The sequence below is a fragment of the Stappia sp. 28M-7 genome, from assembly GCF_014252955.1.
Taxonomy (GTDB): domain Bacteria; phylum Pseudomonadota; class Alphaproteobacteria; order Rhizobiales; family Stappiaceae; genus Stappia.
On record NZ_JACMIA010000001.1, the window covers coordinates 4,076,682 to 4,305,111 of the forward strand.

A 228,430-nucleotide genomic window follows, 5' to 3' on the forward strand; every position below is an offset into this window, starting at 1 on the left:
CATCGTGCCTTACGAGGTCTTCGCCAGCTCCGACGGCCACCTGATCCTCGCCGTCGGCAATGACGGCCAGTTCGTCCGCTTCTGCGAGGTCGCCGGCCGGCCGGAGCTGGCCGCCGATCCGCGCTTTGCCGTCAACCGCGACCGGGTCGCCCACCGGGAGATCCTGGCGCCGATGGTCGCCGAGATCATCAAGACGCGCACGACCCGCGAGTGGATCGCCGACCTGGAGGCCGCCGCCGTGCCCTGCGGCCCGATCAACACCATCGCCGAAGTGTTCGAGGAACCGCAGGCCAAGGCGCGCGGACTGATGAACCCGGCCCTGCCGCATGGCAGCGGCGGCACCGTGCCGGGCGTCGCCAGCCCCTTGCGCTTCTCCAAGACGCCGGTGAACGACAAGGTCGCCCCGCCGATGCTGGGCGAGCACACCCGCGAGGTGCTGGCCCGCGTCCTCGGCCTCGATGAGGCCGAGCTCGACGCGCTGGAGGCGAGCGGGGCCGTGCAGTCGCGCAAGGGCTGAGGCCCGTCCACGTCTTGAACAAATTTTGAGCACATTTTTGCCGCGATGCACAATTGTGCAATTTCATTGTGCGCCGCGAAATCGGGCAGCGCGCAGCGTGACTGACGCTGCGTCCCCCGCAAGCTGCGACGAATCCGGCGTTTTTCCGCTGCAAACGGCCTTCGCGCAAAACTGGCACGCATCTTGATCCTCAGTGCCGTGGCTCTTCCTCCGGGGGAGACGCGACAGAGGGGAAACAAATGACGATGTTCAGCAAGAAATTCTTCGCCGGCATGGCGCTTTCGGGCCTGATGGCCACCACTGCCGTCACCGGCGCCTTCGCCCAGGAGGAGACCATCAAGGTCGGCATCCTCCACTCGCTGTCCGGCACCATGGCGATCTCCGAGACGACCCTCAAGGACGTCATGCTGATGCTCATCGAGGAGCAGAACAAGAAGGGCGGCCTGCTCGGCAAGAAGCTCGAGGCGGTCGTCGTCGACCCGGCCTCCGACTGGCCGCTGTTCGCCGAAAAGGCCCGCGAGCTGATCCAGGTGAACGGCGTGTCCGCCGTGTTCGGCTGCTGGACCTCGGTGTCGCGCAAGTCCGTGCTGCCGGTCTTCGAGGAGCTGAACTCGCTGCTGTTCTACCCCGTCCAGTACGAGGGCGAGGAAAGCCAGCGCAACGTCTTCTACACGGGCGCCGCCCCGAACCAGCAGGCCATTCCCGCCGTCGACTACCTGATGAACGAGGAAGGGGTCGAGCGCTGGGTGCTGGCCGGCACCGACTACGTCTACCCGCGCACGACCAACAAGATCCTCGAGGCCTACCTCAAGGCGAAGGGCGTCGCCGAGGAAGACATCATGATCAACTACACGCCGTTCGGCCATTCCGACTGGCAGACGATCGTGTCCGACATCAAGGCCTTCGGCTCGGCCGGCAAGAAGACCGCCGTGGTCTCCACCATCAACGGCGATGCCAACGTTCCCTTCTACAAGGAACTGGGCAATGCCGGCATCAAGGCCGAGGACATCCCGGTCGTCGCCTTCTCGGTCGGCGAGGAAGAACTGGCCGGCCTCGACACCGGACCGCTGGTCGGGCACCTGGCCGCCTGGAACTACTTCCAGTCCGTCGACACGCCGGTCAACGGCGAGTTCATCGAGGCGTGGAAGGCCTATATCGGCGACGACAAGCGCGTCACCAACGATCCCATGGAGGCCCATTACATCGGCTTCAACATGTGGGTGAAGGCGGTCGAGAAGGCCGGCACCACCGATCCGGATGCGGTGATCGACGCCATTGTCGGCGTGTCCGTGCCGAACCTGACCGGCGGCTATTCGGCGATGATGCCGAACCACCACATCACCAAGCCGGTGCTGATCGGCGAGATCCAGGAAGACGGCCAGTTCGAGACCGTGTGGGAGACCTCCGGCCTCGTCGTCGGCGACGCCTGGTCCGACTTCCTCGAAGGCTCCAAGGATCTGATCGCCGACTGGCGCAAGCCCTTGAACTGCGGAAACTTCAACACTGCCACGGGCAAGTGCGGCGGGTCGGGAAGCTAAGCTCCCACCCGTCGCAACCAGAGGGGGAGGGAGGCGGGCGCAGATCCGCCTCCTCCTTACCCCTCCTCTCCTACCGCATTCCGCACCCCAGCCCGGACGGTCCCCAGTGAAAGCATCGGCGAAAGCATCGGCGAACGCATACGCTCCGCGCCCTCTCCCGGCCCCGCGACTGGCCCTGTGGCTGGCGCTTCTGCTGGCGCTACTGCCGCTGGCGCTGCTCTCCTCGGCAGCGGGCGCGCAGGACCATGCCGCGCTTCGCCCGCTTGTCGACGCGCTCGGGAAAGGCTCGTTCGGCGACACGGAAGAGCAGATCGCGGCGCTGGCCGCCACCGGCGATCCGGCCGTGGTACCCGCGCTGGAGGCGCTCACCAACGGCGATCTCTATGTCCGCAAGGCCGACAAATCCGTGGTCATCGGCAAGCGGGCCGGCGGCAGCCTTGCGCTCACCGATCCGCTGACCGGCGAGGCGCTGGAAAGCGCCCCTTCCAGCGCGCTCGACAAGATCCGCGTCAACAACCGCCTGCGCCGGACGATCCGCGCAGCGCTCGGCGGGCTGACCCTGCGCGCCGCGGATGCAAACACCCGCCGGCAGGCGGCCGAGGCGATCTTCAAGGCGCAGGACGCCGAGGGCATCGAGGCACTGGACGCGGCGATCGCCGCCGAGACGGATACCGGCGTCGCCAAGCTGATGCGCGAGGCGCGCGCCGCCGCCGTGCTCGCCTCCGACCGCCCGACCGAGGACAAGATCGCCGCCATCGACACGCTGGCCGAGCGCGGCGACCGCGACGCCCTGTCGATGATCACGGCGGTGCAGAACAGCGACGCAAGCGAGCTGCACGAGGCGGCAGGCGCCGCCCTTGCCCGGATCCAGAAGCTGCAGGCGGCCTGGGACACGGCCCGCAATGTCTGGTTCGGCCTGTCGCTCGGCTCGGTGCTGCTGCTCGCCGCCATCGGCCTTGCCATCACCTTCGGCGTGATGGGGGTCATCAACATGGCCCATGGCGAGATGGTGATGCTGGGCGCCTACACCACCTTCATGGTGCAGAACCTGTTCCGCACCCACGCGCCCGACTTCTTCGACTATTCGCTGCTGGTGGCGCTGCCGGCCGCCTTCCTCGTCGCCGGCCTCGTCGGCGTCGGCATCGAGCGCGGCATCATCCGCTTCCTGCACAACCGGCCGCTGGAGACGCTGCTCGCCACCTGGGGCGTCTCGCTGATCCTGCAGCAGGCGGTGCGCTCGATCTTCGGCCCCACCAACCAGGAGGTCGGCAACCCGGCCTTCATGTCGGGCGCCTTCGAGATCGGCCAGCTGACCATCACCTACAACCGGCTGTGGATCCTCGTCTTCGCGCTGACGGTCTTCGCCGCGCTGCTGATCGCGATGAAATTCACCCGCTTCGGGCTGAACGTGCGCGCCGTCACCCAGAACCGGCGCATGGCCGCCTCCATGGGCATCCGCACGCCGCTGGTCGACGCGCTGACCTTCGGCCTCGGCTCGGGGATCGCCGGCATCGCCGGGGTGGCGCTGTCGCAGATCGACAACGTCTCGCCCAATCTCGGCCAGTCCTACATCATCGACAGCTTCATGGTCGTGGTGTTCGGCGGCGTCGGCAACCTGTGGGGCACGCTGGTCGCGGCCATGAGCCTCGGCGTTGCCAACAAGTTCCTGGAGCCCTTCGCCGGCGCCGTGCTGGCCAAGATCCTGGTGCTCGTCTTCATCATCCTGTTCATCCAGAAGCGTCCGCGCGGCCTGTTCGCGCTGAAGGGCCGGGCGGTGGAGGCATGAGCCCCCGTCCCGCCCGCATCCCGCGGAGCCGCCCGTCATGATGGTTCGTTTCCTCGCCGGCGGGTTGACCGGCACCCGCCTCGCCATGCTGGCGCTGCTTGTCGCCGCTGCGGTGCTGGTGCCCGTCCTCAACCTGTCCCTGCCGGCCGATCACCCGCTGCACGTGCCCACCTATGCGGTGACGCTGATGGGCAAGTACCTGACCTACGCACTGCTGGCGCTGGCGCTCGACCTGGTGTGGGGCTATTGCGGCATCCTCTCGCTCGGCCACGCGGCGTTCTTCGCCCTCGGCGGCTATGCCATGGGCATGTACCTGATGCGGCAGATCGGCACGCGCGGCGTCTATGGCGACCCGCTGCTGCCCGACTTCATGGTGTTCCTCAACTGGAAGGAACTGCCCTGGTACTGGAGCGGCTTCGACGCCTTTCCCTTTGCGATTGCAATGGCGCTGGCCGTGCCGGGGCTGCTGGCCTTCGTCTTCGGCTGGTTCGCCTTCCGCTCGCGCGTCACCGGCGTTTATCTGTCGATCATCACCCAGGCGATGACCTATGCGCTGCTGCTCGCCTTCTTCCGCAACGACATGGGCTTTGGCGGCAACAACGGCCTGACCGACTTCAAGGACATCCTCGGCTACTCGGTCCAGTCCGACGCCACCCGCGCCGGGCTCTTCGCCGCCTCCGCGCTGGCGCTGGCGGCAAGCCTGGTGCTCGCCATCGCCATCACCGGCTCGAAGCTTGGCAAGGTGCTGATCGCGGTGCGCGACGCGGAAAGCCGCACCCGCTTCCTCGGCTATCGGGTGGAGCACTACAAGCTGTTCGTGTGGACCGTCTCGGCGATGATGGCCGGGCTTGCCGGCGCGCTCTATGTGCCGCAGGTCGGCATCATCAATCCGGGCGAGTTCGCCCCGGCAAACTCCATCGAGGCGGTGATCTGGGTGGCGGTCGGCGGCCGCGGCACCCTTGTCGGCCCGATCATCGGCGCGGTGCTGGTCAACTTCGCCAAGAGCTGGTTCACCGCCGCCCTGCCCGAGATCTGGCTGTTCGCGCTCGGCGCGCTGTTCGTCGCGGTGACGCTGTTCCTGCCCAAGGGCATTCTGGGCCTTGCCGCATCGCTGCGCGCCCGCCTGCCGAAGCACAAGGACAAGACCTCACCGGCGGACATGTCGGCGGGTGCGCCCATCGCCCCCGCCCCCGCTCTTGCTCGCAACCAGGCCGCGGAGTGACACGATGACCGCCACGGGCTCCCTGCTCTATCTCGACGGCGTCAGCGTCTCCTTCGACGGCTTCAAGGCGCTGAACAACCTGTCTTTCCTGATCGGGCGCAACGAGATGCGCGCGATCATCGGCCCGAACGGCGCCGGCAAGACGACGATGATGGACGTGATCACCGGCAAGACCCGGCCGGACACCGGCACGCTGCTGTTCGGCGAGAAGCTGGACCTCACCCGCCACGACGAGGCGGAGATCGCCGGCTTCGGCATCGGCCGCAAGTTCCAGAAGCCGACCGTGTTCGAAAGCCACACGGTGGAGGACAATATCGCGCTGGCGCTGAAAGCCCCGCGCGGGCCCTTCGCCACGCTGTTCCACCGCCGCGAGCGCGAGGAGAGCGCACGCATCGACGCGCTGCTGGAGCTGGTGCGCCTCGACAGCCGCCGCGACGACCTTGCCGGCGACCTCAGCCACGGCCAGAAGCAGTGGCTGGAGATCGGCATGCTGCTGGCGCAGGACCCGCAGCTGCTGCTGATCGACGAGCCCGCCGCCGGCATGACCGATGCGGAAACGGCGGCGACCGCCGACCTCCTGCGCGACATCGCCAGGAGCCATTCGGTCGTCGTCGTCGAGCACGACATGACCTTCGTGCGGGCGCTCGACGTCAAGGTCACCGTGCTGCACGAAGGCTCGGTGCTGGCGGAAGGCTCGCTCGACCACGTCTCGTCCGACCAGAAGGTCATCGACGTCTATCTGGGCCGTTGATCGTGGAACGCGCAATGAACTGTGGCACTGCAACCGTCTTGCCGTTTATGTATCCCTCGGTCGAGGGAACCGGACAGGAGACGGATGATGCCTCTATTGGGCCTTCTCGCAACGATCGCCGTGGGTGTGGCGGTCTGGTACTGGCGACTGAAAATGCTCCGCGAGGCGGGGAGCGAAGTGATCGATTCCGTCGAGCGGATGCGCGGCGCCTACAAGCGCAAGCAGTTCCGCAAGAAGGTCGAGGACGCGCCGCTGGCCTCCATCGAGGACCCGGTGATCGCCGCGGTGACCTTCTACTTCTGCCTGGCCAAGGAAAAGCCCGCCCACAAGGACGAGGCGAAAGCCGTCATCCGCGAGGGGATGCAGGAGATCGTCCCGCCCGGCGACATGGACGAGCTGCTGATCTTCTGCGACTGGATCGCCCAGAACGTCATCAATGCCGACGACCCGGTCCAGCGATTCCACAAGCTCTGGAGAAACCGTCTCGACCAGGGCGAGCTGCACCAGTTGATCACCATCGCCCGGGCGGTCTGCGACGTGGGCGAGGGACCGGACGAGGAACAGGCGCGGGTGCTGCAGCTGTTGAACCGCAAGCTGCTGAACTGACGCACAAGACCGTAGTGGAGGTTGCATGCTGAACGTTGAGTCCATCGACCTCCATTACGGCGCCGCACAGGCGCTCAAAGATGTCAGCCTGAGCGCGGAGGTCGGCAAGGTCACCTGCGTGATGGGCCGCAACGGCGTCGGCAAGACCTCGACCCTGCGGGCGATCGCCGGCCAGCAGCCGATCTCGGCAGGCAGCGTGCGCTGGGAGGGCGAGGACATTTCCCGCACGACGCCCTACCAGCGCGCCCGCAAGGGCATCGCCCTGGTGCCGCAGGGGCGCGACGTGTTTCCGCTGCTCAGCGTGCGCGAGAACCTGGAGACCGGCTTTGCCGTGCTGCCGCGCGGCCAGCGGCGGGTGCCCGACACGGTGTTCGAGCTGTTTCCCGTGCTCAAGGACATGCTGTCGCGGCGCGGCGGCGACCTGTCGGGCGGCCAGCAGCAGCAGCTCGCCATCGGCCGGGCCATCGTCATGCGCCCGCGCCTTCTGATCCTCGACGAGCCGACCGAGGGCATCCAGCCCTCGATCATCAAGGATATCGGCCGCGCGATCTCGTTCCTGCGCGACACCGGCGAAATGGCCATCGTGCTGGTGGAACAGTATTTCGAGTTCGCCCGGGACCTGGCCGACCGCTTCGCCGTGATGGACCGCGGCGAAGTGGTACTCGCCGGCACCCGGGACGAACTGGAGGAGAGCGCGGTCCGCGCCCACCTCACCGTCTGACGGGAGCTCCGCTCAGCCGCGGCCGATATAGGGCATGGTCGTTGCCATCACCGTCATGAACTGGACATTGGCATCGAGCGGAAGGCTCGCCATGTGCAGGACGGAGCTCGCGACATTCTCGGCCGCCATCACCGGCTCGGCCCGCACGCTGCCGTCCGGCTGGGCAACGCCCTCCTGCATGCGCACCGTCATGTCGGTCGCCGCATTGCCGATATCGATCTGGCCGCAGGCGATGTTGAACGGGCGCCCGTCCAGCGAGATGGAGCGGGTGAGGCCGGTCATCGCGTGCTTGGACGCCGTATAGGCGGCCGAGCCGGGACGCGGCACATGGGCGGAAATCGAGCCGTTGTTGATGATCCGACCGCCCTGCGGGTCCTGCGCGCGCATCATGTTGAAGGCGCCGCGCGCGATCAGGAAGGCGCCGTCCAGATTGACGGACATCAGCTTGCGCCATTCCTCGAAGGAAAGATCGCCGATCGGCTTGCCCAGCACGGTGGTGCCGGCATTGTTGAAGACAACGTCGAGCCGCCCGAACGCATCGTGCAGGGCGCCGAACAGGTCGTCCACCGCCGCCGGCTCGCTGACATCACAGGGAACGCAGAGGGCACCGGCCGGATCGACGCCGGACATGGCCACGGTCTCTTCCAGCTTGTCGCCCCGGCGCCCGGTCAGCACCGTGCGATAGCCCGCCTTGAGAAAGGCAATGGCGCAGGCGCGGCCCACACCCGCGCTCGCGCCCGTCACCAGCGCCACGTTTCCCGCCCGATCTCCCGTCATGGCCATGTCGTTCCTCCGCTGCAAGCCATTGCGTCATTGCAGGAACAATGGCCGGGGAGAGACGGAAAAGGCAAGCAGCAAGGGCACTTGGCGAGACGGTTTGGCGCGGGCGGGTGGCGGTGCCTTACGCGAAATTGCGGGCGATGAGATAACCCGCCGTCGCGGAAACGCCGGTTACGGCCGTCCCCCAGGCGATGTCGACGACCGTCACCACGACCGGCCAGTCGCGCAAGGTGGCAAGGTTGGTGAAGTCGTAGGTCGCATAGGCGAAGAAGCCGAACAGGCAGCCGTAGAGCGCTGCGTCCTGCCAATTGCCCGAACGCAGCGCCGGGGCCACCGCGAAGATGACGATGCCGACGACATAGACGAGGTAGAAGGCGCCTGCGACCGCGAAATTCACCTGCTCCGCCATCAGCCCGGCAAGGCGCTCGCGGTAGAAGGAGCCGGCCACATGCCCCAGCCAGATGTAGTCCAGCGTCAAGAAGATCAGCGCCGTGGCGCCATAGGCGATCGCGTACGACATGTCCGGGCCTTCCTGTTTTCCACATGGCGTTAAACGCAGGATTGGTGCGACCGGTTCACCTTGCGGCCACAATGCGGGGGCTCAATCGCAAGTTCCTCGCGCAAACTGCCCGCAGCCCTCTTCACACAGGATTGGAATTATTCTAAACTGCGTGCAATTGATCGCTTCGCGAAGGCCGAAGCGACCGTGACGGTGCGGCCGCAGTGGCGCACGCGGAAGACAAGGAGAGCATCGAATGAAAGGCAGCGCAAAGGTTATCGAACGGCTCAACGAGGCGCTGTTCCTCGAGCTCGGCGCGGTGAACCAGTACTGGCTGCACTACCGCATGCTTGACGACTGGGGTCTGACCAAGCTCGCCAAGAAGGAGCGCGCGGAGTCCATCGAGGAGATGCAGCACGCCGACAAGCTCATCGCGCGCATCCTGTTCCTCGAAGGCCACCCGAACCTGCAGAAGGTCGCACCGCTGCGCATCGGCCAGGACGTCAAGGAAGTGCTGGAAGCCGACCTTGCCGGCGAGCATGACGCCCGCGCCTCCTACGCCAAGTCGCGCGACATCTGCCACGACGAGGGCGACTACGTTTCCATGAAGCTCTTCGAGGAGCTCCTGGCCGACGAAGAGGGTCACATCGACTTCCTCGAGACCCAGCTGGAGCTGCTGGAGAAGATCGGCGTCGAGCGCTACTCGCTGCTCAATTCCGGTTCGGCCGACGACGCCGAATAAGCGCAAGGGGCGGGCCTGCGGGCCTTTTCCCTCACGGCACGAAAGCCGCCTCGCCCCGCCGGCGCGGCGGCTTTTTTGTTGCCCATGCCCGGATGCGTGTTCGCACAAAATAATGCAACCGAAGATAGAGGTTCTGCCCTATCCTGCCTTTGGTCACCCCAAGGGAGGACGGCATGGCATTCGCTTCCGGTTTCGATTTTTCCGAGGCACGCGACGCGCTGGCGCTGTCGCAGGCGATCTACGGCGAGCCGGCGATCCCGGTGCAGACGCCGGACCCAGCCGCATTCGGCTGGTCCAGGGTCGACGAGCTGTCGCCCTCAAGCCCGACGCTGCTCGACGACCTGTGGCAGGTCTGGCGAAGCAGCGCGCATCCGAACCGCTACGCCGTGGTGGTGCGCGGCACGGTCGACACGAAGGCGAGCATCCTCGCCGACCTGCTGTTTCCGCTGGTCGATGCGCGGCTCGACCTGAAGCTCGATATCGGCGGATCGCGGCTCGACATTCCCTTCCATCTCGCCCGCGACGAGACGGGCAGCGCGGTCGTCGCCGGCACCCATCTCGGCTTCACGCTCAGCCTGCTCCTGATGCTGCTGACCACCGACCGGCCGCTGCTGGCGAGCCTTGCACGCCTGTCGCTGCTGCCGGGGACCGAACTGCTCGTCACCGGGCACAGCCAGGGCGCCTCAATCGCAACGCTGCTGACCTCGTTCCTGCGCCACGCCGGCGGTCCCTTTGCCGGCTTTGCAACCCTTTCTACCAAGTCCTACGTGCTGGCCCCGGCCAAGCCCGGCAACGACCACTATGCCGCCGACTATGCCGGGATCGCCGGCATGGCGGGCCTCGGCTGGACCATCGCCAGCACGCAGGGATGGGTGCCGCAGGTGCCCTTCACGCTGCAGGGACCGGGCGACCTCAACACGCCCAATCCCTTGCGCGCCTATGCCGGCGAACCGATGCCGGACAGCGATCCGCGGGTCGCGGCGATGGCGCTCACCGCGGCGATGGCTTCCGACGCTGCGCTGGAACCGGCGCTCGCCCATGCGAAGGAGACGGTCGCGGTGCTGAAGGTCGGGCTTGGGACCATCCGCCTTGCGCCCGAGCCGTTCATGACCGGGGGTACGGTGCTGCCCCCGGTTTCCGGGACCGTTCTGGCACCGACGCTCGACACGGTGCTGTCGCGGGTGCAGCGCTCCCTCGACTATGCCGCGGCCGGATCGCTGGTGCCGCTGTTCGCCCGGCCCGGCGGCAACCCCGCCGACCCGAAGGACTTCTTCTGGCAGCACCATCTCGGCAACTACTGGATCTACCTGCAGGAGCAATACGGCGACGTGTGAACCGCGCTGCCCCCTTCCCCGGCGCTTGCAAGGCGGGCCATGCACCGGCACTCTTGCGCCCGGCGCAGTCGCGCCTTCGGGAGGATCATCACACATGCACGCCCATCGTTCGGCTCTGGCACTCGGTGCCTCGCTTCTCGTCTCCACTGTTCTCCTCGCCGGCACGGCGCAGGCCGCCTGTCCCGACGATGCCGCCATCGACGCCTTCCTGGCCGCACGCGCCAGCGCTGCCCCGACCCCGCCGCCGGTCGCTGCCGGGGGATCGATGGCGGATGCCCTGTGCGCGCAAGACAAGATCCTCGCCCGCCTGGGAACCGATCTCGGCCCGGTGGTCGGCTACAAGGCCGGTCTCACCTCACCCAAGTCGCAGGAAGCCTTCGGCGTGACGGAGCCGGTCTTCGGCACGCTGCTTGAGGGCATGATCATCAAGGGGAACGCCACCGCCCGCCCGGCGGAGGCGGTGCGCGCGCTGTTCGAGGCGGACCTGGTGGTCGAGATCGCCGATGCCGCCGTCAACGACGCGACGACGCCGGAAGAGGTGCTGGCCCATATCGCCGGCGTACGCCCGTTCCTGGAGCTGCCCGCGCTCGTCGTCGGCAAGGACGACAAGCTCGACGGCCCGGCCATCACCTCGATCAATGTCGGCGCGTGGAAAGGCGCGATGGGCGAGCTGATCGAGATCCCGCAAGGGGCCGAGGGCGTTGCCATGCTCGCCGACTTCACCGCGAAACTGACGAATGACGCAAACGGCGAGACCCTGTCGGCGGCGCCCGGCAAGGCCGTGCTCGGCCACCCGCTGAACGCGGTCAGCTGGATCGCCGGCGTGCTGAAGGCGCAAGGTAAAGCCCTGAAGCCCGGCGATCTCGTCTCCGTCGGCTCCATCGGCCCGCTGCATCCGATGAAGCCGGGCCTGAGCGTGACGCTCACCTATGAGGGACTGCCCGGCACGCCGAAGATCGGCGCCCGGTTCGAGTAAGGGCAACGCGGGAGGAGGGAGCCCCTTCCTTCGTCACGCCAGCCCCTTCTTGCGTCCTCCAGCGCACCGCCCTTTCCCTTCGTCACCCCGGACGGCGCGCAAGCGCCGAGCCGGGCCGGAGAGCCGGGGGCGATTGCAGAAGCGCTCAGGCACGGAAGGCTACCTTTATGGCTCCCCGGTCCCGGATCTTCGGCCTTCGGCCTCGTCCGGGAAGACGCGGGGAGAGAGTGGCGCATAGGAAGGCGAGGCGACATCCCGAGAGAATGCACCGCCTCCCCTGTCAGCGCTTCTTCTTGTTGAAGGCGGCAGCAAGGGCTGCGGCCATGGCCCCGTCGCCGCCACCGCCCTGCGAGGGACGCGAACCGCCAGAACCACCGGAGCCACCGCCGCCGGGCCCGCCGCGACGCGGGCCGCCGGGCCCGCCCTTCGGCCGGTCGCCGCCACCGCCACCGGGACCACCGCGCGGCCGGTCAGAAGCATCCGCGCCGCCGTCCTTGCGCATGGTGAGACCGATGCGCTTGCGCGCCATGTCGACCTCCACGACCTTCACGCGGACGATGTCGCCGGCCTTCACCACTTCCGCCGGATCGCGCACGAAGCGGTCGGCGATCTGCGAGACATGCACCAGGCCGTCCTGGTGGACGCCGATATCGACGAAGGCGCCGAAATTGGTGACGTTGGTGACCGTGCCTTCCAGCATCATGCCGGGGCGCAGGTCGCTCATCGTCTCGACGCCGTCGGCAAGCTTTGCGGTCTTGAACTCCGGACGCGGATCGCGGCCGGGCTTCTCCAGCTCGGCGAGGATGTCGCGCACGGTCGGCAGGCCGAACGTGTCGTCGGCAAAGCGCGAGGCATCGAGTCCCTTCAGCAGCGCTGCATTGCCCATCACCTCGGACAGCGGCCGGCCGCAGGCCTGCACGATGCGGGTGGCCACCGGATAGGCTTCCGGGTGCACCGACGAGGCATCGAGCGGATTGTCGCCCCCGGGAATGCGCAGGAAGCCAGCGCACTGCTCGAAGGCCTTGGGCCCGAGCCGCGCAACCTTGAGCAGCGCCTTGCGGTCGCGGAACGCACCTTCCGCCTCGCGGTGCGCCACGATGGACTCGGCAAGGCCGGGGGTGAGGCCGGACACGCGGGCAAGCAGCGCCACGGAGGCGGTGTTGAGGTCGACGCCGACCGCGTTCACCGCGTCCTCGACCACCGCGTCCAGCGCCTTCGCCAGCTTCGTCTGGTTGACGTCGTGCTGGTACTGGCCAACGCCGATGGACTTCGGCTCGATCTTGACGAGCTCGGCCAGCGGATCCTGCAGGCGGCGGGCGATGGAGGCCGCGCCGCGCAGCGAGACGTCGACGCCGGGCAGCTCGCGCGCGGCCAACTCGCTCGCCGAATAGATCGACGCGCCGGCCTCGTTGACGATCACCTTGATCGGGCGGTTCGCCGGCGGGATCTCGCCGAGCAGATCGGCGACCAGCCGGTCGGTCTCGCGGCTCGCCGTGCCGTTGCCGATGGCGATGAGCGAGATGCCGTGCCGGGCGATCAGCGCCTTGAGCGCCGCCGTTGATCCCACGATGTCGTTGCGCGGCTGGAAGGGGTAGATCGTCGTCGTCTCGACCAGCTTGCCGGTCGCATCGACCACCGCCACCTTGACGCCGGTGCGGATGCCGGGATCGAGGCCCAGCACCGTCTTGTGACCGGCGGGCGCGGCCAGCAGCAGGTCCTTGAGATTGCGGGCGAAGACGTGGATCGCCTCTTCCTCGGACTTTTCGCGCAGCGCGTTCATCAGGTCGAGTTCCAGATGCAGCGCCAGCTTGACCCGCCAGGCCCAGCGCGCCGTCTCCGCCAGCCAGCGGTCGGCCGGCCGGCCCCGGTCCTCGATACCGGCGGCCCTCATCACCATCAGTTCGACCGGCTTGAAGGTGCCCTGATCGTCCTCGTCGACGGCGAGTTCCAGCGCCAGCACGCCTTCGTTGCGCCCGCGCAGCAGCGCAAGCGCCCGGTGGCTCGGCACGTCGGCCCATTTCTCGCGATAGTCGAAATAGTCGGAGAACTTGGCGCCCGCCTGCTCCTGGCCCTCGACCACCCGCGAACGCAGCACCGCGCCCGAGGTCATGTGCGAGCGCAGCCGCCCGACCAGCGCCGCGTCTTCCGCAAAGCGCTCCATCAGGATCTGCCGCGCGCCGTCCAGCGCCGCTTTGGTGTCCTCGACGCCCTTTTCCGCGTCGATGAAGCGCGCCGCCGTCTCCTGCGGGTCGTGCGAGGGATCGCCGATCAAGAGGTCGGCCAGCGGCTCCAGCCCCGCCTCGCGGGCGATCTGCGCCTTGGTCCGCCGCTTCTTCTTGAACGGCAGGTAGAGATCTTCCAGCTGCGCCTTGGTCTCCGCCGCGTGGATACGCCCGGCAAGCGCATCGTCCAGCTTCCCCTGCTCATCGATGGAGCGCAGGATCGCGCCGCGCCGCTCCTCCATCTCGCGCAGGTAGGTCAGCCGCTCCTCGAGCCGGCGCAGCTGCGTGTCGTCGAGACCGCCGGTCGCCTCCTTGCGGTAGCGGGCGACGAAGGGAACCGTCGCCCCGCCGTCGAGCAGCTCCACCGTGGCAGAGACCTGCTCCGGCCGGCAAACCAGCTCCGCCGCGATGGTGCGGGCGATGCGGGCGGAAATCTCCGGCGGCAGCGCCGTCTTCGCGGACGCGGGACGGGAGGCCGGAACGTCCGGCGCGAAGGAGGAAAGATCGGTCATTTTGCGTGCCTGTCGACGAAATCGGGCCGCCGGCACGGGGCCGGCCGGCGGGGCGCGAACCTTACGCGCGCCGTGCGCCTCGCGCCAGTGTGAGGCGCGACAACACACGGCCGGAAGTGGAAAACCACGCGAGTGAGGCGGGACTGGGGCCCAGGCTGAGGCTCGCGCTCAGCGCACCACGGTGATGCGCTGCGCGGCGCGGGTCACGGCCGTATAGAGCCAGCGGTCGCGATACTCGCGGAAGGCCCAGCTCTCGTCGAAGAGGACGATATCGTCCCACTGCGAGCCCTGCGCCTTGTGGACGGTGAGCGCGTAGCCGTAGTCGAACTCGTCGGAGCGGCGCTTGAGGGCGTAAGGAATCTGGTCCGCGCCCTCCTCGAACAGGCCCGGCAGCACCTTGACCTGCACCCGGCCCTTGCCGGCGGCCTCGTCCTCAGGGCGCACGTCGAAGCGCAGCGTGTTGCCCTTGGACGGCCGCAGCCGCTCGACGGTCCACAGCCCGCCGTTGAGCAGGCCCTTGGCCTTGTCGTTGCGCAGGCACACCAGCTTGTCGCCAACCGCCGGCATCGGTGTCGTGTAGCCCTTCAGCTCGCGGATGCGGCCATTGTAGAGCCGCCGTGTGCGGTTGGTGCCGACCAGCACCTGGTCGCTGGCGAGGATCGAGGCGGCGTCGATCTCACGGCGCGAGATGATGCGGCTGTCGCCATAACGGCCTGCCTCAAGCTCGCCGCCCTCGCGGATCAGCATCGACATGTGGACGATCGGGTTGTCGCGCGCCTGCCGGTGCACCTCCGACAGCATCACGTCGGGCTCGGCCTCGGTGAAGAAACCGCCGCCCTTGACCGGGGGCAGCTGCGCCGGATCGCCGAGCACCAGCACCGGCGTGCCGAAGGACAGGAGATCGCGGCCGAGATCCTCGTCGACCATCGAGCATTCGTCGATGACGATCAGCTTGGCCTTGGAGGCGATGCTGTCGCGGTTGATCGAGAAGCTGAGGCTTTCCTCGTCGTCCTCGGTCTCGTCCTTGCGCCCGCGCGGCCGGTAGATCATCGCGTGGATGGTGGTGGCGTCGTCGCAGCCCTTCTGGCGCAGCACATGGGCTGCCTTGCCGGTGAAGGCGCCGAAGGCGACATCGCCGTTGATGCCCTCCGCCAGATGGCGGGCGAGCGTCGTCTTGCCCGTGCCGGCGAAGCCGAACAGGCGGAAGACCTGCTTGTCTTTCGATTTCAGCCAGCGCGCCGTCTCGTCGAGCGCGTGCTGCTGCTGGGGCGACCAGTCCATGAAGCGAATCGGATCCCGAGTTGGTTCGCTTCCTTCCTACAGTCTTCGCGCCCGCCTGTGCACCCGCTTAAGCCGGGCTCACGGGCGCGGGTAGAGCTTCACCCCCGTGCCGGTGACCGAAAAGCCCGTCATGTAGGGGTCGCGCTCGTCCAGCGTGATGGTGGAGGTGCCGGTCTTCACCGCCCAGCCCTCGATGGTGGGCACGATGGCCGGCCGGCCGCCGACGGTGGTCTCGGCTTTCACCCCGCCGGTGAACAGCGAGCCGATGACGCTCTCGTGCACGAAACGGTCGCCGACCTTCAGCCGGCCGCGCGCATGCAGCTGGGCAAGGCGGGCGGAGGTGCCGGTGCCGCAGGGGCTGCGGTCGATGGCCTTGTCGCCGTAGAAGACCGCGTTGCGCGCATCCGCCCCTGGCTGGGTCGCCGGGCCCGTCCACTGGATGTGGGTGATGCCGCGGATGCGCCCGTCTTCCGGATGCACCATCTCGTACGCCTCGTTGAGCGCAACCCGAAGGGCCGGGCTGATCGCCACCAGCCGGTCGACATCGATGGAGCCGACGCCGGGGAAATTCTCCTGGGGCTCGATGATGGCGTAGAAGTTGCCGCCATAGGCAACGTCGAAGGTCAGCCGGCCGAGCTCCGGGCAGTCGATCTGAAGATCCTGCGCGGCAAGGAAGGAGGGCACGTTGGTCAGCCGCACGGAGGCGACATGCTCGCCCTCCATCTCGTAGTCGGCAAGCACCAGGCCGGCGGGCGTTTCGAGCCGCGCCTGGCCGGGCGTGCGGGGCACGAGAAGCCCCTCCTCGATCGCCATGGTGACGGTGCCGATGGTGCCATGGCCGCACATGGGCAGGCAGCCGGAGGTCTCGATATAGAGCACGCCGATATCGCAATCCTCGCGCGTCGGCGGGTAGAGGATCGAGCCGGACATCATGTCGTGGCCGCGCGGCTCGAACATCAGGCCGGTGCGGATCCAGTCGTAGCGCTCAAGGAAGTCCGCCCGCCGCGCCAGCATGCTGTCGCCGGCAAGGTTGGGTCCCCCGCCGGCGACGAGCCGCACCGGATTGCCGCAGGTATGTCCGTCGATGCAGAAGAACGTATGCCGCGCCACGGCTGCCTCCTCGAGAAAAGAACCGTCTGTCAGAACCTGTCGACCGCATAAGGGGCAAGGTCGATGGCCGGCTGCTCGCCGGCGACGAGCGCCGAGACGAGTTCGCCCGTCACCGCCGCCTGCGTCAATCCGTGATGGGCATGGCCGAAGGCGTGGATCAGGCCCGGCACGCGGCGGCTTTGCGAGATCACCGGCAGGCTGTCGGGCAGCGAGGGACGAAAGCCCATCCAGCGCTCGCCGGTCGTCGCATCCAGCTTCGGCACCACCTTGCCGGCACGCGCCACCAGCGCATCGACCCGCCGCCAGTCGGGCGCGGCCTCAAGCCCGCCGAACTCCACCGCCCCGCCGATGCGCAGGCCCCTGGCCAGCGGCGACAGCACGAAGCCGTAGCCGGCCAGCATGATGAAGCGGCGGAAGGAGACGCCCGGGTCGGGAACCGTGATGTTGTAGCCGCGCTCGGTGTCGAGCGGCACGTCCTCGCCGACGCCGGCGGCAAGCCGGCGCGACCAGGCCCCGCAGGCGAGCACCACATACGGCGCGCGGCGCACCGGCCCCTCGCGCATGCGCAGCACGACACCCTGGCTGCAACGGGTGATCGCCGCCACCTCGCCACGCTCGATGGTGCCGCCGCGGGCGCGCACATGGGCGGCAAGGTCGAGGCACATCCCGTGCGGGTCGTCGACCTGCACCCAGCCGGGAAGGAAGGCGCCGCCGGCCACCGTCGGCCCGAGATCCGGCTCCATGTCGCGCAGCTCGGGACCGCTCAGCTCGCGCACCTCGATGCCGTGGTCGCGCTGCAGCTGCCAGCCGGCCTGGGCCCGCGCGATCTCGGCCGGCTTGTCGAAAACGTCGAGACAGCCCTCGCGCTTCACCCTGTGAAGCGTGCCGCTCCGGAGCCAAAGCCGCTCCCAGGCGGGCAGCGCGGCGGCATTGAGCGCGGCGATGGCACCGATGGAGCGGCGCCAGGCGGCCGGCCGCGAGGCCTGCACGAAGCGCAGCATCCACGGCAGGATGGACAGGGCATAGGAGGGGCGGATGGCGAGCGGCCCGAGCGGGTCGAGCAGCCAGCCCGGCGCCTTGCGCCAGATACCGGGCGAGGCGAGCGGGGCGACATCCGTCCAGGCGATGCCGGCGGCATTGCCCCGCGAGGTGCCGCTGCCCGGCTCGTCCCGGTCGATCACGGTCACCGCATGGCCGCGTTCCAGCAGCGCCGCCGCCGTGGCGAGGCCGATAATGCCGGCCCCGATGATGGTCACTTCGGACCTGTCGCCCATGCGTCCTTCACGCCCCAATAAAGTCTCTTGCCGGACACTGGCCGAACCCGACCGGCGCCGCTCTCGCCTCAGAGCGCCGGCAGCTGCGGCCGCGTGTCCAGCGCGGCGCGGATGATGCCGTCGACCCGCTCGGCTTCTGCGCCGCTCAAGGCCATGCGCGGTGCACGGCAGCGGTCGTTGGAGCCGATGGCATGCACTTCGGCGCGCTTGATGTTCTGCACCAGATTGGTCGAGACATCGAGATCCAGCAAGGGGCGGAACCAGCGGTAGATCTCCCGCGCCTCCTCGATGCGGCCGGCCTGCGCCAGCTTCCAGATCGCCACCGTCTCCTTCGGGAAGGCGACGACGAGACCGGCGACCCAGCCGGTGGCGCCCATGACGAGGCTTTCCAGCGCCAGGTTGTCGACGCCGGTGAAGACGTCGAACCGATCGCCGAAGCGCGAGATCACCTCGCTGACGCGGCGGATGTCGTCGGTGGATTCCTTCATCGCCACGACCAGCGGCTCGCCGGCCAGCTCATCGAACATGTCCAACGTCACGTCGACGCCGTAGGCGACCGGGTTGTTGTAGACCATGATCGGCAGGCCGGACCCGCGGGCGACCGCGAAAAGATGCGCCAGCGTCTCGTGCGGGGCCGAGCGATAGGGCACGCCCGGCAGGACCATCAGGCCGTCGGCGCCGGCCTTGGCCGCAGCCTGTGCGGCGGCGACCGCGCGGCGCGTCGAGCTTTCGCACACGGTCATCAGGACGGGGCGGCTGCCCGCGACGGACTTGGCCAGCTTGAGGATCTCGAGCTTTTCTTCGCCCTCGAGCGCCATCGCCTCGCCAAGCGAGCCGCAGACGATCAGCCCGTCGACACCCGCCTCGACCTGCAGCGCGAAGCAGCGCTCCATCTCGGCCATGTCCAGCCGGTCGTCGCTGGTGAACTTGGTCGTTACCGCCGGAAACACACCGCGCCACATGATCGAAACTCCCTTGCCGCCATCTGATATATCAGTTGTCGAGCGCACATTCCCACGCACCTTCCCTTCTGTCAACGACTGATATATCAAGGAGAGGAAGCGAGAGGAGACCGCCATGACCGCCAGCCCCGCCGGAGGCGAACGCGCCGGACCTGCCGAGCTCGGACCCGCCAGCCAGGAGGGCGAGGAAAGCCGGGCGGCCCGCGCCTATCGCGCGCTGGAGGAGCAGATCGTCACCCTGCGGCTGGCGCCGGGCACGGCGATGACGGAAAGCCGCATCGCGGCGCTGCTGGACATGGGCCGCACGCCGATCCGCGAGGCGATCCAGCGGCTGGCCTGGGAAGGGCTGGTGACGATCCGTCCGCGCCTCGGCATTCTGGTTGCCGACATCAACCCGGCCGACTTCGCCCGGGTGCTGGAAACCCGCCACGCGCTGGAGATCCTGCTGACCGGCTCGGCCGCGCATCTGGCGAGCCGCGACGAGCGCGACCGGCTGGGCGCGTGCGCCCGCGCCATGCGGGACGCTGCCGCCGCCGGCGATGTCGATGCCTTCCTGCGCGAGGACAAGACCTTTGACGAGATCGTCGCGGTGGCCGCGTGCAATCCCTTCGCCGCCCGCGTGGTGGCGCCGCTGCAGACCCATTCGCGGCGGTTCTGGTTCCGCTATTTCGGCGAGAGCGACCTCAACTCCGCCGCCTGGCACCACATGGAACTGATGCAGGCCATCGCCTCAGGCGATGTCGCCCTCGCCCGCTCCCGCGCCGACGACCTCATGCACTACCTCCGCCGTCAGGCGATGACGCTCACGGGCGGGTTCGAGAGGTAGAGGGGGCGCGCGGTTGCACTTGAAAATATGGAGCGCAACGCACTCCCTGGCGAATACTGCAGACGTGCTTGAGGAAATTGAACGAAGTTCTTGAGCCAGAACAAATTAAACATCACAAAATGGGTTGGCCGGCAGGAGAAAGAGAGCCGGTGTTATTTATAAAAAGAGAAACAAGCGTGTCATAGTCGATTATTTCCAAGCCCTTATAAGGCGCCATTGCTCGAGACACTTCCTCTGGAGGCAAGTTCTCCAAATTACCAACAACAAGTATGAGCTTTGGATTTTCAACAAAAACTCCATATTTATGGAGAGTATATTCTCTATTTTTCTGGAAATCAAAATATTTCTTATAATTATAAAGCTGACTTATCCCCTCATTCACATAATCAACAAATCTTCTCCTAGGGATACTCCCCTTGTACATTTTGCTCTTATCAAATCTCGCCAGTTTTAAATCAAGTATATCATACCCGCCACTCATATTTTGCACCAGAAAATCTGGGTTTATAGCCTCCTGCCCGGGATCCGCATCCCATTCAATCCACCTCAAATATGGCTCATAGATGATATGATCGGAACTCAGTGCGCACTTCAATATAGTTGAATGCTTACTTAATATATGACCTATAGTTGTCTCCCGCGCCGCAGGAGTAATGATGACGTTCTGCAATTCAGACACCGTGAAAATATATTCATCAGAATTTGAGCTACAGACAAGCGCACCAAGAACTTTGTTATACCCGTTAGATCTAAAAAGAATGTCTTCGAAAAATTTTTCTAGATCTCTATTTGTTATATTTCTCTTAAATATACAAAGTAATATTATATTTCTACTTCTATAGATACCATCATAAGAATTTGATATAAGGACATGATCCAAGGCACAAAATTTGAAGTCATCAGAAAACCTAAGAAAAGACCCCTTTCCACCTTGCCGAATAATTTTTGTTTTATATATTTTTTCTACAGGAAATCTTTTCGCGATAAGCTCCGAGTCTCCTTCATGCGCTATACATAAATTAGACAGCGTAACAAGCCCTTTGCCAAATTTAAAATGCGAGACAGACTCTCTCAACTTAAAAAGGTCAACTAAGTCATAAACATTATCGCCTTTCTGCTTTATCGTTTCAATTCGATCTGGAATTGATCTTGATAAACCATAGAGCTCAAAACTGAAATAATCATTGAAATTCGTAAATACGGCCGTATTTGCAAATAAAGGAGTTCCATCATGCCTTAACTCAGCACTCCGAATCATTGATAGATAATTATTCCAAATTTTGGTGGTTTTTCTACAAAACTTCTCGAACAACATCGACGATCCAATCGCAGTAGAGAAGAATATTTATTCTAATTTGAATTATACCAAAACATAACTCGCGCCCCCCTACAGGGATGATATTATCGTAACATTCCCGCGTTTGAAGCCAAGGACAACCGAGGCTATTTACAGGATCGATTAGATCCTGTTTTTGGTCAGTTGTCAGCAGGTCTTCTTCGGTTTCTGCAGCGGCTGCAACACCCTGACGGACAGACCATCGATGAAGGCCCGAAGCGGTGCTCGCCCGTTAGTGTCGCGGAGGTTGGTGTGCCCATGTGACCAACCAACCTTGAAGGCCTTGTGTGTCTCGTCGCTAGCCTCAAACTTGGTCATTCTGCCCTCGCCAGGCGATGACGTTGACCGGCGGGTTGGAGCGGTAGCCCCCCCTACCCCGGCAACGCCCCCAGCAACGCCTTGCCGGCTTCCTCGATGTGGGTGCGCAGGATCTCCTGCGCGGCCTCCGCATCACGGCGGCGGCAGGCGGCGAGCAGCTCGCGGTGCTCGCGGTCGGAGCGCACCGCGTAGTCGAGCTGGCGGATGGCGATGCGCAGGTAGCGGTCCGCCGCATCGTGCAGCAATGAGATATGCGCAAGCAGGCGCGGGCGGGCGCAGGCCTCGTACAGCGTCATGTGGAAGCGCTTGTTGAGCGCGCCGAACGCCTCGATCGGCGCGGTTTCCAGTTCGCCCTGGATGCTTTCCGCCCGGTCGATCCGGCTCTCGGTCAGTTCGGGGATCGCGTGGCGCAGGGCAAGGCACTCGGCCAGCACCCGCATCTCGTGGATCTCGGCGAGATCGCGCGCGTCGATGGCGGCGACGCTGGCGCCGCGATTGCGGACCATCTCCACGAAGCCTTCCGCCTGCAACAGGCGCAGCGCCTCGCGCACCGGCATGCGGCTGACGCCGTAGGCCTCGGCAATCGTCTCCTGGCGCAGCGGCTGGCCGGCGGCGAGTTCCCCGGAAATGATCCGCGCGCGCAGCCGGTCGGCGACGGACTGCGTCTGGTCGCGGCCCCTGGCGCCCGCCGTCTGCATCCCCTGCCCGCTGTCGCCCGATCCGCTCACGGTCATGATCCCCTTGCCTGTCCTTTTGCCCGCCGCGAGGTGCGGAGCGCGGGTCTTGCCGCGACTCAGGTCCCTCCTCCGACGCTCTCGAGAATTGACATAAGCCAGCGCCTGTTGCATTCAATATCTTAAATTGGATCCAATAAGGAGAATCGTATGACAGTTTCTCGCCTGCGCCACATCCCCGGCATCAATGTCGACAAGATGGGCAATGCCGCCGACGCGCTCGGTGATCCGGACATGCTGCGGCTGGAGAACCTCGACACGGATATCGCACCGCCGCGCGCCGCGCTGGAGGCGACCCGCGCCTCTGTCGATGCGGACGAGGCCAACAGCTACCTGCCGTTCCTCGGCATCCACGCCTTGCGCGAGGCGGCCGTCGCCCGGATCAAGACCGACACCGGCGTCGCATATGACCCGGAGGCGGAATGCATCGTCTCGGCCGGCGGCCTTTCCGGCATTCTCAACGTGCTGCTGGCGATCCTGGAGCCGGGCGACGAGGTGATCATCACCGATCCGGCCTATGCCGGCCTGCTCAACCGCATCCGCCTGGCCGGCGGCGTGCCGCGCCTTGTGCCCTTGAAGGTGACGGAGGGCGGCTGGCGGCTGGACCTTGAGGCGCTTGCAGCCGCCCGCTCCGACAAGACGCGCGCGGTGCTGACCATGAGCCCGTCGATGCCCTCGGGCATCGTCCATAACCACCAGGAATGGCAGGCGATCTGCGATCTGGTGCGGCAGACGGGCGCCTGGCTGGTGCATGACGCGGCGATGGAGCGGATCCTCTATACCGATGCGCCTATGCTGCACCCGCTGCAGTTTCCGGACATGCGCGAGCGCACCATCACCGTCGGCAGCGTCTCCAAGGAATACCGGATGATCGGCTGGCGCGTCGGCTGGATCGTCGGCCCGCGCGCCTTGATGAACGATGTCGGCCTCGTCAGCCTGTCAAACGTCGTCTGCCAGGTCGGCATCGGCATGCCGGGCGCGGCCGCCGCCCTGACGACCAATGACGACGGCGTGGCGCAGGCGACCGGACGCTGGCGCGCGCGGCGCGACCTGATCCTCGCCGAGCTCGCCGACCTTCCTTGCGTGCGCCCCGACGGCGGCTGGTCGTTGCTGATCGACACGGCCGCCCTCGACCTGCCGCCGGAGCGGGCCTCGGCGCTGCTGCTGGACAAGGGGCGGATCGCCGCCACGGCAATGACCGGCTGGGGCGCGCCGGACCAGGCCGGACGCTACCTGCGCCTCGTCTTCGCCAACGAGCCGCGCGCCCGCCTTGCCGGCATCCGCGAGCGCTTCCGCGCCGCTTGGGGGATGTGAGGCGGCAGCGCTAAAGCCGGGCCTCGATCTCGCGGGAAAGATGTCCGGCAACCTCGCGCAGGAGCGCGGGCGGGCCGAGCTCGGCATCGCCGGCAAAGCCGAGATAGGCCCGGCGCGCGGCGTGCAGCAACTCGCCCGTGCTCGCACCAAAGGCATTGGCGGCCTTTTCCGCCGCCTCGTCCTTGGACAGGAAGGTGCCGGTACCGGCGGTCCACCACATGCGCGCCAGCGTCAGAAGGACGTTGCGCGCATCCCCTTCCAGCCCTTCGAGCAGCCCCGGAAGCAGTTGGCGCATCGCCTCGCGAACCTGCGCAATGCCGATAGCGGGCAGCAGGTCGGCGGCAGCGGGGCCGGCGAGCGGCACGGCCTGCCGGCGCGCCTGCGCCAGAACCAGCGTGTGCTCGGGATCGGCAAGCGGCTGCGGCAGCTCGCCCGCCTCGAAGCGCTCGCGCAGCCATTCGCCATAGACGAAGGTGCTTTCCATCGCCGCGGAGGGGCGGGCAAGGGCGGAGCGCTCGAACACCATCAGCTCGAGGCAGCGCGGCCCGCCGACGGGAGCCGGATACGGCGCCGAGATCCGCAGCAGGGCATCGAGCAGCCGGTGGCGCGCAGATGCACCCGGCGGGCGGTCGACAACGGCGAGGAGATCGAGATCGCTATGCGGACGCAGCCCGCCGGCAACGGCCGAACCGTGCAAGTAGAGCCCGGCAAGCGGCATGTCCGCCTCCCCCTGCAGGAGAGCGAGAACCGCCCGCGCCTGGTCCGGAATTTCGTCGCGGTCGCCCATGGCCCGCCCCAAAACGACAAAGGCCCCGCCGCATGGCAGGGCCTTCGATCAAAACTCAAGACATCAATCGCAGGGAAGGCCGGCTCAGGCCGCCTTCTCTTCCGGCTCGCGCAGCACGTAGCCGCGACCCCAGACGGTCTCGATGTAGTTCTTGCCCGACGTGGCGGCTGCCAGCTTCTTGCGCAGCTTGCAGATGAACACGTCGATGATCTTCAGTTCCGGCTCGTCCATGCCGCCGTAGAGATGGTTCAGGAACATCTCCTTGGTGAGCGTCGTTCCCTTGCGCAGGGAAAGCAGCTCCAGCATCTGGTATTCCTTGCCGGTCAGATGCACGCGCTGGCCGGAAACCTCGACCGTCTTGGTGTCGAGATTGACCACCAGGTCGCCCGTGGTGATGACCGACTGGGCATGACCCTTCGAGCGGCGCACGATCGCATGGATACGCGCCACGAGCTCGTCCTTGTGGAACGGCTTGGTCATGTAGTCGTCGGCGCCGAAGCCGAGCCCGCGAACCTTGTCCTCGATGCCGGCGAGACCGGACAGGATCAGGATCGGAGTTTTCACCTTGGACACGCGCAGCGTCCGCAGGACCTCGTAACCCGACATGTCGGGCAGATTGAGATCCAGCATGATGATGTCGTAATCGTATAGCTTGCCGAGGTCGATACCTTCCTCGCCAAGATCCGTCGTGTAGACGTTGAAATTCTCGGACTTGAGCATCAGTTCGATGCTTTGCGCCGTTGCGCTGTCATCCTCGATCAACAGGACACGCATGCCAATCCCCTATGTCTGCCTATCCTGGGCAAGCCGCGCCGGCCAGTACGCTCCCGGTGCTAAGGACTGCGGTTAACCTCGACTCAGTGTGTGAGACAATGGTTAACAAATTCTGATTCACACCTGCAAGCGCCGATGAGGCCAGTTTGGAAAACTTTTCCAAATCCTTGAAAATTCAATGGAAATCCTTTCCATAAAATCTTCAAGTGTCACATTAACAAGCCGCGGCAAACGACTCAGGTGACTCAACCTCTACGCCGGACGCGGGACCCAGGATGGCTCGCCATCCAGAACCCTCGACATTAAGATTAACCAAACTTGTAAACGATAGGTTACCATATCTTCGCTTTCTGGGACCTTCTTTACCGACCCTTGAGGATCAGATGGACCCACTCTTCGCCGAACTCGAAGCCCTGATGCCCGCCGAGATCTACGGCCGCGTGGTCGCCGTGCAGGGTCTCCTGGTGGAAGTTGCCGGCCCCGTACACGAAATGAGCGTCGGTGCCGTCCTCGCCGTGGAGAGCGGGGAAAACGGTCCGGCCGTGCCGGCCGAGGTGGTCGGCTTCCGCGACGAACGCGCGCTGTGCATGCCTTTTGCCGGGCTGGAGGGCGTGCGCCTCGGATGCCGCGCCGTGCTGACCGCGCGCGAGAGCCTGGCCCATCCCTGCGACGGCTGGCTCGGGCGCGTCGTCAATGCCATGGGCGAGCCGATCGACGGCCTCGGCCCCCTGCCCGCCGGCGGCGAACCGCGGCGGCTGCGCACCAACCCGCCGGCAGCCGGGGAGCGGGGCCGCGTCGGCCCGCCGCTCGATCTCGGCGTGCGTGCGCTCAACACCTTCGTCACCTGCTGCGAGGGCCAGCGCATGGGCATCTTCGCCGGCTCGGGCGTCGGCAAATCGGTGCTGATGTCGATGATCGCCCGCAACATGGCGGCCGATGTCGCGGTGATCGGCCTGATCGGCGAGCGCGGCCGCGAGGTGCAGGAATTCATCGAGGACGACCTGGGACCGGAGGGCCTCGCCCGCTCGGTCGTCGTCGTCGCCACCTCCGACGAAAGCGTGCTGATGCGGCGCCAGGCCGCCTATCTGACCATGACGGTCGCCGAGCATTTCCGCGATGCCGGGCGCAACGTCATGTGCATGATGGATTCCGTCACCCGCTTTGCCATGGCCCAGCGCGAGATCGGCCTGTCCATCGGCGAGCCGCCGACCTCCAAGGGCTATACGCCGACCGTCTTCACCGAGCTGCCCAAGCTGCTGGAACGTGCCGGACCGGGCCGACCCGGATCGGGCTCGATCACCGGTCTCTTCACAGTGCTGGTGGAAGGCGACAACCACAACGAGCCGGTCGCCGACGCGGTACGCGGCATTCTCGACGGCCATATCGTCATGGAACGGGCCATCGCCGAGCGCGGCCGCTATCCGGCGATCAACGTGCTGAAGTCGGTTTCGCGCACCATGCCGCGCTGCGTGCCGGAAGAGGTGCAGCCGATCCTGCGCAAGGCACGGGCGCTGATGGCGACCTACTCCGACATGGAAGAACTGATCCGCCTCGGCGCCTATCGCCGCGGGTCGGACCCGGTGGTGGACGAGGCGATCGCCCGCCACGACCGGCTGGAGACCTTCCTCGGCCAGTCGAAAGGCGATGCGAGCACGATCGGAGCCGGCTATAGTGAACTTGCCAACCTTTTGGAAATGACTCTCGCTTAAGTTGGCCTGCGCAACGGGAGTATTGAGTAATGAAGTCGCGTGAGAGTCTCATTCGCCTGAAGCAGTTTCAGGTCGACGAGCGCCGTCGCCAGCTGGCACAGATCGAGTCGATGGTCGACGAGTTCAAGCGCATGGCCCGCGAGCTGGACGACCAGATCCTCGCAGAGCAGGAGCGTGTCGGCATCACCGATGTCGGCCATTTCGCGTACCCGACCTTTGCCAAGGCCGCGGCCCAGCGCCGCGACAACCTGCTGAACTCCGCCGAGGAGCTGAACGGTCAGCTGGAGGCCGCGCGCGAGGACCTGCGCGAGGCGCTGGAAGAGCTGAAGAAATTCGAGCTGCTGGAAGAGCGCGACCAGATTCGCGAGCGCCAGGAGCGCGATGCCGCCGAGCAGGACGCCCTCGACGAAGTGGCGGCGCGCCGCAAGACCCGGATCTGACCGTCGCCTTTTCGTGTCCGTGCAAGCGGGACGAGGCGGGTCGGCGCCAATTCTCCTCGACCCATTCCAAGGGGCCCGCAGCGCGGGCCCTTTTGCATTTGCGCGGGCCCTCTTTGCGTGGGATAGCAGCGCCCATGTGGACGATACGAAACGCAGGCGCGGGCGAAAGCGCAACGGCCATCGCGATCTGGCAGCGCGCCGTCGCGGCCACCCATGACTTCCTCTCCCCCGAGGACTTCGCGGAGATCGAGGAGATGGTGCGCGGCTTCCTGCCCGAGGTCCCGCTGACCCTCGCCCTCGACCGGGACGGCACGGTGGCCGGCTTCATGGTGCTGAGCGAAGGCCATCTCGATGCGCTGTTCATCGACCCGGCTGCCCATGGACGGGGTGCGGGACGTGCGCTCGTTGCCCATGCGCTGGCGCAGTTTCCGCGCCTCATGACCGACGTCAACGAGCAGAACGCGGGCGCTGCTGCCTTCTACGAGCGCCTCGGCTTCACCGTCACCGGCCGCTCCGAGCGCGACGACCAGGGCCGCCCCTACCCCTTGCTGCACCTGGTGCACGAGGCAGGCGCAAGTCCGGCGGCAAGCGCCGAAATGCGGGGCGGCTGAGCCATGCGCCTTCTGCTCGCCCTGCTCCTGCCGGCCGCCACCACCTGCTTCATTCTCGGCCTGACGCTGCCGCTGCTCGAACTGGAGCGGCTCTATTTCCTCACCGACCGTCCGGCGCTGCTCGCGCTCGTCGCCGGCCTGTGGCAGGAACAGGAAACGCTGCTGGCGGTCGTGGTCGGCCTCTTCTCCATCGCCTTTCCGGCGGCCAAGATCCTGGCCCTGCATGTGGCGGCCATCGCCGGCCGCTCGGGGATCGGCCATGCGTTGATGCATGCGCTCGGCAAGTGGTCGATGATGGATGTGATGCTGGTGGCGCTGGTCGTTTTCGCCGCCAAGACCAGCGGGCTGGCCTCGGCGACCAGCCTGCCGGGCCTGTGGTTCTACGCTTCGGCCACCGTGATGACCGCGCTGGCCGCCGCCATCGTCTCCCGCAACCGCTGAACGGACAAGCTCAGGACAGCGGCGCGCCGTTCGGACGATGGCTGCGCAGCTGGCTCGGCCCGCTGCCGGTCTTTGTCGCGCGGGTCCGGCGATAGGCATCGAGCCAGCGCATCGCCTGGGTCTCGGGGATGCCCAGATGCTTGCAGCGCAGATGCGCCAGAGCCAGGAACACCTGGTCGGACGTGCCGGAAACCCGGCACAGGCCGATCAACTCGTCGATGCCGGACTGGTACACCGCCCGCTGGATGGAGGCGACGCTTTCGCCGGTCTGGCGCGCCAACAGCTCGAACGCATCGCCCGTGCGCGCTTCCGCCAGCAGGACGAGCAGGATCGAACCAAAGCTGTACTTGCCCTCCTGCACCAGGCGCCAGGCCTCGTCCACATCGCAGGATTCCATGAAGAGGTTGTACCGGCGCCGCAGCTCGTCGCTGTCCGCCTCGGGCATGGTCAGGTCGCCCGGATCGGTTCCGCTGAGGATCGCCTCCAGGCGGACGCGGGTCGCCGCGTTCACATGCGGGATCAGCCACTCGCAGATCAGCGGCGTCAGGTCGCCGCGCGCCGCCACGCTGGAGCGCAGGCGCGTATCGGACAAGGAGCGCTTGGCCAGCGTCCGCAGCGCCCAGTCGGACAGGCCGGTGCGCCGGTTCTCGGCAACCGCCCGCCAGACCTTGGTCGGCCCCCGTTCCACCAGCGCATCCGACACCCGGCCCGGCAAGCCCTCGCGCCGGGCGACGACCAGAAGATGGCTCTCGGGCATGCGCCGGGCGATCTTGACGAGATCGGCCTCGGTCAAGGCCGGGCTCAGCTCCAGCATCGGCGTCGCCACGACGATCTCGTCGGTGGCAAGCCGGTAGGCGATCTGGTGCGGCGTCTGGCTCCACGGCGCCATGCGCTGGGACAGATGCGCGCGCACCTTCAGCTCCGCCCCGTCGAGCAGTTTCATGATGATGTCGCAGAACAGCCGCAGTTCCTCGTCGCTGTGCTCGCCCACGCGATCCAGAAAAAGATCGGCGACGCGCTGCAGCAACCTGCAGCGCGCCTCGCGGGTCGGGTTGCGAGCGAGCTTCAACAGTTCGTTGAGCATCCGGTGTCCTTTTGCGGCTCTTGCAACCTGACACGTTCCGGTTACCAATCCCTTGCCGGAGAGGATCGGATGCAACCGGATCCCGGACTTGATTCCATTCTGATATATCAGTAGTCGAGTAGACATCCGGCTACGCTGGCCGGCCAGATATCCTTCGTTCCTGACGCGCTGGAGACGCCCATGCCGAACGGTCATCACCTCGTCGCCGGAGACTGGATCGCCGGTACCGGCGCCTTCCACGCCCTCGATCCCGCAACGGGCAAGCAGCTCGCCCCCGCCTTCGCCGAGGCCGACGCGGCGCTGGTCGACAAGGCCGCACGCGCGGCGGAGGCTGCCTTTGCCGACTATTCCACCCGTCCGGTCGCCGAGCGCGCCGCCTTCCTGCGCCGTATCGCCCGGGAGATGGAGATCGACGGCGAGGCCATCGTCGCGCGTGCCATGCGCGAAAGCGGACTGCCGGAAGCGCGCCTGACCGGCGAGCTCGGCCGCACCACCGGCCAGCTCCGGTTCTTCGCCGACTGGATCGAGGCCGGCCACTGCTTCGATGCCCGCATCGACACCGCCCAGCCGGACCGCAAGCCGCTGCCGCGCCCCGACATCCGCTCGATCCTGCGCCCGCTCGGCCCCGTCGCCGTGTTCGGCGCCTCGAATTTCCCCCTCGCCTTCTCCACCACCGGCGGCGACACCGCCTCGGCCCTGGCCGCCGGCTGCCCGGTCGTGGTCAAGGGACACCCCGCCCATCCCGGCACGGCGGAGCTGGTGGCGCGCGCGGTCGCCGCCGCGATCCGCGCCTGCAACATGCCGGCCGGCACCTTCTCGCTGCTGCAGGGCGCAGGCCATGCGTCCGGCGCCGCGCTCGTCGCCCATCCCCTGATCTCCGCTGTCGGCTTCACCGGGTCGCTGCGCGGGGGCCGCGCGCTCTTCGACATTGCCGTCTCGCGGCCGCAGCCGATCCCGTTCTACGGGGAGCTCGGCTCGATCAACCCGGTCTTCGCCCTGCCGGCGGCCCTTGCCGCACGCGCGGCGGCGCTCGGCGCCGACTGGGCCCGCTCGCTGACGCTGGGCACCGGCCAGTTCTGCACCAATCCCGGCGTCGTGGTGGCGCTGGAGGGTGAAGGGCTGGAGGCGTTCCTGGATGCCGCCGACGCGGTACTCGCGGACGTGCCGGCTCAGGCCATGCTGACCCCCGGCATTGCCGGCGCCTATCGCCGGGCCGTCGAGGGGCGCACGCAAGATGCCGCGCTTTCGAAGCGCACATCTGCAGCTTCCCCCTCTGCAAGCGGGAAACCGGGCAGCTGCCACGTCACGCCGGCGGTCTTCGAGACGGCCGCGGCCGCCTTCCTCGCTTCGCACGCCCTGCAGGAAGAGGTGTTCGGACCGGCGGCCGTCGTGGTGCGGTGCCGCAGCGAAGAGGAGCGGCTCGCCGTTGCCGCCGCGCTGGAAGGCCAGTTGACCGCGACGCTGCTGATGGAGCCGGACGATGCCGAGGACATGGCAACCGCCCGCAAGCTCGTTCCCGTCCTGGAGCGCAAGGCCGGCCGCCTGCTGGTCAACGGTTTCTCCACCGGCGTCGAGGTCTGTCATTCGATGATGCACGGAGGCCCGTATCCTGCCTCCACCGACACCCGCTCCACCTCGGTCGGGTCGCGTGCCATCCTGCGGTTCCTGCGGCCGGTCGCCTATCAGAACCTGCCGGCGGGCCTGCTGCCGGAGGGTCTTGGCGAGGACGCCGAAGGCCCCCGTCTGGTTGACGGCACGCCCCGATAGGGTAGGTAGTTAGGGGAAACCTCCAGGAGACGGTCGACATGCCGGCCGTTTCCCAAACCGCTGTCTTGCATCCTGCCTTCCTGCTTGCGGTCGGCGCGGATCGCCGATGCGGCAAAAAGAAGGATTCCGCATGCCCTGCAACGGACGCTTCGCCCGTCTCCTCTTCCCCCTCCTGCTTGCCGCCCTCCTGCTGCTGCCTTCGGGCCTGCCGGGACCGGCTCTCGCCCAGTCCGGCCAACCGGCACCGCAGCAATCCGGCGAACAGGCATCAGGAAGCCCGGCAGGAGCGGCGCAGTCCGTTGCGCAGACCCGCCAGGATGCGGACGCGCTGATCCGGCTGCTGCAGGACCCCGGCGCGCGCGGCGCGCTGATCGACTATCTGCAGCGCGACCCGGCCACCGCTCCAACCAACGCCCCGGGCACGGCCGCTCCGGCGCCTTCCTCCTCCTCGCCCGTACCGGCGGAAGGCGCGCCTTCGGACGCATCTCCGGCCGCCGCGGAAGGGGAAGTAACCCCGGCCGAGACCGAGGCGGAGCGCCAGCCGAGCCACATCGCTCTGCGCATCGCCATGGCCACGCAGAATGTGGTCAGCGAAGGCATGGTCTATGTGGAGCGGATTGCCCGCTCCTTCACCTCGCTGCCGACGGCACTGTCCTATAGCGCCGGAGCCAACTGGGATCGCGTCCAGAGCATCCTGCTGCAGCTGGTGATCATCGCCTTCGTCGCCTTCGCCATCGTGGTGCTGCTGCACAAGCTCGCCTACCGGCTGTTCGCCCGACTGATCGGCCGGGACCAGTCGATGACGGTGGTCAAGCGCGTCACGCTTCTGGTGCTGCATCTGGTGGCAGAGGCGCTGATCGTGGCCATCGCGCTGGGCGCCGGTTACGCCGTCGCGCTCTATACGGGCGAGAACCTGCGCCATGTCGAGCTGGTGGAATCGCTCTTCCTCAACGCCTTCTTCTTCATCCAGATCGCCAAGGTGCTGACGCGGTTCGCACTGAGCCCCGAGTTTGCCGCCCTGCGCCTGGTGCCGCTCGACGACGAGCAGGCGCTGTACTGGCGCCGCTGGCTGTTCACCATCTACAACGTGCTGGGCTACGGCACGATGGTCGTGGTGCCGCTGATCGCCAACAACATCTCGTTCCTGCTCGCCGACTCGGTGCGCATGATGATCGTGCTGGCCAGCGTCCTGATCGCCATCTCCGCGATCATGCGCAACCGGCTGGCAACGCGCGAACGCATCCTCGCCTATGGAGAACGCCAGTCGAACGTCGTCACCACCGGCCTGGTGGAGATCGTCGCCCGCACCTGGCACATCGTCGCCATCATCTACGTGCTGATGCTGCTCGGCGTGTGGCTGTCCCGGCCCTTCGACGCGGTCACGTTCATGGTCCGCGCCACCGCCCTGTCGGTGCTGACGGTGATGGTCGGCACCATCGTCTCGCTGGCGCTGACCCGGGCCATCGCCGGCGGCGTGCGCCTGCCGCAGAACGTGCATGAGCGCCTGCCCATGCTGGAGCGGCGCCTCAACACCTTCGTGCCGCGGGTGCTCTCGCTGGTCCGCCTCGGCGTCTTCGTCTGCGTGATCATCGGCATCCTGCAGGCATGGGACATGATCGACGCCCTGTCATGGTTCAGCTCCAGCGACGGGCAGGACTGGACCAGCCGCGCCGCGTCCGCCGGCATCATCATCGGCATCGGCTTCCTGATCTGGCTTGCCGTGATGAGCTGGGTGGACCTGCGCCTCAACCCGCGCGGCCGCCTGCCGACCTCGCGCGAGAAGACGCTGTTCAACCTGTTCCGCAACGCCTTCTCGATCCTGCTGGTGGTGATGATCACGCTGCTCGCCCTGTCGGAGATCGGGGTCAACATCGGCCCGCTGATCGCCGGTGCCGGTGTCTTCGGTCTCGCCATCTCCTTCGGTTCGCAGAAGCTGGTGCAGGACATCATCACCGGCGCGTTCATCCAGTTCGAGAACGCCATGAACGAAGGCGACGTCGTGACGCTCGGCGGCGTCACCGGCACGGTGGAGAAGCTGACCATCCGCTCGGTGCGCCTGCGCGACATCGACGGCACCGCCCACATGATCCCCTTCTCCACGGTCGACCGGGTCGCCAACTTCATGCGCGGCTGGGCCTATCACGTGGCGGCGATCGGCGTTGCCTACGACAGCGACCTCACGGAAGTGAAGCTGGCCATGCATGCGGCCTTCGACCGGCTGATGCAGACCGACTACAAGTCGGAGATCCTGGAGCCGCTGGAGATGCACGGCATCACCATGTTCGGCGACAGCGCCATCACCGTGCGCGCCCGCATCAAGACGCGCCCGGGATCGCAGTGGTCGGTCGGCCGCGCCTACAACGAGCACATCAAGGCCGTGTTCGACGAGCGCGGAATAGAGATCCCGTTCCCGCAGGTCACCTATCACATGCCGCCGAAGCTCGCGGCGAGCGAGGACGAGGAAAAGGTGATCGAGGCGACCGCCAAGCCGGCAAAGGCGAAAGCGAAGGCGGAGGCCGGCGAGACGGACAGCCAGGCAGCCCAGCCCGACGACGCCGAGCCCAAGGCCCCGCGCCGCCGGCGCAAGAAGAAGCCGCAGGACATTCCCTCCGAAGACGAGGTGTGATCCCGCGCAAGCTTCCCTGCCGATCAAGCACGGCCGGGCGACCTGCGCCCGGTCGCAGCCGGTAAGGGGCGCACGCCCCCTCGCAACGCATTGCGCCCCCGGCACAACCGGCCCACCATGTTCGGGCAGCATTGGCGCCTGGGGCCAAGCATTCGGTACACTTGCCAATTGTGACGAGGAAATTCCCGGCCCGCCTGTCGGGCAGGTTTTTTCTCCCGAAACGGACCGAAAATAGAAAGCATCATCCTGTTGTAACCCGTTTCAGGCGCGACTACTGTGCCATCAAGGCTGCTTGCGGAAAAACAACCTTCCCAAAGGGAAGCACTGCCGCGACATGCCGAATATTCAAACGGGAGAGTATCCATGATCATTCGCCGCAGCATGAAGGCCGCCCTTCTGGGCGTCAGCCTTGCCTTGTTCGCGACCGGTGCAGCCTCGGCCAAGAACCTCGTCTATTGCTCTGAGGGTTCGCCTGAAGGCTTCGACTCCGCGCTGTACACCGCCGGCACCACTTTCGACGCCTCGTCCAAGCCGGTGTTCAACCGCCTCGTCGAGTTCAAGCGCGGCACCACCGAGGTCCTGCCGGGGCTCGCCGAGAGCTGGTCGGTCTCCGACGACGGGCTGGAGTACACCTTCAACCTGCGCAAGGGCGTCAAGTTCCACACCACGTCCTTCTTCACGCCGACCCGCGACTTCAACGCCGACGACGTGATCTTCTCCTTCGAGCGCCAGCGCGACCCGAACCACCCGTGGCACGCCTACACCGCCGGCGCGTCCTGGGAGTATTTCAACGGCATGTCGATGCCCGATCTCATCAAGGAGATCGTCAAGGTCGACGACTACACGGTGAAGTTCGTGCTGAACCGGCCGGAAGCGCCGATGATCGCCAATCTCGCCATGGACTTCGCCTCGATCCTGTCGGCCGAATATGCCGACAAGCTCGCCGCGGACGGCAAGATGGACATGATGAACCAGGAGCCGGTCGGCACCGGTCCGTTCTCCTTCGTCGGCTACCAGAAGGACGCGGTCATCCGCTACCAGGCCTTCGCCGACTATTGGGGCGGCAAGCAGCCGATCGACAACCTGATCTTCGCGATCACGCCGGACGCCTCGGTGCGCCTGCAGAAGCTGAAGGCCGGCGAGTGCCACGTGATGCCGTATCCGGCACCGGCCGACATCGCCGACATCAAGGCCGATTCCAACCTGAACCTGATGGAGCAGGAAGGCCTCAACGTCGGTTACCTCGCCTACAACACCCAGATGGCCCCCTTCGACAACCCGAAGGTTCGCAAGGCCCTCAACATGGCCATCAACAAGCAGGCGATCCTCGACGCGGTGTTCCAGGGCGCCGGCCAGGCGGCCAAGAACCCGATTCCGCCGACCATGTGGTCCTATAACGACCAGATCGTCGACGATCCGTACGATCCGGACGCAGCCAAGAAGATGCTCGACGAGGCCGGTGTCTCGGGCCTGAAGATGAAGGTCTGGGCGATGCCGGTGCAGCGCCCGTACAACCCGAACGCCCGCCGCATGGCGGAGCTGATCCAGGCGGACTTCGCCAAGGTCGGCGTCGAGGTCGAGATCGTCTCCTACGAGTGGGGCGAGTATCTGAAGCGCTCGAGCGAGAAGGACCGCGACGGCGCCATCCTGCTCGGCTGGACCGGCGACAACGGCGATCCGGACAACTTCCTCGCCGTGCTGCTCGGTTGCGACGGCGTCGGCGGCGCCAACCGCGCCCAGTGGTGCCACCAGCCCTTCGACGACCTGATCCAGAAGGCCAAGACCATCTCGGACAAGGCCGAGCGCACCAAGCTCTACGAAGAGGCCCAGGTGGTCTTCAAGGAGCAGGCGCCGTGGGCCACCATCGCCCATTCGGTCGTGTTCATGCCGATGTCGGCCAAGGTGTCCGGCTATGTCATGGATCCGCTCGGCGGCCACTGGTTTGACGGCGTCGACATTGCCGAGTAAACCGCGCGCCGCCGCGGCCGGAACGCTCCGGAAGTAACCTTCCGGGGCCGACCGGCCCGGCCAACGCCATCCCGCACCGGCCCGGATCCAGTCCGGGGCCGGTGCGGTCGTTTTGGACGCATCCGATGATCCGTTTCCTGTTCGCCCGTCTGGCCTTGCTCGTTCCGACCTTCATCGGCGTGACGATCATCGCCTTCGGCTTCATTCGCCTGCTGCCGGGTGATCCCGTGCTGCTGCTGGCCGGCGAGCGCGGCCTCAGCCCCGAACGCTACAACCAGCTGATGGAGCAATTCGGCTTCTCCCAGCCCATCTGGCAGCAATATCTCGACTACATCGTCGGCGTTCTCACTGGCGATCTCGGCAATTCCATCGTCACCAAGAAACCGGTCTTCGACGAATTCATGGCGCTGTTCCCGGCGACCGTCGAACTGGCCCTGTGCGCGATCATCATCGCGGTGGCGCTCGGCATCCCCGCAGGCATCCTGGCCGCTGTCCGGCGCGGCTCCGTCGCCGACCAGGCGATCATGGGCACCGCGCTGATCGGCTATTCGATGCCGATCTTCTGGTGGGGCCTGCTGCTCATCATCCTGTTCTCCGGCATCCTGCAATGGACACCGGTTTCGGGCCGCATCTCCCTGATGTACTTCTTCCCGCAGGTCACCGGCTTCATGCTGATCGACAGTCTCCTGTCGGGGCAGAAGGGTGCCTTCACCTCGGCCCTCAGCCATCTGATCCTGCCCTCCATCGTGCTGGCGACGATCCCGCTGGCGGTCATCGCCCGCCAGACCCGCTCGGCCATGCTGGAAGTGCTGGGCGAGGACTATGTGCGCACCGCAAGAGCCAAGGGCCTGGCGCCGCTGCGCGTCGTCGGCCTGCATGCGCTCAGAAACGCCATGATCCCGGTGCTGACCACCATCGGCCTGCAGGTGGGCGTACTGCTCGCCGGTGCCATTCTCACCGAGACGATCTTCTCCTGGCCGGGCATCGGCAAGTGGATGATCGACAGCATATCCCGCCGCGACTACCCCGTCGTGCAGGGCGGCCTGCTGATGATCGCCCTCATCGTGATGATCGTGAACCTGACGGTCGACATGCTCTACGGGCTTGTCAATCCGCGCATCCGCCACACCTGAGCCGGAGCCGACCATGACCGACACCCCCCCTTCCGCCGTCTCCGTCGAGGCCGAAAGCCGCAATGCCACGCGGCAGATGCTCGCCGAGTTCTGGTTCTACTTCTCCCGCAACCGCGGCGCCGTCATCGGCCTTGTGGTCTTCGCCACCCTGGTGCTCGTCGCGCTCGCCGCACCGCTCGTCGCGCCGCACGATCCCGACATGCAATACCGCGACAGCTTCCTCACCCCGCCGTTCTGGTCGGAAGGCGGCAAGACGGCCTTCCTGCTCGGCACGGATGCGGTCGGCCGCGACATTCTCTCGCGGCTGATCTACGGCGCCCGCTTCTCGCTGTTCATCGGTCTCGTCGTGGTGACCATCGCGCTCAGCGGCGGCATCGTGCTCGGCCTCGTCGCCGGCTTCTTCCGCGGCTGGGTCGACACCGTGATCATGCGGGTGATGGACGTGATCCTCGCCTTCCCCTCGCTGCTGCTGGCGCTGGTGCTGGTCGCCGTGCTCGGGCCGGGCCTCGTCAACGCCATGATCGCCATCGCCCTGGTGCTGCAGCCGCATTTCGTCCGCCTGACCCGCGCCGCGGTGCTGGCCGAGCGCAACCGAGACTATGTGGTGGCCGCACGGCTCGCCGGCGCCGGCAAGCTGCGGCTGATGTTCAAGACGATCCTGCCGAACTGTCTGGCGCCCCTGATCGTCCAGGCAACCCTGTCCTTCTCCAACGCGATCCTCGATGCGGCGGCTCTCGGCTTCCTGGGCATGGGCGCTCAGCCGCCCACCCCCGAATGGGGCACCATGCTGGCCGAGGCGCGCGAGTTCATCCTGCGCGCCTGGTGGGTGGTGACCTTCCCGGGCCTTGCGATCCTGATCACCGTGCTGGCGATCAACCTGGTCGGCGACGGCCTGCGCGATGCCCTCGACCCGAAGCTGAAGCGGAGCTGACCCATGAGCCTGCTCGAAATCCGCAATCTCAGCGTCGAATTCGACACCGCCGCCGGCCCGTTCCGCGCCCTTGCCGGTGTCGACTACACGGTCGAGGCCGGAGAGGTGCTTGCCATCGTCGGCGAAAGCGGCTCCGGCAAGTCGGTCGCCATGCTGGCCCTGATGGGCTTGCTGCCCGACACGGCGACGGTCACCGCCGACAAGATGACCTTCGAGGACATAGACCTCCGGTTCTTGTCCGCAGCGCGTCGGCGCCAGGTCATCGGCAAGGACATCGCGATGATCTTCCAGGAGCCGATCGCCAGCCTCAATCCGTGCTTCACGGTCGGCTTCCAGCTCGACGAGGCGCTGAAGACCCACACGAAGCTCGACCGCCGGCAGCGCCGCGACCGGGTGATCGAACTGCTCACCGCCGTCGGCATTCCCGAGCCGGAACGCCGCGTCGGCGCGTTCCCGCACCAAATGTCGGGCGGCCAGTGCCAGCGGGTGATGATCGCCATCGCCACCGCCTGCAATCCGAAGCTGCTGATCGCCGACGAGCCGACCACCGCGCTCGACGTCACCATCCAGAAGCAGATCCTCGACCTTTTGACCGGCCTGCAGCGCGACCACGGCATGGGCCTCATCATGATCACCCACGACATGGGTGTCGTCGCCGAGACCGCCGACCGGGTGGTCGTCCAGTATCAGGGGCGCCAGATGGAAACCGCCGACGTGCTCACCCTGTTCGAGAACCCAAGCAATCCCTACACCAAGGCGCTGCTGTCGGCCCTGCCCGAGAACGCCACCGGCGACCGGTTGCCGACCGTCGCCGATTTCGGCAGGGACTTCACGCCGGGTGCCGGCAACGGGGCGGATACCGGGCGGGAGGCGCGCTCATGAGCGATGCGATCCTGAAAGTCCGCGACCTCAAGCGCGACTACGAGATCGGCGGCGGCCTGTTTTCCGCCCCCCGCCTGCTGCACGCGGTCAAGGGCGTCAGCTTCGACGTGGAACGCGGCACGACGCTGGCGGTGGTCGGCGAAAGCGGCTGCGGCAAGTCGACCCTCGCCCGCATGCTGACGATGATCGACCAGCCGACCTCCGGCTCCATCGAGATCGACGGCAAGGCGATCGACATCGCCCGCCACGGCGTCACCCGCGAAATGCGCCAGGCGGTGCAGATCGTCTTCCAGAACCCGTACGGCTCGCTCAATCCGCGCCAGAAGATCGGCGCCGTGCTGGAAGAGCCCCTGCTGCTCAACACCTCGATGAGCGCGGCCGAACGGCGCGATGCGGCGCTTGCCATGCTGGAGAAGGTCGGGCTGAAGCCGGAACATTACGGGCGCTATCCGCACATGTTCTCCGGCGGCCAGCGCCAGCGCGTGGCGATTGCACGCGCGATCATGCTGCGCCCGCGCCTGCTGGTGCTGGACGAGCCGGTCTCCGCGCTCGACCTTTCGGTGCAGGCGCAGATCCTCAACCTGCTCGCCGACCTGCAGGACGAGTTCGGCCTCACCTACGTCTTCATCAGCCACGACCTGTCGGTGGTGCGCTACATCGCCGACAAGGTGATGGTGATGTATTTCGGCGAGGCGGTCGAATACGGCACGCGCGACGAGGTCTTTGAGAACCCGCAGCACGAGTACACGCGCACGCTTTTCGCGGCGACGCCAAAGGCCGATGTCGCAAGCATCCGTGCCCGGCTGGAAAAGAAGAAGGCCGCCGCCGGCTGAGTGCCGGGGCGGCGGCCCGGGTATCTGCGTCGGATCGGGCGATCAGCCGCCGGCCTTGGCCTTGCTGCGCGTCGCCCGCTTGGGCGCCTCCGGCGGTGTCGGCGCGCCGTCCCCCGCCTGCGACTTGCGCTCGCGCACCGCACGGATGCGCGCGGCAAGCGACTGGGTGACCGCGCTGCCCGAGGCGCGCTCGCCCTCGGCAGCGGACACCTGCTCCGCATCGGCGACGGCCTGCAGAACCGGAGCCAGATCCTCGTCGGTTCCAAGAGAAGCGGCAACGGAAGCGGCCAGACCGGCAAGCTCCGAGCGCAGGGCAAGGAAATCATCGTTGCCGCGCAGTTCCGCCCGCAGGCGTTCGTTCTCGGTGCGCAGGCGCGCAGTCTCCCCGGCCAGCGTCTCGTCGCCCTGGGCGCCCTCCGCCAGCACCGACAGGCGGGTGATCTCCGCCTGCGCGGCGATCAGGCGCGACTCCGCCTCGAAAAGCCGATCGTCTCTGGCCCGCAACTCCTGACGGCTGAGACCGGCGCTTCGGGCTCCCCCCGATGCCGGCTCCGCAGCCGCATCGCCTGCCTCGCCCGACTGGGCGGCACGCTCCTCGGCGCGCTTCAGCCTGCGCTTGAGCGCGGCGATCTCGACCTCCAGCGCGGTCACCTTGGCAAGCTCGGAGGCACGGCCCATCGGATCCTCGCCAGCCTGATCGCCAGTCGGATCGCCAGCCTGCGGAACCGGCTGAGGCACAACGACGGCAGAGGGCACGGCGACCAGCGTCGGCATCCCGCCCTCGGCAGCCGCCTCCTCGCCATCCGCCTTGCCGGCCGTCGCTGTCTCCGCCGCCGCCATCAACCGCTTGAGGCTGCGCTCGAGCTCGCGGATACGGGCCTTCGCCCGCGCCAGCGCCTCGCCGCCGTCATGGATCTCGCGGCGCAGGTCTTCCTCGCGCGCCATCGCGTCGCCCAGCGCCTGATCCTTGGCGCGGAACTCGGCGCGCAGGTCGTCCGCCACCGCCTCGGCACGGTCCCGCGCGATGCGGTTTTCCGTCGCCTGCTGCTGCAGCCGCTCCAGCCCCGCCTCCAGTTTCCGGTAGTCGACCGCATGCCTGGCGCGCAGGCCGGCAATCTCGCCGCGCACATCCGCATGGGTCATGGGTGTCGTCGCCTCGACGGCGGCACGGGTGAGCCGCACCGCACGGCGCCACACGGTCGGCATGAGCGCCACCGACAGCAGGCCGGCCAGGCAGAAGCCGAGGGCCACATACATTGCCGCTTCAATCAAGACCGCTCACCACCGTCTGGCCCCTGAAACCTCGCAGGCCCGCATGCGCGCCTGGAGCCCGGCCGCCGCAGGCGGCCGCATCGGCACGCCTGCAAGTTTTACCATGCCTTCTGATACAAGACGCAGGGTCATGCGCCAAGCATCTCGCAAGGTCAGCTGTCAAAAAGGGTTCCAGGTCGGCTGGTCGGTAAACTTCAGGTAGCCGACATTGACGCCGAGACGCGCACCGACGCCGGCCCGCACCGGAACCACGTAGATGTCGTGGTTGGACAGCACCGTCATGCCGAAGCCGCCGATCAGATAGGCGGAGCCGTTGACGCCGACATAGCGGCGGTAGATCGCCGAGGTGTCCGGCAGATTGTAGACCAGCATCATCACCCGGGCGCCGTCGCCGCCGATGTCCCAGCCGAAGGACGGCCCCTGCCAGAACACCTTGTGGTTACCGGCGTTGCGCGTGTAGAGCTGCCCCTCGCCGTAGCGGGCACCGGCCAGCAGCGCGCCCGACCCTTCCTCGCCGAGGATGTAGCCGTTCGGCTGGCCGTATTGCGAGACCGCGCGCTCCACCACCGAGGCAAGTCCGCCCGACAGCTGGCCGAAGAAGCGGTGGCCGGCATCGACCAGTTCGCCCTGACTGTACTGCTCCGGCTGCTGCGCCCGCGCCTGCGGCACGCCCGCGGAAAGCAGCGCGGCGAGGCCGAGAACCAGCGTTGCGGCGAAGGCAGCCGCAGAACGGCGGGTGCGAAGATGGGAAAGTCGCGTCATGATGGTCCGTCCTCAACGCTCTCATGCAAGGGAACGGCGCGAGCCTTGCGGGCGGCCGGCACGACCGGCGCCGGACGCGGGCCGCGCCGGAAACCTCCGCGGTTGCCCCCGGGCCCGCCTTGCGGGCACAGTCATCGTCCGGGGATCGCGGGACTGATTCGATGTCAGAGTGTAGTCGAAATCGGAAAAGATTATGGTGGACGGCGCACCGATACTTGCGCGCCCTCCCGGCCGTGCTGGCGCTCGCCCTTTTGGCAGGTCCCGCGCATGGCCTCGACTACGCCACCGACCCGGTTTCGGGCTATGCGCTCGGCGGCCGCGACCCGGTCGCCTATTTCATCGACCGCATGCCGCGCGAGGGCGACCGGCGCCAGGAGCTGCGCTGGGACGACACCGTGTGGATGTTCGTCAACGAGGGCAACCGCGCCGCCTTCGAGAAGGACCCGCAGATCTATGCCCCGCATCTGAAAGGCTGCGATCCGCTGGCTCTGGCGGAAGGCTTCGTCACCATCGGCAACCCGCTGATCTTCGCGCTGCATGAAGGTCGCCTGCTGCTCTTCCATTCGGAGATCAACCGCTTCCTCTTCCTCTCCGACCCGGCCAGCCTGCTCGCCGAGGCGGAGAGCCGGGCGCGGGCGCAAGGGTGCAGCCGCTGAATTCCGCCATCGCCGGATGGCTTGGCAGCATGGGAAGGGCGGTGTAACCCTTTCGCAAGGGCCGAATCGTGCCGCGCGGCGGGTTTGTGCCAGCACCGCATCGGCCACGGCCACCGGCAAGACCGTCACGCTCACTGCCAGGACATCCGCAAGGACATCGCATGACCGCCATCGACGAACTCAGCGCCCTCGATCTTGCCGCCCTGGTGGCGAGCCGCGTCTGCCACGACATCATTTCTCCCGTTGGCGCAATTACCAATGGCCTTGAGGTTCTCGACGAGGAGAACAACGAGGACATGAAGGAATTCGCCATGGACCTGATCCGCAAGAGTGCGCGTCAGGCCTCGGCGAAGCTGCAGTTCGCGCGTCTTGCCTTCGGCGCTGCCGGATCGGCCGGCGCGGAGATCGACCTCGGCGATGCCCATTCGGTCGCGGCCGGCTTCCTGGCCAACGAGAAGGCGGATCTGGACTGGCAGGTGCCCCGTCTGCTGATGGCCAAGAACCGGGTCAAGCTGCTGCTCAACCTGATCCTGCTGGCCAATCAATGTGTCCCGCGCGGCGGCCTGATCACCGTCACCATGGACGGCGATGCGCAGGCGCCTACCTTCCGGTTGAAAGTAACCGGATCGACAACCAAGGTTCCTGCTCTTGTCCTCGAGATGACATCCGGCAAGGAGCCGGAGAGGATCGACGCGCATACCGTCCAGCCGGTCTATGCAGTGCTTTTGGCTCGGGAGTCGGGCATGGATTTAGAAGTCGTTAAGGAAGACGACGGAGTCAGCATTACTGCAGCCTCGATAGGTTAAACTGCGTCAAAAGCACCCCAGGCTGTTTCAGTCTATCTTAACTGTTTAAGCCGCATTGTCTCTGGCAGGGATGGGTGGTCCGGATACAGGGTCCGGATCGTGTACCAGTAACCAGTCGGGTGAGTGTGGCCATGGACGACCTGCTTAGCGAGTTCCTCACAGAAACGAACGAGAGCCTGGATGTCGTCGACGTCGAGCTCGTCAAGTTCGAACAGGAACCGAACAACGCGAAGATTCTCGACAACGTTTTCCGGCTCGTTCACACGATCAAGGGTACGTGCGGCTTCCTTGGCCTGCCGCGGCTGGAAGCCCTTGCCCATGCCGGCGAAACGCTGATGGGCAAGTTCCGCGACGGCGCCAAGGTGACGCCCGACGCGGTCTCGCTCATTCTCTCCTCCATCGACCGGATCAAGGAAATCCTGGCCGAGCTGGAGGCCGCCAACGGCACCGAGCCCGCCGGCAGCGACCACGACCTGATCTCCGAGCTGGAGCGCATGGCGCTGGAAGCCGACACCCGCGGCGATGCAGCAGCCGATGACGCGGCCGAGGCCGAAGACGACGGCATGGCCCGCGGCGAGCTGGTCGAGCAGGTGCTGGAGCGCCCGCTGCGTCCCGGCGAAGTCTCCCTCGACGAGCTGGAGCGTGCCTTCCGCGAAGCCGAGGTCGAGGTCGAACTCCCCGTTTCCGCTCCCCTGACCGAGATCGAGGCCGATGCCGAGATGGAGGCGGAAGCCGCCCCGCCGGCGCCGCTCGCCCCGCGCAACCGCGCTCGCGACGAAGCTTCGGCACCGCGCGAGACCGCCGAGAAGGGCGAGAAGAAGGCATCTGTTTCGAGCCAGTCCATTCGCGTTGCGGTCGAGACGCTCGAACATCTGATGACGATGGTCTCCGAGCTGGTCCTGACCCGCAACCAGCTGCTCGAGATCGTCCGCCGTCACGAGGACTCCGAGTTCAAGGTGCCGTTGCAGCGCCTGTCGAACGTCACTGCCGAGCTGCAGGAAGGCGTCATGAAGACGCGCATGCAGCCGATCGGCAATGCCTGGCAGAAGCTGCCGCGCATCGTCCGCGATCTCAGCCAGGAACTCGACAAGCCGATCGAGCTGGAAATGATCGGCGCCGAGACCGAGCTGGACCGGCAGGTTCTCGAGCTGATCAAGGATCCGCTCACCCACATGATCCGCAACTCCGCCGATCACGGGCTGGAGATGCCGTCCGACCGCCGCACTGCCGGCAAGCCGGAGAAGGGCACGATCACCCTGTCCGCCTATCATGAAGGCGGCCACATCATCATCGAGGTCAAGGACGACGGTCGCGGCATCGATGTCGACCGGGTCAAGGCCAAGGTGCTGGAGCGCGGGCTCGCCTCCGAGGCCGAGCTGGACAAGATGACGGATCAGCAGATCCACAAGTTCATCTTCCACGCAGGCTTCTCCACGGCGCAGAACATCACCAGCGTCTCCGGCCGCGGCGTCGGCATGGACGTGGTGCGCAACAACGTGGAGCTGATCGGCGGCACCATCGATCTGCGCTCGGTTCCGGGCCGCGGTTCGAGCTTCATCATCAAGATCCCGCTGACGCTTGCCATCGTCTCGGCGCTCATCGTCGAGGCCGGCGGCGACCGCTTCGCCATCCCGCAGCTGTCGGTGGTCGAGCTGGTGCGCGTCCAGTCCAACTCCGAGCACCGTATCGAGCGCATCAAGGACACGCCTGTCCTGCGCCTGCGCAACAAGCTGCTGCCGCTGGTGCACATGTCGCAGTTGCTCGGCGTCGGTCCCAATGGCGGCGATCAGGAGATCGAGTCCGACACCGGCTTCATCGTGGTGATGCAGGTCGGCAGCCAGACCTTCGGCGTCGTCGTCGACGGCGTGTTCCACACCGAGGAAATCGTCGTCAAGCCGATGTCCTCCATGCTGCGCAACCTGACCATGTTCTCCGGCAACACCATCCTGGGCGATGGTGCGGTGATCATGATCATCGATCCGAACGGCGTCGCCTCGGCCATGGCAAGCCATGCCTCCAGCGTCGTCGCCGAGAACGAGCGCAAGGAAGCCGAGGACGCCATGACCTCCGCCCTCGACGGGCAGTCGACCGTGTCGATGCTGCTGTTCCGTGCCGGCTCGCCCGAGCCCAAGGCGGTGCCACTGTCGCTGGTCACCCGCCTGGAGGAGTTCGAGGTCTCCAAGATCGAGCATTCCAATGGCCGGGACCTGGTGCAGTATCGCGGCTCGCTGATGCCGCTGGTCTACATCGAAGCCTCCCAGACACGCCGCGGCGAAGGCACCCAGCCGATGCTGGTCTTCTCCGACGCCGGCCGCTCCATGGGCCTCGTCGTCGACGAGATCGTCGACATCGTCGAGGACCGCATGCACATCGAGGTCGGCTCCGACCGGGCCGGCATCCTCGGATCGGCGGTCATCAAGGACAAGGCGACCGAGATCATCGACCTCGGCTACTACCTGCCGCAGGCCTTCGAGGACTGGTTCATGCGCAAGGAGATGGACATCGCCGCGCTGACCAAGAAGGTCCTTCTGGTCGACGACAGCGCCTTCTTCCGCAACATGCTGACGCCCGTCCTTAAGGCGGCCGGCTATGACGTCACCGCCGTCAACGGCGCGCGCCAGGCCTTCGAGCTGCTGGAGAACGGCGACACGTTCCAGGCGATCGTCAGCGACATCGAGATGCCGGAAATCAACGGCTTCGAGTTCTGCGAGGCCCTGCGTCGCGATCCGCGCTTCCGCAAGATGCCGGTTCTGGCACTGTCGGCCGTGGTCTCCCCGGCCTCCATCGAGCGCGGCCGTCAGGCCGGTTTCGACGACTATGTGGCGAAGTTCGACCGTCCGGGGCTGATCGCCTCGCTGAAGGACCTGTTCGCCGGTGAAATGGGAATTGCGGCATGAGGCACAACGACAATCTCGCGGCCGGTATCGACGATACCATCCAGTATGTCACCGTCATCATCGGCGGCCAGCTCTTCGGGCTGCCGATCAGCCAGGTGCACGACGTCTTCGTTCCGGAGAGCGTGACCCGCGTGCCGCTGGCCGCTCCGGAAGTGGCAGGCGTGCTCAACCTGCGCGGCCGCATCGTCACGGCGATCGACATGCGCAAGCGCCTGCACCTGCCGGCCAGGGATGCAAACGCCCAGGTCATGGCGGTCGGCATCGAGCACAAGGGCGAGAGCTACGGCCTCGTCATCGACCAGGTTGGTGAGGTGCTGCGCCTGTCGAACGACTCGATGGAGCCGAACCCGTCCAACCTCGACAAGCGCTGGGCGGAGATTTCCGGCGGCGTGCACCGGCTGGACGGCAAGCTGATGATCATCCTCGACGTCACCCGCCTCTTCGGAGCGATGTTCGAGCCCATGGCGGCGGCCTGACGCGACCAAACCGGCGAAGAGAAACCCGGCACTCGGGAGAACAAGATATGAAGCACTGTCTGGTCGTCGACGACTCCAGCGTCATCCGCAAGGTCGCTCGCCGCATTCTCGAGGACCTCTCCTTCGAGATCTCCGAGGCCGAGGACGGTCTCAAGGCCCTGCAGGCCTGCCGCGAGCGCATGCCCGACGCGATCCTGCTGGACTGGAACATGCCCGAGATGGACGGTCTGGAGTTCCTGCTGGCGCTGCGCAAGGAATATGGCGGCGAGAAGCCCATCGTGGTCTTCTGCACCACAGAGAATGACGTGGCCCATATCACCCGCGCCATGCGCGCGGGCGCCAACGAGTACATCATGAAGCCGTTCGACAAGGACATCGTGGAAGCGAAGTTTCAAGAGGCCGGGCTGCTCTAACCCCTCTGCAGGGCTGTACCACATGAACGCCAGTTCTTCAGCGCCGGCCCCCCGGGACGGCGCCAGGGCGGATTGCATCCGCGTCATGGTTGTTGACGACTCCGTCGTCATCCGCGGCCTGCTCAGCCGCTGGGTCGAGGCAGACCCGGCTCTGGAGCTCGTCGCCTCCCATCGCAACGGCAAGCTCGCGGTCGACGACATCGAACGTTCCAACCCCGATGTCGTGGTTCTGGACATCGAGATGCCGGAGATGGACGGCCTGACCGCCCTTCCCCTGATGCTGCGCAAGAAGCGCGATCTCGTCGTCGTCATGGCCTCGACGCTGACCCGCCGCAATGCCGAAGTCAGCCTGCGCGCCCTCTCGCTCGGAGCGCAGGATTACGTCCCCAAGCCGGAATCGACCAGCGAGGTCACGACCTCGATCGATTTCCGCCGCGAGCTCATCGACAAGGTGAAGGCTCTGGGTCAGCGCCGCCGCGGAAGCAGTTCGGCAGGCGGGCGCATGATGCGCGCCCAGACCGCAGCCGGCCGTACCGCATCGCAGGCCCCGGCCGGCTCGGCACCGGCCGGTTACACGCGTCTGGCCGCCGGCGCCGCGGCACCCGCCGCAGCTCCCGCGATCCGCACCCGCGCCTATTCCAGCGCCCGGCCGCGCATCCTTGCCATCGGTTCCTCCACCGGCGGTCCCCAGGCGCTGCAGCAGCTGTTCACCGACATCGGCACCGCGATCCGCGAAGTGCCGGTGGTGGTGACCCAGCACATGCCGCCGACCTTCACCGCCATTCTGGCCGAGCATATCGCCAAGGCGGCGCTGCGCCCGGCCAAGGAAGCGGAAAACGGCGAGGTGCTGAAGCCCGGTCACATCTATGTGGCGCCGGGCGGACTGCACATGGTCATCGACAAGGACGGCGGCCAGGTCGTGGCACGCCTGAACGACAGCCCGCCGGTGAATTTCTGCAAGCCCGCAGTCGATCCGCTGTTCGACAGCGTCGCCAAGATCTACGGCTCCGCCACCCTGGCAGTGGTGCTGACCGGCATGGGGCATGACGGTGCAGCCGGCGTGCGCACCATCGCCGCCGGCGGCGGCAGCGTCATCGCGCAGGACGAGGCGACCAGCGTGGTATGGGGCATGCCCGGTGCGGCAGCGCAGACGGGCATGTGTTGCGAGATCCTGCCGATCACCCGTATCGGCCCCAAGATCTCCGGATTGTTGAGTGGAGGCCCCAGGTGATTGCGTCACAGTTTGAGTATCTCAAGCAGTTCCTGAAGGCCAAGTCCGGACTGGTCCTGACCAACGAGAAGCAGTACCTGGTCGAAAGCCGGCTGCTGCCGGTTGCAAGGCGTCACAACCTCGCCGGCCTGTCGGAGCTCGTCCAGGCGATGCAGAAGCCGACCGGCGCGCAGTTGTGCACCGAGGTGGTCGAAGCCATGACCACCAACGAGTCCTTCTTCTTCCGCGATGGCATGCCGTTCCAGCACTTCCGGGAAGTGATGCTGCCCGCCATGCTGAAGGCCCGCGCCGACCGCCGGACCATCCGCATCTGGTGCGCGGCCGCCTCCACCGGCCAGGAGCCCTACTCGCTTGCCATCTGCCTGAAGGAAGCAGCCCAGAAGCTCGCCGGCTTCCGTGTCGAGATCATCGGCACAGACCTGTCGACCGAAGTTCTGGAGAAGGCGAAGAACGGCATCTACAGCCAGTTCGAGGTCCAGCGCGGCCTGCCGATCCAGATGCTGCTGAAGTACTTCACCCAGAAGGGCGACCTGTGGCAGGTCAACCCGGAGCTGCGCTCCATGGTGCAGTGGCGCAAGCTCAACCTGCTGGAGAGCTTCTCCACGCTGGGCTCCTTCGACATCGTCTACTGCCGGAACGTGCTGATCTATTTCGACCAGCCGACCAAGGTGGACGTGCTGCAGCGCATCTCCAAGCAGATGCCCGCCGACGGTTACCTGGTGCTGGGTGCGGCCGAGACCGTCGTCGGCCTCACCGACGCCTTCCGGCCGGTTCCGGACTTGCGGGGCCTCTACCAGCCGACGGCTGCCACCGGCACGCAGGGACTTGCATCCCGCTCGCGCTTCCAGGTGGCGGGCTGACACGCGGCAAACCGCACCTGCACGAACACGAGACGCCGGCGCCAACGCGCCGGCGTTTTGCATTGGGGCAATGCGCCGGACACAGGGCAGCACGCGACAGCCCGGGCGAAGCAATAGCTCACCGGGCCGGATGACCGGGCGAATGCTGGACCGCGGACGCAATGGATCAGCCCGTGAGGGTGACAGGTCGTCTCGATTTTTGGATGGTTTCGCAGCACCGGAGGCAAGTCGCTTGTCTTTCAAGCGACTGCCGGAAGATTGGCACCCCCAAGGGGACTCGAACCCCTGTTTCCGCCGTGAGAGGGCGGCGTCCTAGACCGCTAGACGATGGGGGCGTCGGGCCGGTCAGTGGCGAACAGGAGGCGTGGATAGAACGCTCGCGCGCCGAATGCAAGCCCCATTTTTCGCAAAGCCTGTGGACAGTGAAAAAAGAGGCGCATTTTGCCCACTCGCCTGTCCGAAGGCGCCCTCGCCCGCGGCAGCGCTCTCCCGGAGAGCCGCCGCGAGGCCGGGCAGTGCTGCCGTTATTGCGCGACGAACGTGGTCTCGCCGATGAGCCGGCCGGTCGCTGCTTCCAGATGCAGAAGCTTGCTGGCGGTGCCGTCGCGCACCAGCAGGATCAGCCGATCGCCCGACAGGACCATGCTTTCCACCCGCCCGTCCTTGCCGATGGCCACCGTTGCGGCTATATCGCTCCCGTCCGCCCGCTTGCCGCTTTCGGACAGCTTGTAGATGATGGCCGCGAGAACGGCCATGAAGCCGAGCACCATGACGAGGCTAGAGACGGCGAGCAGCCGCTTCAGCTTCTTCTGAACCCGTTCCATCGCCGGATCCAGCGGGGCTTCCGCGTCGCGGTCTTCGTCGTCCATTGCCGGATGTGTCATGTCTATGTCCATTGAAGAGGAAGGCGATGCCGATGGCGTCGCGATCGCAGCCCTTGCCGTTTCCGATGAGGATGCCGGCAGCCGCCTCGACGCCTGCCTTGCCCGCCACCTGCCGGAAATCAGCCGCAGCCGCATCCAGTCCCTGATCCGTCAGGGACGGGCGCGCGTCGGCGGGCGGACCATAATGGAGCCCAAATACCGGGTCAATTCGGGCGAGGAACTGGCGCTGGAGCTGCCCGAGCCGGAAGAGGCCGAGCCGACTCCCGAGGATATTCCGCTGACGATCGTCTACGAGGACGAACACCTTGTCGTGATCGACAAGCCGGCCGGCCTCGTCGTCCACCCCGGTCCCGGAAACTGGAGCGGTACGCTCGTCAACGCGCTGCTGCACCATTGCGGCGACAGCCTGTCGGGCATCGGCGGCGTCAAGCGCCCCGGCATCGTCCACCGGCTCGACAAGGACACCAGCGGCCTGCTGGTCGTTGCCAAGACCGACCTTGCGCATCAGGGGCTCGCCGCACAGTTTGCCGACCACGGCCGCACCGGGCCGCTGGAGCGCGAATATGTCGCGCTGGTCTGGGGTGCGCCCATGCAGCTGCGCGGCACTGTCGATGCGGATCTTGCCCGCTCCTCCGCCAACCGGCAGAAGATCGCGGTGACGAAATCCGGCGGCCGCCACGCCATCACGCACTGGCAGGTGCGCGAGCGCTTCGGCGCGAAGGACGCCCCCCCGATCGCTGCCCTGATGGCCTGCCGCCTGGAAACCGGGCGCACCCACCAGATCCGCGTGCACATGGCCCATATCGGCCACCCGCTGGTCGGCGATGCCGACTACGGCGCGCATTTCCGCACCAAGTCCGCGCGCCTGCCCGAGGAGGTCCGCGAGGTGGTGGACGCCTTCCCGCGCCAGGCCCTGCATGCAGGCCTGCTCGCCTTCGCCCATCCGGCGACCGGCGAGACGCTGCGCTTCGAAAGCCCCCTTCCCGAAGACATGGACACCCTGCTCAAGGCAATCCGGACGCTTTCGCCGGCATAATTTGCAAAATTATGTCCTGATATTGCCGAAATGAACCCTATATTGGGAAGTCCGGCGTGCCATTCGGGCGCCGAAACAGAATGCCCTGCGATGGCGGTTGCGCATCCGGCCCGGGCCGACGCGACCCCGGAGGGATCGTTGGGAGAAAGGGTGCATTCATGGCCCAGAACATTCCGGCGCTGAGTTCCGGCGAAGGCGGTCTCAGCCGATATCTGGACGAAATCCGGCGGTTTCCCATGCTGGAACCGCAGGAAGAATACATGCTCGCCAAGCGCTACAAGGAGCATGGCGACCCGGCCGCCGCCGAGCGGCTGGTGACCTCGCATCTGCGGCTCGTTGCCAAGATCGCCATGGGATATCGCGGCTACGGCCTGCCGATTTCCGAGGTCGTGTCGGAGGGCAATGTCGGCCTGATGCAGGCGGTGAAGCGTTTCGAGCCCGACAAGGGCTTCCGTCTCGCCACCTATGCGATGTGGTGGATCAAGGCCGCGATCCAGGAATACATCCTGCGGTCCTGGTCGCTCGTGAAGATGGGCACCACCGCCAACCAGAAGCGTCTCTTCTTCAACCTGCGCCGGCTCAAGGGCCGCATCCAGGCGCTCGACGAGGGCGACCTGCGTCCCGAGCATGTCACCGAGATCGCCACCAAGCTCGGCGTCAGCGAGGAGGAGGTCGTTTCGATGAACCGCCGGCTCGCCGGCGACGCCTCGCTCAACGCGCCGATCCGCGCGGAGGCCGACAGCGGCGAGTGGCAGGACTGGCTCGTCGACGAGAGCGACAGCCAGGAGGCGATCTTCGCCCAGCAGGAAGAGCTGGATCAGCGGCGCAAGCTGCTCGGCGATGCGATGGAAGTCCTCAACGACCGCGAACGGCGGATCTTCGAGGCCCGCCGCCTGTCCGAGGATCCGATCACGCTCGAGGACCTGTCGACCGAGTTCGGCGTCAGCCGCGAGCGCGTGCGCCAGATCGAGGTTCGCGCCTTCGAGAAGGTGCAGAAGGCGGTGCGCCGCGGCGCCCGCGAGCTGGAACAGCCGCAGGCCCAGATCGCCGGCCAGGCCTGACGGGCACCCGGCCCGTCTCGCCCGCCAAATCGCAGTCCCGCGCCCATCGCGCGGGACGCGAGCCTCCCGCAAAGCGGATTCCCCTTTCAGGCCCGATGCTCTAACCTTCCCGCGACGCAACGGACCGCATCAGGGGAGGCGGACAAGCACATGCGCATCACGCAACGCAAGCACCTGCTCGTGGCTGCGATCGGATGCCTGTTCCTGTTCGTCGTCACCGCGCTGCGGGCCTACGACCCCTCCTTCGTTTCCGCCATCCGCCTGATGGGGTTCGACGGATACCAGCGCTTCTGGCCCCGTCCGCAGGGCGAGTTCCCCGTGCGCATCGTCGACATCGACGAGCGCTCCCTGGCCGTTCACGGCCAGTGGCCCTGGCGCCGCGACACTCTGGCCGAGCTGACCCGCGCGCTCACGGAGCTCGGTGCTGCCGCCATCGCCTACGACGTGATCTTCGCCGAACCCGACCGCCTCTCGCCGCATCGCTATGTCCCGGACCTGAAGATCGGCAACGACGCGGCGCTGGAAGGGCTGGCAGAGCGCCTGCCCGACACGGACAAGGTCTTCGCCGAGGCGATTGCCGAGGCCCCCGTCGTGCTCGGTTTCGCGACGCTGCCCAACGCCAATGGCGGCAAGCCGGCGGCCAAGGCGGGCTTTGCCCATGCCGGCAGCGATCCGACCGGCAGCATTCCATCCTTCGCCTCCGCGCTGGTCAGCCTGCCGGTGCTGGAGGAGGCCGCCACCGGAAGCGGCGGCGTCAGTCTTTCCAGCCGCGACACGATCGGCATCGTGCGCCGCGTGCCGATGGTCTTCACCGACGGCACGGGCCTCTTCCCCAGCTTGGTGATGGAAGCCCTCAGGGTCGCCCAGGGCGCCGGGACCTTCATCATCCGCTCCGCCGATGCGAGCGGCGAACTGGGGGCCGGCGCTGCGGCCGTAACAGACATCAAGGTCGGCGCCCTGCCCTTCCCCACCACCGCACAGGGCGAGCTGTGGGTGTATTTCAACGAGGATCGGCCGGACCGCTACGTCTCGGCCGCCGACGTGCTGGATCCCGAGACGCGCGCGAGCCTTGCGCCGCAGATCGAGGGGCAGATCGTCTTCATCGGCACGTCCTCGGTCGGGCTCTACGATATCCGGGCCACGCCGCTCGGCGATCTCGTGCCGGGCGTCTCGGTCCACGCGCAGGCCGCCGAGCAGATCCTCGCCGGGACCTTCCTCAGCCGGCCGGACTGGGCGGACGGCGCCGAGATCATCGCCACCTTCCTGCTCGGCCTGATCGTCATCGCGCTGATCATCGCCTTCGGCTCGATCTGGGCGGCCGTGGTCGGCGGCGTGATCGCCTTCTCGCTCTATGCCGGCGCCATCCACCTGTTCCGCACGCAAGGGCTGCTGCTCGATCCGCTTTATCCGACCGCCGTGAACCTCTTTGTCGTCTACGCGGCGGCGACCGCGCTGCTCTATTTCCTCACCGAGCGCGAGAAGCGCTTCGTGCGGGCCGCCTTCGGGCAGTATCTGGCACCGGAAATGGTCAAGCGGCTGGAGACGGCGCCCGACGCGCTGCGGCTCGGCGGCGAGATGCGCGACATGACCATCATGTTCATGGATGTGCGGGGCTTCACCCCGATCTCCGAGCAGCTGACGCCGACGGATCTCGTCGCCTTCCTCAACGCGCTGCTGTCGCCGCTCTCCGATGAGATCCAGGCGCGCAGCGGCACCATCGACAAGTATATCGGCGACAGCATCATGGCCTTCTGGAACGCGCCGATGGACGTGGACGACCATGCGGCCAAGGCCTGCCGGACGGCGCTGGAGATGGTGCGGATCGTGGACCGGCTGAATGCCGAGGATGCCTTCCGCTTCCGCGAGCGCGGCCTGCCGACCCAGACGGTACGGATCGGCGTCGGGCTCAACACCGGCGAGGCCTGCGTCGGCAACATGGGCTCCGACCGCCGCTTCAACTACTCGGTGATCGGCGATGCGGTGAACGTCGCGGCGCGGATCGAGTCCAGCTGCAAGGCAGTCGGCGCCGATTGCGTCGTCTCCGAGGACACCGCCCGCGCGGCCGAGGGGTTTGCCTTCCTGGAGGCCGGCGCGATCCCGCTGAAGGGCAAGAGCGTGCCGATCCGCCTGTTCGCCCTGGTCGGCGACCCCGACTATGCCGCCGGAGAAGAATTCAAGGTACTGGCGGAAACCCACGCGGCGATGGTCGCGTCAATCGACGCCGGCAACCTGGAGGCGGCCCGCACAGGCCTTGCCGCCTGCCGCGAGAAGGCCCCCGAACGGCTGTCCGACATTTACGACCGCTTCGCCGAGCGCATCGAGGTGATGCCCCAGCGCGCGCCGGCTTAGGAAAGCCCGCCTCCGGCCGGGCGGTGCGGCCGAGCAAAAAGCGTCAGCACGCGCCCATCGAGCAGCAGCAGCCCGAAAATCAGCACCCCCATTCCAGCCATCTGCAACACGGACAGGGCCTCGCCCAGCAGGCTCGCGGACATCAGCACCGCCGAGACCGGGATCAGCAGCGTGACCAGCGAGGCGTTGGTGGCTCCGGCGTCGGCCAGCAGGCGGAAGTAGATGAGATAGGCGAGCGCGGTGCAGGCCGTGCCGAGGGCCGCGACCGAAGCCCATGCCGCTGGCCCCGCCATGGCCGGGGTCCAGCCGCCCGGCATGGAGCTTGCCTGCCAGACGGCGAGCGGCAGCAGCAACAGGCTGGATCCGGTCAGCTGCCCCGTCGCAGCGACCATGACCGGGACACCGCGAAAGCGGCGGGCGAATGCGGCAGCAAAGGCATAGGACAGCGCGGCGCCCAGACACAGGGCCTGAGCCCAGACCGGTTCGCCCGAAAGACCCGCCAGCGCCCCCGCCTCCAGCCCGGGAAGCAGCAGGAGCGCCACGCCGGCGAAGCCCACCGCAATGCCGGCGACGCGGTGCGCCCGCAAGACCTCCTGGCGAAAGAGCACGGAGGCGACCAGCACCGTGAAGATCGGCGTCGTCGCATTGAGGATCGAGGCAAGGCTCGCCGAAATGCCCGTCTGGCCCCACAGGATCAGCGAGAAGGGGATCGCATTGTTGAGCAGCCCCATCACCAGGAAGGCAGCGAGCGTGGAAGGGTCGCGCGGAAACACAAGTCCGCGCATCGCCAGCAGCCCATGCAGGACGAGCGCGGCCAGCAGCACCCGCAGGAAGGCAAGAACGAAGGGCGGAATCTCCACAAGCGCAATCTTGCCGAAGGGAAAGGTCGCGCCCCAAACGAGCGCGAGCGCGACAAGCAGCAGCCAGTTCTTCCAGGACATCGTCTTCCCCCAACGCGCGCATATGCCGTCCATGCCTAACGCGCGTGCTACCGCGCGCCCACCCGATATGAGACGCCGCCCGCCATCCAAGGTTGAAAAGTCGAAACAAGGGCTTGTAGCGGGCGGCAAGCGGGGTCAGGATCATTTTTCCCGCCGCTGCCAGGAATGCTGGCCCGAATGCCCGACACCCTGACCTCCCTCGCCTCACGCCCGCTGCTCTACCGTCTCGTGCCGCTGCTCGTTGCCGCCGGCCTGCTGCTCGGTGCCAACGGCGTCGCGATGACCGTGATCGCGGTGCGCGGCCGGCTGAACGGCCTGTCCGACACGACCATCGGCCTGTTCGGCTCCGCCTATTATGCCGGCTTCATTCTCGGGGTCCTGGTCACGCCGATCCTGATCCAGCGGGTCGGGCATATCCGGGTGTTCTCCGCCCTTGCGGCGCTGAGCGCCATCGCCGTGCTGCTGTTGCTGCTCACCGCGCCGGGCCTTTACTGGGCGGGCCTGCGCTTCGTCAGCGGCATCGCCTTTTGCGGCACGGCCATGGTGCTGGAAAGCTGGCTCAACGCGCTGTCGTCCAATGCCGAGCGCGGGCGCATTCTCAGCATCTACCGGATCGTCGACCTTGGCGCCGTCACCGGCGGCCAGTTCCTGCTGCCCGCTTTCGGCGCCGGCGGCTTCGAGATCCTGGTGGTCATCGGCCTCGTCTTCTGTGCCGCGCTGATCCCGGTCTCGCTCGCCCGCGAGGGCAATCCGCCGGTCTCCGATACGACGCGCATCAACTACCTGTCCATCTGGGTTATTTCTCCCGTCGCCGCCGTCGGCTGCCTGACCATCGGCCTGACCAACGGCGCCTTCCGGACGGTCGGGCCGGTCTATGCGGAAGGAGTCGGCCTCGATGCCGACGGGCTGGCGCTCCTGATCAGCCTGTGGGTGATAGCCGGCGCCATCTTCCAGTTCCCTCTCGGTTGGGCCTCCGACCGCATCGACCGGCGTTATGTGCTGATCATGGCAACGCTGGGCGCCGGGCTCTCCTGCCTGTTCCTGTCGGGCGTCACCATGGAAGCGGCGATCTTCCTCGGCGCCTTCCTGTTCGGCGGCTTCGCGCTGCCGCTCTATTCGCTCTCGGCCGCCCATGCGAACGACCATGCCGGCCCCGGGCAATATGTCGAGCTGGCCGCCGGGCTCACCATGTTCTTCGCCCTCGGCGCCATGGTCGGCCCGCTCATTGCCTCGGCGGTGATGGACCGGTTCGGCCCGACCGCCTTCTTCGTCTATACTGGTGGCCTGCATCTGGCCTTCGTCGCCTTCGTCGGCCTGCGGCTCTTCATCCGAGGCGCTGCTCCGGCGAGTCGCCGGGGCCGCTTTGTCTGGCTGCTGCGCACCTCTCCGGCGATCTTTCGCCTGGCAAGCAGTCAGAAGGGGCAGGACAAGCCCGACCGGGAGTGACTTTTCCGCCGCGCCGGCGTGGAAAGCGGGTCTAGGGGCTCGTAAATGCGGATCACCGCCGCTATAGTCCGCCTCGCATTGCCCCGGTCGGCTGAACCGGGGTTTTTCGTGTGCGCTGGTGCCGCTGCCAGCCGGTTTGCCTGATCGAAGGAACGTCTCGAATGGCCAATGTCGTCGTCGTCGGATCTCAATGGGGTGACGAAGGGAAGGGCAAGATTGTCGACTGGCTGTCGGAGCAGGCAGACGTCGTCGTGCGCTTCCAGGGCGGGCACAATGCCGGCCATACTCTGGTGATCGACGGTGTCAGCTACAAGCTCTCGCTGCTGCCCTCGGGTGTCGTGCGCGGCAAGCTGTCGGTGATCGGCAATGGCGTCGTGATCGATCCGCATGCGCTGGTGGCGGAGATCGGCCGGCTGGCCGAACAGGGCATCCAGGTGTCGCCGGAAACGCTGGCCATCGCCGGCAACGCGACGCTGATCCTGTCGCTGCACCGCGAGCTCGACGCGCTGCGCGAGAACGCTGTCACCGGTACCAAGATCGGCACCACCAAGCGCGGCATCGGCCCGGCCTACGAGGACAAGGTCGGCCGCCGTGCCATCCGCATCATGGATCTGGCAAACCTGAAGAGCCTGCCGGCCAAGATCGACCGGCTGCTGGCGCACCACAACGCGCTGCGCCGCGGCCTCGGCGAGCCGGAAGTGGATCCGGCGACGATCTTCGGCGAGCTGGAAAGCGTCGCCGGCCAGGTGCTGCCCTACATGCAGACCGTCTGGTCGCTGCTCGACAATTGCCGCCGCGACGGCAAGCGCATCCTCTTCGAGGGCGCGCAGGGAACGCTGCTCGACATCGACCACGGCACCTACCCCTTCGTGACCTCCTCCAACACGGTCTCGGGGCAGGCGGCGGCCGGCAGCGGCCTCGGCCCGAGCTCCATCGGCTACGTGCTCGGCATCACCAAGGCCTACACGACCCGCGTCGGCGAAGGCCCCTTCCCGACCGAGCAGGACAACGAGGTGGGCGAGTTCCTGGGCACCCGCGGCCATGAGTTCGGCACGGTGACCGGGCGCAAGCGCCGCTGCGGCTGGTTCGATGCCGTTCTGGTGCGCCAGAGCTGCAGCATCAACGGCATCACCGGCATCGCACTGACCAAGCTGGACGTGCTCGACGGCCTCGACGAGATCAAGATCTGCGTCGCGTACGAGCTCGACGGCCAGCGCATCGACCACCTGCCCGCCTCTCAGGGCGCGCAGGCCCGCGTCAAGCCGATCTACGAAACCCTTCCGGGCTGGAAGGAATCGACGGAAGGCGCCCGCAGCTGGGCCGACCTGCCGGCGCAGGCGGTCAAGTATGTCCGCCATGTCGAGGAGTTGATAGGCGCTCCGGTCGCCCTGCTCTCGACCTCGCCGGAGCGGGATGACACAATCCTTGTCCAGAATCCGTTTCAGGATTAAGCCTTAAACCGTGGACCGCGCCCTGGCGCGGTCCTGTGTGCGGCGATCACGAGTGGCGATATGGCAGATTACTACCCGGTTTTGAAAAAAACCGTCGCAGCGCTTCCAGAGAACACCGGAGCAGCCCGGCGCGAGATCTACCAGCGTGCGCGCAAGGCCATCGTCGCCCAGCTCAAGGCCTATGATCCGCCGCTGTCGCCTTCGGAAATCACCGCAGAACAGCTGCGGCTGGAGGAATCCATCCGCAAGGTGGAGGCGGAGGCCGCGCGCGAAACCCTCGGGTTCTCCGCCGCGCAGCAGCCTGTCGCAACGCCTCGTCCGGCCGCACCGCAGCCGGCAGAAGCTCCCAAGCCGCCGCAACCCGCCGCCAGGCCGGCCGCGCCGGAAGCTCCCGCACAAGCTGCAAGCCCGGCGGCACCGGCGGCCGCTCGGCCGGCTCCGACACCGTCCGCTGCGCCCGCCGCACGCACCCCGGCAGCCACCGAGCCGCCGCGCGATACGCTGAAAAGCGCCATCGCCGAAGCCCGCAAGCTGGGCGATGCCGCCGATCAGGCAGGGCGTTCCGCCCGTGGCGCCCTGGACGGCGAGCCCGCCCGCACCGCGCCGCAAAAGCGCGAGCCGACCCTTGGCGCCGAACCGGCCATGGACGCCGGCGACGCCGGGTTTGGCGAGACCGGACGCGGATCGTCTGCACGCGGCAATCGCCTGCCCTCGTCTGCGCGCGATACCGGCCGGCCGCTGCCCTATGGCGGCGACATGCGTCCCTCCCGCCTTCCCGCCATCCTTGGCGGCGTTGCTCTCCTGATGCTGGTCGTTGGCGTCGGCGCCGTCGGCTATTCGCAGCGCGACGCGTTGATGGGCCTGTTCTCCGGCGACGAGAGCGAGACCGCGACGAGCCAGCCGGCCGCTCCGACCAGCACCACCGACACCCCGGCCGACAGCGGTTCGGATGCGGCGCCTTCCTCGCGCAAGGATACCGCGCGCCTGCTCGACGGCCCGGCTCCCGACGCACGCGCGGTCACCACGACCCGCATCACGCCCAACGGCCCGCAGACCGACACCCTGGCCCCGGCCGCTCCGTCCGGCCAGGACAGCGGCGGAGTGCGCACGGTGGAGCCGCAGGAGCCTGCGGCCCAGACCGACACTGCCGACACAACCGAAGAGCCGGATGCCGTCGAGACGCCGCTGGACGGCCCGGCCGAGACGCCGGCCGATGCCACGCCGCAGCAGGACACGCAGACCGCCGCCGCGACACCGGCCCAGCCCGATCCGACCGCCAGCAGCGATGCTCCGGTGGCCCAGCGTGCCATCCTCTACGAGGAAGGCGAGACGGGGGGCAGCGCCGGACAGGCCTCCGCCGGTCGCGCCGTGTGGAGCGTGGCGGAAGAAACCATCGACGGCCGCGCCGAGACGGTGCTGCGGATGCGCGTCGAAGTTCCCGAGCGCAACATCGCGGCCAATCTGACGCTGAAGCCGAACCGCGACAGCACGCTGCCGGCGAGCCACCTGCTCGAAGTGCAGTTCGAACTGCCGGAAGGCTTTTCCGGACAGGGCGTCGCCGAGGTTCCCGGTCTCGTGATGAAGACCACCGAGGAAGCCCGCGGCGATGCGCTGATCGGCGCTTCGGTGAAGGTCGCCGATGGCTATTTCTGGGTCGCGCTGTCCAACCTGCCGGATGAGCAGGAGCGCAACCTGAGCCTGCTGCGCGAGCGCGGGTGGATCGACATCCCGATGCTGTACGAGAACGGCAAGCGCGCCATCCTGACGCTGGAAAAGGGCACGCCCGGCACCCGCGCGGTGCAGCAGGCGACCGACGCCTGGCGCGCCGGCTGATCGGCCGCCGCGCGCAATCGCGAGCGGCATGATCCTCTATTGGCGAATGAGAAAAGGGCCGGAGCGGCGATGCCGCTCCGGCCCTTTCTTTCGTGTGGCAACGGGCGCCGCAAGGCGCCGCCCGCTCAGAACTTCAGCGGCTTCGCCTGCTTCACATGCGGCAGCGCCACGATCTTCGACAGCACCGCTTGGGGCACCTCGCCATCCACCTCGACTAGGCAGATCGCATCCTCGCCCGGTGCCGTACGGCCGAGATTGAACGTCGCGATGTTCACGTCCGCCTCGCCGAGCAGCGTGCCGAGCTGGCCGATGAAGCCGGGCTTGTCCTCGTTGGTGACGTAGAGCATGTGGGGACCGAGCTCGGCCTCCATGTTGATGCCCTTCACCTGGATGATGCGCGGCTTGCTGTCGGAGAAGACGGTGCCGGCGACGGAGCGTTCCTGACGCTCGGTCTTCACGGTCAGGCGGATGTAGTTCTCGTAGGCGCCAGCCTGGGCCCGGCGCACTTCCTCCACCAGAATGCCGCGCTCGCGCGCCATCACCGGAGCCGAGACCATGTTGACGGTCTGCAGCAGCGGCTGCAGCACGCCGGTAAGGGCGGCCGCCGTCAGCGCCTTGATGTTCATCTCCGCCACATCGCCCTCGTATTCGAGGCGAATGCTGCTGAGACCCGTCTCGGTCAGCTGACCGGCAAACGACCCCAGAAGTTCCGCCAGCTTGACGAAAGGCGTCAGGCGGGGGGCTTCCTCGGCCGTGATCGAGGGCATGTTCAGCGCGTTGGAAACGGCGCCCTTCATCAGGTAGTCCGACATCTGCTCGGCAACCTGCAGGGCGACATTTTCCTGCGCTTCGGTGGTCGAGGCCCCCAGATGCGGGGTGCAAACCAGGTTCGGAGCGCCAAAGAGGACGTTTTCCGTCGCGGGCTCGTCGACGAACACATCGACGCCGGCCCCGCCGACCTTGCCGCTCTCGAGTGCCGCGCGCAGCGCCACTTCGTCGACCAGTCCGCCGCGGGCGCAATTGATGAGGATGACGCCCGGGCGCATCTTCTCGATCGCCGCGGCATCGATGATGTTGCGCGTCTTGTCGGTCAGCGGCGTGTGCAGCGAGATCACGTCGGCACGCGCCAGCAGCGTGTCGAGATCGACCTTCTCGACGCCGAGATCGATGGCTCGCTCGTCGGAGAGGAACGGATCGAACGCCACCACCCGCATCTTCAGGCCGATGGCGCGGTCGGCAACGATGGAGCCGATATTGCCGCAACCGATCAGGCCGAAGGTCTTGGACGTGAGCTCCGCTCCCATGAAGCGCGACTTTTCCCACTTGCCGGCCTGGGTGGAGGTATCGGCGGCGGGAATCTGCCGGGCAACGGCGAACATCATCGCGATGGCGTGCTCGGCCGTGGTGATGGAGTTGCCGAAGGGCGTGTTCATCACGATGACACCCTTGGCGGAGGCCGCCGGAATGTCGACATTGTCGACACCGATGCCGGCACGGCCGACCACCTTGAGCCGGTCGGCAGCCTCGAGCAGCTTCGCCGTCACCTTGGTGGCCGAGCGGATCGCAAGGCCGTCATACTCGCCGATGGCGGCGAGAAGCGCGTCCTTGTCCTTGCCCAGATCCGGGCGGTAATCAACCTCGACGCCGCGCGAGCGGAAAATCTCGACAGCGGCTTCGGACAGCTTGTCGGAAATCAGAACCCTGGGGGCCATTGGCTAGTTTCCCTGGCTTGCCGGTTCGCCTCCCTTTGCGAGCGAGCTCGCAAAGGGAGGGAAGCCGGTCATGTCTGTCTCTCGTGTGGGAAAGAGGCTCAGGCGGCCTTGCCGGGCGCCTGCAACTGGCGCTCGAAAGCCCAGTCGAGCCAGGGCAGCAACGCCTCGACATCCGTCTGCTCGACCGTCGCACCGCACCAGATGCGGAAGCCGGACGGAGCATCGCGATAGGAGCCGATGTCATAGGCAACGCCGGCCGTGTCGAGAGCAGTAGCCATCGCCTTGGCAAAGGCTGCCTGCAAGTCGGCATCGAGCCCGGTCACGCGCGGATCGACGATCCGCAGGCAGACGGAGGTGTTGGAGCGGGTCGCCGGGTCGCTCGCCAGGAAGTCCACCCAATCGGTACGCTCCACCCAGTCGGCAATGGCTTTGGCATTGCCATCGGCCCGCGCGATCAGCGCCTTGAGGCCGCCGATCTCCTTCGCCCACTTCAGCGCGTCGATATAGTCCTCGACGCAGAGCATGGACGGGGTGTTGATCGTCTCGCCCTTGAAGATGCCCTCGATCAGCTTGCCGCCCTTGGTCATGCGGAAGATCTTCGGCATCGGCCAGGCGGGGGTGTAGCTTTCCAGGCGCTCGACGGCACGCGGGCTCAGGATGAGCATGCCGTGCGCGGCCTCGCCGCCAAGGGCCTTCTGCCAGGAGAAGGTGACGACATCGAGCTTGGAGAAGTCCATCGGCTGGGCGAAGGCGGACGAGGTCGCATCGCAGATGGTCAGGCCTTCGCGGTCGGCCGGAATCCAGTCGGCATTCGGCACTCGCACACCCGAGGTGGTGCCGTTCCAGGTGAAGACCACATCGCGCGAGAAATCGACCTTCGACAGATCGGGCAGCGCGCCATAGGGCGCCTCGAGGACCCGCGTGTCGGCAAGCCGAAGCTGCTTGATCGCATCGCTCACCCAGCCGGATCCGAAGCTTTCCCAGGCCAGCAGGTCGACGCCGCGGGGGCCGAGCAACGACCACATGGCCATCTCGACCGCACCGGTGTCGGAAGCCGGCACGATGCCGATCCGGTAGTCCGCCGGGACCTGGAGGACCTCACGGGTGAGCTCGATCGCCTCGGCAAGCTTGGCCTTGCCCGGCTTGGCGCGGTGGGAGCGGCCCAGAGGAGCGTCGGCAAGCGCCGCAGCCGACCAGCCGGGGCGCTTCGCACAAGGACCAGAGGAGAATTGGGGATTTTCCGGCCGAACGGCCGGTTCTGCATGCTGCGTCATCTGACTACCCTTTCAGATAGGTGCTCCTCGTTGGGGAGGAGTGGCCCACTGACGGGGATATCCGAAGGGCGGCCCGCCCGCAAGCGGTCAAAACAACGGAGACGGTCCGCTCGCGCCCGCAACGGGACGGGCAAACAAAAGGGACCGAGCGTAATCGCCCGGTCCCTCGAAACTCGACGACAGCCCGTGCGGCACGACGCCGCGCAGGGCGATCGGCTTAGTACTTCGCCATGATCGGCTCCGGCAGGAAGGCCGGGCCCGAGTTGAACGTGTAGCGCATGCCGACGCGGAACTCGTGCGCAGCCAGATCCTCGTAGCGGATCTTGTAGGACGGGTTGGCGCCGCCCGTGCTGAAGCTCTTGCTGTAGGCGTTGCCGATGTTCAGGTAGCGATAACCCGCATCGATGGCCCAGTTCTGGCTCAGCTCGTAGGAACCACCGGCCATCAGGGCCCAGGAGAAGTTCCAGCTGCTGTCGCCCGGATAGGAGCCGGAGGTGCCGTTCGGGTTGACGAACTTCACATCCTTGGAGGTGACGTAGGAGGTACCGACACCGGCGCCGACATACGGGGTGAAGCCCGCCCAGGTGCCCAGGTCGATATAACCGTTGACCATGAAGGTCAGCACGTCGATGTCGGCCGTCTCCGTGGAGAAGCCGCCGACGCCGGGGCCGCCGCACGGTGCAGGGCACGGCGCATAGCCGGTGACCTTGGCCGGGAACTCATAGTCCACCGTCACATCCGCGCGCAGATAGTCGCTGAACTTGTAACCGACGCCGACGCCGACCATGCCGGTGCGGTCCATCTTCTCATTGGCGAAGTTGGACGGCCCGTAGGCAACGCTCGGGGTCTGGTAGATCTTGTAGCCGATGTCGCCACGCAGATACCAACCGCCCGTAACAACCGGCACTTCGGGAACATGTTCGATCACCGGGATCGGCATATCCGCTGCATGGACGGCTGACGAGACGATTATCGCGACGCCAGCCAGGCACATTTTCTTGATATGGCTGCTCATGTCTCGGTCCTCGTAGGGTGCGTCCGAACAGTCATCCTTTGCCGGCCGCGCACGTGAAACACGAGGCTAGATTTGTATAAAATGCTTAAGGCTGGCTTAACCGTAAAATTTAACCGCCTTTTTTTACCTTAACGAAGAGTAAACAATCGCGAATACCCATTGCGATCGGCAATAGTTCTCCCCCGGTCTTTGCAAATCATTAACCATATGAAGAAGGCCGCCTCCCATTCGGGAAGCGGCCTCGTCACTGAAAAACTGGGGGCAAGCTGCTCAGGCGGCGGCGCGAGCCACGGCCTCGGCGATCCGGTCGACGACACCGGTCAGCACATCCTCGTTGTCCGCCTCGCCCATGACGCGGATCAGCGGTTCGGTTCCCGAAGCGCGGATCAGCAGGCGCCCGCTGTTGCCGAGCGTCTTGCGGCCATCCTCGATCGCGGCCTGGACGCTGGGATCATCGAGCGGCGTTGCCCCGGAATAGCGCACGTTGCGCAGGATCTGCGGCACCGGATCGAACCGGCGGCAGACCTCCGACACCGGCCGGCCGAGCTTGGAAACACAGGCCAGCACCTGCAGCGCCGCGACGAGGCCGTCGCCGGTGGTGGCGAAGTCGGACAGGACGATGTGACCGGACTGTTCGCCGCCCACATTGTAGCCGTGCTGGCGCATGTGCTCGACCACATAGCGGTCGCCGACCTTGGTGCGCGCGAGCGTCAGGCCGAGGCCGCCGAGATAGCGCTCCAGCCCGAGGTTGGACATCACGGTCGCAACGATGCCGGAAGCCGCCAGGCGGCCGTCCTCGAGCCAGGACTGGGCGACAACGGCCATCAGCTGGTCGCCGTCGACCACCTTGCCGTTCTCGTCGACGATGATCACCCGGTCCGCATCGCCATCCAGCGCGATGCCGATATCCGCCCTCACCTCGTGCACCTTGCGGCACAGCGCATCGGTGTCGGTGGAGCCGCATTTCAGGTTGATGTTGTAGCCGTCCGGATCGACGCCGATGGCGATCACCTCTGCACCGAGCTCCCACAGGACCTCGGGGGCGACCTTGTAAGCGGCGCCATTGGCGCAGTCGACGACGATCCTCAGGCCCGCAAGGCTCATCTCGCGCGGCAGGGTACGCTTGGCGAATTCCACATACCGGTCGCGCATGCCGTCGATGCGCTTGGCCCGGCCGAGCTCCGAAGGAGAGGCGAGCTGGCGCGACAGATCCTGTTCGATCAGCCGTTCGATCTCGCTCTCCACCTCGTCCGACAGCTTGTAGCCGTCGGGGCCGAAGAACTTGATGCCGTTGTCGTGATAGGGATTGTGCGAGGCGGAGATCATGACGCCGAGATCGGCGCGCACCGAGCGTGTCAGCATAGCCACCGCCGGCGTCGGCATCGGCCCGAGCAGCAGCACGTCGAGCCCGACGGCGGTGAAGCCCGCGACCAGCGCGTTCTCGATCATGTAGCCGGACAGACGCGTGTCCTTGCCGATCACCACCCTGTGGCGATGAACGCCATTGCGGAAGGACAGGCCGGCGGCCATGCCGACCTTGAGTGCGATGTCGGGCGTCATCGGCGCACGGTTGGCCGTGCCGCGAATGCCGTCGGTTCCGAAATACTTGCGCGTCATGTCGACCCTGTCTTCTGCGGCAGGAGGCGTGCCGACCGGCAGCCGTGCAACCGCCCCGCGAACCGGTGTCCGCCGCGCCAGTTGCGCCCGGCCTTTCCGCCGGTCCCGCTTGTCGCCCGCCGGCAGACACTCCTGCCTCGCCGACGGCCCCTCCATGTAGCACCAAGCTGCCACAAAGGAGTTCAAAATTTGTTTTCGTTCGTTACAGGCCGGGCCCCGCCGCCCGGCACGAAAACGGCCCGGCAGTCGCCTGCCGGGCCGTTCGCTTGACCTTTTGAGGATGCGGTCAGCCCTGCGGCTGAGGCTCCATGCCGCCGGTCGGGGCATCGCCCTCGCCCCGGCGCTTGGCGCCGGTCTTCGGCACTGCCGAAGCGCGGGCAGTCGGCTGGTCGTCATCCGTCTCGCGCACCGGCGGCTTGCCGTCGAGCAGGTCGCGGATCTCGTCGCCCGACAGGGTCTCGTACTCCAGCAACCCGTTGGCGATGATGTGGAGCTGATCCTCGTGCTCCGACAGGACGCGCTGGGCGGTCTCGTAGCCGGTGTTGACGAAGGACTTGATCTCCGCATCGACGATCCGCTGGGTATCCTCCGACACGTGCTGGCTCTTGGCGACGGAGTGGCCGAGGAAGACCTCCTCCTGATTCTCGCCATAGAGCAGCGGCCCGAGCTTGTCGGACATGCCGAACTGGGTCGCCATGGCGCGTGCGAGGCGCGTCGCCATCTGGATGTCGCCCGAGGCGCCCGAGGTCACCTTCTCGTAGCCGAAGATCATCTCCTCGGCGACGCGGCCGCCCATCGCCACCGCAAGGTCGGCCTTGCACTTGGCGCGGGTCAGCGAGACCTGATCCTTCTCCGGCAGACGCATGACCATACCCAGCGCGCGGCCGCGCGGAATGATCGTCGCCTTGTGAATCGGATCGGAAGCCGGCATGTGCAGCGCCACCAGCGCGTGACCTGCCTCATGATAGGCGGTGAGCTTCTTTTCTTCCTCGGTCATGACCAGCGTGCGGCGCTCCGCACCCATCATGACCTTGTCCTTGGCGTCCTCGAACTCGGACATCGTGACGAGCCGCTTGCCGCGGCGAGCCGCCAGCAGCGCCGCCTCGTTGACCAGGTTCATCAGGTCCGCGCCGGAAAAGCCGGGCGTGCCGCGTGCCAGCGTGCGGACATTGACGTCCGGCGCCAGCGGCACCTTGCGCATGTGGACCTTGAGGATCTTTTCGCGGCCGGTGACATCCGGGTTCGGCACGACGATCTGCCGGTCGAAACGGCCCGGGCGCAGCAGCGCCGGGTCGAGCACGTCCGGGCGGTTGGTCGCCGCGATGATGATCACGCCCTCGTTCGGCTCGAAGCCGTCCATCTCCACGAGCAGCTGGTTCAACGTCTGCTCGCGCTCGTCGTTGCCGCCGCCAAGACCGGCGCCACGATGGCGGCCGACCGCGTCGATCTCGTCGATGAAGATGATGCAGGGCGCGTTCTTCTTCGCCTGCTCGAACATGTCGCGGACACGGCTGGCGCCGACGCCGACGAACATCTCGACGAAGTCGGAGCCCGAGATGGTGAAGAACGGAACGTTGGCCTCGCCGGCGACGGCACGCGCGGTCAGCGTCTTACCGGTGCCCGGAGGACCGACCAGAAGCACGCCGCGCGGAATACGGCCGCCCAGGCGCTGGAACTTCTGCGGATCGCGAAGGAACTCGACGATCTCCTGCAGGTCTTCCTTGGCCTCGTCGATGCCGGCAACGTCCTCGAAGGTGACGCGGCCATGGGCCTCGGTCAGCAGCTTGGCCTTGGACTTGCCGAAGCCCATCGCCTTGCCGCCCGAGCCCTGCATCTGGCGCATCACGAAGATCCAGATGCCGAGGATGATCAGCATCGGGAACCACGAGATCAGCGCGCCGAGCAGCGAGAAGCTCTCCTGCGGCGGGCGGGCGATGATCCGCACGTCCTTGGACCGCAGCATCTCGACATACTCGCCAGCCGTTTCGGGCGCATAGGATTGGAAAGAGCCGCCGCTGTTGTAGGTACCGATGATCTGCTGGCCCTGGATCGTCACCTCCCGCACGTCACCCTGCTCGGCCTGATTCAGGAACTGCGAGAAGGGGATGTCGTTCGACACCGTGCGCTGTCCCGGGCTCTGGAAGAGCTGGAACAGGGCGATCAGCAGCAGGCCGATGATCACCCAGAGGGCAAAATTACGAAAATTGGCGTTCATGAGCGGTTCCTTCACCGCGGCAAGGCGGCGGTCTGCGCTGGAAAGAAGTCCTTCTAAGCCAAAGATAGGTCCGCAGGAACGGGCTGCCAAGGCGACGAAGGAGATTCACACGAAACAGGTCTCATTTTTCTTAAATTTCCCGCCGGCCGAAGGGATTTGTCCCAAGCTCCGGCTGCCACAGGCTTTCCCGCCGTGTGATCGGGACGAGCCGGACACCGACAGGCGCTTCGCCGGCAAGGCCGGGACAATAGGCCGCATCGGCCGGACCAAGCAGAAGCGGCGCGCCGGCAAAGGACTGCCATGGCCAGTCGCCCACCGCCTTGCGGTCGATGCCGTGTTCCGAAAGCCGGCCGAGCGGCACCACGCGATACGGCCCGTTTCGCTCGACCTCCAGAAGGAATCGGCGGTCGAAGAGGCCCCGGCCGGGCCCGGCAAGCTCCAGGGACGCAAGCCCGGTCCGCCCCGGCTCGCGCCAGAAGACGATCTCGCCATCGCGCCGGCGCGCCACCACTCCCGAAAGCGTCGCCTGAACGCGCTCGCTTGCCGCCAGCCGCTCCACCAGCCCCTCCAGCCGCACCAAGCGCGGCGGATATGCCTCCCCCCCAACCTCCGCCAGCAGTCTTGCAAGGAGGCGCAGCATCGTCTCGCGCGGCAACGCGGACAGCGTCTCGACGCGCAGCCGCACCGGGCCGGCCGGATGCCGAACGGCGCCAGAGGCCAGTGCCGCATCGACCTGATCGTCGATGGCGGCAGCGGCCGAAGCCAGCCGGGCTGCGGTCGCGGCGAGCGTGGCGCCATCCAGCCCCTCGCCGGCCAGTGCGGGCATCAGCTGTCGAATTCTCGTCCGCGCATAGGCGGCATCCTCGTTCGACGGATCCTCCGCATAGGCCTCGCCCGCCGCCGAGCAAGTCGCGACGAGGCTTGCCTTGCTGACCGTCAGCAGAGGCCGCAACACGGTCACGCAGGCCCCTTTGCCATCGTGCCAGAGGCCCTGCGCCGGCATCGCTGCAAGGCCGTAAACGCCGCTGCCGCGGGCAAGGCGCAAAAGCAGCGTCTCGGCTTGGTCGTCCTGATGGTGGGCCAGAACCAGCGCCTCGGCTCCAAGCTCGGCACAAGCCGCAACCAGCAACTCCCGGCGCAGCTCGCGGGCTGAGGCCTGCCGGTTGGCGGACGGCTTGGGCAAGGTCGATGTCAGGATCCGGCAGGGCAGACCCAGCCGGTCGCTGAGAGCGGCCACGGCACGCGCCTCGCCTGCCGCCTCCGGGCGCAGGCCGTGATCGAGGGTCAGGACGTGGATGTGGGGGGGAGCGGTCCTGCGCGCGCGCCAGGCGGCGACAAGCAGCAACAGGGCCGTGGAATCCGGGCCGCCCGACACGGCAAGCGCGAGGCGGCGAAAGGGGGTCAGCAGAGCAAGGAGGGCGTCGGCCTGCGTCTCACAGACGGGCCGCACGCGGTCAGACGCAGCCACCGCTCTGCTGCTGGGCCTGAGCTTCGGCACGGATCGAGGTCGGCGCGCCAGGATACTTGGTCAAGAGCTCGCTGAAGGTGGCGCAGGCGGCATCCTTCTGGCCGATGCCCTTGAGCGACAGGCCGAGCTTCAGCAGGCTGTCGGTCACCTTGGAACTGTCGGGATAGTCGGTGTAGCTCTTCAGGAAAGCGTCGGCCGCATCCCGGTACTGCTTGCGGGCATAGAGGCTTTCGCCCAGCCAGAACTGCGCGTTCGCCGCCAGCGGGTCGTTCGGATGCTGCTGGAGGAAGTCCTTGAAGCCGGCCTCCGCCCCGGCATAGTCGCCGGCCATGATCATAGAATAGGCGCTGTCATAGGACGCCCGCGGCGACGCCGAGTTCGGCGCAGACGCCATGCCGAACGAGTCCTGCGACTGTCCTCCGGAGACGCCGGGGGGCAGGTCGCCCTGCCCTCCGCCGGCTGCGAAACCGCCCGAGCCGGCCTGACCGCGCGCGAGCGCAGACAGGTCGAGCGGGCCCGCGCCGGGTGCGCCGGAGCCGTCCTGGGAGTAGCCGCCTTCCGCGCCGAACTCGGCGTCGCCCGACCCATCGGCAGGCAGCTGGCCGAGCGTTCCGGACGCCGGGCCGTAGCTCTCGCCGCTGCCCTGGAGACCGGCGAGATCGCCAGGCTGACCGGACGGTTGGCCGGCCGGCTGGCCGGGCGCTGCGTCAGACCGCTTGCGGCCGCCCTGCTCCAGCTGCTGGAAACGGTACTCGTTGTCTTCCTGCATCCGCTGCAGCTGCTCCTGCAGCTGCCGGATCTGGTAGTTGAGCTGCTCGATCTGACCGGTGAGGTTGCGCATCTGCTCCTCGACCTGGTTGATCCGCACAGCAGCATCACTGTCGTCGCGCGAGCCGAAAAGCTGCGCGGACGCCCCTTGCGGCAACGCAAGCAGCATCACCAGCGCGAACACGCCGGATAGAATTCTGAAAGCCATGGGTTTCAATCGCTTCATGCCTGTCCTCCGCCCGCGCGGCAGCCGGGCGAGTGCCTGACCATCCGCCTGAACGCAATAGCACAGGGCGCTGCGACTTCGGCCAAATTTTGACGCCGCACGGGGCATCGCTCCGCCCGCCGGGCAGAAACGCAAGGGCGGCCGCGACGGTTTCCCGTCCGGCCGCCCCAAAGGCAGGTCATCGCCGTTCCGGCAGGTAAGCCGGTCAGCTTCCGGCGTTGTCGAGCACGGTCACCGCACGACGGTTCTGCGTCCAGCAGCTCTCGTCGTTGCAAACTGCGACCGGACGCTCCTTGCCGTAGGACACCGTCTTGATGCGGTTGCCCGGAATGCCGCGGGCAACCAGATAGTTGCGCACTGCATCCGCACGCCTTGCACCAAGCGCGATGTTGTACTGGCGCGTGCCGCGCTCGTCCGCATGACCTTCGATCGTCACCGTGTAGCGGCTGTAGCTGTTCAGCCACTGGGCCTGCTTGTCCAGCGTCGCGGTCGCCTGCGGCGAGAGCGTCGTCTGGTCGTTGCCGAAGAACACGCGATCGCCCACGTTCACCACAAAGTCCTGACCGGTGCCGGGCTGGACGTTACCAGTCAGCCCGTCCGGCTTGGTCTGCGCGCAGGCTGCCAGAAGCATCGCGCCTGCGACAACGGAGGCAATGCGCGCGCCGCGGCCTCGCATCCCGAAATTCATCATCCAATCACACTCCTGATCCCCACCACCCCGACAGGGTAAACACTTCTACAGCGAAACCGGTTAAGCGCGCGTTCATCAACGTGGTTAACGAAATCTTGCGCGCAGCAAAAGCTGGGGGCCGCCCCTAGCCTAGCCCCGGCTGCCTATTCCAGCAAGGGAGACCAGGCCGGGTCCGAACCGAAGGCCGGGGTCGGCACGCGCTGCTCGTTGTAGCCGGTGAGATCCACGGTCCACAGCTGCGGCCCGCCATTGGCGCCCGGCGTGTCGCGGAAGAACACCAGCACGCGGCCGTTGGGAGACCAGGCCGGGCCCTCGTTGTGATAGCCCTCGGTCAGCACGCGCTCGCCCGAGCCGTCCGGGCGCATCACGCCGATCATGAAGCGCCCCTGGTTCATCTTCGTGAAGGCGATGAGATCCCCCCGCGGCGACCAGACCGGCGTCGAGTAGCGCCCCGGCCCGAAGCTGATGCGCTGCGGATTGCCGCCATTGGCGTCCATCACATACAGCTGCTGCGTGCCGCCACGGTCGGACTCGAAGACGATCCGGCTGCCGTCCGGCGAATAGGACGGGCTGGTGTCGATGGCCGGCGTGTTGGTCAGCCGCGTGGTGCGGCGCGAGCGCAGGTCCATCTCGAAGATGTTGGCATTGCCGCCCTGCTGCAGGCTCATCGCCACCCGCTGGCCGTCCGGCGAAAAGCGCGGAGCGAAGGTCATGCCCGGGAAGTTGCCGACCATCTCGCGCTGGCCCGTCTCGATGTTGAGCAGGTAGACGCGCGGCTCGGTGCCGGCATAGGCCATGTAGGTCACTTCCTGCCGCGAGGGCGAGAAGCGCGGCGTCAGCACCAGGTCGCTGCCATTGGTCAGGTAGCGCACATTGGCGCCGTCCTGGTCCATGATGGCCAGCCGCTTGACGCGCTTGTCCTTGGTGCCGGTCTCGTCGATGTAGACGATACGGGTATCGAAATAGCCCTTCTCGCCGGTCAGCCGCTCATAGATCGCATCCGCGATGATATGGGCCATCCTCCGCCAGTTGTCGGCCGTGGTGTAGAATTGCTGGCCCAGCATCTGCTGGCCGGCAAAGACGTCCCAAAGGCGGAATTCGGCGCGGATACGTCCGTCCGACTGCCGCTCGATGGCACCGACCACCAGCGCCTGCGCGCCGATCGGGCGCCAGGAGCCGAACTCCGGCGGCGTGTTCACGTTGACGCCCTTCTCGATGAAGCTGGCCGGGTCGAGCGGCCGGAAGAGACCGGACCGGGCAAGGTCGGCCTTGATCACGTCGGTGATCTCGGACGCGAGCTTCGCCTCGCCGCCAGCTCCCGAAAAGGCCGGAAGGGCGATGGGCAGCGGCTCGATATTGCCCTGGTTGATGACGATCTCCAAAGCTGCCGACGCGCGCTCGGCCGGAAGCAGTCCGAAGCTCAGCACGACCGCTGCAAGCAGCAGGGCGGCCGTTCGCGAGCAGGAGCGTGCAATGCTGGCAGATGCCTGTCTGATCATACTCTAGGCTCCGTCGGTCCTTGTGTCGCGGCGTACCGCGAATGCGGTGGCGCCGATGTCCGGCCCATCCGTTGCTTGAGAATTGGTCATTTTCGCGTCCCTTACGGATCTTGGCACATCCGCAAAGGCTGCAGCACGTCCCGACCCATGCCTAACCGCCGAGCAGTTCGCGTGGATCGAACTCGATTTCCACCTCCCGCCAGGCCTCGTATTTCGCTGCGGGAAGCGAATAGGGCGCGCAGCGCAGAACCGCCCGGCGAGCACTCTCGGCCGCAATGCCAAAGGTCGGGTTGGAACTGGAGTTGATCACCGAGGGTTCGCGGTCGATTTCGCCGGCGATGGTCAGGGAGAATTTCAGCTTCACAGTCAGATCGCCAGCGCCGGCCGCACCCGCGGGCGGGTTCCAGCAGCGCGAGATCTGTCCGCGCAGCGCATCGATTTCCGACTGGCTCATCGTCACGCCGCTCTGACCGCGACGGCTGCCGAGCGAGGCCGGCTGCGTCGAATTCGAGCTCGACCCGCCCGCCGGCTCCACCTTGTTGAGCAGCGCGGCGATCTCGTTCGGATTGAAGTTCTCGCGCGGCGGTTCGCGCCGCGGCTGCGGCGGCGGGGTCGGCTTGGAACGCGGGCGCACGGTCGGCGGCGGCGGTGTTTCCGCCACCTTCTTCTCGGGCTCGGGCGTCGGGGCAGGTGCCGGCTCGGGCTCCGCGCGTGGTGCCGGCGGCTCCGGCTGCGGCGCGGGCGGCTCAGGCTGAGGCGCCGGAGGCTCCGGTGTCGGCGGCTCGGGCGCCGGGGTCGGCTCGGGGGTGGGTGCCGGCGTCGGCTCAGGCGCTGCCTGGTTCGGTCGCTTGGCCTCGGTTTCGGCCGGCTTTTCTTCCGCCTTCGGCTCTTCGACGGGCTTTTCCGTCGGGCGGGTCGCCTCGACCTCGCGTACTTCCGCCGTCTTCTCGCCGATGCGCAGACGCGTCAGCTCGGAGACCGGAACCAGATCGACAGGCAGGGTATCGACCGGGGCGATGTCGAACGGCTTCGCATCGGGGAATGAGACCACTCCCCAAAGCAGCACGGCCAGATGGCCCGCAGTCGATGCGATGAGCCCGACACGCATGTTGCCTACTGCTGCTCCTCGAGCGTCACAAGGCCGAGCCGCTTGTAGCCGGCCGCGTTGATGCGCCCCATCACCCCCATGATCGTGCCGTAGTCGGCATCCCGGTCGCCGCGCACGAAGATGCGCTCCTCGTAGCCGTTGCGCGCGATCGCCTCCAGCTTCGGCACCACCTCGTCGGCGGCGATCTCCGTGTCCTGGATATAGATGCGCCCATCGGCAGCGACCGAAATCGTGATCGGCTCCGTTGCCCCTTCCAGGGGCTTGGCCTGGGTCTCCGGCAGGTCGAGCGGCACGCCCACGGTGAGCAGCGGCGCAGCAACCATGAAGATGATCAGCAGCACGAGCATCACGTCCACGAAGGGCGTGACGTTGATCTCGCTCATCGGCTGATGGCGCTTTCGGCGACGGCGGCGACCGGCCTCCTCGGGCGCCGCACCGGCGGACTGCATGCCCATGGGGTCAGCTCCTCTCGTCGATCTGACGCGACAGGATGGCAGAGAACTCGTCGGCAAAGCCTTCCATGCGGGCGGACAGCTTGCCCGCATCGGCGGAGAGCTTGTTGTAGGCAATCACCGCCGGAATGGCCGCGAGCAGGCCGAGCGCGGTTGCCAGCAGCGCCTCGGCGATGCCCGGCGCCACAACGGCCAGATTGGTGTTCTTGGAGGCGGCAATCGCCTGGAAGCTGGTCATGATGCCCCAGACGGTGCCGAACAGGCCGATGAAGGGCGCCGCCGAGCCGACGGTCGCCAGCACCAGAAGCCTTGCCTCCAGCCGCTCTGCCTCGCGGGCGATGGTCACATCCATCACCCGGTCGATGCGCTGGCGCAGGCTGGCGATGGCCGGGCGCGCGCCTTCGTGGCTGCGCTTCCATTCGCGCATCGCGGCGATGAACAGGGCCGCCATCGAATGGTTGGCCCGCCCCGAAAGGGTGCGGTACAGTTCCTCAAGCGACTGGCCGGACCAGAAAACGGTCTCGAAGCGGTTCATCTGGCGCTTGGTGCGCGTGAACAGCAGCCACTTGTCGACGATGATCGCCCAGCACCAGATCGACGCCAGGACCAGGCCCAGCATCACCAGCTTGACGACCAGATGCGCCTGAAGAAACAGCGCGAAGAAAGACATGTCGCCCTGCGGTGCCGCGAGGGTCGTTTGTGCAAGTTCCACGGGATTCATCTAATTCAGGACCTCTTGCCCGATACCATTGGCGCACATGCCGGATCGGTTGCCGGTTGCCCGTATCGATCGGGCCAGTCGGTTTGTCCGCTGATCGACCGCCTCAATGACGAGCGATTTTGGCGAAACTGGGACTGTTTCCGCCGATAACCTGCGGCATTAAGCCAGCGTTAAGGTTACTGTCCCGTTAAGACGGCGACATGTCACCGGCAAGGCGCGCGGCCAGCGCCTCCGGCAGGCGACGTGGGCGTCCTTCCGGAGAGATCACGGCCACCGTCACCGCTGCGGCGAAAAGCAGCACCCCCTCGCGGCGGACTTCCTGAGCCAGGACGATGCGCGCACCGCGCGCTTCCCTGAGGTGCGTTTCGACCTCGAGCAGGTCGTCGATCCGGGCCGGGGCATGGAAATCGATCTCCATGTGCCGGACGGCAAAGGCCAGCGGCTCGCCGTGCGCCCCGCTCGCAAGTTCGTTGTGGTGGATGCCGCAAAGGCGCAGAAAATCCGAGCGTCCCCGCTCGGCGAATTTCAGATAGGCGGCGTGATAGACCACGCCGGTGAAATCCGTGTCCTCGTAATAGACCCGCACCGGCAGGACATGGCGCCCGGCCTCCAGCCGGCCGGCAAGATCCGGCCAGCGCGGCGCATCTTCACGCGTCGTCATCGGTGAACAGCCCGAGCTGCGGCACGTTGGAGCCCTGCGGCACCGCAAGGCCGAGATGCTGGAAGGCCTGTGGCGTCAGGATGCGGCCGCGCGGCGTGCGCTGGATGTAGCCCTGCTGGATCAGATAGGGCTCGACGATCTCCTCGATGGCATCGCGCGGCTCCGACAGGGCGGCGGCGATGGTCTCGATGCCAACGGGACCGCCGCCGAATTTCAGCGCGATCTGGTTCAGATAGCGCCGGTCGAGCTGGTCGAGGCCAGCGCTGTCCACCTCCAGCTGGGTCAGCGCCCGGTCGGCAATCGCCGCATCCACCGTTTCCTGCCCGCCGACAACGGCGAAATCGCGCACCCGCCGCAGCAGGCGGCCGGCGATGCGCGGCGTGCCACGTGCGCGCCGGGCGATTTCGCGGGCTCCGTCGTCGCTCATGCCGATGCCGAGAATGCGCGCGCCGCGGCGCACGATCAGCTCCAGCTCCTCGGAGGTGTAGAACTGCAGGCGGACCGGAATGCCGAACCGGTCGCGCAGCGGCGTCGTCAAGAGGCCGAGCCGCGTCGTTGCCGCCACGAGGGTGAAGCGCGCCAGATCGATCTTCACCGAACGCGCCGCCGGCCCCTCGCCGATGATCAGGTCGAGCTGGAAGTCCTCCATCGCCGGATAGAGCACTTCCTCGACGGCCGGGCTGAGACGATGGATCTCGTCGATGAACAGCACGTCGCGCTCTTCCAGATTGGTCAGCAGCGCGGCGAGATCGCCGGCCTTGGCGATGACCGGCCCGGACGTCGCGCGGAAATTCACGCCGAGCTCTCGCGCCATGATCTGCGCAAGCGTCGTCTTGCCGAGCCCCGGAGGCCCGACGAACAGCACGTGATCGAGCGATTCGCCCCGCGCCTTGGCGGCGCCGATGAAGACCTTGAGATTGGCGCGCGCCTGCGCCTGGCCGACGAAATCATCGAGCACCTGCGGGCGCATCGTCGTGTCGATCTCGTCGCCGCGCAGTTCGGGCGAGACGAGACGGCCGGCGTCCTCGCTCATCTGGCAAGCTCCTTGAGGCCGAGACGGATCAGTGTGGCGGCCTCGGCCCCCTCGCCTGCGCTCTTGACGGCGGCGGCCACCGCGGCGCTCGCCTGCGCCTGCTGGTAGCCGAGATTGACGAGGGCAGACACCGCATCGCCCACCGCCGTCGGCACGGCGGCCGAGGCCTGCTGCGAGGCCGCGATGGTGCCCGCATCGACGCTGGCGAAAGCCGGCGCCTTGCTCTTCAGTTCGGTGACGATGCGCTCGGCCACCCGCTTGCCGATGCCCGGCGCGCGGGCGATCTGGGCCGTGTCGCCCAGAGCAACGGCATTGGCGAGTTCGGACGCCCGCATCACGCCGAGGGCGGCAAGCGCCACCTTGGCGCCCACCCCCTGCACCGTCATCAGAAGCTGGAACCAGGCTTTCTCGGAGGCGCTGGAAAACCCGTAAAGGCGGATCAGGTCCTCGCGCACCAGGGTCTCGATATGCAGCACCGCCGCCTCGCCGCGTCCGGGAAGCCCCTGCAGCACGCGCGCAGGCGCAAAGACCAGATAGCCGACGCCATGCACGTCGAGGATCAGGTGATCGTCGCCGATCTCGTCAACCACGCCCTTTAGCTTGCCGATCATGCCCGTTTCCCGGCTCCCTGTTTCGCGGCACCCGTCGAAAGCCTCATCGCGCCAGCTTCTCGGCAATGCGCGCCGCGGCCGGCGTCACCCGGTGCTGGGCATGGCAGATGGCGATGGCCAGCGCATCGGCAGCGTCGTCCGAGTTGAACGTCGCCTTCGGCATCAGGACCTTCACCATCATGCGGATCTGGTCCTTTTCCGCGTGGCCGGTGCCGACCACGGTCTTCTTGACGAGGTTCGGCGCATACTCGGCCACGTCCAAGCCGTTCAGCGCCGGCACGAGCAGCGCGATACCGCGCGCTTGGCCGAGCTTGAGCGTCGCGCCCGCATCCTTGTTGACGAAGGTCAGCTCGACCGCCGCCTCGTGCGGTGCCTGCTGCCCGACAACCTCCTGCAGCCCGTCATGCAACTGGCGCAAACGATCAGACAGCGGCAGGCGGTTGTCGGAAACGACCGTGCCGCTGGCCGCGAACGTCATGCGGTTTCCCTCCACGACGATCACGCCCCAGCCGGTGCGGCGGAGACCGGGATCGATACCGAGTATGCGAATCGGGAGTGCCATGGAACAAATCGGTAACGCCATTCGCCGCGCCTGACCAGCACGGACATGCCCGAGGGGCCGCAAACCAGCAGAAAACCGGGCCTTGGAAACGGCAAGAGCCCGGCAGGACAGCCTGCCGGGCTCTTGCATCAGCGCCAGGGAGAAACGCCTCGCTCAGGCCGCCGTGAGGCGGGCCAGCGTTTCCTCGTCCACGTCGAAGTTCGAGTAGACGTTCTGCACGTCGTCGTCGTCTTCCAGCAGGCCGATCAGCTTCAGCATGGTCTGGGCCTTGTCGGCATCGACCGGGGTCAGCGTCTGCGGCTTCCACACGGCCTTGACGGTCTCGGCCTCGCCGAGGGTCTCTTCCAGCGCCTTGGACACCTCACCCAGGTCCTCGAAGGCGCAGGTGATCACGTGGCTGTTCTCGTCGGACTGCACATCCTCCGCGCCGGCCTCGATGGCGGCCTCGAGCATGGCATCTGCAGTGCCGGCCGCGGCCGGATAGACGATCTCGCCGATACGGTCGAACATGAAGGCGACCGAACCGGTCTCGCCCATCGAGCCGCCGCACTTGGAGAAGTAGGAGCGCACGTTGGAGGCCGAGCGGTTTCGGTTGTCCGTCAGCAGCTCCACGATCACCGCGACGCCCGCCGGGCCGTAGCCCTCGTAGCGGAGCTCTTCGTAATTGTCGCCATCGCCGGCCTGGGACTTGTTGATGGCCCGCTGGATGTTGTCCTTGGGCATCGACTGGGCCTTGGCATTCTGCACGGCCAGGCGAAGGCGCGGATTGGAGTTGATGTCCGGTCCGCCCATCTTCGCCGCGACCGTGATCTCCTTCGACAGCTTGGAGAAGATCTTCGAGCGGACGGCGTCCTGACGGCCCTTCCGATGCATGATGTTCTTAAATTGGGAATGTCCGGCCATGTCGCTTCCTGGTCTTGTCGGGAACGCCGGCGGTCTCGGCCGCGATCGCGCGCGGCCCGGACACGGTCTCCAGGCGCGTTCCTCCTGGATTGATGTCGGGCGGGCGGAGCGGATCGGGCGCAGCCGAACCGGGTCTGCCTGCAATCTCAAAAGATCGGCGCGTTATAGGCTGCAGCAGGGAGAAAATCCAGCATCCGCTGGCGACCCCGGCAAAGCCTTTTGCCTCAACCCGCCGTCCAGAACGAAGGCAATGCCCGGGCGAGCCGGCCTCCCAGCCGCACCGGTTCCACCGCCGTGGCAAGGCCGGTTGCATCATCCACCTCGACCGCGACCCCGCAGACCGTCGCATCGCCCGTGGCCGGGGTGAAGCGGCCGGACGGGATCTTGCGCAGGAAACGGGAGATCGGCTCGTCCTTTTCCATGCCGAGGACGGAATCGTAGTCGCCGCACATGCCGGCATCGCTCATGTAGGCGGTGCCGCCGGGAAGGATCTGATGGTCGGCGGTGGGCACATGCGTGTGCGTTCCCACCACCAGCGTCGCCCGTCCGTCGACGAAATGCGCCAGCGCCTGCTTCTCGCTGGTCGCCTCCGCATGCATGTCGATGACGATGGCATCGGCCACCTGTCCGAGCGGCGTCGCGTCGAGCACCCGCTCCACCGCCAGGAAAGGATCATCGAGGCTGTCCATGAACACCCGGCCCATGGCATTCATCACCAGCACCCTTGCGCCATTGCGCGCGGTGAACAGGTTGGCGCCGCGCCCAGGCGCCCCTTGCGGGAAGTTCAGGGGCCGCAACAGGCGGTCCTGCCGCTCGATATAGACGAGCGTGTCGCGCTGGTCCCACACGTGATTGCCGGTGGTGACGACATCCGCCCCCGCGTCCAGCACGTCCTGCAGGATCTCCTCGGTGATGCCGAAACCGGCCGCGGCGTTCTCGCCGTTGACGATGACGAAGTCGATGGAATGGCGCTCGACCAGTCCCGGCAGCACGTCGGTCGCCGCCTGTCGGCCGCTGCGGCCGACGAGATCACCCAGAAACAGCAGCCTCATGCCCGATCGGGTCCTTCCAGTTGGACGAAGCCGCGCTCGGTCAGGATCCGGTCGAGACGGCGGTCGTGGTTTTCCTCCGGCACGCTTTCCACTTCCTGCAGCGAAAAGGCAATACCGACGGTGGCCGGCGGCGCTCCGCGTTCCGCGCCGATGCGCGCGATGGCCCGGTCGTAATAGCCCCGACCGTAGCCGATCCGGCCGCCGCGCCTGTCGAAGGCGGCCAGTGGAACCAGCATGCAGTCGGGCACGAGGACATCAGAGTCGGCCGGCGGTTCGGCCGTCCCGAACCCGGCCGGCACCAGCACGGTCTCGCGAGTCAGCCGGCGGAACACCAGGTCTCCGTCGACGATGGCCGGCAGGCACAGCGCATGCCCGCGGACGCGCAATGCGTCCATCAGAGGGCGAGGGTCGATCTCGTCGCGGATCGGCCAGAAGCCGGAGACGATGGCACCGGGCGGAAAGGCCAGCGCATCCACTGCATCGGCCAGCGCCAGGCCGCCCTCGATGCGCGCCTGGACGGCGAGACCTGCGCGGCGTCCGAGCGCCTCCTTGCGGCGCAGGGATTTGCGCTCGCGCAGCGCGCGGATGTCTTGCGGAAGATCGGTGTCGGGAAAGATCAAGCGTCGCGCTCCCGGATGCGGCGGCCGAAGGGGCTGCCGACGCTCCGTCCAGGGCGACGGCGAACGAGGAAGATGACGTGGCCACCTCGGCCGTTGGAGGTTGCAATCCCGGGAAACCTACAGAGTAGGTGGGCGCCGTATACTCCAGCCCACGGGCCGGAGCAGGAACAGCTCCCTAGGGATGCGTAAGGCCCCGGGGATATGTCTCCTGACGCACCGCGCAGCCACGCCAACCCCGATATAGGGTCGCTTTGCCGTGAAATACAACACACGTTTTCGCATGGCCGGCCGGCAGGGCTGAAGCGTGCCTGCGACCGTGTGCGGTCAGGCATCCGCCGGTCGCATGGATCGCGCCAGGCCGTCGGCCAGCGCCTCAATCCGCTCGGCCGCCGTGACGATCTTGCCGGCAAGTTCCGCGTCGTTGCGCGCCGCGCTGTCCAGTGCCGCCCGCCGCGCCTCGCGCAGGCTGTCCACCTCGTCCTGCAGCGCCGCGAGCCGGCGCTCGCGCTCCGCCAGTTCGTCGGTGACCATGATCCCGGCCATCACGGTCAGGCGCAGGTCGCCGATTTCGCCGAAACTGCCGCGCAGGCTGTCGATGGCACTGTCGAAGCGGCGGGCAAGCGCGGTCAGCCGCTCTTCCTCGCCATCGTCGCAGGCCATGCGGAAGCTGCGTCCGTTGATCGTCACGATTATCTGAGCCATCGCCTCGTCGCCTCAGCCGCCATGCGTCTCGAGCACGGAGCGGATCGATTCCATTGCCGACACCAGCCGTCGCGACACTTCGCGATTGGCATCCTCCAGCCGGGCGACACGCGCCTCGGCCGTGTCCAGTGTCGCGGCCAGCGAGGACCGGTCCTCGCCCAGCCGCTGCAGCTCTTCCTGCAGTCCGCCCAGCGACATGTCCGATTCCAGCCGCCGTTGCACCGCCGCGTCGAGCCGCGAAACGGCACGGGCCAGCCGCTCGAGCGCTGCATCCACGCTGGCGCCGGACCCTGCCGCGGACGCGACCGGCCGGGTCTCGTCCCCGCCCGACTGCCCCCCGGAAAGTCCCGACGTATCGTCCATTCCACCCCCTTGTGGATTCGCTGTGCGCTCAATGGCGCCCGCGGGCGGAATACCCGCATCCGCCCTCTGCCGCTATACCATTCCTTGCCGCCCGATGCGAGATCGACGGATGCGCGCCCTTCCCCCCGGGTCTCCGGCCATCCGCTTTGTTGACTCGCCCAAGGTTCCTGATATTTGTCGAGCCGCTTCGGCGGGGTCCGGTGAAAACCGGTCGCAACCGCCGAAAAACCGATATCGCCGGCGGCCCGGACACGACCCGCACCGACCCGTCCCGAGCGGGCGCAGCACCTCCCCGCAGCGCCAGCCAGGGACAGGCCGGATGTCGGAACCGGGGCCCGTGCGGTGCCCGCATCACGGACGAGTAGCCCGCGTGGGCCGCCGACAGGGACGAACGGAATCAGATGATCGATCTCGAAAAGCACAATCGCATGGCCAATGCGATCCGTTTCCTCGCAGCAGATGCCGTGGAAGCGGCCAAGTCCGGCCACCCCGGCCTGCCCATGGGCGCGGCCGATATCGCGACCGTGCTGTTCACCCAGGTCATGCACTACGACCCGACCCGCCCGGACTGGCCGGACCGTGACCGGTTCATCCTGTCGGCCGGCCACGGCTCGATGCTGCTCTATGCGGTGCACTACCTGCTCGGCTCCGAGGACTTCACCCTCGACCAGCTGAAGAAGTTCCGTCAGATCGGCGCGCTGACCGCCGGCCATCCCGAGTTCGGCCACGGCGCCGGCATCGAGACGACCACCGGACCGCTCGGCCAGGGCCTTGCCAATGCCGTCGGCATGGCGATCTCCGAGCGTCATCTGCGCGAGACGTTCGGCGACGACCTCACCGACCACTACACCTACGTGCTGGCCGGCGACGGCTGCCTGATGGAAGGCATCAGCCAGGAGGCGATCTCGCTCGCCGGTCACCTGAAGCTCGACCGTCTGATCGTCATCTGGGACGACAACGGCATCTCCATCGACGGCAAGGTGTCGCTTACCGACAGCACCAACCAGCTGGAGCGCTTCGAGGCCAGCGGCTGGGCGACCGTCGCCATCGACGGCCACGACCCGGCAGCCATCGCCGCCGCCCTGGCCAAGGCGCGCGAGAACGACCGCCCGACCCTGATCGCCGCCAAGACCACCATCGGCTTCGGCGCCCCGAACAAGGCCGGCTCAGAGAAGGTCCACGGATCGCCGCTCGGCGCCGAGGAACTGGCCGCGACCCGCAAGGCGCTCGGCTGGGCCCATGAGGCCTTCGACGTTCCCAGCGACATTCTCGACGCCTGGCGCATTGCCGGCCTGCGTTCCGGCCAGGCCCGCAAGGAGTGGGAAAAGCGTCTTGCCGCCGCCGACACTGAGCTGCGCTCCGAGTTCGAGCGCCGTCTGCGCGGCGACCTGCCGTCCGGTTTCGCCGACGCGATGGCGAAGCTGAAGAAGCAGATCGCCCAGGACAAGCCGACCATGGCGACCCGCAAGGCCTCCGAATATGTGCTCGGCACGATCACCAAGGTGGTGCCGGAGACCATCGGCGGCTCCGCCGACCTGACCGGCTCGAACAACACCAAGACGGCCGACACCGCCCCGATCACGCCGGACGACTTCACCGGCCGCTACCTGCACTGGGGCATCCGCGAGCACGGCATGGCCGCCGCGATGAACGGCATGGCGCTGCATGGCGGCACCATTCCCTATTCCGGCACCTTCCTGGTGTTCTCCGACTATGCCCGCCCGGCCATCCGCCTTGCGGCCCTGATGCGCCAGCGCGTCATCCACGTGATGACCCATGACAGCATCGGCCTGGGTGAGGACGGCCCGACCCACCAGCCGGTCGAGCACTACGCGGCGCTTCGTGCGATCCCGAACCTCGATTTCTACCGCCCGGCCGACGTCACCGAGACGCTGGAATGCTGGCAGCTGGCACTGGAAGCCGAGGAAACGCCGAGCGTTCTCGCGCTGACGCGTCAGAACCTGCCGCCGGTGCGCACGAGCTACGAGACCGAGAACCTGTCCGCCCGCGGCGCCTATGTGGTCGCCGACAGCGACGAGGCGCCCGAGGTCACCATCTTTGCCTCCGGTTCGGAGGTCGAGATCGCCCTCAAGGCCCGCGAGACCCTGGAAGCCGCCGGCACCGCGACCCGCGTCGTCTCCGTGCCCTGCATGGAGCGCTTCGAGCGCCAGTCGGCCGACTACCGGGCCGACATCGCCGGCTCGGCAAAGGTCAAGGTCGCCATCGAGGCCGGCATTCGCATGGGCTGGGACGCGATCATCGGTTCGGACGGCATCTTCATCGGCATGACCGGTTTCGGCGCGAGCGGCCCCTACCAGGAGCTCTACCGCCACTTCGGCATCACGCCGGAAGCGGTCGTCGCTGCGGTCAACGCCCGCCTGTAAGCGGCGGTTTCCGGCAAGATCCGGATGGGGCGGCGCACCGGCGCCGCCCTCTCCTGTCCGCCGCGCTTGCGCGGCGATCGGCTTGAAGAGGTGTCGATTAGCGGGAGATTGCCGACGTGTTGCCCAATACCGGGAAGCACCGTTCCACCCACGCACTCTGGCGCTCCGTCGCCGAGCGGCCGTGGATTCTCGCTCTCGCGGTCGTTGCGGCCCTCGTGCTGCTGCCCATTGCCGTCTGGCTCGACCTCAGAAACCTCTCCGACGCAGGCCTGACGACCCAGGCCCGCACCCTCAACGCAATGGTGTCGGAGATCCGCGCCTATTACGGCGCCAATGTCGTCGGCCGCGTCCAGGGCTATACGGGCGATTCCGTTGCCGTTCACAATTACGAGGACGTCGCCGGGGCGATTCCCATTCCGGCGACGCTGTCGCTGGAACTCGGCGGCGTGATCGCCGGCAGGGGCGGCGGCGATGTCGATTATCGCTTCATCTCCGACCTTGCCTTCGCCAACCGGGCCCCGCACAAGCTCGATGCGTTCGAGACCGCCGCACTGGCGAGCTTCCGCCAGAGCCGGGCGCCGGATGCGATCGCGACCGACTTCTCGGGCTCGCTGTTCGAGCGGCAGATCCGCATGGCCGTTCCGGTGGTGATGGGCCAGGCCTGCGTCTCCTGCCACAACACCCATCCCGAGAGCCCCAAGCGCGACTGGCAGGTCGGCGACGTGCGCGGCATCCAGGAAATCACGGTCCATCAGCCGATCGCCAGGAACCTCTTCTCCTTCAAGTACCTGTTCCTGTACTTCGCCGGGGCCGGAGCCTTCGGCGCCGCCTTTGCCGGGCTGCAGTGGCGCCAGGCCAACGACTTCCGCCGGATGAACACGGAACTGGAGGAGGCGAACGGCTTCCTCGCCTCCATCTCCATGAAGATCTCGAAATACCTTTCGCCGCAGATCTACAAGTCGATCTTCTCCGGCGAGAAGGACGTGGTGATCTCCACCGAGCGCAAGAAGCTCACGATCTTCTTTTCCGACATCAAGGACTTCACCGAGACGGCCGAGCATCTGCAGCCCGAAGAGCTGACCAGCCTGCTCAACGAGTATTTCACCGAAATGTCGGCCATCGCCCAGGCCTATGGCGCGACCGTCGACAAGTTCATCGGCGATGCGATCCTCGCCTTCTTCGGCGATCCGGAGACGCGCGGCGCGCGCGAGGACGCCAATGCCTGCCTCGACATGGCCATCGCGATGCAAAAGCGCATGGCAGAGCTGAAGGCCCAGTGGCGGCGGCGCGGGATCGAAAAGCCGTTCGAGGTCCGCATGGGCATCAACACCGGCTACTGCAATGTCGGCAATTTCGGCTCGGCGGACCGCATGGACTACACGATCATCGGCGCCGAGGCGAACCTGGCCGCCCGCCTGCAGGGCATTGCCCAGCCGGGCGGCATTGTCATCTCCTACGAGACCTGGGCCCATGTGCAGGACCGGGTGCGCGTGCGCCGGCTGGACCCGATCACGCTGAAGGGCATTCCCGGCGAGATCGTGCCCTATGCGGTCGAGGGCCTGCACCAGGTGGAGGCCGCCGCCCCGCAGACGATCAACGAGGAAGACGAAGGCCTCGTCCTGCATCTCGACATTGCAAAACTCGATGCGGAAGCCCGGCGCAAGGCCGAGGCCGTGCTCGAAAAGGCCCTCGGCGCGGTGCGGATGCAGGAGCGCGGGAAGGACGACAAGACCTGAGCCATGCAGACGCATCGGCGAGATATGTTGCCGGACCCCGTTGCATCCGTGACGAGGCTTCGGTAACCAGCCATCGGGCGCCGCAAAACGGCGCTCCAAAGACCACGGGAGCCGGACAACACATCCTTGGATCGACCGGCTCGACCAGATCAATCGCCCAAGGAATGCGGTTCGCCGCCACAGGAGAGACAAGCATGACCGTGAAGGTTGCCATCAACGGGTTTGGTCGCATCGGACGCAACGTGCTGCGCGCCATCGTGGAGTCGGGCCGTACCGACATCCAGGTCGTAGCGATCAACGATCTCGGCCCGGTCGAGACCAATGCCCACCTGCTGCGCTACGATTCCGTCCATGGCCGCTTCCCGGCAAAGGTGACCGTCGATGGCGACACGATCGACGTCGGCACCGGCCCGATCAAGGTCACGGCCCTGCGCGATCCGAAGGAGCTGCCCTGGGGCGCGCTCGGCGTCGACATCGCCATGGAGTGCACCGGCATCTTCACCGACCGCGACAAGGCCGCCCTGCACCTGGAGAACGGCTCCAAGCGCGTGCTGGTCTCCGCGCCGGCCAACGGCGCCGACCTGACGGTCGTCTACGGCGTGAACCACGACCAGATCTCCAGCGAGCACAAGGTCGTCTCCAACGCCTCCTGCACCACCAACTGCCTGGCTCCCGTCGCCAAGGTCCTCAATGACGCCTTCGGCATCGAGAAGGGCTTCATGACGACGGTGCATGCCTATACGGGCGACCAGCCGACGCTCGACACCATGCACAAGGACCTGTACCGCGCCCGCGCCGCGGCCATGTCGATGATCCCGACCTCGACCGGCGCCGCGAAGGCCGTCGGCCTGGTGCTGCCGGAACTGAACGGCAAGCTGGACGGCGTGTCGATCCGCGTCCCCACGCCCAACGTCTCGGTCATCGACTTCAAGTTCGTGCCCAAGCGCAAGGTCACGGTTGCCGAGGTCAACGCCGCGCTGGTGGCGGCCGCCGACGGCGCCCTCAAGGGCATTCTCGCCTACACCGACGAGCCGCTGGTCTCCATCGACCTGAACCACAACGGCGCCTCGTCGACCTTCGCGCTCGACCAGACCAAGGTCATCGACGGCGATCTCGTCCGCGTCATGTCCTGGTACGACAACGAGTGGGGCTTCTCCAACCGCATGTCGGACACCGCGGTGGCCTTCGCGAAGACCATCTGAATTGGCAGCAGCGGCCGGCGCCCTTCGCGCCGGCCGTCGCACATGAGACATCCAGGCGAGCGATCCATGACCTTCAAGACCCTTGACGATCTCGGCAACCTGTCCGGCCGTCGCGCGCTGGTGCGCGTCGACCTGAACGTGCCGATGGACGGCAACCGGGTGACCGACACGACCCGCATCGACCGGGTGCTGCCGACCATCCGCGAGCTCGCCGACAAGGGCGCTCGGGTCGTGCTGCTCGCCCATTTCGGCCGCCCCAAGGGCGCCGTGATGCCGGAGATGAGCCTGGCGCCCGTCGCCGCGGCCCTGACCGAGCGGCTCGGCCGGCCGGTTGCCTTCGCCGCCGACTGCATCGGCGATCTTGCCGCCTCCGTCATCGACGGGCTGAAGGACGGCGACGTCGCGCTGCTCGAGAACACCCGCTTCCATGCGGGCGAGGAAAAGAACGACGGCGCCTTCGCCGACGCGCTGGCCGCGCTCGGCGATCTCTATGTCAACGACGCCTTCTCCGCCGCCCACCGCGCGCATGCCTCGACCGAAGGGCTGGCCCGCCGCCTGCCCGCCTATGCCGGCCGCACCATGCAGGCGGAGCTGGAGGCCCTCGCCTCCGCCCTGACCACGCCCGTTCGTCCGGTGCTCGCCGTGGTCGGCGGCGCCAAGGTCTCCTCCAAGATCGACCTGCTCGAGAACCTCGTGAAGAAGGTCGACATGCTGGTGATCGGCGGCGGCATGGCCAACACCTTCCTGGCCGCACAGGGCAAGTCGGTCGGCAAGTCGCTATGCGAGCACGATCTGGCCGACACCGCGCGGCGGATCATGGATGCGGCAGCCGCTGCGGGCTGCGAGATCGTCCTGCCGGTCGACGCCGTCGTCGCACGCGAGTTCAAGGCGGGCGCGGCCAGCGAGACCGTCTCGGTCGATGCGGTGCCGGCCGATGCCATGATCCTCGATGTCGGCGCTGCCTCCATCGACAATGTCCGCGCCAAGATCGACACGGCCGCCACCCTGGTGTGGAACGGCCCGCTCGGCGCGTTCGAGATCGAGCCCTTCGACACGGCCACGGTCGCCGCGGCACGCCACGCCGCCGCGCGCAGCCGTGACGGCTCGCTGACGACGGTCGCCGGCGGCGGCGACACCGTCGCTGCGCTCAACCATGCCGGCGTTGCCGACGACTTCTCCTATGTCTCGACCGCCGGCGGTGCCTTCCTCGAATGGCTCGAGGGCAAGGCCCTTCCGGGCGTCGTCGCGCTCGAGAATTAATCCTTTCGACGAAACAGCTTGCGCCGCGCCTTCAAAAGCGCGGCGCTTTTGGTAGAAAGCCGCCAACGCAACGCGGCGATGCTTGCAAGCAAGAAGAGGGTCTCATCGGATGAGTGAACGTCTCGAGGATATCGCACAGGCCATGGTGGCCACCGGTCAGGGCATCCTTGCCGCCGACGAAAGCACCGGTACGATCAAGAAGCGCTTCGACCAGATCGGCACGGAGAACAGCGAGGACAACCGTCGCGCCTATCGCGAGATGCTGTTCTCCAGCACCGAGGCGATGAACGACTACATCTCCGGCGTCATCCTGTTCGACGAGACGCTGCGCCAGAAGGCGGCCGACGGCACCCCGTTCGTCGAGATGATCCGCAAGGCCGGCGCCGTTCCGGGCATCAAGGTCGACAAGGGCGCCAAGCCGCTGGCCGGCTTCCCGAGCGAGACCATCACCGAAGGCCTCGACGGCCTGCGCGAGCGCCTTGCCGAGTATTACGAGCTGGGCGCGCGTTTCGCCAAGTGGCGTGCGGTCATCGACATCAACGAGGAAGACGGCCTGCCGTCCAGCACCTGCATCCAGGCCAACGCCCATGCGCTGGCCCGCTATGCGGCCCTGTGCCAGGAAGCCGGCATCGTGCCGATCGTCGAGCCGGAAGTGCTGATGGACGGCCCGTCCGCCGCCCACGACATCGAGACCTGCTACGAGGTCACGGAGTGGACGCTGAACACGGTGTTCGCCGAGCTGTTCCAGATGGACATCATGCTCGAGGGCATCATCCTCAAGCCGAACATGATCGTTCCGGGCAAGAACGCCCCGATCCAGGCCTCGGCCGAGGAAGTCGCCGAGCTGACTCTGCGCTGCCTGAAGGCCACCGTGCCGGCGGCCGTTCCGGGCATCGCCTTCCTGTCCGGCGGCCAGTCCGACGAGCTGGCGACCGAGCACCTGCACCTGATGAACGCGGCCGGCCCGCTTCCCTGGAAGCTGACCTTCTCCTACGGCCGCGCGCTGCAGCAGGCCGCGCTGAAGGCGTGGGGCGGCAAGACCGAGAACGTTCCGGCCGGCCAGGCCGCGTTCCTGCACCGCGCCCGCATGAACGGCCTCGCTGCCAAGGGCGAGTGGGCAAAGTCGCTCGAGACCGCCTGACCGGACACCGATCCGACTGGCAAGCTTGACGAGAGGGGCGGTTTCGCCCCTCTTTTGCCGTGATCGCCCCTCATTCCGGGACGGGTTCCAATTGCCCGGCCCACGAAGCGGAAGGATGCGCCGTGCACCCGCGCCTCTATCTCATTACGCCTGCGACCTTTGAACTCGACGGCTTCTGCAAGGACCTCGCCTCCGCCCTTTCCGGTGGCGATGTCGCCTGCCTGCTGATCACCGACGGCGGCTGGGGCGAGGCCGGTTTCCAGAAGATCGCGGAGACAATCGTGCCGATCGCCCAGGCGGCGGGCACGGCGGTTCTGGTGCAGAACGATTCGCGCGCTGCCGGGCGCAGCCGCGCCGACGGCATCCATGTCGACACGTCCGGCGAGGACCTGAAGCGGGCACTGGAGAATTTCCACCCCCGCGGCATCGTCGGGGCGGGCGATATCCGCACCCGTCACGACGCCATGACGGTGGCCGAGCTCGGCGTCGACTACGTTCTGTTCGGCCTGCTGGAACGCGAGGAGGACGTGGAGCCGCACGCCAAGACGCTGCAGTTCTCGTCATGGTGGGCTCAGATGTTCGAAACGCCCTGCGTCGCCCTGTGCGGCAGCGACCTCGCCGGCGTCGAGACCTGTGCTGCGACCGGGGCGGATTTCGTCGCCCTGCGCGGCGCCGTCTGGAACCATCCCGAGGGGCCCGAAGCGGCGGTTCGTGCCGCCAACGAGGTCCTGTCGCGCTACGAGCTGACGGAGGCAGAAGGCGGATGACCGCAGGGGGCGGACGGTTGCAGGCGGGCGCGCTGGCCATGCTGCTGCTCCTTGGAGCTGCGGCACATCCTGCCTTTGCGCAAGACGGCACCGGCACCGCACCTGCCGAACCGAAGGCGGACGCACAGCCGGCGGCAACACCTGAGCCGGCTCCCGCTCCCGCCCCTGCTGCCGAGGCACCGCCCGAGGCAGCCTCTTCTCCGCAAGCGCCAGCCGCCACCGGAGCAGCTCCTGCATCCGATCTTCCCGGCGCCGGTTCGATGCCCTCTGCCGCCGAGATTTCCGAGCGTCTGTCCGCGGTGCCGCAGCAGCCCGTGGGCGGCGACGAGAACATTCCCCTGCTCGTGCCGCCGACCAGCGTCGCCCCGCCCCTGCCGCTCGAGATCGAGGGCGAGGTCCGTGACTACGCTTATGGTGCTTTCCAGCGCGGCTGGTATCTGACGGCCCTGTCGCTCGCCACTCCGCGCGCCGAGGCCGGCGACCCGGCCGCCCAGACCCTGCTCGGCGTGCTCTATGAGACCGGCCGCGGTCTGCCGCAGGATGCCGAGCGCGCTGCCAGCTGGTATCAGCTCGCCTCCTCAAGCGGAAACACGCGCGCGGCCCTGCGCTACGGCCTCATGCTCCTCAACGGTCTCGGCGTTCCGGAAGACAAGGTGAAGGCCGGCGACATGTTCGAGCTCGCGGCCAATGACGAGATCCCCGAGGCGATCTACAACCTTGCCGGCCTGTATCGCACCGGCGAGGGGCGTCCTCTCGATCCCGACCGGGCGCTGGAGCTTCTGGAAAAGGCCGCCGATCTCGGCGATGTCGATGCCCGTTTCCAGCTCGCACAGTTCTATCTCGACGGCCCCGCCGACATCCGCAGCGAGGCGCGCGCCGCCTTCTGGATGGGCCGCGCCGCCCGCCAGGGCCATGTCGGTGCGCAGGTCCGTTACGCCATTCTACGCTTCAACGGCCGGGGCGTTGCCCCCGACGAGGCCGAGGCCGCCGACTGGTTCGAGCGCGCCGCCAGCGCCGGCAACCCGGTGGCGATGAACCGGCTTGCGCGGACCTATGCCTTCGGCCGCGGCCGGGAGGTCGATCTGGAAAAGGCCGCCGGCTGGCACATGGCCGCCCGCGCTCTCGGCATTTCCGATCTGGAGATGGACGGGCTGCTCGGCTCGATCGACGCGGAAACCCTGGCCAAGGCGACGGCCTTTGCCGAGCGCTATGCGGCCGCCGCCGACCCGACGGTGGTGGAGAACCCCGACAACACGCCCTGAGCCGGCGAAACCGCCTTTTTGCTTGATTGGCAACCGGAAGTGTGGTGGACAGGCCGCGCACCAGACAATGTGCCCGGCCGACGCGACGGCGCCTTCTTCAAGGACCAGGTCCGGACCGGGCTCGGCGGCCTTGGCGGCGCCGGACACGCCTGCGGCTGGGGCCAGCGGATGGCCCCCGCGGAGCGAACCGCCGCAGGACCTTTGGAGACGGAACGAGACACATGAAGATCAACGGAAACGAGATCAAGCCCGGCAACGTGCTGCAGCACCAGGAGACGCTCTGGGCTGTGGTCAAGGTCGAGCACGTGAAGCCGGGCAAGGGCGGCGCCTTCGCCCAGGTCGAGATGAAGAACCTTCTCGACGGCCGCAAGCTCAACGAGCGTTTCCGCTCCGCCGACAAGGTCGAGCGCGTGCGCCTCGAGCAGAAGGACTTCCAGTATCTCTATCCGCAGGAAGACATGCTGGTGTTCATGAACACCGAGACCTACGAGCAGATCGAGCTGCAGGCCGACTTCGTCGGCGAGCGCGCCGCCTTCCTGCAGGACGGCATGATGGTCACACTCGAGATGCACGAGGAGCGTCCGATCGGCATCACCCTGCCGCAATACGTGACGCTGGAGATCACCGAGGCGGATGCCGTGGTGAAGGGCCAGACCCAGTCCTCGTCCTACAAGCCGGCCATGCTGGAAAACGGCGTGCGCGTCATGGTGCCGCCGTTCATCACCGCCGGCGAGAAGATCATCGTCGACACCGAGCTGGTCGAGTACGTCCGCCGCGCCGACTGATTTGCCTATCGGCCGGCGGCCCCGACTGCGCCGCCGGCCTCCCGACTTCCCCCCGAAGGGCACGCCCTCCGGTCGTCCCCCGCCAGGAATTTTCCAGGAACCGCCATGTCCCGCTCCGCCATCCTGAATGTCATGGTCCAGGCCGCGCTGAAGGCCGGTCGCAGCCTCGCTCGCGATTTCGGCGAGGTCGAGAACCTGCAGGTCTCGCGCAAGGGCCCGAGCGACTTCGTGTCGGCCGCCGACATCGCCGCCGAGAAGATCGTGCGCGCCGAGTTGCAGAAGGCGCGCCCGAGCTACGGCTTCCTGATGGAAGAGTCCGGCGTCATCGAGGGCGAGGACCCGCAGCATCGCTGGATCGTCGATCCGCTCGACGGCACCACGAACTTCCTGCACGGCATCCCGATGTTCAACGTCTCCATCGCGCTTGAGCGCGAAGGCGTGATCGTCGCCGGCGTCATCTACAATCCGGCGATGGACGAGCTGTTCACCGCCGAGCGCGGCCGCGGCGCCTTCCTCAACGACCGCCGCCTGCGCGTTGCCGCCCGCAAGTCGATGCCGGACTGCGTCATCGCCACCGGCATCCCCTTCCTCGGCGTCGGCGACCATGCCCGCACGCTGAAGGAACTGCGCCACGTCATGGGTGAAGTCGCCGGCATCCGCCGCTGCGGCGCCGCTGCCCTCGACCTCGCCTGGACCGCTGCCGGCCGCTTCGACGGCTTCTGGGAGCACGGCCTGTCGCCCTGGGACATGGCAGCCGGCCTGCTGCTGGTCCGCGAGGCCGGCGGCTACGTCACCGACATCAACGGCGGCGAGAAGATGTTCGAAACCCGCTCGATCGTCGCCGGCAACGAGCAGGTCCAGGCCCAGCTGCGCGAGCTTTTGAAGAACGCTCGCAGCTGACGGCTGCCCCTGCGGCAGGACCGCCCGCCGACATTACGGCTTTTCAGGCCGGTGAAAATCACGCTATCAAGGGCTTGTCCTCAACAGGGAGAAGACAAGCCGTCATGGCGCGTGCCTATGATCCGTACAGCCTGTCCAGTCCCTGGGTCTATCTGATCCGGATGATCATCTTCCTGGCGGTGGTCGCGTTCATCGCGCTGATCCTGTACCGCCAGATCGCCACAGCCTTCATGAGCAACCCCGGTCTCAACGGACTGATCATCGGCACCGGACTCGTCGGCATCCTGCTCGCCATCCGCCAGGCGATCCGCCTGATGCCGGAGGTGAACTGGGTGAACGGCTTCCGGCTCGGCGACCCGGGCATCGAGGTTCGGCGTCCGCCGGTACTGCTGGCGCCGATGGCGACGCTGCTCGGCAACCGTGCCGGCGATACCATCCTGTCGCCGGCGACGACCCGCTCGATCCTCGATTCCATCGGCATGCGCCTCGACGAGGCGCGCGAGATGGCGCGCTACCTCACCGGTCTCCTCGTCTTCCTCGGCCTGCTCGGCACGTTCTGGGGCCTGCTGCAGACCGTCGGCTCGGTCAACATCACGATCCAGAGCCTCGATGTCGGCTCGGGCGATGCCAATGTCATCTTCGAGGACCTCAAGGCGGGCCTCGAAGCCCCGCTTGCAGGCATGGGCACCGCCTTCTCGTCCTCGCTGTTCGGCCTCACCGGATCGCTGATCCTCGGCTTCCTCGACCTGCAGGCCGGCCAGGCGCAGAACCGCTTCTACAACGAGCTCGAAGACTGGCTGACCACGCTGACCGACATCGAGCCGGAAGACAGCGCCGGTGGTAGCTCCGGTCTCGTCGAGCTGCGCTTTGCCATCGACAACCTGCGCAAGGCCGTTTCCGAGGGCGGAGGCGGCGCGGGGCGCAATGCCGCCGTTGCCATGGCCAATCTCGCGGAAGGTATCCAGGGTCTCGTCCAGCATGTGCGCAGCGAACAGCAGATGATGCGCGACTGGGCCGACGAACAGTCCGAGCAGCAGAAGCGCATCGAGCATCTGCTGAAGACCATGTCCACCGCCTTCGAACGGATCAAGGACGAGGCCAAATGAGCCGCCTCGCGGGGAATTGGCGCAAGATCGCCCGATCCGCCGGGCTTCCGACTGGCGGGCACCCGACGCCGAAAGGGCTCTAGACCATGGCCGGCACGCGAATGAGGCGTCGGGACGGACGGACGGACTACTGGCCCGGCTTCGTCGATGCCATGGCATCGCTGCTTCTGGTCATCATCTTCCTGCTGTCCATCTTCGTGCTCGCCCAGTTCTTCCTCGGGCAGCAGCTGTCGGGCCGCGACACCGTTCTCAATCGCCTCAACGCCCAGATCACCGAGCTGACCGAGTTGCTGGCGCTGGAGCGGGCCGGAAGCCGCGATCTCCAGGACACCATCGCCACCCTCACCGCCAATCTGACGGATGCCGAGGCGGAGCAGCAGCGCCTGCAGGGCCTGCTCGATGCCTCCTCCGACCGTGCCAGCCAGACCGGCGGCGCCCTTGCCGGCATGGAAAGTGCGCTTGAGGAAGAGCGCCGGCTGTCGCAGCGCGCCCTGTCCCAGGTCGAACTGCTGAACCAGCAGATTTCCGCCCTGCGCCGCCAGATCGCCGCGCTGGAGGATGCGCTCGATGCCTCGGAAGGGCGCGACCGCGAAAGCCAGGCCAAGATCGCCGATCTCGGCCGCCGGCTGAACGTGGCGCTGGCCCAGCGCGTGCAGGAGCTGTCGCGCTACCGGTCCGACTTCTTCGGCCGCCTGCGCGAGATCCTGTCCCAGCGCTCGGATATCCGTGTCGTCGGCGACCGCTTCGTCTTCCAGTCGGAGGTGCTGTTCTCCTCCGGCGCCGAGACGATCAATCCGGCGGGCGAGCAGGAACTGCAGAAGCTTGCCGACGCGATCAAGGAGCTTGCCGTCCAGATCCCGGCCGAGATCAACTGGGTCCTGCGCGTCGACGGTCATACCGATGCCCGCCCCCTGTCGGGAACGGGGCGCTTCCGCAACAACTGGGAGCTCTCCGCAGCGCGCGCCATCTCGGTCGTGCGCTACCTGATCGATCAGGGCGTCGATCCCAAGCGCCTGGTCGCCGCCGGCTTCGGCGAATTCCAGCCGCTGGAGGAAGGCGACAGCGACGAGGCGCTCGCCCGTAACCGCCGCATCGAGCTGAAACTGACCGAACGCTGATCGCCGGCGCCCGAAGCCGGACGCTGCTCGTTCCGCAATCCGAAAAAGCAAAAAGGCCGTTCCCTATCCGGAAACGGCCTTTTTTCATCGGAAATCGCTGAAGTCAGCTCGAAACAATGTCGCGCGGCATATGACTGACACGCGATGAGCGACTTAATAGTCGTCGTCGTCCTCGTCGCGGGGCTTGCCCTTGAGCGAGTTAAGCTTCGCGAACACCGCGTCGGCGTCGATTTCCTCGTCCTTCGGCTGCGAAGGAGCGGGACGGGCGAAGGCGGCTGCCATCGCGTCCTCCGAGGTGGTCTCGTCGACCGGCAGCAGCGTCTCTTCGTAGTGCTCGCCCTCGGGCCGCGGCGGCAGGTTCTTCGAGGCCTTCTCGACTTCCATGTCCAGCTCGATCTGGCTGCACAGGCCGAGGGTCACCGGATCCATCGGGGTCAGGTTGTTGGAGTTCCAGTGGGTGCGCTCGCGGATCGCCAGGATCGTCGGCTTGGTCGTGCCGACCATGCGCATGATCTGCGAATCCTTTAGCTCCGGGTGGTTGCGCACCAGCCACAGGATCGCGTTCGGGCGGTCCTGGCGACGCGACACCGGCGTGTAGCGCGGTCCCTTCCGCTTGCTCTCCGGCACGCGGGTCTTCGGCTCCTGCAGCTTCAGCCGGTAACCGGTGTTGCCCTGCGCCTTCTCGATCTCCTCTCGGGTGAGCTGGCCGGTCATTACCGGATCGAGACCTTTGATGCCCTGGGCGGCCTCTCCGTCGGCAATGGCTTTCACCTCAAGCGGGTGGAGTTTGCAGAAATCGGCAATCTGGTCGAAGCTGAGAGACGTGTTGTCCACAAGCCACACGGCCGTCGCCTTGGGCATCAAGGGAGTGGTCGCCATGTGTAATGCCTCCTGTTCGCTCCGCCGGGAACCGCACTTGTAAGCGCAGGAGCCGGCAAAGCCAAAATCATCTGTCGCATGGAAGGGGAACTTTCAGGCTTATACGCGTTCCCCTTCATGAAATCAAACATGGATCACGTCGCGGCTTCGGTCAAAAGGACGATCTTGCCGATGTGTCCGGAGCTCTCCATTCGCGCATGTGCCGCAGCGGCGTCCGCGAGCGGGAAGGTGGAATCCATCACCGGCCGCACCGTGCCGGACTCGATCAGCGGCCACACCTTTTCGCGCAGCTGCGCGGCGATCGCCGCCTTGAACGCGGCCTCGCGCGGGCGCAGTGTCGAGCCGGTATGGACCAGCCGCTTGACCATCAGCCGCGAGAAATTGACGTTCTCCGCGATGCCGTTCAGCGTCGCGATCTGGCAGATGCGTCCTTCCACGGCCGCCACCTTCCAGTTCCGCTCCACATAGTCGCCGCCGACCATGTCGAGGATCACCTCGACGCCGTGGCCGCCGGTCGCCTCCAGCACCACCTCGACGAAGTCGGCCTTGTTGTAGTTGATCGCATGGTCGGCGCCGAGCTTGCGCACAGCCTCCGCCTTGTCTTCCGAGCCGACCGTGGTGAAGACTTCCGCGCCGAAGGCCTTCGCCAGCTGGATCGCCGTCGTGCCGATGCCCGACGTTCCTCCATGCACCAGGAACCGTTCGCCCGCCTTCAGCCCGACCCGGTCGAAGACATTCGTCCACACGGTGAAGAACGTCTCGGGCAGCGCGGCCGCCTCGGCCATGGTGAGGCCAGCAGGCACGGGCAGCACGCTGCCGGCAGGCGCGGCCACATATTCGGCATAGCCGCCGCCCGGCACCAGGGCGCAGACCTTGTCGCCCTTGGCAATGCCCGAGACGTCGGGGCCGAGCGAGACGACGGTGCCGGCAACCTCGAGGCCCGGGATATCGGTGACGCCCGGCGGCGGCGGATAGTGGCCCATGCGCTGGATGACGTCCGGCCGGTTGACGCCCGCGGCCTCGACGCGGATCAGCACCTCGCCGGCTGCCGCCGCCGGGACGGGGCGCTGCATCGGCGCCAGCACATCGGGCCCGCCGGGTGTCTCGAAACCGATTGCCGTCATCATGCGAGGTGTGTCGCTCATCGTGCCAGTCCTCCTTCGGGCCGTTATAGCGTCCCGGTTTAAGACGTCCCGCAAGGCCTGACAATTGACGAGAGCATGATCGGACGGACATCCTGACGCCGGTCGGGGCCTTGCGGATACTCAGGAGGAGAACGCGAAAATGCAGGACGAGTTCGAATCGAAGACCAGTTCCCTCGCCTCTCCGGTCGTCGTGGGCGAGGATCTGTCGCGACTATCTGTGGATGAACTGACAAGGCGCATTGAGCGGTTGACAGAGGAGATTTCCCGCACCGAGCGAGAGCGGGACGCTCGCGGCGGCGTGCGCGCCGCTGCCGATGCCCTGTTCCGCAAGTGATCGCATGATCGGCAGCGGCACAGTTAACTCACGCTATTTACTTCAAATTTGACTTTGGGAGCCTTTGCGTCAAGCAAGCAGATTCACTAAAAATTTAGTCATTTACTATTTATTAAGCTTTCTAATTCATAACTGTGGGTATCCAGTCATCTGGATTTCGAGTGGCTCCTGTCCACTCTGTTTGACGCCTCCCTGTTAATGACTTCGAGCCGCGGACACCGCGGCTCTTTTTTTGCCGGCTCCTTCGGTGTATCCCCTGTTGCGTGCCTACCCGCCTGCGCCAGACGGTGTGGCACGCCGATTGCACGATACACTTTGACCCGACCGCAACGCCCCGATTTGGGACATTTGCCCTGCCAAGGCCTCGCAGAAGCGCCGGCAGACACCGCGGTTGCAAGGTATTGAGACAAAGCTGGACAGGAGGCACTGGCGCATGACGGACTGGTTCTCATCCACACGGAGAAGCACCATCGACTTCGCCGACCGGCTCGCCAATTCGGAAATGTTCTCCGCACTTTTCCGGGATGGCATGGCCCTGGTCGAAGAGACCGCCGCTTATCTCGACGGCGAAGGACGGGTGCAGTCGAAGTCGCTGCCGCGTGCGGGCTCGCTCGCCTATGCGACGGAATCCATGCGCCTGACCACCCGGCTGATGCAGATGGCCTCCTGGCTTCTGCTCCAGCGCGCCGTCAACGAAGGCGAGATGTCGGCCGAGCAGGCCGGCAGCGAGAAGAACAAGGTGCGCCTCGACACGCTCTCCTCCACGCGCGGCGGACCCGGCTGGCAGGAGCTCCCCGAGGAGCTGCGCGACCTGATCGAGCGCTCGGTGCGCCTGCAGGAGCGGATTCAGCATCTCGACAGGATGATCTACGAAAGCCGCCACGCGGAGCCGGTGCCGGTCGACAATCCGGTCGCGATCCAGCTCGACGTGCTCAGCGCCGCTTTCGGCGGGCGCGGCAGCTCGCTCGGCTAAGGCAGGCCCTTCGGACAGGATCGGCCCCCAAAGGGCCATCCTTTCGAAGCGCAAACCCGGCCGCGGGAACGACAGCAGATCCCTTGCGGACTGCCCGCCACCGCGGTACCGGCCTTTCCAGCGCCGCAGATTCTCGAAAACACGACGCGAAACGAAAAAACCCCGGAGCCTGAGGCATCCGGGGTTTTTCGTGTCTTGTATCCACCCGGCAGGGCGGAGCGGATTTCCGGGCAATCAGTTGCCCAAGAAACCGGCGTACTTGTTCTTGAAGCGCGAGACGCGGCCGCCACGGTCCATGAGCTGGCGGTCGCCGCCGGTCCATGCCGGATGGGTGCGCGGATCGATGTCGAGCTGCAGCGAGTCGCCGTCCTCGCCATAGGTCGAGCGCGTGTGGAACTCGGTGCCGTCCGTCATGACCACCTTGATGGAGTGGTAGTCGGGATGAATGTCCTTCTTCATCTTCTCGTCCCCGTGCCTGCGGCTTACACCGGCCCTGGGGAGGCGCGGCGCATTCATGTTGGAGTTGTCGGCGTGTCCCCGTCCGTCGGGCAGGACAAGCGCGCCCGGTGGCGTCGTGTCACAGCTTCTTGACGAAGTCACGGATTCGTTGGCGGGCCACGCAGGCAAGCGCGCAGCACCTGAAACCTTGAGCGCGAGCCTATAGCCCATCCATCGGCCGAAAACAAGGCCGCAAAGCCGAGTTTCCGCCGCCGCCCGTCAGGGCCCCCGCGACAAATGCGACCGCTCGCGCAGGTTGGCCTTCCCGCCTCGAACCGGTATGGTCCGCCAGGCATCCGGCAGGAACAGAGAGCAAGAACAAGCGTGTCCCGATACGGCTCCCCCTCAACGCCCGACCGCGGCGGCAAACGCGATCTCAGGCCACTGGCCACCCTTCTTCCCTACCTGATCAAGTATCGGGGCCGGGCTCTCCTCGCGCTTCTGGCGCTGATGGGTGCGGCCGGGACGACGCTCGTCCTGCCGATCGCGATCCGCCGGATGATCGATTTCGGCTTCGGCGCGGACGACCCGTCCCTCGTCGACAATTATTTCTCGGTGCTCATTCTCGTCGCCGCCGCGCTCGCGACCTTCTCGGCCCTGCGCTACTACATGGTGACCTCGCTCGGCGAGCGGATCGTCGCGGACCTGCGGGCCGACGTCTACAGCCACATCATCCGCCTGTCCCCCGGCTATTTCGACAGCGCCCGTTCCGGCGAGATGGTCTCGCGTCTGACGGCCGATGCCACCCAGGTCAAGTCCGCCGTCGGCGCCAGCGCGTCGATCGCCATGCGCAACCTGATGATGTTCCTCGGCGCCTCGGCGATGATGGTTGTCACCAGCCCGCGCCTGTCCATGTTCGTGCTCGGCGCGATCCCGGTCATCGTCCTGCCGCTCATCGCCTTCGGCCGCAGCGTGCGTCATCGCTCGCGCCACGCGCAGGACACGCTGGCCGACGCCTCCGCCTATGCCTCCGAGACGCTCGGTGCGGTCCGCACCCTCCAGGCCTTCACCAACGAGGCGATGGCCAGCCTGCGTTTCGGTGGCAGCGTCGAGGAGGCCTTCCGCGCCGCACGCACGGCGATCTTCGCCCGCGCCCTGCTCACCGCCTTTGCGATGTTCATCATCGCCGGCAGCGTCGTCACGGTGCTGTGGGTCGGTGCCAGCGACGTGTTCGTCGGCCGCATCACCGCCGGCGAGCTCGGCCAGTTCCTGCTCTATTCGATCTTCGCCGCTGGCGCGCTCGGAGAGCTCAGCCAGGTCTGGGGCGAAATCTCGCTGGCCGCCGGCGCCGCCGAGCGCCTGTCCGAGCTGCTGAAGATCGAGCCGGAAATCGCCGCCCCGGCAAACCCGGTGAAGCTGCCGCCGCGCCTGTCGGGCGCGGTCGGGCTCGACGGCGTCTCCTTCGCCTACGGCGCGGGCGGCGGGCTGCCCGTGCTCATCGATGTCAGCCTCGATGTCGCGCCCGGCGAGACCGTCGCCATCGTCGGCCCGTCCGGCGCCGGCAAGTCGACGCTGTTCCACCTGTTGATGCGCTTCTACGATCCCACCAGCGGCACGGTGCGCGTCGACGGCACCTCCTTGCGCGACTGCGATCCGCTCGACCTGCGCCGCCAGATCGCGCTCGTGCCGCAGGACACCACGGTGTTTGCCGCCAGCATCGCCGACAACATCGCCTTCGGCCGGCCCGAGGCGACACGCGCGGAGATCGAGGCGGCTGCCCGCTCCGCCTTTGCCGACGAGTTCATCCGCGCGCTTCCCGAGGGCTACGACACCGCCGTCGGCGAGCGTGGCATCACCCTGTCGGGCGGCCAGCGCCAGCGCATCGCCATTGCCCGTGCCATCCTGAAGGACGCGCCGATCCTGCTGCTCGACGAGGCGACCAGCGCGCTCGATGCCGAGAGCGAGACCCTGGTGCAGACGGCGCTGGAAGGTTTGATGCAGGGGCGCACCACGCTCGTGATCGCCCATCGCCTTGCCACCGTGCTCAAGTCCGACCGGATCATCGTCATGGAGGGCGGGCGCATCGTCGAGAGCGGTACCCATGCCGATCTCGTCGCGCGCGGCGGCCTGTACGCCAAGCTCGCCAAGCTGCAGTTCGAGAGCGGGGCGCAGGCCTTCGACAGCCCGCGCGAGGATCGCAGCTCCGCCGCCGAGTAGAGCGCGCTCACTCTCACCCGCATACGAAAAGGCCGGACGCCTCGGGCGCCCGGCCTTTTTTCGTCGTGTCGAGCGGGATGGCCCGGCTCAGTCCTCTTCGGCGACCGGCACCGTATAGTTGAGCGGCAGGCGCCCGCCGTCGGCATAGAGCGTCTGGCCGGTCATGTAGCTGGAATCGTCCGAGGCGAGGAACGCGGCAACGCCGGCGATCTCCGACGGCTCGCCGACGCGGCCGAGCGGGGTGCGCGAGAGCACCCGCATGCGCGCCGCCTTGTCCGAGTTCACCGAGGCCAGCATGTCGGTCATGATCGAACCGGGGCCGATGCCGTTGACGCGGATGCCGTAGGGCGCCAGCGACAGCGCCGCGACCTTGGTCAGCTGGTTCATGCCGCCCTTGGAGATCGAATAGGGCACCTGGTTGGCGATGGCGAAGACCGCGTTCACCGACGACATGTTGATGATGACGCCGGGCTCGCCGCCCGCTTCCACCTTGTCGACCATGTGGCGAGCGACCGCCTGGGTGCACAGGAACGCACCCTTCAGGTTCACCGACAGCACGCGGTCGAAATCCGCCTCGTCAAGATCGAGGAAGTCGCCGCCGATGACGATGCCTGCATTGTTCACCAGGATGTCGATGTCGCCGAAGGCATCCAGCGTCGCCGCCACCAGGTTGCGCACGTCGAGCTTCTCCGCGACGTTGCAATGGACGTAGCGCACCTCGCCGAGGGCCTTCAGTTCCTCCTCGGCCGCCTCGCCGCGCGCATCGTCCACATCGGCGATGACCACCTTGGCGCCGTCGGAGAGAAACCGGCGCGCAATGGCGTAGCCGATACCGCCGGCCGCGCCGGTGACGATGGCAACCTTCTTTTCCAGGGACACGGGGTTCCTCGCTATTGTCTGTTCACGCAATTTCGGGACGGGCCACCCGTACCGGGCAGCCATCTCAGCGGGCGAACATAGGCCGCGCCGCCGCCGCTGTCGATGCACGAGCGGCAAAAGCGTCTGGAGAACCGGGGCCGCACGGCGGTGCCGGCGGTCCCGATCTCCCGGCAGTCCTCAGCCGGCGACCGGCAGGCCCCGCTCCTTCAGCGCAGCGGCGATCTCGTCGATGATCGCCGGATCGTCGATCGTCGCCGGCATCCGGTAATCCGCACCGTCCGCGACCTGACGCATGGTCGCGCGCAAGATCTTGCCCGAGCGGGTCTTGGGCAGACGCTCGACGGTGATCGCCAGCTTGAACGCGGCGACGGGGCCGATCTTCTCGCGCACCAGGGCGACAAGCTCCTTCTCGATCTCCGCATGCGGCCGGTTGACGCCGGCCTTCAGCACGACGAAGCCGCAGGGCGCCTGACCCTTGAGCTGGTCGGCAACGCCGATCACCGCGCATTCGGCCACGTCCTTGTGGCTCGCCAGCACCTCTTCCATCGCGCCCGTCGACAGGCGGTGGCCGGCCACGTTGATGATGTCGTCGGTGCGCGCCATGATGAAGAGATAGCCGTCCTCGTCCATCAGGCCGGCATCCGCCGTCTTGTAGTAGCCGGGGAACTCCTCCAGGTAGCTCGCATGGAACCGCTCCGGCGCATTCCACAGCGTCGGCAGGCAGCCCGGCGGCAGCGGCAGCTTGATCACCACATTGCCGAGTGCGTCCCTGGCGACCGGGTGCCCGGCGTCGTCCACCACCTGCACGTCGTAGCCGGGCATGGGCACGGTCGGCGAGCCGTGCTTGACCGGCAGCATGCCGAGCCCGACCGGATTGCCGACGATGGGCCAGCCCGTCTCCGTCTGCCACCAGTGGTCGATCACCGGCACGCCGAGCTTGTCCTCCGCCCAGGCGATCGTGTCCGGGTCGGCCCGCTCGCCGGCAAGGAACAGGGTGCGGAAGGCGGCAAGGTCGTAGTCGCCGATCAGCTTGCCTTCGGGATCTTCCTTCTTGATCGCGCGGAAGGCCGTCGGTGCGGTGAACAGGCTGACGACGCCATGCTCGGAAATCACCCGCCAGAACACGCCGGCATCGGGCGTGCCGATGGGCTTGCCCTCGAACACCACCGTGGTCGCCCCTTGCAGCAGCGGCGCATAGACGATGTAGGAATGGCCGACGACCCAGCCGACATCGGAGGCCGCCCAGAACACCTCGCCCGGCGCGATGCCGTAATGGTTCTCCATGGTCCACTTCAGCGCGACCATGTGGCCGCCATTGTCGCGCACCACGCCCTTCGGCTGGCCCGTCGTGCCGGATGTGTAGAGGATGTAGAGCGGATCGGTCGCCTTCACCGGGACGCAAGGCACCTCGCGCCCCTGCGCCAGCGCATCGCCGGCCAGCGCGCCAAGATCATGATCGCGCGCTCCGTCCAGCGCCGCCTCGGCCTGCGGCCGCTGCAGCACGAAACAGGCCTCGGGCTTGTGCCGGGACATGTCGATGGCCGCATCCAGCAGCGGCTTGTAGGCCACCACCCGGCCCGGCTCGATGCCGCAGGACGCGGCGATGATCGCCTTCGGCGTCGCGTCGTCGATGCGCGTGGCAAGCTCGCGCGCGGCAAAACCGCCGAAGACGACCGAATGAACCGCGCCGAGCCTGGCGCAGGCCAGCATCGCCATCACCGCCTCGGGGATCATCGGCATGTAGATGATGACGCGGTCGCCCTTGCCGATCCCGTGATCGGCCAGCACCGCGGCCATCGCGTTCACCCGCGCCAGCGTCTCCTCATAGGTGAAGACGGCCTTCGCGCCGGTGATCGGGCTGTCGTAGATGATCGCCGGCTGGCCGGGGCGTCCGCGTTCCACATGCCGGTCGAGGCAGTTGTAGCAGGTGTTGCACTCGGCGCCCGCGAACCACTGGCCATAGCCGCCCATCGAGGGATCGAAGACCTTGTCCCAGGGCTTGACCCAGTCGATCTCGGCCGCGGCTTTCGCCCAGAAGCCCTCCGGATCGTGCTTCCACGCATCGTAGACCTCGTGATAACGGCTGGCCATGGCCCTCACCTCCCTGTCGTTCCCGGTCGCACCGCCGCGCGGGGCCGCGCAGGCCGGACCTTTTCCCGCCCGTCACATGCGCGGGGGCCTCCTCGCCCCCGCCCGGCGACCGGACGTCTTCGACTGCGTATCTGCCGTCACCGAAAGGGGTAAGGCAAGCCTTGCGGCCCTATACATTCGGCGAATGGGAAGTTTGCTTAGGCGCGCGGCGTCGCCTCCCAAGCAACTCAACGTTCCCGCAACAGGCGGGAGATCGCCGCAATGCGCGGCATGGCCGCGTCCCTGACCGAGGCGTGGATCCGCTCGGGAAACCCTGGCGGCAAGGCCTGTTCCACCTCTTCGAAAGCACGCTCCGCCCTGCCGGCTACGTGCTCCAGCGCACGCAACGCCGTTCTTTCGGCAACATTGGCCAATCCGGCCGTCTGCGGAAAGTGGCGCGGCTGTATCTCGTCCACACGATAATGCCGGTTGCGGCCGGCAGACATGGCGAGCTTCATCTGCCGTTTCGCGATCTGACGAACATCCAGCAGCGGCTGGACAGTGAGGATGTCGTAGAACGGTGTCAGGCGAAACGCACCGGCCGGCCTCAGGAAGAGGCTGAAGTTTTTCGCATGCCCGTCCGTTGCTCCGATCGCCCAGAAGAAAATCTGGGCGGCCAGGAACAGTTCCTGATCCTCGAGCGGCGTATCGCTTCCCTTGAGCAGGTCGAGAATCTCGACCATGCCCGGCCCGCCGTCGCTCTGGTATTTGAGCGTCGGGGGAACCGACAGCGCCTGGCAGCAGTCTTCCTGGGGCAGCCGCAGCAGGCGGCCGTCCCGCGTCCGCAAACGGTCGAAGCGCTCGATCACCAGCGCTTTCGTCTCTCCGAAGACGCATATCTCCGCCGCATTGACGGCAAGCCCGAAGGCCTCGGCCAGTTTCAGGCAGTAGAACTCGTTCTCCACGCTGTCGGTGAGGTTGATCCCGCCGGGTAGCACCCCGATCTGCGTCTTGAAGATATGTGTCGTCGGCGTCGTGCCATGCGGTTTCAGCCAGCGTCCGTCATGGCGCAGAAGAGCGGTCTTTTCCTGGACGCCGGCAAGAGAGATCCGAAAATCTTCGTCCCGCTCGATACCCAGCGGTGCCCTTGCAAGGTTCCCCAGGACCCTTTCGACGGCAGCCTCGTCCAGGACTTCGCCATCCGAGGGGCCGTTCTCCTTGCGCTCCTCGTCGCCGGCAACGAACTGCAGGGCTCCGACGCAATCGCGGCCGATCCGCGACAGCATGGCGAAGGCATCGATCCCCCGCGCGCCCACCGTCTCGGCCACCCGTCGGCGCAGGGCGTCGGAATCCGGCAGCAGGTTCTCGAACACCGCAAGGACCGGCTCCCCGCGATAGGCATCCTCCCGTAGAGGCAGCGACAAGGACACCGGAACCGCATTGGCCCGCTCTAGCCACCCGGCGTCATAGCGGAATGCAACGCCTCCACCCGGCTCCTTCAGCAGAAAGCCGACGAGATGCCCATTCTGATAGACCCGCAGAGGCGGATATGTCGGCCGGCGCCCCATTATCCGAACAGATCTTCGAGATCGTCGGTATGTGACGGGCTGGGCTCACGCGTACTGATCCTGAAATCCAGATCGAGCGCAGCCAGGATGGCCAGCAGCGTCTCGATACGTGCGGCCGGATTGCCGGTCTCGATGAGCGAGATCGTACCCTGCCGAAGACCGGTCCGTTCGCTGAGCTCCATCTGGCTCAGCCCCCGCTTTTTGCGGACGCGCCGGATAATGCTGCCGATCTGCTTCGGACTGCGTGCAAGGTCGCTCATGCTGGCCTCCTCACAGCTTTATACGCCAAGCCCGATATCTGGCAAATATATAACGCAGCGTATAATCTATTTTTATACGCTAAAGCATATATAGTAAAATTATACGCTTTGGCGTATAGCGTTTGCTTTTCCCGGAAGGGACCTTAGTATGCCCCGCACCCTCCTTCAGGAAGCCTACCGTGCATCCCGTCACCGACCCCTTGTTCTACGCCTTCGCCATCCCGGCGGTGATCCTGGTCGGCCTGGCCAAGGGCGGCTTCGGCGGACCGCTGGCGCTGCTCGGCGTGCCGATGATGAGCCTGGTGATCCCGCCGGTGCAGGCGGCCGGCATCATGCTGCCGATCCTCGTGGTCATGGACATGTCCGGCCTCATCGCCTATCGCGGCAAATATGACGGGGAGAGCCTGCGCATCCTGCTGCCGCCGGCGATCCTGGGCATCGGCATCGGCTATCTCGCGGCCGCCCATGTCAGCGACGCGCATGTTCGCCTGCTGGTCGGCAGCGTCGCCATCCTCTTCACGCTCGACTATCTGCGCGGCGGCGCAAAACGGGGCGAGCCGAAGCCGCAGCGTCCATGGGCCGGCCGCTTCTGGGGCGCCATTTCCGGCTTCACCAGCTTCGTCAGCCACACCGGCGGCCCGCCCTACCAGATCTACATGCTGCCGCTGCGGCTCGACCCGATCCGCTTCGCCGGCACCACGGTGCTGTTCTTCACCACGATGAACGCGGTCAAGCTGGTGCCCTATGCCGCGCTCGGCCAGTTCGACGCGACGAACCTTGCCACCTCCGCGATGCTGCTGCCGCTGGCCCCGCTGGCGACGCTTGCCGGCGTCTGGCTGGTCCGCCGGGTGCAGCCGGCGCTGTTCTACCGCATTACCTACCTCGCCGTCGGCGTGATCGGCCTGAAGCTCTTGTGGGACGGTCTGAGCGCCCTGCTCGCCTGAGCGCCCTGCCTTTTATGCGCAGTTGATCGAAAAGGCCTTTGCGGCTTTGATGCCGGAGAAACGGCGGAAGCGAATAGCGCCGGCGACAGGGCACCTGCGGAGGAACGAATGGCCGATAACGGCAACCCTTTCACGCGCGATCTCGACAAGGTCCAGGCGAACTACACACCGCTTTCGCCCTTGAGCTTCCTGGCCAGGGCCGCCGCCGTCTTCCCCGAACACACCGCCATCGTGCACGGGCGCCAGCGCGTCTCCTATGCCGAGTTCTATGCCCGCAGCCGCAGGCTCGCCTCGGCGCTGGCCGCAAGAGGCATCGGCAAGAACGACACGGTCACGGTGATGCTCTCCAACACCCCGCCGATGCTCGAGGCTCATTACGGCGTGCCGATGACCGGCGCCGTGCTGCACTCGCTCAACACCCGGCTCGACGCCGCCGTCCTCGCCTTCCAGCTCGACCACGCGGAAAGCAAGGTCGTCATCACCGACCGGGAATTCGCCCCGGTGATGAAGGAGGCGCTGGCACTGGCAAAGGTCTCCCCGCTCGTCATCGATTATGACGATCTGCAGTTTCCGCAAACGGGCGAGTTGCTGGGCGAGATCGGCTATGAGGAATTCGTCGCGTCCGGCGATCCCGACTTCGCCTGGCAACTGCCGGCGGACGAGTGGGACGCGATCTCGCTGAACTATACCTCCGGCACGACCGGCAATCCGAAGGGCGTCGTCTACCACCATCGCGGCGCCTATCTGCTAGCCCAGGCCAACGTCCTGACCGCCTCCATGGCCCGGCACCCGGTCTATCTGTGGACCCTGCCGATGTTCCATTGCAACGGCTGGTGCTTTCCCTGGTCGCTGTCGCTGGTCGCCGGCACCCATGTGTGCCTGCGCTGGGTCCGTGCCCAGCAGATCTGGGAGGCGCTCGCCGAGGAGGGCGTCACCCATCTGTGCGGAGCTCCGATCGTCATGTCGACCGTGCTCAACGCGCCGGACGAGGAAAAACGCGACCTTGACGGGCGCATCGTCGAGTTCTTCACCGCCGCGGCTCCCCCGCCAGAGGCTGTGCTCGCGGCGATGAAGGAGGCCGGCTTCAACGTCACCCACCTCTACGGCCTGACCGAGGTCTACGGCCCTGCCGTCGTCAACGACTGGAAGCGCGAATGGGATGCGCTGCCCGCCACCGAGCAGGCCGCACTGAAGGCCCGCCAGGGCGTGCGCTACGTGGCGCTGGAGGATCTTGCCGTGCTCGATCCCCAGACGATGCAGCCGGTCCCGGCCGACGGCGAGACCCTGGGCGAGGTGATGTTCCGCGGCAATGTCGTGATGAAGGGCTATCTCAAGAACCCGGAGGCCACGGCCGAGGCCCTGTCCGGCGGCTGGTTCCATTCCGGGGATCTCGGCGTCATGCACGAGGACGGCTACATCCAGCTCAAGGACCGCTCCAAGGACATCATCATCTCCGGCGGCGAGAACATCTCCTCCATCGAGGTGGAGGACGTGCTGTTCAAGCATCGCGACGTCATGGCTGCCGCCGTGGTCGCCCGCCCGGACGACAAGTGGGGCGAGACCCCTTGCGCCTTCGTCGAGCTGCGCCCCGGCGCGTCGGTCGGAGCCGAGGAGATCATCGAGTTCTGCCGCGAGCGGCTTGCCCGCTACAAGGTGCCCCGGCACGTGGTCTTCACCGAGCTGCCGAAGACCTCGACCGGCAAGGTGCAGAAATTCGTGCTGCGCGAAATGGCCCGAAAGGTCTGACGGCGCCCCGCTATTTCCCCCCATGAAACGGCAAAAGCCGCGGCACTGCCGCGGCTTCTGCTGTTTGCGGAAGGGCTTTGAGCCCTGCCCGTGTCAATGCAATATCTTCAGTGCAGGGTGGAACCGGCGCGAATCCGCTCGATCTCGTCCTTGAGCTGAAGTTTCTGGCGCTTGAGGGTGGCGATCTCCAGCGAGTCTGCGCTTGGATGACGCATCGCCTCTTCCAGTTTTCGCTCAAGATCCGAGTGACGCTTCTTCAACTCGACCAGATGCGACTGAAGGGACATGGACAAACCTCCTTGCCTATTCGCGTTTGACAACATGAGTGTGACACAGCCTGTGCGGCCTGTCGAACCCTTCCGGGCCCCCTGGACGGCGGTTGCGGAATCGCCGTTAGCGCCGGGTTTACGTCGTATTTCGCTACGTCATTTTGACGATATCTTTCCGGTAATCTCCGCCTGCGACACCCTGTCCCGGCCGCTCGTCATGCCCCTCCCTTCACCATCGCGTTCAACGGGTCTACCGCCCGGCCCGCCATCGCGGTATCCTCAGGACGAGAAGCGGTTTTGCCTGCGGAGAGGAGTGTTTCCGCGGCAGGAGAGAGGATCGGCTTTTCGGAAAGGCCCCGCGACACGCGGCGGCTCTTCCGCTGATCTTGCGGGCGTTTGCGCCGGAAGTCTGGAGTAGAGGCATGGATGCGGGCATGGACAGCGAGTTCGACGACAAGACGGTGCGCATCGAGCTTGCGCGCCTGCGTCAGGAGCACCGGGACCTCGACATGGCCATCGGCGCCATGGTGGAGACCGGGCGTGCCGACGCGCTGCAGCTGCAGCGGCTGAAGAAGAAGAAGCTCGCGCTGAAGGACCGCATCTCCACCCTCGAGGATCGCCTGCTGCCCGACATCATCGCCTGACGGACGCTCGCTGCAACCAGCCCCCGCAAGCCCCTTGCGCCCTGCCCGGCTCTGCCTATAGTGCGGAGCCTTCCGGCACGACCGGCAACAGCAACCTCAGTCAGGGGCGCGCATGGGCGAGGCAAATCCGCAAGTGGCGATCATCATGGGCAGTCAGTCCGACTGGCCGACCATGAAACACGCCGCCGACACGCTGGAGGCGCTCGGCGTCTCCCACGAGGCGCGCATCGTCTCGGCCCACAGGACACCGCAGCGGCTTTACGATTTCGCGACCGGCGCGCGCGATGCCGGCTTCAAGGTGGTGATCGCCGGTGCCGGCGGTGCAGCGCACCTGCCCGGCATGACCGCGTCCATGACCCCGCTCCCCGTTTTCGGCGTTCCGATCGAGTCCCGCACGCTGAAGGGTGAGGACAGCCTTCTGTCCATCGTCCAGATGCCGGCCGGCATTCCCGTCGGCACGCTCGCCATCGGCCGGGCCGGCGCGGTCAACGCGGCGCTGCTTGCGGCCGCCGTGCTGGCCCTGACCGACAGCGCCCTTGCCGAGCGGCTCGACGCATGGCGCCAGCGCCAGTCCGACGCGGTCGCCGAGCACCCTTCCGACGACGCATGACCAGCAGGAACGACGGCAGATGATCAAGACCGGTGACCGGCCCCTGCGGCCCGGCGACACGATCGGCATTCTCGGCGGCGGCCAGCTCGGCCGCATGATTGCGCTGGCGGCGGCGCCCCTCGGCCTGAAGACCCACATCTTCTGCCCTGATCCCGCGAGCCCCGCCTTCGACGTTGCCCATACCCACACCATCGCCGGCTATGACGACATCTCTGCGCTGGACATGTTCGCCGCGTCCGTCGACGTGGTGACCTACGAGTTCGAGAACGTGCCCGGCCCGACCGCCAGCCATCTGGCCGCCCGCGTGCCGGTGCGCCCGGGGCCGCGTGCCCTTGCGGTCTCGCAGGACCGGTTGGAGGAAAAGACCTTCCTGCAGACGGCCGGCATTCCGGTCGCCGGTTTCTGGCGCGTCGACAGCGACGAGGCGGCGGTTGCCGCCCTCGAGGAAGCCGGCGGCAAGGGCATCCTCAAGACCCGGCGCCTTGGCTATGACGGCAAGGGGCAGATCCTGCTGCGCTCGGGCGCGGAGGCGCGCGACGCCTTCACCCGGCTCGGCCGCCAGGCCGCGATCATGGAAGCCTTCGTTCCCTTCGAGCAGGAGGTTTCGGTCATCGCCGCGCGCGGCGTCGACGGCACCCTGCGCGCCTATGACGTCGCCGAGAACGTCCACCGCGACCACATTCTCAAGACCTCGACCGTCCCGGCCACCCTTGAGCCCGAGCTTGCCGCGCAGGCCCGGCAGATGGCGGAGACGGTGTGCGAGCGGCTCGACTATGTCGGCGTGATCGGCGTCGAGATGTTCGTTCTGCCGGAGGGAGCGGGCGGACCGCGCCTCGTCGTCAACGAGATCGCCCCGCGCGTGCACAATTCCGGCCACTGGACCCAGGACGCCTGCCAGGTCTCGCAGTTCGAGCAGCATGTGCGCGCCGTCGCCGGCTGGCCGCTCGGCAGCGCCGAGCGCCATTCCGACGTCGTCATGGAAAACCTGATCGGCGACGAGGCCGACCGCTGGGACGCGATCCTAGCCGAACCGGGCGCCTCGCTGCATCTCTATGGCAAGACGGAAAGCCGCCAGGGCCGCAAGATGGGCCACGTCAACCGCATCCGTCCGCTGAGGGCCTGAGGGCCCTCAGCCCTCAGGATCCCTCCGCCGTCAGAGCAGGCCGATCCTCTCGCGCAGCGAGAAGCGCCACATGACGAGGACCGAGACAAAGGCGAGTCCCGCCGCCAGTCCGAGCCAGATCCCGATGCCGCCGAGGCCGAGCGGGAAGCCGAGGATATAGGCACCGGTCATTCCCACGCCCCAATAGCCGACGATCGCCATGATCATCGGCACCTTGGTGTCCGACAGGCCGCGCAACAGGCTGCCGCCGATAACCTGCGCCCCGTCGAAGACCTGGAACAGCGCGGCGACCGCCAGGAAGCTGACGCCGATGGCGAAGACATTCGCCGCGTCCGGATTGTCGAAGTCGAGGAACAGGCCGACCAGCGTGCCGGGAATCACCCAGAAGGCGATGGCGCAGGCGCCCATGAAGGCCATGCCGATGCCGAAGCCCGTCCAGCCCGCGCGCCCGACGCCGGGCCGGTCGCCGCGCCCGGCCGCCAGGCCGATGCGGATCATCGCCGCCTGGCCGATGCCGATCGGCACCATGAAGGTGATCGAGGCGAGCTGCGTGGCGATGCCATGGGCCGCAAGGTCGATGGTGCCGATCCAGCCCATCATCACGGAGGTGCCGGAAAACAGCGCCACCTCGACCAGCAGCGTCACCGCGATGGGCCAGCCCAGCCAGACGATCTCGGCGAGCTTGGGCCAGTCGGACCGCCAGATCCGGCCGAACACGGCATAGCGTCGCAGCTGCCGGTCGCGCAGGACATAACCGACCAGCAGCAGCAGCGTCACCGTCGCGGTGATCACGGAGCCGATGGCAGCGCCCACCAGCTCCAGCCGCGGAAAGCCGAAATGGCCGAAGATCAGCACATAATTGACCGCCGCATTCATCACGGCGCCGGCGATCGTCGCCCACAGCACCGCCTGCGCCCGCTCCATCACGGTGATGAAGCTGCGCAGCGCCATGGTCAGCAGCGAAGGCAGCAGCGAGATCATCATGATGCGGGCATAGCCGCCGGCGAGCGCCGCCACTTCCGGCTTCTGGCCGAGCGCGATCAGCAGCTCCTCGGTGTGCCACATCACGGCCCAGGCCGGGATGGAATAGAAGGCGACGAACCAGAAGCCCATGCGCACGGCCCGGCGCAGGTCGCGCGCCTTGCCCTCGCCGCGCGCACGCGCCGCCAGCGGGATCACCGCCTGCAGCACGCCCATGCCGAAAAGCCAGAGCACGATATAGAGATTGAAGGCCAGGACGGCGGCGGCCAGCTCGGTCGCACCCAGCCAGCCGATCATCAGCACGTCGGCGGTGTTGACCGCCATCTGCGCCACCTGCGCCCCGGCGATCGGGGCGCCGAGCGCCAGTGTCGGCAGGATGTCGCCGCGCCAAAGGACGGAAAACCGGCCGGCCGCGCGGGTCGGAGACGTATCGTTCATCCCATGCACTCCGGGAGCGCCCGGAGCTCACACCGGCGCGTCGATACCGGGCGGAGCCTCGGGACAACGCAACCAGGTCCCGCACGGGCGAAGGACTTGGACGCCGGGTGGCACTGCGCCGCAAATGGACGAAACCTGAGCCAACAACCGGGAAACCTTCCTAGTCGCTCACTACAACCGTGTCCAGAAAAACCGGCCGGCACAGCATGACGCGCCGATGCTGAAATCGTGTGACGACAAGGGCCCGGAGTGACCGCTTCAAAGCCGCGAAACAGTGCATTTCGCGGGCGAATGCAGGTGGACAAGCGCAATCGCCTCTGCTAACACAACGCCCTGACTGGCGACGCGAGGGCGGCGCAGCCTTGTCTTTATGCAGGTTGCAGCCCCTTCCCGGATGGCGACCGGTTCCGGTTGCGGTTCGACTTCGCTTCCGCATCACATTGAGATTGCTCCGGCACAGGATGCAGGTCCGCATCCCGTGCAAACACGATGGGAAAAGACGCGTGCAGGTTCTGGTCCGCGACAACAATGTCGATCAGGCGCTCAAGGCGCTTAAGAAGAAAATGCAGCGCGAAGGCATCTTTCGCGAGATGAAGCTTCGCGGCCACTACGAAAAGCCGTCCGAGAAGAAGGCCCGCGAAAAGGCTGAAGCCGTTCGCCGCGCCCGCAAGCTGGCGCGCAAGCGCGCCCAGCGCGAAGGCCTGCTGCCGAGCAAGGCTCCCCGCCGCTAAACGGCCCGGCGCGATTTTCATCGCGCCTCTTCAAGCCGATCCCTTCAGGTCTTTCGCCTCCTGCTCCGGGCCGACGAGCCCGGCATGGAGGCGAAGCCGTTTGAGCTGACAGCGTCCCCTCGCGGGCGGCTGCCGGCAATACGGATCGACCTTGCCTCGGCGGGCGGCAGGCTCGCCGGGTTTCCGCCCGATTCGGCTGACACCCTCGCGCGGGTGGATCGCGGCGGGCGATCATGCCATTGTTCCGGCACGAACCCCGTGACGAGGACAGGACCAATCGAGGTGGCGGCATTGCAGCATAAGGCGAAGTTTCGACCCGCTCCCTGGAAGGGCATCGTCCTTTCCGCAGCGCTGCTCGCGGCGGGCTGTCAGGCTGCCGGATTGTCTTCCGGCGTGCCGATTGACCGCTCGGCCGGCTCTGCCGCCAATATCGATTCGCTCAATGCGGTGATCGAGGCCAACCCGCGCGACGCGGCCGCCTACAACACCCGCGGCATCGCCTACGGCCAGGCCGGACGCTTCAAGGAAGCGATGGCGGATTTCGACACGGCCCTGCAGCTGTCGCCGAACTCCTATCAGGCCTATGCCAACCGCGCGCTGGTCCATCGCCGCATGGGCAACATCAACGCCGCCGTCAACGACTACAGCGCGGCCCTGCGCATCAAGCCGGATTACGACCTTGCCCTGGTCGGGCGCGGCAATGCCTATCGCGAGCTCGGCCGCGTCGATCAGGCGCTGGTCGATTTCGACGCCGCCATCCGGCTCGACTCGAGCAACGCCCGCGCCTTCCACAATCGCGGTCTGATCCACCAGGCGCGCAGCAATCACCAGCGCGCCGTCGAGGATTTCGCCACCGCCATCGGCCTCGATCCCAACGCGGCCGAACCCTATATCGCGCGCGGCATCTCCTATCTCGCTCTCAACGATCCCAAGGCTGCGCTGTCGGACCTGTCCGACGCGGTGAACCGCGACCAGCGCTCGGCCATTGCCTGGGCCAATCGCGGTATCGCGCTGGAAACGCTCGGCCAGACCAGCGACGCGCGCCGGTCCTACAACCGAGCGCTCGGCATCGACGCCTCCAACGAGATCGCCCGCGAGGGCATCGGCCGGCTCGATCGCGGCTCGCCCAACGTCACCCGCAGCTGACGACGCGGCGCGGCTTTGCCGGGGGCGGCACGCCCCCGCGCCATCCCCGCACTTAGCATTACCCACCCCTCCATCTGACGTACTCGGCAGGCCCCGCCCACGCGGGGCTGCGCGCCCTGCGAATGGCCTTTGCGCGCCTTTTCCGTTGACGCATGGCGCCCTGGCGCATCCGCGTTACGCGTGCCTGTTCCCGCAAACGCGAAACGGCCGGCAGCGGGTGATCGCTGCCGGCCGTTTCATGTGTTTCGGTTGGCGCCTTTGCGGCCTCAGTGGAGCGAGACCACCGGAAGCAGCACCACGGCCGGACCCTCGAACCGGTCCGGGCGCGGCATCTCGCCGTCACGCGCGGACACGCCGAAGCGGTTGGCATAGACCCGGCCGCCCGGGGCCATCAGCAGTTCCAGACGACGCTGGTTCGGATGCTGCAGCTGGGCAAAGGTCTGCGTGCGGGTGTTGGTCAGGCCCGAGATGATGTCGGGAATTGCCGTGCGGTCCGGCAGCGCCGCGAAGCGGGCCAGCGGATCGCGGATCACCGGCTCGGGCAGGCGGCCGGACACCGATGCGGCCTGGCGCGCGGCCGGAGCCGCGGAGGCGGCGGGTGCCCGCGTCTGCGATGCGGTGGACGTGCCGAGCGCGGTGGCCGAAGCGGTGGCCGGCGCATAGGCCAGCGTCGCGCCGGCGATATCCACCTGCGGCTTGCGGCTGGGCTGCGCGCCGGTCGCGGCGGCGATGGCCGACACGCCGTCGGCGGGAGCCGGACGCGGACGGGCGGCAAGCGGCGAACCGGTCGTCGCGGCATCGATCGGGCCCTGGCGCAGCTCTGCCGGTTTGGCGGGCGGCGCGATGGCAGCGACGGTGATCGGAGCCTGCGCGGGCGTCTCCTGGGCGGCGGCGACGGTGGTCGCCTCCACGGCCGGGAGGCCGCCTGCCAGCCTGCGGGCCTGGCCGTCCAGCGTGCCGCCATTTCCGGCGCCGGCTGCTGCGGCGACGATCGCCGGGAAGTCCTGCGGCTTGAGGCGCGGCATAACCTGGACGATGGTCACCGATTCGCTGGCCGCGGCGGGCACCGGGGCCGGCGCTGCCGCCGAGCGCACGCCCGGAGGCGCCTCGGACGGAACGGGAGCCGGGTTGGCCGGAGCGGGTGCCGGAGCAGCGCTGGCAACCTGCGTACGGGTCACCGGAGCCGGCGGGGTCGGCTGCGTCGCGACATCCTCGCCCTCGTCCTCGTCGCCGCCGAAGATGCGGGCGAACAGGCTCGGACCACCGGAGCTCGCGCCGCCGGTCGGACGCCGCGTGATGCCGCCATCCTCGATATCGCCGGAGCGGCGGGGCGTTCCGGACGATGCGCTGGCAACGGCCGTCGGACGGCTCGACACGCCGCGCTTGTGGCGCGCCAGCGCCTCGGCATAGCCGGGCATCTTCTTGCCGTCGGTCGGAACGTGGATGGTGTCGCCCCGCGGGAAGACCTTGGCCAGCTGCGAGCGGGTCATGCGCGGCCAGTGGCGCACCGAGCCGGTGTCCATGTGCACGAAGGGCGTGCGCGAGGTCGGGTAGAAGCCGACGCCGCCGATCTCCTTGCGCAGGCCGATGGCGCGCAGTTTGGAAATGTTGACGCCGGGAATGAAGAAGTCCATCGCCTTGCCGCGTGTGTGCTGGCTGTTCTTGGCGACGCCGCGCGAGCGGCCGCGCAGCATGTTGTTCGTCGCGGGCGAGCGATAGGAGGAAACGACGTGGATCGCCTCGTTCGTGCCGGCCTGCTGATACACTTCCCAGATGAGATCGAAGAGCTTCGGATCCATCTTGGTGCTTTCGTTGCGCCGCCAGTCCCGCAGGAACCGGTTCAGCTCGCGAAGCCCCTCGGACACATAGCGGCCGTTGCGCTTGAACGTGATCGACACGCGCTCATGCGTATGGGTGTTGTAGAGCTTCAGCGTGCGCGTCTCCGCAGACGCCGGAGACAGCGACATGGGCGACAGCAGCGCCAGGGCGAAAGCGGCAAGCGCCAGTGCTGGCAACGCGCGATATCGCAGCCGGGAAAACCATGCCTCGAGCAATGTCAGTCTCGCTTGTTTGCCGGCGGTTCCGCCGAACATCGCCCCCCGTCGGACTGATGTAAGGGACCGAGGTTAAGAAGCCTTTACCGTATTCCGAAATGAGCGCAAATCGTGGCAATTGCGCATCATTACCGAAAAAAATGCCGATAAGCGGCCTTTTCTCTCATGTGTGGCCCCGCCGTCAAGGGCGGCAAGCCCCTGCGCGCCCGCTCGACCGGCACGCAAGGGACGATCATCGGACGATTCCGGTGCCGCCGGAACGACTCGCCTGCACGATTTTTTCAGATCTCAGTAGTCGGAGCTTGCCCGCTGGCGGCGCATGAACATGCGCTGGCGCTCGGCGGCAAGGTCGACCACCTTCTGCTTCTTCGCCGGCTCGGTCTGCGCCACCGGGGGGCGCGCCCGCTTCACCGGAGCGGCCACCGCATAGCGCTGCCAGCCCTCCCAGCCGTCGATCTCCAGCGCCTTGGTCAGCGTGGCGTTGTGGCCATAGATGTCCGGACGGCGCTGCAGATTGCCGTTCTCGTCGACGAAGGCGGTGAAATAGGCCAGATGCACCGGCACCGGCCGAGTCAGGTCCGCCCGCTTCTCCTGTCCGCCGATCATCGACTTCAGCCGCGCCGCGGTCCACTGGCCGTCCAGCTGCAGCAGCGCATCGGCGAAGTCGAACGGATCCTGCACGCGCACGCAGCCATGCGAGAAGGCGCGGGCAGAGCGGGAGAACAGGCTCTTGGACGGCGTGTCATGCAGGTAGACCGCATGCCGGTTGGGGAACATGAACTTGATCTGGCCCAGCGCGTTGCCGCCGCCCGGCCGCTGGCGGATGCGCACCTTGTTGAGGTTCACGCCCGCCCAGTCGATCGAGGACGGATCGACCACGCGCCCGCCGGCCAGCACCTCGTAATTGCGCTGCGACAGATAGCTGGCATTCGACATGATCGACGGCAGCAGCTCTTCCGAGGCGATGGAATAGGGCACGTTCCAGTAGGGATTGACGATGACGTGGTCCATCACGTCGGAGAAGACAGGCGTCTGGTTCGACGGCTTGCCGACGACGACGCGGGTCTCGTAGACCTGCGCCCCGTCGCGGAACAGCCGCGCCTTGAACTCCGGGATGTTCACGAAGATATGGAAGGCGCCGAGGTCGCGCGGCATCCAGCGCCAGCGCTCCATGTTGGCGAGGATGTCGCTCTCGGCCATGCCGTCGTCGGAGACAGCGTTCAAGGCCAGCAGCGTGCGCGGGCCGACGACGCCGTCGGCATGCAGCCCGTTCTTGCGCTGGAAGGCGAGCACCGCCTCCTTCACCCGCGCATCGAACAGCTCTTCCGCCAGGACTTCTCTCCCGGCGGCCTCGCTCGCCGCGCTCTCTCCGGCAACGGTCGCATCTGCCACGGCTGCATCTGCCACGGACGCGTCCACAACAGCGTCCTCGGCGGACACCGCATCTGCAACAGCATCCTCGGCGGACACCGCGTCCGCAACAGCATCGGCAGCCGCCTCAGCCTCTGCCGGCGCCTCGGCGGCGGTTTCCACCGCCAGCCCGAGCCGGGCCCGCAGCACCGCAACGCGCGCATCGCGCATGCCTTCCTTCAGCGTCGCACCTTCCGGCACCATCGGCGGCGTCTCGTCCCTGCCGCGCGCACGGATCTCGGCCAGCTTCTCGCGCAGCGCGGCAAAGCCCGGCTGCGGCGGATTGTAGCCCTCGAGCGTCGCCGCCGGATCGGCGGAGGCGGCAAGCGCGGCCAGCACCTCCTGCGGCTCGGGATGCACCGGGTCCAGCGTCACGTTCTTCGACAGGGACACCGGCTGCACGCGGCCGGCCTGCGCATGATCGGCATAGGCAAGGGCCGCGGCCGACAGCAGCGCCTCGAACCGCGCGGCCCGCGCCTCGTCCATGCGTCCGGCGGAGCGGGCCAGCTCGCCCGGCAAGGCGTAGTCGGAGACCTTCAGCCCGTCGCGGTCCGCCTGCCCCAGACGCGCGACCAGCCGCCGCGCCTCGACCGTCGGCACGCCATCGGCGATCCACAGCGGCTCGTGGCCGCGCGCGGCGTAGAACTCTTCCAGCTGCTTGCGCCGCTCCGCGCTCATGAAGGGCAGCGCATTGTCGGTTTCCGAAAAGCCGGCCCCCGTCTCTAGCAGGACGGCGAGCGCGGGTTCGGGCAGCGGCGCGGCAATAACGGCCGGCGTCTCGGCGTCCGTGGCCGCACCGGTGATTGCCCCCGTCGTTGCCAGCGCCGGCAACGCGCTCGTCAGCATCAGGCCGGCAAGGGTGGCTGCGGCGATGCCGGCCGGGCGGAAACGGATGCTGCGGGCCATGAAGCTCTTCCGGTTGTCCCGCACGGGCGAACCGCGCCCGTGCCGAGGTGATTCTCTTTTGTGAAGTCCCAACAAGCCGCCAGGGTTCCGTCAATGCAAGTCACGTTGCGTCACGGGCGGTCCTACTCGGCCGCCTCCGCATCGGGTGTTGCATCGAGGCCATAGTCCTTCAACTTGCGGTAGAGGGTGGAGCGCCCTATCGACAACCTGCGCGCGACTTCGGTCATGCGTCCGCCATAGTGGTCGATGGCGGTGCGGATCATCTCCGCCTCCACGTCTTCCAGCTTGCGGACATGGCCGTGATCGTCGAGCGAGCGCACATAGCCGAAGGGCGTCGCCGGCCCGCCTCCGCCATCGCCGAGGGCGACACCGGCGGTCTGCGGTGCCTGGCTGGCCGCCGTCTCGCCTCCCGGCTCGCCCTCGCCCTGCGATGCCGGGCCTGCCTCGTGAGAAACGGGGGGCCGGGCGATGGCGCTCCGCGATGCGGCCGGCAGGCTGCCGACGCTTGCCTGCACCTGCGGGAAGTCGTCGGCGACCAGATGGTCGCCCTCGCACAGCACGACCGCGCGGAACACCGCGTTCTCCAGCTGGCGGATGTTGCCCGGCCAGTCGTAGGCCTGAAGCATGGCGACCGCATCCGGGGCAGCGGTGGAGATATGCGGGCGCCCCTCCTCGGCGGCGAAACGCGCGAGGAAGTGCCGCACCAGGTCGGGAATGTCCTCCGGCCGGTCCCGCAGCGGCGGCAGCCACAGCGGAAAGACGTTGAGCCGGTAGTAGAGGTCCTCGCGGAACTGGCCGTCCTTCACCAAGTCGATCAGCCGCCGGTTGGTCGCCGAGATCAGCCGGAAATCGACCTTCACGGGCCGCCGCGAGCCGATCGGGTCGATCTCGCCTTCCTGCAGCGCGCGCAGCAGCTTCACCTGGATGTCGAGCGACAGTTCGCCGACCTCGTCGAGAAACAGCGTGCCGCCATGCGCCTCCTGGAACTTGCCGACATGCTTGTCGACCGCCCCGGTGAAGGCGCCCTTCTCGTGGCCGAACAGGATCGATTCCACCAGGTGCTCGGGGATCGCGCCGCAATTCACGGTGATGAAGGGCTTGGCCCGCCGCTCGCTGGAGCCCTGGATCGCGCGGGCGATCAGCTCCTTGCCGACGCCCGATTCGCCCTCGATCAGCACCGGGATATGCGAGGTGGCCGCCCGCCGCCCGACGCGGATCACCCGCTCCATCGCGTCCGACCGCGTGACGATGTCGTCGAAGGAGAAGGTGCCGCTCGCCTGCTTGTGGATGCGGGTGATCTCGCCTTCCAGCGCCGACATGCGCATGAAGGTGCGGATCGCCACCTCCAGCCGCTCCGGCGACACGGGCTTGACCACGAAGTCCTGCGCCCCGGCGCGGATCGCGTTGACCGCCGCATCGATGCCGGCATGCGCCGTCTGCACGATGATCGGCACGGTCTTCTTCATCTCGCGCAAGCGCGCGATCACGCCCATGCCGTCGAGCTCGGGCATCACCAGGTCGAGGATGACGAGGTCGACATCGCCGCCCTCCGCCGAAGCCATCATCGCCACGGCTTCCGCGCCGTTCTCGACACTGCGCGCCCGGTAGCCGAAGCGCTTGACCGCCTCTTCCAGCAGGCGCCGCTGCACGGGATCGTCGTCGGCGATGAGGATGCGTCCGCCTGTGGGGATCATGCGTTCGCCTGCCTTTTCGGAACTGTCTCAATTCGGGTCAGGCTAGCCGCGCACCGGTAAACAAAATGTCCACATTTGCCGGCGGGTGCCCTCTTCGCGCCGCCTTTAGCCGTTGCCCTCAACCGACAATCCACAATATCCAAGGGACAGAACGATACGGCGCGTCCCCTCGCGCCAGGACACGAGAGCGGAGACCTCATGACGCACGCGACAGGCTGGACACAGGCACGGGGCGCACTCGCACAGGGCGCCCGCTCGGCGGCGGAAGGCGGCAGCGCGGCAAGCGAGCTCGGCACCCTGCCGGAGTGGAACCTTGCCGATCTCTATCCCGCCCATGATTCCCCGCAGGTCGCGGCCGATCTCGCCCAGGCTGCCCGCGACGCCAGCGCCTTCGAAGAGCGCTACAAGGGCAGGCTCGACGAGATGGCCCGCCGCTCCGGTGCCGAGCTCGCCGGCGCCATCCGCGAGATGGAAGCCCTCGACGACCTGATGGGCCGCCTCGCCTCCTATGCCGGCCTCTTCTATTCGGGCAACACCACCGATCCGGTGCGGCAGAAGTTCTACGGCGATGTGCAGGAGAAGCTGACGGCGGCCAGCACCGCGCTGATCTTCTTCACGCTGGAGCTGAACCGCATCGACGACGCCGTGCTCGACGAGGCCGCCCGCGATCCCGAGCTCGGGCACTACCGCCCGTGGCTCGACGACATCCGCAAGGCCCGCCCGCACCAGCTGGAAGACCGCATCGAGCAGCTCTTCCACGAGAAGTCGGTGACCGGCGCCAGCGCCTGGAACCGCCTCTTCGACGAGACGATGGCGGGCCTGCGCTTCGATGTCGACGGCACCGAGCTGTCGCTGGAGCCGACCCTCAACCTGCTGCAGGACGCGGACGGCAGCCGGCGCGAGACCGCCGCCAAGGCGCTCAGCAAGACCTTCCGCCAGAACCTGCCGGTCTTCACGCTGATCACCAACACGCTGGCCAAGGACAAGGAGATCTCCGACCGCTGGCGCGGCTTCACAGACATCGCCGACAGCCGGCACCTGGCCAACCGGGTCGAGCGCGAGGTGGTCGACGCCCTGGTCGAGGCCGTGCGCGAGGCCTATCCGGCCCTCTCCCACCGCTACTACGCGATGAAGGCCGGCTGGCTCGGCCGCGACGTGCTGGATTTCTGGGACCGCAACGCGCCGCTGCCCTCCGCCGACAACCGCCGCATCCCCTGGGACGAGGCGCGCGAGACCGTGCTCGGCGCCTATGGCCGCTTCTCTCCGAAGATGGCGGACATCGCCCGCGACTTCTTCGACAAGGGCTGGATCGACGCGCCGGCGCGCACCGGCAAGGCGCCGGGCGCCTTCGCCCATCCGACCGTGCCCAGCGCCCATCCTTACGTGCTGCTCAACTATCAGGGCCGCACCCGCGACGTCATGACCCTGGCCCATGAGCTCGGCCACGGCGTCCACCAGGTGCTGGCCGCCCCGAACGGCGCCCTGATGGCGCCGACGCCCCTGACGCTGGCCGAGACGGCGAGCGTGTTCGGCGAGATGCTGACCTTCAAGGCGCTGCTCGGCCAGGCCGAGACGCCGGAAAAGCGCAAGATCCTGCTGGCCGGCAAGGTCGAGGACATGATCAACACGGTGGTCCGGCAGATCGCCTTCTACACGTTCGAGCGCAAGGTCCATGCGGCCCGCCGAGAGGGCGAGCTGACCTCCGCCGACCTGTGCGACTTGTGGATGTCGGTGCAGACGGAGAGCCTTGGCCCGGCAATCCGCCTGAGTGAGGGATACGAGGCCTACTGGACCTACATCCCGCACTTCATCCACTCGCCCTTCTACGTCTACGCCTATGCCTTCGGCGACTGCCTGGTGAACTCGCTCTACGCGGTCTACGAGGACGCGGAAGCCGGCTTCCAGGACAAGTATTTCGCCATGCTGTCGGCCGGCGGCACCAAGCACCATTCGGAGCTGCTCGCCCCGTTCGGGTTGGACGCCACCGACCCCGCCTTCTGGCGCAAGGGCCTGTCGGTCATCGCCGGCTTCATCGACGAACTGGAACGGCTCGACGCATGAGCGGCATCGACGGCGGGAGGCGGGATTACGCCTCCCCCGCCGGCCCGCCCTTTTCCCACACGCCCTATGACGGCTCGGCCCGGCCCTTCAGCGTCGGCCTGCAGCCGCTCGACCTTGCCGACTGGATCGAGCCCGACGCGCGGCTCGCCGAACAGCTGAACGAGAAGGAGCGGCTCCTCGCCGGCGGCGGCGAAGCCCCCGTCCTGCTCGCCGAGGACGGCACGCAAGACGCCCAGCAGGAAGTGCTCGACCTCCTGGCTGCGCACCTGCCGCACCGTTTCCCCGATCTCTATCGCCGCGAGGGCGAGGCGATCCGCATCCTGCCCGCGGGGCGCACGGTCGCGCTTTCGGGCAGCGACGACATCCCGATCGGCCGCGCCGCCCGGCTGGTGCAGGAAGACCTGATCCTCATGCGCGCCTCGCCGCAGGGCTACCGCCTTGCCGCCGGCGCGCTCTGCTTTCCCTCGTCCTGGTTGCTCGCTGATAAGTTCGCCCGGCCGATGACCGCGATCCACGAGACGGTGCCCGGCTTCAACGACGGGCGCATGGGGCCGATGGTCGCACGCATCTTCGACAACCTGCCCGTCGACCGCCCCAGCTGGCGGCTCAACTGGTCGCTCTATACCGGCCCGGCGCTGCACCGCCCCTTCCCCAAGCGGATCGCCGCGGACGGCACCGATCCGCACCGGCTGGCGCGGGACGAGGCCGGCGGCCTGCATGTGCGGGTCGAGCGCCAGACCCTACGCCGCCTGCCGCAAAGCGGCGACATCCTCTTCACCATCCGCATCCATCACGATCCGGTCGCCGCCTTCGCGCGCCATCCCCTCGGGGGCCAGCTGGCGCTCGGCCTGCGCCGGCAATTGCTGGAGCTCGACACGGCGCAGACCGCCTACAAGGGGCTGACCGCCGACCGCGACGCCATCGCAGAAGGCCTTGCCCGGCTCGCCGCTTCGCTCGCACCCGAATAAGGCCGCCACTGCCCCGGCCGGATCGATCCACTATATCTGTCGGGACGTAGCAGCAGTTCCGGACCTACCGTCCCGCAACCGGCCGAGGCAAGAATGAGCACCCAACCACCCCGCGACCGCGAGCAGAACCGCCTGAGCGCCCGTGTCGGCCGCTATGCCCGCGTCGGCGCCAACATGAGCGGCCTTGCCGCGAAGATCGCCGGTGCGCGCGTCTTCGGCTACACCATCGACAACGAGAAGCAGGCGGCGGAGCTGGCCGCCGCCCTCGGCGGGCTGAAAGGCCCGTTGATGAAGGTCGCGCAGCTGATCTCCACCATTCCCGACGCGGTGCCGCCCGAATATGCGGCCGAGCTTGCGCAGCTGCAGTCCGATGCCCCGCCGATGGGCTGGGCCTTCGTCAAGCGGCGCATGTCGGCCGAGCTCGGACGCGACTGGCAGTCGCGTTTCGCCAGCTTCGACCGCGAGCCGTCGGCCGCCGCCTCGCTCGGCCAAGTGCACCGGGCGCGGGCGCAGGACGGCGCGGACCTTGCCTGCAAGCTGCAATATCCGGACATGGCCTCCACGGTGGAGGCGGACCTGCGCCAGCTGTCGCTGCTGTTTTCCCTCCACCGCCGCATGGGTCCGGCCATCGACACCAGCGAGATCGCCCGCGAGATCGGCGACCGGGTGCGCGAGGAGCTGGATTACCGGCGCGAGGCCCGCCACATGGCCGCCTATGCCCAGATCTTCGAGGCCGAGCCGCGCATCCGCGTGCCGCAGGTGCGGCAGGAGCTGTCGACGGGTCGCCTGCTCACCATGTCCTGGCTCGACGGCCGGCCGCTGCTGAGCTTCAAGGATCATCCGCTGGAGGACCGCAACCGCCTCGCCGAGGTCATGTTCCGCGCCTGGTGGCATCCGTTCAGCCATCACGGGCTGATCCATGGCGACCCGCATCTGGGCAACTACACGGTCTTTACCGAGGGCGAAGCGCCCGCCGGCATCAACCTGCTCGACTACGGCTGCATCCGCATCTTCCCGCCCGGCTTCGTGCGCGGTGTCGTCGATCTCTATCGCGGATTGCTGCATGGCGACGACGATCTCGTCGTCTCCGCCTACGAGCGCTGGGGCTTCCGCGGCCTGACACGCGAGCTGATCGACATTCTCAATATCTGGGCCCGCTTCATCTACGGCCCGCTGCTCACCGATCGGGTCCGCTCCATCGCCGACGGCATCAAGCCGGCCGAGTATGGGCGCAAGGAGGCCTTCCGCGTCCATCAGGCGCTGAAGGAAAAGGGCCCGGTGACGGTGCCGCGCGAGTTCGTCTTCATGGACCGGGCTGCCATCGGCCTCGGCGGCGTGTTCCTGCATCTGAAGGCCGAGCTCAACTTCTTCCGCCTGTTCAACGAACAGATCGAGGACTTCGAGCAGGACACCGTCGCCGCTCGCCAGTCGGCGCTGCTGGAGGGGGTGGGCCTCACGCCGTCGGTCGCCGGCTGATCCGGCACGTCCGGAACCTGCTCTGATATGGCCGCGACCGGCCTTCAGGTCGCTGCGCGACTGCCTGTCTCGCAGCGCAAACTGCGCGTTGCCCAAGGGAAGCTGTCTGCTATAAGTACGCCAAACATCCACCCTGGCTACGAGAGGGATCCATGGCAGACCACAACGCTCCGTCGATGGACTACGCAGAGCACGAGCGCACCTACAACGGCTTCATCAACTTCTCCAAGGTCGGCACCATCGCCTCCCTGAACGTGATGCTGTGCCTCATCCTCTTCACGTTCGGCGGCGGCGCCGGCACGTTCTTCGGCTGGATCGCGCTGATCGCGACGCTCGTCGCTGCGGCTGTCGGTCTTGCCACCGGCGCCAAGGGCTGGATCCCGTCGGCCATCGTGTTTCTGGTCACCGGCCTGATCGCGATCGTGACCGCCGCCTGAGCGGCTTTTCGTCGATCGCAGATTTTTCGCATACTGGCCGATTTTCGTACACTGGGAGGAGACAACCGATGAAACTCGCTGTGCCCCGCGAGAGCGAGGCAGGAGAAACGCGTGTCGCCGCGACGCCCGATACCGTGAAGCGGTTCGTCTCGCTCGGCTTCGAAGTCAGTGTCGAAACAGGCGCAGGCACGTTGTCGCGTGTGGTCGATGCCGACTATCAGGCCGCCGGTGCCACCATCGCCAAGGACGCCAAGGCGACGCTCGAGGGCGCCGACCTGGTTCTCAAGGTTCGCCGCCCCAGCGCGGCCGAACTCGGCCTGATGAAAAAGGGCGCCATCGTCATCGCGACGATGGACCCTTACGGCCATGAGGACGCTGTCAAGGCGATGGCCGAGGCCGGCATCTCCGCCTTCGCCATGGAGTTCATGCCGCGCATCACCCGCGCACAGGTCATGGACGTCCTGTCTTCCCAGGCCAACCTGGCCGGCTACCAGGCTGTCATCGACGGCGCCGCGGAATACGACCGCGCCATGCCGATGATGATGACTGCGGCCGGCACGGTTCCGGCCGCGCGCGTGTTCGTCATGGGTGCCGGCGTCGCCGGTCTCCAGGCGATCGCCACCGCCCGCCGCCTCGGCGCAGTGGTCAGCGCCACCGACGTGCGTCCGGCCGCCAAGGAGCAGGTCGAGTCGCTCGGCGCCAAGTTCATCGCCGTGGAGGACGACGAGTTCCGCCAGGCGGAGACGGCCGGCGGCTACGCCAAGGAAATGTCGGACGAATACAAGAAGAAGCAGGCCGAGCTGGTCGCTTCGCACATCGCCAAGCAGGACATCGTCGTCACCACCGCCCTGATCCCCGGCCGGCCCGCGCCGCGCCTGATCACCAAGGAGATGGTCGCCTCGATGAAGCCCGGCTCGGTGATCGTCGACCTCGCCGTCGAGCGCGGCGGCAATGTCGAGGGCGCTGTGCCCGGTAAGGTCGCCCAGGTGGGCGAGGTGAAGATCGTCGGCCACCTCAACGTGCCCGGCCGTCTCGCCGCTTCCGCCTCGGCGCTCTACGCCAAGAACCTGGTCGCCTTCGCCGAGACTCTCGTCGACAAGGAGGCCAAGGCCATTGCCGTGAACTGGGAGGACGAGCTGGTCAAGGCGACCGTCCTCACCCGCGACGGCAAGGTGGTTCACCCGGCCTTCGCGCCGGCAGCCGGATAAAGGGGGGACGCATGTCGGAACTCAACGCCAACGAAACGCTGGAGCGCGCCCGCGCCGCTGCGGAAGCCGCACGCGAGGCGGCTGAAACCGCCCAGGCGGCAGCCGATGCGGCCCGCGGCTATGCGGACCAGATCGCCGGCGGGGCGAGCGACTCGATCGCTCATGCCGCCTCCGCCCTCACGGGCGGCGCGATCGATCCCTTCGTCTTCCAGTTCACCATCTTCGTGCTGGCGATCTTCGTCGGCTACTACGTGGTCTGGTCGGTGACGCCGGCCCTGCACACGCCGCTGATGTCGGTCACGAACGCTATTTCGAGCGTGATCGTGGTCGGCGCGCTGCTGGCCGTGGGCGTCGACCTTGCCGCCGATGGCGCAGCTTACGCGCGGGGCTTCGGCTTCCTTGCGCTGATCATGGCCAGCGTCAACATCTTCGGCGGCTTCCTGGTCACGCAGCGCATGCTCGCCATGTACAAGAAGAAGCAGAGATAGGGGGCCGGACACGATGCTTTCCGCCAATGTCACGGCCGTCCTCTATGTGATTTCGGCTGTTCTCTTCATCCTGGCGCTGCGCGGGCTGTCCAGCCCCGAGACATCGCGCCAGGGCAACATGTTCGGCATGGTCGGCATGGCGATTGCCATCGTCACGACCCTGCTGACCGCCGCACCCGGCTTCAGCGGCCTGGCGCTCATCGTTGGCGGCCTCGCCATCGGCGGCGGCGTCGGTGCGGTGATCGCCAAGCGCGTGCCGATGACCGCCATGCCGCAGCTGGTCGCCGCCTTCCACTCGCTGGTCGGCATGGCCGCGGTGCTGGTGGCCGCCGGTGCGCTCTATGCGCCCCAGGCCTTCGGCATCGGCACGGTCGGCACCATCCACGGGGCCAGCCTCGTGGAGATGTCGCTCGGCGTCGCCATCGGCGCGATCACCTTCACCGGTTCGGTCATCGCCTTCGCCAAGCTCGACGGGCGCATGTCCGGCGCGCCGATCATGCTGCCCGCACGCCACCTCATCAATGGCGGCCTGGCGGCGCTGATCGTCCTCATGGTCATCATCTTCGTCGCGACCGAGAGCCACACCGTCTTCTGGATGATCGTCGTCCTGTCGCTGATCTTCGGCGGCCTGATCATCATCCCGATCGGCGGCGCGGACATGCCGGTCGTGGTGTCCATGCTCAACTCCTATTCGGGCTGGGCGGCTGCCGGCATCGGCTTCACGCTGGGCAACATGGCGCTGATCGTCGTCGGCGCGCTGGTCGGCTCGTCCGGCGCCATCCTGTCCTACATCATGTGCAAGGGCATGAACCGCTCCTTCATCTCCGTCATTCTCGGCGGCTTCGGCGGCGAGACCGCTGCGGCCGGCGGTGGCGGGGCGGACGACCGTCCGGTCAAGCAGGGCTCTGCCGAGGACGCGGCCTTCATCATGAAGAACGCCGCCAAGGTCATCATCGTGCCGGGCTACGGCATGGCGGTTGCCCAGGCGCAACACGCCCTGCGCGAGCTCGCCGACACGCTCAAGGAGGAGGGCGTCGAGGTCAAGTACGCCATCCACCCGGTGGCGGGCCGCATGCCCGGCCACATGAACGTGCTGTTGGCAGAGGCCAACGTGCCGTATGACGAGGTCTTCGAGCTGGAGGATATCAACTCCGAGTTCGCCCAGGCCGACGTCGTCTACGTCATCGGCGCCAACGACGTCACCAACCCGGCAGCGCGCGACGATCCGTCCTCGCCGATCTACGGCATGCCGATCCTCGACGTCGACAAGGCCGGCACGGTGCTCTTCGTCAAGCGCGGCATGGGCTCCGGCTATGCCGGCATCCAGAACGAGCTGTTCTTCCTGGACAAGACGATGATGCTGTTCGGCGACGCCAAGAAGATGACCGAGGGCATCGTCAAGGCGCTCTGAGCCCCGCGCTCGTCCTTACAACGCACGCAAGTCGCGGCGCGCCTCCCAGGGGGCGCGCCGTTTGCGTTCTTGCAGGAGGCGAACCGGATGCCTGTCAAGCAGGCTCAGGCCGGGCGGGCTCAGGCGCGGTGCTGCAGCAGGAGCGTTCCTTGGGCCAGCTGGTGCTGCGCCTCGAAGCCCACGCAGAAGGCCGGGATGGCGCTTGCGGCCATCGGCCGGGCGAACAGGAAGCCCTGCACGATCTGGCAACCGGTTTCGTGGACGAAGCGCAGTTGGTCCGCCGTCTCGATGCCCTCGATCAGCGTTTCGGCGCCGAGCGTCTCGGCCAGCTGCAGGATGCCCTGCACGATGCTGGCGCGGATGTGCTCGTCGCCCTCCAGCACGAAGGAGCGGTCGATCTTCAGCACGTCCGGCTTCAGCCGCATCAGGTAGGCGATGTTGGAATAGCCGGAGCCGAAATCGTCGAGCGCCAGCCGGACGCCGAGCTCGGCAAGGGCGGCCAGGTTGGCTTCCACCTGGACATCGTCGATCAGCAGCACCCCTTCGGTGATCTCGATCTCGAGCTGGCGCGCCGTCAGGCCGTGGCGGCCGAGCGCTGCCGCCACCAGTTCCGCAAGACCCGGGGTCTGGAAGGTGCGCGGCGACAGGTTGACCGACACCCGCAGCCGCCGTCCCGCCTCGGCCCAGGAGGCCGCGGTGCGGCAGGCCTCGTCGATCACGAACCGGTCGAGTTCGGCGATCTGGTCGCCTTCCTCCAGGATCGGGATGAACAGCGCCGGCGGGATGATCTCGCCGGTGGCGGTGTCGCGCCAGCGCACCAGCGCCTCGACACCGGTCACCGTGCCGCAGCCGATATGAACCTGCGGCTGGAATTCGAGGAACAGCTGCCCGGCCGCCAGCGCCTGCGGCAACGACGTGCGCAGCGCCTCGGCGCGGTCGCGACGATCCGAGATGCCCGCCTCGAAGAACACCTGGCGCCCGCGTCCGCGGGCCTTGGCCTCATAAAGGGCGGCGTCCGCCGCCACGATCGTCGCGTCGATCGTCGGGCCGTCGTCCGGCCAGACCGCAATGCCGCAACTGAAATGCAGCGGGATCGTCTCGCCCTTGAAGACCAGCTCCGGTGGCGAGGACATGCGCTCGGCGATCAGCGCGGCGAGATCGCCGGCCTCGTCCTGCGGCAAGGACAGCGTTGCGACGAACTCGTCGCCGCCCCAGCGCGCAACGATGCCGCGATCGCCGAACCGCTCCACCAGCCAGTCGGCCGCCGTCTTCAGCAGCTCGTCGCCCGCCAGATGGCCGTGCCGGTCGTTGACCGCCTTGAACCGGTCGAGATCGAAGATGAGCAGGGCCTGCCTTGGCGCCGGCCCGGCCGCCGTCGTCGCCGTGGCCCATTCGGTAAAGCCGCGACGGTTGGCGAGACCGGTCAGGCTGTCGATGCCGCTGACCAGCTTCAGCTCGGTGACCATCCGCCTGTTGCGCCAGCGCAGGGCCAGCGAGATGAAGGACAGCACCAGCAGCATGGTCACACTGGCGATGACCTCGAACCAGGCACCGGCAGAATTCTCGGCCCGCTGCTTCAGCGCCTCGTCGATATCCGCCTCGACACCGCGCATGTAGTCGCCGATCTCGCGCGTCAGTTCGAAACTGGTGCGGCGCAGGTCGGTGAGCGTCGTCTGATTGATGGGGGTTTCTCCCGAGGCAAGCCGGTCGAGGCCGTCGAGCAGCGCCCAGGCGATGGGTGCCACGCCGGAATCGGGCTCGACCAGCGGGCCCCGGGTCAGACCGCCCAGGACCTCCAGACGGATGTGGAAGTGGTCGGCAGCATTGGAGACCAGCCCCCGCGCTTCCGGCGAGGCGGCATCGAGGCTCAGCGCCTGCAACATGCCGTCCACCCGCGCCACCTCGGCGAAGGTGTAGCGCATGTGGCGCACCATGTGCTGCCCGGCATCGGGCTCCGGCTGGTTCAGCGTGGCGACACCGCGCAGCGCCACCAGCGTCGCCACCAGGCAGGCGCAAGCCACCGCGCCGCCGACCAGCCACGGCTGCACCGGACGGAGCAGCGCAGATTGCGCAAGGATCCGTCTGAAGCCGTTCACCACTCGATCTCGACGATCAGCCAGACGCTGCGGTCGGCATAGGTGCGTGTATCCAGTTCCGGATACTGCCCGACCGGATAGATGATCCGTGCCGGGCCGCGTTGGCGCGGGGTCAGCCGCTCCTGGCCGGCGCGGGTCGCGACGACGATGGGCCACCGTTCCCAGTCCTGGCGCGGGATGTCGGCCGAATAGCCATCGGAGGCGCGCACCACCAGGCCCTCGGCCTCGCTGGCGCCGATCATGCGGACGAGTTCGGACAGGAGAACCCCACGAAAGTCGATCAGCGACTCGTCGGGGCTGGCGCGGCCACGGATCTCGACCATCGGCAGGCGCTCGATCTCGTCGAGGGACAGGTCTCGCGTCACGCCGCCATGCCTCAACAGGATGGTCCCGGCCGCCGTCACCCGATCGGAAGGCGACAGACCCGCCGCCTGCGCCGTCAACGGTCCTGCGAGAAAAACAGCCGCACCCAGAAGAGCTGCGAACATCCGTGCGAGGGGCATGCGGTCCTCCATCCGGCAGTCGTCCAGGAAGACCTAATCCATCTTGCACGACGCCTTTATCTGCCTATGGCGGACCATAGCCCGCCGCCGTGAAGGCAAGCTTAACCTCTCCGCACTTTTCGCAGGATTCAACGCGCAGCAGAGCGGGAAGGCCGGGGTCGCGGCGCGGTACCCGGCATACGGCAAATGCGATTCGCCCTCAATGCAGGGCGAGCGGCGCGCCTCCGGGGGCGAGCCGCTTTCTTTCTGCTCTTTTCCATCGCCCGCTTGCGGCCAATTTCCGGTTGCGGCCGGTTGGTGGCTTCCCCTTGCACCGCGCGCTTTGATGGGCGCGGGGGACTCCCATGATGATACTCAAAGCACTTTGCCTGATGGGCGCGCTCGGGCCGGCCGGCCCCTATACGCCCGTCGATCCGCCCGCCGCCACGCTCGTCCAGGCGCGCCGCGGGCTCACCTGCAAGCAGATGCCCGATTGCCGCTCGGCGGTGATCCTGTGGTGCTCCGGCTATGGCCGCGCCGATGGCGACGGCGACGGCATCCCTTGTGAGAATGTGTGCTCCTCACGGCGCCAGGTCGAGGCGATCCTGCGGGAGATCGGCTGCAACAAGTAGCGGCACGACAGGCACGTCGCCGCCACGAAAAAACCCGGCACGCGGGGCTCGCATGCCGGGTTTCATCGGGTCTGGTGCTGCGGCCGCAAGGCCGCGCGCCTTTCGGATCAGGCGTCGTTCGCCGGTCCGTTCATGCCCAGCGCATGCATGTAGAGGTCGAGGATCGCATCCTCCTCCTCGCGCTCATGCGGCTGCTTCTTGCGCAGGGAGATCACCTTGCGCAGGATCTTGACGTCGAAGCCGGTGCCCTTGGCTTCCGCGTAGACATCCTTGATGTCGTCCGAGATCACCTTCTTCTCTTCCTCGAGACGCTCGATGCGCTCGACAAATGCACGCAGCTGGTCGCCGGCGACGCCGCCTGGATCGGACATGGGTACTCGTCTCCTTCATGGGTGCGGGCCGTAAGGCCTGCGGATCGGGGTGATAAAACGGGGCCGGGAGGCAAAATGCCTCCCGTGATGCCGATCTGCATGCGCGGAAAATCGGGCGGATGCAAGACCGGGGAACGAAAACGGAACGATATTCACATGGGCGTGGCGCAGCGTCTTACTCGTGCGGGCGGGCCTTTTCGAAGGCAGCCTGCTGCTCGGCGCTCGCCTCGTTCTGGTAGAGATCCTTCCACTGCGAATACGGCATGCCGTAGACGATCTCGCGCGCGCCGTCCTTGTCGAGCGCGACGCCCTTCTCGTTCGCCGCGTCCAGATACCAGTTGGACAGGCAGTTCCGGCAGAAGCCGGCAAGGTTCATCATGTCGATGTTCTGCACGTCGGTGCGGTTGCGCAGATGCGAGACCAGACGGCGGAATGCGGCCGCCTCCAGTTCGGTGCGCGTTGCCTCGTCGATTTCGGCCATGTCCTTCTCCATCTCTCGCAGCCGCCCGGTCTCTCGCAGGATCCGGCCGCTCAGTCGCAGCGCGATCCGTAGTGGCGGATCGTGTCGAGGTCCGGCGCTTGCTGCAGGACCTTCGCGACCAGCGGCACCAGCCGCTGCGTCCAGGCCTCGATGCCGGCCGCATCGCCAATCAGGTCCTGGCGGACCTCAAGCAGCACATGCGCCAGCCCTCGCGCCGTACCATGCCGGTACATGCAGTCGTTCTTCAAGGCCCCGTCATAGGGCTCGTTGTCGCCCACCACCAGATCGGGATCGGATCGCAATGCGTCAAGCAGCGGCAGCGCGAAACGCGGGTCGCTGTCCCACAGGATGCCCGCATGCCAGGGCCGCGGCACGCCGCGCCACACCGGCGTATAGCTGTGGATCGACAGTATCGCCGGGGGATGGCCTTCCGCGATCGCCGCGTCGATCTCCGCCGCCACCGCCTCGTGATAGGGCCGGTGATAGGTCACGAGCCGGTGTTCGCGCTCGGCCGCGTCGTGTTGCGCATTGCCCGGAACCACCGAACCGTCCGACAGGCGCATCACCAGCGTCGGGTCGTCTTCGCCGCGGTTCGGGTCGATCAGCAGCCGCGAATAGGTGGTCATCAGGGCCGGCACGCCGAAGGCCTGCGCCAGTCCCAGCGTCAGCTCGCGCACGCCGATGTCATAGGCGATGTGACGCGAAAACTCGGACGGCGGCAGGCCGAGCGAGCCGTAACGCGCCGGCAGTCCGTTGCTGGCATGGTCGCACAGCAGCAGGAGCCCGCGCGAGCGGTCGCCCTCGACCTTCTCGAACGGCGCCTCGTCGGGGGATTTCGGGGCAGGAAACCGGCTCTCGGCCATCTCGGCTCCGTTTGGCATCGCCGCCCTCGTGCTGCTCGCCGCCGGGCGGCGGGACCGGCAAGGGGGCGCAGGGGGCTTGCAGGATTCAGGTCCCGCTGTGCACCATATCCGGCGTCCTCTTTCAACCGCATTTTCGCCCTTGCCGGCCGATAAGAGCTATCAGCGATTTCTGGCGAGACAGGCCGGCACCGGATGCCTAATCTCCGCTCGATCCGTTTGCCCGGCCCCTCCGAACGCTTCCCGAAAGACCTTACGGCATGACCACCGCCCCCGCCCCGCTCAGCGCCGCTCCCGACCAGCGTCTTCTGGTCGCCTTCGTGGCGCTGCTCGCCGGGGCCATCGCAATGGGCGTCTCGCCAGCCTTTGTGCGCCATGCCGATGTCGGTCCCTTCGCCAGCGCCTTCTGGCGCGCGGCCCTCGCCCTGCCGCTGCTTGCCGTGTGGGCGCGGCTCGAGCGCCCGAAAGGTGCCGCCGCCCCGCGCTGGACCCCGGCGACACTCGCCGCCGGCGTGCTGTTCGCCGGCGACCTGTTCTTCTGGCACCTGGCGATCATGAACACCACGGCGGCCAACGCGACGCTGCTGGCGACCCTCGCCCCGCTCTGGGTGATGCTGGCCTCCGGCGCCCTGCTCAAGGAGCCGGTCACCCGCGCCATGGCCCTCGGCCTTGCCGCCTGCCTTCTCGGCGCGGCCCTGCTCATCGGCAGCAGCTTCGCCTTTGCGCCGGAGCGCCTGACCGGCGATCTCTACGGCGTCGTCACCTCGGTCTTCTTCGGCGCCTATTTCATCGCCATGCGCTTTGCCCGGCGCGGCAGCACCGGCATGACGCCGGGCCTGCTGGTCTATCGCAGCTCGCTCGTCACCGCCGCCGTGCTTCTCGTCGTTGCCCTGATGCTGGAGGAGACGATCCTGCCCAGCACGCTGACCGGCGTTGCCATGCTGATTGCGCTCGGCGTCGTCGCCCACGCGCTCGGTCAGGGCCTGCTCGCCTTCGCCCTCGGCTCCCTGTCGGCCGGCTTTTCCGCGCTCGTCATCTTCCTGGAGGCGGTTGCCGCCGCCGCCGTCGGCTATCTCTTCCTCGGCGAGAGCATCGGCCCGGCCCAGGCGCTCGGCGGCGCCGTCATCCTTGCCGGCATCTACATCGCCCGCCCGCGGGCCGCGCCCGTGGCCGTTGCCCCCGCCACCGCTCCCCTCCCGACCCGCGAGGCCGAATGACCGACACGACCGCCATGCGCGCCCTGCTGCAGGACCTGTTCGCCGCCGCCGTCGATGCTGCCCGCGCCGAGACCTGCCTGCCGCCGCACCTTCCCGCCCCCGGCGAAACCGGCCGCATCGTGCTGCTCGGCGCCGGCAAGGCCGCCGGCGCAATGATGAAGGTGGCGGAAAACCACTATCGCGAGACGCACGGCCTTGGCCCCGACCGTCTCGTCGGCCTCGGCGTCACCCGCCATGGCTACGGCCAGGACACGCAGCTGATCGAGATGGTCGAGGCCGGCCATCCCGTCCCCGACCAGGCCGGCATCGACGCCACCCGCCGCACCTTGGCGATGGCCGCCGCCGCCCGCCCGGGCGATCACATTGTCGTGCTCCTGTCCGGCGGCGGCTCGGCCAACTGGATCGCCCCGGTCGAGGGCCTGTCGCTGGCCGACAAGCAGGCGCTGACCCGCGCCCTGCTGCGCTCCGGCGCCACCATCGAGCAGATCAACACCGTCCGCCGCCACCTGTCGCGCATCAAGGGCGGGCGCCTTGCCGCCGCCCGGCCGCACGGCGTGCCGATGACGACGCTCGCCGTCTCCGACGTGCCGCGCGACGAACCCATCGCCATCGCCTCCGGCCCCACCGTCGCCGATCCCACGACGCTCGCCGATGCCCGCGCGCTCGTCGCCCGCTATGCCCCGGACGCGCCCGAAAGCGTCCACCGCGCGCTGGCCGACCCCGCCAACGAGACGCCCAAGCCCGGCGATCCGCTGTTTTCCGGAACCCGGTTCGAGATCGTCGCCCGCCCTGCCCTGTCGCTGGAGCGCGCCGCGGCGATCGCCCGGGAAAAGGGCTACGAGCCGGTCCTGCTCGGCGACAGCCTGGAGGGCGAGGCGCGCGAAGTCGCAGCCGAGCATGCCCGCATGGCGCGTGGGATCGCCGAGGCGGGTCGGCGGGCCGTGCTGCTGTCCGGCGGCGAGCTCACCGTGACGATCCGCGGCGACGGGCGCGGCGGCCCCAACCAGGAATACGCGCTCGCCCTTGCCCTGGAGCTGGACGGTGCTCGCGGAATTGCCGCAGTTGCAGGTGATACGGACGGCACGGATGGCGGCGCAGGATCGGCAGATGATCCGGCGGGCGCCTTGGTCGACGAAACGACTCTCGCGCGCGCCGCAAGCTCAGGTCATGATGCCGCCGCATTTCTGGAGAGAAACGACAGCACCGGTTTCTTCGATCATCTCGGGGATCTGCTGAGACCCGGACCAACCTATACCAACGTCAACGACTTCCGGGCCGTCCTCATTGACAAGGCGGAAGCCCGTCGGTCATAAGATGACGCGCATGGTCGTGGCACGAGTAATCGAATGATGAAAAAGGCCGAGAGGCAGCGGCAAACCACGGCAGTCAGAACGATCCGGCTGGGCCTCGCATCCTGCGGCGCGATGGCGCTCGCCCTGACGGCTTTCAGCGTTCTCGGAGCGACACCGGCCAAGGCCGAGCTGCGCCTGTGCAACAAGACCGAAAGTCAGGTCGGCGTTGCCATCGGCTATCGCGAGCAGGCCGACTGGGTCACCGAGGGTTGGTGGAACCTGCCGGCAAATTCCTGTGAAACGTTGGTGGCGGGCTCGCTCGTGTCACGTTTCTATTATATCTATGCGGTGGATTACGATCAGTTCGGGGAGTGGGGCGGCCGCGCCTTCATGTGTACCCGCGAGAAGGAATTCACCATCCGGGGTATCGAGGACTGCGTCGCCCGCGGCTTCGAACGGACCGGATTCTTCGAAATCGATACGGGCGAGCAAGCCAGCTGGACGGTCCAGCTGACAGAGCCCGTGCAAGGGGGGACAGGCGGACAATGAAGCGTGACAGGCGGGTCAAGATTCTAGCGACACTCGGACCCTCCTCCTCGGATCCGCAAACGATCGAGAAGCTCTACACCGCCGGTGCCGACGTCTTCCGCATCAACATGAGTCACACCGACCACCCGCGCCTGCATGCGCTGGTGGCGATGATTCGCGAGATCGAGGCGAAGATCGGCCGGCCGATCGGCATCCTTGCCGACCTCCAGGGGCCCAAACTGCGTGTGGGCACCTTCGAGGGCGACGCGGTGATGCTTGAGAACGGCGCCAGCTTCACCCTCGACAGCGACAAGACGCCGGGCAACGCCTCGCGCGTCCACCTCCCCCATCGCGAGATCCTCCAGGCGCTCGAGCCGGGCCACCGCCTGCTGCTCGACGACGGCAAGATCCGCCTGCGCGTGACCTCCTGCACCAAGACCAGCGCCGACACGGTGGTCGAGGTCGGCGGCAAGTTGTCCAACCGCAAGGGCGTCAGCGTTCCCGACACGGAGATCCCGGTCGGCGCGCTCACCGACAAGGACCGCAAGGATCTCGATGCCGCGCTGGAAGCCGGCGTCGACTGGATCGCGCTGTCCTTCATCCAGCGCCCCGACGACCTTGCCGACGTGCGCAAGGTGACGCGCGGCCGCGCCGGTATCCTCGCCAAGATCGAAAAGCCCCAGGCCATCGAACGGCTGAGCGAGATCATCGACCTCTCCGACGCGCTGATGGTCGCCCGCGGCGATCTCGGCGTCGAGATGCCGCTGGAACAGGTCCCGGGCCTGCAGAAGCAGATCGTCCGCGCCTGCCGCCGCGCCGGCAAGCCGGTGGTCGTCGCCACCCAGATGCTGGAATCGATGATCACAGCCCCGGTGCCGACCCGCGCCGAGGTGTCCGACGTCGCCACCGCCGTGTTCGAAGGCGCCGACGCTGTGATGCTCTCCGCCGAATCGGCCGCCGGCCAGTTCCCGGTCGAGGCGGTCGCCACCATGGACCGCATCGCCCGCCAGGTGGAGCGCGACCCCAACTATCGCGGCATCATCCACGCCCAGCGGCAGGAGCCGGAGCCGACCGGCGCCGATGCCATCGCCGCTGCCGCGCGCCAGATCGCCGAGACGCTGAACCTTGCCGCCGTGGTCTGCTACACGACCTCCGGCGCCACCGGCCTGCGCGCCTCGCGCGAGCGTCCCTCCGTGCCGGTCATCGTCATCTCGCCGGTCCTGTCGACCGCCCGCCGCCTGTCGCTGGCCTGGGGCCTCCACTGCGTGGTCTCGGACGACGCCCGCGACGAGAACGACATGGTCGACCGCGCCTGCCAGATCTCCTTCCAGGAGGAACTGGCAAAGCCCGGCCAGCGCATCATCACCACGGCCGGCGTGCCCTTCGGCACCCCCGGCTCGACCAACATGCTGCGCATCGCCTTCATCGGCAGCGACGGTCGCGGCGGTCTCTGAGCCTCACTCGCTCGCGGACACTTTCGACGAGACGGCTTCGGCCGTCTCGTTTCGTTTCCGGCCCTGCATGCCCCATCCCGCCTCCGGGAAGACCATCGCCACCACCTTGGCGATTTCCTCCAGCACCGCGTCCGTGCGCGTGTGCTGCGGCATGTGGCCGGCCCCCTCCAGCGTCACCAGCCAGGCATTGGGCAGGTCCCGCGCCAGGCCGTGCGAATGGATATGCGGGTAGACGACGCCGTCCGTCTCGCCGGTGATCACCGCCGCCGGCTGCGTGATCTCGCCGTATCGCAGAGATGCCGCCTCCACCTCTTCCTTCAGGTAGGAAACGTCCCGCGCATTCGCCCGGAAGGTCTGCGGGCGGAACAGCAGCGACAGGCCCAGCCGCTCGGCATAGTCGTCCGGCGCCATCGCCGGGCGGAAGATGCCGCCGATGGCCCTGGGGGCGACCAACGCCGCCCCGAACGGGGCCAGCGTGTGGGAGAACACGGTGCCGACCACCGGCAGGGCCGCCGCGTCGTAATACCAGTTGACCCCGCCCGGCCAGGGATGGGTTGCCGGCGCCAGGAACACCAGCCCGGCGAAAAGGTCCGCCCGCTCCAGCGCCAGCTGCGCCGCCACCGCCCCGCCCCAGGAATGGCCGACCGCAACGGCCCGCGTTATGCCGAGACTGTCGGTCAGTCCCGCGATCAGAGCCGCCTGCGCCGCCGGGCGGTACATGCCGTCGTCGCCGCGCTCCGAATACCCGTGGCCGGGCCGGTCTACGAAAACGAGCCGCGCGGGCCTCCCCTTCTCGGCCCGGGCCGCCAGAGGCCCTGCCAGCGCCATATGCGGGTCGCGCAGGTTGGCGCTCGCCCCGTGCACGAAGACCAGCGCCGGATCGCCCTCACGCCAGCCCTCGGGCCGCATGTCGACATAGTGCAGCCGCACGCCGTCGATCTCGGCAAAGGCCCCGATCGGCGGATAGCGCGCCTCGGCGCCGCGGCCGCGCAGCTCCGCCAGCACGGCAAGGCCGGAGAGCAGCAGCGCCAGCGCGGACAGCAGGTAAATGGCAAGGGTGGGCATGGGCGGGCAGGTCCGGCTTTACGAGGAACGGGCGGCGGGACGAAAGGCGGGGCCGCGAAGGGCGTCTTGCGCCGTCTGCGGCGCATCGCCCCTGCGGCCTCGACGGATCGCGGGACGGGCCTCAGATCGGCGAGCCGGCCGCCGCCTTTTCCATGTCCTCTACCGCCTTACGCGCGTTTTCGCTGACCGGATGTATCTTCAGCACCTGGCGGAAGGTTTCCAGCGCCTCGTCGTCGCGCCCGATCCGCCGCAGGATGATGCCGAGACCGGACATCGCGCCCCAGTGGCGCGGCTCCAGCGCCAGCACGCGCTCGATATCGACCATCGAGCGACCGAAATCCTCGCGCAGGTAATTCACCGTCGCGCGCCGGTTCCAGGCCTCGGGAAACTCGGGAGCCAGCCGCACCGTCACGTCGAGCAGGTCGAGCGCCAACGGATAGTCCTTGGCCTGCATGGCAGCGGCCGCCCGCATCATCAGGAGATCGACCGTGGCGCTTCCCGAGCGCGACCAGATGCGCTGGATTCGGCTGACGAGCGGGCGCGCCTCCTCGTCGCTCGTCACCTTGGCGAGCTCGGCAAACAGCCCGTCGAGTTCGCTCTTGGGGGTCTCGTCTTCGGTCACCGCGGGAGCAGGACCGGACGGCGGCTCGACCTCGGTGGTCGGCGCATCGAAATCGTCGAGCGAGGGGGGCAGCGCTTCGGGAGGAAGCACGTCGGGCCTTCCCTCCTGCGCCAGCGCGGAGACGGAAAGGCACATCAGGAGGGGCAACGCCAAAAACGATCGCATCCGGGGAGTATGTCGCCCCGGATGCGATCGTCAATGCCATAGGCAAAATTTGAAAGCGTCGGGCAGGCGCGCGGGGCCTGCCGCCGTGCCTCAGCCCTGGCGGGCCTTGAAGCGCGGAGCCTTCTTGTTGATGATGTAGACGCGTCCCTTGCGGCGAACCATGCGGTTGTCGCGATGACGGCCCATCAGCGCCTTGAGCGAATTCTTGATCTTCATCGTCTCGTCTCCGTCAACGGTGCCACGTTGGCGGCGGCATCCTCATGTTGCGCCGCGCCTTTGCGGGCCGGCTGTCTGCTTTCGGACGATCGAGACCGGTGAGGACCCGTGTCGTCCTGCCCGCCGGCTCCACCTCCTCGCGCTGGTCCGATAAGAACCGCGCGCCGGGGGCGGTGCCCGATCCGCTTGAGGCAGATGCTGGGAAGCAGCTGACCTTGGCGGCCGTTTGCCGGGCTTTGCCAACTGCCTCGTCGTCTTGGCAGTCTGGCGAAGATGGTGGGCGTGACAGGGATTGAACCTGTGACCCCTACGATGTCAACGTAGTGCTCTCCCGCTGAGCTACACGCCCGAAACTCTTCGATCCGGCAAGTTGCCGGAAAGCCGACGCCGACGGGACGGCGCGGTGGGATGCGATATAGCGGGCTTCGATTTTCGGTGCAAGCCCTTCTCGCAAACTAAATCGCCCTTTCCCGCGCCCGCTCGGTGCGCGGTGGAAAACCTGTTGAGGGGCCGGCGGGGCGAACCGCTCAGGCGGCCAGCATGCGCTCCACTTCCAGCACCAGATCCTTCAGGTGGAAGGGCTTGGACAGCACCTTGGCATCCTTGGGGGCCTGGGAGTCCGGGTTCAGCGCCACCGCGGCAAAGCCGGTGATGAACATCACCTTCAGGTCCGGGTCGAGCTGCGTCGCGCGGCGAGCCAGCTCGATTCCGTCCATTTCCGGCATGACGATGTCGGTCAGCAGCAGGGAAAAGGGTTCTTCCCGCAGCCGCTCATAGGCGCTCTTGCCATTGTCGAAGGAGACGACATCGTAACCGGCCTTTTGCAGCGCCTTGGCAAGGAAGCGCCGCATGTCGTTGTCGTCTTCCGCAAGTAGGATCCGTGTCATTCGTTGCTTCGTCCCGCTTCGCTCGGCGAATCCGCTGGCCGTTTCGCATTCCGGGCGCCGGCCGCTGCATCATGCGCCCGAAGGTCCCGTTTTGGCACATCTTTCGGATCGTTATAAGGCCGAATGGCGGTAAACATCCAGTGAAAGCGGTGTTCCGCCATCCGGCCGGCTCGGTTACCCACCGCCCGTGTGGACATTAACGCCGATTCGGGGGCTAATAGGGAAATTCAACGGGGTGGCCGACAGGCGGAGAGCGTGCATATGCAGGTCGTGAGCGGGTTCGAGGACACGAAACCTTTCGACGTCCTGCATCCGGTCGAGCAAACCACGCCCTTCGTGTTCAACTCGCCCCATTCCGGGCGGCACTACCCGCTTGCCTTCCTGCAGTCCTCGCGGCTCGATGCCCTGGCGATCCGCCGCTCGGAGGACGCGTTCGTCGACGAGCTCTTTGCCGGCGTCGTCGAACTCGGCGCCCCGCTCCTGTGCGCCCGCTTCCCGCGCGCCTATCTCGACGTCAACCGCGAGCCCTACGAGCTCGATCCGAAGATGTACGAGGACCGGCTGCCGCCTTACGCCAACAGCCGCTCGATCCGCGTTGCCGGCGGGCTCGGCACCATCGCCCGCGTCGTCGGCGAGGCGCAGGAGATCTATCGCAGCCGTCTCACCGTGCGCGAGGCGCTCGACCGCATCGAGACCATCTACAAGCCCTATCATCAGACCCTGCGCCGCCTGCTCGCCCACACCCATGTCGCCTTCGGCCATGCGGTGCTGGTCGACTGCCATTCCATGCCCTCGACGATCCGCAGCAGCGACAACGGCGCGCGGCCGGATTTCATCCTGGGCGACCGCTACGGCACCAGCTGCGCCCGCTCGGTGATCGACCAGGCGACGGAGATCCTGCGCGGCATGGGCTACACGGTCGCGCGCAACAAGCCCTATGCCGGCGGCTTCATCACCGAGCATTACGGCCGTCCGGCCAAGGGCCTTCATGCCCTGCAGGTGGAAATCAACCGCAGCCTCTACATGGACGAGGCGCGCACGGACCGCAGCTCCGGCTTTGCCGAGCTGTCCCGCGACATGCGCCGCTTCTGCGAGGAACTGGTGGCCGGCGCCCATGCCGATCTCGCCCCGGACGCGCTGGCGGCCGAGTAGGCTCCCCCTCGCCTTCCCTTTTCCCTGTCCCGTCGCCGGCAAATCCTTGAACGCAGAGCTGAGCGATGCGGCCAGAAAAAAGGGCCGCTCTCTTGCGAGGCGGCCCGAGTCTAGGGAGGAAACGCCCAAGGAGGGCGGCGCGACATGGCAAGCCATATCGCACTGCAACAAGTTTCCATCGCGGCGCACAAAAGTCAATACGGCATCGCGATTTTTCTCTCAAAAAGCGCCGCTAAAATCAAGATTTGTCAATTATTTCAATAATATAATGTTTGATAAATCTTCTTCAATAATTCGCCGAAAGCCCCGGATTTGCCGCTCCAGGTCGCTTAAAATAGCGCCAGGAACGAAACTGCCTATATTTCGATCAGTTGCCGCGTTCCGCGTCTTTCGCGCTGCACCAGCCGCGACACGTCACGCCGGCACCGGACGGCCGCGTCCCGCGAAGATTGCCCGCAGGCCGTTCCCGCGCTATTGCGGGCAGGGATTTTTTTCACGCCGCCCGCCTCTCCCGCTTCTTGCTCCGGAAGGAACCGTTCATGCCCACCTCCGACGATCTCGCCGCCTTCTCGGCCGAGCTGTGCCAGGCTTCGTCTGCTGCGATCCTTCCGCATTTCCGGGCAGCCCTGTCGGTGGAGAACAAGCTGGCCGAGGGCTTCGACCCGGTGACGGTCGCGGACCGGGCCGGCGAGGAGGCCCTGCGGGCGCTCATCGAGGCGCGCTATCCCGAGCACGGCATCCTCGGCGAGGAGCACGGCAATGTCCGTCTCGATGCCGAGCATGTCTGGGTGCTCGATCCCATCGACGGCACCCGCGCCTTCATCTGCGGCCTGCCGACCTGGGGCACGCTGATCGGCCTGACGCGCGACGGCAAGCCGGTCTTCGGCATCATGGACCAGCCCTATGTCGAGGAGCGGTTCGTCGGCGACTGCGACAAGGCCTGGCTGGTCAGCCGTTCGGGCACCCGGCCGCTGTCGACCCGCCCCTGCGCGGACCTGTCTCAGGCCATCATGTGCACCACCCATCCCGGCCTCTTCCAGGGCGCCGAAGGAGAGGTCTACCGGCAGATCGAGGGCACCGTGCGCACCGCCCGCTACGGCACCGACTGCTACGGCTATGCGATGATCGCCAGCGGCCAGGTCGACCTCGTCATCGAGACCGGCCTGCAGCCCTACGACATCGTCGCGCTGGCCCCGATCATCGAGGGCGCCGGCGGTGTCGTGACCAACTGGAGCGGGGGTTCGCCAGCCAATGGCGGGCAGATCGTCGCTGCCGGCGATCCGTCCCTTCACGCAAAAGCGCTGGAAATCCTCGCCCGCGCCGCCGTGTGAGACGTCTTGCGCAGGGCGCGGCTCAGCCGCCCCAGCCGGGGGCGAGCGCCGGCTCGCCATCGGCGATGAAGGCGTCGAAGGCCGCCAGGAACTGGTCGCGGTGGAAGTCGTCTTCCATCAGCAGCTCGTGGCGCGCACCGGCGATCTCCAGATAGCGGCAGGAGCGGGTCTGGCGCGCGAAGCGCTCCGAGGCCCTCGCCGAGACGATGCGGTCGCCGGTCGAGGCGACCAGCAGCACCGGCACCTGCAGCGAGGGGCCGAAATCCGGGTCGAAGAACCGCGTCATCGCGCGGCAGGCGGCCGCCAGCCAGTCGATGGTCGGCGCGCCGATCTCCAGGTCCGGATGGGCGCGCAGCACCGCCTCGTTGCGGCGGAAGCGGATCTCGTCGCTGGTGAGCGGATTGCCCTCGAACGGCATGTGGAACTTCGCCGCCCCGCCCGGCACATAGGCGGTGCCCAGCCCCACCGACGACAACGCGGTCGACAACGGGCAGATCAGCCGCTGCGGCAGCCCCACCTTGCCGAGCCCGATCAGCGGCGCCGACAGCACCGCCCGCTCGATGCGGGTGCGCAGCCGCCCGGCCGCCAGCAGCAGCACCGCCCCGCCGGTCGAATGCGCCAGCACGTGGTGCGGGCCGGGCATCGAGGCGAGCGCCACCTCGCCCATCACCGTGTCGAGATCCGTGACGAAATCGGCGAAATCGTCCACATGGCCGCGCGCCGGGTTGGACAGCAGGCGCTGCGAGCCGCCCTGGCCGCGCCAGTCGAACGTGACCACGGCAAAGCCGCGCGCGCGCAGGTCCGCGATGGTCTCGAAATATTTCTCGATGAACTCGGCCCGACCCTGCAGCAGCGTCACCGTGCCCTTGAGCGGGCCGCGGTCGGGCATCCAGCGCGCGGTGCGCAGGCGGATGCCGTCGGGCGTCGTCACCTGCTGGCAGATCGCCCCCTCCGGCACCGGATTGTCCGGATGATCGTAGAGCTCCATTGCCACCGCGCTGCACTCCAATCTTCCGGGCCGGACGTCAATGCATGACAGCCGGCGTCGCCACAAGTCCAGCGATCTCCGTGCCCTGACCCATACAGGAGCGGGGCCGCCGGCTCAACTCCGGCGGCCCCGTTCGGGAAGGTCCGGCGGGCGCAGGGCCCGCGGCGATTACAGGCGGCCGTAGCCGCCCCAACCGCGACCGCCCCAGCCGTGTCCGTGACCGCGGCCGATCGGTGCGCGGCCGACGACCTGGCCCGAATAGGCATCCACGACCAGGCGCTGCGGCATGCCGCGATAGCCGCGGGCATGGGCGACATAGACATGGCCGCGATGGCGCAGGCGGCTGATGTCGCGGAAGCCCTGGCGGTGCAGGCGCTTCACGATCTGGCGCGGGCCGAGGCGGTCGGCGCGGTAGCCGCGCGGGCGATGACGGTGGCCGACCAGCTGGACCTCGACGCTGGCGCCGGTGGATGCGGTGGCCGAGCCCGTGCCGATGCGGATATCGAGCGCCTGGGCGCTGGGAACCGAAAGAACGACACCAAGGGCGGCGACGGCGGCAAGAAGCGACTTCCTCATGGATCTGTCTCCTGTTTGGGCGCGTCAGCGCCGGTTGACGATCCGAAAGATGCACCGGCCCGCGTGAACCCTCCCGGAAGGCTCCGTTCACCTGTCGTTCAGGTGCCGGGACCGGCCGCCTGGCCCTTGCAAGGCGGAAGACGCGACCGGCGGGATGCCCCTCTTGAAAGCCGATTTCGCCCTCCCCATCTCGCAAGTCGCGGGTGCCACTGACGGGCCCGCGCACGGTCCCCTTCCCGGCCATGACGGCGGGATCGCACGGAACCGGAACCATCATCTGTTGCTCAACGAGAGGACACACCGATGCGTCACTTCGATTTCAGCCCGCTCTATCGTTCCACCGTCGGCTTCGACCGCCTGCTCTCCATGCTCGACAACAACACGGGCCAGGAGGCGCCGAGCTATCCGCCCTATAACATCGAGCGCACCGGCGAGAACGCCTACCGCATCACCATGGCGGTCGCCGGCTTCGGCGAGGCCGACCTGACGATCGAGGCCAAGGAGCACACGCTTTCGGTCAAGGGCGAGCGCGCCCAGGAAGCCGAGACCGGCGAGGTGCTCTATCGCGGCATCGCCTCGCGCGCCTTCGAGCGCCGCTTCCAGCTCGCCGACCATGTCGAGGTCAAGGGCGCCAGCCTGGAGAACGGCCTGCTGCATATCGACCTTGCCCGCGAGATTCCGGAGGCCATGAAGCCCCGCAAGATCGAGATCGGCAAGGCCGGCCAGAAGCAGATCGAGGGCAGCACCCACTGACGATCCGGCCCTGAAGGATCAGGCAGGCGAGACCTCGCTATCCCCCCCCCTCGGCGAGAGACACGCCTGCCCCCCGCGCCCGGCCTTTCCAAAGGCCGGGCGCTTTTCGTTCGGGATGCCGCGTCAGCGCGACAGCTCGAACTGGATCTCTATGCGGTTGTAGCCGGCCTTGCCGCCGCGCCAGTCGTGATAGACCTCCCGGCTCTGGCCCGACAGATGATGCCGCGTCTCGCCGATGGCCCGCAGCAAGGGCGCGTAGCCTTGCGTGAACAGCGTCCGGATGGGTCCCAGATGCACCGCGGACGCCACCATGATCGGCTCCAGATGCAGAACCTCCAGCGGGCCGTCATAGGCAGCAGCACCCGCCACCGGCAGGCAGATGCGCCAGTCGAACGCGGTCTTGCCGTCGCGCGGCAGGTTCTGCGCGATGAAGGTCCACGGCCCCGCCGCCGCAAGGCCGGCGCGCTGGCGCTCCGCCTCGATCTCGCTCGACAGCTCGGCGGCGGCCGATGCCACCTCGGGAATGGTCAGCCTGCGGGCAATCGAGAGGACATGCATGTCCTCGGTGGGGTGGATCTTCATCTGCTGTCGCTCCGGTCGTTTCGCTGAAACCGGCGCGAAGCTAGCCCCGTTCGGCTTTGCGCCAATCCGAAACGCGAAAACGAATTCCAAATTTCCGGCAGGAAAGCGGCGCACGGAGAAAATTGTTCCGCGCGCAGCCACCCCCTACCCCGCGGCGATCTCCAGGAAGCGCGCGACCTCTTCGGGCTTTGTGGCGAAGGACGTCACCAGCCGCACGCCTGACGTGCCCTCGCCCGCCTCGATCTCCGGCCATTCGTAGAACGCCGCCCCCGCCTCGCGCAGCCGCGCAATGGTGGCAAGGTCGAGCACCGGGAACACCTCGTTCGCCTCCACCGGATGGGCGAGCGCATGGCCGGACGCCGCGAGCCCCTCGGCCAGCCGGCTCGCCATCGCGTTGGCGTGGCGGGCGCTCTCCAGCCAGTGGCCGTTCTCCAGATAGCCGTCGAGCTGCGCCGCGACGAAGCGCGACTTGGAGAACAGGTGTCCGGCGCGCGAGCGGTGCGCAGCAAGATCGCGCAAGGCGTCCTGATTGAACACCACGATCGCCTCGGCGCACCAGCAGCCGTTCTTGGTGCCACCGAAGGACAGGACGTCGATCCCCGCCTTCCAGGTCATCTCCGCCGGGCTGCACCCAAGATGCACCAACGCGTTGGCGAAGCGCGCCCCGTCCATGTGGCAGACGAGATCGCGTTCCTTCGCCGCCCTCGTCAGCGCCGCCAGCTCGTCGGGCCGGTAGACCGTGCCGCACTCGCTCGCCTGGGTCAGGCTCACCGCCACCGGCGTGCCGAAGCGGCTGCCGGCCGGGTGCTTGGCCAGTTCGCGCGACAGGGCTTCCGCCGAGATGCGTCCGTTGCGCGTCTCCACCGGCACCATCTTCATGCCGTGCGAGAAGAACTCCGTCGCCCCCCACTCGTCGCACAGCACATGCGCGATGTCGCTGGTCAGCACCAGCCCGCCGGGCCTTGCGCAGGCCGCCATGGTCAGCGCATTCGCCGCCGTGCCGGTTGCGGTGAACCAGACCGTAAGGTCGTCCGTCTCGAAGATCTCGCGAAACCGGTCGCGAACCTTGAGGGTGAGCGGGTCCGTGCCGTAGGCCGGCGCGGCGCCCGTGTTGTGGCGGACCATGGCATCCATAACCGGCTGCGAGGCACCCGCCCAATTGTCGCTGGCGAAGATCATGGCGCGATCTAAGACCGCCCGGCGCGCCCTTGCAAGCCCGTCCGCACGCCTCTCCCGCGCCGCGGGGAAACGCCGCCCGGCGCGGCAACCGACACATTCTTTCCTTCCCGCCACGACAGCATTGCATTAATGACAAAAGCCCCCGGGCGTGGCGCAAGAAATAGTTTTGCGCGGGCTTGCAAGCCGCTTGCCCCCCCACGGGAAATCTGGCATTGTGCGCCTCCGCCAGATAGGACAGGATTGCTGTCCCTTTTGGCCGGAACGGAAGCGGCCGGGGCTGGCCGGCTTCCCGCGCCGCGCCCGCGGCACCCCGTTCGGACAGGCTGAACGCATCCGACGGCTGATCGTGGGCGGCAGCGTGTGCTACAACTGGTCGCGGGATCCGCCGGCGCTTTGTCCGGCGTATGACTGCGGCATGCGGGCGAAACGCCCTTGCCGGTGCGAAGCACCGAAACGGATTGCCGGCGGAAGTCCCGCAAGGGACATGCACCGCCGGAACAGGCGGACCGAAGGGCAGGTCCGCTTCACTGGTCAGCGTCAGGGCGAACGCCCGTTCGACGGACGAGCCGGGCTCCTCGATCACGAGAGAGCGCGACCCGAACGGAGAAGGACGGTCCCGGCGCAGTATGAAAGAGGGCAGACATGAGCAAGACCGAAGCGATGATCGAGGCGCTGGACTTCGTGACCGAAACCGCACCGGCCAAAGCGACGACTGCCCGCAAAACGCTGAACGAGCGACGCGAGGAAGCCGCACGGTCGGGTCTTTACAATCCCGCGCGCGAGCATGACGCCTGCGGCGTCGGCTTCGTCGCCCATCTCAAGGGCGTTCCCTCCCACCGCATCGTCTCCGACGGGTTGCAGGTGCTGGAGAACCTCACCCATCGCGGCGCGGTCGGTGCCGACCCCTTGATGGGCGACGGCGCCGGCATGCTGGTGCAGATCCCGCACGACTTCTTTGCCGCCGAGACCAAGGGCCTGGGCTTCGAGCTGCCCGAGAAGGGCCGCTACGGCGTCGGCTTCCTCTTCCTGCCGCAGGACCCGGCGCTGCGCCGCGTCTGCGAGGAGATCGTCGAGCGCGTCATCAACGCGGAAGGCCAGGCATGCCTTGGCTGGCGCGACGTGCCGGTCGACAACTCGTCCCTCTCCAAGGCGCCCGACATCGCGGCGACCGAGCCCTGCTCGCGCCAGGTGTTCATCGCCTGCCGCGACTGCGAGACCCAGGACGATTTCGAGCGCCGCCTCTTCGTGCTGCGCAAGGTGATCTCCAACGTCATCCGCGCCGAGACCGATGCCGTCACCAAGGGCTTCTACATCGTCTCGCTGTCGAGCCGGACGCTGGTCTACAAGGGCATGTTCCTGGCCTATCAGCTCGGCGCCTATTACGCCGACCTGAAGGACCCGCGCTTCACCTCGGCGCTGGCGCTGGTTCACCAGCGTTTCTCCACCAACACCTTCCCGTCCTGGGATCTTGCCCACCCCTACCGGATGGTCGCCCATAACGGCGAGATCAACACCCTGCGCGGCAACGTCAACTGGATGGCCGCCCGCCAGGCGAGCGTGTCCTCGCCCCTGTTCGGCGACGACATCTCCAAGCTGTGGCCGATCTCCTACGAGGGCCAGTCCGACACCGCCTGCTTCGACAACGCACTCGAGTTCCTCGTGCGCGGCGGCTACTCGCTCGCCCATGCGGCGATGATGCTGATCCCCGAGGCCTGGGCCGGCAACCCCTTGATGGACGAGAACCTGCGGGCCTTCTACGAGTACCACGCCGCCCTGATGGAGCCGTGGGACGGCCCGGCCGCTGTCGCCTTCACCGATGGCCGCCAGATCGGCGCGACCCTCGACCGCAACGGCCTGCGTCCGGCCCGCTACGTGGTGACCGACGACGATTTCGTCATCATGTCCTCCGAGGTCGGCGTGCTGCCGGTGCCGGAAGAGAAGATCATCCGCAAGTGGCGCCTGCAGCCGGGCAAGATGCTCCTGATCGATCTCGAGGAAGGCCGGATCATTTCCGACGACGAGATCAAGCGCCAGCTGTCCACCGCCAACCCCTACAAGGACTGGCTGCACCGCACCCAGATCGTGCTGGAGGAGATGCCGGCGGTGCGCGGCCGTGCGCCGGTGGCGGCGGAGACGCTGCTCGACCGCCAGCAGGCCTTCGGCTACACCCAGGAAGACATCAAGCTCCTGATGCATCCGATGGCGACCGTCGGCCAGGAAGCCATCGGCTCGATGGGCACCGACACGCCGATCTCCGCGCTGTCGGACAAGCCGAAGCTGCTCTACACCTATTTCAAGCAGAACTTCGCCCAGGTCACCAACCCGCCGATCGACCCGATCCGCGAGGAGCTGGTGATGAGCCTCGTGTCCTTCATCGGGCCGCGGCCGAACCTGTTCGATCTCAAGGGCCTGGCCACCTCCAAGCGTCTGGAGGTTCGCCAGCCGATCCTCACCAATGACGATCTGGAGAAGATCCGGACCATCGGCGACACCGCCGACAACCAGTTCTCGGCCAAGACGCTGGACATCACCTACGACGCGTCCAAGGGCGCGGGCGGCATGCGCGAGGCGCTCGACAACCTGTGCGCCAATGCCGAGAAGGCGGTGATCAACGGCTACAACATCGTCATCCTGTCCGACCGTCTGGTCAGCCGCGGCCGCATCGCCATTCCGGCGCTGCTGGCGACCGCTGCCGTGCACCATCACCTGATCCGCAAGGGCCTGCGCACCTCGGTCGGTCTGGTGGTGGAGACGGGCGAGGCGCGCGAGGTGCATCACTTCTGCGTGCTGGCCGGCTACGGCGCCGAGGCGATCAACCCCTATCTCGCCTTCGAGACGCTGCTGCAGCTCCATGCCGAGCTCGACTTCCCCGAGGAAGTCGACGCCGACGAGGTCGTCTATCGCTACATCAAGTCGATCGACAAGGGCATCCTCAAGGTCATGTCCAAGATGGGCATCTCGACCTACCAGTCCTATTGCGGCGCCCAGATCTTCGACGCGGTCGGCCTGTCGACCGACTTCGTCAACGAGTACTTCTTCGGCACCGCCACCATGATCGAGGGCATCGGCCTTGCCGAGGTCGCCGAGGAGACCGCCCGCCGTCACGCCGTCGCCTTCGCCGACGTGCCGGTGCTGCGCCGCTCGCTCGATGTCGGCGGCGAATACGCCTACCGCGTGCGCGGCGAGAGCCACCTGTGGACGCCGGAAGGCATTGCCTTCCTGCAGCATGCGGTGCGCTCCAACCTGCCCGAGCAGTATCGCGAGTTCGCCCGCGAGACCAACGAGCACAACGGCCGCTTCACCATTCGCGGGCTGTTCCGCGTCAAGACCGCAGAGGATGTCGGCCGCGCGCCGATCTCCATCGACGAGGTCGAACCGGCGGCCGAGATCGTCAAGCGCTTCTCGACCGGCGCCATGTCCTTCGGCTCGATCTCGCGCGAGGCCCACTCGACGCTGGCCGTCGCCATGAACCGGATCGGCGGCAAGTCGAACACCGGCGAAGGCGGCGAGGAGCCGGAGCGCTACATGCCGCTGCCGGACGGGTCGCAGAACCCGATGCGCTCGGCGATCAAGCAGGTCGCCTCGGGCCGCTTCGGCGTGACCACCGACTACCTCGTCAACTCGGACATGATCCAGATCAAGGTGGCCCAGGGCGCCAAGCCCGGCGAAGGCGGCCAGCTGCCCGGCCACAAGGTCGACGCGGTGATCGCCAAGGTCCGCCACTCGACGCAGGGCGTGGGCCTGATCTCGCCGCCGCCGCATCACGACATCTATTCGATCGAGGATCTGGCGCAGCTGATCTACGATCTGAAGAACGTCAACCCGGCGGCCGACATCTCGGTCAAGCTGGTGTCGGAAGTCGGTGTCGGCACGGTTGCCGCCGGCGTTGCCAAGGCGCGCGCCGACCACATCACCGTGTCCGGCTATGACGGCGGCACCGGCGCCTCGCCGCTGACCTCGATCAAGCATGCCGGCAGCCCCTGGGAGATCGGCCTTGCCGAGACCCAGCAGACCTTGGTGCTGAACGGGCTGCGCTCGCGCATCGCCCTGCAGGTCGACGGCGGCCTGAAGACCGGGCGCGACGTCATCGTCGGCGCGCTGCTGGGTGCCGACGAGTTCGGCTTCTCGACCGCGCCGCTGATCGCCGCCGGCTGCATCATGATGCGCAAGTGCCACCTGAACACCTGCCCGGTCGGCATCGCCACCCAGGATCCGGTGCTGCGCAAGCGCTTCAAGGGCGCGCCGGAGCATGTGGTCAACTACTTCTTCTTCGTCGCCGAGGAAGTCCGCGAGATCATGGCCGCGATGGGCATCGCCCGTTTCGACGATCTCGTCGGCCGCACCGACCTGCTCGACCAGGAGAAGATGATCGACCACTGGAAGGCGCGCGGCCTCGACTTCTCGCGCATCTTCCACATGCCCGAAGCCCCGGCCGAGGCGAAGCGCTGGACCGAGCGCCAGAAGCACCCGATCGACGACGTTCTCGACCGCCGCCTGATCGCGGCCGCCGAGCCGGCGCTGGAGCGCAAGGAGCCGGTCGTGATCACCGAGACCATCGGCAATGTCGACCGCTCCGCCGGTGCGATGCTGTCGGGCGAGGTGGCCAAGCGCTTCGGCCACAAGGGCCTGAAGGGCGGCACCATCGACGTGCGGCTGACCGGCACCGCCGGCCAGGCCTTCGGCGCCTTCCTCGCGCGCGGCATCACCATGACGCTCGAGGGCGATGCCAACGACTATGTCGGCAAGGGCCTGGCGGGCGGCAAGCTCGTCATCCGTCCGAACCCGAAGAGCGCCGCCGATCCGGACTACTCGATCATCGCCGGCAACACCGTGCTCTACGGTGCGACCGAGGGCGAGTGCTACATCCGCGGTATCGCCGGCGAGCGTTTCGCGGTCCGCAACTCGGGTGCCATCGCCGTCGTCGAGGGCGTGGGCGACCACGGCTGCGAATACATGACCGGCGGTGTCGTCGTCGTGCTCGGCTGGACGGGGCGCAACTTCGCGGCTGGCATGTCGGGCGGCGTGGCCTATGTGCTGGACGAGGACGGCTCGTTCCGCAACCGCTGCAACCTCGCCATGGTCGACATCGAGCCGGTCCCGGAGGAGGACGACCTCCTGGAGAAGCTCCACCACCATGGTGGCGACATCGAGCACAAGGGCCGCGTGGATCTGTCTGCCGACATGACGCGGCACGACGACGAGCGGCTTCGCCAGATCATCTCCAACCACATCGCCCATACCGGCTCGGCCTGGGCGCAGGAGATCCTGGAGAAGTGGGACGAGTTCCGCCCGAAATTCGTGAAGGTGATGCCGGTCGAGTACCGCCGCGCCCTCAGGGAAATGGAAGAAAAGCGGCTCGGCCTGGTGGCGGCCGAGTAAGGGAGACGAGAGATCATGGGAAAAGTTACCGGTTTCCTGGAGATCGACCGGCAGGAACAGAAGTACCAGCCGGCCTCCGACCGCATCCGCCACTTCAGGGAGTTCACCCTGCCGCTCGAGGACAAGGAAGTCGAGCGCCAGGCTGCCCGTTGCATGGATTGCGGCGTGCCCTATTGCCATGGGCCCGTCGGCTGTCCGGTCAACAACCAGATCCCGGACTGGAACGACCTGGTCTATAACGGCGACTGGGAAGAGGCGGCGCGCAACCTGCACTCGACCAACAACTTCCCGGAGTTCACCGGCCGCATCTGCCCCGCCCCGTGCGAGGAAGCCTGCACGCTGAACCTCGAGGACGTGCCGGTCGCCATCAAGACCGTGGAACAGGCGATTGCCGACAAGGCCTGGGCCGAAGGGTGGATCCGCCCCGAGCCGGCGCCGTTCCGCACCGGCAAGACCGTCGCCATCGTCGGCGCCGGTCCCGCCGGCCTTGCCGCGGCCCAGCAGCTGGCCCGCGCCGGCCACACGGTGCATGTCTACGAGCGCGAGCCGCGCGCCGGCGGCCTGATGCGCTACGGCATTCCCGACTTCAAGATGGAAAAGCACTATATCGACCGCCGCGTCGAGCAGATGGAGGGCGAAGGCGTCGTCTTCCATTACGGTGCCAATGTCGGCGTCAACCTGACGGTGGACGAGCTCAAGCAGCGCCATGACGCGGTGCTGCTGACCGTCGGCGCCGAGCGTCCGCGCGATCCCGAGCTTCCGGGCATGGACCTTCAGGGCTGCATGTATGCCATGCCGTTCCTGGTCCAGCAGAACCGCCGCGTCGGCGGCGAGGACGTCTCGGCCGAGCAGCCCTACTGGGCCGGCGGCAAGCATGTCGTCGTCATCGGCGGCGGCGACACGGCCTCGGACTGCGTCGGCACCTCGTTCCGCCAGGGCGCCCTGTCGGTGACCCAGCTCGACATCCGCCAGCGTCCGCCGGAGAAGGAGGACAAGCTGACGGTGTGGCCGTACTGGCCGACCAAGATGCGCACCTCCTCCAGCCAGGCGGAAGGTGCCGAGCGCGAGTTCGCGGCCGCCACCCTTGCTCTCGTCGGCGAGGACGGCCACGTCACCGGCGTCAAGTGCGCCCGCGTCGACGAGAAGCGCCGGCCGATCCCGGGCAGCGAGTTCATCCTGCGCGCCGAACTGGTGCTGGTCGCCATCGGCTTTGCCGGGCCCATGGAAGGCACCTACCTCGCCGAGCTGGGCGACAGCATCGAGCGCGACGCCCGCACCAACGTCAAGGCGAACACCCAGGACTACAAGACGTCCATCGACGGCGTGTTCGCCGCCGGCGACGTCCGCCGGGGCCAGTCGCTGGTGGTCTGGGCGATCCGCGAGGGCCGTCAGGCCGCACGGGCCATCGACCTGCACCTGACGGGCAGCTCGAACCTGCCGCGCTGAGCGGAGCGATTTTGCAAAGCGTGAGGCCGTTCGAGACGGCCTTTCGCAAAATCTCGCAAGATTTTGCAAAATCGTCTCAAAAAAAGATAAGCAATATCAAAGAGAAAGGCGCCGCTTGCGGCGCCTTTCTCAATTTCTCAAGGCCTGAAAACGGCACTTATCCCCACCGGGACGCTGGTTTATCCCCGTGAGGGTCAGGCCGCGCGGATGCTCGACAGGAAGCCGCCGACCTGCTCGCGCAGCGCCTCGGACAGCTGGGCAAGTTCGGAGCTGGCGCCGCGGATTTCGTCCGTGGCGGCCCGGGTCGAACCGCTGGCGCGGCTGAGCGCGTCCATGCTGGAGGCCACGTTTTCGGTGCTTTGCGTCGCGAACTCGACGCTCTGGCTGATCTCGCCGGTCGCCGACATCTGCTTCTGAACCGCCTGCAGGATCGTGTCGGAGATCGAGTGAATGCGCTCGACCGTGCCGGCGATGGAGCGGATCGCCCCGACCGCCTGCTCGGACACCTGCTGCACCGCCTCGACCTGCTGGGAAATATCCTCGGTCGCCCGCGAGGTCTGGCCCGCCAACGTCTTGACTTCATTGGCAACGACGGCAAAGCCCCGGCCCATTTCCCCGGCCCGCGCCGCCTCGATGGTGGCGTTCAGCGCCAAGAGGTTGGTCTGGTCGGCGATCTGCTTGATCAGATCGACAACCTCGCCGATGGCCCGCCCGCTTTCCGCCAGCCGGCCGACGATGGCATCGGTCGAGCGCGATTCCTCGACCGCCGCCCGCGCCATTTCCGCCGCCTGCTCCATCTCCCGGCCGATCGACAGGATCGACTGGGACATCTCTTCGGCCGCCTCCGCCGCCGTCGAAACCGAGCTGGATGCCTGGATCGAGGAGCCGGACGCCTCGTCGACGGCGCTTGCGGCCATGTCGACCGCCCCGTCCAGATCCTTGGTCAGATGGGCGACCCGCCCGGCCGCATCGCCCAGCCGGTGAACGACGCCGACCACGGTCTGCTCGAACTCCGCCGCCACCTGGTTCAGCGTCTCGCCGCGCTGGCTCGCCATGCGCTGCTGCTGCTGCAGCGCCTCGCGCGCGTCCTGCTCCGCCTTTTCCGAAAGCCGCACACGGAAATCCGCCACCGAACGGGCGATGGCGCCGATCTCGTCGCGCCGCTCCGCGCCTGCGACCGTAATGCCGAAATCGCCGTTGGACAGGGCCACCAGCCCTTCCTGCAACGCTTTCAGCGGCCGCCGCACGCCCATCGCCAGCACGAAGGCCAACGCCAGGAAGGCAATGCCGACGGGAAGACAGACGAGCACGATCTCCAGCATCTGTTCCAGGATCAGCCCGTCGAGCTTGGCGGTGGCAGCCGGGCCCAGCAGCTCCTGCGCGTGCACCGGATCGCCCAGTGCCGACAGCAGCGAGCGCCGGAACACGTAGAAGGCATATCCCGTACCCGCCATCATGATGAGCGCGGCTGTCGCGACCATGAGCAGGAAGCGTCCCGTCACGGTAAGGGACCAGGGAGCGGAGCGGGAAATGGCCATGTTCGGGACCTGGACTGCGTTGCGAGGTCGACAGGCTTCCCGAAAAACGTGAAAAATTAGGTAATTACGTAGAATTCCGGAGGTCTGCCCCTGTCCGCGCCGCGTTCGGCAGCAAGTCGAGGGCTCGCATAGTCCCGAAACTTACGGGGCGCGGAAGTCGTCGACCCGTCCGCTCTGCGGCGCAATGGGCGCGCCTTGCACGATCAACTGGTATTGCGGCGTGTCGACGACGGGCGCGTTCTTGGCGTTTTCGCCGCCGGCCAGAACCGTCTCCGGCGCGCCCTGCCGCCCGGTCAGAACGATGAAATTGGGATCGTCCTCCACCCCCTCGAAGGCGAAGGCGCCCGACGAGCCGAGGATGCGGGCAATGGAGCGCTCGGCGAAGAAGGCGATCTTGCGCCGGCCGTGCCAGGTGAAGCCGATGCCGTCGGCCGAGCGCAGCTGCCGGCGCGTGCCTTCCACGTCGGGGCCGTAGGACGTGTAGCCGCCGTTTTCGTCCAGGAACACGTCCCACACGTCGACATAGATGGCGTTGGCCGCTTCCGCCCGCTGCTTGGCGACCGTGTTGATATGGGCAAAGTCGTTGCGCCGGGCGACGCCCTTGGGCGGCGGCAGGCCGACCCAGACCACCGGCGTGCGCTGCGCCCGCGCGACGGCGACCAGATCGCCGATCCGCTGGCCATAGATCGCGTTCCACGCCTCGCTGCGGAACGGGGCCGTGCCGGTTTCCGTCGTGATATCGCGCTGGTCGAGCGAGCCGATCAGCATCACGATCGCCGCAACGCGGCGGCCCTGGATGATGCCACGAACCCGATCGCCGAGCGTGCCGGGACCGGCGCCCGCAAGGCCCGCATCGTTGATCGACAGGCTGTCGACGCGCACCGACGGGACTTCCGAATAGGTCGCCTCCAGCCCTTCCGCCAGCTCGCCGGCCAGCGCATCGCCGACCACCAGGACCACCCGTGCGTCGGCCTCCTTCGGCACCTCGACAACCACGGGCCGCACCGGCTCGCGCGAGGGCTGAAGCCGCTGGCGCGGTTCGCGCGGCTGGATGCGGGTGCGGCGGCGGCTGTTGTCGACGCCGAACAGCCGCAGCAGCGGCGACAGCGGGTGGAAGTTCGACTTGCGCGAATCTCCCGGCTGGACGATCGGCCGGCCGTTCTGCGCCAGCGCCGAAACCGGGCCGAAATCGGCCACCTTGCCCGGCTGCAGGTCGGGCAGCAGCAGGCAGAATGCGGTGACCAGCGCCACCAGCATGGCCAGCCGGAAACGCCCGCGCGCCGAATGGCGGGCAGGCACGCCGGGACGACGCGCGGAGAAAGTGGCACAAGCTGTCATGGCACCGATTTTACGGCCCTTGCGGGAGGAAGGGAACAGATTCCGGTCGGAGGTTTGAATCGCGCGCCTGTCGCGATCCTTCAAGACGGGACAAACCGGCCTTGCCATAGCGATCAGGCAGTCAATTTTCGGAGCAGGACATGATCTTCAGATACTCGATCCTCTATGTCGACGACGTCCCGGCGACGCTCGATTTCTACGAGCGCGCCTTCGCACTGCAGCGCGGCTTCCTGCATGACGGCGGCGACTATGGCGAGCTCGCGACCGGCGAGACGCGTCTTGCCTTTTCCTCCAAGACCCTGATGCGCCAACTCGGCAAGACGCCGAGCCAGGCCGACGCGAAGGCGCCGGTCTTCGAGCTCGCCTTCGAGACGGACGACGTGCATGCAGCGCTCGAGCGGGCGGTGGCGGCCGGCGCCACGCTGCTGCAGGACGCACGCCGCGAGGAGTGGGGACAGACCACTGCTTATGTCAGCGATCCCAACGGCTATCTGGTGGAAATCTGCTCGCCGGTCCAGTTGCCGAGCGCCGGCTGACACGCCAGCTCCAGAAGGGCGCGATCCCGGCGCAGCCGCTCCGGGCTCGCTCCGAACCAGCGGGCGAGCTCCCGGGTCATGTGCGCCTGATCGGCAAAGCCGCACTCCGCGGCAATCTCCGCCAGCGGGGCTGCGCCGGCCAGTCGTCCGGCGGCCCTGCGTGCCCGTCCCAGCAAGCGCCAGTGGTCGGGCGGCGGCAGGCCCTGCTCGCGGAACCGCCGCTGCAGCGAGCGCGGCGACAGGCCGAGCCCGCGTGCGACCGAGGCAAGGCTTTCGCCCGGCCCGGCCAGCAACCGGATAGCGGTGCCGACGTCGCCGCCCCTGCCCTCCAGTCCGGCAAGCGCATTGCCGAGGATTTCCGCAACTCCATCGCCGGATCCACGCTCCGCGTCGCGGGCGATCTCCGCCAGAACCTGCGGCGCAATGCCGGCCCCCGGCCTCAGGCGAAAGCCCTCGATCAAGGTTCCGGCCGCCAGTTCGGCGATGCGCGGGCAAAGGTCGAATGCGGTCAGCACGACCTGCGGCGCCGCGCCCGCCCGGTGCAGCACCAGGACGTCGCGGCAGCCGTCGGGCAGCACCGGCGTCCTTTCGGGCGCCGTCGCCAGATGCTGCCAGGCGAGGAAGGCCGCTCCATCCGGCACCGGCTCAGCGTCCCCTGCGGATGTGCTCCAGCAGCGCCACCGAGGCATAGCCGTCCGGGATCAGGCCAGCTGCCGTCTGATAGGCGCGGATGCCGCGCCGTGTGGCCGGTCCCACCTGCCCGTCCGCCGTGCCGACGGAAAAGCCGCGCCGGTTGAGCAGCGTCTGCAGTTCCTCCGCCTGCGGCTTCGACAGCGGCAGGGCATCGCGCTGCCAGGCATGGACGAACGGCCCGCCGCCTCGGATCCGGTCGGCGAGATGGCCGACGGCCAGGGCATAGGCGGTGGCGTTGTTGTAGCGCTTGATGACGAAGAAGTTCTTCAGCATCAGGAAGGCCGGGCCCGACGCGCCGGCTGGCAGCACCAGCTCGGCATTGTCGGACGGGCGCGGGAAGTCGCGACCGCCGGGGCGGCGCACGCCGATCCGCGACCATTCGCCGAGCGAGCGGTCGGTGTCGGCCAGCGTGTAGTCGAAGCCGCGCGGCAGCTCGACCTCGTAACCCCAGGTCTTGCCGCCCTGCCAGCCGTGCTTTTTCAGGTAGTTGGCGGTGGAGGCAAGCGCATCGGGGATGTTGGTCCAGATGTCGCGCCGGCCGTCGCCGTCATAGTCGGCCGCATACTGCTTCCAGCTGGAAGGCATGAACTGGGTGTGGCCCATCGCGCCGGCCCAGGACCCTTCCATCCGGTCGGGCGAGACGTGGCCGGCGTCGAGGATCTGCAATGCCGTCACCAGCTCACGCTGCCAGAACTCGCGCCGGCGCGGCGCGGCATAGGCCAGCGTCGCCAGGGCGCGCACCACATAGTGCTTGCCCATGAAGTTGCCGTAGTTGGTCTCCATGCCCCAGATCGCCACGACCGCGTGGCGCTCGACGCCGTAGCGGCTCTCGATCACCGCCAGCTCGCGGGCATAGGTCTGCAGCATCTGGCGACCGTTCTCGACGCGCGTGTCGGAGACGGCGCTGTCCAGGTACTCCCAGATCGGCTTCACGAATTCCGACTGCCGGTTCATGAGCCGGATCGTATCCTCGTCCGGCGTCATGCCCTGGAACGCCCGGCGATAGGTCGCCTGCGACACACCCGCCGCCCGCGCCGTCGACCAGAATCCGTCCACCCAGCGGGTAAAACCGGCATCGGCCATCGCCGCGCCGGTCGGCAGGCAGAGCGTCAGCGCAAGTCCGAGGGCACCGGCCAGCCGCCGCACGGAACGGGCCGGCCCCCTTGCATGGCTCTGAAGCAAAAACATCAACACTCCTGATCGTCTCCCGGTGGAACCGCCTGCTTGCGTTATGCAGGCCCGGCTCCCTCGCCCCCCGACGCCCCGGATTTCCGGACCGGCCCGACAGGCCGGTCGCACCGCCTCTGTCGGCAAGTATGCCTCAGTGCCGGAATCTCAACCCCGCCTCGATCGTGTTCGAATCGTAGCTCGATCCCGGATTGCTCGAGATGAAGCGGCGGAATGTGTAGCGGCCCTGCAGCGCGACATTGGACGTCAGTGCCCAGGTCAGCGCCGTCGTGGCCCGTGCCTCCTGCTCGGTGAGCACGAGGCCGGTATAATCGCGCCAGGTGTAGCCGATGCCGACCTCGCCGCTCAGTGCGTCGCTAAAGCCGTGCGCCACCCGCAAGTCGCTCGAATAGGCGGCCGAGCCCGGCGTTCCGGCCAGCGAGGACGGGGCGAAACTGGTACTGGCGAGCGCCGTCACCGTGGTCAGCCGGGTCGGCGACCAGACCAGCGAGCCGTCCACCGTCATGCCCTCGAGCCGCGCCAGGCGGGCATCGTCCAGCCTCTCGCTGCGCCAGCCGACGGCGATATCGCCGGAGATCTTGCCGCCATTGTCGAAGGCAAGGCCGGCCCTGAGGCCATAGCCGGAAGAGTTGCGGTCTTCGCACAGCGCCGGATTGTTGCACGCGTCCATGTAGCGGCGGGCAAGCACGCTCGCCTCGGCAAAGGGTGTCACCGCGGCGCCGGTATTGCCGTCGACGCGCAAGGTCGCGGTGAACAGCGCATTGTCGCGGTCGCGATTGGCCGCAGCGCCCCCCGCGCCCTGGTAATAGGTCGCATCCACCTCGCCGCGCAGCTCCGCGCCGACAAGGCCGAGGTCCCGGCGCAGCGCCAGACCGCCGCCGAGCGAATGGATCTCCTGGTCGCCGCCGGCCGATTCGGCCGTGCCGCGATCCTGCATCGACAGGCCATAGCTGCCCGAGATGTCGACCTCGGTGCGCTCGCCGACCTCCAGCCGCAGCAAGGCGTCGCTCGATACGTTCGGGTCGGCCTCGAGCCCGCTGTCGGGATAGCCGGTATAGCTGCCGCGGAAATTGATGCCGAGGCTGTGGCGCGACCAGTCGGACTGCACCCTGAGGCTCGGCGCGATGCGATAGGTCGCACCGCCATTGCCGTTGGAATCGCCCGCCCGGTTGTCCGACCAGCCGAGACCCGTGAACAGCTCCGGATAGAGCAGGAAAGAGCCGACGCGCATGCCGCGCGGTTCGTCCCGCGTCGTGTCGCCGGCATAGGCCGTGTTGGCGATCCGCCCGCCGCCGCCCAGTGCCGAACGCCTCTGCACGGCCCGCAGTCTTTCGGAGAACGGCTGAACCGGCTCGGCGCGTCCCGTGGCCGTCAGCGCCTGTGCTTCCTCGCCGGCGCCCGGGCCGATCTCGGAGATCGTGCCGCGCGTGCCGCTGCGCCCTTGCGCGGACACTCCGTCCTCGCGGCCGAGCGGATCGACCCCGTCCTCCGCCTCCCCGTCGAAACCGGTATCGGCGGACGAGGCCAGCGGCGCGGAGCCGAACAGCGAGCCGGATCCCGATGCCGACCCGGAGCCCAGACCTGTGTCCTGCGCCTGGACGCGCGCGGCCGTGGGCAGCTGCGCAGCGAGCAGCGCCATGACGGCAAGGGCGGAAAGGGCGGTACGTGTCATTCTCGATCCAGCGGCGACATGCGGCCGGGTTGCGGCCAACTTTGGCCACGATAATGGTCTGTTAAGGTTAACGGAGCGTTGCGCAAGCCTTGCCGGCGCTCCGTCCGCCGCCCTTGCGAAAGCCCCCGGCTGGGGGGTAAGACGGGCGCAACCGAACATCGATACGGCCGGACCCGCCCCATGACCGCACCTGTTGCCCTCGACACCTCCTCCGCAAGCAGCGGACAGGACGCCTGCGCCTCTGCCCTGCGGACGATCGAGACCGAGGCGGCAGGCCTTGCGATCCTGAAGGCCGCGCTCGGCAACGGCCTGTCCGAGCCTTTCGCCCGCGCGGTCGCGACCATCGCCTCGGCGCGCGGCCGGGTGATCGTCACCGGCGTCGGCAAGAGCGGCCATGTCGGCGCCAAGATCGCCGCGACGCTCGCCTCCACCGGTACGCCCGCCTCCTTCGTGCATGCGACCGAGGCCAGCCACGGCGATCTCGGCATGATCACCGACAATGACGTGGTGCTGGCGCTGTCCTGGTCCGGCGAGACGCAGGAACTGGCCGCGACCATCGCCTATACGCGCCGCTTCAAGGTGCCGCTCGTCGCCATCACCTCGCGCTCCGAGAGCGCTCTTGGCACTGCCGCCGACATCGTGCTGGCGCTGCCCAAGGTCGAGGAGGCTTGCCCGCACGGCCTGGCGCCGACCACCTCGACGATCCTGCAGATGGCGACCGGCGACGCGCTGGCCATCGCGCTGCTGGAAGCGCGCGGCTTCACCGCCCAGGATTTCAAGGTCTATCACCCCGGCGGCCGGCTCGGTGCCAGCCTGCTGCATGCCCGCGACGTGATGCATGGCGGCGAGAAACTGCCGCTCGCCACCCCGGCGACCACCATGCGCGACGCCATCGTCCTGATCACGCAGAAGGGCTTCGGCGTGCTCGGCATCGTCGACGAGGCCGGACAGTTGGTCGGCATCATCACCGATGGCGACCTGCGCCGCCATCTCAGCCACGATTTCCTCGACAAGACCGCCGGCGACGTCATGACCCGCGCGCCGAAGACCATTCCCGGCGACATGCTGCTGGCCTCGGCAATGGAGTTCCTCAACCGCACCTCGATCACGGCGGTTTTCGTCGTCGAGGACGGGCGTCCGGTCGGCATCATCCATCTGCACGATCTGCTCCGGCATGGCGTCGCCTGAGGCATTCTTCACGCAAAGCGAGGGTTGCCCTCGTGGTTTTTTCCGATTGCGCAGCAAATTTCCCCTCGCCCCTTTAGGGATTGATTAGCCACGCCCTGCCTATGATCACCTCCAGGTCCGCGACCGGACCACAGGTTTGTTCGGAGAGTGGCACGGCATGGATCTCGGTTCGATCATCGGCATCGTTGCAGCATTTGTGGTCGTCCTCATCGCCATCATGCTGGGCGGCAACCTCACCCAGTTCATTGACGTTCCCTCCATTCTGATCGTCATCGGCGGCGGTTTCGCCGCGACCCTGGTGCGCTTCCCGCTCGCCGGAATCGGCGGCGCCTTCGTGGTCGGAGGCAAGGTCGCCTTCACCCACAAGAAGTCGAGCCCGCGCGACCTGATCGAGGAGATCAGCACGCTTGCCGACATCGTCCGCAAGTCCGGCCCGCTGGGCCTGGAAAATGTCGAGGTGAGCGATCCGACCCTGGCCAAGGGCGTGCAGTACATCGCCGATGGCTATGAGGGAGAGTTCATCAAGGACGCGATGGAGCGCGACCGCGACCTCTATCTCGACCGCCTGCAGGAAGGGCGCAAGGTGTTCAAGGCGCTCGGCGATTCCGCGCCGGCCTTCGGCATGATCGGCACCCTGGTCGGCCTGGTGCAGATGCTCGCGACCATGGACGATCCCTCCACCATTGGCCCGTCGATGGCCATCGCGCTGCTGACGACGCTCTACGGCGCCCTGATCGCCAACGTCGTCTGCCTGCCGCTGGTCGACAAGCTCGATTCGAAATTCGAGACCGAAGAGGTCAACCAGACCCTCGTCATCGACGGCATCCTGCAGATCCGCGAGAACAAGAGCCCGGCCCTGATCCGAGACATGCTGATCGCCTATCTGCCGGAAAAGGCCCGCGCCGAGTTCGCGGAAGCCGCCTGACACCCGGCACGACACATCACGCGACGGAGACCGGCGCACCATGGCCAGAAAAAAGAACGCAGGCGGCGGCGGCGCCCCGGAATGGCTGGTCACCTTCGCCGACCTGATGTCCCTGCTCGTCTGCTTCTTCGTGCTGATCATCTCCTTCTCGATCCAGGACAAGCAGAAACTGCAGATCGTCGCCGGCTCGATGCGCGAGGCCTTCGGCGTCAAGGAAACGTCCCGGCGCACCGGCATCATCGAGGTCGAGGGCATCCCCGTCCGCGACTACATGAAGGACGTCAGTCAGGTTCCCGAAGAGGTGGATTCCGATTTCTCGCAGGAGCGGCACGAGCAACGCCGCAAGCAGGGGCCGGAAGCCAATACCCACGATGTGCGCAAGTCGGACATCGAGCATCCGCGCCAGTTCGCCACCGCCGCGGCCTCCCTGCGCCAGGCCTGGCAGGAAATGCCAGACATCACCGAAATCTCCTCCAACATCATCCTGGAGGAGACCGATGAAGGCCTGAACATCAGCCTCGTCGACCAGGACGGCCGCTCGATGTTCCCGGAAGGCTCGAAATACCCGTATGAGCTGACCCGCCGCCTGCTGTCGAAGATGGCCCCGGTCATCGGCCGGATGCCGAACCGCATCCAGATCACCGGCCACACCACCTCGGGCGGCATCGCGCTGAACCCCAGCTACACCAACTGGGAGCTTTCGGCCGATCGCGCCAATGCCGCGCGCCAGATTCTGACCGAATACGGCGTGCCCGCCGACCGGTTTTACGGTGTCGTCGGCAAGGCCGACAGCGAACCGCTGTTCCCCAACGACCCTTATCTTGCCGCCAACCGCCGCATCGGCATCTTGCTGATGCGCGAGGAACCGCCGATCCCGCTCGGCCACAATCCGTAAGGGACGGGCAGCTCCTAAACCAAACGACGAAGGGCCGGGAAACAAATCCCGGCCCTCTCGCATTTTTGCGCTTCTGCGCCCCTTGAATTGAGCTCTCAGCCCTCGACGGGCGTCACCACCAGCGTGCTGCCATCGACCCCGACGACACGGATGCGCGTGCCGGCCGGGCAATCGGGCCCGCTCACCCGCCAGACGCTGTCGTCGAACCGGACCGAGCCCTGCCCGCCGGAGATCGGCGCGGCCAGCACGAATTCGCGACCCACCATGCGCGCCCCGCGCTGGTTGAGCCCGGCCTCATCGCCCTCGCTGCCCTGCCGGCGCATGTAGAGGCGCCCGACAACCACGGCGATCACCGACAGCAGCCCGAACAGCACGATTTCCAGCTGCCAGGGCATTTCGACCAGGATCGCCAGCGTGCCGACGACGATGGCGGCAAGGCCGAACCACAGGAAGAACGTGCCCGGCGCCAGAACCTCGAGGCCGAGCAGGAGCAGACCGCCGATCCACCAGATCCACGGGCCCAGCTCCATCACCAGACGCTCGATCATGGTCATCCCCGCGGCTCGCTGCCGTCACGCGACGGACCGCTGGTCGTGGGCACGCTGCCGCGCGGCCGCGACGACCCGCCGCCCGGGCCGAACGCCTCCTTGGCGATCTCGGCGATGCCCGAGAGCGAGCCGAGGATGGCGGTGGTCTCGGTCGGCAGGATCAGGAGCTTCTGGTTCGGAGAGCGGGCGAACTGGCCGAGCGCCTCGACATATTTGTTGGCGACGAAATAGTTGATCGCCTGCATGTCGCCGGCGGCGATCGCCTCGCTGACCATGCGGGTCGCGTTGGCCTCGGCCTCGGCGGAGCGTTCCCGCGCCTCCGCATCGCGGAACGCGGCCTCGCGCCGGCCTTCCGCCTCCAGGATCAGCGACTGCTTCTCGCCTTCCGCCTGCAGGATTTCCGAGGCCCGCTTGCCCTCCGCTTCCAGGATCGAGGCGCGCTTCTCGCGCTCCGCCTTCATCTGACGGCCCATCGCCTCGACGAGGTCGCGCGGCGGGTTGATGTCCTTGATCTCGATGCGGGTCATCTTGATGCCCCAGGGAGAGGCGGCCGCATCCACCACCCGCAGCAGGCGGGCGTTGATCTCGTCGCGGTTGGACAGCAGTTCGTCGAGATCCATCGACCCCATGACCGAACGGATGTTGGTCATGGTCAGGTTCAGGATCGCATTCTCCAGGCCCGAGACCTCGTAGGCGGCGCGCGCCGCATCGAGCACCTGGTAGAAGGTGACGCCGTCGGCGCTCACCGTGGCATTGTCGCGGGTGATCACTTCCTGCGTCGGAACGTCGAGCACCTGCTCCATCATGTTGATCTGATGGCCGACGCGGTCGACGAAGGGGACGATGATGTTGAGGCCCGGGGTCAGCGTCTTGCGATACCGGCCGAAGCGCTCGACGGTGTAGTTGTAGCCCTGCGGTACGGTCTTGACGCCTGCCAGGACAACAAGGACCAGCAGGACGAGCAGAACCAGAACGAGGATATCGAAACCAAAAAGGCCTTCGAGCATCTTGCGTCACCTTCACCAAGGCCGCACTGCCGTGCGGCGGAACGGATTGCAGGCCGGTCGCGCGCAACCGGACGGCCCGCCGCTACATGTACCCGGCGAGCCGCGATCTGCAAGCGCAAGCGGCATGCAATGGTGAAGAAGAGCGCCCCGAGGACGCGGCAAACGGCTCAGATCCAGCCGGACAACTCGCGCCGCACCAGGGTCTGGATGACGTTCATGCCGTCGTCGCTGTCGTTGAGGCACGGGATATGCGCGAAGTTGTCGCCGCCATTCTCGTGGAAGATCTCCCCCGCCTCTCCGGCGATTTCTTCCAGAGTTTCAAGGCAGTCGGCGACGAAGCCCGGATTCATCACCGCAATGTTGCGGGTGCCGGCCTTGGCCATCGCCTCCACGGTCTTGTCCGTGTAGGGCTGCAGCCATTCCTCGGGACCGAAGCGCGACTGGAAGGTGATCTTCAGCTTGTCCTCCGACCAGCCGAGCCGCTCGCGCAGAAGCCGCGTCGTCTTGTGGCAATGGCAGTGATAGGGATCGCCCTTGCGGAAGTAGGACTGCGGAATGCCGTGATAGGAGGCGATCACCGTCTCCGGCTCGAAGTCGAGGCCGGCAAGCGTCTTCTCGATGGAGCTGGCCAGCGCGTCGATATAGACCGGATCGTCGTGATAGGGCGGCACGGTGCGCAGCGCCGGCTGCCAGCGCAGCTTCAACAGCTCGCGGAACACAACATCGTTCACCGTCGCCGTGGTCGAGGCCGAATATTGCGGATAGAGCGGGAAGACCAGCAGACGGTCGCAGCCCTGCTCGCGCAGCTTCGCCAGCCGGTCCGGGATCGACGGCTGGCCGTAGCGCATCGCCCAGTCGACGACGATGCGGTCGTCGATACCGGCCATGGCGGCGGCGAGCTTGTCCGACTGCGAGCGGGTGATCGTGCGCAGCGGCGATTCGTCGAGTTCCCGGTTCCAGATCTCGTCATAGGCCTTGCCGGATTTCTTCGGCCGGGTGTTGAGGACGATGCCGAAAAGGATCGGGTACCACAGCGCCTTGGGCCACTCGATGACCCGCTTGTCCGTCAGGAATTCCTTCAGATACCGGCGCATGGAGCGGAAGTCGGTGCCGTCGGGCGTACCGAGATTGACGATGAGAACGCCGATCTTGCCCGCCTTGACGCCGGGATGTCCGGCCGGCAGCTGCACCTTGCCCATCTCGCGACGCCTCGTTTCCCGCTCGCTGTCGCTGTCGATCACGCTCATGCTGTCCATCTGGCTCCCGATCACATTCCGGTCCGGCTGAGCGGCACATAAGGCGCAAAAGCCGGGTCGTCCATATCCTAGTCGTTTCTACGCAGCCAAGTCGAAGAGGGTTCACCCGAATGCGCGACAGGCTGACGCAGGCGGGCAATTGCTCCGGACTTGGGCGCTGTTAACGGTCCTTTCAAAACAGATCGTCAAAATTGTCGATATTACCAAGGCTTGGCCGTTGCTTCCGGTTGCAGGAAGCGCGCCTGCACGCCGCCACCGGGACGAATTTCAGTGAAGAACGAGAAGATCCTCCTCGTGGAGGACAGCGCATTCACCCGCCGGCTGCTGCGCGGCATGCTGAAGGACCTCGGTTTCCATGCCGTCACCGAGGCAGCCGATGGCATGGAGGCGGAGCAGCTCCTGAAGCTGCACCGCTTCGACGTCATGCTGATCGACTGGCGCATGCCGCGCCAGGACGGCGCGGAGTTCCTGACCAAGCTGCGTGCGCACGACAATTCCGTGACCGCGTCCACCCCGGCGATCATCATCAGCGCGCATGTCGATCTTGTCTTGCTGCAAAGGGCGGCAACGCTCGGCGCCCAGTCGGTGGTGGTGAAGCCGTTCTCGCTGCAGATCCTGAAATCGCATCTCGACGCCGCGTTGGGGCGCCCCATCGACCGGGCATTGCCCGCTGCAAGACCCGACGCGAAGCCGGCCGCGCTGCCCGATCCCGCTGCCATCGCGGAGCCGGGCCCTGCCGCGGACGACGACCTCTACGAGATCGTCTATCTCTAGGCTTGCGGTCTTGTAAGGAAGGCGCTCACTCGCCGCGATAACGCTCGGCGACGCGGAACCAGAATTCGACGATCGTGTGCAGGACCTCGCTCATGCCGGCAAGGCTGTCGGCCTTGGTGACGACGGCATTGGCGCCGGCCGCATAGGCCCGGCGAATCGTCACCGGATCATCGGCCGTGGTGAAGACGCAGACCGGGACCGCGCTGAGCCGGGCATGCTGGCGCAGCTTGCCGAGAAACTCCGTTCCCGTCATCACCGGCAGGTTGAGGTCGAGCAGAATGAGGTCCGGCGCGGCAGAACCGGCCGCCGCAGCGCGGTTGAGATGGTCGAGCGCCTCGGCGCCGTCCGAGGCGACTTCAAGGCGGACAGGCACGCTGGACGCCTTCAGCGACTGACGGATGATGACGACGTCGTCCGGATCGTCCTCGACCAGCAACACGAAAGCGCCGTCGGCAGCCTTCTCCGCTTCATCCTGCATGGTATCGCTCGTCCGCACCTGAGGCCGTCCGCCGGCCATCGCCATCGGGTCCCGCACAACCGGGGTCCTCTTGCATAGGCCAGGGCGTTGCAACTGCGCAAGGGGCGAGGACGCCGGCAGACGGGAGGCCGCCGTCGCCAGGGCTTGCTCAGGCTTCGTAGTTGCGCTCGTCGGCGATCACCTTGCCGTCGTTCGGCAGGGCGCCGGGCAGCACCCGCTCGACCCGGCCCGACAGCTTGGTCACCTCGCGCAAGGTGGCGGAAATCGCCTGATCGAGGCCGTCGCCATGCGTTTCGGCCTCGTAGGCCAGACGCATCACGTCCTGCTCCGCCTGCCGCTCGACGATGAGCCGGGCGCGGGTGATCTCAGGATGCCGGCCGAGCAGTTCGGAAATCTGCTTGGGATCGACGAACATGCCCTTGATCTTGGTGCGCTGGTCGGCGCGGCCCATCCAGCCCTTGAGCCGCATGTTGGTGCGCCCGCACGGAGAGCGGCCCGGCAGCACGGCCGACAGGTCGCCCGTGCCGAACCGGATCAACGGATAGGCCCGGTTGAAATTGGTGATCACGACCTCGCCGACCTCGCCCTCCGGCACCGGCACCCCGGAGCCCGGACGAACGATCTCGACGATCACGTCCTCGTTGACAATCATGCCCTGGTCGGCGGCCGCCTCGTAGGCGATGACGCCGGCATCGGCCGTCGCATAGGCCTGCAGCACCTCGATGCCGCGCTCACGGTATTCCGCCCGCAGGCTGGGGAACAGCGCGCCGCCGGACACCAGCCCCCGCCGCAGCGATGAGGCATCGCGGCCGAGTTCCGCCGCCTTGTCGAGGAGGATCTTCAGATAGTCGGGCGTGCCGGCATATCCGCTCGGACGCAGGGTGGCGATGGCCTCGACCTGCATCTCGGTATTGCCGACGCCGGCGGGAAACACCGCGCAGCCGAGGGCCCGCGCGCCGTGATCGAGAATGAAGCCGCCCGGCGTCAGGTGGTAGGACAGAGCGTTGTGGACGATGTCGCCCGCCCGAAAGCCGGCGGCAAAGAAGGCGCGCGCCGCCGACCAGGGATCCGCCTCGCCCCCCTGCGGCTCCCAGATCGGACCGGGCGACATGAAGATGCGCCCCATGGCCGACAGCGGCGCGGTGGCGAAGCCGCCGAAGGGCGGGGTCTGCGCCTGGGCTGCCATCAGATCCGGCTTGCGCAGCACCGGCAGACGGGCGAGCGCTGCCCGGTCGACGAGCGAGGCCGGGTCGTATCCCTCAAGGTGGCTGGCCCAGCCGGGCGCCTTCGCCATCGCATCGGCCACATGGGCGGGAAGCCGCGCGAAGAGATCGGCGTCCCGTTCACCCGGCTCGCGGATCTCCAGGTTGTCGAAATGCTCTGCGCTCATGTCGCGCTCCTCGTGAATTCCTGGCCGGGCGAAAGGATGGACCTTTCGCGTCTCCGTCGCCGGGCTGTCCGCCCCGCTTCGGCCTGCTGCTTTGACTGGACGCGGTGCCGGCTCAGGCGAGCCAGCGCTTGCGGCGCTTGTAGTGCTTCACGTTCCGGAACGACTTGCGCCCCTCGCCGCCGACGCCAAGGTAGAATTCCTTCACGTCCTCGTTCTCGCGCAGCGCCTTGGCGGCGCCGTCGAGCACGATGCGGCCCGATTCCATGATGTAGCCGTAGGTGGCGTAGCGCAGGGCGACGTTGGTGTTCTGCTCGGCAAGCAGGAAGGACACGCCCTCCTTCTCGTTGAGCTCCTTGACGATCTCGAAGATCTCCTCGACGAGCTGCGGGGCAAGGCCCATGGACGGCTCGTCGAGCAGGATCATGTTCGGCTTGCTCATCAACGCGCGGCCGATGGCGCACATCTGCTGCTCGCCGCCGGACGTGTAGCCGGCCTGGCTGCTGCGCCGCTCGCGCAGGCGCGGGAAATAGGCATAGACCTTCTCGAGGCTCGCCTTGACGGCGGCATCGCCGTCGCGCCGGGTGAAGGCGCCGGTCAGAAGGTTCTCCTCGATGGTCAGGTGGCCGAAGCAGTGGCGGCCTTCCATGACCTGGATGCAGCCGCGGCGCACCAGGTCGCTCGGCGACAACGCCTGCACCTGCTCGCCCTTGAAGACGATGTTGCCCTTGGTCACGTCGCCGCGTTCGGCCTGCAGAAGGTTCGACACGGCCTTCAGCGTCGTGGTCTTGCCGGCGCCGTTGGCGCCCAGCAGGGCGACGATGCCGCCTTCCGGCACGGTCAGCGAAACGCCCTTCAGCACCAGGATGACGTGGTTGTAGATCACCTCGATGTTGTTCACAGCGAGGATGGTCGAAGCGGACGTCTCGGTCTGCCGTGCATTGGCGTCCATGTCACTCTTCCGGCGCTAGGCGTTGGGCGGTCCGGTCCGGGCGAATGAGGCGCGGGCCGGCGGATCTAGTGCCGGTCCGCAGCCTCGCCGCGGACCGGATGTTTCTCGAGACTGCCTGGCTCAGTTGGCCGGGCAGGCGTCCTCACGCGTCGGCCACGGGGCGTTCGACGTCGCGTAGTCCTTCGAGGCCTGCATCAGGATCGGCGTGACCTCTTCGGTCATCGGCGAGAACCAGTCGGTCGCCGGGGTCCACTTCTCGCCATCCCATTCCTGGATGAACAGCGAGTGGTGACCGGAGTGGTTGGCGCAGGTGATCTCGATCGGCGCGATCATGCCCTTCAGGCCGATGGCCTCCAGACGTGCCTCGTCGATCTTCAGGTTCTCAAGGCCGACGCGCATGTCCTCGGCGTTGATCACCTTCTTGCCGGTCATCTCCTGCGCGGTGCGGATCGCCTCGACCATGTAGACCGCGTTGACGACGCCGCGGTTGTAGAGGTTCTCGCCCACCGTGCTCGCCGGGGTGCTCGACTTGCCCGCATCCACGACCAGCTTCTTGATGTCCTGCAGCGCCGGGTAGTCGGCACCGACATTGTTGAAGCTGACGGACTTGTAGCCCTTGGCGCCCGCGCCGCCGGCCCGTGCGTCCTCATCGCCGCCGGCCCACCACACGCCGATGAACTTCGACATGTCGAACCGGTTCTTCACCGCTTCCTTGATGGCGGTCGGGTTCATGGCGCCCCAGCCCCACATCACGACATAGTCGGGACGATCGCGGCGGATGGACAGCCACTGCGACGACTGGTTCTGCATCTCCTTGCCCGGGACCGGGTACTGCAGCACCTCGAAGCCGTACTTCTGGGCAAGGTTCTCGAGCAGCGGGATCGGCTCGCGGCCGTAGCCGGCGTCAAGGAAGATGTAGCCGATCTTCTTGCCCTTGAGGCCTTCCATGCCCCCTTCCTGCTCGCCGATATACTTGATGATCGCCGACAGGCCGTCCCAGTACGTGTCCGGCGGATTGAACACCCACGGGAAGGTGTTGCCATCGGCCGCGGCGGACAGGCCATAGGCCATCGACAGGACCGGGATCTTGTCGACCGACGACTTGGGGATCACCTGCAGGGTAATGCCCGTCGACCAGGGGTTGAACACCAGCGTGTTCTTCGCCTTGGCCTGCTCGTAGCACTCCACGCCCTTCTGCGTGTCATAGCCGGTCTCGCACTCGTCGAAGGCGATCTTGACACCGTTCACGCCGCCGTCGCGCTCGTTGATCATCGCCAGGTAGTCGGACATGCCGTTGGCGATGTGGATCCCCGAGCCGGCATAAGGGCCGGTCCGGTAGGTCGGAAGCTGGATGTAGACGGAGTCCTCGGCGAGAGCCGGGGCGGCGAAGGACGCCGCCAGGCCCAACAGGACCGATCCCGCCAGGAGAGTTTTCATTCGCATGTCTTTCCTCCCATACGTGCCCCTTGCGGAGCCTTGCCAGTGGAGCCTCGCCATTTGGACCGGGTCCGGCTCGCGCCCCGATGGCATACAAGGGTCGCCCCTCCCACGCGGATCCTCCCTGATCACGCGTACGGGAACGGCCAGACCCTGAGCTTCTCCTTGCCGATCGCCCACAGCCGGGCCAGCCCGTGCGGTTCGACGATCAGGAAGAAGATGATGAGCGCGCCGATGACCATCTGGGCGACCTGGAACACGGTCTCGGCGGCGACATCGACGCCAAGAGCCGGCAGGCCGACACGCAGCAGGATCGGAAGGATCCAGATGAACGCCGCGCCGAAGAAGGACCCCACCAGCGAGCCGAGGCCGCCGATGATCGCCATGAACAGCACCTGGAACGACAGGGTGATCGAGAACACCGCAGGCTCGGAGGCGCCGAGATAGAAGAACACGAACATCGCGCCGGCGACGCCGCACACATAGGACGACACCGCAAAGGCCGAGAGCTTGGCGATGAGCGGGCGCACGCCCATCAGTTCGGCGGCGATGTCCATGTCGCGGATCATCATCCACTGCCGGCCGATGCGGCCGCGGATCACGTTCTTGATGAGCAGGGTCATCACCACGACGATGGCCAGCACCACGTAGTAACGGGCCGTGCCGCTGGCCGCCGGGCCGGTGATCAGCGTGCCGAAGACCTCGCGGCCCGGCACCTCGATCGCGCCCGACGAGTTGTAATTGTACAGCCACGGGATGCGGATGAAGCACCACTCGAGGAAGAACTGCGCGGCAAGCGTCGTCACGGCGAGGTACAGGCCCTTGATGCGCAGCGACGGCAGGCCGAAGACCACGCCCGCGGCCGCGGCAAAGATGCCCGACAGCAGGATGTGGACGATGACGTTCACATCCGGGAAGATCGTCACCAGCTTGTAGCAGCTGTAGGCGCCCACCCCCATGAAGGCACCGGTGCCCAGCGACAGCTGGCCGGCGTAACCCGTCAGGATGTTGAGGCCGATCGTGGCGAGCGCCAGGACCAGGAAGGGAATGGCGATGGCCGAGAGCGTGAACTCGCTCGCCGCCAGCGGCAGCAGTAGGGCAACCACGAGAATGACGGCAATGCCGATACGGTCCTGGCGGATCGGGAAGATCTGCTGATCGGCGGCATAGGTCGTCTTGTACTGGCCGGCTTCACGATAGAACATGGCTGGCTCCTCAAATCCGCTCGATGATCTTTTCGCCGAACAGGCCCTGCGGTCGGAACAGCAGGAAGATCAGCGCGATGACATAGGCAAGCCAGCTTTCGATGCCGCCTCCCACGAGGCCGCCCCAGTAGATCTCGCCGACCTTCTCGCCGATACCGATGATCAGCCCGCCGATGATGGCGCCCGGGATGGAGGTGAAACCGCCGAGGATCAGCACCGGCAGCGCCTTCAGCGCCACGATCTCCAGTGCGAAGGACACGTCGGAGCGCGCGCCCCACATGATGCCGGTGGCCAGCGCGACGATGCCGGCGGCGAACCAGACGATCGCCCAGATCTGGTTGAGCGAGATGCCCACCGACAGGGCCGCCGTGTGGTCGTCGGCCACCGCGCGCAGGGCGCGGCCGATACGGGTGCGGTTGAAGAAGAGCGCGAGCCCGCCGACCATCAGCAGCGCGATGACCGCTGCGGCGATGTCGATATGCTGGAGGATCACCAGGCCGCGCTCGCCCATCTCGAAGGCCGTCGAGCCCGTTGGCAGGCCGAGTTCGGAGGTGATCATCTGCTTCGGCTCGCCGCCGAAGATCACTTCGCCGAGGCCGATCAGGAAGTAGGTCATGCCAATGGTCGCCATCAGCAGGATGATGTCCGGCTGGCCGACCAGCGGCCGCATGACGAACTTTTCGATGCACACGGCGAGGATCGCCATGATGCCGATTGCCAGGATCAGCGCCAGCCAGGCCGGCACCCCCTTCTCGTGCAGGCCGACCAGAGACAGGCCCGCGAACACGACCATGATGCCTTGCGCGAAGTTGAAGACGCCCGAGGCCTTGTAGATCAGCACGAAACCGAGCGCGATCAGGGCGTAGAGCACACCGGCGACGAAACCTTCCCAGACCACCTGGATCAGGAAGTCCGGCGCGTCGACCATCTGCACGAAGGGGTCGATGAGGATGTTGTAGAGCATGTCCATTAGTGCGGAACCCCGAGATACGCGTCGATCACATCCTGGTTCGACTGCACCTCCTCCGGAGGCCCGTCGGCGATCTTGCGGCCGTAGTCGAGCACCACGACGCGGTCGGACAGGTCCATGACCACGCCCATGTCGTGCTCGATCAGCGCAATCGTCGTGCCGAACTGCTGGTTCACGTCGAGGATGAAGCGGCTCATGTCCTCCTTCTCCTCAAGGTTCATGCCCGCCATCGGCTCGTCGAGCAGCAGCAGTTCGGGCTCCATGGCCAAGGCCCGGGCCAGCTCCACCCGCTTTTGCAGGCCGTAGGGCAGCCGGCCCACCGGCGTCTTGCGGATCGCCTGGATCTCGAGGAAGTCGATGATCTCCTCGACCTTGCGGCGATGCTCGATCTCCTCGTTCAGCGCCGGCCCCCAGTGCAGGCACTGCCAGAAGAAGTTCTTGTTCATCTTCAGGCCGCGGCCGGTCATGATGTTGTCGAGCGTGGTCATGCCCTTGAACAGCGCCACGTTCTGGAACGTGCGGGCAATGCCGTGGCTCGCCGCCTCGTAGGGCTTCATCTTCCGCCGGACCTGGCCGCGCCAGGTGATCGTCCCCTCCTGGGGATGGTAGAAGCCGTTGATGACGTTGAGCATCGAGGTCTTGCCGGCACCGTTCGGCCCGATGATCGCCCTCACCTCACCCTTGAGGATGTCGAAGGAGATGTTGGTGATCGCCTTCACGCCGCCGAAGGACAACGAAACGTTGTCGACGCGCAGAAGGACTTCGCCCTTGGTCAGGCCGGAATGCCCGGCCATGCCGGCGGGGTCGACAAAGGCGTTCATTCTGCCGCCTCCCTGAGGCCGCTGCTTGCGGCCGGATAGGTCTGCATGTCGCGGATCTCGACGGTGGCCTCGATCGCGCCCTTCCGGCCATCCTCGAAGGTGACCTCGGTGCGCACATGCTTGTTGGTGGAACCGTCGTAGAGCGCCTCGATGAGCGGGGCGTAGCGGTCGGCGATGAAGGAGCGGCGGACCTTCTGCGTGCGCGTCAGCTCGCCATCGTCGGCGTCGAGCTCCTTGTGCAGCACCAGGAAGCGCTTGATCTGCGCGCCCGCCATCATCGGCTCGTTCGCAAGATCGCGGTTCACCTCGTCGACATGGCTGCGAACCATCTCGTAGACCTGCGGATGCGCCGCCAGCTCCTGGTAGGAGGCATAGTTGACGTTGTTGCGCTCGGCCCACGATCCCACGGCGGTCAGGTCGATATTGACGAAGACGCCGCAGAAATCGCGGCCGTCACCGAAGGCCACGACCTCCTTCACGTTGGGATAGAACTTCAGCTTGTTCTCGATGTATTTCGGCGCGAACAGCGAGCCGTCGGTGAGCTTGCCCACGTCCTTGGCACGGTCGATGATCTTGAGATGGCCGTTGTCGGCGATGAAGCCCGCATCGCCCGTCAGCACCCAGCCGTCCTCGGTCTTGGTGGTGCGGGTGGCCTCCTCGTTCTTGTAGTAGCCGACGAAGACGCCCGGCGAGCGGTAGAGCACCTCGCCGTTCTCGGCGATCTTGATCTCGACGTCCGGCGCCGGCATGCCGACCGTGTCGCCGAAAATCTCGCCGTCCGGCTGCATGGTGATGTAGACGCTGGCTTCGGTCTGGCCGTAGAGCTGCTTCAGGTTGAGGCCGAGCGAGCGGTAGAAGCGGAAGATCTCCGGGCCGATCGCCTCGCCGGCAGTGTAGCCGACGCGCAGACGGGTAAAGCCCATCTGGTTCTTCAACGGTCCGTAGACCATGAATTCGCCGAGCTGGTAGAGCAGACGGTCGACCAGCGACACCTTCTCGCCGTTGAGGATCGGCTCGCCGACCCGGCGCGCCAGCGCCATGAAGCTGTCGAACATCTTCTTCTTGAGCCGGCCGGCATCTTCCATGCGGACCATGATGAGGGTCAAAAGGCCCTCGAAGACGCGCGGCGGGGCGAAGAAATAGGTCGGGGCGATCTCGCGCCGGTCCGACAGCACCGTTTCGAGATTTTCCGGGCAATTGACGCAATAGCCGGCGAGATAGGCCTGGGCGAGCGAGAACACGTGGTCGCCGATCCAGGCCATCGGCAGGTAGGCGATGGTCTCCTCGGTCTCGTTCAGCTTGTCGAAGGCGTTGCCGTTGCGCGCCGAGATGACGAGGTTGTCGAAGGACAGCATCACGCCCTTCGGCCGGCCGGTGGTGCCGGAGGTGTAGAGCATGACCGCAAGGTCGGCGCCCTTCGTCGCGGCGATGCCCTCGAGCCAGGCCTTTTCGCGCGCGCCGTCCTCGGCAAGCGCGGCGCGGCCGTTCACCTGCAGCTGCTCGAAGGAGTGGAGCCGGGTGTGGTCGTAGTCGCGCAGGCCCCGCGGATCGTCGTAGACGATGTGCTCGAGCCTCGGCAGCTGCTCCGACATGGAGAGAAGCTTGTCGACCTGCTCCTGGTCCTCGACACAGGCGAAGCGAACCTCCGCGTGCTCCAGGACATAGGCCATCTCTTCGGCAACTGAGTCCGAATAGAGCGGGACCGGCACGCCGCCGAGCGACTGCGCCGCGACCATCGACCAGTAGAGCCGCGGACGGTTGGCGCCGACGATGGCGATCCTGTCTCCCGGCTTGAAGCCGGCGTCCTGCAGACCGATCGAAAAGGAGCGGATTTCCTCCAGCACCTGCGACCAGGTCCAAGTCTGCCAGATTCCGAGATCCTTCTCGCGCATGGATGGCCGGTCCGCGAAGACACGGGCATTGCGCAGAAGAATTTTCGGAAAGGTGTCCTCGTCGAGGCGCTCGACGACGGGCGACCCTGCCATGCGTTTCTTCCCCTCTGGACGCCCCGTTTTCGGGGTCGTTCGTTTCAGCGTTGCCAAGACGCAAGTGGTCTCAGCGGCGACAACCCCTTCTCTCTTGTTGGAGACTCGGCACGGGTTGACGCGGATTTCCGCTTAAAGGCAACGCTAGGGCCCCAGCGTTGCGCCAGTATGTGCCAAATGCAACGAATTGTTTCAGGGGCGAGGAAGACCCAGTATCGACGAGAGACGATATCGACAGCGGCCAAGCGCTGGATAAACTCGCCCCATGACACGCCGCGACCTGTATCGCGAGCGGCTCGACCTGTTGCAGGCGGCGCTCGATCACATCAACCAGGGGTTCTCCGTCTTCGACGCGGACCTGCGCCTCGTTGCCTGGAACCGTCAGCTGTTCTCGATGCTGGAGTTTCCCTGGCACCTGGCCCGTCGCGGCACGCATCTGTCCGCCTTTCTCGAGGTGAACGCGGCACGCGGCGAATACGGCCCAGGCGATGTCGGCGACATCGTCGCGCGCCGGGTCGAGCGGGCAAAGCTGTTCGAGCCGCACACCTTCGAGCGGGTACGCCCCGACGGTCAGGTGGTGATGGTGACCGGCGCGCCCCTGCCCGAGGGCGGCTTCGTCACCACCTATACCGACATCACCCGCGAGCGGCAGCACCAGGCCTCGCTGGAGCGCACCGTCGCCGAGCGCACGCACCAGCTGCGCCAGAGCGAGGACTGGCTGCGCCTCGTCACGGAAAACATCCCCGCACTCGTTGCCTATATCAGCCCCGGCCCGATCTACCGCTTCGCCAACCGCCGCTATGCCAAGTGGTTCGACCAGACGGTGGAATCCATCGCCGGCCGGCATGTGGGCGACATTCTCGGCCCCGACCTTTATGCCCGGCTCGAGCCGCATATCGAGAAGGCCTTCCAGGGCCAGGCGGTTTCCTATGAATATTCGCGCACCCGGCCGACCGGCGTCGTCGCGCATATGCGCTCCACCCTCATCCCCGACCGTACGCTGGACGGGCGGGTGCTCGGCTGCTTCGTGCTGTCGCTGGATGCGACCGAGCAGAAGCGCAGCGAGGCGGCCCTGGCCCAGGCCCAGCGCATGGAGGCGGTCGGCCAGCTGACCGGCGGGCTGGCGCACGACTTCAACAACCTGCTGACGATCATCATCGGCAACGTGCTGGCGCTGAGGCGCAAGGTCGACCTCCCGGCGATGCCCGACCTTGCCATGCATCTCGATCCAATCCACCAGGCCGCCCAGCGCGGCGCCGACCTGACCCGGCGCCTCCTGGCCTTCGCCAGAGGCGATGCTTCCGACGTGCGGCCGCTGCGGCTCGCCCCGCTGACGGCGAATGTGGAAGGACTGCTTGCCGGCTCCCTGCCGAAATCGGTGGAGCTGGTGCTCGACCTTGCCGCATGCGACGCTATCGTGCGCATCGACCCGGCGGAGTTCGAGAATGCGCTGGTCAACCTGGTGCTCAATGCCCGCGATGCGATGCCCTCGGGCGGGACCATTTCCATCTCGCTCACCTGCGCCGATCTCAACCGGGCGGAGGCCGACCGGTTCGGCGTCATGCCCGGCGCCCATGCGTTGCTGGAGGTACGGGACAACGGCGAGGGCATGAGCGAGGAGGTGCGCCGCCAGGCCTTTGACCCGTTCTTTTCAACCAAGCCTTTCGGAACGGGCAGCGGCCTCGGCCTGCCGACCGTCTATGGCTGCGTGCGGCGCAGCGGCGGCGGCATCCTGATCGACAGCACCCCGGGAGAAGGAACGGTGATCCGCCTCGCCTTTCCGGTGATCGACGCCGAGCCGGGCCAACACGACAACGCAGACGGCGAGCCCGCCGCCGACGGCAACGGCGAACTGGTGCTGGTGGTGGACGACGACACCGACGTCGCCGACGTGGTGCGCGACCAGCTCTGCGCCCTCGGCTATTCGGTGCTGGTGACCGGCAGCACGGACGACGCGCTGGACCTTGTGCGCGACGTCGAGGACATCCGTGCGGTGCTCAGCGACATCGTCATGCCGGGCCAGACCAACGGCATCGCGCTTGTTGCCGAGCTAAGAAAACGGCGGCCGGGTCTTCCGGTGGCGCTGATGACCGGTTACCGTCAGGGGCCGACGCTTGAGGCCCAGTCACCGGACTGCCCTGTGCTGCCAAAACCCTTTTCCAGCCGCCTGCTCGCCCGGACCATGAACGAGATACTTGCTTCATGAACCATCCCGACCCCATCCAGGGTGGAGACGCCGCCGCCGGCGCGGACCCGCTCGTCTTCATCATCGAGGACGAAGCCGACATCCGCGCCCTGCTGGCCGATACGCTCTCCACCTACCGGTTCCGCACGGAAGTCTTCGCGACGGCCGACGCGGCCCTGATCGGCATCGGCCAGCGCATGCCCGCCGCGATCATCCTCGACCTCGGCCTGCCCGACATGGACGGGATGGAGATGATCAACCGGGTGCGCGCGCGCGGGCCCGTGCCGATTCTCGTGCTCTCCGCCCGCGCCCATGCCTCCGACCGGATCATGGGGCTGGAATTCGGCGCCGACGATTATGTGGTGAAGCCGTTCGACCCGCGCGAAATCGTCGCCCGGGTACGCTCCCTCCTGCGCCGCGCCGCACCGGCGGCGGCAACGGGCAGCAGCGAGAGCGGCGAACGGGTGCCCCGGGAATTCGCTCGTTTCGAGAACTGGCGGTTCGAGCCGCAAAGCCACCGCCTCGTCGATCCGGACGGCGAGGAGACGTTCCTGTCGACCGGCGAAGCGGCGATCCTGACAGCTTTGCTGAAAGCCCCCCGCCGGGTGCTCAGCCGCGACTATCTTCTGGAACACGGCGGGCGCGACGACACGCTCGACCGGGCCATCGACGTGCGCATCTCACGGATCCGCAAGAAGCTGACCCGCCCCGACACGCCGACCCTCATCCGGACCGTCTACGGCTCAGGCTACATGCTGACCGCACAGGTTGACTGGGTCTCCGGATAGGGCCGGATCATTTGCCTCAGTGACAGTGATAAGGCTGGGAACCGGCGTGGCAACACTGCCCGCGCGGGCTGTCCTTGCGACATCCACCGCCATGGGCGCTGGCGCTGACCGTTGCAAACGCAACACTCATCAGAACGCAAACCAGCAAATACATCGTCTTCATTTCAAAATCCCCTTAATCGATAAAAAACAAATCTATATTCGAATCAATAAATATTCAAATAGATTACCCACAACTCATCGCAACCATAAGATTTATTAGCGAAACAAAAGATTATTTATGCCAAGAGGCATGCAAATCCTGGAGCCCGCGAAAGACGCGCGATATCAGATCGTTCCGCGTGCCTTGCAGAAGGGCAGAGCCGTTGCCTGCGCGGCAAAGCACAACCGGAAACGAACACGGCCGCCGAAAGGCGGCCGTGAGCTGATTCTTTTTCGAGAAAAGTGCCGAAACCGGTGTGACCGCGCTACCTACTCCGCCGCAAGCCGGGCACTGCGCCCCTCGCGGAACGCCGCAAGCAACTCGGGCAGCCGCGCCTCCGCCTCGTGCATCGAGGCTTCCCGGACCGGGCCGAAGCCGCGGATCGAGCGCGGGAAGGCGAGCAGTGCCTGCGCCGCAGCCGCGTTGCCGGCATCGAGCGCACCCGCCACCTCGTCGACGATCCGCTCATACTCGTCGCGCAGCCGGCGTTCGCGCTGCCGTTCCTGCGTACGCCCGAACACATCGAACGTACCGCCGCGCAGGCCCTTCATGCGGGCAAGCAGGCGGAAGAGCGGCATCATCCAGGGGCCGAAACGGCGCTTGGCCGGACGCCCGGTCCGCTTGTCGGTGCGCGACAGCAGCGGCGGGGCGAGATGGAACTCCAGCTTCTTGAAGCTCTCGAACGTCTCCGACAGCTGGCGTGCGAAACTCTCGCCGGTGAACAGGCGGGCGACCTCGTATTCGTCCTTGATCGCCATCAGGCGGAAGAGCTCGCGCGCCACCGTTTCGCGGATTTCCTCGCCGGACGCGCCGAGACGGCTTGCCGCCTGCGACAGGCGCGCGACGCGCTCGCTGTAGCGCGCCGCATAGGCCGCGTCCTGGTAGTCGGTGAGGAAGGCGGCACGGCGCGCGACCATCTCCTCGACGCTTTCCGACAAGCGCCGGTGCTCGAGTTGGTCGGGACGCGACTTTACCGCCCGCACCACCGCCTCCGGATCCACCGCCGCGACCCGGCCCCAGGCAAAGGCGGACAGGTTCATCTCCACCGACACCTTGTTGAGGCGGATCGCCTCTTCCAGAGCCTCGCGGGTGAGCGGCAAGGCACCGAGCTGCCAGCCGAAGCCGAGCAGGAACATGTTGGCGGCGATGGCATCGCCGAAGAGTTCGGTGGCAAGCTCCGTCGCATCGATGAAGCGGGCGCGGTCAGGCCCTGCCGCCTCACTGAGCGCCGCCACCAGGCGCCGGCCGGGAAGGCTGAAGTCGGGATTGCGGGCAAAGTCGCCCGGCAGGGTCTCGTGGGTGTTGATCACCGCGAAGCTCCGTCCCGGCGTCATCGCCGAGAGGATCTTGGCCGAGCCGGCAACGACGATATCGCAACCGAGCACCAGATCCGCCGAGCCGGGGCCGACGCGGATCGCCGAGATTTCCTCGGGCCGCGGCGCCAGCTTCAGATGGCTGATCACCGCCCCGCCCTTCTGGGCAAGGCCGGCCATGTCGATGATGCCGCAGCCGAGCCCGTCGAGATGGGCGGCCATGCCGATCACCGCGCCGATGGTGACGACGCCGGTGCCGCCGACGCCGGTGATCATCACCGAATGCATGCCGGTGAGCGGAGCGATCTGCGGCTCGGCGACCTGCGGTGCCGCCGGCGGCATCACCGCACGGCCCTTCAGCACCCCCCCGCGCACGCTGACGAAGGACGGGCAGAAGCCCTTCACGCAGGAGAAGTCCTTGTTGCAGGACGACTGGTCGATCGTCCGCTTGCGCCCCCACTCGGTCTCTACCGGCTGGATGGCGACGCAGTTGGACTGCACGCCGCAATCGCCGCAGCCCTCGCAGACCAGCTCGTTCACCACCACCCGCTCGTCCGGATCGGGGAAGAGGCCGCGCTTGCGCCGGCGCCGCTTCTCGGCGGCGCAGGTCTGGTCGTAGATGAGAACGGTGAGCCCCGGCTCGCCGGCAAGCTCGCGCTCCACCTCGATCAGCTCGTCGCGGTGATGGATTGCGGTGCCGGACGGCCAGGCGGTCGCCGGGGGATATTTGCCCGGCTCGTCGGTGACGATGACGACCCGCCGCGCACCTTCCGCCGCGACCTGCCGGGCGATCTCGTCGACGCGCAGGCCGCCGTCATGGGACTGGCCACCGGTCATCGCCACCGCATCGTTGTAGAGGATCTTGTAGGTGATGTTGACGCCGGCCGCCTTGGCTGCGCGGATCGCCAGCGCGCCCGAGTGGTTGTAAGTACCGTCGCCGAGATTCTGGAAGACGTGGCCGGTGCGCGAGAAATGCGCTTCGCCGACCCAGTTGGCACCCTCACCGCCCATCTGGGTGTAGCCTTCCGTGTTCCGGTCCATCCACTGGACCATGTAGTGGCAGCCGATGCCCGCATAGGCGCGGCTGCCCTCGGGAACGCGGGTCGAGGAATTGTGCGGACAGCCGGCGCAGAAATACGGGCTGCGCACGGCAACGTCCCGCGTCGCGGCAAGGCGCAGGAACCGCTCCTCCAGATCCGCAAGACGGGCGGAGAGCGCATCGGAGGCGCGCCGCCGCGCCACCCGGCGGCCGATCTCGCGGGCGATCTGGATCGGCTCCAGCGCGCCGGGCGCTCGGAACAGCACGGCTCCTTCCTCATCGGCCTTGCCGATTACCGCCGGGGCGTCGGTCATGCCGTAGAGGATTTCCTTGACCTGCGGCTCGATCAGCCCGCGCTTTTCCTCCACCACGATCAGCAATTCGAGGCGCTGCGCGAAATCGCGCAGACGGCCCGGCGACAGCGGCCAGGGGCAGCCGATCTTGAGGAAGGAAACGCCGAGATCCGCGGCCGCCACCTCGTCGATGCCGAGCAGGTCCAGCGCTTCCAGCACGTCGAGATAGCTCTTGCCGGTGGAGACGATGCCGACAACGGGCCGGCGGCCGCCCGACAGCACCACCTTGTCCAGCGGATTGGCGGCGATGAAGGCCTTGGCCGCCGGCAGCTTGACTTCGTGCAGGCGCGCTTCCTGCACCAGGGGATGATCGGAAGGGCGAATGTGCACGCCATCCGGCGGGAAGGGAAAGTCGGGAAGCACCGGCAGGACCCGGTCGAGCCGCCCGTCGATGGTCGCGGTCGATTCGACATTGTCCTTGACCAGCTTCAGGCCGGCCCAGATGCCGGCATAGCGCGACAGGGCCCAGCCGTAGAGGCCGAAATCGAGGATCTCCTGGGCGCCGGCAGGATTGAGGATCGGCATCATCGCATCGACCAGCGCGAATTCCGACTGGTGGGCCGTGGTGGAGCTCTCGCAAGTGTGATCGTCGCCCATCAGCGCCAGGACGCCGCCATGGCGCGAGGTGCCTGCGAGATTGGCGTGGCGAAAGGCATCGCCCGAGCGGTCGACGCCCGGCCCCTTGCCGTACCAGATGCCGAAGACACCGTCGTAGCGACCCTCGCCGCGCATTTCCGCCTGCTGGGTGCCCCACAGTGCGGTAGCGGCCAGGTCCTCGTTGATCGCCGGCGAGAACACGACGTCCTGCGGGGCAAGCAGCCGCGCGGCCTTCTGGAACTGCTGGTCGAGCGCACCGAGCGGCGAACCGCGATAGCCGGTGACATAACCGCCGGTGTTGAGCCCGGCGCGGCGGTCCCGCTCCTTCTGCATCAGCACCAGACGGATCAGCGCCTGGGTGCCGGAGATGAAGATGCGCTCCCTCGAAAGGTCGAACTTGTCGTCGAGCGAGACCGTATTGCGTGCCATGTGAACTCCCTCCCTGCGAGCGCTCTCACGCGCGCCCGCTGCGCCAAGGTTCTTTCCCAACCCCCGGTGCCGTCAAATGAAATCCGCAACCCGATCGGATCAATCCTCTCTCGCAGGCGGCTGTTCCACACCCTTTCGCCGGTCATTTCGCACCTGCAACAGAACTTGCCGCAACGTCCGCACCGCAGATTGTCGGCGCGATGCCGGCAAGGCGATTTTGCCTGCAACCCATGCAGCATTGCTTTTGCAATGGGCGCAAAGCTGCTAAGCAAACGCCCATCGTCATATGGGGAAGCGGGCCGGAACGGCGAATACGTCGACGCCCCGCTGGGGGAACTACCGGAGAAGGTCTGTGATGAAACTCGAGAACGCGCGCCGCCAAACGCGCGATTGGGAGTGAGCCCGTGCGTGCGCTTGCCCTGATCGTCCGCATCATCAGCGGTATCAACGCGCTGGTCGGGAATGTGTTTTCCTGGCTTTCGCTGGCCATCGTCGCCGTCTGCTTCACCGTCGTGGTGCAGCGCTATGTCTTCGCGATCAGCTATGTCTGGATGCAGGATCTTTACGTCTGGCTGAACGGCGCCATGTTCACCGCCGTTGCGGGATTCGCGCTGCTGCGCAACGACCATGTCCGCGTCGACATCTTCTACCGGCCCGCCAGCATTCGCCGCAAGGCGATGGTGGACCTGATCGGCGTCTTCCTGTTCCTGCTGCCCTTCACCTATGTGGTGATCAACTTCGGCTGGACCTTCGTCGCCCGCTCCTGGCGCCTGCACGAGGCGTCGGCCAATGTCGGCGGCATGCCCGGACTGTTCATCCTGAAGTCCTTCATCATCGCCTTCGCCGCGCTTCTGGCCCTGCAGGGTATCGCCATGGCCGCCCGGGCGATCCTGGCTCTGGCCGACCGGGAAGACCTTCTGCCGCCGCATCTGCGCTACGAAAGCGTCGCCGCATCCACTGGGGAGGCTGAGGCCTGATGGATCCCGTTCTTATCGGCGAGCTCCTGTCGGGGCTCATGTTCTTCGGCATTATCGGCTTCCTGCTGCTCGGCTTCCCGGTCGCCTTCACGCTCTCCGGCGTGTCGCTGATGTTCGGCCTCGTCGGCATGTGGTTCGGCGTCTTCGACCCGTCCAATCTCGGCAGCCTGGCCAACCGCTACATCGGCTACATGACCAACGAGGTCCTGGTCGCCGTGCCGCTGTTCATCTTCATGGGCGTCATGCTGGAGCGCTCGAAGATCGCCGAACAGCTGCTGCTGACCATGGGCAAGCTGTTCGGCAACCTGCGCGGCGGCCTCGGCATGTCGGTGATCGTGGTGGGCGCGCTGCTGGCCGCCTCCACCGGCGTCGTCGGTGCCACCGTCGTGACGATGGGCCTGATCTCGCTGCCGGCGATGCTGCGCGCCAATTACGACCCGCGCCTCGCCACCGGCGTCATCTGCGCCTCGGGCACGCTCGGCCAGATCATCCCGCCCTCGACCGTGCTGATCTTCATGGGCGACATGCTGTCGGGCATCAACGCCCAGGTGCAGATGTCGAAGGGCAACTTCGCTCCCACGCCGGTCTCGGTCGGCGACCTGTTCGCCGGCGCGCTGCTGCCGGGCCTGCTGCTGGTCGGCCTCTACCTGTCCTGGACGATCTTCAAGGCGATCGTGGATCCCAAATCCTGTCCGGCAACGCCCGTGCCGCAGGAGGAGAAAGCGCATCTCTTCCGCGAGGTGCTCACCGCGCTGCTGCCGCCGTTGATGCTGATCCTGGCCGTGCTCGGCTCGATCCTCGGCGGCGTCGCAACGCCGACGGAAGCGGCTTCCGTGGGCGCGGTCGGTGCGCTGGTGCTCGCCGCCCTGCGCTGGCGCCTGTCCTTCTCGATCCTGCGGGAAACCGCGATCGCGACGGCGACCATCACCTGCATGGTCTTCATCATCCTGTTCGGCGCTGCCGTGTTCTCCATCGTCTTCCGCCTGATGGGCGGCGACAACCTGGTGCACGAGTTCCTGTCGAACCTGCCCGGCGGCACCCTGGCGGCCGTGGCGGTGGTGATGTTCATCATGTTCCTGCTGGGCTTCATCCTCGACACGTTCGAGATCATCTTCATCGTGATCCCCATCACCGCGCCGATCCTGCTGGCGCTGGACGTCGACCCGGTCTGGCTCGGCATCATCGTCGGCGTGAACCTGCAGACCTCGTTCCTGACGCCGCCCTTCGGCTTCGCACTGTTCTATCTGCGAGGCGTTGCACCGCACTCGGTGTCGACGGCGATGATCTACAAGGGCGTGCTGCCTTTCGTCTGCCTGCAGCTGCTGGCCATCGCGATCCTGTTCATCTTCCCGGAGATCGCAACCTGGCTGCCCAAGCAGATCTACAACTGAGGACCGGTCGCCGCGCACATCCCAGCGCGGCGATCCCTTCCCCGTCCGCAAGGCGGTGTCCCGGGCAACTCCTCGAGACGAACAAAAAACCCCGGCCGCAAGGCCGGGGTTTTTCCGTTTCGGGCTTTCGAAAAGCCTCAAAAAGCTCCGGATGGACCCGCCGTCAGGCGGGCCCATCCGGCGTGTTGCATCAGATCTTGAAGTAGGCCTTGCGCGCCTCGATGAAGGCGCCGTCAGTGCCCTCGGTGCGGGTGCGCAGGATGTTGAGCGACTCGATGAAGCTCTCGGTCGTCTTCTTGACGAGAGCATCGTCGGAATCGCGCAGGCTGGTCAGGATCTCGATCGCAGCCTTGGCACCGGCTTCCATGATGTCGTCCGGGAACTGGCGGACATTGACGCCATGCTCTTCGACGAGCGTCTTCAGGGCACGCGGGTCGTTGGCATAGAAGTCCGAGGCAACCTGGTCGTACTCGGCCTGGCAGACATCGCGGACGATCGCCTGCAGGTCGGCCGGCAGGGCCTGATACTTGGACTTGTTGACGACCAGCTCGGTGGCGAGGCCCGGCTCAACGAAGCTCGGGAAGTAGTAGTTCTTCGCCACCTGATAGAAGCCGAGAGCCAGGTCGTTGTACGGACCGACGAACTCGGCCGCATCCAGCGTACCGGACTGCAGGGCCTGGAAAATCTCGCCGCCGGCCATGTTGGTGACGGTGGCGCCGAGCTTCTCCCACACACGGCCGCCGAGGCCCGGCGTACGGAAACGCAGGCCCTTGACGGACTCAAGGCTCGTCAGCTCGTTGCGGAACCAGCCGCCCGCCTGGGTGCCGGTGTCGCCGGACAGGAAGCCCTGCACGCCGAACTGGTCGTAGATTTCGTCCCAGAGCTCCTGGCCGCCCATGAAGCGCACCCACGCGGTGAGCTCACGCGAGGTCATGCCGTAGGGCACGCCGGTGAAGAACGACAGGGCCGGGCTCTTGTTCTGCCAGTAGTAGGCAGCGCCATGGCTCATCTCGGCCGAACCGTCGATGACCGCATCGAGCGACTGGAGCGGCGGAACCAGCTCGCCAGCCGAATAGACCTGGATGGTCAGACGGCCGCCGGATGCTGCGGTGATGCGATCGGCCAGACGCTGCGCGCCGACACCTAGGCCCGGGAAGTTCTTCGGCCAGGTGGTAACCATGCGCCAGGTCTGGTTGCCCTGCGCGATGGCCGGAGCGGCGAGCGTTGCTGCGCCGGCGCCAACGCCGGCCAGGCCGGCCTTCTTGATGAATGAACGGCGATCCATGCGGTCCCTCCCTTGGGATTTGTCGAGATGTCGAGTCCCTCGCCCGATTTCCCGAACTCGTGTCGGCAACCGGGGTTGCCAGACGTTGCCAAGTACCCTTCTCCTAAAGGCACTTTGACAGCGATATAAACCGCATATGCCTATGGGACACAAGGCCGGCCGATACAACTGCGCGAATTTTCACCATGCCCGGCAAGCCCCTGGCAAAGCCCGCTCCACCTGCGGCCGAGCCGGGCCCGGCGGAGGGGGAACCGGGTGCCACAGGCGTGTGCGGTGGTGGACAAGCGCGCGCCTTTCGCTAATCTCGCGAAACATGACCGGCGACCGGTTGCAGTCGCTCTGCGGGCTTGAGGTCGCGCCCCACGCGGCCAGCCCCTTTCTCGGAGCTTTTCAGGAGCCCAAATGTCCGCCCCCGTTGTTCTCGTCAGCTGCGACGTGAAGGAACTCGACGGCTATGCCTGGCATGCCGCCCCATCGACCTATCTGGAGGCCTTGGTGCAGGGCGCGGGCGCCATGCCGCTGCTGCTGCCGTCCCTGGGCCCCGCGATCGATCTGGACGCGGTGCTCGACCGCGTCGACGGCGTGCTGTTGACCGGCTCCCGCTCCAACGTCCATCCGACCCTGTACGGCGCCGAGGCCCAGGAGAAGGACGGCCCGTTCGACAACCGCCGCGACACAACCACCCTTCCGCTGATCCGCCGCGCCATCGCCCGCGCCCTGCCGGTCTTCGCCATCTGCCGCGGCCTGCAGGAGCTGAATGTCGCGCTCGGCGGCACGCTGGTCAGCGAAGTGCAGGAGATGGACGGACGCCGCGATCACCGGGCCCCGGAGGCGGAGAGCCAGGATGCCCGCTTCGCCCTGGCCCACCATGTGGAGATCGTTCCCGGCGGAAAGCTGGCGGCGGTGCTCGGAGATGCCCGCATCGACGTCAACTCCCTGCACCGGCAGGCGATCGGGCGCCTGGCGCCCGGTCTCACCATCGAGGCCACCGCCGACGACGGCACCATCGAGGCGGTCTCCATCGACGGAGCGGCCTCCTTTGCCCTCGCCACCCAATGGCACCCGGAATACTGGGTCGGCAGCGACGCCGCGTCCTCGCGCCTGTTCGCCGCCTTCGGCGCAGCCTTGCGAGAAAACCGCAGCATGCGCCAGGCAGCCGAATAGCAACGCCGACCGGCACCAAAGATACAAAGAAAGGCCCATCACCATGTCAGGCGGCAACGATCATCACGGTCACCATCACCACGATCACGACCATGATCACCATCATGACCACGACCACGGCTCGCACCTGTCGCAGACCGACGCCCGGGTACGCGCCTTGGAATCGATCCTGATCGACAAAGGTTATGTCGACCCGGCTGCCCTCGACGTGCTGATCGAGACCTACGAGACGCAGGTCGGACCGCACAACGGCGCCCGCGTCGTAGCGAAGGCCTGGAGCGACCCGCAGTTCCACGACTGGCTGATGAGCGATGCCACGGCCGCCATCCACTCGCTCGGCTATGTCGGCCGTCAGGGCGAGCACATGGTGGCGGTCGAGAACACCGCGAGCGAACACAACATGGTCGTCTGCACCCTGTGCTCCTGCTACCCGTGGCCGGTGCTCGGCCTGCCGCCGGTCTGGTACAAGTCCGCCCCCTACCGCGCCAAGGCGGTACGCGATCCACGCGGCGTGCTGGCAGATTTCGGCGTCACCCTGCCGGAGGGCAAGGAGATCCGCGTCTGGGATTCCACCGCCGAGATCCGCTACCTGGTGCTGCCGCAGCGACCGGAGGGCACCGATGGCTGGAGCGAGGAGGAGCTCGCCCGTCTCGTCACCCGCGACAGCATGATCGGCACCGGACTCGCCCTGACCCCGGCCGAGCTTCAGGAGCAGAACGCATGAACGGCGCACAGGACCTCGGAGGCATGATGGGGTTCGGCGCCGTGGTGCCGGAACCGGTCAAGCCGTTGTTCCATGCGGACTGGGAGCCGCGCGCCTTCGCCCTGACCCTGGCCATGGGCGCGACCGGCGAGTGGAATATCGACATGTCCCGCCGCGCGCGGGAAAGCATGGAGCCGGGCCGCTACCTGACCTCGAGCTACTATCAGATCTGGCTGTCTGCACTGGAGCGCCTGCTGGCCGAACGCGACCTTGTCGGCGCCGACGAGATCGCCGCCGGCCGCAGTCTGCGTCCTTCCCGGCCGGTCAAGCGGGTCCTGGCCGCCGGCGACGTCGCCGCCATGCTGGCCCGCGGCGGACCGAGCGAGCGCGAGAGCGATATGCCTGCCGGCTTTGCCGTCGGCGACCGGGTGCGGGCCCGCAACATGCACCCGACCGGCCACACCCGCATCCCGCGCTATTGCCGCGGGCGCGTCGGCGTGATCGAGGCCGTGCACGGCGTCCATGTCTTCCCCGACGCGAGTTCCGCCGGTGACGGCGAGCAGCCGACCTGGCTTTACGGCGTTGTCTTCGACGGACCGGAGTTGTGGGGCGAAGGCACCGACCCTTCGCTCAAGGTGCGTATCGACCTGTGGGAGCCCTATCTTGAAGCCCTTTGAAACAACGGGCGGGCAGACCCCGCTGCCGCCGCTGGAAAACCTGCCCCAACATGACGGCGAGCCGGTTTTCCGCGAGCCCTGGGAGGCGCGGGCCTTTGCGCTCGCCGTGGAGCTGAATGGGCGCGGCGTCTTCACCTGGACCGAGTGGGCGGAAACCCTGTCGCAGGCGATCCGCGACGCCCAGTCGCGCGGCGATCCCGATTGCGGCGACAACTACTATGAGCACTGGCTTGTGGCGCTGGAGACCATGATCACGCGCAAGGCGCTGACCTCCGTCGAGCGCATCGACGCAAGGCAGGACGCCTGGCTACGGGCGGCGGCGGCCACGCCGCATGGCGAGCCGATAGAACTCGGCCGCGACGGCTCCCCGGTTCCGCCGGCCTGAACGGCTTCCACTCCGCATCAATTGCAGGCCTCTTGCCAAGTCGCATGGGGTGCGTCAGGACTGGCAACTGACAATTTTGCCGATCCGATGCAACCCGATACAACCTGGACGCTTCCCTTGCGCGGCGCCCGGGCCTAGTGTGCGACAATGACCCAGGACAAGCCCCTGAGCGGCATGCTGCTCATGACCGGTTTCTGCCTTCTCGCCCCGCTGGGCGATGCCTTTGCCAAGATCCTCGGCGAGACGGTGCCGCTTGGCCAGTTGCTGATCGTGCGCTTCGCCCTGCAGGCGGCATTGCTGATCCCGGTCGTGTGGCTTGTGCGGGGCAGCCTGCGCATTCCCATGCGGCTGCTGCATCTGACCGTGCTGCGCACCATCCTGCACATTCTCGGCATCGCGGCGATGTTTGCCTCGCTCCGCTTCCTGCCCCTAGCCGACGCCATCGCCATCGCCTTCGTCATGCCGTTCCTGATGCTGCTGCTCGGTCGTTTTGTGCTGGGAGAGGAAGTCGGGCCTCACCGGCTGATGGCCTGCGTCGTCGGCTTTGTCGGCACCTTGCTGGTGATCCAGCCGAACTACGCCGCCGTCGGTGCCCCTGCCCTGCTCCCGCTTGGAGTCGCAGTCGCCTTCGCCCTGTTCATGATGGTCACCCGCAGCATCGCCAAGGCGACGGACCCGATCAGCCTGCAGGCGGTCAGCGGCCTCATCGCCACAGCCATTCTCGGCAGCGCCTGGCTGGTCTTTTCAGGTGCAGGCATGCCCGGGCTCGGCTTCGTTTCGGTAGACGGGCGGGAAATCTGGCTGCTGGGGGCCATCGGGGTCGTGGGGACCCTGGCGCATCTACTGATGACATGGTCGCTGCGGCTTGCCCCCGCCGCGACGCTGGCGCCGATGCAATATCTGGAGCTTCCTTTCGCGACGCTGATCGGCTTCGCGATCTTTGCCGACCTGCCCGACACGCTGGCCTCGCTCGGCATCGTGCTGACGATCTGCTCCGGCCTTTATGTCATCCACCGCGAACAAGTGGCCGCGCGCAGACAGGCAACCGCAACGCTTGGCGCCTCTCCGGCCAATGTCGGCAGCAAGGCCTGATCTGTCGTCAGACGGTGCCGCCCCAGCCGAGCGCGGCGACCAGTAGAGACGTTCCCAGCAGGAAGACGACGAGAGCGGCAAAGCCCTCGATGCCGGCGTGAAGACGCGCGGCGGCACGGCCGCCGACGCTGCGCAGCGCCACGTCCTTGGCAACCACCGCAAGCACCGCCAGCACCGAGACCGTCAGACCGGTCCCCACCGCCATGGCGAAGGTCGCTGCAACGCCCGCCAACGCAAGCCCCTGCGAAATGGCAAACACCAGCACCACCAGCGCACCCGTGCAGGGCCGCAGGCCGATGGCCAGGATCACCGACCAGGCTCGGGCCAGCGTGAAGCGGCCGGCCAGCATCGACGGCGGCGGCGCATGCACATGGCCGCAGCTGCCGCAAACCTCGCCCGCCTCGTGGGCGTGGTCATGGTGTTGCGCATGGTCATGGCTGTGATGGTGATCGTGATGCCCGTGCCCATGACCGTGACCGTGACCGTGGTGATGATGGTCGTGATCGTGGGAGTGATCATGCGTGCAGGCTGCCACCGCCTGCGCGCCCAGCGCGACGGGTCGGCGCGGCGTCAGCATCGGCTTCAGGATCTTGCGCCAGACCAGAAAGGCGCCAAGCAGGGCGACGGCCGCGTAGGAGCCGATCTCGAACCAGCGAGTGGTCTCGGTGATGGCGATCGACGTCATCCGCAGCAGCACCGAGGCGATCCCGATCAGCACCACCGCCGTCACCGCCTGGGCGAAGGCGGAAGCGAAGGACAGCGCGATGCCGCGCCGCAGGGTCTCGCCGTTTGCCAGCACATAAGACGAGATCACCGCCTTGCCGTGGCCGGGGCCAGCAGCATGGAAGACGCCGTAAAGAAACGACAGTCCCATCAGCCACCAGCCGGCGCTGCCGTCTTCCTTCATCGCCTTGATCGCCGTCGTCAGCGAGGCATAGAAGGCCTTTTGCTGCTGGGCGATCCAGCCGAAGAAGCCGGAGAAGATCCCGCCAGGCGCGACGGACGGCTCAACCAGGCCGACGCCGAAGGGCGAAGGCGAAGCCAGCGCCGGTGTGGCGGCAACGACCACGAGACAGGCAAGCGCCAGAAAAACAGGAAGCGAGGACGGAACGCGCGGGGCGGAACGGGTCATCGGATGCCTCATCGGCGGGGCCTCACTTGCAGCCGATCCTTGCGGAGTTCGACAGGGTCTCGGTGATCTGCACCAGATCGGAAGGCAGTTCCCGCTCGGTCTGGGGAATGGCGGCGAGCGTCGTCGCGGTCTGCGGATCCAGCGGCGGCGGAGGCGTGAAGTCGAGTGTGCAGGTCGGCGGCGCGTCCACCATCGCGAAGGGCGTGTCCTGGGTCATCTCGAAGGCGACGAAATAATTCGGATCGAAGACATCGAGTTCGACGGTGGAGGCGTCCATCACCCTCGCCTCGCGCAGCGGCAGCGTGAAGAACAGCGTCAGCCGACCACCGTAGAAGTCGAGCCAGTATTCCTTCGGCGGGTCGAACGCCACCTCGGCGTCGCCCTGCTGCAGGAAGGTGAAGAACTCGTACTCGGCAAGCGACTCTACATTGACCTGTGCCAGCGGCTGCAGTTCCTCGCGGGAGAGCTCGCCATCGCCGTTCTCGTCGAGGCCCTGCACGGCAAAGGCCGTGAATGCCTCGTCGAAGCTCCAGACATGACGCACGGCCGACAGGCGCCCGGCATCGTCGAACACCACCTCCGCCCGCGCTTCCACGAAGACATGCGGATGGGCCTGGGCCGCACCGGCAAGGCCGGCCGTCAAAGCGGCGGCAATCAATCCGGTCTTCCACATGCGACGCATTTCTCCCAGCCTCGAATCCATGGTGCCGATATTGGCAAACTTCACGGCAACAGCAAGGCAGGCGGTCTCAGCCGGCATACTCGCTGGCCCATGCCCCGAAGGCTCTCATCGGCAGCAAGACCCATTTTCAATAGGATAAATTTTTCGAAAATACGCGCTCTAAAGGATATATTCCTGCATCAATAAACATCTATTCGAACAGAAAAGACGGAAATTTCAAATTCACCGACCTATATTTTTCTTGTCCAGAGAAGAGCGATGCCACATGGCTCGGTGCTGCCCTGCAGGGGCCGCGCCCCCTTCGTGCCATCCGTTGCATGCTGCCTCGACAGGGCAGGAGGAGAGACGTCATGAATGCCCCAGTGATCGGCCGCAAGCTTCAATCGGTGCAGAACGGCATGTTCGATCATCCGGAATTTCGCGGCCACGAGCAGGTCGTCTTCGGTCACGACCGCGCAAGCGGCCTGTTCACCATCATCGCGGTTCACGATACGCGCCTTGGCCCGGCACTCGGCGGCTGCCGCATGTGGGCCTATGCCAACAGTGCAGAGGCGCTGACGGACGCACTGCGACTGTCGCGCGGCATGACCTACAAGAATGCACTCGCCGGTCTCGATCTCGGCGGCGGCAAGGCCGTGATCATCGGTGATGCCCGCAGCGCCAAGACCCCGGACCTGCTCGCCGCGTTCGGTACCCAGGTCGACCGCCTGGGCGGCACCTATATCACCGCCGAGGATGTCGGCATCTCTGCTCCCGACATGGAGATCGTCGCCACGCGCACGGATCACGTGCGCGGTACGCGCGCCACCGGCCTGGGTGATCCCTCGCCCTACACCGCGCTCGGCGTCTTCTGCGGTATCCGCGCGGCGCTGCGCCACCGCTTCGGCTCGGACAGCCTGGAGGGGCGCAGGGTCTGCGTCCAGGGGCTCGGCCATGTCGGCATGGATCTCGCCGGACAGTTGCACCGCGCCGGAGCCCGCCTTGTGCTTGCCGACATCCACAAGCCGACGCTGGAAGAAGCCGTCGCCCGCCTCGGCGCCGAGGCGGTGGCCGCCGACAACGCCCACGCGGCCGATGTCGACGTCTTTGCACCCTGCGCGCTTGGAGCTGGCCTCAATGACGAGACGATCCCGCAGATCCGTGCCGGCATCGTCGCAGGCGCGGCCAACAATCAGCTGGCCGAGGAACGCCACGACGAAGCGCTGCGCGAACGCGGCATCCTCTATGCACCCGACTATGCCATCAATGCGGGCGGGGTGATCTCCATCGCGCTGGCCACCCCGGGCGGCGACGACGCGTTGGTGCGGAGCAAGGTCGAGGCCATCGACGCCACGCTGACGCGCATCTTCGAGCGGGCCGAACGCCTGTCGCTGCCGACGCAGAAGGTGGCCGACACGCTGGCCGAGGAACGGCTCGCCGCAGCCTGAGTATCGGGAACAGACTTGGAGGCAGGCGCGGGATCAGCAGACCTCGCCCTGCCGCCGTCGCTCGGCGAACCACTCGCTGAGGAAATCAACAAAGGCGCGCACCTTGCCCGAAAGGTGCCGCCGATGCGGGTAGACGACATAGATCGCCTGCCCTTCCGGGTGGAAACCTTCCAGCATCGGCTCGAGGCGTCCTTCCGCCAGATCCCGATGCACGAAGATGTAGGGGATGCGCAGGAACCCCAACCCGGCGACGGCCGCAGCACGCGCCGCCTCGGCGCTGTTCACCTCGACACGTCCCTTCACCGGCACGTTGATCCGGTTGCCTTCCACCTGGAACTGCCAGTTGTTCCGGAAGCGGTAATTGTTGTCGATGATGCAGGGAAGGTTCGCCAGTTCCTGCGGATGCAGCGGTCGGCCGAAGCGTGCGATGGCCTCCGGCGAGGCGCAGACCACGCCGCGAAACGGCGCCAGCTTGCGGGCGATCAGACTGGAATCGGTCAGCTCCGCCACACGGATCGCCGCATCGAACCCTTCCTCGACCAGATCGACGAACCGGTCCTCCAGCCGCAGATCCACGGAAATCTGCGGCTCGGCCGCCAGAAAGGCCATGATCGCGGGGTTGAGGAAGTCATCGCCCATCGATCGCGGGGCGGAGATCCGCAAGGTGCCGCGCGCTTCCTGATGCGTGTTCTGGATCGAGGCCTTGAGGTCGTCGATGCGGGTCAGGATATCGCTCGCCTCCTTGTAGAAGGCATGGCCGACCTCGGTCATCGAGATCTGGCGCGTGGTGCGGTTGAGCAGCCGGGCCCCGAGCTCGTCCTCCAGCTCGCCGACATATTTCGAGACGAGAGCCTTGGAGCGGCCCAGCTCGCGCGCGGCGGCCGAAAATCCGCCGGCGTCGACCACCTTCAGGAAACAGCGCATCCGGCTGAGCGTGTCCATGCCTTCCCCTTTCCCCCGACCGGCGCAGGCGCCTCAGGCGTCCCGCCGCCGACGCAGTCGCCGCGTCGCCCTGCCGAATAACCCCGCGCCGAACAGCACCGTCAGGAACCCGCCGGCGGCCGTAACCGCCCCTTCCATCGTCACCGGCACCGCCGGCTCGAAATCCTCGAAGGCGCGGCTGGCGATTTGCGGATCGAGGTCCCGGGCAAGCACGACGAGACGCTCGAAGGGACCGGCCTCGCGAAAGGCCTCCTGCTGCCGCTGCAGGCCCGCAAGGCGATCGAGCGCACGCTGTGCACGCTCGCCCTGGGCTGCGACCAGCCGGTCGGACGAGCTTTCCAGCCGGTCGATGGCCTCGCCCGGCGTGAGACCATGGGTGGCGGCATCGGCACGAAACTCCTCGACCACCTGGGTGAGCGCATCGATGGCCCCGCCGAGCCGCTGGCGGTATTGCTGGGCAAACTCCGGGAGCTGGGACGTGGTAACGCCGCCGAGCATCGCGACGGCCAGTGCCATGGTGCGAGCGATCATGCCCCGTCCCTCCCTGTGAGACCTGCTAGAGCGAGATCAGCCCCGCCTCGCCGGTTTCGGTGCCGAAGGCCAGCTGTGTGCCTTCGTCGTTCCATGCAAGCGCGCTGACCGCCCCCTCGCCCGGACGTCGCAACAACACCTCTTCGCCATCCGAAAAGCGCGCCATCAGCACCAACCCGTCCTGATAGCCGATAGCCACCACCTCCTCGTCCGGATGGCAGGCGACACGCGTGACGATCTGGTCGCCGCGGGTTCCCAGCTGCAAGGGCTGCTGTCCCATCGGCCCGCTCTTTCCGAAGAACGGCCATACGATGGCGGCATTGGCGCCGGAAGTCGCGAGATAGCGCCCCTTCGCCGACCAGCTCATCGAGCGGATCTTGCCGGGATAGCCGGTCATCCGCATGTCCTGTCCGTCGGACAGCCGCCAGCCATGCAGCGCATTCTCCTGCATGGTCGTCACCAGATACTTGCCGTCAGGCGAGAATGTGACGTCCTTGTGCGCGCCCTTCCAGTCGAGCTGCTGGGGCGCTGCGGCCGTGTTGACGAAGCGCAAGGTCGCCCCGTCGTATCGGGCGATCGCCAGCCGCAACCCCTTCGGGGCGAAGGCGAGCCCGCCGACGGCGCGGGGCTGCGAGAAGTCCTTCACAGTGCCGTCGGCCTGGCGGACGAATGCACTGCGCCCTGCACCATAGGCGACCGCGCGCTGCGGACCGGCCGCCAGCATGTCGATCCACTTGCGCGGCATCTCGGCGAGCGTCTCGACGGTGCCGTCGGCGCCAAGGCGCCGCACCGTCCCGTCATCGCCGCCGGACAACAGCGCATCGCCCTCCAGCGTGCGGCAGGCAACGAGCAGCCCGCCGTCATGGACGGGGATGCGGCGCTCGCCTGTATCGGTGAGAAGAAGCACGGCGCCGGCGCCGGAGGCGAAGGCCGGCTGCCCCCGAAGGAAGGCAGCCGCCACGACGAAACCGCCCGGATCGAGCGGAGCAACGGAGACCATCCCGATCAGGCCTCGCACGCCTTGAACGCGACCTCGAGCGCGTCGAAGTCGAGTTCCCGGCCGATCACCACCAGGCGGCTGTTGCGGACCTCACCGTCCTTCCACTCGCGCTGATGGTCGCCCTCAAGGATCATGTGGACGCCCTGCACCACATAGCGCTGCGGGTCGTCCTTGAAGGCGATGATGCCCTTGAGCCGCAAGATGTTCGGCCCGTTGACCTGGGTCATGTCACCAATCCAGCGGAAGAAGACCTGCGGGTCGAGCTCACCTGCGGTCATCGATACGCTCATCACCGAATGCGGCGCGTCGTGGTCGTGGTGATGGTGGTGATCATGGCCGTGATCGTGGTCATGATGGTGATGGTCGTGACCGTCATGGTGGTGGTGATGGTGGTCATGGTCGCAGTCCGGCCCGCACTCATGCGTATGCTCGGCCTCTTCCAGGAAATGCGGATCCAGCGACAGGATCCGTTCCAGGTCGAAGGCGCCGCGGTTGAGCACCTCGTCCAGCGGCACTGCGCAGCGCTCGCTGCGGATCCGCTTGGCATAGGGGTTGATCGACTGGATGCGCGTCTCAACGGCCTTCAGCTCATCGGCGGTCACCAGGTCGGTCTTGTTGAGCAGGATCACATCGGCGAAGGCGATCTGGTCCTCGGCCTCGTCGGTGTCGGCCAGCCGCTGCAGCACGTGACGGCAGTCGACGACGGCAACCACCGCATCGAGCTTGGCCTTGGCGCGCACGTCCTCGTCCATGAAGAAGGTCTGCGCGACCGGCGCCGGATCGGCAACGCCCGTGGTCTCGACCACGATGGCATCGAAGCTGCCCTGGCGCTTCATCAGGTTCTCGACGGTGCGGATCAGGTCGCCGCGAACGGTGCAGCAGATGCAGCCGTTGTTCATCTCGAAGATTTCCTCGTCGGATTCGACGAGCAGGTCGTTGTCGATGCCGATCTCGCCGAACTCGTTGACGATCACCGCATAGCGGGTGCCGTGGTTCTCGCTGAGGATGCGGTTGAGCAGCGTCGTCTTGCCGGCGCCGAGATAGCCCGTCAGCACGGTGACGGGGATCTTGCTGTCCTGGGATAGGGTCATGGCCTTGCCTGTATCTGACTTGGGCGCGGCCCGGCGTGGATCGCCTGCCGCGCTTTCCCGTGAATATGGGGTGCGTTACCCATCGCAGTACCGAATTTTCCGCGCCTTGGCAAAATGTGGCGCGCGAGACGGGTCACCGGGATCTAGAGCAGGAACGGAAAGCCGCCCTCGAGCTTCAGCAGCGCGATCTTTGTCTCGCTGCCTCCTTCCCCCGAATATCCGCCGAGGCCGCCGGCCGACAGCACCCGATGACAGGGGATGATCACCGGGATCGGGTTGGCCCCGCAAGCCTGGCCGATGGGCTGGCCAAAGGTGGAAAGCCGGGCGGCAAGGTCGCCATAAGTGCGCGTTTCGCCGTAGGGAATGGCCAGCAGCTCGCGAAACACCGACTGCTGGAACTCGTTGCCGGCCGGCGCCAAAGGCAGGTCGAAACGCGTCAGGTCACCGGCGAAATAGCGCCGCAGCTGGTCGAGCGCCTCCTCCAGCAGCGGCGTGGGAGACGGATCGCGCCGGCGGCCCCAGCCGACGCGCACGATGGCATCGTGTGCCGCCTCGATCTCGAGCGGTCCGACGGGAGTATCGAGATGCACAACGTCGCTCACAACAACCGCTCCGGAAAGTGCAGGGGGAGATGCCCCTTGCGGCCCAGGACACCAGTCCCCTTCCAAGGGGCGTAAGCCCGCGATATCAAGGGCCTCAATGACTCTACCATGACACACCGTGCGGACGAGATCGCCTGCCCGGTCCCGGGAGGAACCATGCTGAAAACCATCGAAGGCTTCAACAGGATCGGCGAGGAGAACGCCTTCGCCGTTCTGGCGCGCGCCACCGAGCTTGCCCGTACCGGCAAGGACATCATCAATCTCGGCATCGGCCAACCCGATTTCCGCACGCCCGACCACATTGTCGAGGCGGCGGTGAAGGCGCTCCGCGACGGCCATCACGGCTACACACCGGCAACCGGTATCCTGCCCCTGCGCGAAGGCGTTGCAGCGGACATCGAGAAGCGCACGGGCGTTGCGGTTGATCCCGACAAGGTCGTCGTCGTGCCGGGCGGCAAGGTCACCATGTTCATGGCGATCCTCATGTTCGGCGAGCCGGGTGCGGAGATCCTCTATCCGGATCCCGGTTTCCCCATCTACCGGTCGATGATCGAGTTCACCGGCGCAACGCCGGTTCCGGTGCCGATCCGCGAGGAGAACGATTTCGCCTTCTCCGCAGAGGAAACGCTCGGCCTGCTGACGTCGAATACCCGCCTGATCATTCTCAACTCGCCCGCCAACCCGACCGGCGGCGTGACGCCGCGCGCCGAGATCGAAAAGCTGGTGGCCGGCCTTGCCGCACGTCCCGACATCGCCATCCTGTCGGACGAGATCTACGGCCAGATGACCTATGACGGGGCGGTCCACACCTCGCTGCTGGAGTTCGAGGCGATCCGCGACCGGCTGATCCTGCTCGACGGCTGGTCCAAGACTTATGCCATGACCGGCTGGCGCATGGGCTATGCGGTCTGGCCGCAAGCGCTGATCGACAAGGCGCGCAAGCTCGCGGTCAACTGCTGGTCCTGCGTCAACGCACCCGCCCAATATGCCGGTCTTGCCGCGCTGGAAGGCCCGCAAGATGCGGTCGCCGACATGATGCAGGAATTCGACAAGCGCCGGAAGCTGGTGGTGGACGGTCTGAATGCCCTGCCCGGCGTCAGCGCACGCACGCCGATGGGCGCCTTCTACGCCTTCCCCAACATCTCCGCGACCGGCTGGAAGGCGAAGCCCTTGGCAAGCGCCCTGCTGGAGGAAACCGGCGTCGCCACCATCGGCGGGCCGGATTTCGGTATTCTCGGCGAAGGTTATATCCGCCTGTCCTACGCCAATTCGGCAGAGAACATCGCCCGCGCGCTGGAGCGCATGGGCGAGTTCCTGTCCAACAAGGCCAAGTAGGCTTTAGGGCTTCGGATCAGCGCGCTGTCGGAATGAGTGCCGACAGCGCGATTGCCTGCTCGGGCACGAGAAGCAGGAAAGCGCCGGCAGGCGCCACCGAGGCAAGCCCCTCGCTCTCGCCGACGTCGAAGGCGGCAAGCACGCTGCCGTTTTCCAGCACGAACTCGATGCCGCCCTCCGGCGGCACACGCCAGCCCAGCTGCGGCAGCTCGCCGCCCGCCGGGCTTGTGCAGGCGCTCATGTCGGCGCGAAACGCGTCCTGCGGAAAGATGCCGCCGGCAACCTCGGCCTTGAGATCCAGCCGGCAAACCGTCCCGGACACCTCGTCGATGAGCTGCCAGTGACCTGCGACGCGCGCCTCGACCGGCTGAGCGCCCGTGAAGCCGGTGCCGAAGAACACCAGCGAGAACAGCGTGACGGCGACGAGAACGCCGATCCGTTGCATGTGAAGCGCCATGATCCCGTTCCTGCTCCTGCAAGGCGCGCGATGCGCACCCCGGTCCGGCAGCGGACGACGAAGGAACGACCTCAACCGCTCGTAACATCGTCATCCAACTGCAATCGGAACAGGATCGGCTGAACCCATTAACGCTTCGTTAAGCTTGTTCAGACCTTTCGCACGAAAGGCGTCTCGGCAACCGGTGTGACCGGCTTCCCGTTCTGGAACCAGGACAACAGGTTGTCGACGACGAGCTGGCCCATCGCGTTGCGGGTGTGCTGCGACGCCGACCCGACATGCGGGAGCAGGACCACGTGCTCCAAGTCGATGAGCGCCTGCGGCACCCGCGGCTCGTCCTCGAAGACATCGAGACCGGCGGACAGGATCGTCCCGTCCTGCAAGGCCTTCACCAGCGCCGGCTCGTCGATCACCGTTCCGCGGCCGACATTCACGACGATGCCCTCCGGCCCCAGCGCCTGCAGCACCTCGGCATTGACGATGCCCTTGGTGGAGGCCCCGCCCGGCGCCACCACCATCAGCGTGTCGCAGGCCTCGGCCATGCCCAGCAGCGTCTCGTGATAGCGATAGGCGACGTCCGGCTGGCGGGAGCGTCCATGATAGTGGATCTCGAGACCGAAGGCCTCTGCGCGCCTTGCAATCGCCTTGCCGATACGGCCGAGACCGAGAATGCCGAGCTTGCGGCCACGCAGCGTCGCGCGGGTCAGCGGGAACGGTCCCTTGGCCACCCACTGGCCGGCGCGCAGGTAGCGCTCGGCGGCCGGCAACTCGCGCGCTGCCATCAGCAGCAAGCCCATCGCGGTATCGGCGACTTCCTCGCTCAACACATCAGGCGTGTTGGTGACGCAGATCCCCTTCGTCGCGCAGTAGCGCGCATCGACGGAATCGTAGCCGACGCCGAAATTGGCAACGATCTCCAGCGACGGCAGGCGGTCGATAAGTGCGGCATTGACCGGGATATGCGGACCACCCGCCACCGCCTGCACCCTTGCGCAGAGATCGGCCGGCAACGCGGCCACATCCGCAGCCGTCGCGCGGTGGACGGTGAACTGCTCGTCCAGGCTCGTCTCCACCAGCGGCAGCATGCGCCCGAGCATCAGGATTTCAGCCAAGGCCATTATGTCTCTCTCCCTTTCAGATCGAATGAAATGTTGCGGATCGTCACCCCGTTTGACCGCCTCCCGGCGGCGGAGTGCTCTCGCGGATGTTGAGGGACGGCGCGATCATGCGACGCTCGTCGCTGACCGTTTCTCCGCCGATCTGGCGCAGGATCAGTTCCGCCGCCTCGCGGCCGATGCGCTCTGGATTGTTGCAGACGGACGTCAAAGACGGCGAGCCGCCCGCAGCCCCGTCGGTATCGTCATAGCCGCCCACGGCCATGCCGTCCCCCGGCGCCACCCCGGTGCGCTTCAATGCATCGATCAGCCCGAAGGAAATAAGATCGTTGAAGCCGAAGACGGCCGTCGGTCGCGGATTTGCAGCAAGCAGCGCCGGCACGGCCTGGCGCCCATCCGCTTGCGTCATCAGTTCGGGGATGTCGACCTGGGCGGCCGGGTCGAGGCCGGCCGCTTCCAGTGCCTGGCGCCAGCCGAGATTGCGGTCGCGTCCGGCCGAACTGCGGCGCCTGCCGCCGACCATGGCGATGTGTTGGTGCCCCTGCGCGATCAGGTGCTCGGTCAGCATCCGCCCTCCGGCAACGTCATCGCCGCGCACCACCGGCGCGCGCGCGCCGTCCACGTCCCGGCAGATCAGCGTCACGGGAATGCCGGTCTCGACCAGCTGATTGATTTCCTCCGCGGTCGTGTCGACCGAGGCGCACAGAAGCAGGCCATCTATGCGGTGTTGCAAGAGGCTATCGACAAAACTGCGCTGGCGCCGCACGTCGTCGCGGTGATTGCAGATCAGGACGACCTGCTGTTCCCGCCCCAGCTCGTCCTCCAGCGCCCGGAAAATCTCGGCGAAATAGGGATTGAGGATATCGTGGACGGCAATGCCGACCATGTTCGAGCGTGCCGTACGCAAGGCAGCCGCCGACCGGTTGTAGATGTACCCGACGCTGCGCGCATGCGCCTTGATCCGCTCGCGCGTTTCAGCGGCGACCAGCGGCGAGTTGCGCAAGGCAAGCGACACGGTCGCCGTCGAGACCTGAAGTTCGGCGGCCATGTCGCCGAGAGTGATGCGGCGATGGGCGCTGCGCGAGGATCCGCGCGCGGACGGGCCTTCGGAAAGGCCGGATCCAGCCTCGCCCGCGGGCCTTTCGGGACGACCCCGGTTCGGGGAAGATCTGTCGCTCACGATGCGCCCCTCGCGCCGGATCGCGTGTCCGCGACCCTAATCGATTGAAAGATCGCCCATCGCACCATGGCACACAAGGCGAACCTACCCCCGTCCCTGCGATGCAGCCTCGGCCGCCACCTCGGCATGCGAGATCTTGCGCTCGCGGTAGAGGATGTAGAGACCCGAGGCAGTGACGATGGCCGCGCCAATCACCGTGTAGACGGTCGGAACGTCGGCGAAGACCAGATAGCCGAGCGCCACCATCCACAGGATCTGCGTATACATGAAAGGCGCCAGCACCGGGGCGGGCGCCAGCACATGCGCACGGATCAGCGCGAAATGGCCGATACCGCCCAGCGCGCCGGTCGCCAGCAGCAGCACCCAATGCCAGGCACTGGACGGCATCTGCCAGGCGGAAATGCCAAAAGGCGCTATCGCGGTGGCTGCGACGATTGCCGAGATCATCAGCATTCCGACCGGTGAATCCGTCTGCGTCAGCATCCGCGTGGTCAGCACGTAGATCGCATAGCAGAGCATCGAGCAGACCGAGAGAAGCGCTGCCCAGTGCATCTCTCCAAATCCCGGCCGGGTGACGACCAGAATGCCGATGAAGCCGACGATGATCGCCATCCAGCGGCGCATCCCGGCCCACTCGTTGAGCAGCGGCCCTGCCAGAGCAGTCACGACGAAGGGCGTCGCGAACATGATCGAGACCGTTTCGGCCAGCTGCATGTAGCGGATCGCGAAGAAGTTGAACGCCGTCGACCCCAGCAGGCAGAGCGCACGCAGGATCTGCAGCCCCCAGCGGCGCGTGTGCAGCACCTGCGGCGTACGCCAGAGACGGAACAGCAAGATGCCGTAGAAGATATGCGTCATGAACCGCATCCACACGACCTGCTCGGTCGGCAGATACTGGCCGAGATACTTCGCTGTCGTATCGAGGCAGGAAAAGCACAGGAACGCGAAACAGATCAGCGCAATGCCGACGAAACGCTCCGGAATGAGCTGGCGCCAGCCGCTGACAGCCCGTTGCAGGGAATCCAAGATCTACCCTCACTCGTCTGCCGACAGGCGTCGGCAGGTCGACGCACTCCATCGGTCACGACCGGAATCGTGCATTTGTCCTATTAATTAGAGTAGATCAGGGAATGTTGCGACTTGTCATGTCGCGGAAATGCACACCGGCTATGCGCTGGGAGCAACCCGGACCACCGCCCTGCGCAGGGCGAACGCGCAGAGACGCGAAGCGCACCGGGGAGCGCTCCGCAAATTCTTCGAAAAACAGTCGAAAGACCGGCCTACTCGGCGTCATCGACCTCGAGATCGACCTCATCGACGGTCCGCGATCCGAGGTTCTTCTCGACCTGACGCAGAAGCTTGCGCAGCTTCTTTCGGTCCTTCTCGTCGAGACCTGCAAGCGCCTCGCGCTCCAGCCGCTTCCAGGAGCGGTCGACGGTCTCGACCAGCGCCCGGCCCTCGTCGGTGAGAAAGACCCGGGCAAGGCGCCCGTCGGTTTCGGAGGCCGCGCGGCGCAGGAAGCCCTGCGCCGAAAGGCGGGTCACCATCTTGGTGATGGTCGGCGGCTGCACCGAAAGTACAGCCGCGAGCTGGCTCATGGTCTGGCCGTCATCTTCCGACAGGACCTTGAGCACGGCTTCCTGACCCGGATGAAGCCCGATCCGGGAGAGGTGGATGCCTGCGCGCGAACGATGGGCCTTGGCCGTTTGAGCCAGGCGAAACGTCACGCTCTTTTTGTAATTGAACGCCATGTCCCGCCTTCTAATGCCGGCAAATGAAAGCTTGATGACAGCGAACGAAAATCGCGTCCACGCTTCACAGCCAATCCCCGGACATGATGTCCTGCCACGCATAATGCGTCCGGAACGGCAAGGAATCAAAAGGGATTCGCCGTCACGGCGAAATCGCGGTCAGGCGGCCGGGCATTGGAGCGGACAGGAAAGACGGCTCACCACCGCGCGAGCTTGCGTTTCACTTTTTCAAGATAGCGCCTGCGGCTGTCATCCGTGGAGGTATCCATCTTGTAGTGGGCAAGATAGCGGACACGGCAGCGCGGATGGCAAAGCGCCCGGATGCCGCGCAACACGGTCTTGCGACCCGGCTCGCCGATTATCTTGGAGATCAGCCAGGACGCGCCGCAGGTCGTGACCACCGCGATCTTGCGGATATGCTGCATGCGTGGCCGCGTGCCGGTGGTCTCGGTCGGGATATCGAAGGTGACATGGGGGATCCAGACCCGGTCCAGATATCCCTTGAGCATCGCAGGAAGCCCGTACCACCAGGTCGGGTAGACGAAGACCAGCGCCTCCGCCCACAGGATGTCGTCGACATGTTCGGCGACCGGGTCCCGGTTGACCGCCGGATCGGCATAGCGCCGCCACTCACCCTCCTGCATCACGGGATCGAAGCCGCGGGCATAAAGATCGGTAAGCCGCGTCTCGTGGCCGGCGGCGCGGAGCGTTTCCATCACCGTCCGGCAAAGGGACGCGGAAAAGCTGTCCGAGGCGGGATGGCAGAAGATCACCAGGACGCGCATCAAAGCCTCTTAAGTTCTGCAGTCACGCGCGCGACGAAGGCCTTGCGCCCGGCCTCGTCGATCCGGTTCATGTCATAGAGCGCCAGATAGGACAGCCGCCCGGTCGGCGCGATGAGCGCCCGCAGCACCCGGCGGACCAGCTTGCGCGGCGGATCCCCGACGAGGCAGGCGCGAAGCCGGCTGCCGCCATAGGTGGTCACTGCGACGAGCCGGCGGATGTGCTGGAGATTTGGCACGACCTTGCCGTCACGCATGCGGAAGGAAACCCCGGGCAGGAAGACACGGTCGAAATAGCCCTTCAGGATCGCCGGGAAGCCGAAGTTCCAGACCGGATAGACAAGGACGATCGCCTCCGCCCGCATCAGCTGCTCGACATACTCCGCCACCGGTTCGCGATTGCGTTCGACGTCGTGATAGGCGAGCCGCTCTTCCCGGCTGAGCACCGGGTCGAAGCCCCTGGCGTAGAGATCGCATTCCTCGACCGAATGGCCCGCCGCCACGAGCACTCGCAAGACCTCGTTCTTCAGCGCGGTGGAGAAGCTTTCCTCCACCGGATGCGCATGGATGAGGAGCACGCGCAAGGCTGAAGACCTATCGCGCCAGACCGGGGAACAGGAAGGTCTGCTCGGCCGAGAAGTCGAAGTCCGGGTTCTCCCAGGCGATCATCTTGCCCGGATTGAGCAGGCCCTTGGGGTCGGCCTCGCCCTTGAAGGCGAGCTGAACCGCATCGGTCTGCTTCATGCCGCCCTCTTCCAGCGTGTAGCGATGCGGATTGAAGATCGGGCAGCCGAGATCCTCGTGGATGCGGATGATCTCGTTGAGACGCTCCTCGGTCGTGTAGCGCACCACCGGCAGGCCGAAGCAGGTGATCTTGCCGTCGAAACGGACGAATTCCAGGTGGCCCGGCACCTCGTCGCCGAGCATCTCCGAAAGCTTCACCGCCTTCTGCACATGGTCGGGGAAGGGATAGAGCACCTGCAGGTAGGTGATGGTCGGGTCGACCCTGAGACCGCGCAGCGTCGTGTGGTTCCAGGTCAGCTCATAGACCGGCGGCAGTCCCTTGCTCTCCTCCTCGCTCGCCAGGTCCGAGCGGTAGACGAAGTCCGCCCCTTTCTGGCGCCGGGTGAAGGCATCGAACGCGTCCATCGCGAAGGGCGCCACCATGAGCGCGCACACGGACTGGTCCGACCGCAGGAACTTGCGGTGCCGCAGGAAGTAGTCGTGCGGCAGCGGCGCGGCGATCGGCGCGATCTCCTTGGTCAGGATGCCGTCCTGATTGGCAACCGCGTCGGCGTAGCGTGCCGCGCCTGCGAAATCGTCGAAGCCGACGAGAACGTCGACCCAGTCGTAGGCCGCCGTCAGCGGCACGGTGACTTCGGTGATGATGCCATTGGTGCCGTAGGCATGGCTGACCTTGTGCATGTCCTCGCCGGACAGCGTCAGCACTCGCGGCTCGGCCTCCATCGTCACCACCTTCAGCGAGATGATGTTGCCGAAGTCCCGCAGTCCGCCCCAGTTGATCGATCCGACGCCGCCGGACCCGCCGGCAATGAAGCCGCCGATGGTTGCCGTCCGGTAGGTGGACGGGTGCATCCGCAGTTCCTGACCCGTGGAACGTACGGCCTCGTCGATGGCGTACATGATCGCGCCGGCCTCGGCCCGCACGAAACCGCGACCGGTCTCCAGCACCTGGTTCATCTCGGCAAGGCTGAGCACGACGCCGCCGGACAGCGGCATTGCCTGGCCATAATTGCCGGTCCCGGCGCCGCGCGTCGTCACCGGAATATTCAACTCGTAGCAGGCCTTCAGGACGCGGATGACATCCTCCTGGCTGCGGGCACTGACGACGATGTCGGCGGTAACGTCCTCGAGCTGGCGCTTGAGAACGGGCGAATACCAGAAGAAGTCGCGGCTCTTCTGCCGCACGATCTGCGGATTGTCCTCGATCGCCAGACCCTCCAGGGCGGTCTTGAGCGCGGCGATGTCATGCATGATTCAAGGCTCCATCAGATCGTCGAGTTCGCGATAGTCGGGCAGTGTGCGCTCAAGAGCAATGCCGGCGCGCATGACCCGGCGCGGTCCGGACGGCCGCGCGCAGAGTTCGTTCCAGTTGCGGGCCCGGAAAAGCACGAGATCAGCGGCCAGCCCCGCATCGATCCGCCCGCGCGTCGGATCGCCGAGCAGGCTCGCCGGTGTCGTCGTCACCGTGCGGATCCAGTCGTCGGCGGGATGGTCGAGATGGAGGATGCGCGTCGCCTGGGTGAACACCTCGACCATGTCGAGATCGCCATAGGCATAGAAGGGATCGCGCGTGTTGTCGGAGGCTACCGCAACAGGGATGCCCCGCGCCTTCATCTCGTGCAGCAGCGTCACGCCGCGCCAACGCGGTGTCCGCCCGGCCTGCCGGTCCATCAGATACATGTTGCAGAGCGGCAGCGACACCACGCCGATCCCCGCCTCTGCCACGAGGTCCAGCGTGCGGTCGGCCTCATCAGCGTCCTGCCGGGCCAGCGAGCAGCAATGGCCGCAGACGATCCGGCCCTCGAAGCGGTTGCGAAGCGCGCCCTCGGCAATAAGCGCCAGCGAGCGCGCCTGCGGGTCCGCGGTCTCGTCGACATGGAAGTCGAGGTCGAGACCGCGCTCGGACGCAGCGCGAAACAGGGCGTCGATATGCCCCTCTAGCCCCTCGATCATGTATGTGACGGCGCCGAGCGTGCCGCCCGTCTTCTTCACCGTGTCGGCGATCCGGTCGAGAAAACCAGGGATCAGAAGGCTCTCGACACCATAGAGGGCGGACGCCTGCAGCTCTATCCGGTCCATCCATTCCTGCCGGATCTCGGCGAAAAGCGGCCAGCTGATCTCGTCCTGCGGCGGAATGCTGTCGAGATGCGTGCGGATCATCACCGTGCCGTGGGCATGGGCGCAGCGCAGGGCAAAGTCCATGCGCCGCCGCAGATCCGCTGCCGACCAGCGTGCCGGCCGATCTGCCGACACCGCTTCCAGCGCGCCGGGAAAGGTGCCGTCGGGATTGGGCCGGCGCGGCCAGATATGGCCCTTGTCGAGATGCGTGTGCATGTCGACAAAACCCGGCAGCACCAGTCCGCCGTCGAGCTCGACCATCGCCATTCTGTCCCGCTCGTCCAGCAGTCCCGGCGGCGCGATGGCGGCGATCTCGCCGTGCTCGATCAGGATGTCCGCGCGGCCGAGACCATCGCCGATATGGTTCAGCGTGCCGCTGGTGACGGCGCTCGGCACGGTGGCGTTGGCCAGCAGGACCCTGCCGGTTGCGGGAATTTCGGGCACGGCATGTGTCATGAGATCAGGAGTCCCGCTTGATCGCGCTTTCGTGCCAGTGGCGCAGAAGAAGATGCGACAGCACGCTCAAGCTGGCGAAGATGATGATGCCCGTGACCGAGATGAGCAGGATGGCGGCGAACATGCGCGGGATGTTCAGCCGGTAGCTCGCCTCCAGGATCTTGAAGGCAAGGCCCGAGCCGAGACCGCCGGTGCCGGCGACGAACTCCGCCACGATGGCACCGATCAGCGACAGTCCCCCGGCGATCTTCAACCCGCCGAGGAAATAGGGCAGCGCCGCCGGCAGGCGGAGATAGCGCAGCGTCTGCCAGCGGGTGGCACCATAAAGCTGGAACAGGTTGCGCAGATTGTGATCGGCGGAGTTCAGCCCGAGCGTCGTGTTCGACAGGATCGGGAAGAACGCAACGATCCACGCGCAGATCAAAAGGCCAGCGATCTTCGAGGGGACATAGATGAAGATCAGCGGCGCGATCACGATGACCGGGGTCACCTGCAGGATCACCGCATAGGGAAAGAAAGACATCTCCACCCATTTCGACTGGGCGAAGAGCACCGCCAGGCCGACACCGCCGACGGTAGCGATGACCAGCGCCCCCAGGGTGATCGCGATGGTGATCAGCAGGGCCGGCCACAACATCGACCAGTCGGAGATCAGCGCCTGCACCACCCGGTCCGGACCCGGCAGGATGTAGTGGGGCACCTTGAAGGCAACGACATACCATTGCCACAGGGCGATGGTGGCGATCATCACCACCACCGGCAGCAGCCAGCGGGCGGTCCGGTCGATACGCTCGCGGCGCGCCTTGCGCTGTTCCGCCGGGTCGACGGGCGCGGCCGCCTCGACGCTCGGGCTTGCGGTCGTGTCCAGGTTGGCCGTCATGCGGTCGTCCTCTGGCTGTTCGGCGAAAAAGCGGCGCAGGTCGCCTCGACCCGGCACCGCAACTCAGTGGTTGTTGTCACCCTCGGCGGCCATCGCGGCCTGCAACGCCTCCGACGCGCTGCGGCAGTAATCCGAGTAGACATGCGAGGTCCGGAACGTCTCGTCCCGCGGATAGGGCGCATCCACGGCAAGATCGGCAACGACGCGTCCGGGCCGGGCAGCCATGACGACGATCCGGTTGGACAGATAGACGCTCTCGAACACCGAGTGGGTTACAAAGATCACCGTCCAGCCGAACTCCTGCCACAGGCGCAGCAAGTCGTTGTTGAGGCGGAAGCGGGTGATCTCGTCGAGTGCTGCAAAAGGCTCGTCCATCAGAAGAAGACGCGGTTTCGTGACCAGCGCCCGAGCGATGGAAACGCGCATCTTCATGCCGCCGGACAGTTCCCGCGGATAGCTGGTCGCGAAGCGCTCCAGCCCCACCATTTCCAGCGCCTCCATCACGGCCGTGCGCGAGGCGTCGGCGGACTTGCCCTTCAGCTTGAGCGGCAGGTGCACGTTGTCGAACACCGTCGCCCAGGGCATCAGGGTCGGCTCCTGGAAGACGAAGCTGATGGCGTGATCGTGCGCACCGGGCCGCTCGTCCGGCCACATGAGCCGACCCGCCGTCGGGCTCGACAGCCCGGCGATGATGCGCAGCGCCGTCGACTTGCCGCAGCCAGAGGGACCAAGAAGGCTGACGAACTCGCCACTGTTGATGTCGAGCGTCATGTCCTTCAACGCCACTGTGGCGTTGGCGAAGGTCTTCGACACCCGTTGTAGCGAGACGATGGGGGTACGGGGGGCGACCGCGCCCCCCGCCGTGATGATCGGGGAGGCGCTCATCGCGCGCCTCCCTCTGGTGCCGGCCGGGCCGACCGGATCGCTGTGCAACTGGACAAGGCCGTTCAGTTCCCCGTCAGCTTCTTCTTCAGGTCGAGGCCGACGCCCTTGTTCACGAACTCGAGCGTGTAGGTCTTCTTGATGTCGAGCCCGTCCTCGATGACGCCGGCCTTGACCATCTTCTGGTAGAAGTCGGTCATCCGCTCGTCGGTCATCGCACCGATGCCCATCGTCTCGGAATCGCCGGAATCGACGATGCCGTACTCCTTCATCTTGTCGATGGAGAAGGCGATCTGCTCGTCGGTCATTTCCGGATTGGCAGCCTTGATCGCATCGTTCGCGGCGGAGTTGTCGCCGTACAGGTAGTTGTTCCAGCCGATGGCCGAGCCTTCGACGAAGCACTTCACGACCTCGGGCCGGTTGGCGACCGTGTCGGCCATCGTCTCGACCGTCGTCGCGTAGGTGCTGAAGCCGTAGTCGGCGATCAGGTAGATGTCGGGAACGAACCCGCCTTCGCGCTCGACCGCGTAGGGCTCGGATGTCACGTAACCCTGCTGGCCGGCCGCCGGATCCGCAAGGAACGGCGCCGGATTGAACGTGTAGGGGCGGCGCTGCTCGACGGTGAAGCCGAACTCGGAGATCATCCACTGGTAGTAGGAGGCAAAGCCGTTGTCGCCGATCAGCAGCGGCGCGGTGCCGGCCATCGCCTCGAAGCTCTCATACTTGCCGGGATGGGTGATGATCACCTGCGGCTCTTTCTGGAAGTCCGCGGCCACCACGACGACCGGAATGTCCTCGCGCACGGCGAAGAAGGTCTGCAGCATGTTGCCGCCCATCAGGAAGTCGATCTTGCCGGCCAGCATGAGTGCCCGGTTGTTCACCTGCGGACCGCCCGGCACGATGGTGACATCGAGACCGCAAGCCTTGTAGGTGCCGTCGGCAACGGCCTGGTAGTAGCCGCCATGCTCAGCCTGGGCGAGCCAGTTGGTGCCGAACGTCACCGCCTCCTGGGCAAGCGACGCGCCCGCCGAAACCGAAACAAGCGCAAGTGCCGCGCCCCCAAGCAGGGCGCCCTTCGAAACTGTCCGCATGATGCTGTTCGCCTCCAGAAATGCTTCAAACTCGCTTCGGCCTTTGCGGGCCATCCGTCCTGTTCTTGTTTTAGGGCGATCCACGCTCGCGGAGCGGGAACCGCCACAGCCGATCGAGTATGATCGGCCATCGAGGATCGGCCACGCTCAAATTGCAGCCATCTCCTCTCAGCACAGCAATCGACGTGCCATACGCCCAAGGGTACCAGTCAATTCTGACAGTCCTGCAAGGGCCGGAACCGTTTCTGGAACCTGCGCCGAAGGGACAGTGGCAAAAGCGACCAGTTACATCCCCTTCAGCAGCGCTTCATGACATCGACGCGCCACACTAACCCAGCTTGTCCGCACAAAAAAGCAGCATCGCACCCTTCGATTGCGCCGGAAATTTCAGCACGTCCGAGCGACCGGAATGCGACAGGACCTTTCCCGGCGCCCCCCGATCCGGCTAGCCTTTCATCCACCACCCGCCCGCCTTTCCCTGACGCAACCGGCTGCAGGCGCGCCCAGTCAGGACAGGCACCGTCCGGAGACCCGCATGAAAACAGCGATCACGCCCGCCGACATGGCCCCGCCGTTTGCCCGCTACAGCCACGCGATAGAGGTGCCGGCCGGGCACCGCCTGGTCGTCTGCTCAGGCCAGCTCGGCATCGATTCGCGAGGCGATGTGCCGGCCGATGTGGAAGGCCAGACCCGCCTGTGCTTCGAGAACATTCGCCGCATCCTTGGGGCCGCCGGAATGGACCTTTCGGACATTGTGCGGATCAACGCCTATGTGACGGGCCGCGAACATCTTCCCGGCTACATGAAGACGCGCGACGAGTTCACCGACTCGCCCCCGCCCGCCTCCACGCTGATGATCGTCTCGGGCTTCGCCAGACCCGAATTCGTGGTCGAGGTGGAAGTGATCGCTGCCGCTCCGCAGGCGTGATTCGCTCCGCCCGCTGAAGGAGCCCGTTGCCGGGTCTTTCCCCCCTCTGCTAGGGTCGGTTCCGCGCCCGCGCTTCGCAGGCCGGCGCCGATCTTGCAACCTTTCCCTGTGCGGAACTCGGGCGGCCTCGGGTCGCTATCCAAGCCTGCAGGTCGACCCGACAACAGGACGCACCTTCATGCGCATGTGGATCAAGGACCCGCTCGCAATCCTTGCCGACAATGCCGCCCGCGGCATCGTGGTGGAGGAGGGACGCATCGCCGAATGCGTGCCGGCCGGGCAGGAGCCGTCGAGCCCGGTGGACACCACCTACGACGCCTCTTCCGAAGTGGTCATCCCCGGGCTCATCAACACCCACCACCATTTCTTCCAGACGCTGACCCGGGCCCATCCCAGCGCCATCAACAAGGAGCTGTTTCCCTGGCTCCAGGCGCTCTACCCGATCTGGGCCAGAAACGTCACGCCGGAGACCTTCCGGCTCGGCACGCGTCTCGCCCTCACCGAGTTGCTGATGTCGGGCTGCACCGCCGCCTCGGACCATCACTATCTCTTTCCCGCCGGGCTCGAGAACGCGATGGATATCCAGGTGGAAGAGGCAACGCGTCTCGGCATCCGCATGACGGTGACGCGCGGCTCGATGAATCTCAGCCAGAAGGATGGCGGCCTGCCCCCCGACACGGCCGTGCAGGACGAGGACACGATCCTTGCCGACTGCGAGCGGGTGCTGTCGCGCTATCACGACACGTCAGAAGGCGCGATGATCCAGGTGGCTCTTGCCCCTTGCGCGCCCTTCACCGTCACCAAGCGGCTGATGCGCGAGAGCGTCACCCTGGCCGAGCGCTTCGACTGTCGCCTGCACACGCATCTCGGCGAGACCATCGACGAGGACGATTACTGCCTGCACCATTTCCAGTGCCGCCCCGTCGACTATCTCGAGGAATGCGGATGGCTCAACGAGCGTGTCTGGCTGGCCCACGGCATCCATTTCAACGATGACGAGGTACGGCGTCTCGGCCATGCCTGCGTCGGCGTCTGCCATTGCCCGACGTCCAACATGACGCTGGCCTCCGGTCAGTGTCGGACGAAGGAGCTGGAAGCGGCGGGCTGTCCGGTGGGCCTCGGCGTCGACGGCTCGGCCTCCAACGACAATTCCAATCTGATGGAGAGCCTGCGCCACGCCTTGATGATCAACCGGCTGACCTACGACGCGGCCTCGGTAACCCATTTCGACACCTACCGCTGGGCGACGGAAGGATCGGCGCGCTGCCTCGGCCGCAAGGACCTGGGCGCCATCGCCGTCGGCAAGCAGGCGGACCTTGCCTTTTACCGGCTCGACGAGCTTCGCTTTTCCGGTGCCGGCGATCCGCTTGCCGCGCTGATCCTGTGCGGTGCCCACAGCGCGAACCGCGTGATGGTGGCCGGAGACTGGAAAGTGATCGACGCTCGCCCCGTGCACATGGACATCGAACGCCTGCGCGCCGAGCACGGCGCTGCTGCAAAGCGCTTCCTGGAAGCACTTTGACGACCGGCTCCGCAGGCCCACATCACAGGAGGCCGGGCTCCCCGCCCGGTCCTTTTCGCCTTCGGCCCTGACTTCGCAAGAAGAGGCCGCAACGCCAACGAGAGCTGCAAAACATGACAGACCTGCCCCGCCGCTTCTGGCACGAGATGACCGCCTTCGACTTTGCCAACGCCGACACCTCGTCGTGGGTCGCGGTGCTGCCCGTGGCGGCGATCGAGCAGCATGGCCCTCACCTGCCTGTGTTCACCGACACCTGCATCGCCGAGGGCCAGATCTCGCGGGTGCTGGAACTTTTGCCGCGCGACGTGCCGGCAACGTTCCTGCCCGTTCAGGCCGTCGGTAAGTCCAACGAGCACATCTCCTCGCCGGGCACGCTGACGCTGTCGTGGGAAACGGCGACCCGTGCCTGGGTCGAGATCGGCGAAAGCGTGTTTCGCGCCGGCGTGCGCAAGCTTGTCCTGGTCACCTCGCATGGCGGCAACGTGCCCTTGATCGACATCGTTGCCCGCGAGCTGCGTGTGAAGCATGACATGCTGGTCACCGCGACCGGCTGGTCACGTTTCGGTCAGCCGCACGGCATCTTCCCGGACAAGGAATTCACCTACGGCATCCATGGCGGTGACGTCGAGACATCGCTGATGCTGTATCTGCGCCCGGATCTGGTCGACATGCGCAAGGCGGAGGATTTCCGCTCCACCCAGCTCGACTTCCTGCGCGAATTCAAGCACCTGCGCGGCCACGGCCCGGCCCAGTTCGGCTGGAAGGCCCAGGACCTCAATCCGGCAGGAACGGTGGGCAATGCAGCTGCGGCCAACGCTGCCAAGGGCGAAGCCTCGCTCGATCATGCCGCGCGCGGCTTCGTCGATCTGCTCAAGGACATGCACGCCTTCGACCTCGACCGGCTGTGGAAGCCGGACGGCGACGCCTGAGGCAGGAACGTCAGCGCAGCGTTGACCAGGACGCCGGATCGAACCCGATCAGCCAGCGGTCGCCATCGTGATAGATCGGCCGCTTGATCGCTGACGGGTTCTCCATGAGCACGGTGAGCGCTCCGGCCTCACCGGCCGCCTTGGCTTTCGTTTCGTCCGGCAGCTTGCGCCAGGTGGTGCCGCGCGTGTTGACCACGGCCTCCCATCCGAAAGCCTCGAAGAAGGACCGCAACAGGCCTTCGTCGACGCCGGCCTTCTTGTAGTCGTGAAAGGTGTAGGCGACGCCGTTTTCGTCGAGGAAACGGCGAGCCTTCTTCACCGTGTCGCAATTCGGTATACCGTAGAGCATGGCGGCCATGGTCAGGGTTCCTGACAGGAGGGGTTGGCGAGACATCGCCAAGGGTCGCCGCAGGATGGGCGACCGGCGCTTGCAACGTCAAGGCCGGGCCCGAAAGACGTGACCTTCCCGCAAGCTGCGGGACGAGCGGACGGCGGCTTGGATGGCACAGAAGAAGACGTCCGCATCTGCGGACGGACAGGGAATCCGGCAGCGGCTCAGGCTGGGCAGCGGCCTTGTGCTGCTCGCCTTCGCGTTCAGCCACTTCCTCAACCACATGCTCGGCATCTGGTCGATCGAGGCGATGGAGGCCGGACGGCAGGTATTTCTTGCCATCTGGCGCAGCCCGCCCGGCGAAATCCTGCTGCTCTCGGCCCTCTTGGTGCACATCGCACTCGCCCTGTGGAAGACTGCCCGCCGCCGCAGCCTTCGCCTTTCAGCCTGGCAGTGGGCGCAGCTCCTGCTCGGGCTGTCCATACCCTTCCTCCTGCTGCCCCATGCCATCGGCACCGGCGGGTTGGCTTATCGCTTCGGCTATGAGGACACCTACCGCAACGTGCTCACGGTCCTGTGGCCCGGCCTGATTTTCAACCAGACCGTCTTGATGCTGCTGGTCTGGCTGCACGGCATGATCGGGGTGCACTTCTGGCTCCGCCTGAAGCCCGGCTACGCACCGTTCAAGCCGTTTCTGTTCGCCCTAGCGCTTCTCGTGCCCGTATTGGCGTCCTGGGGCTGGATCGACGCGGGCCGCCGACTGCGCCTGACGGAGAACACGCCGTTCCCCCTGACCCAGGAAATGACCTCCTGGTCCGATCCACTGGTCACCTTTTTGCGCAACGGCTTTTATGCACTGGTTGCGCTGGTCGTCGTCGTCATCGTCCTCAGGGCGCTTGTCCGCCGCTCGCGCCAGACTATCGAGATCACCTACCCGGGCGACCGGGTGGTGAAGGTCGCCCCCGGCCCGACATTGCTGGAAATCAGCAAGATGAACGGCATTCCCCATGCCGATGTCTGCGGCGGGCGCGCGCGCTGCTCGACATGCCGGACCCGCATTCTCGACGGGCTGGACACGCTGCCCGCCCCGTCCGCCACCGAAGCCAAGGTGCTGACCAGGATCAGCGCGGGCGAGGACATCCGCCTCGCCTGCCAAGTGCGGCCGGAAGCTCCCCTCAAGGTCCAGCCCCTGGTGCCGGCAAGCGGCGCTGTGCGGGTCGCCGGATCCGATGGCGATGCCTATCACTGGGGCGTGGAGCAGCCGGCGGCAATCCTGTTCATCGACCTGCGCAACTTCACGGGCCTTGCCGAAACCCGCCTTTCCTACGACGTCGTGTTCCTGCTCAACCGCTATCTTGGCGAGACCGCCCGCGCCATCGAAGCCTGCGGCGGCTATGTCGACAAGTTCATCGGCGACGGCGTGATGGCGATCTTCGGCATGAAGGACGGTCTGCAGGCCGGGTGCCGTAACGCCCTGGCAGCAACCAGTGCCATCGCGGAAACCATGGAGCGGCTGAATGTCGAACTCGGCCCGCAGCTCAGCGCGCCGCTGCGGGTCGGCATGGGCCTGCATGCCGGGCCGGTGATCCTCGGCCGCATCGGCGCGGTCAGCGGCAACGGTGCCAGCGGCCGCATCACCGCGCTCGGCGATGTCGTCAACATCGCCAGCCGGCTGGAGACCGCAACGAAGGAACTGGGCCACAGTCTCGTCGTGTCGAGCGCCGTGCTGGAGGCTGCCGGCTACACCTGCGACCTGACGGGCAGAACGGAGATCGCGGTCAGAGGCCGACGCGAGCCGCTCGATGTTTTCGCTCTCGACCCGCCGGCGCACCTGGTCGATACTCTCGGCAAGTCGTCTCCTTCCCCCGCCTGATCAGGTCGTCCTCTCCATGTCGCAACAGTATTCTTCCCAGGAAATGCTTGCTCGTCTCGTCGCCTTTCCGACGGTCTCTTCCAACAGCAACCTCGATCTCATCGACTTCGTCGAAACCTATCTCGCCGGACATGGCATCGCATCGCAACGCGTGCCCGACGCCACCGGCGCCAAGGCCGCGCTTCATGCGGTGATCGGCCCGCAGAAGGACGGCGGCGTCGCCCTGTCGGCACATACCGACGTCGTGCCCGTCGAGGGACAAGCCTGGAGCAGCGACCCATTCGTCCTGCGCGAGGCGGACGGTCGGCTCTATGGCCGCGGCACCTGCGACATGAAGGGCTTTGCCGCCGTCGCACTGGCCGCCGTGCCGCAAATGGTCGCCGCCCCCCTGACCCGGCCGATCCACATCGCCCTGTCCTATGACGAGGAACTGGGGTGCATCGGTGCCCCGCCGATGATCGATTCGATGCTGCGCAGCGGTCCCAAGCCCTCGATGGTGGTTGTCGGCGAGCCCAGCAACATGCGCGTCATCACCGCGCACAAGGGAACGGCGGTCATCCGCGTCACGGTTCGCGGCCACTCGGTTCACTCCAGCCAGTGGGATCGCGGCGTCTCGGCGATCGCCAACGCTGCCCGCATCATTTCCTGGCTGGACGATCGCACCCGCGAAAACCAGCGCGCCGCCGATCCGGCCCTTGCGATGGATCCGCCCTTCACCACGCTCCATTGCGGCGTGATCGAGGGCGGCACGGCGGCCAATATCGTCTCGCGCTCCTGCTCGTTCTTCTGCGACATCCGCACCGTTCCCGGCGACACGCTGGAAGCCTGGCTGGAGCGGTTGGACGGCTTCATCCGCACGCAGATCGAGCCGGGCATGCACGCGATCCATCCGGACACCGGGGTCAGCGTGGAGAAGATCGCCTATGCCCCCGCTCTCAGCGAGGAGCAGGACGGTCCGGCCGAAGCGCTCGCCCGCCGTCTGACCGGCGACAACAGCCGCCAGATGGTCGTCTACGGCACCGAGGCCGGCCAGTTCCAGGAACGGGGCATTTCCGCCGTCGTGTGCGGCCCGGGCTCCATCGACCAGGCCCACCAGCCGGACGAGTTCATCGAGAAAGCGGAGATCGCCGCGGCGGACAGGTTCGTTTCGCGGCTGATCGCCGACATGTGCCGCTAGACCGCCGACACGCAATTCCGTCGGAAATGGCGCCCGGTCCGGCGCTGATCGCCAGAAGAGCCGCTTGGCCGGGACAGCGCCGGCCAAGCGGCCCGACGCCGCACCTCGACGGCGCGCGCTTTTTTGCGCTCCCCGCCCGTCTGCCCGAACAGCTTCGACATCGCGTTTCCCGCCGGAGCTGCGAGCCCCGCCCCTGCCAATTCGGATCACACCTGCCTGCGAGCCGAACAGATAATCCACAGGCACCTGGCGCTTGCATGCGAGGATCTGGCGCGCGTTCCGCAAGGAACGGTGCGGAGACAGGACGGTCATTCCGTTACGTCATACGCCATTCCTCTCTTTCGCATCCAGCGCATGCTGGACTGTCGCTTTCGACATTGCTTAGATGCAGTCTGGTGATCCGCAAAAATGCGGCACATCGGGTCGGCGCCATCCGTTGAGGTCGGCGTCGGAGGAGCCCGAGACAACGATAAGTCATGAGGGGACTATGCGCATCAAATCGACAATAGCTGCGGCAGCACTCATCACGTCGCTGCTGGGAACGGCTGCATCGGCAGAAACGCTCCGCTATGCCTTCCAGGGAACCCTGAACCAGCTCGATCCCTACTCCCTGAACGAGACCTTCACGCTTGGCACGCTCGGCAATGTCTACGAGGGTCTGACCCGGCGTGCTCCCGACCTCACGATCGAGCCCGGCCTGGCGGAGCGCTGGGAAATCCTTGAGCCGACCCGCTGGCGCTTCTATCTGCGCAAAGGCGTCAAGTTCCACAACGGCAACGACTTCACGGCCGACGACGTGGTGTTCTCCGCCGAGCGCATCCGTTCCGAAGGCTCGGACCTCACAACGCGCATCGGCGCCGACGTGAAGGTCGAGAAGGTCGACGATCACACCGTCGACTTCGTGCTGACCGGCCCGAATCCCATTCTCCACTACGAGTGGGACACCTGGTACATCATGGACAAGGAATGGACCGAGGCGAACAACGCCGTGAAGGTCACCTCCGCGTCCGACACCGCGCCGAACTATGCCTCGCTGCACGCCAACGGCACGGGCTCCTACAAGCTCATCAGCCATGAGCCGGGCGTGAAGACCACGTTCGAGAAGAACGAGAACTGGTGGGACAAGGTCGCCGGCAACATCGACAAGGTCGAGTTCACGCCGATCGGCTCCGACGCGACCCGCGTCGCGGCGCTGCTGTCGGGCGAGCTCGACATGGTGTTCCCGATCCCGGTGCAGGACATCAAGCGCGTCGAGGACAGCCCGCAGACCAAGGCCCTCACCGGTCCGGAGCTGCGCACCATCTTCCTCGGCTTCGACCAGAAGCGCGACGAGCTGCTCTATTCCAGCGTGAAGGGCAAGAACCCGTTCAAGGACGTGCGGGTCCGCAAAGCCTTCTACCAGGCCATCGACATGGACGCGATCCGCGACAAGGTGATGCGCGGCCTGTCGACCCCGTCCGCCCTGCTGATCTCGCCGTTCCAGTACTCGCGGTCGGACGAGTTCAAGCGTCACCCGTATGATCCCGAGGCCTCCAAGGCCCTGCTCGCCGAGGCCGGCTATGCGGACGGCTTCTCGGTCGGCATGGACTGCCCGAACGATCGCTACGTCAACGACGAGGCGATCTGCCAGGCGGTTGCCTCCTTCCTTGCCCGCGTCGGCATCAAGGTGGATCTCAACGCCCAGCCCAAAGCGCAGTATTTCGCCAAGGTGCTGGCCTCGAACGGCTACGACACCTCGTTCTACCTGCTCGGCTGGACCCCGGGTTCCTTCGACAGCTGGAACGTGCTGCACAACATCACCGGCTGCCGCGACGACAAGGGTAAGGGTGGCCCCTTCAACCTCGGCGGCTACTGCAATCCGAAGGTCGACGAGCTGGCAGCGCAGATTCTCGTCGAGAACGACGCGACCAAGCGCGACGAGCTGATTGCCCAGGCTTTCACCATCGTGCATGAGGACGTGTCCCACATCCCGCTGCACCAGCAGGCGCTGGCCTGGGGTGTCGCCGAGAACGTCGACGTCGTGCAGCGTGCGGACGACCAGTTCCACTATCGCTGGGTCGTCAAGAAGTAACACCGGCGCCCTGCCGGTTCTGCAGCCCGGACTCTCGTGCCGGGCTGCAGCCTTTTCTCGGTAATCCCGCCCGACGACAGAAGGGATCCGCCGGAGCGAAACCGGAACCTGCGACCCGAAGGTCGAGGTACCTGACGCAGAGGCCCCATGCTCGCCTTCACAATCCGCCGCCTCCTGCAGGCCATCCTGGTCATGCTTGTCGTGGCCCTGATCTCCTTCACCCTGTTCCGTTTCGTCGGCGACCCGGTCAACCAGATGGTCGGTGTCGAGACGACGCCAGAGCAACGCGAGGCGCTGCGCGAGCGCCTTGGCCTCAACGACCCGATGCTCGTCCAGTTCGGCCGCTTCATCACCAAGGCGGCACAGTTCGACTTCGGCACCTCCTACCAGTTCCGCCAACCCGTCGCCGAACTGGTCGGGCGCCGCTTGCCGGCGACCCTGGAGCTCTCCCTGGTCTCGGCCCTGTTCGCCCTGCTCGTCGGTATCCCGATGGGCGTCTACACGGGCCTGCACCGGGACAGCTGGCTGTCGAAACTCTTCCTGTCGATCTCGCTGATCGGCATCTCGCTCCCCACCTTCTTCATCGGCATTCTGCTGATCTTCGTCTTCGCAGTGACCCTGCAATGGCTGCCGAGTTTCGGCCGCGGCGAAGTCGTGCAACTGGGCTGGTGGTCCACGGGTCTGCTCACCTGGAGCGGCATCAAGGCGTTGATCCTGCCCGCCATCACGCTCGGCCTGTTCCAGATGACGCTGATCATGCGCCTGGTGCGGTCGGAGATGCTGGAAGTGATCCGCACCGACTACATCAAGTTCGCCCGCGCCCGGGGGTTGCGTCAGCGCAGCATCAACTTCCGACACGCACTCAAGAACACCCTCGTCCCGGTCATCACCATCACCGGCCTGCAGCTCGGCTCGATCATCGCCTTCGCCATCATCACCGAAACGGTGTTCCAGTGGCCGGGCATGGGCCTGCTGTTCCTGCAGGCGGTCCAGAATGTCGATATCCCGATCATGGCGGCCTACCTGATGCTGATCGCCTTCCTGTTCGTGATCATCAATCTGATCGTCGACCTGCTCTATTTCCGCGTCGATCCGCGCTTGCGGGTCGAGCGTGCAGCGCACTAGGAGGCGATCATGACCAATGCCACCGACGAGAGCGCAATCAAGCAGGACGCGCGCGGCCGCAGCAGGCTGTCGCGCATGCTCGACAGCGACATCATGCACTCCTTCCTGCGGTCGAAGGTCACCATCCTCTCCGCGATCGTGACGCTCTTGTTCCTGTTCGGCGCGGCCCTTGCGCCCTGGATCGCCCCGCATAATCCGTTCGACCTCGCCAGTATCTCCATTCTCGATGCACGGTTGCCGCCGGTCGGCATGGAGTATTCCGATCCGAACTATCTTCTGGGCACCGACGACCAGGGCCGCGACGTGTTCTCGGGCATCCTGTACGGCGCCCGCATCTCCATCGCCGTCGGCTTCCTGTCGGTGTTCTTCGCCGCTATCGTCGGCGTGCTGCTGGGACTGATCGCCGGCTATGTCGGCGGCAAGGTCGATGCGGTCATCATGCGCGTGGCCGAAGTGCAGCTGACCTTCCCGGCGATCCTGATCGCGCTGCTGGTCGATGGCGTCGCCCGCGCCGTCTTCGGCAATCTCGACCGCGAACGCTTCGCATTCTGGATTCTGGTCTTCTCCATCGCACTGTCCTTCTGGGTTCAGTTCGCCCGTACGGTGCGCGGCTCGACGCTGGTGGAGCGCAACAAGGAATATGTGCAGGCTGCCCGGCTGATCGGCATCCCGCCCTTCCTGATCATGATCCGGCATGTGCTGCCCAACGTCATCGGGCCGGTGCTGGTCATCGCTACGATCAATCTCGGCCTCGCGATCATCACCGAGGCGACCCTGTCGTTCCTCGGCGTCGGCATCCCGCCCACCCAGCCCTCGCTCGGAACGCTGGTGCGCATCGGCAACGACTTCCTGTTCTCGGGAGAGTGGTGGATTGCGATGTTCCCCGGCTGCGCGCTCGCCGTGCTGGTGCTGGCGGTGAACCTTCTGGGCGATTGGCTGCGCGATGCCCTCAACCCGAAACTGCGCTGACATGAACACGGACAGAGACGGCTGATCATGACGAGACATCCCCTGCTTTCCGTGAAGGACCTTCGGGTCGAATTCCCCACCCGTCGCGGCGTGCTGACGGCGATCGACGGCATCTCGTTCAACCTGCGCGAAGGTGAAGTGCTGGGCGTCGTCGGCGAGTCCGGCGCAGGCAAATCGATCACCGGCACGGCGGTGATCGGCCTGCTCGAGCCACCCGGGCGCATTGCCGGCGGCGAGATCCGCCTCAAGGGCGAGCGCATCGACAACCTGTCGCCGGCCGCAATGCGCAAGCTGCGCGGCAAGCGCATCGGCATGGTCTTTCAAGACCCGCTGACCAGCCTCAATCCGCTCTTCACCATCGGCGACCAGATCATCGAAACGATCATGACGCACCTGCCCGTCTCCGAGCGGGAGGCGCGCGACCGGGCGGTGGCGCTGCTGGAGGAAGTCGGCATTCCGGCGGCCGGACAACGACTGTCCGCCTATCCGCATCAGTTCTCGGGAGGCATGCGCCAACGCGTGGTGATCGCCCTTGCCCTGTGCGCCGAGCCGGAACTGGTGATCGCAGACGAACCGACCACCGCTCTCGACGTTTCGGTGCAGTCGCAGATCATCCGCCTTCTGCAGCGCGTATGCCGCGACCACGGCACGGCGGTGATGCTGATCACCCACGACATGGGCGTCATCGCCGAGACCGCCGACCGGGTGGCCGTGATGTATTCCGGGCGCATCGCCGAGATCGGACCGGTCAAGGATGTCATCAAGTCTCCCAGCCACCCCTACACGATCGGTCTGATGGGCGCGATTCCCTCCCTCACCGGAGACCACGACCGGCTGACCCAGATCCCCGGGTCCATGCCCCGGCTCGATTCCATTCCCAGCGGCTGCGCCTTCAATCCGCGCTGCTCGCTGACGATGGACCGCTGCCGCGTCGAACGGCCCGACCTGATGCCCGCCGGCGAAAGCCACGCCGCCTGCTGGAAACTGCTGGAAACCGAAGGGGCAGGCCGATGAGCACAGCCACGCAGCACGCCGTCGCCGATAACGACCCTGTTGTCGAGGTCCGCTCGCTCTCGCGGACGTTCGACGTTTCAAAGCCCTGGCTCAACCGGGTACTGGAGCGCACGCCAAAAGCCTTCCTCAAGGCAGCCCAGGACATTTCCTTCTCCATTTCGAAGGGCGAGACCTTTGCGCTGGTGGGAGAATCCGGCTCGGGCAAGTCGACCGTCGCCAAGATGGTCGTCGGCCTGCTGGAGGCAAGCGCAGGCGAGATCCGCATCGAGGGCGTCGACATGCGCTCGCGCCGCCAGTCGGGACAGGAGATGCGCGACCTGCGCCGGCGGATCCAGATGATCTTCCAGGACCCATACGCGAGCCTCAACCCGCGCTGGCGGGTCGACCGGATCATCGCGGAGCCGATCCGCGCCTTCCAGCTGGAAAGTTCCGAGGCGGCGATTTCCGCCCGTGTCGGCGAACTGCTTGAACTGGTTCGCCTGCATCCGCGCGATGGCGCGAAGTATCCGCACGAGTTTTCCGGCGGACAGCGGCAGCGTATCTGCATTGCCCGCGCGCTTGCGTCAAAGCCCGAGTTCCTGGTCTGCGATGAGCCGACCTCGGCGCTGGATGTGTCGGTACAGGCGCAGATCCTCAACCTGATGCGCGACCTGCAGGACGAGTTCGGGCTGACCTACCTTTTCATCAGCCATGACCTCGCCGTGGTCCGCCACATGGCCAAGCGCATCGGCGTGATGTATCTCGGCCGCCTCGTCGAAGTAGCTGAAAGCCATGAGCTTTTCCGCAATCCAAGCCACCCCTACACCCGGATGCTGCTGGCCGCGATCCCCGACCTGGAGATGACCGGCACACCTCGCCGGCCCGTCGAAGGCGAGATCCCCAATCCGATCAATCCGCCGAGCGGCTGCGCCTTCCATCCGCGCTGTCCCCTCGCGAACGAGCGCTGCAAAAACGAGCTGCCTCTGCTGCGGGATACCGGCAGCGCCGGGGTCGCCTGTCATGCCGTCGAGGAAGGGCGGGCCTGACCTCGCCCTGCCCCCTTGACCTTCCAGTGACCGGAAGTCCTATACCCGCTGCCGACACCATCGGAACCTGTCCTGCCCTCCTGCCGGACAGGGCTCCTGCAACGGAGATCAGCGGATGACACAAGCCGCCCCCCAAATGCGTGACGCACTCCCGGCCTCGCCGCCCGGAGCCACGCCTCTCGTTCATCTCGATATCGGCGGAATGACCTGCGCGGCCTGCTCGGCACGCATCGAGAAAGTCCTGAGCCGCAAGCCCGGCATCTTGCGCGCCACCGTGAACCTGCCGCTGGAGACAGCGGTGGTCCAGACGGACGGCAGCGTGACGGCCGGAGACATCATTTCCGCGGTGGAGGCGACGGGATATACCGCCCGCGAGCGCTCCACCGGGTGGCAGGAAGAAAAGCGCCGACAGGACGAAACCGACGCCCGCATTCGCCGCGAAGAACGGCAGACGCTGCTTCTGCTGATTTTCTCCGCTCTCATGTCGGCCCCGATGGTCGCTTCGATGGTGGCAATGCCCTTCGGCGTCATGCTGATGCCCCCGGGCTGGCTGCAGGCCATTCTGGCGGGTCTGGTGCAGGTTCTGGCCGGGCGCCGCTTCTATGTGGGCGCCTTCAAGGCACTGGCCGGCGGCGGCGCCAACATGGACGTGCTGGTGGTCCTCGGCACGACCGCGGCCTATGGCTACAGCCTTGTCCTAACCGTGATGGCCTGGCCGCAGGAGCCCGGACATCTCTATTTCGAGGCCTCTTCGGTCATCCTGACGCTGATCCTGTTCGGCAAGCTGCTGGAAATGCGCGCAAAGCGCACCACCACGGCCGCCATCCGGGCCTTGAGCGAGTTGAAGCCCCAGATCGCCCACAAGATCTCGGGCGAGGATATCGAGACCGTGCCGGTCGAGAGCCTGTTTCCGGGCGACGCCATTCTCGTGCGCCCCGGCGAGCGTGTGCCGGTAGACGGCACCGTGCGCGACGGCGCCAGCGAGGTGGACGAAGCGCTTCTGACCGGCGAAAGCATGCCGGTCGCCAAGGCCGCCGGTGACGAGGTCATCGGCGGGACGATCAACGGATCGGGCGCTCTGACCGTCGAGGTCAGCGCCGTTGCGGGCGACAGCAAGCTCGCCTCGATCATCCGCCTCGTCGAGAATGCGCAGAACTCCCGTGCGCCAGTGCAGAAACTGGTGGACAAGGTCTCCGCGATCTTCGTGCCCGTCGTCGTCCTGGTGGCGCTGGCCACTTTCGCGGGCTGGTGGTTCTCGGGCGCCGGTCTCGATGCCGCCATTGGTGCCACAGTCGCCGTTCTGGTGATCGCCTGTCCCTGTGCGCTCGGCCTTGCGACCCCGACGGCACTGGTCGCCGGAACCGGGGCGGCGGCACGCGCCGGCATCCTGATCCGGGACATTGAGGCTCTCGAAACCGCGCATTCGGTAAACACGGTCGTGTTCGACAAGACCGGCACGCTTACCCGCGGCACCCCCGCAGTCACGGACATCCGTGCCTTCGACGGCAACCAGGATCGCCTGCTGCGCATCGCCGCCAGCGCCCAGCTTCCCAGCGAGCATCCGCTGGCGGGCGCCATCGTCGCAGCCGCACGCGAGCGCGGCCTCGAACTGTCGCGACCCGGAAACTTCCGAGCCGTTACCGGCCAGGGCATCATTGCGGAAATCGCCGATGAACAGGTCCTGATCGGCAACCGCCGGCTGCTGGAAAACAACTCGGTCGACACGTTCCTCGTGCTGCAGATCTTCCGTGAGTTCGAAGCACAGGGAAAGACCTGCGCAGGCGTTGCGGTTGCCGGCCGGGCTGTCGGCGTGATCGCGATGGCCGACACCTTGCGCGATGAGACCCCCGCCGCCCTGAAGCGCCTTGCCGACATGGACATCGAGACGGTGATGCTCACCGGCGACACGGAAGCCGTGGCACGAGCCGTCGCCGCCGAGGCCGGCATCGGCCGGGTGATCGCCGGTGTCGCACCTGAAGGAAAGGCGGAGACCATCGCCGACCTCACGGGAGCCGGCCGGACCGTCGCCATGGTCGGCGACGGGGTGAACGATGCGCCCGCGCTCGCTGCGGCCAGCGTCGGCATTGCCATGGGCAGCGGCACGGAAGTAGCCATGGAAACGGCGGGCGTCACCTTGATGCGCTCCCGCCCCGATCTCGTCGCCGACGCGATCGACATTTCCCGCGCCACGGTTCGCAAGATCCGCCAGAACCTCTTCTGGGCCTTCATCTACAATGTTGTGGGGATCCCGCTTGCCGCGCTCGGCATGCTGACGCCGGCCCTTGCGGGAGCGGCCATGGCCCTGTCGTCGGTCTCCGTCGTCACCAACGCGGCTCTCCTGCGCCGCTGGCGGGCGCAGGAGAGCCGGAAATGACCGTAGGCCATTGATCTGCGCTATATTGTAATACAAATAGAGCTATCAGTTGGCCATCGGAGACAAGCATGACCGCGAGAGACCCCAAACGCCTTCGTTCACGCGCCTGGTTCGACAATCCCGACGATCCGGGCATGACAGCGCTCTATATCGAACGCTATCTGAACTACGGGCTGACGCGGGAGGAACTGCAGTCCGGCAAGCCGATCATCGGCATTGCCCAGACGGGTTCCGATCTCTCGCCATGCAACCGCCACCACATCGAGCTGGCCAAGCGGGTGCGTGAAGGCATCCGCGAGGCCGGTGGCATCTGCTTCGAGTTCCCGGTTCATCCGATCCAGGAAACCGGCAAGCGGCCGACAGCCTCGCTCGACCGCAATCTGGCCTATCTCGGTCTGGTGGAGCTGCTCTACGGCTACCCCATCGACGGCGTGGTCCTGACCATCGGCTGCGACAAGACCACCCCTGCCTGCCTGATGGCGGCGGCGACCGTCAACATTCCGGCCATTGCCCTGTCGGTCGGGCCGATGCTCAACGGCTGGCACCGGGGCGAGCGGACCGGCTCCGGCACCATCGTCTGGAAGGCGCGCGAGATGCTCGCCGCCGGCGAGATCGACTATGCCGGCTTCATGGATCTCGTCGCCTCGTCGGCTCCCTCGGTCGGCTATTGCAACACGATGGGCACGGCGACGACTATGAACTCGCTCGCCGAAGCTCTGGGCATGCAGCTGCCGGGAGGCGCGGCCATTCCCGCCACCTACCGTGAGCGCGCGCAGATCGCCTACCAGACAGGCCTCAGGATCGTCGACATGGTCTGGGAAGACCTCAAGCCCTCCGACATCATGACCCGCGAGGCTTTCGAGAACGCCATCGTCGTCAACTCGGCCATCGGCGGCTCGACCAACGCGCCGATCCATCTGAATGCGGTCGCCCGGCATCTCGGGGTGCCGCTCGACAACGACGACTGGCAGCGTCTCGGCCACGACGTTCCGCTGATCGTCAACATGCAGCCGGCCGGCGAATATCTCGGCGAGGACTATCACCATGCCGGCGGCGTGCCGGCAGTCATCGGCGAGCTGATGAAGGCAGACCGTCTGCCCCATCCGCAGGCGCTGACCGTCAACGGCAAGAGCCTCGGCGACAACTGCAGCACCGTGGAGAACCTGGATACGCGGGTGATCCGGCCAGTGAGCGACCCCTTGGTCGACAAGGCCGGCTTCCTGAACCTGAAGGGTAACCTATTCGACAGCGCCATCATGAAGACGAGCGTGATCTCGAAGGAGTTCCGCGACCGCTACCTGTCCAACCCGGACGATCCGGACGCCTTCGAAGGTCGCGCCATCGTCTTCGAAGGGCCGGAGGACTATCACCATCGCATCGACGATCCGGAGCTGGAGATCGACGAGACCTGCCTGCTGTTCATTCGCGGCACCGGTCCGATCGGCTATCCGGGCGGCGCGGAGGTGGTCAACATGCAGCCCCCTACGGCCCTCATCAAACGCGGCATCCACGCCATGCCCTGTATCGGCGACGGACGCCAGTCCGGTACCTCCGGTTCGGCCTCGATCCTCAACGCCTCGCCGGAGGCAGCGGCTGGGGGCGGC

Annotated in this window: 202 protein-coding genes, 2 tRNA genes and 1 other RNA gene (2 of these 205 only partly in view); 102 read left to right on the forward strand and 103 right to left on the reverse strand. The window is 66.7% G+C overall.

Annotated features, from left to right (window positions below):
• The 7 genes from H7H34_RS18300 to urtE form a co-directional block, all read left to right on the forward strand.
• Positions 1-517, forward strand: partial view of a CaiB/BaiF CoA transferase family protein gene (locus H7H34_RS18300; protein WP_185926051.1) — the 3' portion only. It extends 719 nt beyond the left edge of the window; 517 of the gene's 1,236 nt are visible here — the last part of the coding sequence; the start codon falls outside the window, past its left edge; its stop codon occupies positions 515-517.
• Between the two features lie 245 nt (positions 518-762).
• Positions 763-2,055 carry an urea ABC transporter substrate-binding protein gene (gene urtA / locus H7H34_RS18305; RefSeq protein ID WP_120269747.1) on the forward strand — a complete coding sequence of 431 codons (1,293 nt, stop codon included), beginning with the start codon at positions 763-765 and terminating at the stop codon, positions 2,053-2,055.
• Positions 2,056-2,224: 169 nt separating this feature from the next.
• Complete coding sequence (gene urtB / locus H7H34_RS18310; protein WP_185926599.1) at positions 2,225-3,841, forward strand: urea ABC transporter permease subunit UrtB; 1,617 nt, start codon at positions 2,225-2,227, stop codon at positions 3,839-3,841.
• Positions 3,842-3,878: 37 nt separating this feature from the next.
• Positions 3,879-5,063 (forward strand): urea ABC transporter permease subunit UrtC, encoded by a 1,185-nt coding sequence (gene urtC / locus H7H34_RS18315; protein ID WP_185926052.1) that lies wholly within the window; start codon positions 3,879-3,881, stop codon positions 5,061-5,063.
• Between the two features lie 4 nt (positions 5,064-5,067).
• Positions 5,068-5,814, forward strand: a complete 747-nt coding sequence (gene urtD / locus H7H34_RS18320) for an urea ABC transporter ATP-binding protein UrtD (RefSeq protein ID WP_185926053.1) — start codon at positions 5,068-5,070, stop codon at positions 5,812-5,814.
• Positions 5,815-5,901: 87 nt separating this feature from the next.
• Positions 5,902-6,420 carry a hypothetical protein gene (locus tag H7H34_RS18325; protein ID WP_185926054.1) on the forward strand — a complete coding sequence of 173 codons (519 nt, stop codon included), beginning with the start codon at positions 5,902-5,904 and terminating at the stop codon, positions 6,418-6,420.
• A 25-nt stretch (positions 6,421-6,445) separates the two neighbouring features.
• Positions 6,446-7,141 (forward strand): urea ABC transporter ATP-binding subunit UrtE, encoded by a 696-nt coding sequence (urtE, locus tag H7H34_RS18330; protein WP_185926055.1) that lies wholly within the window; start codon positions 6,446-6,448, stop codon positions 7,139-7,141.
• Positions 7,142-7,153: 12 nt separating this feature from the next.
• Here the strand turns inward: urtE and H7H34_RS18335 are convergent, their stop codons facing one another.
• Together H7H34_RS18335 and H7H34_RS18340 are read right to left on the reverse strand one after the other, a co-directional pair.
• A complete protein-coding gene (locus H7H34_RS18335) occupies positions 7,154-7,918 on the reverse strand; it encodes an SDR family oxidoreductase (protein WP_209006392.1) in 765 nt (254 codons plus the stop codon).
• A 124-nt stretch (positions 7,919-8,042) separates the two neighbouring features.
• The gene (locus tag H7H34_RS18340) at positions 8,043-8,441 is read right to left on the reverse strand and encodes a DUF2177 family protein (RefSeq protein ID WP_185926057.1); all 399 of its coding nucleotides are present in this window, start codon (positions 8,439-8,441) and stop codon (positions 8,043-8,045) included.
• Between the two features lie 235 nt (positions 8,442-8,676).
• On the opposite strand from H7H34_RS18340, the gene bfr reads away from it, so the two are divergent.
• From bfr to H7H34_RS18355, 3 genes are all read left to right on the forward strand, one after another.
• Positions 8,677-9,162 carry a bacterioferritin gene (bfr, locus tag H7H34_RS18345; protein WP_120269545.1) on the forward strand — a complete coding sequence of 162 codons (486 nt, stop codon included), beginning with the start codon at positions 8,677-8,679 and terminating at the stop codon, positions 9,160-9,162.
• A 173-nt stretch (positions 9,163-9,335) separates the two neighbouring features.
• Positions 9,336-10,496 carry a lipase family protein gene (locus H7H34_RS18350; protein WP_185926058.1) on the forward strand — a complete coding sequence of 387 codons (1,161 nt, stop codon included), beginning with the start codon at positions 9,336-9,338 and terminating at the stop codon, positions 10,494-10,496.
• Positions 10,497-10,590: 94 nt separating this feature from the next.
• Positions 10,591-11,472 carry a 2-keto-4-pentenoate hydratase gene (locus H7H34_RS18355; RefSeq protein ID WP_185926059.1) on the forward strand — a complete coding sequence of 294 codons (882 nt, stop codon included), beginning with the start codon at positions 10,591-10,593 and terminating at the stop codon, positions 11,470-11,472.
• Between the two features lie 280 nt (positions 11,473-11,752).
• Here H7H34_RS18355 and H7H34_RS18360 read toward each other — a convergent pair whose 3' ends face one another.
• The 5 genes from H7H34_RS18360 to H7H34_RS18380 form a co-directional block, all read right to left on the reverse strand.
• Positions 11,753-14,206, reverse strand: a complete 2,454-nt coding sequence (locus tag H7H34_RS18360) for a Tex family protein (protein WP_185926060.1) — start codon at positions 14,204-14,206, stop codon at positions 11,753-11,755.
• 168 nt (positions 14,207-14,374) lie between these two features.
• Positions 14,375-15,487: an ATP-dependent DNA helicase gene (locus tag H7H34_RS18365; RefSeq protein WP_067336400.1), complete on the reverse strand. Its 1,113-nt coding sequence runs from the start codon at positions 15,485-15,487 to the stop codon at positions 14,375-14,377.
• A 78-nt stretch (positions 15,488-15,565) separates the two neighbouring features.
• Positions 15,566-16,597 (reverse strand): 4-hydroxyproline epimerase, encoded by a 1,032-nt coding sequence (locus H7H34_RS18370; RefSeq protein ID WP_185926061.1) that lies wholly within the window; start codon positions 16,595-16,597, stop codon positions 15,566-15,568.
• Positions 16,598-16,626: 29 nt separating this feature from the next.
• Positions 16,627-17,871, reverse strand: coding sequence for an NAD(P)/FAD-dependent oxidoreductase (locus tag H7H34_RS18375; RefSeq protein WP_185926062.1), 1,245 nt, complete (start codon positions 17,869-17,871; stop codon positions 16,627-16,629).
• A 68-nt stretch (positions 17,872-17,939) separates the two neighbouring features.
• Positions 17,940-18,833, reverse strand: coding sequence for a dihydrodipicolinate synthase family protein (locus H7H34_RS18380; RefSeq protein ID WP_185926063.1), 894 nt, complete (start codon positions 18,831-18,833; stop codon positions 17,940-17,942).
• A gap of 115 nt (positions 18,834-18,948) precedes the next feature.
• Here H7H34_RS18380 and H7H34_RS18385 point away from each other — a divergent pair, with 115 nt between their 5' ends.
• A complete protein-coding gene (locus H7H34_RS18385) occupies positions 18,949-19,659 on the forward strand; it encodes a GntR family transcriptional regulator (RefSeq protein ID WP_185926064.1) in 711 nt (236 codons plus the stop codon).
• Between the two features lie 112 nt (positions 19,660-19,771).
• Here the strand turns inward: H7H34_RS18385 and H7H34_RS18390 are convergent, their stop codons facing one another.
• On the reverse strand, positions 19,772-20,974 hold the full coding sequence (locus H7H34_RS18390; RefSeq protein WP_185926065.1) for a Shedu immune nuclease family protein: 1,203 nt from the start codon (positions 20,972-20,974) through the stop codon (positions 19,772-19,774).
• Positions 20,975-21,366: 392 nt separating this feature from the next.
• Entirely contained in the window at positions 21,367-22,047 is a 681-nt protein-coding gene (locus H7H34_RS18395) for a GntR family transcriptional regulator (RefSeq protein ID WP_245165118.1), read from the reverse strand.
• A 150-nt stretch (positions 22,048-22,197) separates the two neighbouring features.
• Between H7H34_RS18395 and H7H34_RS18400 the strand changes: the two genes are divergently transcribed.
• Positions 22,198-23,361 carry a pyridoxal phosphate-dependent aminotransferase gene (locus H7H34_RS18400; RefSeq protein WP_185926066.1) on the forward strand — a complete coding sequence of 388 codons (1,164 nt, stop codon included), beginning with the start codon at positions 22,198-22,200 and terminating at the stop codon, positions 23,359-23,361.
• A 10-nt stretch (positions 23,362-23,371) separates the two neighbouring features.
• Here the strand turns inward: H7H34_RS18400 and H7H34_RS18405 are convergent, their stop codons facing one another.
• Positions 23,372-24,148 (reverse strand): aminoglycoside adenylyltransferase domain-containing protein, encoded by a 777-nt coding sequence (locus tag H7H34_RS18405; protein WP_185926067.1) that lies wholly within the window; start codon positions 24,146-24,148, stop codon positions 23,372-23,374.
• 84 nt (positions 24,149-24,232) lie between these two features.
• Positions 24,233-24,922, reverse strand: a complete 690-nt coding sequence (ctrA, locus tag H7H34_RS18410) for a response regulator transcription factor CtrA (RefSeq protein ID WP_067218837.1) — start codon at positions 24,920-24,922, stop codon at positions 24,233-24,235.
• A 383-nt stretch (positions 24,923-25,305) separates the two neighbouring features.
• On the opposite strand from ctrA, the gene fliI reads away from it, so the two are divergent.
• From fliI to H7H34_RS18430, 4 genes are all read left to right on the forward strand, one after another.
• Positions 25,306-26,631 (forward strand): flagellar protein export ATPase FliI, encoded by a 1,326-nt coding sequence (gene fliI, locus H7H34_RS18415; RefSeq protein WP_120269555.1) that lies wholly within the window; start codon positions 25,306-25,308, stop codon positions 26,629-26,631.
• 29 nt (positions 26,632-26,660) lie between these two features.
• Positions 26,661-27,071 (forward strand): flagellar export protein FliJ, encoded by a 411-nt coding sequence (gene fliJ, locus H7H34_RS18420; protein WP_120269556.1) that lies wholly within the window; start codon positions 26,661-26,663, stop codon positions 27,069-27,071.
• A 134-nt stretch (positions 27,072-27,205) separates the two neighbouring features.
• Entirely contained in the window at positions 27,206-27,682 is a 477-nt protein-coding gene (locus H7H34_RS18425; RefSeq protein WP_185926068.1) for an acetyltransferase, read from the forward strand.
• A 3-nt stretch (positions 27,683-27,685) separates the two neighbouring features.
• Positions 27,686-28,123, forward strand: a complete 438-nt coding sequence (locus H7H34_RS18430) for a paraquat-inducible protein A (RefSeq protein ID WP_185926069.1) — start codon at positions 27,686-27,688, stop codon at positions 28,121-28,123.
• Positions 28,124-28,133: 10 nt separating this feature from the next.
• On the opposite strand, the gene H7H34_RS18435 is transcribed toward H7H34_RS18430, so the two are convergent.
• The gene (locus tag H7H34_RS18435) at positions 28,134-29,207 is read right to left on the reverse strand and encodes a DUF2336 domain-containing protein (RefSeq protein ID WP_185926070.1); all 1,074 of its coding nucleotides are present in this window, start codon (positions 29,205-29,207) and stop codon (positions 28,134-28,136) included.
• A 180-nt stretch (positions 29,208-29,387) separates the two neighbouring features.
• On the opposite strand from H7H34_RS18435, the gene H7H34_RS18440 reads away from it, so the two are divergent.
• From H7H34_RS18440 to H7H34_RS18470, 7 genes are all read left to right on the forward strand, one after another.
• Positions 29,388-30,974 carry an aldehyde dehydrogenase (NADP(+)) gene (locus tag H7H34_RS18440; RefSeq protein WP_185926071.1) on the forward strand — a complete coding sequence of 529 codons (1,587 nt, stop codon included), beginning with the start codon at positions 29,388-29,390 and terminating at the stop codon, positions 30,972-30,974.
• Positions 30,975-31,104: 130 nt separating this feature from the next.
• The gene (locus H7H34_RS18445; protein ID WP_185926072.1) at positions 31,105-33,600 is read left to right on the forward strand and encodes a mechanosensitive ion channel domain-containing protein; all 2,496 of its coding nucleotides are present in this window, start codon (positions 31,105-31,107) and stop codon (positions 33,598-33,600) included.
• Between the two features lie 363 nt (positions 33,601-33,963).
• Positions 33,964-35,568, forward strand: a complete 1,605-nt coding sequence (locus H7H34_RS18450) for an ABC transporter substrate-binding protein (RefSeq protein WP_209006250.1) — start codon at positions 33,964-33,966, stop codon at positions 35,566-35,568.
• A gap of 125 nt (positions 35,569-35,693) precedes the next feature.
• The gene (locus H7H34_RS18455; protein WP_120269750.1) at positions 35,694-36,701 is read left to right on the forward strand and encodes an ABC transporter permease subunit; all 1,008 of its coding nucleotides are present in this window, start codon (positions 35,694-35,696) and stop codon (positions 36,699-36,701) included.
• Positions 36,702-36,714: 13 nt separating this feature from the next.
• Complete coding sequence (locus H7H34_RS18460) at positions 36,715-37,632, forward strand: ABC transporter permease subunit (RefSeq protein ID WP_185926073.1); 918 nt, start codon at positions 36,715-36,717, stop codon at positions 37,630-37,632.
• 3 nt (positions 37,633-37,635) lie between these two features.
• Entirely contained in the window at positions 37,636-38,514 is an 879-nt protein-coding gene (locus H7H34_RS18465; protein WP_185926074.1) for an ABC transporter ATP-binding protein, read from the forward strand.
• On the forward strand, positions 38,511-39,347 hold the full coding sequence (locus H7H34_RS18470) for a dipeptide ABC transporter ATP-binding protein (protein WP_120269565.1): 837 nt from the start codon (positions 38,511-38,513) through the stop codon (positions 39,345-39,347). The genes H7H34_RS18465 and H7H34_RS18470 overlap by 4 nt, the downstream gene beginning before the upstream one ends.
• Positions 39,348-39,389: 42 nt before the next feature.
• Here H7H34_RS18470 and H7H34_RS18475 read toward each other — a convergent pair whose 3' ends face one another.
• Together H7H34_RS18475 and H7H34_RS18480 are read right to left on the reverse strand one after the other, a co-directional pair.
• Entirely contained in the window at positions 39,390-40,619 is a 1,230-nt protein-coding gene (locus tag H7H34_RS18475) for a coiled-coil domain-containing protein (RefSeq protein WP_147421884.1), read from the reverse strand.
• Positions 40,620-40,778: 159 nt separating this feature from the next.
• Positions 40,779-41,381 carry a DUF1134 domain-containing protein gene (locus tag H7H34_RS18480; RefSeq protein ID WP_120269567.1) on the reverse strand — a complete coding sequence of 201 codons (603 nt, stop codon included), beginning with the start codon at positions 41,379-41,381 and terminating at the stop codon, positions 40,779-40,781.
• 215 nt (positions 41,382-41,596) lie between these two features.
• On the opposite strand from H7H34_RS18480, the gene H7H34_RS18485 reads away from it, so the two are divergent.
• The 7 genes from H7H34_RS18485 (at position 41,597) to H7H34_RS18515 (ending at position 48,720) form a co-directional block, all read left to right on the forward strand.
• The gene (locus H7H34_RS18485; RefSeq protein ID WP_208996736.1) at positions 41,597-42,037 is read left to right on the forward strand and encodes a hypothetical protein; all 441 of its coding nucleotides are present in this window, start codon (positions 41,597-41,599) and stop codon (positions 42,035-42,037) included.
• Positions 42,038-42,198: 161 nt separating this feature from the next.
• Positions 42,199-42,843, forward strand: coding sequence for a histidine phosphotransferase ChpT (gene chpT, locus H7H34_RS18490; RefSeq protein ID WP_120269568.1), 645 nt, complete (start codon positions 42,199-42,201; stop codon positions 42,841-42,843).
• Between the two features lie 131 nt (positions 42,844-42,974).
• Positions 42,975-45,740, forward strand: coding sequence for a hybrid sensor histidine kinase/response regulator (locus H7H34_RS18495; RefSeq protein ID WP_185926075.1), 2,766 nt, complete (start codon positions 42,975-42,977; stop codon positions 45,738-45,740).
• Positions 45,737-46,216, forward strand: a complete 480-nt coding sequence (locus H7H34_RS18500; protein WP_067218805.1) for a chemotaxis protein CheW — start codon at positions 45,737-45,739, stop codon at positions 46,214-46,216. The genes H7H34_RS18495 and H7H34_RS18500 overlap by 4 nt, the downstream gene beginning before the upstream one ends.
• Positions 46,217-46,263: 47 nt before the next feature.
• On the forward strand, positions 46,264-46,629 hold the full coding sequence (locus H7H34_RS18505; protein WP_067218802.1) for a response regulator: 366 nt from the start codon (positions 46,264-46,266) through the stop codon (positions 46,627-46,629).
• Between the two features lie 85 nt (positions 46,630-46,714).
• Entirely contained in the window at positions 46,715-47,860 is a 1,146-nt protein-coding gene (locus tag H7H34_RS18510) for a protein-glutamate methylesterase/protein-glutamine glutaminase (protein WP_120269570.1), read from the forward strand.
• The gene (locus H7H34_RS18515) at positions 47,857-48,720 is read left to right on the forward strand and encodes a CheR family methyltransferase (protein WP_120269571.1); all 864 of its coding nucleotides are present in this window, start codon (positions 47,857-47,859) and stop codon (positions 48,718-48,720) included. The genes H7H34_RS18510 and H7H34_RS18515 overlap by 4 nt, the downstream gene beginning before the upstream one ends.
• Positions 48,721-48,979: 259 nt before the next feature.
• Here the strand turns inward: H7H34_RS18515 and H7H34_RS18520 are convergent.
• A tRNA-Glu gene (locus H7H34_RS18520) sits at positions 48,980-49,055 on the reverse strand.
• Between the two features lie 189 nt (positions 49,056-49,244).
• Entirely contained in the window at positions 49,245-49,604 is a 360-nt protein-coding gene (locus tag H7H34_RS18525) for a hypothetical protein (protein WP_120269572.1), read from the reverse strand.
• Between H7H34_RS18525 and H7H34_RS18530 the strand changes: the two genes are divergently transcribed.
• From H7H34_RS18530 to H7H34_RS18540, 3 genes are all read left to right on the forward strand, one after another.
• Positions 49,603-50,640: an RluA family pseudouridine synthase gene (locus tag H7H34_RS18530; protein ID WP_120269573.1), complete on the forward strand. Its 1,038-nt coding sequence runs from the start codon at positions 49,603-49,605 to the stop codon at positions 50,638-50,640. The two genes, H7H34_RS18525 and H7H34_RS18530, sit on opposite strands and share 2 nt — an antisense overlap.
• Before the next feature lie 158 nt (positions 50,641-50,798).
• Positions 50,799-51,701: an RNA polymerase sigma factor RpoH gene (rpoH, locus tag H7H34_RS18535; protein ID WP_067218790.1), complete on the forward strand. Its 903-nt coding sequence runs from the start codon at positions 50,799-50,801 to the stop codon at positions 51,699-51,701.
• A gap of 150 nt (positions 51,702-51,851) precedes the next feature.
• Positions 51,852-54,050, forward strand: coding sequence for a CHASE2 domain-containing protein (locus tag H7H34_RS18540; protein WP_185926076.1), 2,199 nt, complete (start codon positions 51,852-51,854; stop codon positions 54,048-54,050).
• Here H7H34_RS18540 and H7H34_RS18545 read toward each other — a convergent pair.
• Positions 54,047-54,991: a DMT family transporter gene (locus H7H34_RS18545; protein WP_185926077.1), complete on the reverse strand. Its 945-nt coding sequence runs from the start codon at positions 54,989-54,991 to the stop codon at positions 54,047-54,049. The two genes, H7H34_RS18540 and H7H34_RS18545, sit on opposite strands and share 4 nt — an antisense overlap.
• Positions 54,992-55,168: 177 nt before the next feature.
• On the opposite strand from H7H34_RS18545, the gene H7H34_RS18550 reads away from it, so the two are divergent.
• The 3 genes from H7H34_RS18550 (at position 55,169) to H7H34_RS18560 (ending at position 59,721) form a co-directional block, all read left to right on the forward strand.
• A complete protein-coding gene (locus H7H34_RS18550; RefSeq protein WP_158592717.1) occupies positions 55,169-56,437 on the forward strand; it encodes an MFS transporter in 1,269 nt (422 codons plus the stop codon).
• A 161-nt stretch (positions 56,438-56,598) separates the two neighbouring features.
• Entirely contained in the window at positions 56,599-57,888 is a 1,290-nt protein-coding gene (locus H7H34_RS18555; RefSeq protein WP_185926078.1) for an adenylosuccinate synthase, read from the forward strand.
• A 60-nt stretch (positions 57,889-57,948) separates the two neighbouring features.
• A complete protein-coding gene (locus tag H7H34_RS18560; RefSeq protein WP_185926079.1) occupies positions 57,949-59,721 on the forward strand; it encodes a hypothetical protein in 1,773 nt (590 codons plus the stop codon).
• Positions 59,722-59,846: 125 nt separating this feature from the next.
• Here H7H34_RS18560 and serA read toward each other — a convergent pair whose 3' ends face one another.
• From serA to H7H34_RS18670, 22 genes are all read right to left on the reverse strand, one after another.
• Entirely contained in the window at positions 59,847-61,433 is a 1,587-nt protein-coding gene (gene serA, locus H7H34_RS18565) for a phosphoglycerate dehydrogenase (RefSeq protein WP_185926080.1), read from the reverse strand.
• Positions 61,434-61,531: 98 nt separating this feature from the next.
• On the reverse strand, positions 61,532-62,707 hold the full coding sequence (locus H7H34_RS18570; protein WP_185926081.1) for a phosphoserine transaminase: 1,176 nt from the start codon (positions 62,705-62,707) through the stop codon (positions 61,532-61,534).
• Positions 62,708-62,924: 217 nt separating this feature from the next.
• Positions 62,925-63,722 (reverse strand): outer membrane protein, encoded by a 798-nt coding sequence (locus H7H34_RS18575; protein WP_120269582.1) that lies wholly within the window; start codon positions 63,720-63,722, stop codon positions 62,925-62,927.
• 270 nt (positions 63,723-63,992) lie between these two features.
• The gene (gene glmM, locus H7H34_RS18580; RefSeq protein WP_120269583.1) at positions 63,993-65,339 is read right to left on the reverse strand and encodes a phosphoglucosamine mutase; all 1,347 of its coding nucleotides are present in this window, start codon (positions 65,337-65,339) and stop codon (positions 63,993-63,995) included.
• Between the two features lie 286 nt (positions 65,340-65,625).
• Entirely contained in the window at positions 65,626-67,554 is a 1,929-nt protein-coding gene (gene ftsH / locus H7H34_RS18585) for an ATP-dependent zinc metalloprotease FtsH (protein WP_120269584.1), read from the reverse strand.
• Positions 67,555-67,684: 130 nt separating this feature from the next.
• The gene (tilS, locus tag H7H34_RS18590) at positions 67,685-69,022 is read right to left on the reverse strand and encodes a tRNA lysidine(34) synthetase TilS (protein ID WP_185926082.1); all 1,338 of its coding nucleotides are present in this window, start codon (positions 69,020-69,022) and stop codon (positions 67,685-67,687) included.
• Positions 69,009-69,998, reverse strand: coding sequence for a tol-pal system protein YbgF (gene ybgF / locus H7H34_RS18595; RefSeq protein WP_185926083.1), 990 nt, complete (start codon positions 69,996-69,998; stop codon positions 69,009-69,011). Before ybgF ends, tilS begins: the two co-directional genes overlap by 14 nt.
• Positions 69,999-70,221: 223 nt before the next feature.
• A complete protein-coding gene (gene pal, locus H7H34_RS18600) occupies positions 70,222-70,707 on the reverse strand; it encodes a peptidoglycan-associated lipoprotein Pal (protein ID WP_371811427.1) in 486 nt (161 codons plus the stop codon).
• A 143-nt stretch (positions 70,708-70,850) separates the two neighbouring features.
• A complete protein-coding gene (tolB, locus tag H7H34_RS18605; protein WP_185926084.1) occupies positions 70,851-72,206 on the reverse strand; it encodes a Tol-Pal system beta propeller repeat protein TolB in 1,356 nt (451 codons plus the stop codon).
• Positions 72,207-72,357: 151 nt separating this feature from the next.
• Entirely contained in the window at positions 72,358-73,314 is a 957-nt protein-coding gene (locus H7H34_RS18610) for a cell envelope biogenesis protein TolA (protein ID WP_120269588.1), read from the reverse strand.
• A gap of 5 nt (positions 73,315-73,319) precedes the next feature.
• Positions 73,320-73,769 (reverse strand): protein TolR, encoded by a 450-nt coding sequence (gene tolR / locus H7H34_RS18615; RefSeq protein ID WP_120269589.1) that lies wholly within the window; start codon positions 73,767-73,769, stop codon positions 73,320-73,322.
• A gap of 4 nt (positions 73,770-73,773) precedes the next feature.
• Complete coding sequence (tolQ, locus tag H7H34_RS18620; RefSeq protein WP_067218746.1) at positions 73,774-74,487, reverse strand: protein TolQ; 714 nt, start codon at positions 74,485-74,487, stop codon at positions 73,774-73,776.
• A 187-nt stretch (positions 74,488-74,674) separates the two neighbouring features.
• Positions 74,675-75,148: a tol-pal system-associated acyl-CoA thioesterase gene (ybgC, locus tag H7H34_RS18625; RefSeq protein WP_120269590.1), complete on the reverse strand. Its 474-nt coding sequence runs from the start codon at positions 75,146-75,148 to the stop codon at positions 74,675-74,677.
• A complete protein-coding gene (gene ruvB / locus H7H34_RS18630) occupies positions 75,135-76,181 on the reverse strand; it encodes a Holliday junction branch migration DNA helicase RuvB (RefSeq protein WP_067218742.1) in 1,047 nt (348 codons plus the stop codon). The genes ybgC and ruvB overlap by 14 nt, the downstream gene beginning before the upstream one ends.
• On the reverse strand, positions 76,178-76,792 hold the full coding sequence (ruvA, locus tag H7H34_RS18635) for a Holliday junction branch migration protein RuvA (RefSeq protein ID WP_120269591.1): 615 nt from the start codon (positions 76,790-76,792) through the stop codon (positions 76,178-76,180). Before ruvA ends, ruvB begins: the two co-directional genes overlap by 4 nt.
• A gap of 43 nt (positions 76,793-76,835) precedes the next feature.
• The gene (ruvC, locus tag H7H34_RS18640; protein ID WP_067218737.1) at positions 76,836-77,354 is read right to left on the reverse strand and encodes a crossover junction endodeoxyribonuclease RuvC; all 519 of its coding nucleotides are present in this window, start codon (positions 77,352-77,354) and stop codon (positions 76,836-76,838) included.
• Between the two features lie 153 nt (positions 77,355-77,507).
• Positions 77,508-78,257, reverse strand: a complete 750-nt coding sequence (locus H7H34_RS18645) for a YebC/PmpR family DNA-binding transcriptional regulator (RefSeq protein ID WP_120269592.1) — start codon at positions 78,255-78,257, stop codon at positions 77,508-77,510.
• A gap of 224 nt (positions 78,258-78,481) precedes the next feature.
• A complete protein-coding gene (locus H7H34_RS18650; RefSeq protein WP_120269593.1) occupies positions 78,482-79,309 on the reverse strand; it encodes a TIGR00282 family metallophosphoesterase in 828 nt (275 codons plus the stop codon).
• Positions 79,306-79,929 carry a 5-formyltetrahydrofolate cyclo-ligase gene (locus H7H34_RS18655; RefSeq protein ID WP_245165120.1) on the reverse strand — a complete coding sequence of 208 codons (624 nt, stop codon included), beginning with the start codon at positions 79,927-79,929 and terminating at the stop codon, positions 79,306-79,308. The genes H7H34_RS18650 and H7H34_RS18655 overlap by 4 nt, the downstream gene beginning before the upstream one ends.
• A 74-nt stretch (positions 79,930-80,003) precedes the next feature.
• A non-coding RNA gene (ssrS, locus tag H7H34_RS18660) (6S RNA) lies at positions 80,004-80,159 on the reverse strand.
• Between the two features lie 94 nt (positions 80,160-80,253).
• Positions 80,254-80,631, reverse strand: a complete 378-nt coding sequence (locus H7H34_RS18665) for a cell division protein ZapA (RefSeq protein ID WP_067218725.1) — start codon at positions 80,629-80,631, stop codon at positions 80,254-80,256.
• Between the two features lie 12 nt (positions 80,632-80,643).
• Positions 80,644-80,994, reverse strand: coding sequence for a DUF4164 domain-containing protein (locus tag H7H34_RS18670; RefSeq protein WP_120269594.1), 351 nt, complete (start codon positions 80,992-80,994; stop codon positions 80,644-80,646).
• A 401-nt stretch (positions 80,995-81,395) separates the two neighbouring features.
• Here H7H34_RS18670 and tkt point away from each other — a divergent pair, with 401 nt between their 5' ends.
• From tkt to H7H34_RS18725, 11 genes are all read left to right on the forward strand, one after another.
• Complete coding sequence (gene tkt / locus H7H34_RS18675; protein ID WP_185926085.1) at positions 81,396-83,378, forward strand: transketolase; 1,983 nt, start codon at positions 81,396-81,398, stop codon at positions 83,376-83,378.
• A 185-nt stretch (positions 83,379-83,563) separates the two neighbouring features.
• Entirely contained in the window at positions 83,564-85,114 is a 1,551-nt protein-coding gene (locus H7H34_RS18680) for an adenylate/guanylate cyclase domain-containing protein (RefSeq protein WP_185926603.1), read from the forward strand.
• A 194-nt stretch (positions 85,115-85,308) separates the two neighbouring features.
• On the forward strand, positions 85,309-86,316 hold the full coding sequence (gap, locus tag H7H34_RS18685; protein ID WP_120269596.1) for a type I glyceraldehyde-3-phosphate dehydrogenase: 1,008 nt from the start codon (positions 85,309-85,311) through the stop codon (positions 86,314-86,316).
• A 66-nt stretch (positions 86,317-86,382) separates the two neighbouring features.
• Entirely contained in the window at positions 86,383-87,576 is a 1,194-nt protein-coding gene (locus H7H34_RS18690; protein WP_185926086.1) for a phosphoglycerate kinase, read from the forward strand.
• A 109-nt stretch (positions 87,577-87,685) separates the two neighbouring features.
• Positions 87,686-88,717, forward strand: a complete 1,032-nt coding sequence (locus H7H34_RS18695) for a class I fructose-bisphosphate aldolase (protein WP_185926087.1) — start codon at positions 87,686-87,688, stop codon at positions 88,715-88,717.
• A gap of 122 nt (positions 88,718-88,839) precedes the next feature.
• On the forward strand, positions 88,840-89,484 hold the full coding sequence (locus H7H34_RS18700; RefSeq protein ID WP_120269599.1) for a thiamine phosphate synthase: 645 nt from the start codon (positions 88,840-88,842) through the stop codon (positions 89,482-89,484).
• Positions 89,481-90,746 carry a tetratricopeptide repeat protein gene (locus H7H34_RS18705; RefSeq protein WP_209006252.1) on the forward strand — a complete coding sequence of 422 codons (1,266 nt, stop codon included), beginning with the start codon at positions 89,481-89,483 and terminating at the stop codon, positions 90,744-90,746. Before H7H34_RS18700 ends, H7H34_RS18705 begins: the two co-directional genes overlap by 4 nt.
• A gap of 221 nt (positions 90,747-90,967) precedes the next feature.
• Entirely contained in the window at positions 90,968-91,531 is a 564-nt protein-coding gene (efp, locus tag H7H34_RS18710) for an elongation factor P (RefSeq protein WP_120269600.1), read from the forward strand.
• 105 nt (positions 91,532-91,636) lie between these two features.
• Positions 91,637-92,431 (forward strand): inositol monophosphatase family protein, encoded by a 795-nt coding sequence (locus tag H7H34_RS18715; protein WP_067218705.1) that lies wholly within the window; start codon positions 91,637-91,639, stop codon positions 92,429-92,431.
• 104 nt (positions 92,432-92,535) lie between these two features.
• On the forward strand, positions 92,536-93,537 hold the full coding sequence (locus H7H34_RS18720) for a flagellar motor protein MotA (RefSeq protein WP_185926088.1): 1,002 nt from the start codon (positions 92,536-92,538) through the stop codon (positions 93,535-93,537).
• An 86-nt stretch (positions 93,538-93,623) separates the two neighbouring features.
• Positions 93,624-94,655: a peptidoglycan -binding protein gene (locus H7H34_RS18725; RefSeq protein ID WP_120269602.1), complete on the forward strand. Its 1,032-nt coding sequence runs from the start codon at positions 93,624-93,626 to the stop codon at positions 94,653-94,655.
• Between the two features lie 153 nt (positions 94,656-94,808).
• Here H7H34_RS18725 and H7H34_RS18730 read toward each other — a convergent pair whose 3' ends face one another.
• Positions 94,809-95,534, reverse strand: a complete 726-nt coding sequence (locus H7H34_RS18730; RefSeq protein ID WP_120269603.1) for a DUF1013 domain-containing protein — start codon at positions 95,532-95,534, stop codon at positions 94,809-94,811.
• Positions 95,535-95,668: 134 nt separating this feature from the next.
• Positions 95,669-96,679, reverse strand: a complete 1,011-nt coding sequence (locus tag H7H34_RS18735) for an NAD(P)H-quinone oxidoreductase (protein WP_120269604.1) — start codon at positions 96,677-96,679, stop codon at positions 95,669-95,671.
• A gap of 139 nt (positions 96,680-96,818) precedes the next feature.
• Here H7H34_RS18735 and H7H34_RS18740 point away from each other — a divergent pair, with 139 nt between their 5' ends.
• Together H7H34_RS18740 and rcdA are read left to right on the forward strand one after the other, a co-directional pair.
• Positions 96,819-97,013, forward strand: a complete 195-nt coding sequence (locus tag H7H34_RS18740) for a DUF1192 domain-containing protein (protein WP_185926089.1) — start codon at positions 96,819-96,821, stop codon at positions 97,011-97,013.
• Positions 97,014-97,446: 433 nt separating this feature from the next.
• Entirely contained in the window at positions 97,447-97,986 is a 540-nt protein-coding gene (rcdA, locus tag H7H34_RS18745) for a protease adaptor protein RcdA (RefSeq protein ID WP_120269606.1), read from the forward strand.
• 234 nt (positions 97,987-98,220) lie between these two features.
• Here the strand turns inward: rcdA and rpmE are convergent, their stop codons facing one another.
• A complete protein-coding gene (gene rpmE / locus H7H34_RS18750) occupies positions 98,221-98,445 on the reverse strand; it encodes a 50S ribosomal protein L31 (RefSeq protein ID WP_067218687.1) in 225 nt (74 codons plus the stop codon).
• 276 nt (positions 98,446-98,721) lie between these two features.
• Between rpmE and H7H34_RS18755 the strand changes: the two genes are divergently transcribed.
• Complete coding sequence (locus tag H7H34_RS18755; RefSeq protein WP_185926090.1) at positions 98,722-100,641, forward strand: ABC transporter transmembrane domain-containing protein; 1,920 nt, start codon at positions 98,722-98,724, stop codon at positions 100,639-100,641.
• Between the two features lie 87 nt (positions 100,642-100,728).
• Here the strand turns inward: H7H34_RS18755 and H7H34_RS18760 are convergent, their stop codons facing one another.
• The 4 genes from H7H34_RS18760 to H7H34_RS18775 form a co-directional block, all read right to left on the reverse strand.
• Positions 100,729-101,520 (reverse strand): SDR family NAD(P)-dependent oxidoreductase, encoded by a 792-nt coding sequence (locus tag H7H34_RS18760; protein WP_120269608.1) that lies wholly within the window; start codon positions 101,518-101,520, stop codon positions 100,729-100,731.
• A gap of 177 nt (positions 101,521-101,697) precedes the next feature.
• Positions 101,698-103,611: a propionyl-CoA synthetase gene (locus H7H34_RS18765; protein WP_185926091.1), complete on the reverse strand. Its 1,914-nt coding sequence runs from the start codon at positions 103,609-103,611 to the stop codon at positions 101,698-101,700.
• 227 nt (positions 103,612-103,838) lie between these two features.
• Positions 103,839-105,158, reverse strand: a complete 1,320-nt coding sequence (locus tag H7H34_RS18770; RefSeq protein WP_185926092.1) for a type II toxin-antitoxin system HipA family toxin — start codon at positions 105,156-105,158, stop codon at positions 103,839-103,841.
• Complete coding sequence (locus tag H7H34_RS18775) at positions 105,158-105,418, reverse strand: helix-turn-helix domain-containing protein (RefSeq protein ID WP_185926093.1); 261 nt, start codon at positions 105,416-105,418, stop codon at positions 105,158-105,160. The genes H7H34_RS18770 and H7H34_RS18775 overlap by 1 nt, the downstream gene beginning before the upstream one ends.
• A 179-nt stretch (positions 105,419-105,597) precedes the next feature.
• Between H7H34_RS18775 and H7H34_RS18780 the strand changes: the two genes are divergently transcribed.
• Both H7H34_RS18780 and H7H34_RS18785 read left to right on the forward strand, forming a co-directional pair.
• The gene (locus H7H34_RS18780) at positions 105,598-106,362 is read left to right on the forward strand and encodes a sulfite exporter TauE/SafE family protein (RefSeq protein WP_120269612.1); all 765 of its coding nucleotides are present in this window, start codon (positions 105,598-105,600) and stop codon (positions 106,360-106,362) included.
• 108 nt (positions 106,363-106,470) lie between these two features.
• The gene (locus H7H34_RS18785; RefSeq protein ID WP_120269613.1) at positions 106,471-108,108 is read left to right on the forward strand and encodes an acyl-CoA synthetase; all 1,638 of its coding nucleotides are present in this window, start codon (positions 106,471-106,473) and stop codon (positions 108,106-108,108) included.
• Positions 108,109-108,215: 107 nt separating this feature from the next.
• Here H7H34_RS18785 and H7H34_RS18790 read toward each other — a convergent pair whose 3' ends face one another.
• Complete coding sequence (locus tag H7H34_RS18790; RefSeq protein ID WP_120269614.1) at positions 108,216-108,395, reverse strand: YdcH family protein; 180 nt, start codon at positions 108,393-108,395, stop codon at positions 108,216-108,218.
• A 404-nt stretch (positions 108,396-108,799) separates the two neighbouring features.
• On the opposite strand from H7H34_RS18790, the gene H7H34_RS18795 reads away from it, so the two are divergent.
• The 3 genes from H7H34_RS18795 to H7H34_RS18805 all read left to right on the forward strand — a co-directional run bounded on the left by H7H34_RS18795 (position 108,800) and on the right by H7H34_RS18805 (position 110,754).
• Positions 108,800-109,021, forward strand: coding sequence for a YdcH family protein (locus H7H34_RS18795; RefSeq protein WP_199681294.1), 222 nt, complete (start codon positions 108,800-108,802; stop codon positions 109,019-109,021).
• A 112-nt stretch (positions 109,022-109,133) separates the two neighbouring features.
• A complete protein-coding gene (purE, locus tag H7H34_RS18800) occupies positions 109,134-109,631 on the forward strand; it encodes a 5-(carboxyamino)imidazole ribonucleotide mutase (RefSeq protein ID WP_120269615.1) in 498 nt (165 codons plus the stop codon).
• A gap of 19 nt (positions 109,632-109,650) precedes the next feature.
• The gene (locus H7H34_RS18805) at positions 109,651-110,754 is read left to right on the forward strand and encodes a 5-(carboxyamino)imidazole ribonucleotide synthase (protein ID WP_185926094.1); all 1,104 of its coding nucleotides are present in this window, start codon (positions 109,651-109,653) and stop codon (positions 110,752-110,754) included.
• A gap of 30 nt (positions 110,755-110,784) precedes the next feature.
• Here H7H34_RS18805 and H7H34_RS18810 read toward each other — a convergent pair whose 3' ends face one another.
• On the reverse strand, positions 110,785-112,173 hold the full coding sequence (locus H7H34_RS18810) for an MATE family efflux transporter (RefSeq protein WP_120269617.1): 1,389 nt from the start codon (positions 112,171-112,173) through the stop codon (positions 110,785-110,787).
• 503 nt (positions 112,174-112,676) lie between these two features.
• Here H7H34_RS18810 and rpsU point away from each other — a divergent pair.
• Positions 112,677-112,904 carry a 30S ribosomal protein S21 gene (gene rpsU, locus H7H34_RS18815; protein WP_029059436.1) on the forward strand — a complete coding sequence of 76 codons (228 nt, stop codon included), beginning with the start codon at positions 112,677-112,679 and terminating at the stop codon, positions 112,902-112,904.
• Between the two features lie 282 nt (positions 112,905-113,186).
• Entirely contained in the window at positions 113,187-114,050 is an 864-nt protein-coding gene (locus H7H34_RS18820) for a tetratricopeptide repeat protein (protein WP_371811428.1), read from the forward strand.
• A 266-nt stretch (positions 114,051-114,316) separates the two neighbouring features.
• On the opposite strand, the gene mepK is transcribed toward H7H34_RS18820, so the two are convergent.
• From mepK to H7H34_RS18835, 3 genes are all read right to left on the reverse strand, one after another.
• Positions 114,317-116,065, reverse strand: coding sequence for a peptidoglycan L,D-endopeptidase MepK (gene mepK, locus H7H34_RS18825; protein ID WP_245165124.1), 1,749 nt, complete (start codon positions 116,063-116,065; stop codon positions 114,317-114,319).
• A gap of 327 nt (positions 116,066-116,392) precedes the next feature.
• Positions 116,393-118,420: a L,D-transpeptidase family protein gene (locus H7H34_RS18830; RefSeq protein ID WP_209006254.1), complete on the reverse strand. Its 2,028-nt coding sequence runs from the start codon at positions 118,418-118,420 to the stop codon at positions 116,393-116,395.
• A gap of 122 nt (positions 118,421-118,542) precedes the next feature.
• Positions 118,543-120,114, reverse strand: a complete 1,572-nt coding sequence (locus H7H34_RS18835; protein ID WP_185926096.1) for a sigma-54-dependent transcriptional regulator — start codon at positions 120,112-120,114, stop codon at positions 118,543-118,545.
• 198 nt (positions 120,115-120,312) lie between these two features.
• On the opposite strand from H7H34_RS18835, the gene H7H34_RS18840 reads away from it, so the two are divergent.
• The 7 genes from H7H34_RS18840 (at position 120,313) to H7H34_RS18870 (ending at position 128,163) form a co-directional block, all read left to right on the forward strand.
• Positions 120,313-122,175 (forward strand): M3 family oligoendopeptidase, encoded by a 1,863-nt coding sequence (locus H7H34_RS18840; protein ID WP_185926097.1) that lies wholly within the window; start codon positions 120,313-120,315, stop codon positions 122,173-122,175.
• A complete protein-coding gene (locus tag H7H34_RS18845) occupies positions 122,172-123,143 on the forward strand; it encodes a heme-dependent oxidative N-demethylase family protein (RefSeq protein ID WP_185926098.1) in 972 nt (323 codons plus the stop codon). The genes H7H34_RS18840 and H7H34_RS18845 overlap by 4 nt, the downstream gene beginning before the upstream one ends.
• A 93-nt stretch (positions 123,144-123,236) precedes the next feature.
• Positions 123,237-124,619 (forward strand): ABC1 kinase family protein, encoded by a 1,383-nt coding sequence (locus tag H7H34_RS18850; protein ID WP_185926099.1) that lies wholly within the window; start codon positions 123,237-123,239, stop codon positions 124,617-124,619.
• 152 nt (positions 124,620-124,771) lie between these two features.
• Positions 124,772-125,056, forward strand: a complete 285-nt coding sequence (locus tag H7H34_RS18855) for an aa3-type cytochrome c oxidase subunit IV (RefSeq protein WP_120269623.1) — start codon at positions 124,772-124,774, stop codon at positions 125,054-125,056.
• Positions 125,057-125,124: 68 nt separating this feature from the next.
• On the forward strand, positions 125,125-126,264 hold the full coding sequence (locus H7H34_RS18860) for a Re/Si-specific NAD(P)(+) transhydrogenase subunit alpha (RefSeq protein ID WP_120269624.1): 1,140 nt from the start codon (positions 125,125-125,127) through the stop codon (positions 126,262-126,264).
• A gap of 11 nt (positions 126,265-126,275) precedes the next feature.
• Entirely contained in the window at positions 126,276-126,752 is a 477-nt protein-coding gene (locus tag H7H34_RS18865) for a proton-translocating transhydrogenase family protein (RefSeq protein ID WP_120269625.1), read from the forward strand.
• A 13-nt stretch (positions 126,753-126,765) separates the two neighbouring features.
• On the forward strand, positions 126,766-128,163 hold the full coding sequence (locus tag H7H34_RS18870) for an NAD(P)(+) transhydrogenase (Re/Si-specific) subunit beta (RefSeq protein WP_185926100.1): 1,398 nt from the start codon (positions 126,766-126,768) through the stop codon (positions 128,161-128,163).
• A 119-nt stretch (positions 128,164-128,282) separates the two neighbouring features.
• Here H7H34_RS18870 and H7H34_RS18875 read toward each other — a convergent pair whose 3' ends face one another.
• Positions 128,283-130,259: a putative bifunctional diguanylate cyclase/phosphodiesterase gene (locus tag H7H34_RS18875; protein ID WP_185926101.1), complete on the reverse strand. Its 1,977-nt coding sequence runs from the start codon at positions 130,257-130,259 to the stop codon at positions 128,283-128,285.
• Positions 130,256-130,762: a putative pterin-binding protein gene (locus H7H34_RS18880; RefSeq protein ID WP_185926102.1), complete on the reverse strand. Its 507-nt coding sequence runs from the start codon at positions 130,760-130,762 to the stop codon at positions 130,256-130,258. The genes H7H34_RS18875 and H7H34_RS18880 overlap by 4 nt, the downstream gene beginning before the upstream one ends.
• A gap of 344 nt (positions 130,763-131,106) precedes the next feature.
• Between H7H34_RS18880 and H7H34_RS18885 the strand changes: the two genes are divergently transcribed.
• Positions 131,107-131,373: an excalibur calcium-binding domain-containing protein gene (locus H7H34_RS18885; RefSeq protein ID WP_185926103.1), complete on the forward strand. Its 267-nt coding sequence runs from the start codon at positions 131,107-131,109 to the stop codon at positions 131,371-131,373.
• Between the two features lie 107 nt (positions 131,374-131,480).
• On the opposite strand, the gene H7H34_RS18890 is transcribed toward H7H34_RS18885, so the two are convergent.
• The 3 genes from H7H34_RS18890 to H7H34_RS18900 all read right to left on the reverse strand — a co-directional run bounded on the left by H7H34_RS18890 (position 131,481) and on the right by H7H34_RS18900 (position 133,088).
• On the reverse strand, positions 131,481-131,744 hold the full coding sequence (locus H7H34_RS18890) for a DUF2312 domain-containing protein (RefSeq protein WP_067218634.1): 264 nt from the start codon (positions 131,742-131,744) through the stop codon (positions 131,481-131,483).
• A 175-nt stretch (positions 131,745-131,919) separates the two neighbouring features.
• Complete coding sequence (locus tag H7H34_RS18895) at positions 131,920-132,225, reverse strand: DUF1244 domain-containing protein (RefSeq protein WP_120269759.1); 306 nt, start codon at positions 132,223-132,225, stop codon at positions 131,920-131,922.
• Between the two features lie 50 nt (positions 132,226-132,275).
• Positions 132,276-133,088 (reverse strand): N-formylglutamate amidohydrolase, encoded by an 813-nt coding sequence (locus H7H34_RS18900; RefSeq protein WP_199681342.1) that lies wholly within the window; start codon positions 133,086-133,088, stop codon positions 132,276-132,278.
• A gap of 257 nt (positions 133,089-133,345) precedes the next feature.
• Between H7H34_RS18900 and H7H34_RS18905 the strand changes: the two genes are divergently transcribed.
• From H7H34_RS18905 to pyk, 4 genes are all read left to right on the forward strand, one after another.
• Positions 133,346-134,302, forward strand: coding sequence for a DMT family transporter (locus H7H34_RS18905; RefSeq protein WP_185926104.1), 957 nt, complete (start codon positions 133,346-133,348; stop codon positions 134,300-134,302).
• Entirely contained in the window at positions 134,299-135,615 is a 1,317-nt protein-coding gene (locus tag H7H34_RS18910; protein WP_185926105.1) for a glycerate kinase type-2 family protein, read from the forward strand. Before H7H34_RS18905 ends, H7H34_RS18910 begins: the two co-directional genes overlap by 4 nt.
• Positions 135,616-135,726: 111 nt before the next feature.
• Complete coding sequence (locus H7H34_RS18915) at positions 135,727-136,143, forward strand: DUF1036 domain-containing protein (RefSeq protein ID WP_120269760.1); 417 nt, start codon at positions 135,727-135,729, stop codon at positions 136,141-136,143.
• Positions 136,140-137,576 (forward strand): pyruvate kinase, encoded by a 1,437-nt coding sequence (gene pyk, locus H7H34_RS18920; RefSeq protein WP_185926106.1) that lies wholly within the window; start codon positions 136,140-136,142, stop codon positions 137,574-137,576. Before H7H34_RS18915 ends, pyk begins: the two co-directional genes overlap by 4 nt.
• A gap of 3 nt (positions 137,577-137,579) precedes the next feature.
• Here the strand turns inward: pyk and H7H34_RS18925 are convergent, their stop codons facing one another.
• The 5 genes from H7H34_RS18925 to cpdR all read right to left on the reverse strand — a co-directional run bounded on the left by H7H34_RS18925 (position 137,580) and on the right by cpdR (position 140,531).
• Positions 137,580-138,641, reverse strand: a complete 1,062-nt coding sequence (locus tag H7H34_RS18925) for an alpha/beta fold hydrolase (protein WP_185926107.1) — start codon at positions 138,639-138,641, stop codon at positions 137,580-137,582.
• Positions 138,642-138,762: 121 nt separating this feature from the next.
• A complete protein-coding gene (locus H7H34_RS18930; protein WP_209006255.1) occupies positions 138,763-139,353 on the reverse strand; it encodes a tetratricopeptide repeat protein in 591 nt (196 codons plus the stop codon).
• 165 nt (positions 139,354-139,518) lie between these two features.
• A complete protein-coding gene (ykgO, locus tag H7H34_RS18935; protein ID WP_029059454.1) occupies positions 139,519-139,644 on the reverse strand; it encodes a type B 50S ribosomal protein L36 in 126 nt (41 codons plus the stop codon).
• A 274-nt stretch (positions 139,645-139,918) separates the two neighbouring features.
• Positions 139,919-139,993: transfer RNA gene (locus H7H34_RS18940), tRNA-Val, on the reverse strand.
• A 178-nt stretch (positions 139,994-140,171) separates the two neighbouring features.
• The gene (gene cpdR / locus H7H34_RS18945) at positions 140,172-140,531 is read right to left on the reverse strand and encodes a cell cycle two-component system response regulator CpdR (RefSeq protein WP_067218617.1); all 360 of its coding nucleotides are present in this window, start codon (positions 140,529-140,531) and stop codon (positions 140,172-140,174) included.
• Positions 140,532-140,792: 261 nt separating this feature from the next.
• On the opposite strand from cpdR, the gene H7H34_RS18950 reads away from it, so the two are divergent.
• Both H7H34_RS18950 and hisN read left to right on the forward strand, forming a co-directional pair.
• The gene (locus H7H34_RS18950) at positions 140,793-141,683 is read left to right on the forward strand and encodes an N-formylglutamate amidohydrolase (RefSeq protein ID WP_185926109.1); all 891 of its coding nucleotides are present in this window, start codon (positions 140,793-140,795) and stop codon (positions 141,681-141,683) included.
• Between the two features lie 539 nt (positions 141,684-142,222).
• Positions 142,223-143,014: a histidinol-phosphatase gene (hisN, locus tag H7H34_RS18955; RefSeq protein ID WP_185926110.1), complete on the forward strand. Its 792-nt coding sequence runs from the start codon at positions 142,223-142,225 to the stop codon at positions 143,012-143,014.
• Positions 143,015-143,036: 22 nt separating this feature from the next.
• On the opposite strand, the gene H7H34_RS18960 is transcribed toward hisN, so the two are convergent.
• Positions 143,037-144,002, reverse strand: coding sequence for an alpha/beta fold hydrolase (locus H7H34_RS18960; protein ID WP_185926608.1), 966 nt, complete (start codon positions 144,000-144,002; stop codon positions 143,037-143,039).
• A 168-nt stretch (positions 144,003-144,170) separates the two neighbouring features.
• A complete protein-coding gene (locus H7H34_RS18965; RefSeq protein ID WP_120269639.1) occupies positions 144,171-144,578 on the reverse strand; it encodes a hypothetical protein in 408 nt (135 codons plus the stop codon).
• Positions 144,579-144,881: 303 nt separating this feature from the next.
• Between H7H34_RS18965 and H7H34_RS18970 the strand changes: the two genes are divergently transcribed.
• Positions 144,882-145,331: an Hsp20 family protein gene (locus tag H7H34_RS18970; RefSeq protein WP_120269640.1), complete on the forward strand. Its 450-nt coding sequence runs from the start codon at positions 144,882-144,884 to the stop codon at positions 145,329-145,331.
• A 123-nt stretch (positions 145,332-145,454) separates the two neighbouring features.
• Here H7H34_RS18970 and H7H34_RS18975 read toward each other — a convergent pair whose 3' ends face one another.
• The gene (locus H7H34_RS18975; protein WP_185926111.1) at positions 145,455-145,913 is read right to left on the reverse strand and encodes a GyrI-like domain-containing protein; all 459 of its coding nucleotides are present in this window, start codon (positions 145,911-145,913) and stop codon (positions 145,455-145,457) included.
• Between the two features lie 144 nt (positions 145,914-146,057).
• A complete protein-coding gene (locus H7H34_RS18980; protein ID WP_185926112.1) occupies positions 146,058-147,092 on the reverse strand; it encodes a threonine aldolase family protein in 1,035 nt (344 codons plus the stop codon).
• A 660-nt stretch (positions 147,093-147,752) separates the two neighbouring features.
• Between H7H34_RS18980 and gltB the strand changes: the two genes are divergently transcribed.
• Positions 147,753-152,471, forward strand: coding sequence for a glutamate synthase large subunit (gene gltB / locus H7H34_RS18985; protein ID WP_120269761.1), 4,719 nt, complete (start codon positions 147,753-147,755; stop codon positions 152,469-152,471).
• Between the two features lie 15 nt (positions 152,472-152,486).
• Positions 152,487-153,917 (forward strand): glutamate synthase subunit beta, encoded by a 1,431-nt coding sequence (locus H7H34_RS18990; protein WP_120269643.1) that lies wholly within the window; start codon positions 152,487-152,489, stop codon positions 153,915-153,917.
• Between the two features lie 194 nt (positions 153,918-154,111).
• Here the strand turns inward: H7H34_RS18990 and H7H34_RS18995 are convergent, their stop codons facing one another.
• Positions 154,112-155,455 carry a methyl-accepting chemotaxis protein gene (locus H7H34_RS18995; protein ID WP_209006256.1) on the reverse strand — a complete coding sequence of 448 codons (1,344 nt, stop codon included), beginning with the start codon at positions 155,453-155,455 and terminating at the stop codon, positions 154,112-154,114.
• A 141-nt stretch (positions 155,456-155,596) separates the two neighbouring features.
• A complete protein-coding gene (locus H7H34_RS19000; protein ID WP_185926113.1) occupies positions 155,597-156,793 on the reverse strand; it encodes an SGNH/GDSL hydrolase family protein in 1,197 nt (398 codons plus the stop codon).
• Between the two features lie 140 nt (positions 156,794-156,933).
• Here H7H34_RS19000 and H7H34_RS19005 point away from each other — a divergent pair, with 140 nt between their 5' ends.
• Positions 156,934-157,329, forward strand: coding sequence for a VOC family protein (locus tag H7H34_RS19005; protein WP_185926114.1), 396 nt, complete (start codon positions 156,934-156,936; stop codon positions 157,327-157,329).
• On the opposite strand, the gene H7H34_RS19010 is transcribed toward H7H34_RS19005, so the two are convergent.
• The 3 genes from H7H34_RS19010 to H7H34_RS19020 form a co-directional block, all read right to left on the reverse strand.
• Entirely contained in the window at positions 157,281-157,970 is a 690-nt protein-coding gene (locus H7H34_RS19010) for a helix-turn-helix domain-containing protein (protein ID WP_209006257.1), read from the reverse strand. The two genes, H7H34_RS19005 and H7H34_RS19010, sit on opposite strands and share 49 nt — an antisense overlap.
• Positions 157,971-157,974: 4 nt before the next feature.
• The gene (locus H7H34_RS19015) at positions 157,975-159,210 is read right to left on the reverse strand and encodes a lytic murein transglycosylase (RefSeq protein WP_185926116.1); all 1,236 of its coding nucleotides are present in this window, start codon (positions 159,208-159,210) and stop codon (positions 157,975-157,977) included.
• A 133-nt stretch (positions 159,211-159,343) separates the two neighbouring features.
• Positions 159,344-160,882 (reverse strand): outer membrane beta-barrel protein, encoded by a 1,539-nt coding sequence (locus H7H34_RS19020; RefSeq protein WP_185926117.1) that lies wholly within the window; start codon positions 160,880-160,882, stop codon positions 159,344-159,346.
• Between the two features lie 180 nt (positions 160,883-161,062).
• Here H7H34_RS19020 and H7H34_RS19025 point away from each other — a divergent pair, with 180 nt between their 5' ends.
• From H7H34_RS19025 to H7H34_RS19035, 3 genes are all read left to right on the forward strand, one after another.
• Complete coding sequence (locus tag H7H34_RS19025) at positions 161,063-162,070, forward strand: KpsF/GutQ family sugar-phosphate isomerase (protein ID WP_120269650.1); 1,008 nt, start codon at positions 161,063-161,065, stop codon at positions 162,068-162,070.
• Between the two features lie 157 nt (positions 162,071-162,227).
• Entirely contained in the window at positions 162,228-162,995 is a 768-nt protein-coding gene (locus H7H34_RS19030) for a motility protein A (protein ID WP_120269651.1), read from the forward strand.
• A gap of 40 nt (positions 162,996-163,035) precedes the next feature.
• Positions 163,036-163,890 (forward strand): OmpA/MotB family protein, encoded by an 855-nt coding sequence (locus H7H34_RS19035; RefSeq protein ID WP_120269652.1) that lies wholly within the window; start codon positions 163,036-163,038, stop codon positions 163,888-163,890.
• Positions 163,891-163,985: 95 nt separating this feature from the next.
• On the opposite strand, the gene H7H34_RS19040 is transcribed toward H7H34_RS19035, so the two are convergent.
• From H7H34_RS19040 to hemH, 3 genes are all read right to left on the reverse strand, one after another.
• Positions 163,986-164,444 (reverse strand): NfeD family protein, encoded by a 459-nt coding sequence (locus tag H7H34_RS19040; RefSeq protein WP_199681296.1) that lies wholly within the window; start codon positions 164,442-164,444, stop codon positions 163,986-163,988.
• Positions 164,441-165,445: an SPFH domain-containing protein gene (locus H7H34_RS19045; protein WP_120269654.1), complete on the reverse strand. Its 1,005-nt coding sequence runs from the start codon at positions 165,443-165,445 to the stop codon at positions 164,441-164,443. Before H7H34_RS19045 ends, H7H34_RS19040 begins: the two co-directional genes overlap by 4 nt.
• A gap of 167 nt (positions 165,446-165,612) precedes the next feature.
• Positions 165,613-166,644: a ferrochelatase gene (gene hemH / locus H7H34_RS19050; RefSeq protein WP_199681344.1), complete on the reverse strand. Its 1,032-nt coding sequence runs from the start codon at positions 166,642-166,644 to the stop codon at positions 165,613-165,615.
• A 327-nt stretch (positions 166,645-166,971) separates the two neighbouring features.
• On the opposite strand from hemH, the gene H7H34_RS19055 reads away from it, so the two are divergent.
• Positions 166,972-167,475, forward strand: a complete 504-nt coding sequence (locus tag H7H34_RS19055; protein ID WP_158592722.1) for a response regulator — start codon at positions 166,972-166,974, stop codon at positions 167,473-167,475.
• A gap of 25 nt (positions 167,476-167,500) precedes the next feature.
• On the opposite strand, the gene H7H34_RS19060 is transcribed toward H7H34_RS19055, so the two are convergent.
• From H7H34_RS19060 to H7H34_RS19095, 8 genes are all read right to left on the reverse strand, one after another.
• Entirely contained in the window at positions 167,501-167,953 is a 453-nt protein-coding gene (locus H7H34_RS19060) for a response regulator (protein ID WP_185926118.1), read from the reverse strand.
• A gap of 148 nt (positions 167,954-168,101) precedes the next feature.
• On the reverse strand, positions 168,102-169,343 hold the full coding sequence (locus tag H7H34_RS19065) for a phenylacetate--CoA ligase family protein (protein WP_120269657.1): 1,242 nt from the start codon (positions 169,341-169,343) through the stop codon (positions 168,102-168,104).
• 112 nt (positions 169,344-169,455) lie between these two features.
• A complete protein-coding gene (locus H7H34_RS19070) occupies positions 169,456-170,292 on the reverse strand; it encodes an ABC transporter ATP-binding protein (protein ID WP_120269658.1) in 837 nt (278 codons plus the stop codon).
• A 120-nt stretch (positions 170,293-170,412) separates the two neighbouring features.
• Positions 170,413-171,735, reverse strand: a complete 1,323-nt coding sequence (locus H7H34_RS19075; protein ID WP_120269659.1) for an ABC transporter substrate-binding protein — start codon at positions 171,733-171,735, stop codon at positions 170,413-170,415.
• A gap of 122 nt (positions 171,736-171,857) precedes the next feature.
• The gene (locus H7H34_RS19080; RefSeq protein WP_120269660.1) at positions 171,858-172,934 is read right to left on the reverse strand and encodes a branched-chain amino acid ABC transporter permease; all 1,077 of its coding nucleotides are present in this window, start codon (positions 172,932-172,934) and stop codon (positions 171,858-171,860) included.
• Positions 172,935-172,944: 10 nt separating this feature from the next.
• Positions 172,945-173,898, reverse strand: a complete 954-nt coding sequence (locus H7H34_RS19085; protein WP_120269763.1) for a branched-chain amino acid ABC transporter permease — start codon at positions 173,896-173,898, stop codon at positions 172,945-172,947.
• A gap of 5 nt (positions 173,899-173,903) precedes the next feature.
• A complete protein-coding gene (locus tag H7H34_RS19090; RefSeq protein ID WP_120269661.1) occupies positions 173,904-174,725 on the reverse strand; it encodes an ABC transporter ATP-binding protein in 822 nt (273 codons plus the stop codon).
• On the reverse strand, positions 174,722-176,710 hold the full coding sequence (locus H7H34_RS19095; RefSeq protein WP_185926119.1) for an AMP-binding protein: 1,989 nt from the start codon (positions 176,708-176,710) through the stop codon (positions 174,722-174,724). Before H7H34_RS19095 ends, H7H34_RS19090 begins: the two co-directional genes overlap by 4 nt.
• A 265-nt stretch (positions 176,711-176,975) precedes the next feature.
• On the opposite strand from H7H34_RS19095, the gene H7H34_RS19100 reads away from it, so the two are divergent.
• Both H7H34_RS19100 and H7H34_RS19105 read left to right on the forward strand, forming a co-directional pair.
• Positions 176,976-178,916, forward strand: coding sequence for a hybrid sensor histidine kinase/response regulator (locus H7H34_RS19100; protein ID WP_185926120.1), 1,941 nt, complete (start codon positions 176,976-176,978; stop codon positions 178,914-178,916).
• A complete protein-coding gene (locus tag H7H34_RS19105) occupies positions 178,913-179,683 on the forward strand; it encodes a response regulator transcription factor (protein WP_120269664.1) in 771 nt (256 codons plus the stop codon). The genes H7H34_RS19100 and H7H34_RS19105 overlap by 4 nt, the downstream gene beginning before the upstream one ends.
• A 471-nt stretch (positions 179,684-180,154) precedes the next feature.
• On the opposite strand, the gene H7H34_RS19110 is transcribed toward H7H34_RS19105, so the two are convergent.
• Complete coding sequence (locus tag H7H34_RS19110; RefSeq protein WP_185926121.1) at positions 180,155-183,616, reverse strand: indolepyruvate ferredoxin oxidoreductase family protein; 3,462 nt, start codon at positions 183,614-183,616, stop codon at positions 180,155-180,157.
• Positions 183,617-184,020: 404 nt separating this feature from the next.
• Here H7H34_RS19110 and H7H34_RS19115 point away from each other — a divergent pair, with 404 nt between their 5' ends.
• Both H7H34_RS19115 and H7H34_RS19120 read left to right on the forward strand, forming a co-directional pair.
• A complete protein-coding gene (locus H7H34_RS19115) occupies positions 184,021-184,593 on the forward strand; it encodes a TRAP transporter small permease subunit (RefSeq protein ID WP_120269666.1) in 573 nt (190 codons plus the stop codon).
• Complete coding sequence (locus tag H7H34_RS19120) at positions 184,593-185,984, forward strand: TRAP transporter large permease (RefSeq protein WP_120269667.1); 1,392 nt, start codon at positions 184,593-184,595, stop codon at positions 185,982-185,984. The genes H7H34_RS19115 and H7H34_RS19120 overlap by 1 nt, the downstream gene beginning before the upstream one ends.
• A gap of 190 nt (positions 185,985-186,174) precedes the next feature.
• Here H7H34_RS19120 and H7H34_RS19125 read toward each other — a convergent pair whose 3' ends face one another.
• Positions 186,175-187,269: a TRAP transporter substrate-binding protein gene (locus H7H34_RS19125; RefSeq protein WP_120269668.1), complete on the reverse strand. Its 1,095-nt coding sequence runs from the start codon at positions 187,267-187,269 to the stop codon at positions 186,175-186,177.
• A gap of 402 nt (positions 187,270-187,671) precedes the next feature.
• On the opposite strand from H7H34_RS19125, the gene H7H34_RS19130 reads away from it, so the two are divergent.
• From H7H34_RS19130 to H7H34_RS19150, 5 genes are all read left to right on the forward strand, one after another.
• Positions 187,672-188,433, forward strand: coding sequence for a gamma-glutamyl-gamma-aminobutyrate hydrolase family protein (locus tag H7H34_RS19130; protein ID WP_185926122.1), 762 nt, complete (start codon positions 187,672-187,674; stop codon positions 188,431-188,433).
• A 43-nt stretch (positions 188,434-188,476) separates the two neighbouring features.
• Positions 188,477-189,157, forward strand: a complete 681-nt coding sequence (nthA, locus tag H7H34_RS19135; RefSeq protein ID WP_185926123.1) for a nitrile hydratase subunit alpha — start codon at positions 188,477-188,479, stop codon at positions 189,155-189,157.
• A complete protein-coding gene (gene nthB, locus H7H34_RS19140) occupies positions 189,154-189,813 on the forward strand; it encodes a nitrile hydratase subunit beta (RefSeq protein ID WP_185926124.1) in 660 nt (219 codons plus the stop codon). The genes nthA and nthB overlap by 4 nt, the downstream gene beginning before the upstream one ends.
• Positions 189,800-190,198, forward strand: coding sequence for a nitrile hydratase accessory protein (locus H7H34_RS19145; protein WP_120269672.1), 399 nt, complete (start codon positions 189,800-189,802; stop codon positions 190,196-190,198). Before nthB ends, H7H34_RS19145 begins: the two co-directional genes overlap by 14 nt.
• 147 nt (positions 190,199-190,345) lie before the next feature.
• Positions 190,346-191,290: a DMT family transporter gene (locus H7H34_RS19150; protein WP_185926125.1), complete on the forward strand. Its 945-nt coding sequence runs from the start codon at positions 190,346-190,348 to the stop codon at positions 191,288-191,290.
• A 7-nt stretch (positions 191,291-191,297) separates the two neighbouring features.
• On the opposite strand, the gene H7H34_RS19155 is transcribed toward H7H34_RS19150, so the two are convergent.
• Together H7H34_RS19155 and H7H34_RS19160 are read right to left on the reverse strand one after the other, a co-directional pair.
• Positions 191,298-192,422 carry a nickel/cobalt transporter gene (locus H7H34_RS19155; RefSeq protein WP_209006258.1) on the reverse strand — a complete coding sequence of 375 codons (1,125 nt, stop codon included), beginning with the start codon at positions 192,420-192,422 and terminating at the stop codon, positions 191,298-191,300.
• Between the two features lie 22 nt (positions 192,423-192,444).
• Positions 192,445-193,095: a DUF1007 family protein gene (locus H7H34_RS19160; protein ID WP_185926127.1), complete on the reverse strand. Its 651-nt coding sequence runs from the start codon at positions 193,093-193,095 to the stop codon at positions 192,445-192,447.
• A 359-nt stretch (positions 193,096-193,454) separates the two neighbouring features.
• Between H7H34_RS19160 and H7H34_RS19165 the strand changes: the two genes are divergently transcribed.
• On the forward strand, positions 193,455-194,531 hold the full coding sequence (locus tag H7H34_RS19165; protein WP_185926128.1) for a Leu/Phe/Val dehydrogenase: 1,077 nt from the start codon (positions 193,455-193,457) through the stop codon (positions 194,529-194,531).
• Positions 194,532-194,564: 33 nt separating this feature from the next.
• On the opposite strand, the gene H7H34_RS19170 is transcribed toward H7H34_RS19165, so the two are convergent.
• From H7H34_RS19170 to H7H34_RS23780, 5 genes are all read right to left on the reverse strand, one after another.
• The gene (locus tag H7H34_RS19170) at positions 194,565-195,473 is read right to left on the reverse strand and encodes a LysR family transcriptional regulator (RefSeq protein WP_120269676.1); all 909 of its coding nucleotides are present in this window, start codon (positions 195,471-195,473) and stop codon (positions 194,565-194,567) included.
• A gap of 33 nt (positions 195,474-195,506) precedes the next feature.
• Complete coding sequence (locus H7H34_RS19175; protein WP_185926129.1) at positions 195,507-196,004, reverse strand: DUF2937 family protein; 498 nt, start codon at positions 196,002-196,004, stop codon at positions 195,507-195,509.
• Positions 196,005-196,029: 25 nt separating this feature from the next.
• Positions 196,030-197,004 carry a WD40 repeat domain-containing protein gene (locus H7H34_RS19180; protein ID WP_185926130.1) on the reverse strand — a complete coding sequence of 325 codons (975 nt, stop codon included), beginning with the start codon at positions 197,002-197,004 and terminating at the stop codon, positions 196,030-196,032.
• 5 nt (positions 197,005-197,009) lie between these two features.
• A complete protein-coding gene (locus tag H7H34_RS19185; RefSeq protein WP_185926131.1) occupies positions 197,010-198,095 on the reverse strand; it encodes a CobW family GTP-binding protein in 1,086 nt (361 codons plus the stop codon).
• A gap of 143 nt (positions 198,096-198,238) precedes the next feature.
• Positions 198,239-198,697 (reverse strand): methylated-DNA--[protein]-cysteine S-methyltransferase, encoded by a 459-nt coding sequence (locus H7H34_RS23780; RefSeq protein WP_185926132.1) that lies wholly within the window; start codon positions 198,695-198,697, stop codon positions 198,239-198,241.
• Positions 198,698-198,853: 156 nt separating this feature from the next.
• Between H7H34_RS23780 and H7H34_RS19195 the strand changes: the two genes are divergently transcribed.
• Positions 198,854-200,032, forward strand: coding sequence for a pyridoxal phosphate-dependent aminotransferase (locus H7H34_RS19195; RefSeq protein WP_185926133.1), 1,179 nt, complete (start codon positions 198,854-198,856; stop codon positions 200,030-200,032).
• Between the two features lie 16 nt (positions 200,033-200,048).
• Here the strand turns inward: H7H34_RS19195 and H7H34_RS19200 are convergent, their stop codons facing one another.
• From H7H34_RS19200 to H7H34_RS19255, 12 genes are all read right to left on the reverse strand, one after another.
• Complete coding sequence (locus tag H7H34_RS19200) at positions 200,049-200,489, reverse strand: AprI/Inh family metalloprotease inhibitor (protein WP_097176032.1); 441 nt, start codon at positions 200,487-200,489, stop codon at positions 200,049-200,051.
• 149 nt (positions 200,490-200,638) lie between these two features.
• On the reverse strand, positions 200,639-201,607 hold the full coding sequence (locus H7H34_RS19205) for a 2-hydroxyacid dehydrogenase (protein WP_185926134.1): 969 nt from the start codon (positions 201,605-201,607) through the stop codon (positions 200,639-200,641).
• A gap of 43 nt (positions 201,608-201,650) precedes the next feature.
• On the reverse strand, positions 201,651-202,784 hold the full coding sequence (locus H7H34_RS19210; RefSeq protein WP_209006260.1) for a LacI family DNA-binding transcriptional regulator: 1,134 nt from the start codon (positions 202,782-202,784) through the stop codon (positions 201,651-201,653).
• Positions 202,785-202,868: 84 nt separating this feature from the next.
• Entirely contained in the window at positions 202,869-203,810 is a 942-nt protein-coding gene (locus H7H34_RS19215; protein ID WP_185926135.1) for a DMT family transporter, read from the reverse strand.
• A gap of 254 nt (positions 203,811-204,064) precedes the next feature.
• Positions 204,065-204,535: a MarR family winged helix-turn-helix transcriptional regulator gene (locus tag H7H34_RS19220; RefSeq protein WP_067218507.1), complete on the reverse strand. Its 471-nt coding sequence runs from the start codon at positions 204,533-204,535 to the stop codon at positions 204,065-204,067.
• Between the two features lie 197 nt (positions 204,536-204,732).
• A complete protein-coding gene (locus H7H34_RS19225; protein WP_097176035.1) occupies positions 204,733-205,320 on the reverse strand; it encodes an NAD(P)H-dependent oxidoreductase in 588 nt (195 codons plus the stop codon).
• Positions 205,320-205,901 carry an NAD(P)H-dependent oxidoreductase gene (locus tag H7H34_RS19230; protein ID WP_097176036.1) on the reverse strand — a complete coding sequence of 194 codons (582 nt, stop codon included), beginning with the start codon at positions 205,899-205,901 and terminating at the stop codon, positions 205,320-205,322. The genes H7H34_RS19225 and H7H34_RS19230 overlap by 1 nt, the downstream gene beginning before the upstream one ends.
• A 10-nt stretch (positions 205,902-205,911) precedes the next feature.
• Complete coding sequence (locus H7H34_RS19235; protein ID WP_185926136.1) at positions 205,912-207,312, reverse strand: FAD-binding oxidoreductase; 1,401 nt, start codon at positions 207,310-207,312, stop codon at positions 205,912-205,914.
• Positions 207,313-207,315: 3 nt separating this feature from the next.
• On the reverse strand, positions 207,316-208,635 hold the full coding sequence (locus H7H34_RS19240; RefSeq protein ID WP_185926137.1) for a cytosine deaminase: 1,320 nt from the start codon (positions 208,633-208,635) through the stop codon (positions 207,316-207,318).
• Between the two features lie 4 nt (positions 208,636-208,639).
• A complete protein-coding gene (locus tag H7H34_RS19245) occupies positions 208,640-209,515 on the reverse strand; it encodes an ABC transporter permease (RefSeq protein WP_185926138.1) in 876 nt (291 codons plus the stop codon).
• A 63-nt stretch (positions 209,516-209,578) separates the two neighbouring features.
• Positions 209,579-210,400, reverse strand: coding sequence for an ABC transporter ATP-binding protein (locus H7H34_RS19250; protein ID WP_120269688.1), 822 nt, complete (start codon positions 210,398-210,400; stop codon positions 209,579-209,581).
• A gap of 62 nt (positions 210,401-210,462) precedes the next feature.
• The gene (locus H7H34_RS19255) at positions 210,463-211,488 is read right to left on the reverse strand and encodes an ABC transporter substrate-binding protein (protein ID WP_120269689.1); all 1,026 of its coding nucleotides are present in this window, start codon (positions 211,486-211,488) and stop codon (positions 210,463-210,465) included.
• A gap of 535 nt (positions 211,489-212,023) precedes the next feature.
• Here H7H34_RS19255 and H7H34_RS19260 point away from each other — a divergent pair.
• The 3 genes from H7H34_RS19260 to H7H34_RS19270 all read left to right on the forward strand — a co-directional run bounded on the left by H7H34_RS19260 (position 212,024) and on the right by H7H34_RS19270 (position 214,867).
• Positions 212,024-212,416 carry a RidA family protein gene (locus H7H34_RS19260; RefSeq protein WP_185926139.1) on the forward strand — a complete coding sequence of 131 codons (393 nt, stop codon included), beginning with the start codon at positions 212,024-212,026 and terminating at the stop codon, positions 212,414-212,416.
• Positions 212,417-212,594: 178 nt separating this feature from the next.
• Complete coding sequence (locus H7H34_RS19265) at positions 212,595-213,938, forward strand: 8-oxoguanine deaminase (protein ID WP_185926140.1); 1,344 nt, start codon at positions 212,595-212,597, stop codon at positions 213,936-213,938.
• A 113-nt stretch (positions 213,939-214,051) separates the two neighbouring features.
• The gene (locus tag H7H34_RS19270) at positions 214,052-214,867 is read left to right on the forward strand and encodes a creatininase family protein (protein ID WP_185926141.1); all 816 of its coding nucleotides are present in this window, start codon (positions 214,052-214,054) and stop codon (positions 214,865-214,867) included.
• Between the two features lie 10 nt (positions 214,868-214,877).
• On the opposite strand, the gene H7H34_RS19275 is transcribed toward H7H34_RS19270, so the two are convergent.
• Positions 214,878-215,225 (reverse strand): ArsC family reductase, encoded by a 348-nt coding sequence (locus tag H7H34_RS19275; protein WP_120269693.1) that lies wholly within the window; start codon positions 215,223-215,225, stop codon positions 214,878-214,880.
• A gap of 142 nt (positions 215,226-215,367) precedes the next feature.
• On the opposite strand from H7H34_RS19275, the gene H7H34_RS19280 reads away from it, so the two are divergent.
• From H7H34_RS19280 to H7H34_RS19320, 9 genes are all read left to right on the forward strand, one after another.
• The gene (locus H7H34_RS19280) at positions 215,368-217,071 is read left to right on the forward strand and encodes an adenylate/guanylate cyclase domain-containing protein (RefSeq protein ID WP_209006261.1); all 1,704 of its coding nucleotides are present in this window, start codon (positions 215,368-215,370) and stop codon (positions 217,069-217,071) included.
• Positions 217,072-217,087: 16 nt separating this feature from the next.
• Positions 217,088-218,248, forward strand: coding sequence for an acetylornithine deacetylase (argE, locus tag H7H34_RS19285; RefSeq protein WP_185926142.1), 1,161 nt, complete (start codon positions 217,088-217,090; stop codon positions 218,246-218,248).
• Positions 218,249-218,735: 487 nt separating this feature from the next.
• Positions 218,736-220,319, forward strand: coding sequence for an ABC transporter substrate-binding protein (locus H7H34_RS19290; protein ID WP_120269695.1), 1,584 nt, complete (start codon positions 218,736-218,738; stop codon positions 220,317-220,319).
• 147 nt (positions 220,320-220,466) lie between these two features.
• The gene (locus tag H7H34_RS19295; RefSeq protein ID WP_120269696.1) at positions 220,467-221,444 is read left to right on the forward strand and encodes an ABC transporter permease; all 978 of its coding nucleotides are present in this window, start codon (positions 220,467-220,469) and stop codon (positions 221,442-221,444) included.
• Between the two features lie 9 nt (positions 221,445-221,453).
• Positions 221,454-222,413, forward strand: a complete 960-nt coding sequence (locus H7H34_RS19300) for an ABC transporter permease (protein ID WP_120269697.1) — start codon at positions 221,454-221,456, stop codon at positions 222,411-222,413.
• A 27-nt stretch (positions 222,414-222,440) separates the two neighbouring features.
• On the forward strand, positions 222,441-223,427 hold the full coding sequence (locus tag H7H34_RS19305; RefSeq protein ID WP_120269698.1) for an ABC transporter ATP-binding protein: 987 nt from the start codon (positions 222,441-222,443) through the stop codon (positions 223,425-223,427).
• Positions 223,424-224,452 carry an ABC transporter ATP-binding protein gene (locus tag H7H34_RS19310; protein ID WP_185926143.1) on the forward strand — a complete coding sequence of 343 codons (1,029 nt, stop codon included), beginning with the start codon at positions 223,424-223,426 and terminating at the stop codon, positions 224,450-224,452. Before H7H34_RS19305 ends, H7H34_RS19310 begins: the two co-directional genes overlap by 4 nt.
• Positions 224,453-224,588: 136 nt before the next feature.
• Entirely contained in the window at positions 224,589-226,826 is a 2,238-nt protein-coding gene (locus H7H34_RS19315; protein WP_185926144.1) for a heavy metal translocating P-type ATPase, read from the forward strand.
• A 68-nt stretch (positions 226,827-226,894) separates the two neighbouring features.
• Positions 226,895-228,430: the 5' portion of an IlvD/Edd family dehydratase gene (locus H7H34_RS19320; RefSeq protein ID WP_185926145.1), read on the forward strand. 264 nt of this gene lie beyond the right edge of the window; the window shows 1,536 of its 1,800 coding nt (coding positions 1-1,536); the start codon lies at positions 226,895-226,897; its stop codon lies beyond the right edge, outside the window.

Excerpts from the sequence above, each read along its gene's own strand:
- H7H34_RS18665 (WP_067218725.1), bottom strand. The coding sequence starts at position 80,631 with ATGGCTCAGATAATCGTGACGATCAACGGACGCAGCTTCCGCATGGCC.
- H7H34_RS18670 (WP_120269594.1), bottom strand. The coding sequence starts at position 80,994 with ATGGACGATACGTCGGGACTTTCCGGGGGGCAGTCGGGCGGGGACGAG.
- H7H34_RS18790 (WP_120269614.1), bottom strand. The coding sequence starts at position 108,395 with ATGTCCCTTCAGTCGCATCTGGTCGAGTTGAAGAAGCGTCACTCGGAT.
- H7H34_RS18855 (WP_120269623.1), top strand. The coding sequence starts at position 124,772 with ATGGCAGACCACAACGCTCCGTCGATGGACTACGCAGAGCACGAGCGC.
- H7H34_RS18865 (WP_120269625.1), top strand. The coding sequence starts at position 126,276 with ATGTCGGAACTCAACGCCAACGAAACGCTGGAGCGCGCCCGCGCCGCT.
- H7H34_RS18480 (WP_120269567.1), bottom strand. The coding sequence starts at position 41,381 with ATGACGCGACTTTCCCATCTTCGCACCCGCCGTTCTGCGGCTGCCTTC.
- H7H34_RS19035 (WP_120269652.1), top strand. The coding sequence starts at position 163,036 with ATGGCCAGAAAAAAGAACGCAGGCGGCGGCGGCGCCCCGGAATGGCTG.
- H7H34_RS18845 (WP_185926098.1), top strand. The coding sequence starts at position 122,172 with ATGAGCGGCATCGACGGCGGGAGGCGGGATTACGCCTCCCCCGCCGGC.
- H7H34_RS19100 (WP_185926120.1), top strand. The coding sequence starts at position 176,976 with ATGACACGCCGCGACCTGTATCGCGAGCGGCTCGACCTGTTGCAGGCG.
- H7H34_RS18350 (WP_185926058.1), top strand. The coding sequence starts at position 9,336 with ATGGCATTCGCTTCCGGTTTCGATTTTTCCGAGGCACGCGACGCGCTG.
- H7H34_RS18775 (WP_185926093.1), bottom strand. The coding sequence starts at position 105,418 with ATGAGCGACCTTGCACGCAGTCCGAAGCAGATCGGCAGCATTATCCGG.
- H7H34_RS18355 (WP_185926059.1), top strand. The coding sequence starts at position 10,591 with ATGCACGCCCATCGTTCGGCTCTGGCACTCGGTGCCTCGCTTCTCGTC.
- H7H34_RS18425 (WP_185926068.1), top strand. The coding sequence starts at position 27,206 with ATGTGGACGATACGAAACGCAGGCGCGGGCGAAAGCGCAACGGCCATC.
- H7H34_RS18805 (WP_185926094.1), top strand. The coding sequence starts at position 109,651 with ATGATCAAGACCGGTGACCGGCCCCTGCGGCCCGGCGACACGATCGGC.
- serA (WP_185926080.1), bottom strand. The coding sequence starts at position 61,433 with ATGGCCCCCAGGGTTCTGATTTCCGACAAGCTGTCCGAAGCCGCTGTC.
- H7H34_RS18575 (WP_120269582.1), bottom strand. The coding sequence starts at position 63,722 with ATGAGCAGCCATATCAAGAAAATGTGCCTGGCTGGCGTCGCGATAATC.
- rpoH (WP_067218790.1), top strand. The coding sequence starts at position 50,799 with ATGGCCCAGAACATTCCGGCGCTGAGTTCCGGCGAAGGCGGTCTCAGC.
- H7H34_RS18430 (WP_185926069.1), top strand. The coding sequence starts at position 27,686 with ATGCGCCTTCTGCTCGCCCTGCTCCTGCCGGCCGCCACCACCTGCTTC.
- H7H34_RS18915 (WP_120269760.1), top strand. The coding sequence starts at position 135,727 with ATGGCGCTCGCCCTGACGGCTTTCAGCGTTCTCGGAGCGACACCGGCC.
- H7H34_RS18905 (WP_185926104.1), top strand. The coding sequence starts at position 133,346 with ATGACCACCGCCCCCGCCCCGCTCAGCGCCGCTCCCGACCAGCGTCTT.
- H7H34_RS18960 (WP_185926608.1), bottom strand. The coding sequence starts at position 144,002 with ATGGAGCTCTACGATCATCCGGACAATCCGGTGCCGGAGGGGGCGATC.
- urtE (WP_185926055.1), top strand. The coding sequence starts at position 6,446 with ATGCTGAACGTTGAGTCCATCGACCTCCATTACGGCGCCGCACAGGCG.
- H7H34_RS19265 (WP_185926140.1), top strand. The coding sequence starts at position 212,595 with ATGCGCATGTGGATCAAGGACCCGCTCGCAATCCTTGCCGACAATGCC.
- H7H34_RS19060 (WP_185926118.1), bottom strand. The coding sequence starts at position 167,953 with ATGCAGGATGAAGCGGAGAAGGCTGCCGACGGCGCTTTCGTGTTGCTG.
- H7H34_RS18770 (WP_185926092.1), bottom strand. The coding sequence starts at position 105,158 with ATGGGGCGCCGGCCGACATATCCGCCTCTGCGGGTCTATCAGAATGGG.
- H7H34_RS18505 (WP_067218802.1), top strand. The coding sequence starts at position 46,264 with ATGAAGCACTGTCTGGTCGTCGACGACTCCAGCGTCATCCGCAAGGTC.
- H7H34_RS19030 (WP_120269651.1), top strand. The coding sequence starts at position 162,228 with ATGGATCTCGGTTCGATCATCGGCATCGTTGCAGCATTTGTGGTCGTC.
- H7H34_RS19295 (WP_120269696.1), top strand. The coding sequence starts at position 220,467 with ATGCTCGCCTTCACAATCCGCCGCCTCCTGCAGGCCATCCTGGTCATG.
- H7H34_RS19130 (WP_185926122.1), top strand. The coding sequence starts at position 187,672 with ATGTCCGCCCCCGTTGTTCTCGTCAGCTGCGACGTGAAGGAACTCGAC.
- H7H34_RS19105 (WP_120269664.1), top strand. The coding sequence starts at position 178,913 with ATGAACCATCCCGACCCCATCCAGGGTGGAGACGCCGCCGCCGGCGCG.
- H7H34_RS18765 (WP_185926091.1), bottom strand. The coding sequence starts at position 103,611 with ATGGCCAGCCGTTATCACGAGGTCTACGATGCGTGGAAGCACGATCCG.
- H7H34_RS18500 (WP_067218805.1), top strand. The coding sequence starts at position 45,737 with ATGAGGCACAACGACAATCTCGCGGCCGGTATCGACGATACCATCCAG.
- H7H34_RS19300 (WP_120269697.1), top strand. The coding sequence starts at position 221,454 with ATGACCAATGCCACCGACGAGAGCGCAATCAAGCAGGACGCGCGCGGC.
- H7H34_RS18795 (WP_199681294.1), top strand. The coding sequence starts at position 108,800 with ATGGATGCGGGCATGGACAGCGAGTTCGACGACAAGACGGTGCGCATC.
- ybgC (WP_120269590.1), bottom strand. The coding sequence starts at position 75,148 with ATGACGACGCGTGAAGATGCGCCGCGCTGGCCGGATCTTGCCGGCCGG.
- H7H34_RS18525 (WP_120269572.1), bottom strand. The coding sequence starts at position 49,604 with ATGACACATCCGGCAATGGACGACGAAGACCGCGACGCGGAAGCCCCG.
- H7H34_RS19085 (WP_120269763.1), bottom strand. The coding sequence starts at position 173,898 with ATGCTCTACAACATCCTCATCGACCCCTTCGTGCAGATGGTCGACGCG.
- glmM (WP_120269583.1), bottom strand. The coding sequence starts at position 65,339 with ATGACGCGCAAGTATTTCGGAACCGACGGCATTCGCGGCACGGCCAAC.
- argE (WP_185926142.1), top strand. The coding sequence starts at position 217,088 with ATGTCGCAACAGTATTCTTCCCAGGAAATGCTTGCTCGTCTCGTCGCC.
- H7H34_RS19155 (WP_209006258.1), bottom strand. The coding sequence starts at position 192,422 with ATGACCCGTTCCGCCCCGCGCGTTCCGTCCTCGCTTCCTGTTTTTCTG.
- chpT (WP_120269568.1), top strand. The coding sequence starts at position 42,199 with ATGACCGCCATCGACGAACTCAGCGCCCTCGATCTTGCCGCCCTGGTG.
- H7H34_RS19125 (WP_120269668.1), bottom strand. The coding sequence starts at position 187,269 with ATGGATCGCCGTTCATTCATCAAGAAGGCCGGCCTGGCCGGCGTTGGC.
- ftsH (WP_120269584.1), bottom strand. The coding sequence starts at position 67,554 with ATGAACGCCAATTTTCGTAATTTTGCCCTCTGGGTGATCATCGGCCTG.
- H7H34_RS19040 (WP_199681296.1), bottom strand. The coding sequence starts at position 164,444 with ATGACCATGATCGAGCGTCTGGTGATGGAGCTGGGCCCGTGGATCTGG.
- H7H34_RS19180 (WP_185926130.1), bottom strand. The coding sequence starts at position 197,004 with ATGGTCTCCGTTGCTCCGCTCGATCCGGGCGGTTTCGTCGTGGCGGCT.
- H7H34_RS18835 (WP_185926096.1), bottom strand. The coding sequence starts at position 120,114 with ATGATCCCCACAGGCGGACGCATCCTCATCGCCGACGACGATCCCGTG.
- tolQ (WP_067218746.1), bottom strand. The coding sequence starts at position 74,487 with ATGAATCCCGTGGAACTTGCACAAACGACCCTCGCGGCACCGCAGGGC.
- H7H34_RS18435 (WP_185926070.1), bottom strand. The coding sequence starts at position 29,207 with ATGCTCAACGAACTGTTGAAGCTCGCTCGCAACCCGACCCGCGAGGCG.
- H7H34_RS19045 (WP_120269654.1), bottom strand. The coding sequence starts at position 165,445 with ATGCTCGAAGGCCTTTTTGGTTTCGATATCCTCGTTCTGGTTCTGCTC.
- H7H34_RS19090 (WP_120269661.1), bottom strand. The coding sequence starts at position 174,725 with ATGAACGCCTTTGTCGACCCCGCCGGCATGGCCGGGCATTCCGGCCTG.
- purE (WP_120269615.1), top strand. The coding sequence starts at position 109,134 with ATGGGCGAGGCAAATCCGCAAGTGGCGATCATCATGGGCAGTCAGTCC.
- H7H34_RS18910 (WP_185926105.1), top strand. The coding sequence starts at position 134,299 with ATGACCGACACGACCGCCATGCGCGCCCTGCTGCAGGACCTGTTCGCC.
- H7H34_RS18385 (WP_185926064.1), top strand. The coding sequence starts at position 18,949 with ATGACCGCCAGCCCCGCCGGAGGCGAACGCGCCGGACCTGCCGAGCTC.
- H7H34_RS19205 (WP_185926134.1), bottom strand. The coding sequence starts at position 201,607 with ATGGCCTTGGCTGAAATCCTGATGCTCGGGCGCATGCTGCCGCTGGTG.
- H7H34_RS18335 (WP_209006392.1), bottom strand. The coding sequence starts at position 7,918 with ATGACGGGAGATCGGGCGGGAAACGTGGCGCTGGTGACGGGCGCGAGC.
- H7H34_RS19120 (WP_120269667.1), top strand. The coding sequence starts at position 184,593 with ATGGATCCCGTTCTTATCGGCGAGCTCCTGTCGGGGCTCATGTTCTTC.
- H7H34_RS18545 (WP_185926077.1), bottom strand. The coding sequence starts at position 54,991 with ATGTCCTGGAAGAACTGGCTGCTGCTTGTCGCGCTCGCGCTCGTTTGG.
- H7H34_RS18695 (WP_185926087.1), top strand. The coding sequence starts at position 87,686 with ATGAGTGAACGTCTCGAGGATATCGCACAGGCCATGGTGGCCACCGGT.
- H7H34_RS18550 (WP_158592717.1), top strand. The coding sequence starts at position 55,169 with ATGCCCGACACCCTGACCTCCCTCGCCTCACGCCCGCTGCTCTACCGT.
- H7H34_RS19260 (WP_185926139.1), top strand. The coding sequence starts at position 212,024 with ATGAAAACAGCGATCACGCCCGCCGACATGGCCCCGCCGTTTGCCCGC.
- efp (WP_120269600.1), top strand. The coding sequence starts at position 90,968 with ATGAAGATCAACGGAAACGAGATCAAGCCCGGCAACGTGCTGCAGCAC.
- H7H34_RS18975 (WP_185926111.1), bottom strand. The coding sequence starts at position 145,913 with ATGAAGATCCACCCCACCGAGGACATGCATGTCCTCTCGATTGCCCGC.
- H7H34_RS19275 (WP_120269693.1), bottom strand. The coding sequence starts at position 215,225 with ATGGCCGCCATGCTCTACGGTATACCGAATTGCGACACGGTGAAGAAG.
- H7H34_RS18990 (WP_120269643.1), top strand. The coding sequence starts at position 152,487 with ATGGGAAAAGTTACCGGTTTCCTGGAGATCGACCGGCAGGAACAGAAG.
- H7H34_RS18900 (WP_199681342.1), bottom strand. The coding sequence starts at position 133,088 with ATGGCCGAGAGCCGGTTTCCTGCCCCGAAATCCCCCGACGAGGCGCCG.
- ybgF (WP_185926083.1), bottom strand. The coding sequence starts at position 69,998 with ATGGCTTTCAGAATTCTATCCGGCGTGTTCGCGCTGGTGATGCTGCTT.
- H7H34_RS18785 (WP_120269613.1), top strand. The coding sequence starts at position 106,471 with ATGGCCGATAACGGCAACCCTTTCACGCGCGATCTCGACAAGGTCCAG.
- H7H34_RS19070 (WP_120269658.1), bottom strand. The coding sequence starts at position 170,292 with ATGGACGCCAATGCACGGCAGACCGAGACGTCCGCTTCGACCATCCTC.
- H7H34_RS18890 (WP_067218634.1), bottom strand. The coding sequence starts at position 131,744 with ATGTCCGATCCAGGCGGCGTCGCCGGCGACCAGCTGCGTGCATTTGTC.
- tolR (WP_120269589.1), bottom strand. The coding sequence starts at position 73,769 with ATGGGCATGCAGTCCGCCGGTGCGGCGCCCGAGGAGGCCGGTCGCCGC.
- H7H34_RS18465 (WP_185926074.1), top strand. The coding sequence starts at position 37,636 with ATGAGCCTGCTCGAAATCCGCAATCTCAGCGTCGAATTCGACACCGCC.
- fliI (WP_120269555.1), top strand. The coding sequence starts at position 25,306 with ATGGACCCACTCTTCGCCGAACTCGAAGCCCTGATGCCCGCCGAGATC.
- H7H34_RS19025 (WP_120269650.1), top strand. The coding sequence starts at position 161,063 with ATGACCGCACCTGTTGCCCTCGACACCTCCTCCGCAAGCAGCGGACAG.
- H7H34_RS18530 (WP_120269573.1), top strand. The coding sequence starts at position 49,603 with ATGTCTATGTCCATTGAAGAGGAAGGCGATGCCGATGGCGTCGCGATC.
- ruvA (WP_120269591.1), bottom strand. The coding sequence starts at position 76,792 with ATGATCGGCAAGCTAAAGGGCGTGGTTGACGAGATCGGCGACGATCAC.
- H7H34_RS18965 (WP_120269639.1), bottom strand. The coding sequence starts at position 144,578 with ATGAGGAAGTCGCTTCTTGCCGCCGTCGCCGCCCTTGGTGTCGTTCTT.
- H7H34_RS18390 (WP_185926065.1), bottom strand. The coding sequence starts at position 20,974 with ATGTTGTTCGAGAAGTTTTGTAGAAAAACCACCAAAATTTGGAATAAT.
- H7H34_RS18925 (WP_185926107.1), bottom strand. The coding sequence starts at position 138,641 with ATGCCCACCCTTGCCATTTACCTGCTGTCCGCGCTGGCGCTGCTGCTC.
- hisN (WP_185926110.1), top strand. The coding sequence starts at position 142,223 with ATGCCCACCTCCGACGATCTCGCCGCCTTCTCGGCCGAGCTGTGCCAG.
- H7H34_RS18555 (WP_185926078.1), top strand. The coding sequence starts at position 56,599 with ATGGCCAATGTCGTCGTCGTCGGATCTCAATGGGGTGACGAAGGGAAG.
- H7H34_RS18460 (WP_185926073.1), top strand. The coding sequence starts at position 36,715 with ATGACCGACACCCCCCCTTCCGCCGTCTCCGTCGAGGCCGAAAGCCGC.
- H7H34_RS18570 (WP_185926081.1), bottom strand. The coding sequence starts at position 62,707 with ATGACGCAGCATGCAGAACCGGCCGTTCGGCCGGAAAATCCCCAATTC.
- H7H34_RS19150 (WP_185926125.1), top strand. The coding sequence starts at position 190,346 with ATGACCCAGGACAAGCCCCTGAGCGGCATGCTGCTCATGACCGGTTTC.
- H7H34_RS18455 (WP_120269750.1), top strand. The coding sequence starts at position 35,694 with ATGATCCGTTTCCTGTTCGCCCGTCTGGCCTTGCTCGTTCCGACCTTC.
- tolB (WP_185926084.1), bottom strand. The coding sequence starts at position 72,206 with ATGATCAGACAGGCATCTGCCAGCATTGCACGCTCCTGCTCGCGAACG.
- H7H34_RS18880 (WP_185926102.1), bottom strand. The coding sequence starts at position 130,762 with ATGCCCCTCGCACGGATGTTCGCAGCTCTTCTGGGTGCGGCTGTTTTT.
- H7H34_RS19080 (WP_120269660.1), bottom strand. The coding sequence starts at position 172,934 with ATGTTCTATCGTGAAGCCGGCCAGTACAAGACGACCTATGCCGCCGAT.
- H7H34_RS18645 (WP_120269592.1), bottom strand. The coding sequence starts at position 78,257 with ATGGCCGGACATTCCCAATTTAAGAACATCATGCATCGGAAGGGCCGT.
- H7H34_RS19245 (WP_185926138.1), bottom strand. The coding sequence starts at position 209,515 with ATGACGGCCAACCTGGACACGACCGCAAGCCCGAGCGTCGAGGCGGCC.
- H7H34_RS18395 (WP_245165118.1), bottom strand. The coding sequence starts at position 22,047 with ATGACCGTGAGCGGATCGGGCGACAGCGGGCAGGGGATGCAGACGGCG.
- H7H34_RS19065 (WP_120269657.1), bottom strand. The coding sequence starts at position 169,343 with ATGAGCGCAGAGCATTTCGACAACCTGGAGATCCGCGAGCCGGGTGAA.
- H7H34_RS18950 (WP_185926109.1), top strand. The coding sequence starts at position 140,793 with ATGCAGGTCGTGAGCGGGTTCGAGGACACGAAACCTTTCGACGTCCTG.
- H7H34_RS19315 (WP_185926144.1), top strand. The coding sequence starts at position 224,589 with ATGCGTGACGCACTCCCGGCCTCGCCGCCCGGAGCCACGCCTCTCGTT.
- H7H34_RS18325 (WP_185926054.1), top strand. The coding sequence starts at position 5,902 with ATGCCTCTATTGGGCCTTCTCGCAACGATCGCCGTGGGTGTGGCGGTC.
- H7H34_RS18380 (WP_185926063.1), bottom strand. The coding sequence starts at position 18,833 with ATGTGGCGCGGTGTGTTTCCGGCGGTAACGACCAAGTTCACCAGCGAC.
- H7H34_RS18510 (WP_120269570.1), top strand. The coding sequence starts at position 46,715 with ATGGTTGTTGACGACTCCGTCGTCATCCGCGGCCTGCTCAGCCGCTGG.
- H7H34_RS18885 (WP_185926103.1), top strand. The coding sequence starts at position 131,107 with ATGATGATACTCAAAGCACTTTGCCTGATGGGCGCGCTCGGGCCGGCC.
- cpdR (WP_067218617.1), bottom strand. The coding sequence starts at position 140,531 with ATGACACGGATCCTACTTGCGGAAGACGACAACGACATGCGGCGCTTC.
- H7H34_RS19200 (WP_097176032.1), bottom strand. The coding sequence starts at position 200,489 with ATGGCGCTTCACATGCAACGGATCGGCGTTCTCGTCGCCGTCACGCTG.
- H7H34_RS18365 (WP_067336400.1), bottom strand. The coding sequence starts at position 15,487 with ATGGACTGGTCGCCCCAGCAGCAGCACGCGCTCGACGAGACGGCGCGC.
- H7H34_RS19220 (WP_067218507.1), bottom strand. The coding sequence starts at position 204,535 with ATGGCGTTCAATTACAAAAAGAGCGTGACGTTTCGCCTGGCTCAAACG.
- hemH (WP_199681344.1), bottom strand. The coding sequence starts at position 166,644 with ATGGGCAAGGTGCAGCTGCCGGCCGGACATCCCGGCGTCAAGGCGGGC.
- H7H34_RS19250 (WP_120269688.1), bottom strand. The coding sequence starts at position 210,400 with ATGAGCGCCTCCCCGATCATCACGGCGGGGGGCGCGGTCGCCCCCCGT.
- H7H34_RS18705 (WP_209006252.1), top strand. The coding sequence starts at position 89,481 with ATGACCGCAGGGGGCGGACGGTTGCAGGCGGGCGCGCTGGCCATGCTG.
- H7H34_RS18440 (WP_185926071.1), top strand. The coding sequence starts at position 29,388 with ATGCCGAACGGTCATCACCTCGTCGCCGGAGACTGGATCGCCGGTACC.
- H7H34_RS19255 (WP_120269689.1), bottom strand. The coding sequence starts at position 211,488 with ATGCGGACAGTTTCGAAGGGCGCCCTGCTTGGGGGCGCGGCACTTGCG.
- ruvB (WP_067218742.1), bottom strand. The coding sequence starts at position 76,181 with ATGAGCGAGGACGCCGGCCGTCTCGTCTCGCCCGAACTGCGCGGCGAC.
- H7H34_RS18450 (WP_209006250.1), top strand. The coding sequence starts at position 33,964 with ATGATCATTCGCCGCAGCATGAAGGCCGCCCTTCTGGGCGTCAGCCTT.
- bfr (WP_120269545.1), top strand. The coding sequence starts at position 8,677 with ATGAAAGGCAGCGCAAAGGTTATCGAACGGCTCAACGAGGCGCTGTTC.
- rpmE (WP_067218687.1), bottom strand. The coding sequence starts at position 98,445 with ATGAAGAAGGACATTCATCCCGACTACCACTCCATCAAGGTGGTCATG.
- H7H34_RS18715 (WP_067218705.1), top strand. The coding sequence starts at position 91,637 with ATGTCCCGCTCCGCCATCCTGAATGTCATGGTCCAGGCCGCGCTGAAG.
- H7H34_RS18610 (WP_120269588.1), bottom strand. The coding sequence starts at position 73,314 with ATGCGTGTCGGGCTCATCGCATCGACTGCGGGCCATCTGGCCGTGCTG.
- urtD (WP_185926053.1), top strand. The coding sequence starts at position 5,068 with ATGACCGCCACGGGCTCCCTGCTCTATCTCGACGGCGTCAGCGTCTCC.
- H7H34_RS19270 (WP_185926141.1), top strand. The coding sequence starts at position 214,052 with ATGACAGACCTGCCCCGCCGCTTCTGGCACGAGATGACCGCCTTCGAC.
- H7H34_RS18755 (WP_185926090.1), top strand. The coding sequence starts at position 98,722 with ATGCGACCGCTCGCGCAGGTTGGCCTTCCCGCCTCGAACCGGTATGGT.
- tkt (WP_185926085.1), top strand. The coding sequence starts at position 81,396 with ATGATCGATCTCGAAAAGCACAATCGCATGGCCAATGCGATCCGTTTC.
- H7H34_RS18360 (WP_185926060.1), bottom strand. The coding sequence starts at position 14,206 with ATGACCGATCTTTCCTCCTTCGCGCCGGACGTTCCGGCCTCCCGTCCC.
- H7H34_RS18860 (WP_120269624.1), top strand. The coding sequence starts at position 125,125 with ATGAAACTCGCTGTGCCCCGCGAGAGCGAGGCAGGAGAAACGCGTGTC.
- H7H34_RS18730 (WP_120269603.1), bottom strand. The coding sequence starts at position 95,534 with ATGGCGACCACTCCCTTGATGCCCAAGGCGACGGCCGTGTGGCTTGTG.
- H7H34_RS19015 (WP_185926116.1), bottom strand. The coding sequence starts at position 159,210 with ATGTTTTTGCTTCAGAGCCATGCAAGGGGGCCGGCCCGTTCCGTGCGG.
- H7H34_RS18840 (WP_185926097.1), top strand. The coding sequence starts at position 120,313 with ATGACGCACGCGACAGGCTGGACACAGGCACGGGGCGCACTCGCACAG.
- H7H34_RS18850 (WP_185926099.1), top strand. The coding sequence starts at position 123,237 with ATGAGCACCCAACCACCCCGCGACCGCGAGCAGAACCGCCTGAGCGCC.
- H7H34_RS18810 (WP_120269617.1), bottom strand. The coding sequence starts at position 112,173 with ATGAACGATACGTCTCCGACCCGCGCGGCCGGCCGGTTTTCCGTCCTT.
- H7H34_RS19305 (WP_120269698.1), top strand. The coding sequence starts at position 222,441 with ATGACGAGACATCCCCTGCTTTCCGTGAAGGACCTTCGGGTCGAATTC.
- H7H34_RS19175 (WP_185926129.1), bottom strand. The coding sequence starts at position 196,004 with ATGATCGCTCGCACCATGGCACTGGCCGTCGCGATGCTCGGCGGCGTT.
- H7H34_RS18725 (WP_120269602.1), top strand. The coding sequence starts at position 93,624 with ATGGCCGGCACGCGAATGAGGCGTCGGGACGGACGGACGGACTACTGG.
- urtA (WP_120269747.1), top strand. The coding sequence starts at position 763 with ATGTTCAGCAAGAAATTCTTCGCCGGCATGGCGCTTTCGGGCCTGATG.
- H7H34_RS19110 (WP_185926121.1), bottom strand. The coding sequence starts at position 183,616 with ATGGCACGCAATACGGTCTCGCTCGACGACAAGTTCGACCTTTCGAGG.
- H7H34_RS18560 (WP_185926079.1), top strand. The coding sequence starts at position 57,949 with ATGGCAGATTACTACCCGGTTTTGAAAAAAACCGTCGCAGCGCTTCCA.
- H7H34_RS18980 (WP_185926112.1), bottom strand. The coding sequence starts at position 147,092 with ATGATCTTCGCCAGCGACAATTGGGCGGGTGCCTCGCAGCCGGTTATG.
- gap (WP_120269596.1), top strand. The coding sequence starts at position 85,309 with ATGACCGTGAAGGTTGCCATCAACGGGTTTGGTCGCATCGGACGCAAC.
- H7H34_RS19195 (WP_185926133.1), top strand. The coding sequence starts at position 198,854 with ATGCTGAAAACCATCGAAGGCTTCAACAGGATCGGCGAGGAGAACGCC.
- H7H34_RS18690 (WP_185926086.1), top strand. The coding sequence starts at position 86,383 with ATGACCTTCAAGACCCTTGACGATCTCGGCAACCTGTCCGGCCGTCGC.
- H7H34_RS18540 (WP_185926076.1), top strand. The coding sequence starts at position 51,852 with ATGCGCATCACGCAACGCAAGCACCTGCTCGTGGCTGCGATCGGATGC.
- H7H34_RS19235 (WP_185926136.1), bottom strand. The coding sequence starts at position 207,312 with ATGCATGACATCGCCGCGCTCAAGACCGCCCTGGAGGGTCTGGCGATC.
- H7H34_RS19005 (WP_185926114.1), top strand. The coding sequence starts at position 156,934 with ATGATCTTCAGATACTCGATCCTCTATGTCGACGACGTCCCGGCGACG.
- H7H34_RS19225 (WP_097176035.1), bottom strand. The coding sequence starts at position 205,320 with ATGCGCGTCCTGGTGATCTTCTGCCATCCCGCCTCGGACAGCTTTTCC.
- H7H34_RS18720 (WP_185926088.1), top strand. The coding sequence starts at position 92,536 with ATGGCGCGTGCCTATGATCCGTACAGCCTGTCCAGTCCCTGGGTCTAT.
- H7H34_RS19000 (WP_185926113.1), bottom strand. The coding sequence starts at position 156,793 with ATGACAGCTTGTGCCACTTTCTCCGCGCGTCGTCCCGGCGTGCCTGCC.
- H7H34_RS18895 (WP_120269759.1), bottom strand. The coding sequence starts at position 132,225 with ATGGCCGAAATCGACGAGGCAACGCGCACCGAACTGGAGGCGGCCGCA.
- ctrA (WP_067218837.1), bottom strand. The coding sequence starts at position 24,922 with ATGCGTGTCCTGTTGATCGAGGATGACAGCGCAACGGCGCAAAGCATC.
- H7H34_RS18375 (WP_185926062.1), bottom strand. The coding sequence starts at position 17,871 with ATGGGCGACAGGTCCGAAGTGACCATCATCGGGGCCGGCATTATCGGC.
- ruvC (WP_067218737.1), bottom strand. The coding sequence starts at position 77,354 with ATGGCACTCCCGATTCGCATACTCGGTATCGATCCCGGTCTCCGCCGC.
- H7H34_RS19280 (WP_209006261.1), top strand. The coding sequence starts at position 215,368 with ATGGCACAGAAGAAGACGTCCGCATCTGCGGACGGACAGGGAATCCGG.
- H7H34_RS18970 (WP_120269640.1), top strand. The coding sequence starts at position 144,882 with ATGCGTCACTTCGATTTCAGCCCGCTCTATCGTTCCACCGTCGGCTTC.
- H7H34_RS19240 (WP_185926137.1), bottom strand. The coding sequence starts at position 208,635 with ATGACACATGCCGTGCCCGAAATTCCCGCAACCGGCAGGGTCCTGCTG.
- H7H34_RS18470 (WP_120269565.1), top strand. The coding sequence starts at position 38,511 with ATGAGCGATGCGATCCTGAAAGTCCGCGACCTCAAGCGCGACTACGAG.
- H7H34_RS19020 (WP_185926117.1), bottom strand. The coding sequence starts at position 160,882 with ATGACACGTACCGCCCTTTCCGCCCTTGCCGTCATGGCGCTGCTCGCT.
- pyk (WP_185926106.1), top strand. The coding sequence starts at position 136,140 with ATGAAGCGTGACAGGCGGGTCAAGATTCTAGCGACACTCGGACCCTCC.
- H7H34_RS19160 (WP_185926127.1), bottom strand. The coding sequence starts at position 193,095 with ATGTGGAAGACCGGATTGATTGCCGCCGCTTTGACGGCCGGCCTTGCC.
- H7H34_RS18340 (WP_185926057.1), bottom strand. The coding sequence starts at position 8,441 with ATGTCGTACGCGATCGCCTATGGCGCCACGGCGCTGATCTTCTTGACG.
- H7H34_RS18650 (WP_120269593.1), bottom strand. The coding sequence starts at position 79,309 with ATGAGGCTGCTGTTTCTGGGTGATCTCGTCGGCCGCAGCGGCCGACAG.
- H7H34_RS19075 (WP_120269659.1), bottom strand. The coding sequence starts at position 171,735 with ATGCGAATGAAAACTCTCCTGGCGGGATCGGTCCTGTTGGGCCTGGCG.
- H7H34_RS18740 (WP_185926089.1), top strand. The coding sequence starts at position 96,819 with ATGCAGGACGAGTTCGAATCGAAGACCAGTTCCCTCGCCTCTCCGGTC.
- gltB (WP_120269761.1), top strand. The coding sequence starts at position 147,753 with ATGATCGAGGCGCTGGACTTCGTGACCGAAACCGCACCGGCCAAAGCG.
- H7H34_RS19095 (WP_185926119.1), bottom strand. The coding sequence starts at position 176,710 with ATGGCAGGGTCGCCCGTCGTCGAGCGCCTCGACGAGGACACCTTTCCG.
- H7H34_RS18870 (WP_185926100.1), top strand. The coding sequence starts at position 126,766 with ATGCTTTCCGCCAATGTCACGGCCGTCCTCTATGTGATTTCGGCTGTT.
- nthA (WP_185926123.1), top strand. The coding sequence starts at position 188,477 with ATGTCAGGCGGCAACGATCATCACGGTCACCATCACCACGATCACGAC.
- fliJ (WP_120269556.1), top strand. The coding sequence starts at position 26,661 with ATGAAGTCGCGTGAGAGTCTCATTCGCCTGAAGCAGTTTCAGGTCGAC.
- H7H34_RS18495 (WP_185926075.1), top strand. The coding sequence starts at position 42,975 with ATGGACGACCTGCTTAGCGAGTTCCTCACAGAAACGAACGAGAGCCTG.
- H7H34_RS19310 (WP_185926143.1), top strand. The coding sequence starts at position 223,424 with ATGAGCACAGCCACGCAGCACGCCGTCGCCGATAACGACCCTGTTGTC.
- urtC (WP_185926052.1), top strand. The coding sequence starts at position 3,879 with ATGATGGTTCGTTTCCTCGCCGGCGGGTTGACCGGCACCCGCCTCGCC.
- H7H34_RS18405 (WP_185926067.1), bottom strand. The coding sequence starts at position 24,148 with ATGGGCGACCGCGACGAAATTCCGGACCAGGCGCGGGCGGTTCTCGCT.
- H7H34_RS19170 (WP_120269676.1), bottom strand. The coding sequence starts at position 195,473 with ATGGACACGCTCAGCCGGATGCGCTGTTTCCTGAAGGTGGTCGACGCC.
- H7H34_RS18995 (WP_209006256.1), bottom strand. The coding sequence starts at position 155,455 with ATGGCCATTTCCCGCTCCGCTCCCTGGTCCCTTACCGTGACGGGACGC.
- H7H34_RS19185 (WP_185926131.1), bottom strand. The coding sequence starts at position 198,095 with ATGACCCTATCCCAGGACAGCAAGATCCCCGTCACCGTGCTGACGGGC.
- ykgO (WP_029059454.1), bottom strand. The coding sequence starts at position 139,644 with ATGAAGATCAAGAATTCGCTCAAGGCGCTGATGGGCCGTCATCGCGAC.
- H7H34_RS18735 (WP_120269604.1), bottom strand. The coding sequence starts at position 96,679 with ATGAGCGACACACCTCGCATGATGACGGCAATCGGTTTCGAGACACCC.
- H7H34_RS18400 (WP_185926066.1), top strand. The coding sequence starts at position 22,198 with ATGACAGTTTCTCGCCTGCGCCACATCCCCGGCATCAATGTCGACAAG.
- H7H34_RS18445 (WP_185926072.1), top strand. The coding sequence starts at position 31,105 with ATGCCCTGCAACGGACGCTTCGCCCGTCTCCTCTTCCCCCTCCTGCTT.
- H7H34_RS18830 (WP_209006254.1), bottom strand. The coding sequence starts at position 118,420 with ATGGCCCGCAGCATCCGTTTCCGCCCGGCCGGCATCGCCGCAGCCACC.
- rcdA (WP_120269606.1), top strand. The coding sequence starts at position 97,447 with ATGACGGACTGGTTCTCATCCACACGGAGAAGCACCATCGACTTCGCC.
- nthB (WP_185926124.1), top strand. The coding sequence starts at position 189,154 with ATGAACGGCGCACAGGACCTCGGAGGCATGATGGGGTTCGGCGCCGTG.
- H7H34_RS19165 (WP_185926128.1), top strand. The coding sequence starts at position 193,455 with ATGAATGCCCCAGTGATCGGCCGCAAGCTTCAATCGGTGCAGAACGGC.
- H7H34_RS19290 (WP_120269695.1), top strand. The coding sequence starts at position 218,736 with ATGCGCATCAAATCGACAATAGCTGCGGCAGCACTCATCACGTCGCTG.
- pal (WP_371811427.1), bottom strand. The coding sequence starts at position 70,707 with ATGATGAATTTCGGGATGCGAGGCCGCGGCGCGCGCATTGCCTCCGTT.